The sequence below is a fragment of the Olivibacter jilunii genome, from assembly GCF_900607235.1.
Taxonomy (GTDB): domain Bacteria; phylum Bacteroidota; class Bacteroidia; order Sphingobacteriales; family Sphingobacteriaceae; genus Olivibacter; species Olivibacter oleidegradans.
The window spans coordinates 1-230,686 of the sequence record NZ_LR027853.1; the positions used below are offsets into that span (position 1 = coordinate 1).

The window sequence follows — 230,686 nt, forward strand, 5'->3', positions numbered from 1 at the left end:
GAATAGACTGCATATATTATGTGGAGAGCCGTATACAGCGAGAGTTGTACGTACGGTTCGGGGGAGAGTTCAGGGAAACCTACCGATAGTAATATCGATAAGGCGTCAGGAGCTTATCCCACGCTATTTCCAGAACGTACGGAATTACAGGGACGGGGAAGCGAAGTTGCAGAGCATCGTATTGGGTGGTACTGCTCAACTCAAGTCACAGAAAGCATTTGAACTATGCTCCGCCTTTGCGGTTGAGGGTGCGGAAATCCTGAACTTCAATTGATTATGAACAGATGGCTGTTTGTACAGGCAGCCGTCTTTAAAATTCCAATATGGATAGCACGGCAAAGTTTAACGGGCACGCTAAAAGCGTGCGGATCAAGACCATTGAGGGGCATTTAACCGTAACGGAAATACGGGCAATAAAAGCGATGCTATCTGAACAGGTTTTGAGAGCTAAGGTGAGCAGAAAGACTTACTCAATTACCGAAAAAAACGGCCTGTATTCGGTATTAATTCAGGAAGCGGACCAAAGTTTGGTATACGGAAAAATAGCGGCTCACCGAGCAACATTTAGCATAAGATGAATAACCACATGGCCACCGCCGTAATCGGTGGTAGGCTTTAATCGAATCATTTAACAGAAATATCATGTCAGAAATGAAAGAAAGAGAAGGATATCGTTCCAAGAATTTTGGACACCTCGGAGTTTACTTTTTGTCGACAGGTCCCGACCCGTCAGGTCCAATGCCGGGGGAGCGGGTGATTATTGTCATTTACAACAGTAAAAATGAAATCGTAAGGAGACTGGAACAGGTGCAGGGGAACTGCGTGGATGAGGGGTGGATAGACTTTTTTGAGAGTGCCAAGTGTAGGCCGTCCGTGTACCAGTACCATATCGTTGACATTGACCAAAATGGTAATCGGGAAATACTCGCATCGCATACAAATCCCGCTGATGCGCGGGCGTGGCTGGACGGGAACTTTCCAAAATGGTCTGAAAAGCACGGAGTACGGGAAGATTAAATGATCATAGGCAACCTTCCGAACGGATGGTTGCCATCCGAAAAAGCAGGGATGGAGTTTGAAATCAAATGAAAAAGGAGCAGGATATGAAAGCATTGGAAGAATTGAACAGTACGGAAAAGGGACGGCTATTGATGCAGCTTTTCCCGTCCCACCTGACAGCACTGGTGGACTATATCGGTACAACCTGTAAGGAACTGCGGGAGCAGGAAGCACAGTTGCGGAAGGAATGGAACAGCCGTAGTATCGTCACGGCAGACTACTGGTTTGACCTTGTGGGACAGGCCGAGAAGCTTATCGATGACCTGCACTTCACATTGGAGCGGAACCCGAAGGTTTTTGCAGACCAGTTTTTCTATAGCCACTTGGCGGTATTTACCATCGACTGTATTTGCAGCTATGCCGAAACGGTCGGAACAGAGAACAGATTCAGGAAGGCCGTGGAACTGCTTTTTTGAGCAGACAACTGACAAAACAGGAAGATCATGAAAAAGATAACACTCACCCTGTACACCTTCGGGGAACTGGAACCGATGGTACAGGAAAAGGTCATAGAAGATAACCGGTATATCAATACGGGGGATAACTTTTGGTGGCAGGATAGCGTGGAGTATTTTGTCCTGCTTTCCAATACGATTGGCGTACAGGCCGAGCCTGACAAAATATGGTTCAGCGGTTTTTATTCGCAGGGCGACGGAACTGCTTTTGAAGCAGCGATTGATATCATGGCATTGGTGGATGGTGTGCGCTCGGAGCGTTGGAAAGAAACGTTCCCTTGTTTGGAATTGCCTTTTGAGGCGCCCGAGATGGACAGACGGGTACTGGACTTATTGCGCAACGGTCGGGTAGATTTCAGGGCGGGAACAAAGGCGACACGCAACTCAAATGCCATTTCACTCCGTAGCATATACAGCTTGTCAAGCGATATGCACAGGGAGCATGTCAACATATCAAAGGAGCTTGAAAAACTCGAAGCTTGGATTGACCATGCGGTGCACGTGCTTAACGGTCACTTCTTTAAGGTACTGACATCAAATTTCGAAACAGAGATACGTGATGAAGCCGTAAAGGATACACTTATTGAACACGGATACCTGTTCACGGCAGATGGCAGAATGGCGGAATTTTTAACAAAACTATCGGAAATGGAAACAATTGAAATTACGGATATGGGCGGGAACCGTATAGCGGTGGACGATCTTGAAGCAAGTATCAAACAGGCAGCGCTTTTCATGGGCTATGCGCACAAGGAGAAGGGGTGGGAAGAAATGGACAGGGAGCGGGCAACCTACTGGAAAGATATACACGAAAAACTAATGAAATTAAAGGAGGAAGGAAATGGTTAAGAGCAGAAAAAGGAAAGGTAAATATCTTTTGAAATGGCACAGCGGGGTTATCACATATGCCAAGCTAATGGGCGTCAATTCGGAAAGGGTAAGGGTGGCGATGGAAGCAGGGGAGATTGTAGCCGACCTTATAGGAGTTGAGCAGGAGAAAATGATAGACTTAAGGAAATATGGAGACTTCGTTTTTTGGCAGGAAGCGCAAGATAAAGAAATGCCGAAAGATGGTAAAAAGGAAGAGAGGACAAAATGAACAATGTTCAGCTATATGGCGCTTTCTGTACCGCGATGGGCGGATTGTTTTGGCTGCTGGTGCAGCGGAGGCGTTTTTATCGTAGGGGATTGGGAGGCTTGCAGCACTTCCGAAACTTTTGGACAGGGCTAATCGTCAGCGTAATGGAATGGGCAGTTGCGGTTGTGTCAATCTTAGCGCTACTGCTCGGGGCGTTCCTGCTTATTCTGGGAGCGCTCTATGGAAATTAATCGGAATTTAAAATTGGAACTGATGGAAACAAATTTTTTCAAGAACCTTGCCGATATAGGCGTGCAGGGAAATATGGTGCTAATGGTCAGGCAATTGGAGAACAGCGAATTACTGGTGCTGCTCCACCTGACGGGCAATAATGTAAAAGATGCAGTGGTGAAAACCATCCAGCCCCTGAAACTCAGTGGAACCGCTGAAGAACTGGACAGTCGTTTCTTTGAGACGGTAACGGCTCCTGTGAAGAAAGTGTCGGGATTCTTGGCGGAGGTGGAGGCACAGGAAAAAAGCCTTGCTGAAGCGAGGAAGAAATGGGATGGGCAGAAAAAGAAGGCTAAGCCTACAGCTCAGGCAGAGGAAACGGAGAAGAACGAAGAAAAGGAAAAGGCTTTTTCCGAAGCAATGCAACGTGTAACAGAACTGGAACGGGCAATGGATTACAGCGCAGCGATAGGTGAACTGCCCGACGCAGCGGAATATCCCGATAAACGGCAGGAGATCGCTACCAAGCGGAAGGAACTGGAACAGAAAGAGAAATTGGGAGCTACACTTTTTTAATGTTAACCTCAAAATCAACAAACTATGTTATTGGTCAATGAATTGGAAAGAAAGTTCCTGTTCTCTGAGAACGGACAGGAAATCAAACTGGCAGACCCTGCCACCGAATTACAGCCCGAGGATGTGCGCGATTTTTATTCCGCTCTTTATCCCATCCTGACGACAGCGAAAATCGAAGGGCCCGTTATTAAAGATGATGAAGTGCAGTATGTTTTTCGCACGAAGATGGGAACAAAGGGATAAGGAAATGAAAACAGTAAATAAACGCAGGATTGTAAACGAACAGACATGCAAGCAATGGGAAACATATCAGCGCGTGGGCGCATTTGTCAGGAACCTTGGCAGGGCAAAGGACGCATCGGAAATACATCGGGACAACAGGAGGAGCGCACCGCTCAGCTTATTGGAAATGCTTTTCTGAAGCACCGCTTTAGTGCAGAACATCTCTGTCCGCATAGGGAACTGATGGCATGGCGTAAAGTGGAGCGGGAGTACTTCCGCTCACTTGCCAACTTATGCGCTTTTTACGGAATTGATGAACCTGATGTAACAGAGATTCCCTATCCGCAGAATATTGTGCATTCCCTTCAGCAGGTCAGCGCTGGACTGAATGCATGCAGCGGGGAGCTGGAATTGTTGCTGCTGCAAAAAGACAACGGACGTACGGTACTGGCAACGGCAAAGTGCTACGCGACTGGCAATAAGATTTTTTACCTCCCCGTTACTACACTGCATCGTCTATGGAAAGGTAGAGAGCGTATCAAAACCGTCAGGCTGGCGATGTCATTGTGTGCCTATATCTATCAGGTGCTGGACATTCCCTTCTATGCGGACGAATCCAGTTACCTATGGGGAACCTATCAAACACTGCAAGAATGGTTTATGCAGGGGGAAGATGAATGGACAGATGAAGAGGCGCACGAGGAACTGATGGGCGAACTGCTGTTTATCCAATCGGCAGGGGAGCAGGTGCTCGCTGAAATAAGCAAAAAACAACACCTTGAACGGCTGGAAATAAGAACGGCTGCCTATATCCCCCATAACGAAAATGAGAGACGGCTCCGTTCGGTCTGCTATCAGGCATGCTCGTTAAAGCGTGATTTTCCCGAACGATCTCTCATGGCCTCTATGTCTGCCGATATGTCGGAAGACCCATCCGAGAATCACCTTTATGCAGAGATGTTTATCGGTTTCTACTGGGGCGGTGAAAGTGACGTGCTGGACGAACACCTCATGAATTACCTGAATGACCACTTTTGCGAATGCAGTTCAGGGGATGAAGCGAGAGCTTTTCAGTTTTTTAACAGAAAACCAAAGAAAGAGTGTCACGACCTTTCCTTTGAAAAACGGGCATTTGAACTTTTGGACAGCGCAGCTTATACGCTTTTCAGAATTTAACGGAAGAAAGGAGAAAATAATGAAAAATATAAGCAGAATACTGGAAGATAGCTACAGACCTGTTAAGGCTTTGGTTATCTTCTCAAAAGGAAGAAAGTGGGAAGAGGAGACGTACGTGGAAAGCTATGATATGGACGAACAGGGTATGCCCATCAATGCGCACCCCTTGTCTGAAAAGGAATGCGCGAAAATGGCCTATGCGCTGAGTACGGACAACAGGGGACGTTCGTGTCTGACAGCAAAAGGGTTGCTTCCAAAAAATATCCTGCACCTTTCGATGACAGGTTCGGAAGGAGGGAGCGTTGTATGGTTTACCCCTGCCCAATGCCGATCGCTCTATTTTCGGAGAGCGGAAATTCCCGATGGAGTGGCCAGCGTACCACCCCTTGTCTGGAAGGCGACAACGGAAACGCTCTACCTGTGGGCGCTTAAAAGTACAGCAAAGCTGACGGAGGACACTGCTCTCTATAAAGCTCCTTTCCTCAATATCTATGCAGGTGGTAATGTATGTATGGGAAACGTAGATATCGTAGCGGGGAAGATGGGAAGCTTGGAGGAGTTTATCACTTTTTGGGAACAGGCATTTTGGAACAGTGCCTTCAGCCATACGATAGACACAAATATCGTAAAAGATGAGGATGCGGAACTGTTTTGGAGGCAGCTGATCGGGACGGAAAAAAAATTTCCAGTGAACAGGCTTGTCCGATTGGGAAGGAATTTAAAATCGATACTGAAATGAAGAAGATAAAAAAATATGCACATTTCTGTGCTCCCTACCTGCTTGACCCGACTAATCCTGTTACGGTCAATCTAATTGGGGCGGGAGGGACAGGAAGCAGCATGCTCACGGCACTGGCAAGGATAGACTTTGCCCTGTGCAGCTTGGGACATGCGGGACTTGACGTGAATGTCATCGACCCCGATACGATAGAGCGGGCAAATGCTGGGCGTCTGCTGTTTACCGAAGAGGAAGTAGGACTGCCAAAGGCGGTGGCCTTTGTGAACAGGGTGAACCGAACCTTCGGTACCTACTGGAAAGCGTTCGACCAACCGTTTTCCGAAGATATTCCGATGGCTAATATTTTCATTTCCTGTGTAGACAGTGTGGATGTGCGTTTTCAGGTTGCGGATCGTTTAAAGCAATTTAGAGAGAAGAGGCAGATGTATCGGGATACCCCTTACTATTGGATGGATTTCGGCAATAATAGAGACTGTGGTCAGGTGCTGCTTTCCACGGTCACTGCTACCAAACAGCCTAAATCAAAAAAGTTTATCCCTGTAGCGCATCTACCCTTTGTGACAGATGAATACGGCAGCGATCTGCTGAGCGCAGAAGCGGGGGATGATACGCCAAGTTGCAGCTTGGCCGAGGCACTGGAAAAGCAGGAGCTTTTTATTAATTCAACCGTCGCCTCTAACGGGGCTGCACTTTTGTGGCAGCTTTTCCGACAAGGCATGCTGACCAATAGGGGGGTCTTCATAAACTTGGAGGACTTCCGCATGCAGTCGATTAAGGTCAGTTCTGCGATAAAGGCCGACGTTGAAAAAATAGCTTCGTAACCAGTCGACCGTCGGAAATCGTTCGGCGGCTGGCATTTTTCCCTTGCCAGGGATAAAATGCCAGCCGTTCAGAAAGCGGCGTGGGCGGAATGCCCACGTTAATCGGTTTTCCGTTGGATGAATTTAAGATGATATTGTTTTACCCAAAAATTTGTTGAAATGAAACTTGAGATTAAAATCGAGAAATATGTCAAACTGCGAATCATCAAATATGCCTGCCGAGAAGATGGGAGTACCGATTACCATGAAGGGAAAGAGTATTTGAAAGAATATGATCTTCCGCGGGAGCTTTATGAGCGTAAACAGTGGGTGATGCGCTGGCGCGCGGCATGGTTCCAGTGCAGGTATCCCCGAAATGAAATCTGTAGGCAGATTAGCTTTTATGATCTTAAGAGCGGGGTGGATCTGGAATTAGAGCCGGTTCTCAACAGACTGGTTTCAGTCAAAAGAATGGTTACCAAATTGCGCAACGCGATAGCCGAATATGAAGCTGAGCGGGCAACGGAACTGATATGGGAAAAGGAATATGATTCCCTTTATCAGAAAGCACTTTCCAAACTAGAACGCTATGTCACGCAGCGGGACAGGCTTCAGCTGGAAGCAGACAATCTCAAAGTCCGTATTGGTTATGCAAAAAGAAAGGCAGGTTAATGTGATGATCTGTGTTATCCTTATCAATAAGAATGTTCCTTTCAAAGTCTAACTGATATTGAATCCCTTCAATTTCAATCACCCTGCTTTCAGGTATTTCAAATTTATATATTTATTTTAAATTTTCCTTCCCTTTCGCCGTTCCCTTTTCTCTGTTTTTGCAGCGATATTTTTCTGCTTTTGCTTCGGGGGAATCTTAATATCGTAGAATTTCCAGGGCACAACCTTTGCCACGTGGTTCATTGATAGATCATAACCTATAAGACCAGAACGAGGGTCTCTGCCATAAGCCAGTCCGGATCCTATAGGGTCGATTGACTCCAGATTAGGTACCTCTAGTATGACTCGGTCTTCCGTTCGGTCTATGCTGCCATCGTAAAGAGGATTTACGGCTTTCCGTTCACTGATGTTGTAAAAAAGATGATAGACCTCCATATCTTCATAATAGAGATCGTAGTGGAAAATATCCAGGCGAATCTCTTCTCCGGTTCCATCTTTAGGCCGGAGGGTGTTTTCTTTGACGTCTATCTCATATATGTGACCGACCAGATCAATGGTAACGGGCTCTCCATTCATTCTTCTATTAAAAACGTCCTGATTAACCATTATCTCAAAGTCTGTTTTAATCGCTATATCCCGAAGTGTACATTTGTATTTCCGGCACATGCCATCAGGGTCCAGAACTCCAATACGCGGTATTTTAACCGGGATAGCAGGATCATTAATATTCGGCCCTTTAGAATCTACATCTCCGAAAATCTCCTGGACGACTTCATCAATGGTTGATGCAGACCGGACAAAATGAAAGTTTTTTGAAACGGCGCTATACTCAAATGAATAATTCGTACCATCATTATGCATATATTCGAAGTAAATCTCATTGTTCGGATTGTACTTTTCGATAAGGGAGTATCTATCTATATCAAATAGAAATGTGGTTCCCTCAATTTCAATTTCTGGCAATTCTTTTTTCATCTCTTACCTCCAATCACTTTTTCATTCCCTGAACCATCGCCTTACTTTTATGATAATGTTTTTCTGCTTTTCCGCCGGCATTCTTAATATTATAACACTTCAGCCAAAAGAAATAAGATACCTTCTATAAGAAAGCATTTTCCAACCCTACGCTATGTCACATTGCGGGACGAGGTTCAGCAAGGAATAGATGCCATAGGTCTGCATTCGCTGAGTAAAAAGAAAAGATAGGCAAGTCTGTCCTATCTTTTTTATCTAATTTAATAAAATCGGTTCTATTCTAGCAACAGTATCCAGTCTTTCGCTTGTTTTGCCTGTTCGTTATACATGATTTTCCATTTACCTGCCGGGATAAGCTGTTCATTAAAGTACCATAAATGAAAACGTTTCCATAGCACGCGTAGATTGTCAACAGCATGGACAACCCTTTCTCTTCGGTATGAGACGGGGGTGTTCGTTTCGGTAAAAAGTACATTGACCATTGACGGATCGATGGAAAACAGGAAGGCATAATATTCAACTCCCTGACTCTGGTTCATAAGCCACACTTCGGCATTAATATCACACATAAGCCGATCAAATTCCTTAGCTAATTTTTTCAAGCGTCTTTCGGAGAAATGTGTTAAGCCGGAGTTATTCATGAACTTGTAGAGATACGTGTATATGCTATTTTATTTTAGTTGTAATTTTTGGAGTCTTTCATCCAGCTCCGTTAGCCCAGCTTTCGAAAGGCAGTCCATCGATAGTTCCTCCAGTTGTTTAATAGCCTCTTGCGATATGGTATCCAATAATCCCTGCGGTTTTTCGCCGCCCTGTAAAGAAATGCCCCGTTGGATCACCTGCGTGAGCAGAAGTACCATGGTCCTGCTGATTCTTAAATCTATCTTTACGTTTTCGTTCATTCCGGGAATGCATAACAACGTTTCATACACACGTCCCAAATCTGTAGTTGTAAGCATATTCATTTATTTTGTAGCCAATAAAAGTCTTGGCACAAATATACTCTAGGGCGAGCGGATTATCTTAATCAGATTTTGAGCAGGATGCTGACTGATATATGAATATCATCGCTGTGTTTTCAGGATTAAAAAATTAATGGATTCGGACCGTGGGGTCCTTGAACAGCTGAAGAAAAATTTCATAACAGAAGACAATTAGTTTGAATCGTTTAAAACTAAATTATTAGCCAGCTCCAACAAAAAAAAGCAGGATCATAGACCTAACCGCAAATAGTAGAGGATTCATTCTCAATTTCTCCACCTAGATCTGAAGCCAATAGCGAATAAGCATTCAATCGGTCAACAGCGGAAATAAGGCGGTATTTATTTAATTAATCTCCGAAAAGTTACATCACCAGTCGGACAGTTCCCCAATCTTAATCCGATGCACTCAAAGAAAAAGTCGCACAAAATGGGTATCCGTCCGTGCAACGGACAGAACCTCCTTTGCTTCGCCATTTTGTTTCCGTTTTCTTCTCTCAGTCCGACTTTGGCTCGTAAGCATTCCGGCGTCAATTAATTTTTTTATTCATTTAAAACACAGTTATGAAAAATCAATTTATCGCCAATGAACTTCGTCTGACTTATTACAAGAACGAATCGCTAAATGTTTCGGATTTTAAAAAATTAAACTGTTCAGATACGCTTAGCAATGCCTTTAGAAAAATTTGGAATAACAACGAAATTGAAATACGTGAAAGCTTCTATGCTATTTACCTTAACACGGCGCTCAAGGCTGTAGGATATTTTAAAATAGCAGATGGCGGAGTAGATTCCGTCGTGGTTGATTTGAGATTGTTGATAACTCCGGCATTGCTTTCAAATGCAAAATTTGTAGCGATAGCACATAATCATCCGTCGGGTTGTTTAACACCAAGTCAAACAGATAAGATCATAACTGAGCAGGTAGTTAAGGCATGCGGAATTATGCAGATGAAACTCATAGACCATATCATCCTTTGTGCCGAAGGCTATTATTCGTTTTCAGATAACGGGGGGGTGTAGCTCCCCAAATTATGTTTATTACTTCAGTTTACATTGGTACCTCGCTATAGTTCTGATAGACTACCACAATCCCGTCAAAGAAAATTGGATAGCGCATCTACATTGCTTGTTTACAATTTAATCAAGGTCGTTCCTTTCAAAAGTACCTCACTAACTTTGTTGCCGTTTAACGAAAAGATGTGGAGGTAATGTGTGGAAGATTCCTGATGAACAGCAAATGGATCTGGAGCCGCTCAGAGAAATAGATCTCGTAAGTTATCTTTCTTCTCTGGGTTATGAGCCCGTCAGAGTACGAAGACAGGACTATTGGTACCTTTCTCCACTGAGGACAGAGCGCACAGCTTCTTTCCGGGTTGATCGGATCAGGAATCGTTGGAAAGATTGGGGAGATGGTCAGAGTGGTGGTTTTATCGACTTCGCCATGAAATTTCATGGATGGACCTTTCCTGAGTTTCTGAAGAATTTTTCGGAACAGTATCATCGACCGGTAGCCGCTCACCGATTGCCAAAAGGTGAAATTAACGATACTTCTCCGTTAGTAGAGATAATTAGCGTACACCCTCTTACGTCCATCGCGCTCCTGCGCTATCTGGACCATCGGTGCATTCCGCGGAAACTGGCCTTTCGTTTTTGCAGGGAAGTTAAGTACCGAATGAACGGCAGTAGTTACTATGCCATAGGTTTTAAAAATGATCGGGGAGGCTACGAACTCCGCAACCCGTATTTTAAAAGTTCAACTACACCCAAAACGGTTACCACCTTCGATAACGGCTCTGATACGCTTTTTGTAGTGGAAGGTTTTTTTGATTTCCTTTCATTGCTGACCGTCCTTGAAAATGAAAAGATCGATAACGTGAATTTCCTGGTTCTCAATTCCCTTTCTTTTTTCGAGGGAGCAAGAGGATATATGGAAAAGCATAGACATGTCAATCTGTTCCTGGATTGGGACAAAAGCGGTCGGAGTGTTACCGAATACGCCTGCTCACTCGCGGGTTGTTACGGCGACAGCAGTGATCTGTATGCCGGATTTAAGGATTTCAACAAATGGCTGATAGAGAACAGCAAGATTAAATAAAAAGTATATGGAAAAAGCAATGAAGACTTCGGAAGAGGCAGGAATTATTGAAAGGGCACTGGAAGAGCGGGGATATAGCGCATTTTTTGGCGAAGGGTTGAAAGAGCAGATCGCTTCCTTCGTAAATGATCCAAAGAAACCCAATGTGATGGAGCTGGATAAACTAATGGAAGGTGACAGGCTTTTGTTTTCGTTATTGATCAGATCCTTTGACCAGGCCAATCCCGTTCCTGCATTTCTGGTTTCAAGAGGTCTGCCCGACGGAAAAAAAGCAGAGCTGTTCATCCATTCGGTCATGTCGTTTGCCAAAGCGGCCAATCTTGTTCATGGAAGGGCAGTGCAATTGAACTCCAACAGAATCGGTGAATTTGATCCTATATGGGTAAGAGCAAGGTTCAATGTCGATGGAAGCGGTTCGGGTGAAGTGGTAAGGGTGAACGCCTATCAAATGGAGGGAAAAAGGGAACTGAAGAACCTTTTCAAACTTCTGGAACTGGAGAATGAACCGAATATCTTTACCAAGGAGCTCTGGGTAATGAAACTGGCCGGTGGAGATATGCCCTTATTAAATACCCGTTTTGGTAAGTTTTATATATCCGCAGAACCGGAAATCAATTCTCTTTCTCTATGGGATAAAGACAAGAACCTTTTAATCCCCGATATCAAGGATGAGAAAGAAAGGAAGAAAACCTTCAATACAGATATCCAGTCTGAAGAGGAACTGAAACAACCGAAGGTAAAGAGAACCGCAAAATTATAATACATCAGTGTTTATAGAATAAAAATCCCGTTGGGATCACGGCAATTGCCTGGTCTCCGCAATTGGCAAGATGTACCGTTGTTAAACACAACGGAAATGCCCTAGATCCTCCAAAGTCGGAACGGGAATAAAGAATCTGTCAGAACGGGAATTAGTAAATGGGAGATAAGCGATGGAAGGGAAAGAAAATATCAGAAGCAGGATCGTCGGTCTGCGATTAACAATCAAAGAATACGATCGGATCAAGGCGCTATCAAAGGAAAGTACTACCCCTCAATTGAGTGAGTATATCCGCAGGGTTATACTTGAAAAACCGGTTACATTTTTCACGCGAGACCGGTCCATGGATGAACTGATGCAGGAGCTGATGCTGCTGCGAAAAGAGCTCAACAGTATAGGCATTAACTTCAACCAAGCGGTGAAAAAACTCAATGCGCTGGATCGAACAGGCGAGCTGAAATCGTGGGCGACGTCCTATGAAATGGACCGGAGACAGCTATTGAGACAGATAGAAAATATTGCGGCGGTGGTGGCTAAAATGGGCGGGAAATGGTTGCAGTGATCCACGCAAGTAGGAGCTTCAGAACGGTGCTGAACTACAATGAGAATAAGGTCAGGGAAGGTATGGCCGATTGCATTTCCGCAGGCAGTTATCCTAAAAACGTAGTCGATCTGGCTTTTAATGAGAAACTTAATCGCCTACGGGATCAGGCGGCACTCAGACCGTCGGTGAAAGTAAACTGCGTCCATATTTCGCTGAATTTCCACCCTTCCGAATCGCTTTCAGGGGCGCAACTGGAAGTTCTTGCCGAGGATTACCTCGACCGTTTGGGATTCTGCGGTCAACCCTACCTGTTGTACAGACACTATGATGCTGCGCATCCACATGTCCATTTAGTAACAACAAATATCCGGAATGACGGAAGCGCCATCAAGCTCCACAATATCGGTAAGTCCAGATCGGAGGAAGCCAGAAAAGCAATTGAAGAAAAGTACCATCTGGTACGGGCAACGGACAGTGAAGCAACAGAAAACACTGTAAAAAGTGCTTATTCGCAGCGCATAGAATACGGGAAATCCGAAACTCGGAGAGCTATCGCGGGTGTCCTGGCGGGTGTGCTTACGACCTATTGCTATGGTTCCGTTGCAGAGCTCAACGCATTGCTCGGTCTTTATAATGTGGAGGCATCCAGGGGAAAGGAAGAATCCAGAATCTACAAAAACAGGGGACTGATCTACCGCATACTCGATAGCCAGAGCAGAGCGATAGGTGTACCGATCAAAGCCAGTTTACTTCCTGGGAAACCCACGCTGAACTTTCTTGAAGAACGCTTTGTCATGAACCGGATTGTACGGAGACAGCACCGTTCAAGGTTAAGGAATGCCATTGATATGGCCTTTTTAAAGGGACAGGTAAGTACGGTAAATGACATCGTCGGATTGCTGAAAACGCAGGGCATCGACACGGTAATCAGACGGAATAATAATGGTGAACTATACGGGATTACCTATGTAGACCATACCACCAAATGTGTATTCAACGGAAGTGAACTGGGCAAGAATTACAGTTCAAATGCGATCAAAAAAAGGAGCGGTGAAAGGGATCTTCCGGTGTCACCATTAGGACAATCCGGACAGAAAGAGTGGGTTAAAAGGCAAGAAAAAGACATAGATCCGAGGCTCGTTCCAGTCGAGCAATCGATAGAGACAAATATAACAGGGGATTTTATGGAAACCCTTATCGGTCCAGAGTATGCAAACGAGCTATTGCCATGGGAATTGCGCAATAGATTGAAGAGAAAGAGGAAGAAAAAGCGGTCACAGGACGAACGCTAGGAGGGGGAGAAACACAATGCAGACGGGAGAGAATGAGCAGGCATTAAGGAAGATCCTGGATATGACCAGGCTGATCAGTATGAGCATACTGGCCCTGCATTTTTATTACTATTGTTATGGTGCCTTCAGGGGATGGCAGCTCCATCTGGAGATAACCGACCGCTTGCTCGGTAATATTGCCCTTACCGGCCTATTCGGTTTTTTTCATAAGTCGAAACTTTTTGCGCTGTTTTTTCTGGTGATCTCCCTGCTCGGGGCAAAGGGGAAAAAGGATGAAAAGCTGGATTACCGGGCGGCCTTTGCCTATATCATTACGGGCCTGCTGCTCTATTTTATAAGCTATCTGTGTCTCCTGTTGGATCTTGGTATCGGTTACATCGCGATCGCTTATATGTCAGTAACCTTTACCGGATACCTGCTGATCTTAACAGGAGGAACACTTTTAACACGTATTATAAAGGCCAACCTTGCTGACGACATTTTCAATGCCGAAAACGAAACATTTCCACAGGAAGAGGGGCTCATGACCAATGAATTTTCCATCAACCTAAGAGCTAAATATCGGTTGAAAGGAAAGATACGCGAATCGTGGCTGAATTTTATTGCGGTTTTTCGCGCATGCCTCGTGCTGGGCAGCCCGGGTGCAGGAAAATCGGCGTTTGTGATCCGCCATTTTATCAGCCAGGCCCTCAACCGTCCGAAGAACTATGAGCCGTATACGATGTTTGTATACGACTTTAAATTTCCCGATCTATCGATCATTGCCTATAACCACTGGCTGAAAAACAGGCATCGGTACCGCGCCAAATCGGATTGCTTTTTTGTTAATTTCGATGATCTGAGCAGATCGCACAGAGGCAATCCGCTCGATCCACAGGCAATGGATGATATCACCGATGCATCGGAATCCGCCCGAACTATCCTGCTCGGGCTTAGTCCCGAGTGGAAAAAAAAGCAGGGCGATTTTTTCGTGGAGTCTCCAATAAATTTCGTAACGGCGCTGATCTGGTTTCTAAGGAAATATATGGATGGAATTTACTGCACTTTGCCCCATGTAATCGAACTGATGCAGCTCGAATACGACGAACTCTTTACGGTTCTACGTCTGGAAAAAGAGATCGAGGTGCTGGTCAATCCGTTCATAAACGCCTATATAAATGATGTTATGGAGCAGCTCGAAGGGCAGATTGCCTCAGCAAAGATCGCTATGGCGAGGTTGGTTTCTCCCGCGCTTTACTATGTCCTTTCGGGGAATGATTTCAGTTTGGATATCAATGACCCGGATCATCCCAAACTGATCTGCATGGGCAACAACCCGCAAAAACTTCAGATTTACGGTGCGGTACTTTCGCTATATGTGAACAGGTTATTGAAGATCATTAACAAGAAAAACAAACTGAAATCAATGCTGATCTTTGATGAATTTCCCACCCTGACTGCGGACGTCATACCCACGATCAGCACGGGCAGATCAAATCTGATAAGCTGTATTCTTGGTATCCAGGATGTAAGTCAGCTGCGGAAAGATTATGGAAAGGAACAGGCTGATGTGATCATGAATATCGTAGGAAACATCGTTGCAGGGCAGGTAACAGGGGACACTGCTAAACAGCTTTCCGAGCGGATCGGAAAGATCATGCAGGACCGCCAAAGCCTTTCGATCAACAGTGGCGATACGTCCATCAGCAAGAACAAACAGCTGGAATATGCCGTTCCGGCTTCCCGGATTGCAGCCCTCAGTTCGGGGGAATTCGTGGGAATGCTCTCCGATACACCCCAACAGCGGATGCCACTTAAAGCCTTCCATTGTGAAATCCAGAACGATTTTGATGCCATTGAAAAAGAGGAGAAAGCATACAAGCAGATCCCCATTATTCGTCAGGTAGATAGCGCTATGGTCATGGCTAACTACTACCGGATAAGGCAGGAGGTACGTGACATCGTCTCAACCGAAATGAACCGGATGTTGAACGATCCTGCGCTGAGACATCTTATCGTAAAGAAAAATTAATAGGAACAAACAATACAGAACTTAACTATGAAGAAGAAGAATTTGATACCCGGAGAAGAAATTGTAAGATTGATTTTGGCGTTGCAAACGTGGGATGAGGAAGCTGTGATGGAAGATCTCGATTATGCAGGAGTGGCTACAAAAAGCTATGTCCGAACGGAGGTCAGGATCGAAGAGCTGCGAAGGCAGGACATCCATCTACATACGTTTATAGACGACCGATATGATATTGGACCATTGTTAACAGAAATACCTCCTATCCTAATAGGAAGGCGCTATACACATGGACCTTACAGCGAAAATTTAGTTGTGGATGGATTTTACCGGGTTGCTGCAGCGTACGCAGCAGGTTTAAAAATGATTGAGGCATATGTTCCTGAAACAGGTACGGTTTATATTACATAGGACCTGTTCGTTAATGAGATCACGTATCCGAATATTATATTAAACAGATGGTTTGGTCATTGATTTTATTACAGTAAGCCGTTTTTGTCGTATATTCTCGTTATCTATAATCTTTATAACACGGATTATAGATAATCACTATTCCTTTTTCATAAATAGTTCGACAAAATCGATTTGAACAATTTTTTACGGTTTGTTGACTATATATGAATAGCAATCTTATGAACATTCAGACAAGCTTCTCGAAGGTTTTCGTAATAAGTGGGGTGCCCATGTGTCGTCCGAAATACGTCTTCCGATGAAGCTCTAAATTCCAACGCTATACTTGCTTCGCCTATCAGGTCGGAGGCCCTCTCTCCGATGATATGAAAACCCAATATTTCATCTGTATCTTCGTCTGTTAGAACTTTCGCAATACCTTCCGTTTTTCCACTTGTGATTGCTCTTCCAGATGCCGAGAAAGGGAAATGTCCAACCCTGTATCTCCTCCCGGCAGCTTTTAATTCTTCTTCAGTCTTGCCAATGCCTGCCACTTCGGGACTTGTATATACAATGGTTGGGATAAAATCATAATTGATGTGCGGTTTCTGTCCTGCGATAATTTCAGCTACGTATATACCTTCTTCTGACGCTTTATGTGCCAACATTGGACCTTTTATTACGTCTCCGATAGCATAAACACTCTTAATATTTGTTTCCAAGTTTCCATCTGTTACAATCTGCCCTTTCGCCGAAAGCTCAATTCCAATTTTTTCAAGACCTAATTGGGCCGTGTAAGGCTTTCTGCCAATAGCGATAAGACAATAATCTCCTCGCAGTGTGATGCTTTTTCCCTCCCCGTCTTCTGCTGTAACAGATACTTCCTTTCCATTGTTGACTGCTTCTGTTACTTTATGGTTCAGTAGAAAATTGAAGCCAAGATTTGTTTTAAGCGATTTCTGAAGTTCGGATCCCATTTTCCTATCCATAGTGGCTATGATACTATTTGTATATTCCAATACGGTAATTTCACTTCCAAGCCTACCATAGACAGAACCAAGTTCCATACCGATTACCCCACCACCAACTACAATCAGATGTTTTGGAATTTCTTTTAACGTGAGCGCTTCAGTTGAACTGATAATTCGCTTCTGATCAATGTCTATATTGGGAAGGGATGCAGGCTTTGAACCGGTAGCAATGATGATGTTTTTTCCGGTAACTGTTTTTTCTCCATTGTCGGATTTAATTAAAATATTATTTTTATCGATGAAGGAAGCAACCCCGGTGAAAACACTTACCTTATTTTTTTTCATCAAATAGCTAACGCCGCCATTTATTTTGGAAACGACACTTGATTTCCGTGCAATCATATTCGACAAATCTACTCTCGGGTTATCAACGGAAATCCCATGGCTCTGCGCGTTTCTTATCTCGTGAAAGCGCTCAGAACTGTCCAACATGGCTTTAGATGGTATACAACCAACATTTAGACAAGTCCCTCCCAACACAGGATATTTTTCGATAATTGCTGTCTTCATTCCTAATTGTCCGCATCGTATTGCTGATACATAGCCGCCTGGGCCTGAACCTATTATAATCACATCAAATTGGTTTTCCATTTTTTTTTCTATTTTATGACTATGGTTTCCAGTATTTCTCCGGCTGTTTGGAAAGGCTTACTGTACATCATAGTAAACTGTTATACATTTAAAAATTGAAACGACAATCATAAATTTTTAGATTGTGTGATATTTTTATTTTTATAGCTGCTGTTTATATATTCGTACCAACAACGAAAATCTACGACACCATCCTTTGAAAGCTATGCCATTCATTAATATCCATCGTAAGTTCCTGATATTCGCTTGAATATCTGTATATATTTTCTTGTGAAATGTCGGTAGCAAAATAAATGTAAATAAGAGCATTTTAACTTTCCTTGTACTGATTTTAAATCTGGTACACATACAGAGGATTTGTATAGTTGGATCCTGATTTAATTTCAAAATAAGCCTAATGCAGGAAACAATTCTCGTTAAACATAATTTTCCCTGATTTTTAAACTGATGGAGAAATCAGTATTGCAAAGAAAAGTGAATACAATATTATAAGGATTATGTTGTAGCCATAGACTTCTCGAAATGTGTATTAAAAAGATTTTTCGCGATTGGTAGGCTGAGAAATATAGCCTGTAACATTTTTCTAAATATACGTATTGGGTTGAGGTCATCCGATTATTTCAAATTTGTACCAACTTCTCTAGAGCTACGCAAAATCTAATCCCAAATAAATAAAAAGATGCTGTCCAAGCATCTGCACAGACAGCATCTTAAAATCTTTCCGGGTTAATGAGCGGCCTATATCAATTATCCTTCCTGTTTGCCCTTATGATGCTCTTTTTCCGGGTGATGTTCAGGGTGTTGATGATGTTCATCCTCCTCGTGTTGTTCCGGCTTATTGGGATCAAAGCCCTCATGATGTTCTTTGTGGGGATGATGTTCCTTTTCCCTGTGGTGTTCGGAATGAGAATGCTTTTCTGTGCCTTTACCGTTTTGAGCCTGTTCTGGCGATGTTTGATTTTCCATAAGTTTTTTATTAATAATACTACTTTCAAAAGATGCCGAATATCCGATTCGTTATGCTTACAACACCTGTCGTACAAAATTTGTTTGGCCCACTTTTTCGATGTTTTAAACAATAATAGAATTTAGCGTGACCTGACGATTATCAAAATTATTTTCCTTTTGCCTTCTGCGTATTATTCTTTTTTGTTGCTAAAGAGTTTTGCGACGAACCTTCTATACCAGTTAAATTGATTGACAAAGAATATTAACAGCGTAAGACCGGTGGCAGAGAAGGCAAGTACATACATGTTAAGCGCAATCGCCACGCCTACAGCAGAAGTAGTCCACAAACCTGCTGCCGTTGTTAAGCCCTTGGGCATATTCCTTTCGTCCCGAAAAATAATACCCGCCCCTATAAAGCCAAGTCCCGTGGCAATAGCAGCCAGTGTTCTGGCTATCGCAGAACTGTCTTCGCTGAGATGGGCGGAAATGGACACAAAAAGACAGGCGGCCACGCATATACATGCGAATGTGCGTATGCCCATATTGTTTTTATCCCTTTCCCTTTCAAGGCCTATAATGCCTCCCAAAAAAGCCGCTAAAACTAACTTTGCGGAAAGTAAAAGCTCAAATTCTATATCCATTTCTTCATGTTTGTCAGGGGATGATATATTTGTTTCATTTTTTGTTGTAGGCTTTCAAAAGCTGAACTGCATTCTCAACGTCGCAATACCTTCCTTATCTATATTCCCATAGCCCGCGATCTTTGTTTTTTCATTGGTAGGCCTCTCGTACCACAACGTAACTTTCATATAGTCGTTGATGTAACGGAGCAAACCAAGTCCCCATGTGTCATACCTTATGTCTGCTTTGGTAAATCCTTTGGAAGGGTCGACGTCGTCTCCGTTAATTTTTTTATTCGGATCGTACCAGTCATATTTAAATATCAGAACATTATTCCAGCTACCAATGTTCTGAAGAAAATAGAAATATCCTCCATCAAAAAGTCTTGTCGAGAGCGGAACCGGATTTCCCTGTTCGTCGACCGGTAAACTACCGGGTGTTTCGGATGTGCCTAAAGTGGACGTTTGCAAACCACGGATATATTCAAATCGGAATTCGGTTTGGCCTTTTTTGCTATTGGGCAGTATGATCTGCATATCGGCACCCACATAATTCCTTGCCGCGTTCTTACCTATATTATTAGCGGAAGAGTCAGCCCGCATTATAAAAAGATTGTTCTCCTGACGGGTCTTGTATATCAATGCGTTCCTGCTCGTTATACCTCCCCAAAAGCCACTTACCCCTCCGGCAATCCGCACTTTTGATTTGCCTATTTTCTGTTTTTTACTGCTGATTCTCATAATGACATCTTTACGATTGTCATATTCCATCGTTCCGGACATACCCTGCCCGTTGTAAATGCCAAGGTCGACCGTCAGCCATTTCATTGCAGATTCTGCCCTCCTTGGATTAAGACTGACCATAAAGCCAAGATCCCTTTCCGTTTTCATCAGAATCTGGGACATCCGGCCTCTTTCGGGAGCCTCCCTGTATGAGGATGAATATAACACTTCGTGCCCGAATGGCCTGGCCATCATGCCTGCCGAAAAATGAAAAAGTTTAAACTTATTTTCATAGAAACGTCCCCAGAAGTCCCGGATATTTACACCCCTTTCAGTTCCGTCAAATTGAAAAAGAAAATAAACGGATGGACTTCCATCATCCAGATAATGGGAAAAATCCATTCGGAAGCGCCCTCTTCTCAATCTGAAGCGATTGCTTGAATATGCTCCCCAATCTCCGCCCTGATAAATATTGTCGTTACCCCTGGTCTGTGATATTTGGAACTGGGGCTGCATATAACCGCTGAACCCGATATGACTGTATTGATTGTAGAGTTTAATGATATTACGTCCGAATATGGTGTTCGTATCTATCATGTTGGTCAGTAGCCCGTTATCGTTCCTCAACATTTCGGGTAATTCTCTTTTCAGCTGCGCGCCAACGTGTTGGACACATAAGAATGTTCCCAACAGAAGTAATGCCTTTATGCAGCTTCTATTCAATGGCAGCATAAGCATATCTCTTTTATATTACATTTCATAATACTGTTCAATTTAGCAAAACGGAGATCAAACGAACATCATTGCTCTCTGTTCTGAAATTAGGTGTTAACGTTTGAAAATTGAGTCTGCGTGTAATGGAAAGAGGATATAGCCGGCTATTATATAAGCTTTCGGCTATATCCATTCCCCAGTTAACTGCAATACCTCAAATGATGGGATCCAAACATATCAATGCCCGTATCCAGTTCGTATTGACCCTAAAAAGGAATCGCTCGAGCACGGATCAATAGTGGCCGTTGATCAAAATCAATGTTCATGTCCACCGGTATTGCTCAACTTGGCATTGATAAAGAAAGCTCCCTTTACAACCACTTCGGATTTGTCGGGAATCTCACCGACAGGAGTGATGGCGGTATAGCCCAGTTCGGTTACACCTTTGGATACTTCTACTTTTTCGAAATTCATGTTGGGACCATGGTCTTTATTTTCTGCCAGATGATCGTGCTTATCATCTGTTCCATGTTCGTGTGGCTCCTCACCGCTACCATGAGCTTCGCCTTCTTCATGCCCATGTTCACTTTCGGGCTCCTTGTCGGTATGTACAAAAATGTAATATTTTCCATCGGCCTCCACAATGGCCTCACTAGGGACTGCAGTAGCAAGAACATCTTCTATACTCACCATACCCGAAATATTCATGCCATCGATCAATCCGTTTTTTTCACCCGTAACCAGGCAATGAACAGCCACGGTCTTGCTATCGTCTTCAAACGATGAACCTATGTTGAACACCTTGGCCGTATAGCTGGCGGCCGGGTTGTTGGTAATCGTGAAATTTACCGTCTGTCCGACTTTGATATTTGGAAGGTCCCGTTCGAACACCTGCATATCCAAGTGTAACAATCCGTTATCCACGATCTCGACCACGGGCGAAGACACATCGACATAATTGCCAATTTTGGCAAATTCCCTGCTGACCGTGCCGCTTATGGGGCTGCCGACAAATAATACCGACTGGATATTGGCGCTGCTGATTTTGTCCGGATTTATCCCCATTAGCTGGATCTGCTTTCGCAGTGAGGCTTCACGGGCACGTATCGTGTTAAGTTCTGCGGTGGCATTTTGCAGATTCTTCAGGGCACCGGCACTGCCTTCGTTCAATTCTTTCTGTCGCTGCATTTCCTGTTCGGACAGGGTTATCCTGCTGGACAGCGCCACATATTCTTCCTGAAGCTGTAGAAACTGTGGATTTTCGATGGTCGCTATTACCTGGCCTTTTTTTACATAATCTCCCAACTGGACCTTCAGCGTCTTGACAACGCCGCCGTAGAGCGATGTGGCGTTCGCTTTATTGTTGTTCGGTACCCGCAACCTTCCGTTGGCCTTAATGAAAGCAGTGAGGTTCCTCTTTTCGATGGTTCCCATCCGAATATTCACGGCCTTGATCTGCTCCAGGGTAAGAGTGGCAATGGTTGACGATCCTTCTTCCCCATGTTCTTCTTCACCGGTAGCTTCAGATGCCTTCGCCTCTGTCCCGTGGCCATGTCCGTCATCTTCGCTGTGTTTTCCCCCGCAACCGTTCAATGAAACAACAACGAGGAAGGCAAATAATATTTTTATCAAGATTTTCATTTTGTCTTATTTGTTATTAAAGTAATTAAACTGAATGGCGGACTGGTTATAGGAATTCAACACATCCAGGTAATTCTGGCGTATCCCGATCGCCTGGCTTAAAAACTGGCTTAATTCCGCAAAACTGATCTCCCCGGTCCTGTAACTGAGTGTCGACGCGTTGATGATTTCCTCGGCCTGTTTTAAACCGGATGTCTCATAAAAATTTAACAGGTAGAGGTTCTTCTCAATTTCCGTCATCGCCGCTGATTTTCGGGTCTGCAGCAATTGCGTCTGGTAGGCGAGTGTTTTCTCCTGTACCTCTTTCTCCGCAATAGCGGTCTTTACTTTGTTACGATAGGCCTTTGCCCCAAATAAAGGAAATGAGGCCATAACGGAAAAACCTGTAAACGGATCATTTGCCCCCCAGAGCCGCTGACTGAAAAACCTTCCCGAAAGCTCGGGCCTATTGGTGTTTTTCTGTACGGCGATATTGGATGAAGCTATGTTTATATTCTGTTGCTGCAGATCCAGTAACGGGTGCGACTGAACACTTTCTGATAACTCCAGGTCAAGTTTTTCCAGGGGTGCCGCTATCGGAAGCAGCCATTCATTACGGTCCAATAGCATCATCAGCTGCTGCTGCTGAACGACCATGTCTTTTTTGTTCTGCTTCAGTAATGCCTGTAGTTCCCGGAGTTTGGCTTCGGCAGCAATTTTGTCCAACCTGGCGACATCACCTGCTTTAACGCGTACTTCGGTCGCCCTGAACAGGCCTGTATATATGCTGTCGAGCCGTTTAAACAGATCCTGCCTGTCCTGTAGGTACCACAACTGGTAATAGGCGGTCCGGACATCTCTTTTGATGGCGGTTTTTAATACCCCAGTATTGGTCTGGGCATACACCAACTGTTCTTTCAGATAATTCCGGCGCGCCGCATATAATCCCGGCCAGGCAATGCTCTGGGATATACCGATCTTTAATATGCCGATCCTGTCGGAGGGACGGAAATCTTCGTTCTCTGCGAATAATCCGGTTTTGGGTATTTCAGTCGCGGTTTTTACGTTCAGTTCCGCGCTGTGGATTTCTGCCCGGTTAACCGATATCTGCCGGTTGCTCTCCAGCGCGGTTGCGATGGCCGTATCAAGGGATACCCGTTGCTGGGCGGAAACAGAAGATATTCCCATAACACCTAACACGATCAAAATGACCGGTAATGTTTTTACTTTGAAGTTACCTTTGAGGTTCACCTTTGAATTGAAAATGATATATAACAAAGGCAATACAAACAGTGTCAGGAATGTTGCCGATATCAATCCGCCGATTACGACCGTGGCAAGGGGTTTTTGTACTTCGGCACCTGCGCCGGTACTTATGGCCATCGGCAAAAAGCCGAGCGAGGCGACGGTTGCCGTCATCAATACCGGACGTAGCCGGGTCATGGTGCCTTCTTTTACCCTTTGCAATATATCGCTCATGCCTTCTTTCTGCAATTGGTTGAATGTTCCTATCAATACGATACCGTTCAATACCGCTACGCCGAACAGTGCGATGAAACCGATACCGGCGCTGATGCTGAAGGGCATGCCCCGCAGCAGTAATGCAAATACACCACCGATGGCACTCATGGGTATGGCCGTGAATATCAAAGTTGCCTGCTTGAAAGAATGGAAGGTGAAATATAATAACATAAAGATGAGCAACAGTGAAACCGGCACGGCTATCATAAGTCTTGCGCTTGCCTTTTGGAGGTTTTCGAACTGGCCCCCATAGGTGAAGTAGTAACCTGAAGGTAGTTTTATCTTGGCTGCCAACTGGCGTTGTATGTCCTCTACCACGCTCTGCACATCTCTTCCGGCAACATTGAACCCGATGACAATCCTCCTTTTCCCCGCTTCGCGGCTGATCTGGGCGGGACCGAGTTTGTAATCAATGGTGGCAACCTGCGATAACGGTATCTGGATTTCTCTGTTGGTGGGAACCATCAGGTTGCTCACATCCTCGATACTACTTCTGTGGGTACTGTCCAATCGCACTACCAGGTCGAACCGTCTTTCATTCTCATAGACCTGGCCGGTACTCTTACCCGCGAAAGCAGTGCTGACCACATCGTTCATATCCTGAACGGTCAAGCCGTAATTGGCAATACGGGTGCGATCGTATTCTACATTAATCTGGGGAAGTCCGCCCACCCGTTCGATCTGCGGAGATGTCGCCCCGGGGATGGTCTGGATAATTTCGCCGACTTCATCGGCATAGGCGGCAAGGGTATCCATGTTTTCCCCGAATATTTTTACCGCCACATCCTGCCGAATGCCTGTCATGAGCTCATTGAAGCGCATCTGGATGGGTTGGTTTTTTTCAAAGAAGATACCGGGCACGACCTCCAGTTTTTCCATCATGGCATCTGCAAGTTCTGTATAACTCCTTTCCGACTTCCATTCGTCCTGAGGTTTGAGAACGATCATCATGTCGGTAGCTTCGGGAGGCATAGGATCCGTCGGAACTTCAGCGGCTCCTGTTTTTCCCACCACCATTTTCACTTCATCAAATTGTTTTATGATGCGCGAGGCTTGCATGGAAGTTTCAATGCTCTGGTTGAGCGAGCTACCCTGTGGAAGGATACAGTGGAAGGCGTAGTCGCCTTCCTGCAACTGGGGAATGAATTCACCCCCCATCCTGCTGAAAAAGAATAACGCTATAGCAAATAACGCGACCGTACACCCCACAATTATATATTTTACCCGGATGGCTTTTTGCAATAAAGGCTGGTAAATACGTTGCAGTTTTTCCATCATCCTGTCACTGAAGGTTTTTTTATGTTCAACGTTTTTGGATAAAAACAGGGCACACATCATGGGAATGTAGGTCAATGACAATATCAACGCTCCGAAGATGGCAAATCCTACCGTTTGCGCCATAGGCCTGAACATTTTTCCTTCAACACCCACCAGGGAAAGAATGGGAATGTAAACGATCAGGATAATGATCTCACCAAAAGCCGCGCTGGTCCGTATTTTAGAGGCAGATATAAAGACTTCTTCATCCATCTCGGACTGCGTTAGCCTGTTGACGGATTTGCGTAGTCCCAGATGGTGCATGGTCGCTTCCACGACAATAACGGCGCCGTCTACAATAAGACCAAAATCAATTGCCCCCAGGCTCATCAGGTTCGCACTGACGCCGAAAACGTTCATCATACCCAGGGCAAAAAGCATTGCCAGGGGAATAGCCGATGCGACGATAAGGCCCGCGCGAAGATTGCCCAGAAACAACACCAGTACAAAAATTACGATCAGTGCGCCTTCAATAAGGTTTTTTTCCACGGTACTGATCGCCCGCCCCACTAGGTCTGTACGGTCCAGGTAAGGCTCTATCGTGATATCATCCGGCAGGGATTGCTGGATGGTGGGCAGTTTTTCCTTAATACGTTTTACTACTTCATTACTGTTCTCGCCTTTCAGCATCATTACCACTCCTCCAACGGCATCCACTTCGCCATTGTAGGTCAAAGCACCGTAGCGCACGGCATTGCCGAACCTTACCTCCGCCACATCATTGATATAAATCGGCGATGCACCCGTGTTTTTTACAACTATTTTTTTTATATCCGCTAAAGAAGTTACCAGGCCGATACCGCGGATAAAATAGGCGTTGGGCTTTTTATCAATATAGGCACCGCCTGTATTCTGGTTGTTTTTTTGCAATGCCGTGAAAATGTCGGGAATACTTACGTCCATGGCCCGCAACCTATCGGGATTAACGGCCACTTCGTATTGCTTCAATTCTCCACCGAAGCTATTTACTTCTGCGATACCCGGTGTACCGTACAGCTGACGGGCGACAATCCAGTCCTGCATGGTCCGCAGATCCTTGGCATTATATTTACTTTCACTGCCTTTTTTCGGGTGAATGATGTATTGGTAGACTTCTCCCAATCCGGTACTGACCGGGGCCATTTCAGGCGAACCGATACCTTGGGGGATCTGGTCGACAGCCTCGCTGAGCCTTTCGTTGATGAGCTGCCGGGCGAAGTAAATATCGACATCCTCCTCAAAAACCACGGTTATTACCGATAGCCCGAAACGGGAAATACTCCTGATTTCTTCAATTTTCGGAACATTGGCAATACTCTGTTCAATAGGGAAAGTCACAAGCTGTTCCACTTCCTGACCAGCCAATGTGGGGCAGGAGGTGTATATCTGTACCTGATTATTCGTAATGTCAGGTACTGCATCGATGGGAAGTTTTGTTGCACTCCATGCTCCCCATATAATAAGCAACAAAGTCATTAAACCGATAATGATTTTGTTTTTTATGCTGAATTTTATAATACGATCTAACACAATATATTTCGTTCTTTATACGCTTAATTTAAATGTCTGGGTTTTCCTTCCGGGAAGGCAAGTATGGGAATATGTCATGCCGCTGGCTGGTTATACGCAAACTGTTACATGTTACATACTAGCAACGTATGTTGACAACGAGGTACCGAAAACGTTTGGGTGTTTCCTAACGGTTAGACAATATTCAATAAAACTAAGCGTTGATCTTTGGTGGTTGCCAGATACTTCCGCGATAATTGGAAAAGAATATAAGGTTACCCGAGAGGACTTTTTTCCGACTGAAGAACTTTAGAGGGGAGGTTAAATCGGGAAAACCTGAATAAAAAGAATTTATTGAAATGCTGCAACAGGTACACTGACAAAAAGGGGAGCAGTAATCATCACTGTCCTGATTGTGGCTGTGCGTTTGGAATGATGTGGTGCGCCGTTCTTCACATTCATTGGTAATGTCACTGCACGGCACCGTAAAAAGTGTCGAGAAATAAAATAATAATATGGTTGCAATCCATTTCATTCAATGCGCAAATGTATAAAATTTAGGGGAAATTAATTAAAAATTTAGCGTTTTTAGGATTTACCAGTGTAACATTTTCCTTGGTTTGTCATTTTATATACGCTAGCAACAAAAAAATGGGAGTTCATCAGTTTATCTGAACAACCCTCAATAAAGACCTGTTTTTCGGGACCGAAAATTATAACCAATACGGATCATGGGTGTCGATTAGAAGGGAAATACTTTTTTTGTTATAGGATATTCCACTTATATAGGAAAATACACGACTCTTTTTATTTTTGTAAATTGATTTTTTTATGTTTGCAGTAAATATCTATAGGAAATGAAGTTTGTCGCATATATACTGATCAGTCTCATTTTGACGGTGAGTGCGGTTTATGTGGACAATGACAATGTTCCTGTCAATAGTGTAACCAGACATGAACACTCAAAATCGAATCTCGGACACGATAAATGCGCCTCGCAGTGTAACATTTCAGTTTGTTTTCATTTTATAAATCTTGAGTCCGAGATTCCTGTCTTTGCATCCATTGAAAGTCCTGAAAAGCCACGGCCCTTCAATGTGCGCTTTGCAAAACTGTTATCTTCTTTAGAAGTCTGGCAACCTCCCAAATCCATCCTTTAAACTTTAATTCAGCTCCGGATATCCGATCGATCGTGTCGTTCAGGTCCGGAATACTATGCTCTGGCCCTTTCGGGAACTTAAGACAACAATGAGGTGTTTTCCTCGATGTCGCTTAAGCTCCGGTAGTGGTCTCCTAATAACATAACGCATTATTGATAAAGTAATTAAATGGAAAAAGATAAAATTTTTGAAGAAAAAAAACTGGGTGGACAGGATTTCAAATTTGGTGAAAAGGTCGTACAGGTTTTTGATGATATGGTAAGTCGTTCCGTTCCGTTATATCCGGAAATTCAACGGATGGTCGCGGAGCTGGCTGCTACCTACAGTATGGAAGGAACCGACATTTACGATATGGGATGCTCTACAGGAACAACTTTTTTGGCACTGGATCCGATTGTGCCGGAATCGGTATCCTTTGTAGGTATCGATAATTCCCAGGAGATGTTGGATAAGTGTGAGCAGCGCTTTCGGGAAAAAAACATAAAGCGTATCTATACGCTGAAGTATGCCGATCTCAACGGAACCGTATCCGTTAGCAATGCATCGATCGTAATTATGTGCCTGACACTGCAATTTGTACGGCCCATGAACAGGCAGCGTATGCTCGAGTCTATTTTTGAGGGAGTGATCCCGGGAGGATGTGTTTTACTGGTGGAAAAAGTGCTGGCAGAGGACAGTGATTTCAACCGTGATTTTATCGATTTCTATTACCAGATGAAAAGAAGAAACGATTATTCTGATCTGGAGATCGCCAGAAAAAGGGAAGCGCTTGAAAATGTGCTGGTTCCCTATAAAACCAGCGAAAACATCGCGATGCTCCGGCAGGTGGGCTTTTCCCGGTGCGAGATTTTTTTCAAATGGTACAATTTCGTGGGTATAATAGCAAAAAAGGGTATATGATAGGGATTGGTTCGTTTTTTTTTAAATATAGAAACGTTGTTTTTATATTTCTCTACCTGACACTGTTCCTGCCTTCTCCTGCGATTGCTGATCCGGTTTCTGAAGGCTGGATCACTGTTGCTGTCGGATTATTGATCAGTCTGTGCGGCCAACTGGTCAGGGGCGCTACAATCGGGATGTCCTATATTATCAGAGGGGGAAGGGATGGCCGTGTTTACGCTGAGGGCCTGGTCACCGAGGGTATTTTTTCCCATGCAAGAAACCCTTTATATATCGGTAACATTTTAATGTTGTTGGGTATGGGGATTCTGGCAAATTCACTGCTGTTTGTGCTGGTGGTGATGCCCTTTTTCTGTTTTATTTACCAATCGATCGTACTGGCCGAGGAAGCCTTTTTGCGGAATAAGTTCGGGGAAAATTACGACCTCTACTGTAAGGACACCAATAGGTGGATGCTCCGACTTCAAGGGATCGGGAAGACATTCAGATCAATGCGATTCAATTGGAAGAGGTGGATCGTCAAGGAGTACAATACGCTATTCATCTGGCTTACAGCGATGGTCCTGCTGTTTTTTTTCAGGTACCCGGCATTCGTGCCGTCAGGTGAGCATGAGAAACATATGCTGTTAATGGTTATGGTCGGATGTCTCTCCATCGGTTACGTTTTTGTGCGCTGGAACAAAAAACGGGGACCATGGCGGGACGTAAATTAAGCTTTGCAAATGGAAACACAATTGCTGAGTAAGCTGGAACAATATGTGGTGACATTATTGAGGGGAAATTTGCCGAAAAATATGTTTTACCACAACATCGGTCATACCAGAAACGTCGTTGCCGGATGTGCAGAGCTGGCTGCTGCCATGACGTTGAGCGAAAAGGAGACAAAAATAATATTGGTTGCAGCATGGCTGCACGATACAGGGTATGTCTCCGGCTATCGTGACCACGAAAGGTACAGCATAATTTTAGCTAGCGGCCTATTGCAACGAATGGCACTGACCGGAGAAGAAATCAAAGACGTGTGCACCTGCATTGAGGCAACACGTATGCCGCAGTCGCCCCAGAGCGAGCTGGAGGAGATTCTGTGCGATGCGGATATGAGGCATCTTTCCCTTCCCGGCTATATCGATGACCTCAAACTGTTACGGCTGGAATGGCATGCCATGTTGGGTATGTCTTTCAGTGATAGCGAATGGTATGAGGTAAATCGGAAGTTTCTGAAGGAACATACCTATTTTACGGACCATGCCCGTCAGGTATGGGAAATGGGGAAAAGAAAGAATGTTGGGAAATTGGATCAGCTATTGTCCCTTTAAACGGCTACCCCAACTTTTTGGTTTAATATTTGTTGGAAAGCTGTAAAAAAAATATAGCTATATTTTTTTACCGGTAAAAATTATTTAATTTTGTGGTAGGCTATTGAGTAAAATGAGAATTGTTTCATTGATCTGTATATTGATTGTTTGTATTCAAAGCGCTTTGCCGTGTTCTGATACCGGTATGGGTATTTCCAAATCCCCGAGTGAGCGTGCCGATATTTACAGTAATCTCAGCGACAATAGCCACCAGAGCGATGGGTGCGCCCCATTCTGCCAGTGTAGCTGTTGTGCTACCCACCTGATTCAATATCCGGCAATGGTCTATAACATATTCATCCCCGAAAAAGTTAACGATTATGTCGTATATACTTCCACCGATGCTTTGCAGATTCCCACTGAGGTCTGGCAACCCCCTCAATTAACTGCCTAAAATCCCTTTTTAGTTAAACAGAAAATATCCCGTTGGCGGATATTACCGTATTTATTTATTTATTATTTCAATTAGAAGGTAATGGCTGGTAAGAAACCATACCGGAGAAACGAAATAAGACAGCGCCCTTCGGCCAAATACCAAAAGCCGAAGTGGATGAAGGTTATAAGACTGATCAGCCTTATAATAATTTCCCTGCTGACGGCATTTGCCTTGGTAGCGCTTGTCTTACATTTTATCTCGCATCTCAAATAGTTATATGCTTAATAAAATAATAAAATTCTCAATAGAGAATAAACTCATAATTGCACTGATGACCCTGGGACTGATATTCTGGGGAGTGTACTCCTTAAAGAGGTTGCCGATCGATGCCACACCCGATATAACCAACAATCAGGTCCAGGTTATCACACTGAGCCCATCACTGGCTACACCGGAGGTGGAACGGCTGATCTCCTTTCCAGTCGAACAGACGATGTCAACCATTCCGGAAATTGAACAGGTACGTTCGATCTCCCGTTTTGGTCTTTCGGTCGTCACAATCGTATTCCACGATGATGTTGATATTTACTGGGCGCGTCAACAGGTAAATGAAAAATTGGTAGAGGCCGCGAATAATATACCGCCTGAGATCGGTAAGCCCGAGATATCTCCCATTTCCACTGGATTGGGGGAAATCTATCAATATGTTGTCCATGCAAAGCCCGGCTACGAAAAAAAATATGATGCGCGGGAGTTGCGCACCATTCAGGACTGGGTTGTCCGCCGCCAGTTGCTTGGAACACCCGGTGTTGCCGAGGTCAACAGTTTTGGGGGGCTGCTCAAGCAATTCGAAATAGCGCTTGATCCCGATAAACTGAACAGCTATAATTTGAGTATTACCGATGTCTTCGGCGCTCTGGAGCGTAATAACCAGAATACCGGTGGCGCTTATATCGATAAAAAGCCCAACGCCTATTTTATCAGGAGCGAAGGCCTTGTCGGCAGCCTGGACGATATCAGAAAAATAGTTGTCAAAAAGCAGGCAGATCAGGTGCCGGTACTTATCGAGGATATCGCTACAGTCCAGCTGGGAAATGCCGTCCGCTACGGAGCCCTCACCCGTGCAACAAAAAAATCAAAGGGCGAGGCTGTAGGTGGTATCGTGATGATGTTGAAAGGTTCGAACGCAAAGGAAGTTGTTGCAAGCGTTAAAGAACGTATTGATCGCATTAACAAGACGCTGCCTGAAGGCGTAACGATCGAAGCCTTTCTTGATAGGAGCGCTTTGGTTGACCGGGCGATCGGTACCGTTGCCAAGAACCTGATAGAAGGTGCGCTCATTGTTATATTTGTCCTGGTACTTTTCCTGGGCAACCTGCGGGCGGGTATTATCGTTGCCTCGGTTATTCCACTTTCCATGCTTTTCGCCATCTCCATGATGAACTTATTCGGCGTGAGCGGAAACCTGATGAGCCTAGGGGCGATCGATTTCGGATTGATCGTCGATGGCGCAGTCATAATTGTCGAGGCGACCATGCACCATCTGGGGTTGTGGAAAGGAAGCAACAGGCTGAACCAATCGGAGATGGATGCTGAAGTCTACGAATCGGCATCGAAGATCCGCTCGGCAGCGGCCTTCGGTGAGATCATTATCCTGATCGTATATTTACCGATCCTTGCTCTGGTGGGTATTGAAGGGAAGATGTTCGGCCCGATGGCACAGACCGTGTCCTTTGCGATACTCGGTGCCTTTCTGTTATCCCTGACCTATGTACCCATGGTATCATCGGTAGTATTGAGTAAGAAAATCGAACATAAACGCACCTTCTCCGACCGTATGATGGATTTTTTCCATCGTTATTATGAGCCCATATTGAAGCTGGCATTACGGAACAAGGCGAAGGTCGTACTTTCAGCAGTCGTGCTATTGGCAGTAAGCATTTTTATTTTTTCAAGAATGGGAGGTGAATTTATCCCGACACTCGAAGAAGGAGACTTTGCCGTGGAAACCCGTTTGTTAACGGGGAGCTCACTGAGCCAGAGTATCGATAAGGTGAACCAGGCCTCTGCCATACTGATCAATAAGTTTCCGGAAGTGGTCGAGGTGGTTGGGAAAATAGGTGCCGCCGAGATCCCGACCGATCCAATGCCGATGGAGGCGACCGATCTGACCGTGATATTGAAGGATAAAGACGAATGGGTTTCTGCTGAAGGACGGGAAGATCTGGCCAACAAGATGGCTGAGGCGCTGGAACCTGTTACAGGTGTTACGTTCGGATTTTCGCAGCCCATTCAGCTCCGGTCCAATGAGCTCATCTCGGGTGTTCGCCAGGATATCGGTATTAAAATTTTCGGTGAAGACCTCGATCAGCTTGCCAGGCTGTCACAGGAAGTTGGGAAATTGGCCGGGTCCGTCCAAGGTGCGGCGGACATTTATGTGGAACAGGCAACAGGTCTGCCCCAGATTGTGGTAAAAATCGATCGGGCCCAGCTGGCCCGCTTCGGAGTTGATGTCCAGGCCGTAAACGAAGCGGTGAACGCCGCCTTTGCCGGTCAGTCTGCCGGTTTGGTCTATGAGGGCGAACGCCGTTTCGATATGGTTGTACGTCTGGATACCGCTTACAGAAAGGATATCGAAAATGTACGTAATATATATGTATCCTCACCCGATGGTGAACGCATACCCTTATCGCAGTTGGCCTCTGTTGATTTTCAGGTAGGACCCAACCAGATACAGCGCGAAGATACCAAACGCCGGATTATCGTTGGGCTGAACGTGCGTGGCAGGGATATTGAAAGTGTGGTTGAAGAAATACAGCAGAAAATCAATCAGCGGATCAAGTTGCCTACGGGATATTACATAACCTACGGTGGCCAATTTGAAAACCTTCAGGCGGCGAGTAAACGGTTGTCCGTGGCCGTTCCCGGAGCCCTACTGCTGATCCTGACCTTGCTGTACTTTACATTCGGTTCTGTAAAACAATCCCTTTTGATCTTTACAGCAATACCGATGGCTGCTATAGGCGGTGTTTTTGCACTTCTGCTACGCGGAATGCCCTTTAGCATTTCCGCTGGTGTTGGTTTCATCGCATTATTTTGTGTTGCTGTTTTAAATGGTATTGTGCTCATTACTGAGTTCAACCGTCTTAAGAATGATGGGATCGAGGACCTGAATGAAATTATCCTCAAGGCTACCTCCGTGCGGTTAAGGCCCGTACTGATGACCGCCACCGTTGCTTCGCTCGGTTTTATGCCCATGGCGCTTTCTACGGCAGCTGGTGCCGAGGTTCAAAAACCACTGGCCACAGTAGTGATCGGTGGTCTGGTTACTTCTACTATCCTCACACTTTTGGTTTTACCTGTACTATATACCTACTTCGAAAGGATACGGTTCGGTAAGCTAAACAAGAATAGCGCAGTCGGTCTGATTTTGTTGCTGCTTTTGGCAATGCCTTACCGGGGACAAAGTCAAACCGCGGAGCCGGTGGACACCAAGGTGCTGACCATGGAGGAGGCCATTCAGTTGGCCCTGCAGAACAATCCTGCCGTCCGCGTTTCTACGTTACAGATCGATCAGCAGAAGGCCTTGCGGGGAGCAACATTTGATCTGGGAAAGACTTCGGTAGATCTGCAATACGGACAGATGAATACCATCAAAAGGGATAACAATATTTCTGTTTCCCAAGGGATTCCCAATCCCGTTCTCTTTGCCAAACAGCGGAAACTGGTCGAGGAGCAGGTGAAGAGCGGAGAATACAATCTGGGAATTACCGAAAATGATCTCATCTACCAGGTGAGGGCTGCTTATGGGCAATTAAATTATTTCCTCTCGCTCGAAAAGCTTTTTGAGCGCCAGGACTCTATCTATAGTGGCTTCCTTAAAGCATCGTCCATCCGGTACCGGACCGGTGAAACGAACCTCTTGGAGCGGACAACCGCAGAAACCCAGCTCAATGAGATCCGCAACAGATTGGAGAAGAACCGTTCGGATATATTGATATACAAGGCGGAGCTCAGGCGTTTGCTGCGTACGGACGACAGCGTTATGATCGCAGACGATAGCCTAAAGAGGCAGGTATGGAATCCTGAGGAAGGTCCGGGTGCATCGAATAACCCCTTGCTCCTCTTTAGAAAACAACAGGTAGCGGTGGCGGACAGGAATGTAGGGGTCGAACGCGCAAAATCGGGCCCCGATTTTAGTATCGGTTATTTCAATCAATCAATTATCGGAAGTCAGAACGTGAACGGCAATGAGGTGTATTTTGATGCCGGTAAGCGTTTTCAGGGTGTTCAGGTCGGCGTTTCCCTGCCACTGTTCTTCCGGCCTTTTTCGAGCAGGGTCAGGGCGGCAAAGATCGGCAAACAGGTCGCCCAATCGGAAGCGGAACTGACTGAAGTAAATCTCAGCTCCCAATATCAGCAGGCACGTCAGGATTTTTTCAAAAACCTGCGGAGTATCGAGTATTATGAAGCCAGCGCGCTGCCCAATGTGGAGCTGATTCTCAGGCAATCGCAGATAGCCTTCCAGAATGGGGAGATTGGTTATGTTGAATTCAGTGTTGCATTGCGGACCTATACCGATATCAGGTTTGCCTATCTGCAGGCACTGAACCAGTACAATCAGTCGGTTTATACCTTACAGTATTTAACAGGAAACAATCAATAAAAAAATATGAACAGTAAAATAAAGTTAAAGGGGGCGTTGTTTTTCTTGGCATTGACGTCTTTGCTCACCTTTTCATGCGGACAGAAAGATACCCAATCCGAGAATGAGGCGGTAGAGGCGGAAACGGAAGAGAATCCAAACATGGTTGAACTTACTTCGGCCCAGTATGAGGCTTCCGGTATCGCTACGGGAGGCCCTGAGATGAAGTCCCTGAGCGGTACACTCAAAGTGAATGGCTTTGTGGATGTTCCCCCGGAAAACCTGTACAGCATTACCACCCAGATGGGAGGTATTGTAAAATCAGTGTCGGTCTTACAGGGAAGTACGGTCGGCAAAGGAAAAGTTATTGCTGTACTGGAGAACCAGGACTATGTACTCATGCAACAGGATTACCTGGAAAGCAGCAGTCAACTGGAACTGGCAGAAACGGAGTATCAGCGGCAGCTCGAACTTTCCAAAGAGAATATCAATGCACAGAAAATCCTGCAACAGGCAAAGGCGCAGCGCCAGACTATGCTCGCACGCACGAACGCCCTCCGGCAAAGGCTCAAACTGATCAATATCGATGCAAATACATTGAACAGTGGTAACATCCGCAGCACCATGAACATTTATGCTCCTGCATCGGGTTACATAACAAAAGTAAACATTAATGTAGGGAAGTTTGTTGCGCCTAATGATGTTATGATGGAACTTGTCAGCAGCAACAGTCTCCATATCGAACTGAAGGTTTTTGAGAAGGATGTATCTAAATTGGCGGTCGGTCAGCAGGTCCGTTTCATTTTAAACAATGAGACAGAAGAGCGGATGGCGAAAATCGTACTTGTCGGCAAAGAAGTTGGCCCGGATAAAACCGTAACGGTACATTGTATTGCAAGTGACAATTTGGGAAATCTGATTCCCAATACGTATCTGAGGGCTTTTATAGAAACAGGCAGCAATAAAGTCACCGCTCTGCCCGAAACGGGAGTGGTGGATTATCTGGGTAAAAAATACATTTTCGTTGAGAAATCAGAGCAGAAAGGTGGCGCTGGGGACGAAAAAGCACCGAAAACTACCCGTATGCATACCTTCGAGATGCTGGAAGTAACCACGGGTCTACAAGAGGCGGGATATGTTGAGGTAAAGCTTCCCGAAGGAATCGATACGGCCGCGATTGTAAAAACAGGGGCCTACGATGTGCTTTCCAAAATGAAGAACAGTGAAGAAGAGGAGTAACCGCTTGGTATTCGGTTTAAGGCATACGCTATCAGTTAGATAGCGTATGTTAATCAGTAAAACTAAAGAAAGAAAATAGGTAAATAATCAACATTGCAGACAAAATGGAAACCGTATCGACAGCTTTTAAACACAAGCGAAAATTGAAAGTGGTATTGGCATTTACATGTTCCTACCTGATTGCAGAGGTTGTGGGGGGAATATGGACTGGGAGTCTGGCCCTTTTGGCTGATGCGGGACACATGCTTACCGATGTGGGAGGACTTGCCTTGGCGCTCTTTGCCATTAATATGGCGTCCAGACCTCCATCTGCGGAAAAAACTTATGGCTATTACCGAGTGGAAATTCTGGCAGCGCTGACCAATGCGCTTGTTCTGATAGGAATTTCCGTCTACGTGCTGTATGAGGCATACCTGCGTTTTTTGGATCCCCCTGAAGTCCAGAGCAAAGGAATGTTGATTGTTGCCGCCATCGGACTTGTGGTAAACATTCTGGGTATGTTGATCCTGCGCGGGGCCTCAAAGGGCAGTTTAAACATGAAGGGAGCCTATTTCGAAGTACTTTCCGATATGTTGACATCCATTGGGGTCATTGTAGCGGGGATAATCATGCTCACCACGGGCTGGTACTATGCCGATCCCCTCATTTCGGCCGGTATAGGTCTGCTCATTCTTCCCAGAACCTGGATTCTTTTGAAGGATTCGGTCTCTGTACTTTTGGAGGCAACACCCAAGGATGTAAATGTGGAAGCGTTAAAATCCGCGATATTGGGATTGGAAAAAGTTAAGGGTGTATATGATCTGCACGTCTGGTCATTGACTTCCGGAATAAACGCCATGAGCGTTCACATCATCGTTTCCGGGGATAGCGAATATGATGAATTGCTGAATACCATAACGGAATATATAAAAAGTAATTTTACGATAACCCATACCACGTTGCAACTCGAATATTCGGACAAACTCGAACCACACGCCGGTTGGTGATCGGTACGGGGTGTAATGTCAGGAGGAATTGTTACTACATCTTACAATACTTAATTAATTATGAAAAAGACAAAACTTAATATCGATATACTTTTTCCGGATATCACAAACGGAGATGACAAGTGCATAGATCGTCTCATTACCCATCTGGAGGGCTACAAGGGAATCGAAAAAGTGCATCTCAGTAAAAAGGCTGATCAGAAAGCGGCGCAATTGTGCTTTCATTACGATCCCGGCCGTATGCATGCCGGAGAGGTTGTGCAGATAGCAAAAAGGGTCGGTGCAGAACTGAACAATCGCTATGGGCACATGCTCCTGCAGAACGCAAAGGTCCGTGAGCCGCGTCAGGCCAAGAGACTGGAAAACTCACTGCGAAAAATCAAAGGGGTAACCCAAGTTTCTGTAGCGGGCACCGGAATGATCAGCCTGGAATACGACGATACCCTTGTTCATAAAAACATACTATTGAAAAAGCTTGAAAATGAGGATGTCCGGCTTGTGCAGGAATCCGGCCATTCGCTCGAAAAGAAAAAAGAAAAGCTTCAGCATCCGAGCGATGACAATCGGAAAGGGGATAAAAAAAATACTGTAGAGTCAGAAGGGGATAAGCAAATAAAAGTCTCCGGTGACGCAGATACCGGCCATGAACATGGCGGTTGGTTCGGCCATAACAGTGAATTGATATTCAGTCTGATCTGTGGAGCCTTATTGGGGATTGGCTACGGACTGACCTTTATAGAGGGCGTTTCAGAATGGATTCCAAAAGGATTTTTTTGGGGGGCTTATTTCTTCGGGGCCTATTATGTTATTATTGAGGCCTATGAGGCAATATCCAAGGGTGAGTTTGAGATCGACTTCCTGATGTTGGTCGCAGCACTGGGAGCAGGTATTCTTGGCCAGTGGGAAGAAGGCGCCCTTTTATTGTTTCTTTTCAGTCTGGGGCATGCACTGGAACATTTTGCCATGGAAAAGGCCCGCAAATCCATCGAGGCATTGGCCGATCTAGCGCCGAAAACCGCACTCCGCAAGAACCAAAATGGTACAGAAGAAGTCCCTATCGAAGAGTTGGGGGTCGATGACGTAATCGTCGCACGGCCCAATACCCGCATCGCTGCAGATGGTATAATCATAAATGGAACTAGCAGTGTGGATCAGTCGCCGATCACCGGTGAGAGTATTCCCGTTGACAAATCGGCACTTGAAAATTCTTCCGGGAAGGTAGATTTCCAAACCGTAGATCAAAAATACAAAGCATTTTCAGGCTCCATAAACGGGAATGGAACCCTTGAAATTAAAGTGGTGCGCACGGCAAAGGATTCCACCATATCCCGTGTTATTGAAATGGTTAATGAAGCGCAGACACAGAAATCCCCAACACAACAGTTTACCGACCGCTTTGAAAAATTCTTTGTTCCGGCAGTTCTGCTATTAGTTGTATTGTTGTGCTTTGCCTTTTTGGTTATAGACGAGCCATTCAAGGACAGCTTTTACCGCGCGATGGCGGTTCTGGTGGCAGCAAGTCCGTGTGCACTGGCGATATCTACACCGAGTGCCGTACTCAGCGGTGTTGCAAGGGCCGCCCGCGGAGGGGTTTTGGTTAAAGGAGGCAGACCACTGGAGGACCTGGGCTCGTTGACAGCCCTGGCGTTCGACAAAACGGGGACACTGACAGAAGGCAAGCCTAAACTTACCGAAGTCAAACCGCTGGAAGGAACCAGCGAAGAGGAGCTGCTCGGTATTGCAGTAGCGGTTGAATCCCTGAGTGACCATCCGCTTGCCAAGGCCATTGTTAGGGATGGTAAGGCCCGTCTGAAGGATCGGCAGATCCCCTCCGCGGAAAATCTGGAAGCGATATTGGGAAAAGGTATCAGGGCCAAGCTAGGGCAGAACACAATATATCTGGGAAACCTTCCACTCTTTGAGAAACTCGATGATAGGACGCCGTCCGATGAGTTGGTTTCCGCCGTCAGAGCGTTGGAAAGCAAAGGAAATACCACCATGGTCCTACGTAAAGATGATAGCTATCTCGGCCTGATTGCCGTCATGGACACACCGCGTGCCGAAGCGGCAGATACATTGAAATCACTTCGGGAATTAGGTGTTAAAAGGATGATCATGTTGACCGGCGATAATCAGCAAGTTGCCGATGCCATAGCCGAAAAGGTAAAATTAACGGATGCCTGGGGTGGATTGCTGCCGGAAGATAAAGTGGAGGCAATAAAAAAACTCAGGAACGAGGAAAAGAAAGTTGCCATGGTAGGCGATGGCGTCAACGATGCACCTGCTATGGCCAATAGTACCGTTGGGATTGCAATGGGAGCTGCGGGTTCGGATGTGGCACTGGAGACGGCCGATATTGCGCTTATGGGCGATAAACTCAACCTGTTGCCTTTTGCCATCGGGTTAAGTAGGAAGTCCAAGAGAATCATCAAACAGAATCTTTGGATAAGCCTGGGCGTTGTGGCCGTATTGATCCCGTTGACTATTCTGGGCGTCACATCCATTGGCCCGGCGGTGATGGCCCACGAGGGGTCAACGTTGATTGTGGTCTTTAATGCGCTACGCTTATTAGCTTATAAAGTAAAGTGATATAATCTCGTCCTGTGGCGTAATCTGCAAATGGACCAGTGCTGTTTTTTTATAGTGCTAATTCATAGTCAGCAAGAACGTGAATGTTCTCAAAACTTGGAATGGCTTTATTATTGGAGACCTACACTGCATACCTCACTGTTTATCTATATTAAGCAGTTTATCGCTTTTGGTGATCGAGTGTGTTTAAAATATAGGCTTTCGTGGATAGGACTAAGTACCTTATATTAAGCTTGGAAATGGCCGCGCACAAGTTTTCGTGGCGGATAGACGTTTATAAATTAGCTCATGATTAGGTACGACTTAACCCAGAATCTGTTTTAGGCTGCAGGTCTGAAATCAGGTTTGTTCAATACGTAATTAATGCTTATCATGATCCCTCATATTCCAAGAATCGCCGTATGTTTAGGACGAGCATTGTTTCTCCTCCAACCTTTGCAATGAGAGATTTGAACAATTCAAGACTTAAATGCTAATAGCACCACAGCTGTTACAGAATAGTAATATGACCAAGAAGAAGAAACGAATAAAGCGGAAACCAAGTAGACAAAACACCCTTCGAGCCGCGCCAAGACGAAGGGACAAAAAGCCAAGAACAACAATAGAGAAGTTAGCAATGATTGCAGCATGGGTCATTCTTATTTTAACGATTTTTGTTCTAACGGTTTATACGATATTATATGATAGATTTTTGGATAGATTTGACTAAAGTAGGCTAATTTAATAAATCAACTTTTGCTCACTTCCACGATATCAAGTTTTGGGTAGTTAGACAGAAAGAATTGAATTAATTTCGTAAGTCCGAAAAGCCGATAGGGTCCTTATAGAGAAAATTTTGTTATTTATCAATCGCTAGCAAAACAAGCTGGCGATTTTTTATTTCAAAGAGATAGGTAATCAATCAAAGCCGATATTTTGTTTGTTAAATGTCAACTTCACGGGAGTATAATGAAGACAATTTTGTATCTTTGCAACAATCGAAATAACTGTACTTATTTGAAGCTGATATCACAAATAGGGAGAATTTTCATCATGTGCATGGTCCTTTCGGGAATCATGAAAAACACTATTCTCTATACAATTTACGAGTATGACAAGGCTTCCTTTATAGCGATGTATTGCAAAAATAAAGATAGGCCACAGCTGAAATGTAATGGCAAATGTAAACTGGCCAAGATGCAGCAGGAGGAAAATGAGAAGAATACAGCCAATGCCCTGAAACAATTACAATCGGAAGTCATCTGCTTTTACCCCCTAAGAACAACACCGTTTTCAGATAAGGAACATTGCTTCTTTATCCTGCCGACAAACGGGATAGTCACAGATACCCAATTATACTCGTTTATATATGTATCGAAATTGGTTAAGCCACCAGAAACCTATTTAGGTTAGAAAATAGCTAGCGTTCCCCTCCATCCATCGACAGAGATTTTATCGTTCAATGCCGGATATTTATATCGGCAGATTGTCGGGTGCATCGGTATCCGGTAAATCGGTCCTTTGTCCATTTTTAATTTTTCCGGTTGCCTGTCTGCACTATTTTATCAAATTGTTAAGTACTCCGAAGGATACGTTAACTGCTTTAATAGGGATGCACATGACGGGCCTCCTAAATCAACTTCTAAAATTTTAAAAATGAATTTTACCAAAATATTTAAATACAGTTGTCTTTTTGCTGTGGCATGCTTTTTTGTTTCCTGCTCCAAAGACGAGAATGTGGCTCCTTCTAACGAACTGGACGGTTTATCGCCGGCGATGACCTTGGTCAATGAGAACCACCAAATAGAGGTTTATACTGCTGATGGGAAATTTTACACAGGTTATAATCGCATTTATTTTCAAATAAGGAATGCCGATGGCTCATTGATCAACAATGCAACCGCCACATGGACACCGGTAATGAACATGATGAATATGAAACATTGCTGCCCTGCTTCTGCAGTGACAAAAAAAGAGAATGCTCAATCAACCTACGGAGGTCATATTGTTTTCCAGATGGCCGGCGGCGATGAAGAGTATTGGGAACTGACCATAAACTATACGATCAATGGCAATGACTATACTGCAAAAAGCAAGATCGAGGTCGGTGCTGCTCCACGGCGGGTAGTAGAGACCTTTCAAGCCAGTGACGGGAAAAACTATGTCATGGCTATGGTCGAACCGACTGCCCCCCGTGTGGCCATCAATGATATGAAAGCAGTGCTTTACCGCATGGAATCTATGATGAATTTCATTCCGGTAGAAGATTACAAGATTAAGATAGATCCAAGAATGCCGGGAATGGGTAACCATACATCGCCCAATAACATGGATCTGACACAAGGTGCGGATGGTGTGTATCTGGGAAAACTTAGTCTGACGATGACCGGATATTGGAAAATTAACCTTCAACTGGAAAATAATGATCAGGATATCATAAAAGGTGAACCTGTGACCGAAACAAACGAGGGTAGCAGCATCTATTTTGAGCTGGAATTTTAATCGATGTACTAATCAAAGAAATTTTTAAACATGTTTCGATTTGTTATACCAGTCATGGCGCTTATGCTGTGTCCGATGATTATTTTTGCCCAAAGGGATACCGTTTCGCAAGCGGATACCTTGACAACAAACCATGAGCTGGAGGAGGTGGTTATTATTTCGCAAAGAACCCCATCGGCAAAGGTTTCTAAGCCCTTAGGGTCTCTGGATAATTATTTGGGAAGCGCGAACACCGTAAATATGATCAGGAGGGGATCGTATGCATGGGAGCCTTATATCAACGGAATGGCCTCGGAACGTAGCGTAATCACAATCGATGGTATGCGGATATATGCTGCATGTACCGACAAAATGGATCCCGTTACGTCATATGTTGACATAACCAATCTTTCAGGTGCAAATATACATAGTGGGCAATCCGGATCCACCGGAGCCACTATTGCGGGAAGCATAGACCTGGAGAGAAAGAAAGGCTCCTTTGGGAAAAAGGCGTTTGACGCAACCATATTCAGCGGTTTTGAGAGTAATAACAGGCAAAAGATAGGAGGTGGTTCTCTTTCATACGCGCATCCAAAGTTTTTTACGGATATAGATTTTTCTTACCGGGGGGCGGAAAATTATAAAGCAGGTGGAGGTAGGGAAGTTCCGTATTCGCAATTCACCAAATACAATACTTCTCTTACTGCAGGATATCAGATCAACGAACATGAGCAGGTGGAAACTTCGTTAATATACGACCATGCGGTCAATATTGGCTATCCGGCCTTAACCATGGATGTTGATTTTGCTAAAGCCATCATCGGATCTGTAGAATATGTGCGACATCATATCTCGCCTACCATAAAGCTATGGGAAACAAAGCTTTATTATAACAACGTCGTTCATAGGATGGATGACAGTAAAAGACCTGATGTACCTATCCGGATGGATATGCCCGGCTGGAGCAAAACGGTGGGTTTCTATTCCATGCTGCAAGGGGAGAATGAAAAACATCGTTGGCAAACCAATTTAAGTGGTCATCGCAATCGTTCTCTGGCGGAGATGACCATGTTTTCAAATGACCCGGCAGAGAAAGATATGTTTATGCTTACCTGGCCGGGCGTTCTAACTAACTATGGTGATGTGTTCATGGAAGATGAATACAGAATTTCCAGCGATTGGTCAACGGATCTCAGCGCAGGAATAGCGGTTCATAACAATGTAGTGGATAATCAATTTGGTTTAGAGAGCCTGAAAATCTTTTATCCAAATATGCAGAGAAGTAAAAGCCGTTTATTAAAGCGTGCATCGGTCCTGTTTAAATACAACAAAAAGGCGTGGAACGTAGCGGCAGGATTGGCTTATGGAGAGCGGGCTCCGAGTGTTTCAGAGGGCTATGGGTTTTATCTATTCAATAGCTTTGACCGCTTTGATTATATCGGGAATCCTGAAATGAAAAATGAAAAATCAGTTTCGGGAAATGCCAGCTTGTCTTACAACTTACCTGATTTTTCAGTAAAACTCTCCGGGTCATGGTTTTTTATAAAGGATTATATTATCGGACGACCTCGAAGTGGGTTGAGCGTAATGACTATTGGCGCAAGTGGTGTCAAAGTTTACGAGCAATTGGAATACGCCCACATTTTCAATACTTCGATTGATTTATACTATGCGTTTTTGCAAAACTTTTCATGGTCTGGCAGACTGGGGTATCGGAGGGGAACAGCAAGGGAAGTAAATAATTTACCCCTGATTCAGCCAGTCACCTATCGTTCCGACTTAGGTTATTCCTTAAATACTTTTTCTGTTGACCTAGCTGTGGACGGAGCGGCAAAACAGAACCGGGTCAACCCGGAATTTGGGGAAACGCCGCTGCCGTCTTACGCTATACTCAATCTATCCATATCAAACCGGTTTGCTTTTGGACAGCAATCAATGTTAATTAAGGCTGGCGTAGAGAATTTTTTAGATAAAAACTACACCACCTTCTCCGACTGGAACCGGATTCCGAGAATGGGAAGAAATTTCTATTGTAACGTGGTATGGAATTTCTAAGATCGATGTTCGACATAGATAGGTTTCTTCCGTCTATAAGTGGTGAGAATCCATACTTTTTGGCAAGTTGACCTATGGTGCAATCTAGATTGAAATATATGACGCAACATTATTAAGACGTCAATCGGACTGATATTTTCGGCCTCGGCGACGGCATTTGCAGCAGCGGCAGGTCTACTAGCGGAAGTGCCGGTTCTTATCAGTCTGGTACACTTAGGTCTTTACTTCAAGTGACAATTCTTTTGCGGGAACGAAAGGGAGAGGCTAAAGGTAAAAATGATGGCTAAATAATTGTATCCGACTTTTGGTGTGCTGCTCACCCGGCGGTGAACGATGTGGACTTTTCGTCGCCACCTATCCGTTCCATGATTGCAGTCGCTCCTTTCTTCTCGCTTTTCTTCCAATAGAAAAGTAGCTTAACCGTCGATTTTTTTTCTGTATACTCAAATGTCTAATGTTTAATAACATTGAGTTAAAAGAAAATATAGAAAAGATACGAAATACTGAATATAATCAGTGAAATAGATGTATTTCCTTTAGTATCCCTGTAGGGAATAAGTAAGCTTGTTTTATATTTTTCAGGGCCAAGTCGTATCAGACACTGACTTCCAAAAGTTCATATAAAGCATTGCTTATAAAAGGTGTTATCCGATTTGCTTACCTTTGCTTTTTATCAATCTTTTTCTTGAAAATATAGTTGGATCGGATTAAAATCGTTTTAATATGACACATTTCCTATTGACATTGATTCTTCTGGGTGCACTTCAAGGTTTTATTTGTGGTGGATTACTGGTGGCTCGAAGACGGGCAACGCTGTCTGAAAAATTATTGGGAACGTTAATTTCTGTCATTGCATTGGCCAATCTGAATATTTTTTTGTGGTATCAACAGCTATCTTCTTTTTGGACTTCGGTAGGAAATATGCTTCCATTGATGTTATTCATGGCCATAGGCCCATTGCTCCTTCTTTATGTGCGCACGCTGTTAAAGAACGAGTATAGTTTAGCAAAAAGAGATTGGCTCCACTTCGTGCCCGTTTTGTTTGATCTATTACCTTACCTGATTGCCGGTAGTTTTTACTTGGGGATTTTGCATAAAATGCCATTCGTTTTTATCGACTATTATAACACATACGTGGATGTTTTACGCTGGATTTCGTTAACAGCATATGTTGGATTGGCCTGGAAAATGGTGTATAAGAACAATCAAGAGATGAATGCAATGGTAAGAATATTGAGGCGGACCATAATGCCCTTCCTCATTTTTCAGGGGATATGGCTGATTTTCCTCTTAATCTATATTCTACCGGCATATCAAACAGCTTTAATCCAATCTGTAGGCTGGTTCTCATTATATATTCCCTTGTCTGCGCTTATTTACTGGATTGGATTTATGGGATTTAACTTAATTAAATTACCCCTTGCGCGGCAAAAGGCTCAAAAGTGCGGTACGTATTTTGCTGATGAAAAAATAGGTGAGGCCATAAAGCAACTTAGGTATGCTATGGAGCACGACGAGCTCTATCTTGATCCGGAATTGAACCTCAGTAATTTAGTGAATTATTCCGGATTATCGCAAAAGCTTATTTCATCCGTTCTGAACCAATATATGAACACCAGCTTTACTGAATTTGTAAACAGGTATAGAGTTGAGGCATTTAAAAGGAAGATATGTGAGGCTGATATGCAGCGTTATTCGATAAAGGGAATCGCTTTGGAATGCGGATTTAGTTCTTTAGCAACGTTTCAACGTGTATTTAAACAGATGACGGGTCAAGTACCATCCTCCTTTCGCCAAGCGAATGGGCTTCCAACAATCCTCAAATCTAGATTTGAGGATAAGTAAGGTTTGTAGCTGCTCAGAGAAGCTGCATCTTTGCCAAAAAAAACAAAAGATGCGCTATTTAGTTCCCATACTCTTACTGGTTGCTTTTGCTGCACACTCGCAGGAGCATTCCGCTAATTTAATTAACCTCGTCGAGCAAAGACTTACTGCAAGTACACTTATAAAGGACACCTTATCCAGTAGCAAAATAGAAAGCCGCATGATCGATTGGAAAGTCAATGGTTTGAGTTTGGCTGTAATCAATGATGGTGCCTTAGCATGGACGAAAGTTTATGGTTTAAGAAACGCAATGGATACGGGTAGTAAACTTGATACGGCAACTTTATTTCAATGCGCTTCCATCGGGAAAATTGTTACAACATTGGCGGCCTTGTATCTGGTAGATAAGGGATATCTCACTCTTGATGAAGATGTGAATAATAAGCTGCTGAGTTGGAAGATACCCGAAAACGATTTTACAGCGCAATACAAGGTAACCTTAAGAGACCTTTTAACCCACACTGCGGGATTGATGGACGGCTACGGTTTTTTGGGATACGCTCCCGGTGAAAAAATCCCTAGTCTATTATCGATCTTAAATGCAATAGATCCTGCCAATAACAGGAAGAAATTGATCGTTGGCGCCGTACCGGGATCTATTGAACGCTATTCAGGCGGAGGATTCATTATTATTCAACAATTAATAGAAGATATTACAAAATTACCATTTGAAAACTTTGTCGACAGTGTGGTATTCAAGCCATTAGGGATGATACATAGTACTTATAACTGCACTCCCGATAAGTCGCTCGGCCGTCCTATCGCTATTGCACACCGTGATAACGGAAAACCTTACAAACAATTTGATTATAGAGTCTATCCGGAAAAGGCGGCCACCGGTTTTTGGAGTACAGCCACAGATTTAGCCCGATTGATGATCGGAATACAAAAAATGAGGGTGGGAGAAACAAATTTGCTCGGTAGGCAAGTCATAGGGCAGATGTTAAGGCCGCAAATCAACGCCATGGGACTTGGCGTTCATCTAAAGGGCGACAGTTCTGTTGCCGGTTTTTGGCATGCGGGAAACAATGCAGGATTTACGGGAATAGTGATGGCTACCTGCGAAACCGGACAGGGGGCAGTGGTGCTGACAAATTCAAACAGGGGTGAATGGCTGGCCATGGAAATATTGAGGAGTGTAGCGAAAGCGTATGACTGGCCTATTACCTTATCATTTCTGCCTACATCGGTGCCTGAAATGGCGGAATATTGCGGTTCCTATGCTACTGCAGATAAGAAAACATTGAAAATCGATGCCGAAAAGGAACGACTGTATTTTACCAGAAATGGCAATAAAAAGAAGTTCTATATTTACCAGATCGAAAGAGATAATTTCAGGATTGCCGAGAAGCCGGATAATCTGCTTTTTATTTTTAAGAGAGATAGAGAAGGGCGCGTTATTGGGCTTTCCATGTATGAAAATGCCGGACAATCCCATTTCTTTTTGGACAAGCTATAAAGGCTCTCTGCCCGGAAATGGTATGGAATAATAATATATCTTCCGAAAGCATTTGTTCGTGTACGGATTATCCGTTACCATTTATACGTCAGGAAAGGTTAGCGATAATAAGATAAGATATCATACAGCCGTATGGTAATAGGCTTTCTGGCTTTCACTTTCGCAAAATGAGGTTTAAAGGGCTTTCTGAAATATAAAGATAGTTTATATTAAAAGCTACCAAACAAAATGCAAGGTTTTGTCTTTTTTAAATATAAAGTGAGCGCAATGAAAAAGACAAGCATGGTATTGGTCATAGTAATAACCTTTGCGGCCATGAGCCCGCTCATGGCACAAGAACGAGGGCATGGTCATGAAACGTATGGGATAAAAAGTCTAGAGTCTTCAGAAAGGGATGCCTATCAGCGACCCGAAAAAGTATTACAATATCTGGGGGATATAAAGGACAAGACGGTCATGGACATTGGCGCGGGAACCGGCTATTTCTCTGTGAAATTGGCGGATAAAGGTGCCCGCGTGATCGCCGCAGATGTGGACGATCAGCTGCAGACATACTTAAAGGAACGCATTGAAAAAAATAATCTGAAAAATATCGAACTGCGCAAAATCCCTTACAACAGTCCATCTCTGCAAAAGGATGAGGTAGATATGGTTTTTATGGCTAACACTTATCACCACATAAAAAGTCGACCGGATTATTTTGCAAAAGTGAAACGGGGTACAAAGGAAAATGGTACACTGGTCATCATCGATTTCTTCAAGATCGATCTCCCGGTTGGACCACCGACCAGCGAAAAGGTATCTTTGGACGATGTAATTTTCGAACTGAAAGCTGCGGGATATACCACATTTGCGGTGGAAGTAGGCCTGTTACCATACCAATTTATCGTTAAAGCAAACTAATCTCCGCTCTGAGCCACCCTGAAGCACTTCGATAAGGGGTTGTTGAATTCTAAATTCTACTTTGGGAAAAACTTTTTTGGCAACCATGTTGAGAATCAGGTAGTCGGGAGCAATTTTAGATTTTGGAGTTAAGGTCAATCCATGTTGACCGCTTGTTATCTGATCTAAATTGTGAGCAAGTCATTCATATAAAAAATACTTGCCAAAGGAGACAGAGTCTGTTGGATCTCATTCGTTGTTTTGTCTTTATAAGTGCAAACAACAATTGGAATATCTGTCACGTTGAACAAACTGAGAAGAGATGGATCTCTTAAGTATGTTAAAGCGAAAATGACTTTTGCACCTTGTTTATTTAACGGTTCGCTGTTAATTTCAATTTCTTCGGCAATATCGATCTCCCTAATTGCAATCTGAGCAATTACGCCAGCAATTAATGTTAAAAGTAGCCTTTCTTCTTCTGAGATTTTACCTTTGATCCTTCGGTCAGCTATTCTTTTCGCTCTTCTCTTTGCCATACACGCATTTTCAAATGAATACTAATATGGGGCTTGTTTATAAATTCTATATTTAGAAGCTGTTAAATAACACGTATGACTTGTGGAGCCAGCCAAGACTAGACTATCAAAGCAATAGGAGACGAAAACAGGAACAGTGTTTGGTGATTATAATTCAATTCTGAATTTTTTATATTTAAGTACTCCAGTTTTGTGGGGAGACGTCAATTACGTCAAGACCTTATACCAATGCATAGAAATTTCCATCATTCATACCAACTGGAGGTATCCACATCATAGTCATCAATTGTGTATTTGCTGAACGGAAATTCGGGGCTGATAACATATCGGATGGCGGTATCGAAAGGGAAGCTTTCATGTAAATCTAATCCGTCACCTTCCCGTCGTTCCTTGCTTGAGCCGTACTCAAGTGTCACATTCAGATTGCCACTAACCTCAACAATAATTTCAGTGCTATTTATCTCTATGATATGGTAGTCCGACACTTCTGAATAATCGACATAGTGATGCGGAGCGAGCATATCGACATTTTGAAAGAAATTGTTTACTATTGATGACAGCATGTGGTCGTCAATGTGGCCATCTAAAAATTGCTTAAGGTCGTTTCGGTATGCTTCAATAGTATCAACTAAATTTATGAAAGCCTGCAAAACATCCTGCGACAAGTCCTCAATGTCTTTATCTGCCATTCCAAACACCTCTGGATTAACGTGGGTATATTTATTTAATATACTAATGGCGCTTTTTACCTCGCCAATGATCTCTGAAAGTGCTTCGGTGTCAAATCCCCAATCTGAAAGACTCTCATCTGTAATTCCTCCCTGTATGGCATACTTGATCCTTTGATGACGGGTAGGATTTCCATCAGCGGTTTCTTTTTTAAACCAAGCACATGCTTTTACATTGTCGTCAGGGGATAGGTTATGCAAAAAGTGGCGCGAAAGTTCGCGGATGGAGTATGCAAAATTGTTCAATCTAAGTTTGTTAGTTGTATCGTTCAAGGTGTCAATAGACGCCGAAAACAGTTCCCTTTCGAAGTCGGTTGTCAGCAGTTCCTTTATTTTTTCTTGGTTTTCCATTATTTAGGGATTGATTCTCGCTAGTTAAACAATTTTATCAATAATTGTATGATTCCGCAATAGTTCACCTGGATTTTTCCGCTGTTCCAATGAATTACGTTTTCGACTTGCGAAAATTTATTGATACTTTTATGGCTGAACCCTATAAACTTAGCTATGTATTTGAGTGCTCTCAAAATCCACAACTTTAGAAAAATTCAGCATCTCCATATCGAGTTTAACAAGGGTGTTAACCTGCTGGTTGGAGAAAATGATGCGGGAAAGACTTCAATTCTGGATGCTATAAGGCTTGTCACTGGCGTTCATGGAAATGACTATTTCAGGGTAACCCATGATGATTTTTATACCGACGGGACTACCAGATGCAATGATCTTCAGATCACTTGTGAGTTCAAGGACCTTTCCAATCAGGAGTCCGCATCTTTTTTGGAGTGGGTAAGTATCGATGGAGATAAATATTACCTCAAAGTAACCCTTAGTGCTAAAAGAAGGGATAAGGGGAATTCCCTATTCGAGGTTTACCATGATCTCAGGGCTGGCGAGGATGAAGAGAGTGGTGCCATCGGTGGCGAGGCAAAAAGTAAACTGAGGGTTACCTATCTTAAACCGTTGCGGGATGCGGCATATGAACTTGCTCCAAGGCGTGGCTCGCGTCTTTCCCAGATATTGGGTGCATATGAGATTTTCCAACAACAACCCAATGTAGTACATCCTTTGGTCGATTCGATGAACAAGGCCAACTCTGAAATAAAAGATTATTTTGGAGATAAAGATGGGAAAATAGTAGCAGATACTATTAATGATACCTATCTGAAGGAGATTTCGTTAAAGAACAATCCGCTGAGTTCCAGGTTTGGGATTGCAGGCAACGAACTGGGAAGAATACTGGAGAAACTGGAGCTGATTGGGTTTTCCCAATCCGATGAAACGAATCTTGGGCTCGGAAGCAACAATTTGCTGTTTATAGCTGCTGAGATGCTTTTATTAAAGAAAGATAACGGATACACTGGCCTGAAACTGTCCCTGATAGAAGAAATTGAAGCCCACATCCATCCGCAGTCCCAAATTAATCTGATAGACTTTCTCAATAAACACTGTGCCAAGCTGGAATTTCAGAACATCATATCGACGCATAGCAATTCCCTTGCCTCAAAAATCGACCTCAATAATCTAATTATATGTAAGAATGGAAAGGCATTTTCCCTTGATCACAAAAATACGATGTTGGAAAAGGGGGATTACGCATTTTTGTCTAGGTTCTTAGATGATACAAAGGCCAACTTGTTCTTTGCAAACGGTGTGCTGATGGTCGAAGGTGATGCCGAAAACCTGATGATTCCTGCCTTTGCCGAAAAAATCGACCTTCCACTGCATAAATACGGTATCTCGATTGTCAATGTTGGTAGTACGGCTTTGCTACGGTATTCCAGGATTTTTCAAAGAAGAAATGGCGAGAAAATGGGTATACGGGTTGCCTGCATATCTGATAGGGATATACCTCCCAAAGTCGCATCTGATTATACCTATGAAGTTAGGCGAAGCTCTGGAATAGTTGAACAGGTGCCATTACTGACTAATGGCAGAAAAACTGAAGAAGATTTCACTGAAATCCAACTTGCCGAAAAGATCACATCAAAAAAAGAAAAGTTCAGGGGAGGTGATGTTGAGGTATATGTTGGCAATACATGGACATTAGAGTACGAACTTGCCAACAGTGTGTTGTCACATTTGATCCACCGAGCTATTCAGATTGCGATCAAAATAGATGATGGCGGAAAGCCGTTTAGCAAAGTTGATTACCTTAAGGTGCTGAGATCATGTGAAGAGCAGCGCGAAGAATGGAGGGCCAAAGCCTTCACAAACGAACAGATTGCCGTTCAGATTTATGCTCCCCTTGAAAGAAAACTTGCTTCCAAAGCAGTAACAGGGCAAATCTTCGCATTTCTTCTGCGCAGAGACAAAACAGACAAGGCAGCGATCATCGTAGATCCGGCTTTGAAATATTTAGTTGACGCCATCAAACACGCCGCACATGTTTGACCTTCGAAAAATTGAAATTACCGACAATGAGGTTCTCGCTGTTGAGCATAAGTTTGGATTCCGCTTCAATGAAGGGCAGTTGAAACTGTTGAGATACTGGGAGACTGTTGATGTACAAGCATGCCCAGGTAGTGGTAAGACAACAACACTGGCGGCCAAGCTCATGCTATTGTCCCAAAAGATACCGCCATCGTTTTCTCAAGGCATATGCATCATTACACACACCAACATAGCTGTTGAAGAGATAAAAGAGAAATTAGGCGATGCTGCAAAATTCTTTTTCCAGTACCCTAACCATTTTGGTACAATCCAATCTTTTGTTGATAAGTACCTTACAATACCTTATTACAAAAACAAGTATAAATCTTCGCCAAAAATTGTTGAGGAATTTGCTTATAATGACATTATCTCTAACTTGTATGAACTGGTGGTAACAAAGACGGTTGATTTCCTTGAGCGTAAAAATGTTTTTTTAGGTGGGCTGGTTTACAATAGGCACAATTTCAACATATCAAAGAACCTGAATAATACTGAAAAATTCGATATTAAGGGACTGAAGCCAGATACATGCGAAAGGTATTATAAGAAAATCCAATCTGCAAAAGAAAAGGTACTTTCATATGGATATATGACCTATGACGAGGCTTATTCCATCGCATTCAAGTATATCAGAGAATTTCCCCATGTTCTGGATGCAATCAGACAAAGGTTTCCGATGGTTTTTGTTGACGAGATGCAGGACATGGAAGTCCATCAGAGCGCCCTCATATCAACCCTGTTCGGACAAGATTCGATCATTCAAAAAATCGGAGATATCAATCAGTCCATTTTCAGTTCGAGGGCAAGCGAAGACCAAGCGGAGTGGAAACCTGTGATCAACCAGGATATACAGCTTAGAATATCAAACCGGCTTTCCGGTAACATTGCTGCTCTGGTAAAAGACATTTGTTGTAGACCGCAGGAAATGACTGGCCGCGACCACTCGGAAATCAAACCGATAATCTTTGTCTACGAAACGCATTCTATACTTAAGGTCAAAGATGAATTTGCGAAACGGGTAATCATAAATAACCTGGCTTCCGTCGGTGATATCAAAATCATTGGTTCAAGGATTGGAAAGGATTCCAAATTGAACATATCTTCATATTGGCCGGAATTCAATAGAGTCTATCAAAAAAGTCATTATAAAAATCTGAATTCCTATCTAAATTATCTCGAAATTAATTTGCCTTCAATACAAAATGTTAAACAGGTTAGGCTTACTTTTTTAAACTGTATCTGTGAATGCCTCAAAATATGTGGCATAAAAAATCCATTAACGAACTTCAATTTTACACCGTTTTCTTTTATCAAATATGTGAACGACGTCGGGCACCCGGATAAAATCATCAACATGGACTTGAAGATTGCTGATTGGATCATCAAAACAAAAAACTCTGTTTCTATTAAGTCGGATTTCATCAGTTTGATAAGAGGTATTTTAAAATTTTTCGGCGGAAACTCGTGCACTGAACTGGAAGAATTTCTTGCCAACGAAGACATTGCCGTTGATGAAGAAAGACCAGAGCAGAAAATTTATACGTTCGTTGACGGAGAAAACTCTGTTGACATCCATTTTGACACGATACACGGTGTAAAGGGAGAAACTCATAGCGCTACATTGTATTTGGAAACATTTACCAGGTTATATGACGTTGGCGGAAAGATATTGAATTTTATCATTGCTGATAACGTGGGTAAAGAGAAGTTGAGAAAAGATAAGGCTTGTTACAAGAAACTTCCACATGCGTATGTAGCATTGACTAGGCCGACTCATTTGTTAGCAATTGCAGTAAATAAGGAAAGGTTTCTACAGACCCACTTGGAATATTTTGGTGAAGAAAGTAATGGATGGGAGTTAGTTTTTATCTAGGTCTTAATAGATGAAAACAAAAAAAGTTTAAGGTAATCTGATATTCGGAGCGGGTCATTGGTTCCTCAGCTTCAACGGCAGGATCCCTTTTCACAAATTTAAATAGCTGTGTCACCCATCGGAAAGAAAAAGCCATTTTTCGCCGATTGGCAAATTTTGAGAAAAGGAGGTAGGAGCAAGGGAGTTGGCCGCCTGTTTTTTTTGTTTTGTTAGCGAACGGCAGAATTTGCAAGATATGAGCTCAAATGTAACATCAATCTAAATATTGAAAAATTATTCGGAGTCGAAGAGAATATCAGAAATTTTTAGCGAGGAAAAAAGGTACATTTGTAATGTATGGGAAAACCGTTTACTAAAGAAATAGAGAAAATAAATGAAACATTGGAGTGGTCTTTTAAACAGGATGTTGATCTGTTGAAAAGAGATCTTTCAAATGTTAATAAATGTCCCCTATTTGTTGTGGGTTCAGGAGGTTCACTAAGTGCGTGTTATTATGCCGCCTTATTATATCAGCATGATGGAGTAATGTCAAAACCTATAACGCCACTAGAACTATACTATTCGAGAAATGCATTGAGAAATTCAAATGTCTTATTTATAAGTGCGAGTGGTAGAAATAATGATATACTTTTCGGGTATAAAACTGCCATTGAATATGAGCCAAACAGTGTGTTTAGCTTATGTATGAAAAAGAATACTCCGCTCGCGAGATTGAGCGCTGAAAACTCAATTGGGAAACACTATGATTTCCAGTTGTCCACTGGAAAGGATGGCTTTCTTGCAACAAATAGTTTGGTAGCTTTTTTCGGAATTTTATATAAGGCCTTTCATATTGAACAGAACTTAGATGAAATCACGATAGATTCTGATGATCCTTTCTATGGAGAGTTAGATAGTTTTATAGATAAAGTAACTCCTGATTTTACGTTTACGATATTATATGCAGGTTGGGGCCAACCCGTAGCTGTGGACTTGGAATCAAAACTGGCAGAGGCTGCACTCTCAGATGTATTGTTGTCAGACGTCAGAAATTTTGGTCACGGACGCCACCATTGGTTCGATAAAAGAAAGGCTAAATCAGCAATTATTGCATTGGTAACTCCGGAAGAGAAAAAAATTACCGATAAGACACTTGCTCTTTTACCGCAAGATATCCCTGTACTGAGAATTAACTCTAAGCATTCTGATGGTTTTGCCAGTATTGATATGCTTATTAAATCTTTTCATTTCATAAAAAGAATAGGACAAATTCAAGGTATCGACCCAGGACGACCAGGTGTGCCTGATTTCGGAAGCAAGTTATATCATTTAAAATACAGTAGTTTCTACAAAAAGATAGGTGATATATCATGGAATGAGAAAATAGCAATAACCAGAAAGGCTAACTTACCTGCATATGATCTTTTAACTCAAAAAGAAAAAAAATATTGGCATAAAGCCTACCATGAGTTTAAGGTGAAGTTAAAAAGTACCATATATGGATCAATTATATTTGATTATGACGGTACGATATGCTCTGCCGAAAATAGGTTTCATGGGATAGAGAAGGAGACCTCACGTCAGTTAATTAATATACTTGAAAACGGGATAGTAATCGGTATCGCTACAGGAAGAGGGAAATCAGTCAGAACAGATTTGCAAAAATGTATTCCAAAAGAATATTGGTGTCAAGTAATTATAGGGTATTATAATGGCAGCGATATAGGTTTGTTAGACGATGAGTCAATACCGGACAAAACAAAAAAAATAAGCAGTACATTGCAGGTTATATTTGATTTGCTAAAAGAATATAACTTTCTATATGAGATAATTCCAGAGATCAAGCCAAACCAATTGACTATAGAAATTGGCGATAAAAGGGATTGGCCAAAAGTTAGGTCAACAATTATTCAACTGATAATGCAACAGAATATTCCTAATGTACAGATATTGGAGTCAAGTCATTCAATGGATATAATCGATCAATCTGTTACATCTAAGCTGAACGTTGTTGAGTACTGTATTTTAGCAGCAAAAAAGAAGAATAAGACGGGCAATTGTTTATGTATAGGCGATAAGGGCAGTTGGCCAGGTAATGACTACCGACTTCTTTCTTCCTCGTTTTCGCTAAGTGTAGATGAGGTTTCTTCAATTGATTCAACTTGCTGGAATTTAGCATTACCTGGATTAAAAAATTTAAAAGCAGCGCTTTATTACTTATCTTCCTTGGATTTTAATAATGAAGGGTTTAAAATAGATATTAAATGAGGTCGGCTCTCGCAGAAAAATTATTGGTTAAAATAATGGATTGGTCACCTGAAGAGATTTCGAAAGAAAGACCCTTGTTACAGGCGTTGGCCAATTTTAAATATGATGAATATCAGCAGTTTTCTCCCGGAACGAGGTTTATCGAGAGTTTAGTGAAATGGCTTTCTCAATTTGAACATATAGAGGAAAGAAGATGGGCATACGATTTTATAAAAGACCACTTAATTTTTATTTCCAATAACCAAATTACACATCTTGTTAATATTACTTATGCCGAGAAGATTAACCCAGTAATTGTTGATAAGACTGCAACAAGTATTGGTATCAGTAAGTACCTTGTACGTAAGATAGCAAAGAGTACACACTATAAATCAATTCTGAGAAGGTCCTTGTTCATTGGGTTAAGTGATGGTTCCAGAATTGACCAGCTTCGAAGAAGTTATACTAGGATTAGCAACGAACAGGTTTTGTCAACCTATTCAATTTCCAATGATAAAATCACCGACATGCTGGGTGAACTGAAAAAATCTGGTATCAAAAAGAGGTTTAATACGGTTTTCTTAATCGATGATTTTACAGCTAGCGGAACTAGTTATTTCCGAAAAAAAGATAATAAATGGGGCGGTAAAATATATAAGTTCATCAATTCGATTTACGGTCACGATGCAGATATAAAATTTTCTGATTTAATAGAACCTTCGGAAAGGTTGGATATCCATATTATTTTCTATATTGCTACAGAAGATGCTGTTAAAAAGCTTAATGATAACATCATTGCATTCAAAACGGAATATCCTTCTTATAACTTTCAATTCACCATCGGGACAGTTCAGCTTTTGGAACAGAATATTAAAGATAATGTTCTAAAGGAAACCAACTTTGTGAACTCAATTAAAAAATATTATGATGATCAGATAAATGATTCCCATTATAAAATGGGTAAACATGATGATCCTCATTTGGGTTTTAACGAATGTAGTTTGCCTCTGGTGTTAAATCATAACACTCCAAACAATTCTCTGCCGATACTATGGTTTCCAGAGGATAAAAAATATATAGGCTTATTTCCTAGAGTAACAAGACATAAAGATGAGTAGGCTTAGAAATCCATTTAGATTACGTGCGTCGGAAAAAATAGAGTCTGACGTGAGTTTTTTACGATTGTATAGTCCGATTGTGTTAGATGCCTTATGCGAGAAACATAAGGATGGAAAGCTGTGGAATAATGTAATGTATATCCATAGTTCTCCAGGGGCAGGAAAGACATCTCTGTTGAGAGTTTTTGAACCAGGGACTTTAAATGCATTATTAAATAGTAGATCCGCCGCTGATTACAAAGTTCTATATAATACACTGCGCAGATTGGACGTGTTGGGGGAACATAATATAGCCACCCTAGGTGTCACTCTTGTATGTACTAGAAACTATGAAATTTTAGAAGAATTGGATATATCAAACGCTCAAAAGATTCGATATTTTTTTTCGCTTCTAAACTCTCGTATTTTTTTAGCAACTCTACGAGCTATTGTTGATTATGCATCATCCAATTCTAGTTTTAATGAAGTTTTAGAGGATATTTCCTACAGCTTTGATGATAGGGAAAATTATTTTAAGGATTTGCCAAGGCCCTGTACGGGCAAAGAGCTATATGCTTGGGCATCTAATATTGAAAGAAAAGTTTATCAAGCTATTGATAGTTTTCTGCCATTAGAGCATTTACAACCTCAAGGCCATGATGAATTGTTCTCCCTGACCGTACTAAAACCGGAGTATTTTACCATAAATGGGGCGCCAATCCATTGTAGGTTCTTGTTCATGATTGATGATGGACATAAATTATCGACGTCACAACGTATATCGCTAAAGAAGTATATAATTGAACGGCGGGGAAGTTTTAGTATATGGGTATCGGAGAGATTGGAGGCCTTGGATGCAATGGATAATTTAAGGTCGTACATAGGTAGGGATTATGAGGTACTTAATCTTGAGAGGTTTTGGAGTGACCATCAAGGTAAATTCGAAAAAGTTCTTGCAAATATTGCTGATAAGCGGGCCGCAAGTTCTACTGAAGACGTCAATTCATTCAAAGAGTATTTAGAAAACGAACTTGAAGAAGAAGTTCTTCGAGATGAATTTTTGGAATCCGTTCAAGAAACCAAAAGCAGTATTCTGAAGATCACGTCTTTCACCAATAAATTTGATAAGTGGTTGGCATATGTTGAAAATACTGAAGCCACGCCATTAGAAAGGGCTATTTTATATAAGAAGCTAGAAATTTTAATAAATAGGAACGTTGGTAAAAGTCAGCTTGCATTTGAGTTTCCTCTCACCCAGGAAGAACTACTTGATAAATTTAAGTCGGATATAGAGGCGACGTCTAAGTTATTTTTATCGCAGAAATCGAAGATACCTTATTATTATGGTTTTGGTGATATTGTGAAACTTTCATCTAATAATATTGAGCAATTTCTTTCATTTTCTGGGGATATTTTCGAAGAAATGCTGTCGAATAGATTGTCGGGCAATCATATAAATATCGGGACAAAACGTCAGCAAAAAATATTAATAGATGTTGCAAACAAAAAATGGGAGGAGATATCGAAAATAGTCCCATACTCAAATAATATTGTGGCATTTCTTAATAAATTGGCAGAAGCGTGTAATAAAGATACGTATAAACCAAATGCACCTTATGCACCGGGAGTTACCGGATTTGCGATAAAGCATAATAAAAACATATTCGATAAAAATGCCAATTGGTATGAAGATGAGGCTTATATGCCTTTAGTAAATGTTATATCCACTTGTGTAGCTTTCAATTTATTGGAAATAAAGGATGTTAATCAGGGGGAGAAAGGAAAGAAGTGGGAGGTCTACTATTTGAATCGATGGCTGTGCTTAAAATTTAACCTTCCTTTTGCCTATGGGGGATGGAGACATAAATATACCGATGAATTACTCAAATGGACAAAAACATAAATAAACTTCGTTGGGATCCCTCTGTTTTTGTCAGGGGAAAAAATACCGTAAACTTTTGGAAAGAACATTTTTCTTCTAGAGACCGTAAACCCCTTTTTATCTTGGGCAAAGGTTTTGATGTTAGGATGAATATAGCTTTAAAATGCTTATTAGAAGCCAGTCCAGAAACTGAAATGGAATGCTGGTTAATCGAATTTGAAGAAGGTCTAGGCTCTAATTCTCATAAATATCAACCCTATGTAGATGAGAACTTAAAAGAACTTTATGAGATTATTGATCCAAGCAAAGTGTCATCAAAAAAGATTGCCCTTTGGAATAGCAAGTCTAAAACCAAAAAGAAGCGGATTGGAGACAGGCAAGCTGCACACATATTAAGTTCGATCGATCAAATTAAAGACTTCACTGATATAATTATTGATATCAGTGCGCTTCCTCGTGGTGTTTATTTTTCGCTTGTGGGTAAATTCTTGACTTTTATAGATACTTATCTTGAGAAAAAAGTACCGAATCTTTTTGTTGTGGTATCCGAGAACGCATCGATAGATGTAAAAATAAAAGAAAAAGGCATTGACGAAGATGTTGGCTACCTGCATGGGTTTGGAGGTACTTTAGAGTTGTCATCGTTATCGGATGAACCAGTAATATGGTTTCCAATACTCGGTGAGGATAAAAACGAACATTTGGAACGTGCCCATTCGCATATAAATCCCAATGAGATTTGTCCTGTACTACCATTTCCCTCAAAAAATCCCAGGAGGTCAGATGCTCTAATAAAAGACTATCATCAGTTGCTCTTCGATAAGCTTAGTATAGAGCCTCAAAACCTGATGTACGTACCTGAGCAAAATCCTTTTGAAGCATATGGAAGGTTAATTAAGGCAATAATCAATTACAACAAGTCGTTAAGATCATTAGGAGGATGTAAGGCTGTGATATCTACTTTTTCAAGCAAACTTCTTTCTATAGGTACACTTCTCACTGCTTACGAGCTTATAGGTTGTATTGGTGTTGGTGTCCTTAATGTTGATTCTCAAGGTTATGAAATTGAAGATTTTGAAGAATTAAAAATGTTGAAAGAAAGTAGCGAACTTTTTGTAATTTGGCTAACTGGAGATCCTTATGATGAAAGCTGAAATATTGTCTAACCCCGTATGTATTGGGACTGGTCTTGTAGCACTTGATGTGGTTATTAGTAACGAGCATGATGTTCCAGCACAATTTTGGGCTGGAGGATCTTGTGGTAATGTAATAACTATTTTATCGTATTTTGGTTGGAAGTGCTTCCCAATCGCCAGATTATCTAATAATGTTGCTGCGGAAATGTTGCTTCAAGACCTACATAAATGGAATGTGAAGGATGATTTGATAACAGCAACTAGTGATGGTAGTACCCCAATAATTATACATCGTATTCTGAGAGACAAGGAGGGGGCTCCTAAGCATAAGTTTGAATTCAGAAACCCAGAAGATGGAAGTTATCTACCGTCTTATAAGCCATGTCTAGCCAAGTCAGTAAAAGGACTAGTTGAACGTATACCGGCTTCTAATGTTTTTTATTTTGATCGCATAAATAGAGGCGCTATAGATTTAGCAAAGTCGTACAAGGGAAATGGCGCAATAGTTTTTTTTGAACCTTCTAGTGCAAAAGATATTAAGGGCTTCAATGAATGCCTTGAAATAACTGATGTGGTTAAGTTTTCAAATGATAGGATATCCGACTATGACAAAATGTACCCTATTGGTCGAGTGCCTTTAGAAATACAAACTATGGGTGAAAGCGGTCTAAAATTCAGACTTAAGGGCGAAAGTGAATGGACGCATTTGGAAAGCTATTCTATTGATAATGTTATAGATTCTGCGGGGGCAGGAGATTGGTGCACAGCGGGAATAATTAAGACATTGTTTTATAAGAATAATTCGTCTTTTCCCATTAATAAGGATGATATCGTAAAAGCTCTACGGTTTGGGCAAATTCTTAGTGCTATAAACTGCACATTTGAAGGTGCAAGAGGATTGATGTATGCTGTGCCTAATAATGAATTGTTGCTATATGTACAACATATTATATCCTCATCTGTAAAGAAAATTTATCAAGGTACTAAGCGTAAAGGAGTTTATACGAGCGATAATAGAAATCTAAAAATATCTTCATTATTTGCTTCAATATGATTTTGGAGCCAGATGCCAGTGGGAGAAAATATTAATGAATATCCTAGCAATGCTGACTATAATGTAGAGTCCGAGAAAATTTTATATTTTGAAATTTATTTCGAATCATGAAAAAATGTTTGGAACGGCAACAGGTATCTTAAGGTATGGCAAGGTGTATATCCGCGTTTTGCCAACAATTCAGCTTGCTACAGTTTCCCTGAAACTGCCGTAGACTTGACCTTTGTTTAATAAATAAATTTTGCATTGTCAATTTTTTCGGTTGAAAGCTAGACCTCTTAAGGTTGCTCCAAACCAAATAATTGAAAGGAATCTCCATATTGTTTGCATTATTTTATAAAACCTTTGACTTTTAAATCTTGTACAATGGGCTCTATAAGCCGTAAAAAGCTTTCCAAATGTTGAAAGTATTCCCCCTGAAGGGTACTAAAACCGAAAGGCAGCAAGTTTTTAACTTGCTGCCTTTTTCATATCCCCAAATAGCTGTTTCGGACGATTCGTTAATTCATGGTAAACTTCAAAAGAATTCTTTTCAGCCAGTTATGAGCTAACTTACCTCATTTAAATGACACCATTTATTGAGATCCTTTAATTGGTTAAGGAGACAAGTCCTACGACAAGTTATTAAAGATTATTATTTTTATTCCACGCACATATCCGCAAGACAATTGTTTGGAACTGTATAAGGCATCATGTAAAATTGATAATAAGCGAGCCTTCTGTTTAGTCAATTAACGGATAAAAGCGAAGAAGACGTTTTATAACATAGAAAAAATGAAACCAAGAATTTCTGTATTAACCATTGGTGTGGACGATCTCGAGAGATCGTACCAATTTTATCATGAAGGCCTGGGCTTACCTTCGGACGGAATTATAGGGCAAGAGTTTGAGCATGGCGCAGTAGCGTTCTTTGATCTTCAAAGCGGTGTAAAGCTGGCAATTTGGCCAAGGAAGAGTATAGCGCATGACACGGGTATCCGGTTGCAACATTCTTCCGCTACCGAATTTACAATCGGACATAATGTTAGCAGTAAAGAAGAAGTGGATTTCATTATGGAGCATGCTGATAATGCGGGTGCAAGAGTCATTAAGCCTGCTTCCGATACTTTTTGGGGCGGTTATGCAGGATATTTCCAAGACCCGGACGGTCATCTTTGGGAGATTGTTTATAACCCCGCTTTTCTCCCTGAGGTTTAATATGAAGCCGTATTGGTCGACATTATCGGGCATAAAAAAACCTCACTTTGGGGAAGTGAGGTAAAACTACTGTTTTTTAATCAACCTAACCTAATGTGTAAAATGAAAGTAAGTGCCTTTTGATATAAAAACTGATACGAAGTAAATCGTTTTTTTTCAGGATAAAGAAATTTTTACACAGAAAGGTGTTTTTCTTACACTAAAAGGTTTTTTGGTGGTACGAAATGTCTATTTCCCGATATTTTTGGCGTGAAGCCGTATTTTTTCTTGAAAGCTTTACTGAAATGATGAACATACTTGTAACCCATTAAATAGGAGGCATCCGTTACATTATGCTCGCCCTTTTGCAATCAGGTGTAATAGTCTACAACGCCAGAAAAGTTGATTAAGAAAAACCTTCATTTTTAATGTAGGATCCTTGAGAATTTACCTATTTTGACTAACTATTTTTATTTTTATCGTGGGGTATGCAAAATAAAGACGTTAGCATTGAATTGTTAATCATCGCTTGTTCAGCGGGAGGAATGATGCTTTTAATGGATTTGTTGTCTAGCTTGAAGGAAGATGTCGGCTTTGCGGTGTTGGTCATTGTTCACCGAAACGAAAAGTATGCAAGCTCGTTGGAACAAATGGCACAGCATAAATGTGTACTTCGGGTGAAATCGGCAGAAGAAAAGGAAACAATACAAGCAGGTACAGTTTATTTTGCGCCAGCAGGATATCACCTATTAATTGAAAAAGATCGCAGTATATCTTTAGACGCATCAGAACCAGTCCATTACTGTAGGCCGTCTATTGATGTCAGCATGCAAAGTGCCGCCGAAGTTTATAAAAAATCACTGGTGGCAATCCTATTGTCAGGAGCCAATAGGGACGGCGCCGAAGGCCTACGAGCTGTTTACAAGTATGGCGGCAAGACCCTTGTACAGGATCCGAGTGCCGCATTGGTTGATGTAATGCCGCGGGCGGCCATTGAAACAGGTGCTGTTACCGCAGTTCTTTTGGACGAACAATTGAAAGCATATTGTAAGAGCCTTAGTTGAAGAAAATTAATGCTCCTATTATCAATGTGTTAACTTTTTTTGAATATTTTGTTTAAAAAATATTTGGAGGGAATGCCTTAATGTGTTAGTTTTGCAGTCCAAAATAACACTAAGTACTGCGGAAGTGGCGTAATTGGTAGCCGCACCAGACTTAGGATCTGGCGCCGAGAGGCGTGGGGGTTCGAGTCCCTTCTTCCGCACTTGATTCCTCCCGACAATATCGGGAGGAATTTTTGTATTAAGCATATTAAAACGCAACTAATGAACATTTCACAGGAGAGAGTAGACGACCTGAATGCAGTTATCAATGTAGAAATTACCCCTGCAGATTACACGGATCGTGTAAACAAAGCAATAAAGGAACAAGCAAAAAAGGCTAAGCTCCCGGGGTTCCGTCCTGGCATGGTGCCGGCTTCCCACATCAAAAAGACTTATGGTAAAGCGATTCTTTTTGATGAAATTAACCGGCTGGTAAGCGATAGTTTAAATAACTATCTTACGGAGAATAAAGTAGAGGTGCTTGGTCAACCGCTTCCAAAAGAGGGCTCTGAGTCTTCTTATAATTGGGATTTCAATGATGAGTTTAAATTTCAATACGAAATTGGTTTGGCACCGGCTTTTGAAGTGCCATTTAGTGAAAAAGACAAGGTGACCCAATATGATATTAAGGTAGATGATGAAACCTTGGCTTCGCGTATCAAAAATCTTCGTAAGAGCTATGGAAAAATGACGAATCCGGAAGTGTCAGAAGATGGAGATGTTTTATATAGCACATTAACGCAATTAGATGCTAGCGGAAATGCTTTAGAAGGCGGAATATCGAATACAGCTTCCGTGCGTACGGATCTTGTAGATGATAAAAAGATAAAAAAGTCTTTGATCGGGCTTAAAAAAGACGATGAGGTTAAAATCGACTTAAAAAAAGCATTCAAAGACGATACGATAGCGCGCATCTTGAATATAACGGAAGAGGAGGCAGCAGCTTTAACCGAAGGAACTTTCAAGTTGGTTGTGAAAAATGTAAACCGCTTGGAGGAAGCTGATTTAAACCAAGAGCTTTTTGATAAACTTTTTGGTAAAGATGAAGTGAAAACCGAAGAAGAGTTTAAGGCTCGTGTCACTTCAGAGGTTGAGTCGATGCTTGTTCAAAATTCTGATCAACGTTTACAACAAGACCTTTACAACTTGGGAATGGAAAAAGTGAATGTACAATTTCCTGATGAGTTCCTGAGAAAATGGTTAAAAGCGACTAACGAGAAATTGACCGATGAAGAACTTTCAGAAGGCTACGACGATTTTGTTAAAAATTTAAAGTGGACCTTGATTGAAAATAAAATCATTACGGAAAATAAGCTTGAAATCAAATACGAAGAAGTTTTTAAATTAGCTAAGGAGCGTATCGCGGCCCAATTTAAAATGTACAGTCCCGAGCCAATCAGCGAAGAACAACTAGCGCAGTATACGGTTCAATTTCTGCAGGATAAGGAACAGGCGAACAGACTGTTCGAAGAGGTAAAAGCCTTGAAGGTTTTTGATTTCTTAAAAGGTGTCGTGAAGCTGAATAAAAAAGAAATAGACTATAATAAGTTCCTGGAATTAAAGTAAGTCGCATAATTTTTTAGAAAGCCATCCGTTTGAAAAATGGGTGGCTTTTTCTATTGTCGCTAAGTTATATTTTGTCAGTTTTTTATTTCGGATAAGGCATTCTGTCAGTTTTGATCGTTCAATGTCGTGTTAAGAATGCTTGGCGCATTCTTTGATACCTGAAAGTAAAAAAATAGTATTCACGCAAGCTATCATTCGAGATTCTAGAATTAATCTTATATATTAGCTAGGCAAAAGGCAAAAATCATGAGTATAGATAAAAATGAATTTAGAAAATACGCTGTTAAACACCACGGTATAGGAAGTCAACATGTGGATAGTTTTATCAATCGGGTAGAGCAACAAATGCCGGTGTCGCTGACTCCTTATATTATTGAAGAACGCCAGCTAAACGTCGCCCAAATGGACGTCTTCTCGCGTTTGATGATGGATAGAATTATCTTTTTAGGAGATGCTGTAACCGATCAGGTGGCTAATATAATTCAAGCTCAGTTATTGTTTTTACAATCTGCTGATGCACATAGAGACATACAAATCTATATCAACTCACCAGGTGGTAGCGTTTATGCAGGTTTGGGTATCTATGATACCATGCAATATATTTCACCGGATGTAGCTACTATCTGTACCGGCATGGCTGCTTCTATGGGTGCTGTATTGCTAGTTGCAGGTGCAAAAGGAAAACGCGCTGCGCTAAAACATTCACGTGTAATGATTCATCAACCTTCAGGTGGTGCACAAGGTGTTGCTGCTGATATGGAAATCAATCTACGTGAGATGTTAAAGCTTAAAAAAGAATTATATCAGATAATTGCTGATCATTCCGGACAGTCTTATGATTGGGTAGAAAAGGCATCAGACCGCGACTTTTGGATGACGTCGGGCGAAGCAAAGGAAAACGGAATGATCGATGAAGTGTTATTAGGAAAGAAAGATAAATAAAATGGCAAAGAACCCGAGAGAAGTTACTTGTTCATTCTGTGGTTTACGCAAGTCAGAGACCTTGATGCTTATTGCAGGCAATGATGCACACATCTGTGATCGGTGTGTCGCCCAAGCGAACGAGATCTTAGCTGAGGAGCTGACATTGCGTAAAAATAAGAGTGTGCAGGCCGCACTTAAGTTATTAAAGCCAGCAGAAATAAAGTCGCATCTCGATCAATACGTTATCGGCCAGGATGATGCCAAGAAAGTGCTATCAGTTGCGGTCTATAACCACTATAAACGATTGAATCAGAAGGTGGAAAAGGATGAAATTGAGATTGAAAAATCCAATATCATTATGGTTGGCGAAACAGGTACCGGCAAAACACTTTTAGCAAAGACAATTGCAAAAGTATTAAATGTGCCTTTTTGTATTTGTGATGCGACCGTTCTAACAGAAGCTGGCTATGTGGGTGAGGACGTTGAGAGCATTCTGACCCGACTTCTTCAAGCTGCTGATTACGATGTAGCTTCCGCTGAACGAGGGATTATCTATATAGACGAAATTGATAAAATTGCCCGTAAAAGTGATAATCCGTCGATTACGCGAGACGTGTCGGGCGAAGGAGTTCAGCAAGCTCTTCTGAAAATCTTGGAAGGAACGGTTGTAAATGTACCCCCACAAGGTGGTCGTAAACATCCGGATCAAAAAATGATCGCCGTGAATACTAGCAATATTTTGTTTATTTGTGGCGGTGCCTTTGATGGAATTCAGAAAAAAATTGCTAACCGTATGCGTACGCAAACAGTTGGCTATAAAATGAATAGCGAGCATGCCGAGATTGATCTAAATAATCTTTATAAATACATTACACCTCAAGATTTAAAGGCTTTTGGATTAATACCGGAGCTAATCGGTCGTTTACCGGTAATTACCTATTTGAATCCGTTGGATCGGGAAGCGTTGTTGAATATTCTCACTGAACCAAAGAATGCCCTGGTCAAGCAGTACAAGAAATTGTTTGACTATGAACATATCGATCTTCAATTTGATACGGAGGTATTCGAGTTCATTGTTGATAAAGCCAACGAATTCAAACTGGGGGCTAGAGGACTTCGAGCGATATGCGAAGCCATTATGCTAGACGCGATGTTTGAAATCCCTTCGCGGGAAAAAGATGACGGTGGAGAGCTTTATATTAATCTCGATTACGCAAAACAAAAATTCGAGAAGTCAGATTTGAAAAAGCTGCACGTAGCTTAAAAAAATCCCCCGCACAAAACGGGGGATTTTTTGTATATTGTTATGAGGGTTGAGTCGTTAAGTTGTTGAGTCGTTAAGTTACCACTCAACTATCACCCTACTCAACTGGTTCCTAAAAAGAAAACGATGACTAAAACAGTAAAAGAAGTTGAATCGGCGGTAAAACCCGGTTTAAAGAATAAAGAAGATATCGTAAAGAATTGGTTGCCACGGTACACGGGGCGCCCCTTAAATGAATTTGGAGAATATATCTTATTGACGAATTTCTCACATTATGTAAAATTGTTTTCGGAATGGCATGATAACGCACCGATTTATGGCCTGGATAAGCCTATGCAGAGTGTCTCGGCCGCTGGTATCACAATTATCAATTTCGGTATGGGAAGTCCGGTTGCAGCCACCATTATGGACTTACTCTCCGCTATACAACCGAAAGCAGCCTTGTTTTTAGGAAAGGCCGGTGGCTTGAAAAAGAAGAATAGTATTGGAGATTTGATTTTGCCGATCGCCGCGATTCGTGGAGAGGGGACTTCTAATGATTACTTACCTCCGGAAGTGCCCGCTCTACCTGCTTTCGCACTTCAGAAAGCGATATCCACTACTATTCGGGATAATAGTTTAGACTATTGGACCGGCACTGTCTATACAACCAATAGGAGAGTTTGGGAACATGACAAGGATTTTAAGAAATACCTAAAATCTTTAAGGGCAATGGCGGTAGATATGGAAACTGCTACCATATTTACAGTTGGATTCGCTAATAAAATACCGACGGGTGCATTGTTGTTGGTGTCTGATCAACCAATGATTCCGGAAGGTGTAAAGACGCAGGAAAGTGACTCGTCCGTAACGGCAAACTTTGTTGAAACCCACTTAAAAATTGGTATCGATTCTTTAAAACAGTTGATCAATAACGGGTTGACAGTGAAACATTTGAAGTTTTAGTCCCGTTGCCAGCGCGCAGCAAGCGTCGGCATTAATCCGATAGCTGAAAGCCGATTTCTGTTAGCTATTATAAATTGCTATGTTTGTATATAATCTATTAAACTTGTAGAGAATGTGGTACAATAATATTCTGGAGACAATCGGTAATACACCCTTGGTAAAGTTAAACAAGCTAACCAAAGATGTTAAGGCAACTGTATTAGCTAAGATAGAGACAACTAATCCAGGTAATTCGATCAAAGATCGAATGGCTATCAAAATGATTGAGGATGCGGAACGCGCCGGGTTGTTAAAGCCAGGTGGAACGATTATCGAAGGCACATCGGGTAATACCGGAATGGGTTTGGCAATTGCGGCAGTTATTAAGGGTTATAAGTGTGTTTTTACGACGACCGATAAGCAGTCGAAGGAAAAAATAGATGCACTGCGCGCTTTTGGGGCAGAGGTGATTGTGTGTCCGACCAATGTCGAGCCTGAAGATCCCCGTTCTTATTATTCCGTTTCGAGCAGACTTGAGAGAGAAATCCCCAATGCATGGAAACCAAACCAATATGACAATCTTTCCAACAGCCACGCGCATTATGAGCAGACCGGCCCTGAAATATGGGAACAGACAGACGGAAAAATTACCCATCTATTGGTTGGTGTTGGAACAGGCGGCACAATAAGTGGCGCTGGGAAATATCTAAAGGAGAAAAATCCAGCCGTCAAGATATGGGGCATTGATACCTATGGATCGGTGTTTAAGAAATATAAGGAAACAGGCGTCTTCGATAAGAGCGAGATCTATCCCTACATTACCGAAGGGATAGGGGAAGATTTTTTACCTCGAAATGTTGATTTCGATGTTATCGATCATTTTGAAAAAGTGACGGATAAGGATGCAGCGTTGATGACGCGCGAAATTGCACGGCAGGAAGGTATTTTCGTTGGAAATTCCGCTGGCGCGGCCATTGCTGGCTTATTGCAGTTAAAAGATAGCTTAAAGGAAGGGGATTTAGTAGTTGTCATTTTTCATGATCATGGCTCCCGTTATATGGGAAAAATGTTTAATGAAGATTGGCTGCGGGAGCGAGGATTCCTTAAAGACAAGAAATTGACAGCGGAACGCATTTTAAAGAAAAGGGGACCACAGGAGATTATAACAGTAGATGGAGAACAGTCTGTAATCGAGACGTTTAATACAATGAAAACGCTCAATATATCACAAATTCCTATTACGCAACAAGGAATGGTGGTCGGCAAAGTCACTGAATCGGATATATTGAACGCACTCTTGGAAAATCCAAGTGTGAAATCCGGAAAGGTACAACAGATTATGACGGCACCTTTTCCTTTTGTTGATCTCAATACCTCAATTGACCGACTTTCATCACTTATCAATAAAGATAATAACGCCGTATTGGTGGAAGATGAGGGCGGTAAGCTCGAGATCATAACCCAATATGATATTATCAATGCTATTTCGGCTGGTTAGATGAGAGGAGGTGTCAGGCTTAAGCGGGTATGAGGTATAGGGTATAAGGTATAAGGTAGAGGGTATAAGGTTACCTTAAGCCCTACGCCTTATACCTTACATCGTTCAATGCAGTGGTTTTCCTTCAATTCGTTTGATTTGAGCGCCGAGCGCCAGGAGCCGTTTATCAATGTGTTGATAACCACGTTCAATTTGCTCAATATTATAAATAACGGATCTTCCTTGAGCGGATAGGGCGGCGATCAGCAAGGAAACTCCCGCACGTATATCGGGTGAAGTCATTTCGATTCCCCGTAATTTGAATGCTTTATTCAAGCCGATGACCGTTGCGCGATGAGGATCACATAAAATAATCTGTGCGCCCATGTCGATTAACTTATCGACAAAGAACAAGCGGCTTTCAAACATTTTCTGGTGAATTAACACATTCCCTTTGGCTTGTGTAGCTACGACAAGTACAATGCTTAACAAGTCAGGCGTAAAACCTGGCCAAGGTGCATCTGCGATGGTGAGGATGGAACCGTCTATGAAGGTCTCAATTTCGTACGAATCTTGGGCCGGAATATAGATGTCGTCGCCCCGTCTTTCCAGTTTTATCCCTAGTCGACCAAAAACCGTCGGAATAATCCCTAGCTCATCAAAATGAACATCCTTAATGGTGATTTCTGACCCGGTCATCGCGGCTAAACCAATAAAGGAACCTATTTCAATCATATCGGGAAGCATACGGTGTTCCGTTCCTGTCAAATAGTCGACCCCCTCAATGCTCAACAGATTGGAGCCTATACCGGAAATCTTAGCGCCCATACGATTGAGCATTTTGCACAGCTGTTGCAAATAGGGCTCACAGGCGGCATTATAAATCGTAGTTGTACCTTTTGCCAAAACAGCGGCCATCACAATATTTGCCGTGCCGGTTACGGATGCCTCATCCAAGAGGATATAAGTTCCGTGCAAATTAGTCGCATCGATATTAAAAAAATGGTTGTCCTGATCATAATGAAACCGAGCTCCGAGTTTTTCAAAACCTAAAAAATGCGTGTCCAACCGCCTTCGTCCTATTTTGTCTCCACCTGGTTTAGGAATGGCAGCTTTGCCGAAACGAGCGAGTAGAGGGCCAACGATCATAATAGAACCGCGCAGGCTTCCTCCCTTAGTTTTAAACTCTTCTGACTGGAAGTAATCAATATTAATGTTCTTTGCTTCAAATGTATAGGTGTCATCACTGATCCGTTCGATAGCTACTCCAAGATCACCTAAAAGCTCGATGAGTTTGTTAACATCTTTAATGTCAGGTATATTGCTGATCGTCATTTTCTCGGGCGTAAGCAATACAGCTGATAATATTTGGAGCGCCTCATTTTTTGCTCCCTGCGGAGTGATTTCTCCTTTCAGCGGTTTTCCACCGTAAATTTCAAATGCATTCATTCAACTATCCTAATCGATAAAAATTAAACCGGCCTTTATCTTGACATCGTTAGATACAGGCCGGTTGTTAAAAATATGTGGATAGCGATTTAGAAACGTTTACGCTTCTTGTTACCGCCATTATTCTGATTTTTATGCTGCTGCTGCCGGTTTTTCTGGCCGCCACCACTTTGCTGGTTACTGCTAGTATTACTTTTTGTGCGATTACCTGGAGGCGGTGTTTTGAATTCCAGTTTAGTTAAGTTCACATCTTCATCGAGCACTAATTGACCATTTGACATTTCTTTCAAATCGTCAACGATGTGGTCGTCACTGACAGAATCTTTATTCCAGGTTACATAGGCCATTTTCATGAAATTGGCCATTGCCTGTACCATTGTTTTTTTACGTTCCGGATCTTCAATCTTCTTGGCCTTTTCAATCATTAACTCAATGATATAACCGTAATGCTTGTATTTAATGCGATGCTGCGGATAATTCAACGTTTCCGGCTTTGCATGTATAGCACCTGGCGTAGGCTTGGGATAAGGCGAATCTACGTCAATTTGGAAATCGGAGATAATGTGCAAGTGATCCCAAAGTTTATGTTTAAAATCCGATACATCCCTTAAATGCGGATTTAAAAAGCCCATTAGGTCGATGACAACCTGCGCGTGCCGGTTGCGTTCTTCCTTCGTGGGGAGGGTGCAGATATAAGCCACCATGTTTTGAACATTACGGCCATATTCTGCCAATATTAATCTCTTTCGTGTGCTATTATAGTCAAATTCCATATTTTCTTTAGTTACCAGTTGCCGGTTGTTAGTTGCGAGCAGTAAGAAGATATCCGATCTGATATCGCTGACAACTCACAACACATAACTCGCAACCTAATTATTAACAATTCTAAGTTTTGCAAATTTAAGCAACAATTGCTTTTGTCCTAATTCTTTAAAAAAAATAGTTGCTTTTATGTCCGGTTTATTACCTTCTAAATTAATTACCTTCCCAAATCCAAAGCGTTCATGCTCTACTTCCATCCCCACCTGCAAATTACTGGTATCAGACGGTGCGAAACCGGCACTGGGTTGATGCGCTTTTGGTAAAATGGAAGTGGTTTTGGGTACGACTTTCGGTTTGGGTTTGGTAAAGATGTCTTGTGATTGCGGTTGCGACCAAGCTGTCCTTGCTTTACCAAAAACATCATCACCGCTGGATTTAGAGGCTGTAGGAGCACTGAAATCCAGTGCCAGGTATCTGGGGTCTATTTCATCTATAAACCGACTCGGTTCACAATTATTGAGCGTTCCCCAACGATAACGCGATGTTGCATAGGATAAGGTCAGCTTCTTCTCAGCACGTGTAATCGCCACATAGAATAGCCGACGCTCCTCTTCCAATTCCGTACGTGAATTCAGGGCAAGTTGCGAAGGGAAGAGGTTTTCTTCAAGTCCAACGATAAAAACCTGCGGAAATTCCAGCCCTTTCGAAGAGTGAATTGTCATCAGTGATACTGTATCAGCATTCGGATTCTTATCATTGTCGTCATTTGTCAATAACGCAATATCCTGCATAAATACATCTAGGCCTTTTTCTGCTATATCTTCACGCTCACTGAATTCTTTAATACCATTTAATAATTCCTGAATGTTTTCATACCGGTTTAGGCCTTCAACGGATTTATCCTCATAGAGATCTTTCAATATACCGGAATGTTGTGCGATATGTAGAGCGGTATCATAGGCACTGTTGTTCTTCGCCAGCACTTGGAAACTTTGGATGAGGGAACCAAACGGATATACAACAGCTGCCGTACGTCCGTCCAAATACTGTTGTGGGGTGGTAATGACTTCCCAAATACTTTTTTGATGTTGATCTGCAGCAATAAAGATGCGTTCTACCGAGGTGTCACCTATGCCCCGTCTGGGATAATTAATGACACGCTTAAGTGCTTCTTCATCGTTGGGGTTAAAAGTAAGTCGAAAGTAGGCTATTAAATCTTTGATCTCTTTCCTTTGATAGAAGGAGGTGCCTCCGTATATCTTGTACGGTATATTAAGTTTTCGTAAGGCCTCTTCCATGGCGCGCGACTGTGCGTTGGTACGGTAGAGAATGGCGAAATCCTTAAAACGCAGCGATTGCAAGGAACGGTCTTGCAAAATATTTTCTGCTACCATTTTTCCTTCTTCATTGTCGCTGAAAGCCCGTACAACTTTTATCTTGTCGCCCGTTTCGTTTTCGGAGAAAACGTTCTTTTTTAACTGATTTTTATTATTCGAGATAATACTATTGGCGGCATTTACAATATTTTGGGTAGAACGATAATTCTGCTCCAACTTAAAAACTTTTAAGTCCGGATAGTCTTTTTCAAAATTTAAAATATTCTGGATATTCGCGCCCCGGAAAGCATAAATACTTTGAGCATCATCACCCACTACGCAGATGTTCTCGTTGATTGCCGCTAGCCTTTTAACAATCAGATATTGTGAGAAGTTGGTGTCTTGGTACTCATCAACCATTAAATACTTGAACTTTGTTTGATATTTATAAAGTACTTCCGGATGTTGGTTCAGCAGGACATTGGTTTTAAAAAGCAAATCGTCAAAATCCATTGCACCTGCTTTGTAGCAGCGTTGACTATAGGTTTGATAAATTTGACCTAGATTACCCCTTCCGCCCGATTGATCCTCAGCCTGTATTTGTGCATTCTTTTGATACTCTGCAGCGGATATCAGGTTGTTTTTCGCCGCGGATATCCGATTATATACAAAGTTTGCATTGTACAGTTTATCATCTAACTGCATTTCCTTGAGAATCGATCGGATCAAGCTCTTACTGTCGTCCGTGTCATAAATAGTGAAATTGGCAGGATAGCCAATATGATGAGCCTCCACACGAAGGATTTTAGCGAATACGGAGTGAAAAGTACCCATCCAAATGTTTTTAGCTTCATTTCCAACTACTTTCATGATCCGCTCGCGCATTTCCTTGGCGGCTTTATTGGTAAACGTTAATACTAAAATGTTAAATGGATCAATGCCTTTTTGTATTAGATGGGCTACTCGATAGGTTATGACTCTCGTTTTGCCCGATCCAGCTCCTGCTACAATCATAACAGGGCCATCTGTTTGTTCTACTGCTGCCCGTTGTGAAGGGTTCAATCCTTGTAAGTAATCCAAAATCTCCTCGCTATTTTTTTATTGGATAATGTGCTATTCAATAGTGTTTTACCAGATTGCAAGCTATCATAGGTTAATATATAAAATCCCATGAATATCTATGTTTGCCAAATACAAACACAGATGAAATAACCTGGATATTCCATATGGCCTTTAAAGGACAAATTATTTGCACATGAAATATTTAAGGGCATAAAGATACGAAATAGATATGAGCTTCATAAGGTGAGGGATGATTTTGTATTAAAATAATTTGGTTGCTTTTGATGTTCAATTAATACGGCAATTGGAGAATTGGGATTAGCATACTATAGAATATTTTAAATTTCGTATTTTCAGCCCATCAAATTTGAATTATGAGCTCATCATAGTTTATTCAAACCACATAGGGGATGAATAAATCTGATAGCTTCATCACTTTTAAAAAGAAAATTATATACAGATGAAACCGAGATGTAAATAATAATGGACACACAGGGCAATTGACAAGTATTTACATTTTTAGGTGTCAATGAGCTTCGCTGTCGCTTCGGTTATTTACCCGAGCTCTCATCAACCATCAAAAAGAAAATAACAGGATGAAAAAAATAATTGCTCCATTGCTTTTTTTGGGGATTTTGGTAACAGCGGGATGCAGATCGAATACGGCAACCGAAAGCGAAGATGAACAAAAAAAAGAAGAATGGGTCTCCCTTTTCAACGGAAAGGATATCAATGATTGGATGGTGAAAATTCATCATCATGAGTTCGGCGAAAATTATGGGAATACATTTCGGGTAAGGGATAGTACCATACAAGTACGATATGATCAATATGGCGATTTCAATGATCAATTCGGGCATTTATATTATAAAATCCCTTATGCCTATTACCACCTTAAATTAGCATATCGTTTTGTTGGTGAGTTACAAAAAGGGGCTCCGTCTTATACGCTACGTAATAGTGGAGTAATGTTCCATTCGCAAGACCCTCGTACTATGCCAAAAGAGCAAGACTGGCCTATTTCAGTAGAGATGCAGTTCCTGGGGGGCTTGGGGGATGGAAAGCCCAGGCCAACCGGTAATATGTGCTCGCCGGGAACTCATGTCGTATATAAAGGGAAAATCGCCGATTCGCATTGTCTTAATTCAACTTCAAAAACGTACGATGGGGATCAGTGGGTTCATGCTGAGCTAATCGTTTTAGGCGATTCTTTAGTGACCCATATTATTGAAGGGGATACCGTACTACAATATGCTAAACCACAGATTGGAGGTGATGTAGCACATGGTTATGACCCAACGATTAAAGTCGATGGCAAACTGTTGAAAAGTGGCTATATTGCACTCCAAAGCGAGGGACAGCCCGTCGATTTTAAGCATATTGAAATTAAAGATCTTTCATCGATTTATAAGAAATAATAATAGAACATGCAGGCATTGTATCCATTTAACGTGCGGGTGTATGGTATCCTTGTGACAGAGCAGGGCGAAATCCTGATCAGTGATGAACAAGAGTATGGTAAACGTTTTAGTAAATTTCCGGGAGGTGGACTGGAATATGGAGAAGGATTGCGAGACGCTTTACGCAGGGAGTATATGGAAGAATGTTTGGTAGAGGTGGAGGTATTAGATCATATTTATACAACCGACTTTTATGAACATTCTTACTTTAATGATAGTCAGATTATCTCCGTTTACTATCGTGTACGCAATAAAATGCCTTTTAATCTAACTTTTAAAACATGTGCTTTTGATTTTGATGAGACAGAAGGGGATGTTTTTCAGGCCTTTCGACTTATTAAGTTGGAAGACATTAAAATAGAGGATTTGACGTTCAAAACGGATCGCATTGCCCTTGAAGAGTTTTTTAAACAGGAGAAACATTTTATCAAATAATTTTGTTCAGTTTGTTCATTATCAAAGGCTAACTACGTTAAAATATTCGGTTTAAGTATCTTTAAGGTGCTATGTTTGGTACCTTCTTAAACCTAATTTTATTACTAACCGCTATCAACCTCTCAGCCCAGGTTTACCCGGCTTCCCGATATTGTGCTATGGGTGGTACGGGAAATGCATTGCAAGGTGTTGAAGGGCTGACATCCAATGTGGCCGGCATTGGTTCAATGACTGCATCTAGAGCAGGCATTTATCACCAAGAACATTTTTTAAACACAGATATACGCACGCAGGGGCTGCTATTGGCAGTGCCCACAAAATTGGGTGTATTTGGTTCTCATATTTCAAATTATGGGATTAAGGATGCTTATAGCGAGTTGAAGGCAAATCTTAGCTACGCTAAACGTTTTGGCCCTCAGCTGTCCATCGGCCTTGCTTTAAATTACCATCAACTGCAGCTGAGGGAATATGGCAGAAATCAAGCTTTTTCGGCGGATGTTGGTTTACAATTTCAAGTAAAACCATTCTGGGTCATCGGTGCCCGCGTTGCAAACCCTGGATATGCTTCTTATGATTATTCCGCTTATTCCGTTATTCCGGTGATAATCGGCGTAGGTACCAGCTATCAATTTCATCCGAATTTACTTATAACTGCCGATTCGGAGAAGGTTCTTTATCGAGATAAGGTAGATTTCCGAACAGGCCTTGAATATAAACCCATTTCCTGGATGAGCTTTCGAGGTGGAATCGGATTAAATGAGTTTAGTCAATTTTGTGGGTTTGGCTTTGTATATCATAAAATGATTTTGGATTTAGCCACGGTGATTCACCATCGACTCGGGTTATCCCCTCAATTATTGCTTGCCTATGCTTTCTAAATCGGTCTTTTTTGTATTCTTATTTCTGTTATCCCATCTGGCCACTTTTTGCCAAACGGAAAATACCGATCTTATCGAACAGCTTGTTGAATCCATGGCCGATGATCTCACAGAAGATTATGATTATATGGAGCTTACAGAGAGATGGAACTACTATTTGAAACATCCGATCGATCTTAATAAAACAAGCAACGAGGAATTAAGCGAACTTCGTTTTTTGTCACCCTTGCAGGTAGCTGCTATTATCAACCATCGTAAACTAGCGGGGCCTTATCTGACGGTATATGAACTGCAAGCGGTGGACGGGCTGGATGTGGAGACGGTACGGCTCCTGCTACCTTTTGTTCGGGTAGAGCCGTCGTCGAATTGGAATATGCCGGCAAAAGAGTTTCTAAGTAGCGGAAGACATGATTTGATGTTTCGATATGGACGCATCCTAGAGAAGCAAAACGGCTATGCCATAAAGGATCTAAACAGGTCGAGATATCTGGGTAGTGCCGATCGTTTATTTGGCCGATATCGTTACACGGTTCCGCAAAAACTTCAACTATCGTTAAACATGAAAAAGGACGCAGGTGAACAGTTCTTTAACGGGGCACAGCGCCTTGGCTTTGACTTTTATTCGGGAAGCCTTTATCTACAGAACGTCAAACGATGGAAGCATGTTGTTATTGGCGACTATTCTCTACAGTTTGGACAAGGACTTGCTTTATGGACAGGGGTTAGTTTCGGAAAGGGGGCACTGGTTCAACATGTGGCGCGACAAGGCATCGGTTTACGTCCCTATACATCAGCTAACGAGTTTTCTTTTTTTCGCGGGATCTCAGCCACCTATTCAGTAAAAAAGTGGAGCATTACGCCTTTTATATCTTATAAAAGATTGAGCGCTACCTTCGTGGATAGTCTTGCCGGTAAAGCTAATTATAGCGCTATTATTGAAAACGGCTTACATAGAACACCTAACGAGGTATCGAACAGGCACAATTTAAAGCAGTTGCTATTTGGTACCAATGTTCAGTATCAACGAAATTCACTTACTATTGGTGGCAATGTGTTTTATACCAAGCTGTCAGGTATAATAAGACCTCGGACACTTTTATACAATCAATATGCATTTGCCGGAAACGATTTATCAAATGCCAGTATATACTACCATACCTATATTCATAATATGTACCTCTTTGGAGAAGTAGCGCATAGTTTTGGTAGCGGTTTAGCGTATACAAATGGTATTATCTCGTCCTTATCACACGACTTGTCCTTGGTTTTGCAGTACAGAGATTACCAAAAGAATTATCATGCATTCTATAACCAAGGATTATCGGAAGGGAGCCGTGCAGTAAATGAAAAAGGATTCTATACCGGACTTATCTTTCAACCCAATAAGAAAGTACTATGGGTGGCTTATGCAGATGCTTTTAAATTTCCTTGGATAAGGTACCGAGTAGACGCACCATCGGATGGTCAGGATCTGTTTACACAATTGACTCTTACTCCCAATAAAAAGCTAAGATATCTGCTTCGTTACCGTTTTCGGAATAAAGCTGAAAATGGCGATTCGATACACCCCACTGCCGCGCTAGACCGGGTTCAGCGACAACAAATTAGGGCTGAAGCACAGTATCAGGTTAGCTCGACCATCGTTTTCCGTAACCGGTTTGAATACGGGTTTTATAAAAAAGCCGCACATGCCGAAAAAGGCTACCTGGTTTATCAGGATGTGATTTATAAGCCTCAAGGTATGTTTTCAGGTAATGCCCGTGTCGCTTTATTTAAAACAGATGGTTACAATTCGCGCATATACGCCTTTGAGAATGATGTTTTATATGCATCATCGTTTCCATTCTACAGCAATAAAGGGATACGTTATTATCTCAATCTGCGCTGTCGAATCAGGAGGGGTATGGATTTTTGGTGCCGTTATGCGGCTAGCCACTATCCGACGCTCCAAGAGCTGGGTTCGGGCTTGGATAAGATTGAAGGCAATCGCAAATCAGAAATCAAAATGCAGCTACGCTTTCAATTTTAAACTGAGATGTCTAGATTCATCAATTACCATACACAGGCGCCATTCGTATCTTTTTTGCTTGCCCTCATCCTCGGAATTGGAATAACCTATTTCATACCCCTGTCAATTCTTACGTATCGGTTCATACTAATTGCTTGTCTATTGTTAATTGCCTGTTTTTTTGGTCTTGCCATTGGAACAAAGTGGAAGGTGCGATATTTATATGGACCTGCTTTTATAATTTTTTTGACAATACTTATTTGCTTTGGAGTTTTGCTAAACTGGAAAAGCAACCCGGTTATCGACCATAGGCATTTCAGTCATTATCAGAGTAATCATTTGCTTGGTTTTGTATCCGGTGAACCTAAGGTGAAAGGGGAAATTATAAGCACCGAAATGACAATCAATTATGTGAAGATAAAAGATGAATATAAGCCGGTAAGAGGGAAGCTTTTACTGAAAATTAAAACAAAGGAGAGAGACTTACTACTCCATTATGGTGATGAGCTTCGTATTCTTAGCAACTTTAAACGACTCAGGCAACCTTATAATCCCCATGAATTTGATTACGCAGTTTATATGTCTCATCGGGGAATTTGGCACGAAACGTTTCTTACTTCAGATGCGTTGAGCAAGACCGGTCGTAAAACGGGAAACCCGTTAATCGGTTACGCGCTCGAAACCAGAAAAAAAATGGTCGAGAAGTTTAATCGGTATTTTAAGAGTAAGGAGTCTGCGGCACTTCTCGCTACGCTAGTTTTAGGGTACCGTGCTTCCTTGGAGAAGGAACTGATAAAGGTCTTCTCCGCTACCGGCACAATACACATATTGGCCGTTTCCGGTATGCATGTTGGAATTGTCTTCGCTTTGTTTGCTTTTTGTTTACAATGGATGAATAAAGGCGGATGGTTGCGATATATACGTCTTCTTTTATTATTACTCTTTATATGGGCTTACGCATTACTAACAGGTTTTGCGCCATCTGTTCTCCGAGCGGCATTTATGATCAGTATCTTCATTATTGGCAATACGCTGAGACGTGCCGGTAATGGATATAACAACCTAGCCGCCTCTGCCTTTTTCTTATTATTGTACAACCCGGGATTTCTGAGAGATGTAGGTTTCCAATTGTCTTATTTGGCGGTTCTTGGCATCATTTGGTTGATGCCTCTTTTATCAGAGCTAGTAAGGTTTAAATATGAACTAGCGAATAAAGGCTGGTCATATGTATCGATGTCTTGCGCAGCACAATTAGCGAATTTCCCACTGGTGCTCTATTATTTTCATCTCTTTCCTGTTTATTTTTTGCCGGCAAACTTGTTTATCACCTTGCCGGTTAGCCTCCTTATTTACGCTGGTTTCTTATTATTAATGCTGCCGCTAAACAAATTCACCTATGGTATGGCTGATATATTAGAGCAATTCGTTCTTTTTGTTAACCGGGTATTGGTTCGTATAGAACAATGGCCTTTAGCTACCGTGAAGTCGATTTGGTTAACAAGCTATGAATACCTGATGCTTTACCTGGTTATGATAACGCTGGTACTAGCTTTTCAATTTTCCCGGAAGCAGTTGTTTTATGTATCAGTTATAAGTATTCTTGTTTTAGGACTGATTGTCAATCAGCAATTATGGTCTAAGCATAACAGTAACCGACTCATCATCTTCAATGTCAATGATCAAATGGCTATAGGGCTTATAAATGGTGCAAAACCAATTCTTTACAGCAATGCCGATTCGATACAACAAGCGTTTATCCAATATTCCGTAATACCGGCACTTGAAGCTTATTCATCGATTCAATATTTATCCTTTATCAAAGAACCAGTGAAGTTCCATCTTAACGATATTTCCATCACGAACAATCATCTTCAATTTATGGAGAAACAGTTGCTGATTTTAGACGGTCGAAAGAACCATCCAATCGCTACCGCACCTGACTGGTTGTTGATACGAAACAATCCGAAAAGACCGTTAGACAGCTTGTTGGGCACCTTGAAAAAAAGCACGCTTCTTATACTAGATGGGTCTAATAGTCGGCATACGATTGATAGGTGGCGGGCAGATGCAGAGCGATTGAATATCGAATTCTACTGTCTAAAGGATAATTTTGCTTATGTTTGGGGCGCTAAATAGCTTAAACGCTATGTCTATACACGAAATTCTAGAACGGTATTGGGGTTATTCGCGTTTTAGACCTCTTCAGGAAGAGGTTATAAACCATGTTTTGGCTGGCCATGATGCCTTAGCGTTGATGCCTACAGGCGGAGGTAAGTCGCTCTGCTTTCAAGTTCCTGCACTGGCAATGAAAGGGATTTGCATTGTTGTAACTCCTTTGATAGCCTTAATGAAAGATCAAGTCGAGAATTTAAAAGCAAGAAACATAAAAGCGGTAGCAATATTTGCGGGTATGACCAAACGTGAAGTAGATATTGCATTGGACAACTGCGTGTATGGAGATATAAAATTTTTATACCTGTCGCCTGAACGCCTAATGAACGAGCTCGTGAAAGAACGGCTACGGTATATGCCTGTCAATTTATTCGCCATTGATGAGGCTCATTGTATTTCACAATGGGGATATGATTTTAGACCCCCTTACCTTCATTTATCTGAACTACGTGAGCTACATCCACAGGTGCCGTTTTTAGCATTAACGGCTACTGCCACACCTAAAGTAGTAAATGACATCCAGGAGAAACTTAAATTTAGAAAAACGACCGACCAAGCCGTATTCGTCAAAAGTTTCTCACGGGAAAATTTGGCCTATATGGTGATTGCTGAAAACCATAAGACCGGCCGCTTAGTCAAAATCATAAAAAAAATAAAAGGAAGTGGTATCGTTTATGTCCGAAACAGAAGGGAAACGCAGGAAATTACCCGTTTCCTGTTGATGGAAAACATAAAAGCCGATTTTTATCACGCCGGGTTGTCGACCCCGGAACGATCGAAAAAGCAAGAGGCATGGAAACAAAACCAGACACAGGTAATTGTAGCAACCAATGCTTTTGGTATGGGTATTGACAAACCTGATGTCCGTTTCGTAATCCATATGGATATTCCGGATACATTGGAAGCTTATTTTCAGGAGGCTGGGCGAGCAGGACGGGATGGAAAGAAAGCCTACGCGGTGTTGTTGTATAATGAAGAAGACAAGGAGCGACTAATAAGAAATTTTGAGTTAAGCTTTCCCACAACCAAGGAAATCACCCAAATTTATTATCACTTGGGAAATTATTTTCAATTGGCGTATGGTGCGGGACAATATCTGTGCTTTGATTTTGATATAGGCACTTTTTGCAAAAGGTACCAGTTAGAACCTTTAAAAGTAATTAGTGCGCTGAAGTTTTTGGAACGCGATGAATGGCTCGCAGTAACAGAAAATGTATACTTACCTTCCCGGTTTCGCTTCGAAGTGGGATCGCAAGATCTATACAGTTTTCAAGTAGCCCATGCCAACCTGGATGGATTTATCAAAGTCATGTTACGTGCTTATGGCGGGGCCTTTGATTATTATGTTTTATTTCGTGAGGCGGACTTAGCCCGTAAAGGGGGACTCTCACTCCATGAGACGCTTAACCATTTAAAGCAGCTGGAACAGTATCAGATTATCAGTTATTTATCGCAGACAGATAAACCACAGATCCAGTTCTTGCAACCAAGAAGCGATTCACAGCATTTACATATTGACAAAAAGCACATTGATGAACGAAAGAAAATAGGCGAGGAGCAATTGCAGTCTGTACTCAACTTTTTACAGCTTGATGCTTGCCGATCACAACAACTGTTAGCTTATTTCGGAGAGAAAAACGTGGAGCTTTGTGGGATATGCGATTATTGCCTGAAGAGGCAGAAGAAAGCAAAGGAAGAAGAAATAGAAGACCTAATCGTTGCCGAGATCATAGACCTGCTATCAACTAATCATTTGACCTTAGATGCTTTGGTCGATGGATTGAAAACGGGAGATGAAAGCGATCGAATCACCTGTATCCGTAATTTAGTTGATGGCGGAAAAATAAAATTTAACAGCGGTAAGTATTATCTCTAATGGAATGAATAAAGAGTACAGTCCCCTTTACACAGAAACACACTGTTACAAAATAAGTGTGAAATAATCACATTAGCATACAATTGACCGAGTTTGTTTGCTTAATTGAATGTTGTTTATATATTTGTGCTAACCACTTTATAAACGATATGGAATACTGCGACTCTACGGATGCTGAATTACTAACGAAAATAAAGGAAAATGACCACCGAGCATTCAAAGAGATTTATAAGAGATATTGGAAAGTGTGTTTTTTACAATTATTCAAAAAATCAAGCAGTAAAGAGTTAGCAGAGGAATTAATCCAAAATATTTTCATATCCCTGTGGGAGCGCAGGCAAATAGTTGAAATAAACAATTTATCTGCTTACTTGATGTCGGCTGTTCGATTCAGCTTCATTAATTATCTAAAAAACGTTTTGCAATTTGATCAATATGCGGAATACAAAAAGACGCATAGTGAGATCGGTGCGAATAGCTTGGAAGAGCAGTTAGCGGTTCGGGAGCTTTCTATCTCGATAGAAAAAGGAATTAATATGCTGCCTCGTAAAACCCGGGAAGTGTTTGTGCTAAGTCGCCTGGAATATAACTCGGTGAAGGAGATCGCACAGAAATTAAAAATTTCCGAAAAGGCAGTAGAATACCATATTACCCAATCGTTAAAAGCCATGCGCCTAGCCCTGAAGGATTATATGATTATTATAACTTTTATTGTTTCTGCTTTATTTTGCTGCTAGAACGACTTCCGGAAATCGTCTATCAGCTTTTATTGCATATCCCTGGCTTTGCAACAAGCTTGCTCAGATCCTTACCACAAGATTATACTGGCTAATTATCACATTGGCTAATTCGTTAAGTAGTCAAATAGTTGAGTAGGGAAATAGTTGCTCTACAATTCACCACTAAACGACTCAACCAGTCAACGTTTCAACAACTCAACCACACCACGTCTCAACCAAATAAAAAAAAATTAAAAAAATTTAGGGGTATGGCTTAGTTGTATTACTATAGATATGTAAAGCCTTTATAAGGCCTATACTAACCAGCATCATTATGAGCCGTAAAGCCTTTCAAAGTTTATTGGAGCGCTATTTAAAAGGTAACTGCACACAGGAGGAGCAGGAAACCGTTCGTCGTTGGTATGATTTGTTAGATAGCGATGTCGATTTAAATTTAAGCGAAGTCGAATTTGCAGAACTGGAAGATCGGCTATGGGATAAGATTAACAAGGAAACGCAGCCAAGGGAGGACAAAAAAAAAGGTCGATCGACGGTGATTAGGCCATTCGGTAGATTTTATATATCAACAGCCGCAGCCGCGGTGCTGTTAATTGTAGGTTCGGTTTGGGTTTACAATCGATTAAAGTGCAATCCCGTTGAACCGGACTTTGTGAGTAAAAAGGAAAGCTTCATTACGAAAGTTATAAATCCGAATGATGAACCATTGGAAGTTTCCTTGCCGGATTCAACGCGGATTAAGCTTTTCAAAGGAGCGCAGCTAACATATGCTACTCGTTTTAATAAACGAGAAGTTTCATTAGTCGGTGACGCACTATTTAATGTGAAGGGAGACCCCGCTAATCCTTTTCAGGTATTTCATGAAGAAATGATTACCAGGGTATTAGGTACTTGTTTTAAAATCCAGTCGGGCAAGGGAGCGGGTAAAGACGAAGTAATTGTGTACACCGGTAAGGTACAAGTAATACGAAGTGCTAAAAATAATTTGGTACGACGAATAATAGAGACACCGAAGACCTTGAATTTAACGATGAATCAACGAGCGATATTGGACGAGCAAAAAGGAAGCTTTAGTGAAACGTTGGTAGAAAGGCCCATTCCTGTTGAGACGAAAAGAACGCTACTTGATGAGGTCGTATTTAAAGAAATCAGTTTAGCAGACTTAGCCAATAAATTAAGTGATGTTTATCATATCGATATCCGTGTAAGACCAGCTGTCAGGAAGATTACATTTCGAGGAGATTTGAGTGGTATGGAGTTGTTTGATCAGCTAAATCTCGTTTGCAATGTTACAGAAACCAATTACCATATAATCGGTAAAACAATTGAAATCCAATAAATCCAATCAATAAAACGAAAACCAAACATGAATCGCTTATGAACACAACGTAGACTAAACCAAACAAAGACCGGCAATATGGGGGTATTGCCGGTCGGAGATTAAATCATGATTCAGGGTCGGTGCTTAAAACCGGCCCTTCACAAACCAAAATTTTTCGAATTTATGAAAAAAGAACGAATTATTGCTTTAACAAAAACGGCGATGAGAATATCCTTTATTCAAGCGCTTCTTATTTCGGTGGGAACCTTAAGTGCCTACGCCCATACAGCCGAAGCACAGGGAGCTTTGAAAAAAACGATTAACATAACGAAGAAGAGGATGACCTTGAAGAACTTTTTAGAGAATTTGGAAACCCAATCTCAAGTAAAGTTCGTGTACAGTCCTTCTATATTAAAAAGCCATCGAATAGTGGAGGTGGGAAGCTTGCAAAGTAACTTGGCGGATGTGTTGGAGGAGGTATTGGCTCCGATGGATATTAATTATAAGGTAGAAAATGAAAAGATCTTACTCATTCAGAATCGACAAGAACTGAAAATTGTAGGTAGAGTAACCGATGCAACGGATAATGCGCCTTTGCCAGGAGTCAGTGTCTTAGTAAAAGGGTCAACCAATGGTATTTTAACAGACAATCAAGGGCAGTATAGCTTAACCGTGAAGGCAAACGACATATTAGTTGTCTCCTATGTAGGTTATACGAGTCAAGAAGTTCGTGTTAGCAGTGGGAAGACAACTTATAACATCAGTTTGCAATCAACTACGAGCGATTTGGACGAAGTGGTGGTTACCGGTTATTCCGCACAACGTAAGAAAGACTTGACAGGTGCCGTTGCGGTGGTTGATATTGGACAATTGAAAAGCCAGCCTGCTGCGAGCCCAGTTGAAGCCTTACAAGGTAAAGCCACTGGCGTGCAAATCGTTTCTGATGGAGCGCCGGGAGCAACACCTCAGATACGCATCCGCGGTTATAGTACAATCAATAATAACGACCCTTTATATGTAATTGATGGGGTTCCTTATGAAGGAAAATTAGGTTGGTTGAACTCGAACGATATCGAAAGTATGCAGGTATTGAAAGACGCTTCGGCGGCTTCCATATATGGAGCACGTGCAAATAATGGAGTTGTTATTGTCACTACAAGAAAGGGTACTAAAGGAAAAGCGACAATAGGTTTAGATGCATATTACGGTGTTCAACAAGCTAGAAGTAGCGCTTTTCCAGATATGTTAAATCCACAACAGTGGGCAGAAAATCTTTATCAAGGTTATCGTAATGCAGGCCTAGATCCAGTCAGTGCCTGGGGTAGGATGTATGGTTCTGGAGATAACCCAGTATTACCGGATTATTTATTAGCTGGAGGAAAAGTTGGCGCCCAAATTACTGCTGCAGATGTGGATCCTGCTCTATATAATTATTCGCGTGATAACTCCACCTTTTACCAGATTACTCAAGCAAATAAGGTGGGAACCAATTGGTTCAAAGAACTGACGCAGTCTGCTCCTATGCAAAGTTATCAACTTAGTGCTAGCGGTGGGTCGGATGATGCAACCTACGCAATGTCCGGCGGGTATTTTAAACAAGAAGGCGTGGTGATTAATACCGGTTTCCAACGTTTTAATTTTAGATCCAACACCCAATTTAGTGCATTTAATAAAAAATTACGCATCGGAGAAAACGCGCAATATTCTTATACAGAGAATTATGGCATAGGATCTAATGTTAATGTCTCTGGTGATTATCAGGGAGAAGGAAGCGTGCTCGGATTTGCCTACAGGATACAAAATATTATTCCTGTATATGATATTATGGGGAATTTTGCCGGGTCTCGAGGTGGTGCTTTGGGAAATGGAGAGAATCCTGTGGCCATATCTTATCGAGCTAAGGATGACAAATCGAAAAGTAATACATTTTTTGGTAATGCATTTGCTGAATACGACATTATTGAGGGTTTGATGTTGCGCACCAGTTTTGGTATTCGCTATGAAAACTGGGGCAATATTGACATTGTCTATCCTAATCCGGAATTTCAGGAAGGAAGTTTTAACAACGCCTTGACAGAAAACCAAGGATATAATACCGAGTGGACTTGGACAAACACTTTGAATTATAAACCGAAACTTGGTGATGACCACAGTTTGAATGTATTGTTGGGTACAGAGGCTTTTAAAAGCCGCAGTCGACAATTAACTGGAGGTAGGAATAACTTCTTTATCTTAAATAGCCTGGATTATCTTTATCTAAGTCAAGGAAGCTCTAATATTAGCAATAACAGTTTAGGTAACGTAGGTTCCCTATTCTCTTTATTTGGTAAGGCCGACTATGCTTTTAAAGACCGTTATTTATTAAGTTTAACTGTACGTCGTGATGGTTCGTCTAACTTCGGTCCAGATAATCTTTATGGGGTATTTCCTGCAGCTAGTGCAGCTTGGCGGCTATCTGAAGAGGAATTTTTGAAAGACGCTACTTGGTTGTCTGATTTGAAAATCCGTGCAGGGTATGGAGTTACAGGTAACCAGCGGATTCCAACCTTTCAATACCTCAATCGCTTTTCTTCCACTATTGCGCAATCTTCTTATCCGATGGGAGGAAGCTCATTTGTAACGGGTATTTACCAAAATGCTTACAGTAATCAAGGTATCAAATGGGAAGAGGTGAAATCGCTCAATTTAGGACTTGATTTTACTTTATTGAATGGTGATTTTGACGGGTCGTTTGATTGGTATAACCGTAAAACGAGCGACATGCTTTATCAATTGCCTTTGCCTGCCATTGCGATCGGTTTAGGAACTTCTCCTTATGTGAATGTGGGTGATATGCAAAACAAAGGAGTAGAATTGTCGCTAGGATATCATTATGGCAGAAGTCAACAAAAACCATTTACGTTGGATGTTACAGCAAATATATCGCGAAACGTAAACGAGGTGGTTTCTTTAGCGCCATCCGTAACGCAGCAGGTATATGGGAATTTTAGAAGCTTGCAAACCACTATTTTGAAAGACGGCGCGCCTTTTGGTTCGTTTTATGGTTACAATATGATCGGTATTTATCAAGACGAAGAGGATCTTGCGAATAGCCCGACTTATTCTGGTGCACGTGTGGGGGGACCAAAGTATGCAGATATTAGTGGAAACGGAACCATCGGTCCAGAAGACCGTGATGTCATTGGTAGCCCACATCCTGATTTTGTTTATTCACTAGGTATTAATGCTGCCTACAAAAATTTTGATGTTCAAATGTTCTTTAATGGTTCACAAGGAAATGACTTATATGAAGCGACGCGTTATTTTACGGATTTCGGGACTTTCGCTGGGCAAACCAGTACTCGTTTGTTAAACGCTTGGAGTCCAACAAATACCGGCAGCATGACACCTTCGCCTTATCAAGGGGCTTCAGATTTTGAATATGCTTCCTCTAGTTATTATGTACAGGATGGAAGTTTTTTCCGAATGAAGAATTTTCAGATAGGCTATAACTTTCCTGTGAAGACGCTTTTTGGAGCCAATACTGAAATCAGTAGATTCCGCGTTTATCTCGGTGCAACGAATTTATTTACCATCACAAATTATACTGGCCTTGATCCGGAAGTCTCACAAACCAATAGCACCTTTCAAGCTTTGGGAGTTGACTTTGGTGTTTATCCGGTACCACGTCAATATATGATAGGGTTAAATATTGGCTTCTAATAATTAATGTTTCTGATGAGGCCTATAAGTTATCAGATTAATAACAAAAAATGTATCCGATGAAAAAGAATAAAATTGCAATATTGATAAGTATTTCTCTCTTAGCACTAGGCTCTTGTAGTAAGTCGTTTTTGGAGAAAGTTCCCCAGGGGCAGCTGTCAGACCCGCAGGTGATAAGTAGTGAAGGGGTGGAAGGCTTACTAGTTGGGGCCTACGCACTTTTGAATGGTAATCAGGATGGGACTTGGGGAAATTATGCTTCTGCACCAAGCCAATGGTTATTTGGGGAGGTAGCCTCTGATAACGCGCATAAGGGAAGTGATGGTACTGACCAGCCTAACATGAATCTTATTGAGGTATATCAGCCTACAAGTACCAACGATAACCTTTCTGTTATGTGGACCCGTTATTATGAGGGAATTGCTAGATGTAACAATACATTGCGGGTGTTAGCGGCTGATCAAGCTGGAAATAAGACAATTAGCGCCGATCGTGCTGCTCAAATTCAAGGCGAGGCACGTATGTTAAGGGCTCATTATTATTTTTTCCTAGTAAGAGTATTTAAAAACATCCCGTATGTGGACGAAAATACACCGCCGGATGAGGCGAAGACTAAACCAAATGATACCGATGTATACCCAATGATTGTTGCTGATCTTGAGTTTGCGGTGGAAAACCTACCCGTGGAAAAAATAAACGGACAGGTTGGTCGGGTAGATAAAATGGCGGCTGAAGCCTATTTGGGGAAAGTATTGTTGTACCAAAAACAATATGCAGAAGCTCTGCAGCACTTTACAAATGTAATGGCAGGAAAAGATATTACGTCCATGCCTTATGAGAATAATTTTGATGTAACAACAGAAAATGGTCCGGAATCTATTTTTGCTGTCCAACATGCTATTAGTCCAGACGGAACTGGAGATAACGCCAATGTAGGTGATATGCTGAGTGGCCTGTATGGCACTTCACCGGTAGGTTGCTGCGGATTCTTCCAGCCAACCTTCGACTTGGTTAATGCCTTTAAAGTGAATGAACAAGGCTTGCCGTATTTAGACGGATCTTATCGCAGCAATCCCTACAAGTCGGACTTTGGTTTGAGCGGGGCCGCAAAGGATAATTACCAATTAGACGTTAATTTACGTTTTGACCCTCGTCTGGATTATACGGTTGGTAGGCGAGGAGTTCCTTATTTGGATTATGGTACCATGCCTGGTGATGCTTGGATTCGTTTGGCTAGTTATGCAGGTCCCTTTGTGGGCAAGAAGAATCAGGTTCCGGTCGCGCAGTTCCCTTCACATACGGTTTCCGGTGCAGCCTACATTAATGATCTGAACGTGAACCTAATTCGACTGGCTGACGTTGTTTTAATGGCGGCCGAATGTCAAATTGAATTGGGAAATTTAAGTGAAGCACTTCGCTTAGTAAATTCAGTTAGAGCAAGGGCGGCTACAATAGCGCCGATTTCGATAGGAGATACACCAGCTGCTCAATACGATGTAAAACCTTATCCTTCCTTTCCAAGTGTAGAATACGCTCGCAACGCGGTGCGGTTTGAACGTCGATTGGAATTAGCTATGGAGGGACATCGGTTCTTTGACTTAGTTCGATGGGGCGTTGCCAAGGATGTGCTTGAAAGCTATTCGGGATTTGAAGGTGGATTTTTACAATCTTACCGTAATCTTACCTTTAGTTCACGGAACGAATATTTCCCAATACCGCAAGATCAGATCGATCAAAGTAGCGGAACTTTAAAGCAAAATGAAGGTTACTAATTCATACTTCGCTTGAACAAGAGGGCCGTTTCTATCTATGAAACGGCTCTTCTTGTTTAAATGGGACTAGTGCTTGCCTTTAATTTGGAAAAGAAATATTAGGTTTGTGGTAAAGGAAACGACTTGAATGAAACTAAACGATAAATCAACCATTAGGGCCTGGGCCATGTTCGATTGGTCGAACTCCGCTTATAATTTGGTAATCACTTCTACCATTTTTCCAGCCTATTACACGGCGATTACTACTACGCAGGATAAGGGTGATCAAGTTAATTTTTTTGGCTTTCAATTTATTAATACCGCATTAGCAAATTACTCGCTTGCCTGTGCTTATTTGATCATGGCCATCGTACTGCCTGTTCTTTCTGCAATTGCCGACAATAGAGGAAACAAAAAGTCATTCATGAAAGTCTTTACTTATTTGGGAGGCCTTTCCTGTATTGGACTGTTTTTCTTTAAACTAAATACTTTAGAGTGGGGAATTATCTGTAGTACGCTTGCTGCGATGGGCTATATAGGGGGTGTGCTTTTCAATAACTCCTACCTGCCGGAGATAGCAAGCATTGACGAACAGGATCGGGTAAGTGCCCAGGGATTTGCTTATGGTTATATAGGGAGTGTTTTATTACAGATCATTTGTTTCGTATTTGTTCTTAAACCGGAATGGTTCGGTATTCAGGATGCTACTTTTGCCCCTCGTCTTTCATTTTTATTGGTTGGGCTCTGGTGGATGGGTTTTTCTCAAATACCGTTCAAGAAGCTACCATCAGGAAAAGTGAAGCCAAACAAAATAAATACACATATTTTAAGAAGCGGTTTTAATGAGCTGAACGCGGTGTGGATTAAAATTAAGGGATTGCAAAATCTTAAAAAGTTTCTAGGCGCTTTCTTTTTTTACGCAATGGGCGTGCAAACAACGATGTTGGTAGCGGCTGCTTTTGGCGAGAAAGTATTGCATTTGGGAGCATCGAAATTAATTGCCACGATCCTGATTATTCAATTGGTAGCTATCTTAGGCGCTTTTTTTATGTCTACGTTGGCCAAAAGACTGGGTAATGTACGGGTCTTGATCATAGCCGTGTTGTTATGGATCGTTGTCTGTTTTAGCGCTTATTTGATACAAACAGAGATGCAATTTTACATCTTAGCAGCATTAGTAGGACTTATCATGGGAGGAATCCAGTCGTTGTCTAGGTCCACCTATTCCAAATTAATACCCCGTGAAGAAGAGGATACAACGGCTTTTTTTAGTTTTTATGATGTAACGGAAAAACTCGCCATTGTCATTGGGCTTTTCTTTTTTGCTTTTATCGAAGAACAAACAAAAAACATTCGATATTCTGCATTATCGTTAGCATTGTTCTTCGGCATAGGTATGTTCTTTTTGATTCGACTTCTCCGTCAGAATAATAAAGAGAATGTTTCGTTGAATTAGAGTGTATTAAGATTAAAGGAACGTTTATTTTAACTTCTTTCTTTCTCCGCGAAAGAAAGAAGCAAAGAAAGCTCGCCGCTGCCTGCCTACCGCAGGCAGGCAAAATTTAGGAGTGTTAGTGCCTCCCAGTGCTAGTTGTAAATTTTGGAGGCGGCATTTTAGTAGAACGGAGAGCTTTTGCGAGCAGCCAATAAGGACTTAAGGGCTGGAGAAAACGGCCTTGGAGGACACCGGCTTTGACAACCGGAATAGAACCTATCAAAAACAATTATTACCTTTGAAACAAATGGAATACCTATGGAAGTAAGCTTATTTATACCCTGTTTTATTGATCAACTATATCCAACAACCGCTTTTAACACAATTAAAGTGTTGGAGAAGGCAGGGTGTAAAGTACAATACAACCCTGAACAGACCTGTTGTGGGCAGCCGGCCTACAATGCGGGATTTTGGGATGAGGCTAAGGTTATTGGCAATAAATTTCTCGACGATTTCGCGGAAGCTAAATATATAATATCCCCTTCGGCGTCTTGCACAGGTATGGTGAAAAATGCTTATAATGATCTTTTTACCAATTCAATGGTGCATAATAAGTGCCGTAGCATTCAATCAAGTATACACGAACTATCAGACTTCTTAATAAATATAGTAAAAAAGGACTATTTTGGAGCAGAATTGGAAGGGCGAGCGGTCTATCACGACTCATGCTCAGCCTTGAGGGAGTGTAGAATAAAAGAAGAACCGCGTCAGCTATTGGCAAAAGTAGATGGGTTGGAGCTTGTTGAGATGCGCGACCAAGATACCTGTTGTGGTTTTGGCGGAACCTTCGCAGTTAAATTTAGTGGAATATCTTCTGCCATGGCTGAACAAAAAGTAAATAATGCGCTTGCTATGGATGCTGAGTACATCATCTCAACAGACGCTTCATGCTTATTGCATCTTCAGGCCTATATTGATAAGCAAAATCTTCCCATAAAAACGATGCACTTAGCGGATGTGTTGGCTAATGGATGGGGAAACGTATAAATAGTTTGTAAAAATGATTTGACAATTAGGCGTTCCATATTATTTTTGTCTTACAAAAGCCGACGTAGCTCAGCTGGTAGAGCAACGCATTCGTAATGCGTAGGTCGCAGGTTCGATCCCCGTCGTCGGCTCTCTTTAATAGAAAAGTCTCCCTATCAGTTTTTTGTGCTTTTTATAGGGCAAGTAATCTGTAAAAATTAACGTACATTATTTCTGAATAAAAGATTGTAAACGTAAAGCCTAAGGTTCGTAATTGGCATTAAATATTCTTCGGCAATAGAAATCTTTCCTCTTTTTTTTCTAAATTGCCTGCCTATACAAACCAAAAAATCATGAGTAACAGAAGAGAATTCTTAAAGCAAATGGGGGCAGGAGCTTTAGGCCTTACCGCTTTATCTAATTTACCACTAGACCTTTTCGCATCTACCAACGGGAAGTATTTTTTTGATATATCCTTGGCACAATGGTCGTTGCATAAGACGTTATTTGGTAAACAAATGGATAATTTAGATTTTGCGGAAACTGCGGCAAAGAAATATGGCATTTTTGCTGTAGAATATGTAAATCAGTTCTTTAAAGACAAAGCGAAAGACCAAGCCTACCTTAAAGACATGTTAAAACGATCGAAAGATAATGGCGTGAAGAATGTATTGATCATGGTTGATGGAGAAGGAAGCCTGGGGGCACCTGACGATGCGGAACGTAAGACGGCCGTGGAGAATCATTATAAATGGGTGGAAGCGGCTAAGTTTTTAGGCTGCCATGCAATACGAGTAAATGCTGCCGGGAAAGGCTCTGCAGAAGAGGTGAAAGGCGCTGCCATTGATGGTTTAGGAAGGCTAAGCGAGTTTGCGGCTAAACATAAAATTAATGTGATCGTAGAGAATCATGGTGGTATGTCTTCAGATGGACAATGGCTGAGCGCTGTTTTGAAACAAGTGGGTAAAAAGAACTGCGGAAGTCTACCGGACTTTGGTAATTTTTACGAATATGATCGTTATCAGGGCGTTACAGACTTAATGCCATTTGCCAAAGGCGTAAGCGCTAAAACTCATGATTTCGATAACGAAGGTAATGAAACGCAGATTGACTACCTGCGTATGATGAAAATTGTGAAAGATGCCGGATATAAAGGGCATGTAGGCATAGAGTACGAAGGAAGTAAATTGAGTGAAGACGAAGGGATAAAGAAAACCAAGCTTCTATTGGAAAAAGTGGGAGCTGCTCTAAGTTAGTTGAAAGATTGCATAAATTACAAAGATACTTTCTGTTGTCAAATCAGAAAGTATCTTTAGCTTTAAACGGCGCGCTATAAGGGCTCAAAATGAGATTGAGCGTTTTATGAAGACCGATAGATAACCAATTAATAAAAACATAACCTTAACGTAATATCTGAGGATTTTTTGTTTGCTATTTTGGCCGAATATTTTTTTCAACCTGTTTGATGAATAGTCGAATTTCGATCTAGAGATGGATAATCTAAACGAGCGAGCATTTTGGAAAGCATTTATCAAAGGCAACGACCGAGCTTTTGAAAATATTTACAAGCTTTATGCCGATCGGCTTTTTGCATTCGGCATGAAATATCATGCTGACCGCGATGTTATCAAAGACTGCCTACATGATCTATTTGTTAATCTTTTTCATTATCGAAGCAAGCTAAATCCAGACGTTAATCCGCTTTCTTATCTTTTTACTTCTTTGCGGAATAATGTTTTAGCTCGATTAAGAAAGGATAATAGAAGTCAAGCGCTCTTGGAACGGATCGATTATCCCTTTGATCTGGAATGGAGCCCCGAAACGGTGTGGATCAAAAAGGAAGAAGATAGGCAGCTTGTTGTTAAGCTTCAGCAGCTGATCAAACGACTGCCGGCACGTCAAAGGGAAGTCATCTACCTGAAATTTAATGAAGAGCTGTCATATGAGGAAATAGCAAGTATCCTTGATATTTCTATCGCGAGCTGTCGCACCTTAATATATCGTGCAATCAAGCAATTGCGAGAGCATGTAGAAGACATACCACTAGTGCAGGTATTTTGCCTTCTGTTATCTAATGTTCGTTATTAGCTGCTTCTTGATTTTAGTTATATTGATCCAGCAATAAATTTGTTTAGATTTGTCTAAGTGTTTTTAATCGCTTCTGAGATCTCTTCTCCCCTCTGTAATCCATCCCAACACCATAATTGTACTTTTCAGGTAATTGCTTCGAATTTACTACAAATACTATCTATGTGCCATCCAGGGTGAGTCCAGGTTTTTACCTTAAAAACCTGGACTCACCCTGGACCCAATGTGGACTCACCCTGGACTCACCCCGAAGAAAGTACCTAGCATGTCTTGTCCTGTGTCTTGTTAAAATAGGCTGGTGGTTGTTTAATTCAAAAGAAATTCTTGACTTTAAAGTTCGATGAAAGGACGCAAACAAGATAACGATTTACAAGCTAAACTTGAAATTTTTATGATAGTATGCGTCTCATTATTTGTCAAATATTAAATCGTTTTTTTGAAAAAAAATTAAAAATTTAGTCTATAAAAATTAACTGCTTTACTCTTACCTATAAAAGACAATCTTAAATGGGAAAGAAAAAGGCCGAAGATATTTTGAATGAGGATAAACCAGACGTGAACATGCCTAGCGATGATAAGCAGGCATCTTTGGCCAACGCGATTGTCGATACAGTAAAAAACGTCAAGAATGCATCTTTTTCGGAAGAGGAAAATGTAGCGCTTTGGCATGAAATTCACCATACGATTGAGCCTCGGAAAAATACAACTCCCTCTCTACGAAAAGGCTTGGTGGCCGCTATCGTGCTTTTTCTGATCGGTGCTGCTCTTTACTTATATCATGTCAATATACCAGAGGTTGATATTCAAAAGGTTGCGATTATTAATAAAGGATACCTTTCGAAATCAGATGATGTGCAATTTATCAACGCTGAAAAAAAAACACGGGTGCTTCACGATACATTGGTTGTTTACAAACAATTTGTAAAACAAGAGCATGTTTCACAAAACGAGCAGGTGGGTTATAATTCAATTGGCGTACCTTACGGAAAACGGAGTGAAATCGTTTTGGAAGACGGAACAAAAGTTTGGCTGAATGCCGGCTCCATATTAACGTTTCCTGAAAAATTTAACGAAAAAGACCGAGCCGTTTATCTGGAAGGTGAGGGTTATTTTGAGATTGCTAAAGATGCCAACAGACCTTTCTTTGTCTTATCAGAGGTGATGAAAATACAGGTACTTGGTACGAGTTTCAATCTTAGTGCTTATGCCGATGATGATTATGTGTCGGTGCTTTTATTGACGGGGAATATCGCGTTGTTACCAAATGGAAATCAGTCTTTTGAACGCCGGATGCTAAAACCGGGGACAGAGGCTCGCTTCGGAAAAAGCCGACAAAAGCTGTTGATTCAACCGGCCTCTGAAAGCTCGATTTCATGGACTAATAGGAGATTGCTTTTGAATAGCATGAACTTAGAGGAGATGCTAAAGAAATTAGAGCGTTTCTATAATGCGGAAATTGAGCTGCCCAAGCCAGCCATCGAGGATGAAACCTTTTCAGGGAGCCTGGATCTGACTCAAACATTGCCTGAAGTGTTGCAAAATGTATTTGATGTTTCAAAATATACTGTCAATCAAATAGGAAGGAGGGTATACATCCAGACGAAGTAGGATAATCAACCAAAAATTCAAATAGGGAAGGTGCTGCAACACCCCCCCGTTTACAAAAAATTAACTGGAATAATTAATTAATCGATCTACTAAAGTATGAATTTTTTTTACACCTGCCAATCACCACCCAAGCAGGTTAATACTGTCATTAAAATTTTTCGAATGTTAAAATTGGCTGCATTTTTAGTTTGCATTAACGTCATGGTAGTGCATGCTAACTCGTACTCCCAAGGTAAAATCAGTGTTCGAATTAAAAACGGTGCATTAAGCGATTTTTTTAAAGAAATTCAAACACAGACTAAATACGCTGTTTTTTACAGCGATAAGCTTGTCGCTGGTAAAAAAATCAATATCAATGCAAAGAACAAAGATTTACTACAAACACTGGATCAGGTGTTGAAAGACGCCGGCCTAAGTTATATGGTCTCAGGTAATCAGATCAGAATTCAGGCTCGAGCCATCGTACCGCTCCGGACTGGTGCTACACAAGATTCCGTACTTACTGTGAATGGGCGTGTATTTGATACGAACGAACCTGCAAATCCGCTGATTGGGGTTTACGTCCGTAATAAACATCGCCAAGGAGGAACGACGACGGACGAAAATGGAAATTTCTCGTTGTCCGTTAACCAGGGCGATATTTTGGTGTTTACTTCTATGGGGTACCAAGCAGTAGAACGGAGGATTACGGGAAATGATGCAAATTTCAATGTCTTCTTAGAAGAAGACGTAGCATCGCTTGAAGAGGTTGTTGTTGTGGGGTATGGCACCCAGAAGAAAATCAATCTAACGGGAGCGGTAACTGCTATGACCGCTAAAGACTTAGAAAGTAGGCCAATTACTAATGTTGGTCGCGGTATGCAGGGCATCCTACCCGGAGTTACCGTTAGGAATACAAACACAGTTCCAGGGGGAAACGCACCGTCCATTCGAGTAAGAGGCATTGGTACTTGGGGAGATGCATCACCCTTAGTGGTCATAGATGGGATTCCCGGAGGCGATCTTAATATTTTGAATCCGGATGACATCGAAAGCATTTCGGTATTGAAAGATGCTGCTTCATCTTCGATATACGGTGTTAGAGGAGCAAACGGCGTGATATTAGTCACTACCAAAACCGGAAAGAAAGGCACGCCACCCAATATTTCGCTGAATAGTTATTATGGTATACAGACGCCAACGGCTTTACCGGAGTTTTTAGGCTCTCCTGAATTTATGGAACTCCATAACGAAGCTACGCAAAATGCAGGGCAAACACCCGTTTACTCAGCTGAGCAAATTGAAATTGCCCGCAATGGATCCGATCCGAATTATTTCGCCAATACCAATTGGATAGAAGAAATTTACAAAGACAATGCGCCACAACAGAGCCATAATGTCAATATTAACGGTGGAGGCAACGATATGAGCTATTTCTTGTCTTATGGTTACCTAGGTGAAGGAGGTCTTGTGGTTGGCGATCAATTTAAAGCAAATAGGCATAATGTTCGCGCCCGTATTAATACGACGTTACTTGACCGATTGAAGCTAGATGCTAATGTGGGCTACATTGATCGCGATGTACAAAGCAACGCCGGAGGTGATGGAGGACGCGCCCTACTGGCTTCAGCAACAAGTATCACACCCCTTGTACCGGTTCGTTTTACAAATGGTAGCTGGGGCTATCATGGCGGTCAGGCTAACCCAGTGGCGATAGCAAATGATGGAGGATACAATGACTTCGGTTCGCAGGAAGTGACAGCCAATTTAAGCGCGACGTTAACGATTGCTGATGGTTTGGATATTAAGGGACAATATGGATTGGTTCGTTCGAATTCCAAACGAACTGTATTAAGTTCGACTATAAACTATTATAGTCCGGATGATAATGAGCTTATTTATCAAACGAACTATCCAAACTCCATTAATGTGACTGATTATACGAATCTCTATCAGACCTTTATTGGTACGGCGAATTATACGAAAACTTTTAACGAAAAACATGAAGTAAACGGTTTACTGGGAGTTTCACAGGAAGAGAATATCAATAATAGCTTTACAGCAAGTAGACAGAATCTCCCGGTAGATATTCCGTCTTTGAATCTTGGCGTTGATAATCCATTGAATAACAGCAGTGGTTATCAATATGCATTGCAGTCTTTTTTTGGAAGGGCAAACTATGCATATGACAGCAAATATCTATTTGAAGGAAATTTTCGATATGACGGGTCTTCTCGTTTTGCGCCGGAAGTACGTTGGAATTGGTTTGGATCAGTTTCAGCAGGATGGGTGTTCTCTGAGGAGGATTTTTTTGATAAATGGCGAACGACCTTTCAAACTGCCAAACTGCGGATTTCTTATGGTACGCAAGGGAATGATCGTATAAGAAGAGGGGATACCGATCTCTATTATCCCTATATGTCTATTCTGGAACCTGCACAAGTTGGATCCAATAATCCTATCGGAAACCAACCGCGTATTGGTTATCGTCAAACGGAGTTTGCTAACCGTATTGTCACCTGGGAACAGGCCGAAAAATTCAATGTTGGTCTGGATTTAACCATGCTGAAGGGACGTTTCGACGTGACTGCGGATTACTTTATAAATAATACGAACGATATTCTGTTAAATCCGCCATTGCCGGATGTTATTGGTATGGGGACAAACTATCCTTCCCAAAATGCCGGCGCAGTACAAAATAAGGGTTGGGAAATTAACCTTGCTTGGCGCGATCAAATAGGTGAAGTCAAGTATGGCGTTAATCTCAATTTATCGGATGTTCGGAACAAGATTACGCGCTTAGACGATTATGCCCAAAACCTAAGTGACCGCGTGCGTTTAGTGGGATATCCTATCGATGCGTTATATGGCTTTATTGCAGAACGTATCGCTCAAATCGACGATTTCGACTTGATTGATGGAGAATATGTGCCGAAATTTCCGTTTCAGGCAGGAGATTTGGTAGCTCCTGGAGATCTGATCTATCGCCCAGCTAGCCCGGAAGATGAAGCCATTACGGTCGGTAAGGATCGACATGTATTAGGCAGTGATATTCCACGATATACGTACGGCTTTAGGGGAGATCTAGCTTGGAAAGGATTTGATTTCAGTTTTTTCTTACAAGGAGTGGGCAAGGCCGATGGTTGGTTAACCGGTTCCGCTAGGCATCCTTTCATTAACAATAGCGCCATGCCTCAGCGAGTGCATTTAGACCGGTGGACACCTGAAAATCCAGATGCAAGTTATCCTCGTTTTGTATTCAATCGACAACATAACACCCGGTTGTCATCTTATTGGATAGAGAATGCAGCTTATCTGCGACTAAAAAATATCCAGTTGGGCTATACCTTACCGAGTCGGATTACCGAAAAATTTAGAGCCAGTAAGTTGCGCTTCTATGTGTCGGCGGAAAATCTTTTCACTTTGACCGATTTCTTTTATGGGTACGATCCTGAAGCACCGGTAGCGCAAGGGGCTAATTTTTATCCACAACTAAAAACGTTTGTTGTAGGCTTGAACGTAAATTTTCGATAGCAAAAAAATAGTTAAAAAATGAAGAGCTTAATGATCAGGCAGTGCGTATACTATACAGGGATACTGGTATGTTTTTTCAGTATTACCGGATGTAAAGATTATTTAGACCGTGAACCTTTGGATGCAATACCGAATGAGCGCTACTGGAAAAATACAGAGCAGCTCGAAATGGCAATGACGGCTATTTTTTCACGGGTAAAAGCAAAGAATACTGTTGATATGGAGAATATGGGCGAGAACACCATGTGGCCTTCTACAAATCAATATAAGGATATCGGTTCGGGAGTGTTTCCGGTTACACAACCGACAGTAAATGATGAATGGCGTAATATGTATCGAGACATTCGTGAGTCTAATACTTTTCTGGCAAATTATCGAACTGCAGCAGAGACAAGCCCTGGCGCGAACGAGCTGCTGGCAGCGGAGGTCAGGGTACTAAGAGCGCTTGCCTATAGTTTCGTCGTTTCTTTCTGGGGCGATGTTCCATTAGTTTTGAGGCCTTTAGAGCTTGGCGATGAAGAGGTGTATGGAGAACGTACGCCCCGTGAGGAAGTCGTGGATTTTATATTGGCAGATTTAGATAGCGCGGCAGCCATTCTGTCACCGACAATTCCGACAGGTAATCGCTTAGGAAGAATAAATAAAGGAGCCGCACTTGCTTTAAAGGCACGTATTGCCTTGGCGGAAGGGCGATACGATGTAGCTGAAGAGGCGGCGAAAGCTGTAATGGATTTGGGTGTGTATCGCTTGTATAGCAATGGTAATCCAGCAACATCTTATTGGGAATTGTTCACCAATGCCGGTAAATTGGCCAACGGCCGTAACCAAGAGACCATCCTTGCACGGCTACATCTAATGGATATCATTATGCATAACCTTAGTAGGGAGATCCAAGTACCCGATCAGTCGGCACGTTTTGTACCAACACGCTCGTTGGTGGATTCTTACCTATGTACCGACGGTTTGCCAATCAATAAATCGCCTATGTACCAAGATAGTACCTACGAAAGTATTTTTCGAAATCGCGATCCTCGAATGACGCAAACGATTTTGGTTCCAGGCGATACCTGGGGAGGGCGTTATGACGGCAGACCGATTAATGAGAACGATAATCCAAGTGTTTTCATGCGACCGAAATTCAATCAAGATGGCCGTGGTTGTATGACTACGACAGGTTATTATTATAAGAAATATGTGACACCTTCAGCTGTTGGACTGGTTGGAAGGGACGACAATGATATTCATTTAATACGATATGCTGAGGTTCTGTTGACGTATGCGGAAGCCCGCTTTGAGCAGGGGAAATTGACCCAGGAAGATTTAGATAGGTCTATAAATCTTCTTCGAGACAGGGTAGGTATGGTTCATATGGATTTAGGCTTTATGGCCGCTAACGGCCTGGATGTTCGCACAGAAATCCGGCGCGAACGGCGTGTGGAGTTGGCATTGGAAGGACAGCGCTATTTTGATGTAAGAAGGTGGAAAGAGGGTGAACGATTGGCTGCACCCATTGAAGGAGTAAAAGCCACATGGTTTCCTGAATTGTCACGCGGTTCTTTCCGTATCAGTCCAGAAGGGTATTTGCAAGCGCAATGGAATAGGCGCTTTGAAGATCCGAAAAATTATTTATGGCCGATTCCGCAGCCACAACTTGATCGGAATCCCAAGTTGGGGCAGAATCCTGGATGGTAATAATTTAAAAACAGGTCGGAGCAGCGCTAAAACGCCCCGACCTGTTTTTTTTCTGCGGTAGACTTTATGTTTTTAAGTTTCCACCAATAAACATATAGGAAAAGATAACCGTATGTTGGATAAAAGCGATTTGTCTTGCATGCGATGATAAAATCGCTATATTTGTTTTCGTCAGATTCTACTGATATAACCAATTATGCCTGGTATTGACTACGGGATAAAGCAATAGTAAAATGTCGTATTCGAAGTTTTGCTGATTGTTCAACAAGGATTTTATGATATGGGTTAAAAGGAAATAACTTTTCCAATGAACAGCTATGTCCATAAAAACCATTTGAGTGAGTTTGAATCGTGTAAATTAACACAAATACATTGTTATTTATTGATTTTAAGAAAGGAGGTTAATTAAGCAACAAGAAAGTTCGGTACTAAAACTCAATTCAAACATTTTATCACTTATAAGCTCAAACCGTATGAACAAAACACATTTTAGATCCCGTAGCGTTAAATGGACCTACATGGGAACTTTATTTCTCTTTTGTCTATTTAACTTTTCATTCGTGGTTGCGAGTAATTACTCGCTCCATCAACAGCAAGATTTTGTGATTAAAGGAATTGTAAATGATAATGCGGAACCGCCCAATCCCATCCCGGGAGTCAGCATTCGCGTAAAAGGAAGCAGTAAGGCAACTGCATCCGATGTAAATGGTACCTTTACCTTGTCTGTAAAAAAAGGTGATGTGCTTGTATTTACCTCGGTTGGTTATCAGGCCCGTGAACTTGTCGTTAGTAATCAAACTAGCTTAAATGTAACCCTTAATCAAGATTTAAACACTTTGGAAGAAGTGGTTTTAACCGGGTATTCAACCCAGGTTAAAAAAGATATTACGGGTGCCGTTTCAGTCGTTAATGTTAAAGAACTCACTAAAGTTCAGGCGCCTAACGTAGCACAACAATTGCAGGGTAGGGCGGCAGGTGTTACCGTAACCAGCAATAACACACCTGGTGGTGAAGCTACTGTTCGGGTACGTGGCTTTAGCACCATCAATAATAACGATCCCCTTTATATTATTGACGGTGTGCCAACGAAAGGTGGATTGAATAGCATTAATCCAAATAATATCGAATCGATGCAAGTACTGAAGGATGCTTCCTCTACCTCCATCTACGGGTCGCGTGCAGCCAACGGTGTCATTATCATTACCACCAAAAAGGGGAGTGCCGGTGATTCCAGAATAACTTTTGACACACGGGTAGGGGTACAAACCGGTCATGTAAATTTAGGCCTAATTAAAGATCCCTTGCAATTTGGCCAACTGCTATGGACGCAACGTCGAAATGCAGGCATCCTGACCAATGGCAATCCATCGCATCAACAGTATGGTAACGGCCCCAATCCGGTTGTACCGGATTATATCCTGGCAGGCTCCAGTTATGGCTTATTCGAGGGAGATCCCCGTGTTGATCCTTCCTTGTACAGTTATAACGCGGATAATTTTTATCAAATTGTCCGGGCTAATAAGGAAGGCACTGACTGGCATAAAGAAATATTAAGACCAGCCATTGTTCAAGAATATAACCTAGGAGCTACAGGAGGATCCGATAAGGGTCGCTATGCCTTATCACTCAATTACTTAAACCAGGAAGGGGTGTTGGAACATACATCATTCGATCGGTATTCACTTCGTTCCAATACCGAATTTAATATTAAGAAAATCATTCGCTTGGGAGAAAATCTGGAAGTAAGTTATACCCAGAATAAAGGGTATTATTACAATAATGGAACAGCAAGTTCAACCAACAATCAAGATGGCAATCCCATTGGAAACGGTTATCGGATTCCATCTATTATACCTGTTTACGATATCATGGGGAATTTTGCAGCAACGCGAGCTGCAGGCTTAGGACCAGCGACTAATCCACTTGCTCAGTTATATCGCACAAAAGACAATCAAGCCAAAACGTTGAGAGCATTTGGCAATGTTTTCGCGGAAGTGGATATTATCGAGGGTTTGACCGGTCGTACAAGCTTAGGGTTTGACTATACGAACACCAACCGAGTGAATTATGTATTGATGGATCGGGAAGAGGCGGAAATTGAGGCGGCAAACTCCATGACTAAAGCGAATATCAATGATATCAACTTAACGTGGACGAATACATTAAATTACAAAAAAGTATTTAATGATATACACAGCCTAAATATTCTGGCGGGTACCGAAGCAATAAAAGGATTCGGTGAAGACTTCTCAGCAGTCAGGACAACCTATTTTTCGGAGGATCCGGATTTTATGGATCTTAATTCGGGAACAGCCGGGATCAACAATAGTGGTAGCCGATACGAATGGGCGCTGTTTTCAATATTTGGAAAAGTGAATTACAGCCTTAAGGATAAATATTTGCTGGAAGCGACTGTAAGAAGAGATGGCTCGAGTCGATTCGGTAGTAATAACCGCTATGGTACGTTCCCCGCATTTAGCGGCGGTTGGCGGATTTCTCAAGAAAGCTTCTTGTCGGAATTAAAATGGTTGGATAATTTGATGATTCGCGCAGGCTGGGGACAAACCGGTAACCAAGAAATCGGGAACTATAACGGGTTTAATACTTATCGCTCCTCGCTTAATTTATCTTCTTATGCCATTAACGGATCAAACAATGCAGTTAAGCCCGGATTTGATACGGATGCTTTCGGAAATCCTGATGCAAAATGGGAAACCACGACGCAAACCAATATCGGTTTAGATATGACGATCTTAAAGGGAATGCTTGGCTTTAATTTGGATGTTTATAATCGAACCACATCCGATATGTTATACCAATTGGCATTGCCTGCAACGCAAGGAACGGCAACCGTGCCCTTTGTTAATGTAGGCGAAATGAACAACAAGGGGATTGATTTCGCAGTGAACTTCCAGAATAATACAAGCAAAGATTTCACCTATGGTATTAGTGCTAATATTTCGGCTTATAAAAACAAGGTCGTTAAGTTGAACAACAATGAATCTGCTATCTTGCTAGGTCCGAATATCAGAAGTTATGTTTGGACACGGTCAACCGTAGACCAACCCTTGTATTCCTTTTATGGTCACGTAATCGATGGAATTTATCAAAATGAGCAAGATTTAGCGAATGGCCCTGCGTATCCCGGTTATGCCGCAGTGGGGAAATACAAATATAGAGATTTAGATGGAGATAACGTAATTACCGATAATGACCGCACTTTTATTGGAAATCCGCATCCCGACTTTACGTATGGATTGAACATTAATTTAGGTTATAAGAATTTTGATCTTTCTGCATTTTTTCAAGGGGTTCAGGGAAATGATATTCTAAACATGGTAAAACGATGGGTTGATTTCAATAACCAAGCCGGTAATCGCAGCTTACGCATGCTTAATGATTCATGGACTCCTGAAAATCCTGATGCCGTATTACCGATATTGGATGCCAATGATAGTAGAAGTCAACAACCATCATCCTATTTTATTGAAAATGGTTCTTACTTCCGCTTAAAAAATCTGACCCTGGGCTACACTTTTCCTGCTGATCTTTTACAGAAATTAGGATTGCAAAGTGCTAGGATATATGTGCAAGGGCAGAACCTGTTTACTATCACTGATTACTCCGGTATTGATCCTGAAATCACATCGGTGGGTTCAACGCCAGGTACCACTACATTGGGTGTTGACCAAGGGAATTATCCATTAGCTAAAATGTATCAGTTAGGAATAAATGTTGGATTCTAAGGAATAAAAAGCATATTATGAAAAGATCAAATTTATCGATATATATACTGTTGGCCTTTTGCGTTATGCAGGGCTGTGGTAAAAGTTTTCTGGAAAAGAAACCATTAGGTTTAGCAAATGAAGAATTGCTGGCTACGAAGTCGGGCGTTGATGCCGTCTTAATTGGCGCATATAGTTTGTTGGACGGGGTAGGTTCCGGTTATACATTCACATCGTCAGCTAGCAATTGGATTTATGGATCGGTGGCATCTGATGACGCCTATAAAGGAAGCGATGTGGGCGATCAGGCGCAGATAACAACCATTGAACGCTATGTTAGTCAACCGGATATCGCTGCCTTTAATGAAAAATGGATTACAGTATATGATGGCGTCTCTCGCGCCAATGATGTGCTTAAGTTAATCAAGAAAACGACCGATATGACAGAGGCTGAGGTCGCACAGGCAACAGCGGAAGCACGCTTCTTACGTGCATGGTATCATTTTGAAGCAAAGAAGATGTGGAATATGGTGCCTTACGTTGACGATAACGTCACGGACTTTATCAACTTGCCAAATGACAAAGATATTTGGCCTATGATTGAAGCTGATCTACAATTCGCCGTAGATAATTTATCAGCTACAAAGAAAGATGTAGGGCGGGCAAGTCAATGGACGGCAAAGGCAGTGCTTGCTAAAGTACATATGTTTCAACAAGATTATGAAGCGGCTCGACCGCTATTGGATGATATCATCAATAACGGTCCTTTTGAATTAGTAAGTAATTTTCATGATAATTTTAAAGTGGCAACCGAAAATAATATTGAATCGATTTTGGAAGTCCAAATGTCTGTTGGCGACGGAGGAAGTGGACAAAACGGCTTTTGGGGCGATAATTTGAATTTTCCCTATGGCTCTGGACCAGGGGGGTGTTGCGGTTTCTTTCAGCCTTCTCAAAACTTAGTAAATGCTTTCAAAACCGATGAAAGTGGCTTGCCGTTATTGGACAATTTTAATGATGTCGATGTTAAGAATGATGAGGGCTTAGCTTCTTCTGATCCATTTGAACCCTACACAGGTAATTTGGACCCTCGTTTAGATTGGACCGTTGGTAGACGTGGTATTCCTTTCCTTAACTGGGGGATTCATCCGGGACGAAATTGGATCCGCGATCAAAGTTTTGCCGGTCCGTATACTTTCAAAAAATTCTTTGCGGCCAATGGCGATAATGCCGGAGCGGAATCACCCAGGGCAAATTCAAATAATTATCGCGCCTTACGATATGCCGACGTCCTGTTAATGCGTGCAGAAATTGCGGTGGAGGATGGCGACCTCACTAGCGCGTTGGATTTGGTGAATCAAATCAGGCGAAGAGCAGCAAATGAAGTGGTAACAAAAGATGATGGCACACCGGCAGCCACTTATGTCATAAGAGAGTATCCATCATTTCCAAGTCAGGATTACGCACGAAAAGCCGTTCGATTTGAAAGAAGGCTTGAGTTAGCATTGGAAGGACATCGCTTTTTCGATTTAGTACGTTGGCATGTTGCTGCTGAAACATTAAATACTTATCTTGAAAAAGAGAAGCAAAAACGAACCTATCTACAGGGTGCTAGTTTTACGGCTGGAAAGAATGAGTATTTTCCGATTCCGCAAGCACAGATTGATATTATGGGTGCAGATGTGTTGAAACAGAATCAGTAGATTATTTTTAACCGATAAGGGTGTCTCCTACAGGTGCTTACAACAAACATAGGAGACACCTCATTTTTAAACTAAAAGATCATGATAAAAAGTATGCATGAACATCGAAGAAGTTTTCTGAAGAAAGCTTCGATGGCTGGATTGGGAGCCCTGATTAGCCCATACAATCAAGTTGAATCAACTATCGGGGAGTCGACAAATGTTAAGCGCAATCCGATCAGTGTATCCACGTATTCGTATTGGCATTTTAAAAAGGAAAAGTTTCCCATTGAGCAGGTAATTGAACAGGCAGCGACGTTGGGTTTTGATGGTGTAGAAATACTACATCGTCAAATGGAAAACGAAACTACCGGATATATGAATAAATTAAAGCGTCTTGCTTTCGAAAGTGGTTTGGCCTTACCTATGCTATCGATTCATCAGGATTTTGTATCACCTGATAAAGAAGACAGAAAAAAGAACATCGCACATACCAAGCACTGCATCGATCTGGCTGTGCAGATGGGAATCCCTTGTGTCCGGTTGAACTCAGGTCGATGGAACACAGCAGGAACCTTTGACGAGTTGATGGCCGTAAAAGGAAAGGAAACGCCCTTAGCGGGATATACCGATGATGATGCCTTTAAATGGGTAATAGATGCGACGGGAGAATGCCTGATAAAGGCAGAGCAGGAGGGTGTGATTTTGGCCATCGAAAACCATTGGGGACTTACGACACAGGTTGAGGGCTTATTACGAATATACGAAGCCTTAAAAAGCTCATCGGCCATGGGACTAAATCTGGATACCGGTAATTTTGCCGGCGACCCGTATAGTCAGTTCGAACAGTTAGCACCTTATGCTACCATTGTTCAAGCGAAGACCTATTACGGAGGTGGAGAATGGTATACGTTAGATTTAGATTATCAACGGATCGCCGGCATATTGCGTAAAGTGAATTTTAAAGGCTATATTTCATTAGAGATGGAAGGAAAAGAAGACCCATTAACAGCAGTTCCTAAGAGCTTAGCCGTTTTGCGGAAAGCTTTTTACTAACGCAACCGTTTGCGTGATGAATAAATTGGCAATCCTATTATTTTATTATTAAATTAACAGCCATTTTGGTCGAACATCATCATTTTATCGATCTTAAACTGCAATATTTAGCTAAATCAAACTTGGTATTATGAGCCATCTGGTTATTTATTGGTGCCACTGATCATGTCCTTCATTTATCGGATAAACGATAGTATCTCCGAGAAAAAAGGTCATTTTGTCTGTCCGGTTAATTAAATAGAGAGTAATAAAGAGACTTTTAATTGCAGAGAAAATCATCAAGCATAGTCAATACTTAAAACAACAAATCGAATGGATTTTTCTTAAATCGAACTTATTTTTTGAGAGAGGATCCTGAAACCAAAAATTAAAGCACAAATGAAAGAAAAAAGTACCTCGAGAAGGGATTTTATCAAGAAGTCTGCCCTAGCAGCGGCAGCATTTAGCATCGTCCCGCGGTTTGTACTGGGAGGACAGGGATATTTGGCTCCGAGTGACCACCTAACAAAAGGTATTATTGGTGTTGGAGCTATGGGACGCGGTCATTTTTCCTATGCCGGCACCAAAACCGTTGCTATTTGTGATGTTGATACCAGACATTTAGCGATAGCCATGAAACAGCTGAATGATAGTGGTGTTAAGCAACTGTCAGATTTCCGTGAATTGATTCAACTTCCGGAAGTGGATATCGTTCATATCGCCACACCGCCTCATTGGCATGGTATCATGGCCGCTGAAGCTGCACGTGCCGGAAAAGATATATGGTGTGAAAAACCCATGACGCGTACAATAGGAGAAGGTAAACGTGTAAAAGAGGCTGTGCAACAACATGGGCGGATTTTTAGATTAAACACCTGGTTTAGATTTAAGGATAATTTCTACGGAATGGCTGTTCCGGTAAAGAAGATCAAGAAATTAGTGGATTCCGGTATGCTCGGCTGGCCACTGAAAGTTACTGTAAGTAGACATACGGGATTTGATTGGAAATTCTATTGGGTCGGAAAAGAGAATTTGACGCCTGAACAAGTGCCTAGCGAATTGAATTACGATATGTGGCTGGGGCCTGCTCAATACAAACCTTATAATGCACATCGTGTTCATCAAACCTTCCGGGGCTATTGGGACTATGATGGAGGCGGTTTAGGTGATATGGGACAACATTACCTGGATCCAATACAGTATTTCCTAGGGAAGGACAATGAAAGCCCGATTTCGGTTGAAGTAGACGCTCCACAGCAACACAGCGACGCAGTTGGCACGTGGCGACGAATTGAATATACCTATGCTGATGGATGTAAAATTATCCTCGACGGTGAAGGGAAAGATAAAGATGTGCCTTATATCGATGGGCCTAATGGTAAATTATATCCCGGGTTTAAATCGGATATCCCGGACATGGAACGTAAACTAGCGACATTCCCCGAACCGGAAGAGCAAGTGGTCGACTTTGTTGAAGCAGTGAAAAAGAGACAGAAATTTGCATTAAACGAGGATAATGGTTATCGTTCTTGCACCTTGGTAAATATGGGTTTAGCATCTGTAAGGTTAGGTAGATCCTTAAAATTTGATCCAGATAAGCAGTTATTTGTTGATGATGAAGCGGCCAATCGTTTAATTGACCAACCGATGCGTGGCCCATGGACTATCTAATGTATTTAATTATCACGAACTATTAAAACCAATATGAAGAATTATATATATGCTTCTATCCTTGCTTTTATGCTCGCCAACCCACCGGCTTTTGCGCAGCAAGATGATAGGCGTACAGCGACGACCAAAATAGCAGATTTGTTAGCCACACAGCCCGCTCAGAATGCCGATAAGCTGAATGCTGCAATGGCCCAATTAGACAATTTTACGGCTGCTGATATCAGCGCACTGCTTTTATCTTTAAAGCCACAAGGCGGGGACAACGCAAAAATCGAATATGCAACCAACAGCTATTCCTATTTTGTTATGCAGAATGGAAAGGAGTCAATGCGTTCCAAATTTGTCCAGGGCGCTTTGGATGCCTTGGGGAAAATGCAGGATAAAAATAATAAAGGGTACGTGCTGAATCTACTCACTAATGCAGGAAAAGACGATGCCGTGTCTGCCGTTTCTACGTATTTACAAGATGAATATTTAGGGGATCGTGCTGCACGGACTTTGGCACGAATTCGTTCCGATGAGGCGGGAAAAGCTCTTATGGCTGCGTTACCGTCTGCAAAAGGAAGAAATATAACCTACATACTGGAAGCTATTGGCGATGCCGATTATGTGCCTGCAGCGCCCACCATTGTTTCATTTGCCACCGCAGAGGAATTAACGGTTAGGAAAACAGCGCTCTATGCATTAGCAAAATTGGCTGACCCATCTTCTGAGGAAGTTTTAAGGGCTGCAGCTGAAAAGGTTAACTTCGGTTATGATGAATCAAAAGCGACCGCTTCTTATATTAATTACGCAAATAACCTACTCCTCAAAGGGAATAAGGAGCTAGCTGAAAAAGTAGCAAAAACTTTGTTGAAAGTAGATGATGAACATACACCTACGCGCATTGCAGGGCTTAATATTTTAACGCACATTTACGGAGCCGAATATGTTCCGGATTTGGTAAAAGCATCTAGAGATAAGGAGAAAGCATACAGCATTGCCGCTTTAAAATTAGCGCAGCCATATTTAAATGGCGCTGCTGTCGAAAAATGGGGGAAAGCAGTAAAAAAAGCGAATCCCGAAACGCAAGCAGCTATCATAAAAGCTTTATCAAATACAACAGACGATAGTGCACTTCCTTTTGTTGAAAAAGCCCTAAAGAGTGATGATACCCTTGTGAAAGTTACGGCTATTAAAGCCTATGGAAAACTAAAAGGGGTAGAGGGTACGCCTGAATTGTTGAAGTTATTATCAGAATCCAACCAAGAAGAGCGAGAAGCGGTAAAGGAAGCCTTTCTTACATTGAAAGGCGAAGGTTTAACGGGTAAGTTAGTGACTTCCTTAGCTACAGCAGTACCGGCAGATCAGGTGACAATTATGCAAGTACTAGCTAATAGAGGCGCAAACGAAAGTTTCACCGCAGTTACTGCCTTGCTGAAAAGCAGTGATCCGACGGTAAGAGATGCTGCATATAATACATTGCCCGCCATTTCGAAATCCGAAAATCTTGCCTCATTAACCTCTTTATTATCTACAGCAGGTAACGAAAACGAGATAAAATTAGTACAGCAAGCTATAGTTGCGGCCGTTCAGGGGAGTCCACAAAAGGAGCAGGATATCCAATCATTATTGGCCAGTTATCAATCGGCAAATCCGAACGGAAAAACGCTTTATTTGAACGTTTTTTCAGGAATAGGTGAAGGTAAAGCTCTACAGCCGGTTGTTGAAGTACTTGATGGAAATGATGCGAACTTAAAAGCTGCGGCAGTTGAAGCACTCGCTAATTGGAATGATCATGACGCGTTGCCTGAATTAATCAAGTTGAGTCGGGCGACAAGCGACTCAAAGCAATTGAATCAGATCTTAAACGGTATTGTACGATTGACCGCACAAAGCGACTTCCCGGCAGAGCAAAAAGTATTACTCCTAAGGGATGCTATGGGAGTTGCACAAAATACGCAGCAAAAAAGAATGATATTGGGTGCATTGAGCAATAATTTTACTTATAATGCACTCATCTTTGCCGGAAAATATTTAGACGACCCGGAGTTGAAATCCGCTGCAGCCATGGCGGTGTTAAACATCGCATTATCAAATCCTAGCCTCTATGGTGAAGAAGTGAGCGCCATCTTGAATAAAACGGTAGACGCGTTAAGCGGACAAGATAGCGATTATTTAAAACAAGCCTTAATTAAACATATCAATGAATTACCCAAGGGTCGTGGTTTTGTGTCACTTTTCAATGGCAAAGATTTAACAGGTTGGAAAGGTTTAGTAGAAAATCCCATTAAGCGAGCCAAAATGAGTGCGAAGGAACTATCTGTCGCTCAGCAAAAGGCTGATGAATTGATGCGGCGTGGCTGGTATGTAAAGGACGGGGTGCTTTACTTTAATGGAAAAGGTGATAATATTGCAACCATTAAACAATATGGTGACTTCGAAATGCTGGTAGATTGGAAGTTGAGTACCGTTGGTAAGGAAGGTGATGCAGGTATTTATCTTCGGGGAACACCTCAGGTCCAGATTTGGGATACCTCCCGCGTAAACGTTGGAGCCCAAGTAGGTTCCGGTGGTCTTTATAATAACCAACAGAACGAAAGCAAACCTCTTAAAGTAGCGGATAATGCACTGGGAGAATGGAATACCTTTCGTATTATTATGAAAGGCGATAAGGTGACAGTATATCTTAATGGGCAGCTAGTAACTGATAACGTTACCTTAGAAAATTACTGGGATCGAAGTCAACCCATTTTTCCTATTGAACAGATAGAACTACAAGCTCATGGAACTGAAGTCGCCTATCGGGACATCTATATTAAGGAAATACCTAGAAAAGAGATTTTTACTTTAGGCAATGAAGAAAAGGCTGCTGGTTTCAAAGTACTGTTTGACGGTTCGAACTTAGATAGCTGGACAGGGAATACAACTGCTTACACAATCAGTGACGAAGGAACGCTGGCTTGTTATCCCGTTAAGGACTCAGGAGGTAATTTGTATTCAAAAGAAGAGTTTGGTGATTTTATCTATCGCTTTAGCTTTCGTCTAACTCCCGGAGCGAATAATGGCATTGGTATCAGGGCCCCTTTAGAAGGCAACGCGGCGTATGAAGGAATGGAAATTCAGGTATTGGATAATGAAGCGGACATTTATAAAGATCTTAAGAAATATCAATACCACGGATCGGTTTATGGGGTAATTCCTGCTAAAAGAGGCTTTCTTAAACCGGTGGGAGAATGGAATGAAGAAGAGATTTACGTAAAAGGAAATAAGATCAAAGTCACGCTAAATGGCACCGTTATTTTAGAAGGTGACATTGCCGAGGCATCAAAAAATGGTACGTTAGATAAACTCGATCATCCGGGACTTAAACGAAAATCCGGTCATATAGGGTTTTTGGGTCATGGATCAGAGGTACATTTTAAAAATATCCGTGTTAAGCGGTTGTAGTTATCTGGTTATTAGTCGTTAGTTATTTGTTTCTGGTTATTAGTGTCGTGTGTTACTATTAACCTCTGTGACATATAAATAACGATTCGTAAAACAAATTCTTCAACTTATTGTTCTACCAACAAGGTTTAGGTTGGATAAAAGCAGAAAGCCCGGCGTTCCCAAGCGTTTGGGCTTTCTGCATTTTTTGTATTGCCAGATCAGGAAGTAGTATCTTCTGTCATTAATGACTCGCAAAAAAATGTAGAATTATTTATCTAGCTACAGGGAATTCGCCTTTGGCCTATAGATGAAGGTGTATATATTAAAAGAGATTTCCCTAATCTAGCTAAAGTAATTTGCATTTAAAAAGCAATTTATCTAAGTTTGTTTAACTCATTTTATAGTCTTACAAAAATAATACGCTGACCAATTATTTATCATATAAGCGTTGCGGGACCTTCGTGTTTGGTTAAAAATAATAATGCAAATAATATCATTGACTTCATAAGGAAGCATGGTGACGTAACGAATTTTTTATGGTTTAAAGCTTGATTATGAAAGATTTAACAAAGTTTTCTGATGAAGAACTTTTCCATGCCTGTGTAGACGGGAGCGAATTATCCTTTGAAGAGCTATACAATCGTTATTGGTATAAATTATATGCCGAGGCGCTGAGACGGTTAAGAAAGGCTGAGTTAGCAGAGGAAATTGTACAGGATCTGTTCACTAGTATATGGCTGAACCGCAAACGAATACAGATTCATAGTTCCGTTGCTGCTTATCTTTTTACATCTGTTAGGTACTTGGTAATAAGTGCTATACAAAAGGAAATAGTTAGAAAGAATTACAAAGAATTCTACAAAGGCAATTTTAGGGATTACGATAATTCTACCGAAACACGGCTAGCCTTTAACGAGTTACAAAATCAAATTGAAAACCATGTTCGATTACTACCCGATCGCTGTCGTTATATTTATGAGCTAAGCAGAAAAGAGTTTAAAAGTAATAAGGAAATAGCTGATTTGCTTGGCATATCGGAAAAAACGGTTGAAAACCAGTTGACCAAAGCATTAAGTAGGCTGAAAGTAGCTATGAAGCTTTATTCGTTTCATCTTTTATTGCTGTATTATTTATGTTAGATATGTTTAGAATTTCGTTGTTAAACGAACTCTTCGCCTTTTGTTTCGATCTTAAGGGTGACCAAAACCCAAGAGCGAAGCGATGAGCTCCCTACAGTCGACGTTGGTTTTGTGGAAGAAGTAACACGAATTTTTAAAGAAAATTGACCAAAGAAAGCCTTTCCTTAATTCTAATATCGCAACCATTTTGGCTTGTAGCTTAAAAAGATAATTTTTTTTACAACGGCGTAGGGGATAAAGGGCTTTGGGCCGACTATACAAATGGAAGCTATTATAAATAAAAGATATACTATAAAATGAAGAGCGAAATTTCCGAGGCTTTAATAGAAAAATACCTTAATAAGCAATGTAATGCAGAGGAAGTGAAACTAGTGGAGGCGTGGTACGATGCGATGGGTAACTCGTTATCAGCCGAAGAATTCGATCAAATACGGAAAAATAGCCTTTTGAAAGCACGGATGTTGTATAATATCAAAAGGAGAAGTGGTCTGTCTCTCCATAATGGCAGTGAGGGCGCGCCTTTTAAGAAAGTACATCGTAAAAATCGCTCTACCGGCGTTTGGGCCGCCGCTGCAGCAATTGTGTTAATCGCGTTCATATGGCTACTGTTGGGTGGCCAATTGGACAAAATTTTTAAAACAGATCCGGTGGTACTGGTTAAAAATGAAAGTAAAACCATACTGAAGCATCATTTGCCGGATGGAAGTGTGATTTGGCTAGCGCCACATTCGTCGCTGCAGTATAGCGGCACTTTTCAACAAGGGGTAAGAGAAGTAACGATGCGGGGTGACGTTTTTTTTGAAGTAGCCAAAGATCCGAACAAACCTTTTCTTATCAATAGTGGATCGTTGTTGACCAAAGTTCTTGGAACAAGTTTTCGCATAAGGAGCGCAGGCGATGCAGAAGAAGAGGTCTCTGTGGTAACAGGTATGGTAGCTGTCAGTCGCGTCGATGAAAATATAAGCGTCGCTGAAAAGATGCAAGGTAGCCGAGAGGTTCTGCTCGTAGCTGATCAGAAAGTACATTTTAATAAACACAAGGCCCATTTAGTTAAAACAAAAGAAACATCGCGTTCGTCAGTGAAAATGTGGAAAAAGAGGAGTATGTCTTTTGAAGATAAGCCACTTAAAGATATTGCTCACTTGCTTGACAGTACTTTCAATGTCCAAATTGATTTTCAGGATAAAAAACTTGAAAGTTATACATTGACTGCCGACTTTAATCAGCTAAACTTAATTTCCATTATGGAAATAATCAGTCAATCACTCAACCTGCAATATGAGATTTCCGGAGATCGCATCAGGTTAATAAAAAAGTAAATCATTCATGACCCTAATTACTATCCATATGAAAACTTAACAACTTATTATTAACTAATAATTAATACATAGTTACATAACGACAGTTGTGATATTTTAAATTATTAAAATATCGATATATGCAATTGTCATGGGCGCTATTTGCCTACATTTTAACCATCAAACAGCATTTATATGAGAATCAACCCGAGGACATCCACAACCATTCGATCCTGTCTGCTTGGACTAATAATTATACTTACGGCCATCCACGTCCAAACATTTGCAAAGCAACCTGAGAGCACATTGGATCTTTCTAAACGTATCAATTTAAGCGTAAAAGGGCAGGCTTTATTACAGGCGTTAAAGCTTATTGAAGAGAAAGCAGCCATTAAATTTATTTACAGTAAACAAATTATAGATTTATCGCAGCGCGTATTCATCGAAGTGCAGCAAGAGTCTTTGCAGCGAGTGCTTGATCAGCTTCTTACAGCCAAAAACATTCAGTACAAAGTTATCGAGAATCGGATTGTTTTAGGTAAATCCATCCCTGGTCTGAATCAAGAAATAGAGGTAAAGGGACTCGTAACCGATGCGCAAGGGCAGGGGATCCCGGGCGTGAGTGTACGCCTAAAGGGTAGTACCAAGGGTACAGTAACAGGGGCTGACGGTGCTTACCAATTAAAAGTGGAAGGGACAGGTGAATTAGAATTTAGCTATATGGGCTATGTGGGGCAAACCGTAGCTATTGGCGGTCGTCATGTAGTAAATGTACAATTAGTAGAAGATAATCAAGCCTTAAGTGAAGTAGTTGTTACCGCATTAGGGATTTCACGTGAAAAAAAGGCGTTGGCCTATTCGGTAGCCGAAGTTGGCGGTGACCAATTAACGCAGGCAAAAGAAGTGAATGTCGCTAATGCTTTGGTAGGTAAAGTGGCAGGTGTTGATGTTTCGGGTATGGCTACCGGCCCAGGTGGTTCGAGTAGGGTGATTATTAGGGGTAACGGATCATTGAGCGGAAACAATCAACCGCTGTATGTGATCAATGGAATGCCGATGGATAATTCGACACCGGGAGGTAGCACAAGTTCGACAGGAATGGGTTGGAATATTGACCGTGGCGATGGAATAGCGGGTATCAATCCAGATGATATTGAAAGTATCAGCGTTTTAAAAGGCGGTCCGGCATCTGCTTTATATGGATCGAGAGCCGCAAATGGCGTAATTTTGATTACTACAAAAAAAGGAGTAGCACAAAAAGGTTTAGGTATTGAGTTTAATAGCACCTCTACCTTTGAGCGTCCTTCCATGTACCCTGAATGGCAGTATGAATACGGACAGGGGATTGATGGACGAAAGCCTACCACACAGGACGAGGCGATTGCAACCGGCCGTTTATCCTATGGTGCGAGGATGGACGGGCAGCCCTATGTGCAATTTGATGGCGTAGAACGACCCTATTCGCCTGAAAAAAACAATCCACAACAATTTTATGAAACCGGGCAGACTTATATAAACTCGTTAGCACTATACGGAGGGAGTGAAGATCTGCGGTATCGTGCGAGTGTTTCGAACACGGATGCGCAAGCGATTGTACCGAACTCTACTTACAAACGACTAACTACCAACTTATCGGTCAATGCCAATATCGGCAAGAAGCTTCATTTGGAAGCCGTTTCACAATATAATTATGATCAAGGAAAAAACCGTCCTAAAGTTGGTTATGCAAATGATAATCCCGCTTGGGCTGTATATATGTTAGCAAATACAGTTGACATCATGTCGCTGGCACCGGGTTACGATGCTGAGGGAAATGAAGTCAGGTGGAATCCGGTGGCTGAAGCACCAAACTCTTGGTTTGTCGTAAATCGTTACCGGAATCACGATAAAAAGAACCGATATATTATGCAGGGAAGTCTTCAATACGATATTCTCGACAATCTTTTTATCAAGGGAAGCGCGAGTAGAGACTATTATAATTCAGAATTCGAAGCTATACAGCCCACAGGAACCGCTTTTAGACCCCTAGGTGCTTATCAAAGCTTAAGAGCGACCTCATCAGAAACAAATTACATGTTTACCTTGAATTACAATACAAGTTTCCGTGATTTCAGCTTGTCCGCGATGGCCGGCGGAAATATACAAAGGAATGAGTACGATCTGACAACGATTGAGGGAAGTGAATTCAGGGTGCCTAATTTCTACAGCTATACGAATTTAAATATTTTAACAACCACCCCTTTATATCAAAAAACGGGTATTAACTCAATTTTTGGATCAGCGGACATTGGTTATAAAGGCTTAGCGTATTTAACTTTCACGGGTCGACAAGATTGGTTCTCTACATTAAGTCCGCAAAACAATAGTATTTTCTATCCATCGGTAGGAGGAACCTTTGTTCTATCAGAAGCACTGAGCTTTCCCAAATCCATAAGTGGTTTGAAATTACGGGGCTCATGGGCACAGGTAGGTGGTGCGACACCGACCGCTTATATATTGAACGAATCCTATTCCATGGTACAGGGAGGACATAATGGAAGGCCGGTACAGGAATTGACGTCCGATTTAGTTAACAATCCAGGCTTAAGACCTTTGACCTCTACCACTTACGAATTTGGTCTTGATGCGCAGTTTTTCAATGGGCGTCTAGGGGCTGATCTTACTTTTTATAATCGAAAAACAACCGATGATATTGTTGAATCCAACATTTCTCAAGCTTCCGGTTATAATCGAGCCTTATTAAATGTAGGCGAGTTAAATAATCGGGGTATTGAAGTACTCTTAAGTGGTGCACCTATCAAAAAGGAAAATTTCAGTTGGGATGCCACCTATAACATTTCTTATAACAAAAGTGAAATTCAACAATTAGCGGAGGGGTTAGATGCTATAGTAGTAGGCGATGGTGTTGGCGGAGGAAGTATACGCAATGTGGTAGGTAGGCCTTATGGCGCTTTGTGGGGTTATCGGAAACTAACAGACGAAAATGGTCAAGTGGTATATAATCCGGAAAGTGGGTATGCGGTAAGAGGCCCGCTCGAAGAGATTGGTCAGGGTGTTCCTCCTTTAATTATGGGATTGAACAATACGTTTCGCTATAAGGACTTTTCGCTGAATGTATTGATCGACGGGAAGTTTGGTGGTATGATGTACTCCAATATGTATCAGTATGCCTACCGTTTTGGATTGCCGGAAGAAACCTTACCGGGACGTGAAACCGGTTTAACAGTGACCGGTGTTGACCCCGAAGGTAATCCATTCAGTAAAACGTGGGCCCCTCAAGACATTGATACCTATTATGATAATGACAAGTTCTATACCTCCATGTTTATGTTTGACAACGACTTCGTAAAGCTCAGACAGGTTATTTTATCCTACAATCTTCCGATAGAAAAATTCCGATGGGCGAAATTACAGGGTGCCACTATTTCCTTGGTCGGACGGAACCTATTGACTTTATATCACGATAAGCGAAATAAGTATTTCGACCCTGAGTCTAGCTATACTAACAGTAATGCACAGGGATTAGAGGCATTTGGCGTTCCCAGAACGAGGAGCTTCGGTATCAACCTAATTGTTAAATTTTAATCAATAGACCAAAAGATATGAAAAAGCTATTTCTACATGTGTTAGCGGTTTCGTTGTTCTGCTTCTTTTCTGCCTGCGATAAAGGTTTTGAAGAGATGAATGTTAACCCAAACGCTTCAACCACGGTGGTGCCTGAATACATGTTTACGAAGGCGCTATTAGATGGTGTGAGTTTCAATTATGTCGGTGCTGCTTATTTAACAATTGGCGGATCGATGCAGCAGACGGCTACCTATAAAGAAGTACCCGCCGCAGGCGATAAATATTTTAATGAAACCTATTCATACAATAGTTGGGAGGCTTATTCTACAGCCGTTATTGAAATAAAAAAAGTGATCGATGCAGTAAGCGCCAATCCCGAAGACATTAATAAATTGGCTATTGCACGTATTTGGAAGGTTTTAATATTTCACAGGCTTACTGACTTATATGGCGACGTTCCATATACCGAAGCAGGTTTTGGTGCTAGTAACCAAAATTACACACCGAAATATGATGTGCAAGCCACGATTTATAACGATTTATTGAAAGAATTGGAAGAGTCGGCCAATACGTTGGATCCGGATTTACCAACTTTTGGCAATGGCGATTTGATTTATGCCGGAAACGTTACGAAATGGAGGCAATTTGCATATTCATTGATGTTACGCCTGGGCATGCGTTTGACAAAGATAGATGCGACGCTTGCAGAAAGTTGGGTAAGAAAGGCAATCGCGGGAGGCGTAGTTATGAATGATAACGATTTGGCACGCATTCAATATGTAGATGGATCGCAAGTAGCACAGCGTAATTTCATTGCAACAGCTCTTTTGAATACGGATTATCTCAATCCGCAAGCGGTGGATAATATAGAAGGGGGTAAACTGGCCAAAACCTTTATTGATCATCTGAAAGAGACGCAGGATCCGCGATTAAATGCAATTGCTGTCGTCTGGGTACGTAACGCAACAGGTACCTATGTAGCGGACACCAGTTCAGCGATTCAAAAGGGGATGCCCAATGCTGCTTTTAATTCATTTCCTGCCGATTTTGCAAGTTATTCGGAACCGAATCCAAACACGATTCTACGTTACGATGCCCCTCATTTGGTTTTAACAAATGCCGAAACGAATTTATTACTCACGGAAGCCGCTCTCCGCGGATGGTATGATGGTAATCCCGCGCAAACTTATGAAGCTGCGGTACGCGCAGCAATGCATCAATGGAGTTTATTTGGTCAACATGGGGAGATCAGTGAAGCTCGGATTAATTTCTACTTATCACAACACCCATTTAATAATCAGGGCACTTTCGAAGAAAAGCTTGAACAGATTTATACCCAATTATGGGTGTCCTTATTCTTACAAGATGAATATGAAATTTTTGCTAATTGGCGCCGGACGGGTTACCCCAGCCTGACTCCGACTAACTATCCGGGAAACCTGACAGGAGGAACCATCCCCCGACGTTTTGTGGTGCCACTAACTGAAGAAAGTTACAATCGCGATAATTTTAATGAAGCAAAACAACGGCAAGGAGGAACAAATGCCTTAACCAGTCGTGTATGGTGGGATCCCGCGAACTAATCAGCAGAAGCATTATGTATAAAAAGATCATATTTTTTATTACGCTAACCGTTCTTAGCGCAACATTATGCGCGCAAGACTACGCGATACTTATTAAAGGTGGGCACGTCATCGATCCGAAGAATGGTATCGATGAAGTAATGGACATTGCCATTAAGGACGGGAAAATTGTCCAGGTGGCTAAAAATATTCAAGGAAAGGCTACACAAGTTGTCCTCGCGGAAAAACTGTATGTAACACCTGGTTTAATCGATATTCACGCGCATCATTTTTTCGGGACCGAACCGCATAGTTACCTGAGAAATAGTTATACGGCTATTCCACCGGACGGCTTTACTTTTCGCAATGGCGTTACCACGGTCGTGGATGCCGGAAGTCCCGGTTGGAGAAATTTTCAGCTTTATAAGGATCAGACAATAGATCACTCAAAAACCCGCGTACTTGCTTTCTTAAACATTATTGGTGAAGGAATGCGCGGTGGTGCTTATGAGCAGGACTTAAAGGATACCGATCCAAAAATGGCCGCTTTGGTTGCTCGGCAATTCCACCCTTATATCGTAGGCTTCAAAGTAGCTCATTTTGAAGGCCCGGATTGGACAATAGTTGATCATGCCGTAGAAGCGGGGAAGCAAGCGGGTAATTTGCCGGTTATGGTGGACTTCGGTGGTAGTATACCACCACTACCTTTGGAAGACCTGCTCCTGAACCATTTAAGAAAAGGTGACATTTTAACCCATTGTTTTGCACAGATCAAAGGGCGCGAATCAATTGTCGATCCCACTGAAAAGAAAGTGAAGCCTTTTGCATGGAAAGCGCGAAAGGAGGGGCGGTATTTTGATGTGGGCTACGGAGGGATTAGCTTTTCCTTTAGCCAGGCAATTCCAGCTATCAAAGAAGGCTTCTATCCGGACGCTATTAGTACCGATATCCATACAGGCAGTATGAATAATGCGATGAAGGATATGTTGAGCGTGATGTCTAAGTGTTTGGTAATGGGAATGAGCTTGCAGCAGGTAGTTGCCGCCAGTACTTGGCAACCCGCTCAAATAATAAAACGACCGGAACTAGGTAGTCTGAGTGTAGGGGCAGAGGCTGATATTGCTATTCTGAATGTACTTAATGGAAATTTCGGATACTTTGATTATACAGGATACAAGATCAACGGAAAGCAGAAGTTAGCCTGTGAAATGACCGTGCGAGGTGGAGAGATTGTATACGATCTCAATGGGATCGCTAACCCTATAGTCGTTGCTAAAAAGCAAACGGAACATTAACAAAAACCATATAACAGTTTAACAATCAAATTTATTCATTATGAAAACAGAAAGAAGATCAGTCATTAAAAGATTGTTTGCCTCCATGGTAGGTCTATTAGGAGCTAATGCCATGCTTCGAGCTGAAAGCAAGTCGGCCACAAAAGAAACCTTCAATATAACTAAGCAGGACAATGTGCCTTTATTCTCGGGATCCACCAAATATAACGGATTAGTGTTTGTGGCCGGTAAAGGGGCACATTTCGATGGTGATATAAAAGCACATACAGATCATGTATTAAAAGAATTGGAAGCGGAACTAAAAAAGGCAGGATCATCGATGGAAAAGGTGCTGAAAGTCAACGTCTATCTGGCAGATCTTGGAGATTACAAGGCCATGAATGAGGTGTATCAAGGACGATTTGGCAGTAAACCGCCCGTACGCACTACCGTGGCGACTTATGGCGGGGTGCCCGGTGATTCGCTCGTGGAAATGGATTGCATAGCCTATGTTTAACATGAACAGAATGTACGTTAGGAAAAGTTTTTTTATGCTTATGATGCTGCTCTTTTTTGTTACTACCGGCGCAGCTCAGCAAATAACAAAAGAAGAACTTCGTTTTCTAACTTCCTCCTGGAAAGGGGAGCGTTACCGAGATGGGCGCCCGAAGATTCCTGATTCACTCCTTTTAAGAGCCGAGCGTATTGGTTTTGATGATGCTTGGACCATTCTGAGAAATGCGGGCTATTATAATCAATTTGAGGATGGGTGGAAAGCGATTCGTGAAAATGAGGTCTTTGCAGGGCGCGCTGTAACGGCCGCGTATATGCCAAGGAGGCCCGATATAGAAGATGCCATATTAGAGCGCGGGCATGAGAAAGGCCTTAAAGGAAGCACCAATGCGTGGCCCATTGAGCTACTGCAAAAAGGAGATGTGTACGTCGCTGATGGCTTCGGGAAAGTAGCGGGTGGAACCTTGATTGGACAAACCCTGGGAACCACCATCTTTCAGCGTACCGGTAAGGGCGTAGTTTTTGATGCCGGAGCACGTGATTTTGATGGTTTAGCCGACATAAAAGGTTTCAATGCTTTTGTACGTGATTTCCATCCGTCTTTTTTAGAGGAATCAATGTTAATGGGACTTAATACACCGATACGTATCGGCAAAGCGATTGTGTTACCTGGAGATTTAGTGTTGTGTAATAAAGAGGGGGTGCTTTTTATACCGGCCCACCTGGCAGAAGAGGTCATCGTCACTGCCGAATTTATCCAATTGAGGGATGCCTTTGGAAAAGATCGAATTCAAGCGGGGAAATACAGTGTAGGACAGATCGATAACCAGTGGGATGATCCGATAAAACTTGATTTTCTGAACTGGTTAAAGGAACAAGAAGATCGGGTGAGGCTTACCAAGAAGCAGCTGGATCAACTAATGGAAAAAAGAACCTGGTAAACATAATGAACCTAAATATTTGATATGAGGCAATTTTCATTTTACAAAGTCACTTTGTTGATTGCAATGGTGACGGCAATCCTGGCCATATGGGCTTACTGGACCCAGAAGCAATCAGTATGGGGCCCGAGCCTTATTATATGTTTGCTAGCAACGGCCTTATCTTTTCGGACCATTAAGTCGTTACAAGGGTATGCTTATTCAATGATGATATTTGCAATGGTTGCGGCGGCGCTGTGCTATCCCCAACACTTTGTAAGTGTTAACGGTTTTCCATTGGCTGAGCTGATCACTCCTTTGATACAGCTGATCATGTTCGGCATGGGGACTTCCATGAGCGTACACGATTTTGTGGGGGTGATTAAGCATCCAAAGGGCGTTTTTATTGGTGTAGTAAGTCATTTCATCATTATGCCCTGTGTTGGCTTTTTCCTGGCCAATGTAAGCGGCTTTTCTCCGGAAATAGCAGCTGGAATTATTCTGATTGGCTGTTCGCCCAATGGAATGGCCTCCAATGTGATGTCTTATATGGCTAAGGCCAATTTACCATTATCGATTACGATCACAGCGGTATCAACATTACTATCACCTTTGGTAACTCCGACGCTGATGAAGCTATTAGCCGGTGCATTTGTAGAAATCCACCTATTAGACATGATGTGGGATATTTTGAAGATGGTTATACTACCCATAGGTGCCGGTTTGTTATTCAATAGACTATTTCATGGCAAAGTAAAGTGGTTAGACGCATTTATGCCTAAAATCTCGATGGCAGGTATTGCTATTATCATTGCCATCATTACAGCTGCCGGTAGAGATAGTTTACTCCATATTGGTCCGCAATTGATCCTGCTCGTTTTAATACACAATTTAACAGGTTATTTCTTAGGCTATAGTTGCGGTAGACTTTTCCGTATGTCTGAGCGCGACTGCCGAACCATGGCAATTGAAGTGGGAATGCAGAATGGAGGCCTAGCCTCCGGTATTGCAAAGGAAATGGGTAAGCTAGCTACAGTGGGACTAGCACCTGCCATCTTTGGGCCTTTAATGAATATCACAGGATCATTGTTAGCTTCCTATTGGCAAAATAAACCACTAGCTACTCCTGACGGTGCGCTTAAAACGGTTAGCGAGCTTAAAAATTAAAAAGAATTTATCATGAGAAGAAGAGAACTATTAAAATATTTGTCGATGCTGCCTGCCGGTGGATTCATCACCCCTTATGTAGACGGGAATAGATTATTATGGCTGGATAAGGAGCGGCGGGGTCGAGAGCTATTCAAAGAATTGGGCGTACGTACTTTTATCAACGCTGCCGGAACCTATACTGCTATGACGGGATCCCTTATGCGACCGGAAGTACTGGAAGCGATAAACTACAGTGCAACGGATTTTTGCATGCTGGATGAATTGCAAGATAAAGTAGGTGAAAAAATTGCGAGTTTGGTACATGCGGAATCTGCCGTCGTAACAGCAGGATGTTTTTCCGCTATGACTTTGGGATTGGCCGGAATATTAACGGGCCTTGACGAAGAAAAAGCAATTCAGTTACCCCACCTAATGGGAACCGATATGAAGTCGGAGGTGATCTGTCAAAAAGGGCATGAAATTGTTTATACCCATGCGCTTAAAAATACGGGTTGTAAAATTGTGATGGTAGAAACGAGGGAAGAGCTTGAGCAAACCATTAATGAACGAACGGCGTTGATGTTCTTTCTTAACGTACAGGCTGACAAAGGTAGCATCATGCACGAGGAGTGGGTCTCGATTGCAAAAAAACATGGTGTTCCCACCATGATTGATATCGCGGCTGACGTACCACCTGTTTCCAACTTGTGGAAATTTCATGAAATGGGCTTTGATTTAGTGTGCGTATCTGGAGGAAAGGCGATCCGCGGACCGCAGAGTGCCGGCTTATTGATGGGTAAAAAGAACTTTATACAAGCAGCGAGATTACATATGCCTCCACGTGGGTTTAATATTGGCAGAGGGATGAAAGTGAATAAGGAAGAAATTTTAGGTATGTATGTTGCCTTAGAGAAGTTTATCAACCTTGATCATCAACAAGAGTGGAACTTACAACAGGCTCAAATTGATCTGATCGCAACGGCAGCGCAAGCGGTTGAAGGTGTTACGACGGAGGTGAAGGTGCCTCCTTTGGGAAATGTGACACCAACGCTATATATCCATTGGAATGCAGAAAAGGTGAAAATATCGGGCAAGGAATTACAGCAACGTTTACGGAATGGAACACCTTCTATAGAAGTAGGTGGAGCTGAGGATACTTCTTTGATTTTAACTGCTTGGATGCTAAAGCCGGGACAAGAAAAAGTGGTAGCCAAGCGGCTGCGTGAAGAACTTTCGACAGCGGTTTAGTCGAAAGAGGTTGCTTAAAGGGCATAAGCAACAGGATAATTTGGTTGAAAGTCCGGTATTTAAATGCCGGACTTTTTTTATTAAGCGTATTTTTGACTGTGCATTAAACTGCTGGCAGAAATCACAAGAATGAACCAACTCGCTCTTTTGACTTTTTACTTTTTAATTTTGACTTTTGACTTTTTAATTTTTACTTTTTAATATCTTTGTCGTCACAAAAATCACATTGTAGGTGATTTAGAAAACAATATTTTTTAGAACATTAAAATCATAGTTGTAGATGATTAAAATCACACTTCCTGATGGTTCCATTCGCGAGTACGAGAGGGGAATCACTTCTTTGCAAATTGCCCAATCAATTTCTGAGGGCTTAGCCCGTAACGTTTTAGCTGCCGAAGTTGACGGACAGGTATGGGATGCGACCAGACCTATTGAAAAAGATGCATCTGTAAGATTGCTGACTTGGAATGACAAAGACGGCAAATCGACATTTTGGCATTCTTCTGCCCACTTAATGGCAGAAGCGTTGGAGGCGCTATATCCCGGGACTAAATTTGGTATTGGACCAGCTATCGAAACCGGCTTTTATTACGATGTCGATTTTGGTGATCGGCCTTTTTCTTCGGACGATTTTAAAAAAATTGAGGATAAGATGTTGGAATTGGCACGTACGAAATCTGATTACGTGCGGCAGCAAGTATCCAAATCAGATGCGCTAGCGTATTTTACCGAAAAAGGCGATGAATATAAGTTGGATTTGATAAAGGATTTAGCGGACGGATCCATAACCTTTTATACCCAGGGCAATTTTACAGACCTCTGTAGAGGGCCACACATCCCAAATACAGGTTTTATAAAAGCCATCAAACTAACCAATGTGGCAGGAGCCTATTGGCGTGGTGATGAAAGCAGAAAACAGTTAACTAGGATTTACGGCGTCACTTTCCCTAAGGCAAGCGAATTAGCCGATTATCTTCATATGATTGAAGAAGCTAAGAAAAGGGACCACCGGAAATTGGGCAAAGAATTGGAATTGTTCGCGTTCTCAGAAAGAGTAGGCATGGGCTTACCTCTGTGGCTTCCCAAGGGAGCCGCATTGCGCCAGAAACTGGTTGACTTTCTGCAACGTGCACAAATGAAGGCAGGATATGAACCGGTTGTAACACCACACATTGGTCATAAAAACCTGTATGTTACCTCTGGCCACTACGAAAAGTATGGAGCAGATTCTTTTCAGCCGATTCGTACACCGCAAGAAGGAGAGGAGTTTCTACTGAAACCCATGAACTGTCCGCACCATTGCGAGATTTACAAAACAAAACCCCGATCATACAAAGATCTTCCGGTACGTTTTGCTGAATTTGGTACCGTATATCGTTATGAGCAGAGCGGAGAATTACATGGGTTAACTCGTGTAAGAGGTTTTACGCAGGATGATGCGCACCTGTTTTGTCGTCCGGATCAAGTAAAAGACGAATTCAAAAAAGTTATTGATCTTGTCCTTTATGTATTCAAAGCTTTAGGCTTTGATGATTATACCGCACAGATATCACTAAGAGATCCTGAAAATAAGGGAAAATACATTGGCAGTGAAGAAAATTGGCTACTTGCTGAAGCGGCTATCGTAGAAGCTGCTGAAGAGAAAGGGCTTAAAACCGTGACCGAGTTAGGGGAAGCGGCCTTTTACGGCCCGAAATTGGATTTTATGGTCAAAGATGCATTGGGGCGTAAATGGCAACTTGGTACAATCCAGGTCGATTATAATTTGCCGGAACGGTTCGAGTTAGAATACACAGGCAGTGATAATCAGAAACATCGGCCGGTAATGATTCATCGCGCACCCTTTGGCTCGCTAGAACGTTTTGTCGCCGTTTTAATCGAGCATTGCGCCGGTGAGTTTCCGCTATGGCTTACCCCGGAACAGTTTATCATATTGCCTGTTTCTGAAAAATATGAAGAATATGCAAAAAAACTTTTGGAATCGTTAAATAATACCGATATTCGCGGGTTGATTGATTTGCGAGACGAAAAAGTAGGCAGAAAGATACGGGATGCGGAAGTCAAGAAAATACCTTACATGCTCATCGTAGGCGAAAAAGAGGTTGAAAATGGCACGATTTCTGTTCGAAAACATGGCGAAGGCGATCTTGGTAGCATGACTATAGAAGCCTTTAGTAAGCAATTAATTGAAGAAATAACAGTTTAAATTAAGGAAAAAATTTGTCATTAGGAAAACCAGGAATGAGGGGGCCGCGTCCTCCTTTTAAAAAGAAAGAACCCGACCATAGAATTAATCAGCACATTAGAGCTGCGGAAGTACGCTTAGTTGGCGAAAATGTGGAGCAAGGGGTTTACCCGATTAAACAGGCTTTAGCCATAGCAGACGAGTTGGAGCTTGATTTGGTGGAGATTTCCCCAAATGCAAATCCTCCTGTATGTAAGGTTGTCGATTATAGTAAATTTGTTTACGAACAAAAGAAGAAGCTGAAGGAAATTAAGGCCAATGCTAAACAGACGGTCATTAAAGAAATCCGTTTCGGCCCGAATACGAATGAGCACGATTTCGAGTTCAAACTTAAGCATGCCATTAAGTTCTTGGAAGCTGGAGAAAAGGTACGCGCTTACGTACATTTTAAAGGTAGAGCTATTGTATATAAGGACCGTGGTGAAATTCTTTTGCTGAAATTTGCACAGGCTTTGGAGGAAATTGGCAAAGTGGAATTACTGCCTAAACTAGAGGGAAAGCGGATGTTTATCACTGTTGCCCCAAAAAATCCGAAAACAAAATAACCCCAAGGGTAGAGAGTCGCCGGGCTTTGCGCCGGGAGACCTATTAACAAGAGACTAATAGATAGATAATAACAGATAAGATTATGCCAAAAGTGAAAACCAATTCCAGCGCTAAGAAACGTTTTAGCCTGACTGGAACCGGTAAGATTAAGAGAAAACATGCATACAAAAGCCATATCTTAACCAAGATGAGCACTAAACGTAAACGTAATTTAACACGTTCCGGTTTAGTATCAGATGCAGATTTAGGCAATGTAAAACGTATGCTTGGGATCGGTAAATAGTAATTATTTTAACAAAATTTTTAACCGGGTATTGGGTTGTAAGTCTATTGACTGAATACTTAAGAAAACATAGCGCCTTATACCAAACTAAATTTATTTATTATGCCACGTTCGGTTAACGCAGTAGCTTCGAGAAGAAGAAGAAAGAAGATCCTTAAATTAGCAAAAGGCTATTATGGATCACGTAGCAAGGTGTATACCATTGCTAAAAATACGGTAGAAAAAGGTTTGCAATATGCTTATCGCGACCGTAAAACCAAAAAAAGAGAATTTAGAGCATTATGGATTCAACGTATCAATGCAGGTGCTCGTCAACATGGGATTTCTTATTCTCAGTTGATAGGTAAGTTAAGTGCTAAGAATATCGGTTTAAATCGTAAGGTTTTAGCGGATTTAGCGTTAAACAATCCTGATGCTTTCAAAGCAGTAGTTGATGCAGTTAAATAAATATTAACTTATCACAATCTATTAGTTAAAAGGAGGTCTTGACCTCCTTTTTTATTGATTTATTATTTCAATTACTACGGCCGTGAAAGATTTGACTGCTATAGTGTTGAGCTTTTAAAAGTGCTGTTTGATCAACCTGGCTGTTGATATTTCGCTCTTGTAAAAAGGATAACAATACCTCCGTTGCAATATTTCCTGTCAATTTGTCACTTGCCATCGGACATCCGCCATAACCTCCTATAGCCGTATCAAAACGTTGGCACCCACTATTATAAGCAGCCTGTATTTTCGCTAACATAGTTTGGGGCGTGCTATGTAAGTGAACTCCCAGATCAATATGAGGAAAATGCTTATTTAGATTTTGATAAAGCATTTGAATACTTTCCGGAGTAGACACACCAATAGTATCGGCAAGCATTAAATGTTTGACTCCCTTTTTTACTAATAACTCTGCATAAATAGCAACGATTTCGGGAGACCAAGGATCACCGTATGGATTGCCGAATGCCATTGATAAGTAAATCAATGGTTCTTTGCCAAACTCTTTACAGATCGTTATTATCTCTTCCACATTTGCGAGAGACTGTTGAATACTCGTGTTGGTGTTGCGTTGCTGAAAAGTTTCAGAAACAGAAAATGGAAAGCCAAGAAAGCTTATCTGAGAAAAGGCACTGGCTTCTTTGGCTCCTCTAACATTCGCAACAATGGCGAGTAATTTAGTGCTGCTATCTGAAAGGTTTAATTGTGATAAAACGGCCGCGGTGTCCTGTAGTTGAGGTATTGCTTTTGGAGAGACAAAGCTACCGAAATCCAGGCGGTCAAACCCTACTTTCAACAATAGATTTAAATAGGCGACTTTATCCGGTGTTGGGATAAATTCTTTAATTCCTTGCATCGCGTCCCGTGGACATTCGGTGATTTTGACCATAATTTAGCTCGTTTAGTTATACAAAAATACTAAACATATGTCGAGGTGAAGTTTTTGGGACTTATTTCAATGGATTCTTAGTCCAACGACCCCTTGATTTTTATGTGAAGGCCGTCCAATTGCTCATTTAATCGAATTTGGCAGGCTAGTCTACTGTTTTCATCAGCATCAGGAAGTGTATCCAACATATTCAATTCATCATCAGATGCTTCATGAAGTTGTTCCATTCCGGACAATACTTCTACGTGGCAGGTAGCACACAATGCCATGCCTCCACAGGTGGCTAGTATATTGTATTCTGAGGCCTTTAGCACTTCCATTAGGCTCAAATTAATATCCTCGGGAATTTCTATGGTTTCCACCGAACCAGTTCTATCTTCTACAGTTATATGAATCATTGTTAATTGTTTGTTTTAGTTGTTTGTTATTCCCTATTGGTTATTGGTTATTGGTTATTAGTTATTGGTTATTAGTTATTAGTNTTCGATATCGTTTCTATTTTTGCAAATAAAGATAAAAAATATAATATCCGACATATCAAAGACGCCTTTTGGCCTAGGTATTCTTAGTTATTGGTTATTGGTTATTTGTTATTCGTTATTTGTTATTAGTTATTGGTTATTAGTTATTAGTTATTCGTTATTAGTTGTTGTTATTCGCTTTGTTTTTTTGCTGTGGTACTATTTGAGTTAACCCATTAACCAAAACTAAAATGCGTGAATACCGTTGACCGTCGTATATTTAAAGTTCAGCTTTTGATCAGGGTACACGTATTTGAAAGCACCTTGCGCCATTAAAGCAGCTTCATGATAACCGCATAGGATCAGTTTTAGTTTGCCCGGATACGTGTTAATATCGCCAATAGCATATATGCGTTCTATACTGGTAGAATAATCAGTCGTATTCACTTCTATGGCCGACTTATCGATTGCCAAGCCCCATTGAGCGATTGGTCCTAATTTTGGACTTAAACCAAAAAGTGGTATAAGTGCATCTGTTTCTAAAGAAATCTCTTCCTTTTGTTTGTTAATCATGGCAACTTTTGTTAAGTGGCCCCTTCCTTCTACCCGAATTAAATTATGTGATAACAACAAGTTGATCTTACCACTGTTAGCAAGATTGAAAACCTTTTCCGCTGAATCGGGTGCACCTCTAAAACTTTCGCTCCGATGCACGAGGGTGACTTTTTCTGCAATTTCACTTAAAAATATAGTCCAATCCAAAGCTGAATCACCTCCGCCGGCAATAGCAACCTTTCTATCTCTAAATTGCTCCGGATTTTTAATCATATAATAGATGCCTTTGCCTTCAAAGTCGGCCAAACCTTCTATTTCAGGTTTACGCGGTTCAAAAGAACCCAACCCTCCCGCAATTACTACCACTTGCGCATGGATGTTGGTCCCCTCATTGCCTTTGACCATATAGGAGCCATCGTGTTGTTTTTCAAGTGCTTCCACACGTTCTCCCAAAGTAAAAGTTGGATGAAAAGGAGCGATTTGTTCCATCTGTTTATCGATAAGCTCTTGCGCATTGATGGCGGGATAACCGGGAATGTCGTAAATGGGTTTATGTGGATAAATTTCAGCCAGCTGTCCACCAACCTGAGGTAAGGCATCTATCAGGTGGCAACGCATTTTCAATAAACCTGCCTCAAAAACGGCAAACAAACCAACAGGTCCTGCACCTATTATACATATATCTGTAGTAATCATATCTGTTAATTTTAAGGGCTACTTGAGCTCTAAGTTATTATAAATGCTATTTAATATCCGCTCTAGCTGTCGAAAATCATCTTCGTTAAGGTTTTCCCATGCTTTAGTTCGTATTTCTTTAATTTGCGGCGATAATTCTTCCACTTTCGAAATCCCTTTATCTGTTAGATGCACGATAAAACTTCTTCTGTCATTTGGATGAACTTTACGTTCTGCCAGTTCCTTCTTTGCTAAGAGATCAACGATGCGGGTCAAAGTGGGTTGATCTTTACCACAACGTTCTGCTAATTCTTTCTGTGTCAGATCTGCATATTCATAGAGATTTTTTAAAACCATCCATTGATCTAAAGTTATATCGAAGCCTTTATTGCTGAACGTTGCCTGTGCATATTGCTTTACCCGGCGCGCTGTACGATCGAGTAAAAATGAATACATGTTGTATGGTTCTTTTTGCATAACAATATTTAGTGTGACAAATATATTGTGTTAAATTAAAAATTAAAAAGTAAAAAATCGAAAATGACGTAGGAGTGAGGGAGGTAGGGATGATAGCAAAAAAAGGGAGGTGTTTTTATTAAACACCTCCCTTTTTTTATAATACAGCTGGGGTTTATGCTTTCGCTGGCTTTAAGTTTCCTCGCTCTGTCGAAGCGATTTCTTTTGTGTTTTTTTCTTCACCGTCTCCCTGCAAGTCGGCAAAAATTGGTGCCGCTAAGAAGATAGAAGAATAGGTCCCAAAAATGATACCGATTAAAATAGCAAATGAGAAACCACGGATTACTTCACCACCGAACACAAAAAGTACTGCCAAAACAAATATTACCGTTAACGACGTAATGATGGTGCGGCTAAGCGTTTTATTAATTGCCGTATTAACGACATGTGACAATGGCTCATTTTTAGCTCGGTGCTCACGCAAGTATTCACGGATACGGTCGAACACGACCACTGTATCATTAATAGAATAAGCTAATACCGTTAATACAGCAGCGATAAAGTGCTGATCTAAATCGAGCGAGAACGGTAGGATTCCATCGAATATGGAAAATATACCAAGCAAGATAATCGCATCATGGGCTAATGATATAGCTGCGGATACACTATATTGCCACTTCCTGAACCGGATCAATATATACAATGCGATTACAATGATTGAAAAGATGACGGAATAAATTGCAGAAATTTTAATGTCATTGGCGATAGTAGGGCCAACCTTTTGTGAACTTACAATTTGGTAAGAGTTATTCTGCACTTTTGCAAGTCCTTCGTTCAACTTATCTAAAACTTGTTTGTCCGCTGCATCATCCGTTTGATCAATCAGATAAGGTGTGGTTACCCGTAATTGATTATCGCCACCGAAAGTTTTAACTTCACTGGTAACGCCAAATGTACCGTTTACATGATCCCGAACCTCTTCCAGATTTACCGCTTTTTCATATTTAACCGTATAAGTACGACCACCTGAGAAATCCACACCCAGGCTGAAACCCTTCGTGAAAACAGAGATTAAGCTGATAACGGTTAATGCAATTGATATAGCATAGAACTTCTTGCGATTCTTTACAAATCCGAAATTCGCATTCTTCATGGTATGATCACTCCATGGATAAGAAACAGAAATTTTCATATCCTTCTTGATCATCCATTCGAAAATGATACGCGTAATGAAGATGGCTGTAAATAAAGAAGTGATAATACCGATCAATAAAGTGGTCGCAAAGCCTAAGATTGGACCGGTTCCAAAGATATATAGAATAAGACCGACTAGGAAAGTAGTTATCTGTGAGTCTAAGATAGAAGGCATTGCGTGTTTATAACCATCGGAAATTGCCTGTCTAACGCCCTTACCTAATGCATACTCTTCACGGATACGCTCGTAGATAAGAACGTTCGCGTCTACGGCAGTTCCCATAGTCAATACGATACCTGCGATACCGGGAAGCGTTAGCACTGCCCCCAACGAGGCAAGGATTCCCATGATGAAAAATACGTTGAAGATTACGGCAATGTTAGCAACTAAGCCAGCGCGGTTGTAATAGAAAATCATAAAGATAAGTACTACTACTAAGCCGATAACAGACGAATTGATACCAGCATCAATTGCCGCTTGTCCTAAGGTAGGGCCAACAATAGCTTCTTCCACGATTTTAGCTGGGGCCGGTAAACGTCCTGCTTTCAAAACATTGGCTAAGTCCTGTGTGTCTTCGAAGGTGAAGTTTCCGGTAATGGAAGAAACACCATTAGGAATTTCATCCTGTACGGTAGGTGCCGAATAAACTGTATTGTCTAATACAATTGCGATTGCTTTTTTTGGATTTGCTGCGGCTGCTGCTGCACTGATTTTTCTCCACTCACGAGCGCCCTCGCTGTTCATCACCATTTCTACTTGCGGATTATTGGTGCGCTGATCAACATCGGCGCGTGCATCTGCAATCACGTTTCCGGTAAGTACCGGACCGGCATTAAGCCCCGTTGGTTTCACTGCAAAAAGCTGAAACATCTTCGTTTCTTTAGAAACGGGTTTCACACTCCACAATAATTTTACATTACCTGGTATAATCGCTTTTATTTCAGCACTATTAAAATAAGAATTAACCAAAGCGGTGTCTTTCTGTAACACATAGCCAATTACAGGTCCTTGACCCAACATTTGTTGCCCTTGTGGGCCCTGGCCGATATTTGGACTCAATACAGCGAATAAAGGGTTTTGGTTTTTCGCTTGCTCTAAAGCTACTGTACTGCTGTCTTTTTTGGTCGAATCGCTTCCTGCTGCCTTATTGCCGCCTAATGAAGCCAAACGACCCCCTGTAGTATCCTTCGCACTTGTGTCAGCCGCAGTCACCGAAGAAGTAGACTTAGTGTCTGCTTTTAATGTTGACGCCAATGTTCGGTTAATGTTCTCCAATAATGGGAAAATTTCGGAGTTGTCATAAGTTTCCCAGAATTCCAATTTCGCAGATCCTTGTAAAAGTTTACGTACGCGATCTTCATCGCTTACACCGGGGAGCTCGATTAAAATTCTATTCGTGCCTTGCTGCCTTTGAATATTAGGAGAAGTAACCCCAAACTTATCAATACGTGTACGTAAAATATTAAAAGAACGGTCAATTGCGCTACCGGACTCTTTTTGTAGGAAAGCCAAGATATCGCCGTCACTTGAATTGGAGGTGATGTTATTAACGGCATTGTCTTTATTAGCAAAAAAAGTAGCTAATTTTCCATTTGGATTTAACTTTTTAAACTCTTCTCCAAATAAGCTGACAAAGTCTTTTTGACTGTCTTTGCTCCGAGCTTCGGCGTTGTCCAAAGCCTTTTTAAAATTCTCGTCTTTTGGATTGTCCGCTAAATTACTGATCAATTCCTTCAGAGAGATTTCCATTGTAACATTCATCCCGCCCTTTAAATCCAATCCCAATGCCAATTCACGCTCTTTGCAGTATTGGTAAGAGAACTTGGCAAAACCGAGGTTATATACATCTACGGTAGCCATTGAATCTAAATAAGCCCGTTCCTTTACGGGGTCACCTTTTGCATAAGCAACTGCGTCGCGCTCAACCTTGTGGGTTACAAAAGTAAATGAAAGTGAATACAGGCACGCAATCGATATCAGTATTACAAAAAAGTTAATTAGGCCTTTACCTTGCATCTTTGTTTAGTGTTGTAATTTATGTAATAATTGTTGTATACATTCCCATCTGTTAACCCCGATCCTCATTGACTGATGAAAGACCGGTAAACACCTTTTTAATATGCTATTCTTTTTTGCATATAATAAGGCAATTTATCTAAGTTTTCTTAAGAACGGCAAAGCTATGAAATTTTTAAATAAACAAAGGGTTTATTGCGAGAAAATTGTTCGCTGCTTAACTCTTAGCATTTAGCTATTAGGAGTTAGGGAAAAAGGGCGGTAATCTCTTCTTGAAAGAGGGCTAAAACTAGTTTTTGACTTTAGAATATAGATAAAAACTGTAATCGTACGGATTCTTTTCATCACTTTCATGATGTTCGACTTCCTCCAATTGCCATTCTTCATCATTTATTTCAGGAAAAAAAGTGTCCGCGTCTTGAAAATCGTGATTAATCCGAGTAAGGTAAATCCTATCGGTTAGCGACATCGCCTGCTCATATATTTGAGCTCCACCTACGATGAATATCTCTTCCTTTTCATGTTCGCATGCAGCCAAGGCTTCTTCAAGTGAGTTTACTACTTCGATATTGTCAGCCTGGAAGTTTGCTTGACGAGTAATAACAATATTACGGCGCTTGGGAAGGGCTTCCCCGACAGATTCGAAGGTTTTTCTTCCCATGATGACGGTATGGCCCGACGTAGTTTTACGGAAAAACTTTAAATCAGCGGGCATGTGCCAAAGAAGCTCATTATTTTTTCCGATTGCGTTATTTTTTGATGCTGCAACAATAATGGATGTAATCATGGTTCAATTGGTTAAACCGCCACTTCTGCCTTAATATGCGGATGGGGGTCATAATCTACTAATGTAAAATCTTCATACCTAAAGTCAAAGATACTTTTTATCTCAGGATTAATCTTCAACTTGGGTAGACTTTTAGGGGTACGGGTTAATTGTAGTGTTGCTTGCTCTAGGTGGTTACTATAAAGGTGTGCGTCACCTAAAGTATGTATAAAGTCGGCCGCTTCCATATCACAAACTTGTGCTACCATCATAGTCAATAAGGCATAGGAGGCGATATTAAAAGGTACGCCCAAAAATATATCTGCGCTGCGTTGATAAAGCTGACAGGATAACTGTGCTTTGGTTTGACCCTTTTCCTTATTAGGTGGAGCAACATAGAATTGAAAAAATGCATGGCAAGGAGGCAATGCCATTTTTTCAATTTCTGCAACATTCCAGGCTGAAACAATGATTCGACGCGAATCGGGGTTATTTTTCAGTTGATGAATAACTTGCGCAATTTGATCAATATGCTTGCCGTCAGGAGTAGGCCAAGAGCGCCATTGTGAGCCGTACACCGGGCCGAGGTTGCCATTTTCATCTGCCCATTCATCCCAGATGCTCACTTTATTTTCTTTCAAATAGGAAATATTAGTCTCGCCTTTCAAAAACCAAATCAGCTCATGAATAATGGACCGAAGATGAAGTTTTTTGGTGGTAACCAAAGGAAAGCCTTCTTGCAGATTGAAACGCATTTGATAACCAAATACACTTCGTGTTCCCGTTCCGGTACGGTCCTGTTTATCGACACCATGCTCATATACATGGCGCATTAAATCGAGATATTGCTGCATTGTTTTATATGAAATGTTATGGCGGTAAAGATAGGGGTTTTTTGTTTCAATTAGCTATTGGCTGTCAGCTTTCAGCAATCGGCCAGTGTGCCATTGTTGCTTAAGGCTTTAGGCTATAAGGAATAAGCTTTAAGCTTGCCTCCCTAACCCACTGCCTAGAACTCCGCTCAGTGTGCCCCTGCTGCTGTCACTGCCACTATTTCCCTATTTAACTATTTCCCTACTCAACTATTCAGCTAAATCACAAATCCTGCACAAACTGAACGACCTAAGTGAAAAGTCTTTTTACGTCTTTTGTCACACGTAGGAGACATTGCCTTAAAGAAACTTAAACCCATTTTTAGAATTTTCAACTTAAACAAACGCCTATAGCCCACATGTACTCAATCCTTTTCCGTTCCTCGATTTTTAAAGCACTTGCTTTGTGTTTACTCTTGTTATTTGGAGTAAGAGGGGAGGGGTATGGGCAAAGGGTGTATGCGGATGCTCAAAGGAATGGAACTACTGGAACGGTTGGAAGCGGATCCGTCACAAATCCTACATTTTCGATTGATGCAAGTAACTTGTCAAATTTCACACGATTGTCGGCTTCGTCAGCAGTACTTGCTTCTGGTGGAGCTTGGCAACAATTGATTTTTGATAGGACGTTTGCAGGGAACACGACTATTTATATTAAACTTAACGTAGCGAGCTCATTATTAGGAGGAAGTGTTACTCTTAAAACTTACAGTGGAAGTACAGCAAACACTGATGGAAATGAAGTTGCGTCATCATCAAATTCTTTTACTGCTATTGACGGAACGACTTATTTGGCGGTTACTGGAAATATATCGTTTAACGCTGTTCGCGTTACCTTGAGCGCACCTGCACTTCTTGGGTCCAGCACCGCAGATATTTACTATGCGTTTTATGAACCTGTTAATAAACGTTGCGCTGATGTTTTGGGTGTTTCAGTAGGAGGTACTGGAATTTCTTTAGGGGGAGGGGTAAGCAACCCACTTAACGCAGTTGACAACAACTTAACAACATATTCTTCATTGACTGGAGGGCTCTTGGGGCTGGGTTATACAATTACACAAACTGCCTACTTTTCGAATTTATCAAACCCAGGGGATGCCGCGACCATCACATTCTCTCTTCCATCCTCCCTTTTACAATTGAGTCTTTTTAACAATGTAACAATTAATCTATATAGCGGAAACACACTTGTCAATACAGGAACGATTGGTAGTCTGTTGTCGCTAGATCTTTTGGGGTTGCTTCGTTCCGGACAGCGATATACAGTGTCTTTATCGTCAACTCCTGTTTTCGATAGAATTGAAATCGCTGTTGCAACCGGCGTATCTTTACTTACAGATTTTCGGATTCATGAAATCCAACGCACTCCTGCAAAACCAACTGTACCGATTGCTTATCCGCAGGCGCAGGCTGTATGTTATGGGCAGACAGCGACTTTAACTGCTGCGCCAACAAGCTCAGGTAGTGTTTTAAGGTGGTATAACCAAGTAAATGATGGTACATTATTACAAGAAGGTAGTCCGTATATTACGCCTCCAATAACGGTTGCAGAAGGCGATACAGCCTTTTTTTATGTAGCTGCCGCCTGGAATAGTGCTTGTCCTGCAGAATCAGAGCGGGTAAAGGTTGCCGTAGTAGCTAATTCCTTGCCAAGCATTACATTATCTCCCCTAGCCAGCATGTGTCAAGGCGAGACTAGTGTGTCTATAGCCTATACTACCACCACTAATAGTCCAACAAGTTATAGTATCACTTGGACTGATTCGCCGACAGATTTTATCAATGTGGTTAATCAAATGCTGACACCCAATAGTATCAATTTGAGCATTCCTGGAAGCGCAGCTATTGGAACGTATTCGGGTATACTGAAAGTAAAAAGCGCTAACGGATGTGTAAGTTCAGAAATAAGTTTCTCTGTTGAAATACACCCTAAACCATCACCACCACATATAACAGCAAACTAAATAAACATCAAATAAAATTAAATAAATAGAGTTATGAAAAAAGCGAATTTTTTTGCAAAGTTAAGCGTCATCGTAGGCCTTATCTGTGGATTACCATTATTATCTATTGCAGACGTTAACATTTATATCTGTAGCACAGCGTCTGCAACGTTGAACTACGTCGGTGGCCATACGTTGGTGGCGGGCGACCGTGTCATATGGCAGGAATTTGATGGAGCCGATAATCCTATTGGAGCTGGCCCTGTTGAATTGACTTACACGTCTTCACTGACCGATGTTGCTTTGACTTTGAGTGCAGCAAGTGATATTACGACTTTGGGATCGCACTTTTATAAGGCATACGTGCTATCTGCTAACCCTGCAAACTGTAGTGGTGATCTTTCTGATGAAGTCGAAATTTATAGATTACCTGATTTGATTCTAGATTTAACACCTTTAATTTCTTCATATTGTGCTGAAGCTTCGGGTACCACAGCAGAATCAGTCATTACAGCCTCGACAACCACCCAAGAGAGTCACGTGTTACCTACTGATGTATTATTAGCTTATAATTGGAGCGCCACCAAAGACGGCATTGCCGTCACTCCTATTAGTAGTATAGGCACCGCCCAAACTAATAATACAGGGGGACTGTCCTTAACAAATACCTTTACCATGAACGCCACTGGAGTTGGCGAATATTCTTTCTCGGCTACGGTAGCCTATCCAAGTCAATCAGCAAGTGGAATCACTATTAAGGGGGGGTGTTCTGCCAATTCTAACACACCGGCTGTAGTTACGGTAACTCCGAAACCAGGTAAACCGACTATTACAGTGGATTAGTTGGGGATCTTAATAAGGTACTTTTTTGCATGAAGAAAGCATTTCTCATATTGCTGTTATTTGTCGACCTAGCCTTTAACAGTCATGGGCAAAGCCGGCCTACCGCGCACTTGGTGCAAGGTGGGTCGGTAACGCTCCATGCACATGCCGAAGGCGCTCTAAGCTTTCTTTGGTTTAAGGACAATGAGCCGATCAATGGATTTTATGAGGAAAAATTAGTCGTTCAGGAAGCGGGTATTTATACGGTTATTGCACTTAATGGTGGTTGTGAGTCGGAAATATCCGATGCTGTGGAAGTGATTATTGAACCCCATGGACCGGATAAACAGGTCGATATGCAGATCGCTAAATCGGCATCTCGTTCCGTTGCTTTATTAGGATCTACCATTGATTATCAATTGGTGATTGTTAATAAGGGGCCGCATACAGCGACGGATCTAAGCGTGCGGGATATACTGCCTCCTTCACTGGAATTTAATGAAATCCTTGGTCCTTACAGCGGAGCTGTTTCCTATTCGCCTTCGACGCACGAACTAACCTGGAAACCGGATAGTTTATCCTCAGGGAAAAGTGCAGAACTTCGTATCCGTACGCAAACGAAACGGGAAGGGACGGTGGAAAATTATGCGGAAGTGGAGGCCACACAACCGGATCCCGATATCGGTAATAATGCAGCTACTGCTTCAACTAATGTGGTGGCACTTCGTATACCGAACGCTTTCTCTCCAAATGGAGACGGTCTGAATGATGTGTTCGAAATTACCGGTTTGGAGCTCTTCGAAGAAAATGAGCTTTTTATTTTTAACCGCTGGGGTGCCGAAGTTTATCAAATGAAAAATTACCGTAATACCTGGAATGGTGGAACGCTGAATGAAGGTACCTATTATTATGTCCTCCGCATCAAAATGGAAACCGGTAAAATGGAAACCTTTAAGGGCTATGTTACCCTTATTAAACAACGACGTTTTTTTTAGTGTATTTGTTAGGTAGTTAAGTCGTTGAATAGTTGACGGTAAATTAATTAGCCAATGTTATAATTAGCCAATGTGGTAATGGTTGGGGCCTATGCGAGCTTAAAGCTTATAGCCTACTGCTTATAGCCTATGGCCTACAGCTAATAAAATTTGCAATCCCCCTTTTTTATTGTTAATTCTGTGGCATGATTACATTTGCAAATGCCAAGATAAATATAGGTTTGCAGGTGCTGGACAGAAGACCTGATGGCTACCACAATTTGGAAACTGTTTTTTATCCTGTTAAACTATTTGATATTCTAGAAATAGTGCCTTCCTCCTCATTGAAATTGGAGGTTTCGGGTATCGGTATACCTAATAACGATGAGGATAATCTTTGTATTCGTGCCTATAGAGCACTTGCTGTGGATTTTGATTTAGAACCTGTTTGTATCTATTTACACAAACAAATACCCATTGGAGCTGGTTTAGGGGGAGGCTCAGCGGATGCCGCTTTCTTGATTAAATTGCTGTCCCGGTATTTTCGACTGAATTTAAGTATCGAACAGATGGAGTCCTATGCCAGCGCATTGGGTGCCGATTGTAGCTTTTTTATCAGAAATAAGCCTGTTTTTGCGACTGGGATTGGCGATGTGTTTACCGAAATATCAATTGATTTATCAGCATACAAACTTGTTTTGGTTAAGCCTCCTATTCACGTTTCTACAGGAGAAGCCTATGGAAGTGTACGCTCCTCAAGGGAAAGTAAAAACCTTCGTGAACGAATTACATTGCCAGTCGAACAATGGAAAGAGCACCTTTTCAATGATTTTGAAACGGGAATCTTTCATCGATACCCGGAAATAAGAGGGATAAAATCCATGCTATACGAAAGAGGCGCGATATACGCTGCCATGAGCGGATCGGGTTCCACTGTTTATGGTCTTTTTAGAGAGGAGCTTGATCTAAAGGAATTGAAAGCTTGGTGTGAAGTGTATTGGATGGATGGTGGTGAGCGGAGGAGTAGTTGAGTCGTGAAGTAGTTAAGTTGTTGAGTCGTGTTTTGTTGGGTTGGAAAATCACTACTAACAGGTTCACTTTTCACAAAATAAAATCGATCGCCAGCCGACTAGCGACAATTTGTATAAAATATTTAATTTTAATAATATATCAAGATGAACAATTTAAATAACCCGATATGGTTGATGAGCTCTGCTTTTGACAAGCTCGGTATAGATGAACTCATTGAAAAAGCAGTGACCGTTGGTGCACAGGGAATCGACCTATGCGTATTCAGAAAAGATGGCACTCGAAAGGACCACACAGCCACGCACCTTGAATACGAGACCTTTGATTTAGACGCAGCAAAGAATCTCATCGATAAATTCAATGCGGCAGGTCTACAACTTTCACTGGGTGCTTTTGAAAATATGATTGGCGGCGATCCTACAGAGCGGGTAAAGAACCAGAATCACCTATTAAAGTTGATCCGGATAGCCTATTTACTAGGTGGAAATGCCAACAATGTTAAAGTGGGAACATTTGTTGGCTATAACCATGAATTAGGAGTGCAGAAAAATGGTTTCCAAAAAAATCTTGACGAATATAAACGCGTTTTTGAACCAATTGTTCGTTATGCAGAAAGCCTAGGTGTAACAATTTTATATGAAAATTGCCCGATGGAAGGATGGCGTTCGGCAGCCTATACCTCCACTTACAATAATTTACCGGGGGTATTAGCGGCTCGTAAATTAATGTATACCTTAATCCCGAGTAAAGCGCACGGCGAAATTTACGACCCTTCTCATGATATTTGGCAACATACCGACCCGGTTGATGTTATTGCAGCGAGCGATATTACGCGTATTCACAGAATACATGTAAAGACAACTAGAAACCTCTTAACGAAAGGGCGGATCGAATGGGGCGGCATGTATCCTATGCACCAGGTGGAGGCTTCTTTGGCAACCAGAGCGGGAGTATCACAGCCGGTAAGTGATTGGGATCGCCATCATTACGAAGCGATGCTTCCAGGTTTTGGCGGTACAGACCATATGGATTGGCGGGCATTTGTTGATATATTACGCGAAAAGGGCTTCGAGGGACCTTTCGAAATTGAAAATGAAGCAAAGAATTCCAAAGATACCGGTAATCTCGCTGCCACCATACAGGGATACGAAGCGGCTATCCGTTTCCTGAGTCCCATGTTATGGAACTTAGGTAATAAAGGATACCAGTTTCAAAGCGGGGAGCCTTTACATGAACCAACTGCTCAAAAGGATATACCGGTTAAAACAATAAACGATTTGTAGGCACTTCAAACTTTTTTTTTATCAAGTTGTTGTTGGGATATGACTATGAAAGAAGAAATGAAAGAAAAAAAAGGAAGCAAAACAGCTAAGTTCGTTGCTTTTGCATTAGCAGGATTAGCTGCCGGAGCGGCAGTTTACTATTTGTTTGGGACAACGGAAGGTCGTAAAACGCTAAACAAGGCCGTAGATGGCGTAAATGGATTAAGTAAAACATTGAAAGCCCAGGCTGAAGAAGGTTTGCATCGGGCTTCCCACCTGGCAAATCGCGCAAAGGAAGAATATCAACGAGTATTAACAATGGCGGACGACGCTCGACATGATGCGATGGAGAAAGCTGATAAGTATAAAGAAGAGGCGAAGAAATTAACAAAGAAGGGCTTAAAATATGCCGAGGGATTGAGTCACGAAGCTCGGTCGAAAGTGGATAAAGCATAATAGTTGTGAGTTGAGCGATGAGCTTTTTAAGATTCGCTAACAACTAATAACTGACAACTAAATAGTATCTTTGCCCGAAATGAATCTATTCAGGCAAGTAAATGTACTTCTGCAAAAGGAAATCAGATTAGAATGGCGATCTAAATACGCACTAAATGGTATCCTGCTTTATGTGGTTTCGACTGTATTTGTTTGTTATCAGGCGTTTAAATCAGTTCATCCGGTTATCTGGAATGCACTTTTTTGGATCATATTACTTTTTACAGCTATCAATGCTATAGCTAAAAGTTTTACCCAAGAAAGCAAAGGAAGGCACCTCTACTATTATACTTTGGTAAGTGCTCAAGCGGTGATTTTATCAAAAATCATTTATAATATGCTATTAATGCTACTGCTAGCAGCGGTAGCATTTTTTTCTTATAGTACCATATTTAAAAATGAAATAGGAGATCCCACCCTTTATTTCATTACGATTTTGATCGGAAGTATCAGTTTCGGTACCACGCTTACCATGGTTTCGGGTATAAGCGCAAAAGCAGGAAGTAACGGTACGTTGATGGCTATTCTTAGTTTTCCTGTTTTAATTCCCGTTATTATTGTGTTGATTAAATTGTCGAAAAATGCCATGGATGGCTTGGAAAGAAGTGTCAGCTATGATGAGATTGGGGTGCTATTGGCTATAAACTTAATCGTCATTACGGTATCTTTATTGTTATTTCCTTACATTTGGAAAGACTAAACAACGCTTGTATTCAAATATATATATTCAACATGAAGGCTTATTGGTGGAAAATTTTAGGAGCAGTACTTGTATTTTACTCGGTTCTTGCTGGTTTTTTGATTCCGGTGCCTAAGCTGCCCATTCTCCACGAAACGATCCGTAATACTTATTTTCATATTCCAATGTGGTTTGCGATGATATTACTCTATCTCATCTCGGTTATCTACAGTATTAAATACCTCTCATCCGGAAAGGTTAAGCATGACCTGTTAGCCGTTGAAAGCGTGAATGTGGGAATTGTGTTTTGCGGATTTGGCTTGATCACCGGTATGTTTTGGGCAAATGTTACTTGGGGCGAACCCTGGCCGAATGATCCAAAATTAAATGGAAGCGCAATAGCGACCTTAATGTACCTGGCCTACCTGGTGTTGAGAAATGCATTAGATGAGGAACAGAAGCGCGCAAAGATTTCGGCGATTTACAATATTTTCGCCTTTCCTGTTATGATCGTGTTGCTTTTTATCCTTCCACGTCTTACCGATTCATTACATCCGGGGAATGGGGGGAACCCCGCCTTTAGTAATTTAGATATGGATGGTACGATGCGTGCGGTTTTCTACCCCGCTGTTTTGGGCTGGATGCTTATTGGTCTATGGATTACCTCGTTAAGGTATCGTTACCGTTTAATTGAACACGAGGCGTAATACAAATGAGCTTTTCTTGATGAAACATGACAAAATTCTGATGTATTGTGCTCGACGAGAAGGTTTTTTATGTTTTATGGACGCCGGTAAAAAGCGTTTAAAAGTATACGGAATATAGGATTTTGATATTTTTATTTAAAATAAAATAATAATTTGTATTAAAAGATATGAAGAAGCTAATTCTTTTGTTTCTATTAGGGTTGACATCCTTTTTTCATAGTTTTGCACAGTCGTCAAACGACGTAGAGATGGCTGATGTTATGCGGAGCTCGGGCAAGATTTATGTAGTGGTTGCGGTGGTTTGTGTGATATTTTTCGGATTTATTATATATCTCTTCACGATTGATCGTAAAATTAGCCGATTGGAAAATAAGAAAAATAAAATAGGCTAGCACGTTTAGGTGCTTCTTAAGGGAGAAACCAATTATTAATTATTACATTATGGCTACAAGTAAGTCACAGGGAGAGTTTAGTTTCTTTAACGATGTTTGCGAATTCTTTGATCATGCCGCTCAATTTACCAACCATGATAGAGGCTTGTTGGATCAGATTAAAGCCTGTAACAGTGTTTATCGTTTCCGCTTTCCGATCCGTAGAGCGAATGGTAAATTGGAAGTTATTGATGCCTGGCGCGTAGAACATTCTCATCATAAATCTCCTACCAAAGGAGGGATTCGTTACAGTGATATGGTGAACGAAGATGAAGTGATGGCGCTCGCGGCGTTAATGACTTATAAATGCGCAATTGTTAACGTGCCTTTTGGAGGAGCGAAAGGGGGAATTTGCATCAATCCGAGAGACTATTCGGTACCCGAGTTAGAAACAATCACCAGGCGATACACGGTAGAATTAGTAAAGAAGAATTTTATCGGACCTGCTATTGATGTACCGGCACCGGATTATGGTACCGGCGAACGTGAAATGAGCTGGATTGCCGATACTTATTTAACCATGAATCCCGGGCAGCTGGACGCACTGGGAAGTGTTACCGGTAAACCTCTTTCCCTGAGCGGTATTGACGGTAGAAAAGCGGCAACCGGTAGAGGTGTTGCCATTGCGATTCGGGAATGTGTGGATGTAGCGGAGGATATGAAGGCGCTGGGTTTAACGCCGGGCATAGCCGGTAAACGAGTTATTGTGCAGGGACTTGGTAATGTAGGATATAACACAGCGAAGGTGTTGGAGGAGTACGGTGCTATTATTGTTGGAATATGTGAGTACGACGGTGCCTTGTATAATGAAGATGGATTGGACGTTGACGCCATATTAGAGCATAGAAGGAATACCGGTACAGTTTTGGGCTACAAAAAAGCGAAGAAGGAGTTTGCTAATCCAAGCGAAGGTCTTGAACAAGCTTGTGACATATTAGTGCCGGCTGCTTTAGAAAAGCAGATTACCGAAGATAACATCGGCAAAATTAAAGCAAAAATAATTGCTGAAGGGGCTAATGGCCCTACCACGCCTAAAGCGGAAGAAATATTTACAAAAAACGGTGGCATTATTATTCCCGATATGTACTGCAATGCAGGGGGAGTGACCGTTTCCTACTTTGAATGGTTGAAGAACCTTTCGCATGTTGCTTTTGGACGTATGGATAAACGTTATGAAGAAACCGCTAATAGAAATATTGTAAATATGGTAGAGGCTGTTACAGGCGTTACACTAACAGCGGATCAACGAAGTGTGATTGTAAAAGGTGCATCTGAGCTGGAGTTGGTAAACTCAGGTCTTGAAGATACCATGATCCGGTCATACCATGAAATAAGAAGAATACGAAATGCGAACAATAAAATTGATACTTTACGGACAGCTGCTTTTGTAAGTTCGATTGATAAAATCGCTACCTCGTACCTTAATATGGGAATTTGGCCGTAGAAAGTAAAAATTAAAAAGTAAAAAAAGCTATCGGATATTGAATTCGATAGCTTTTTTGCTGTATAGAATTTTGACTTTTGACTTTTGACTTCTCTTATCTATTAATACTAAAATCCAAAGGTTTTTTTACTTTCTCTTTCAAGAGAGCGAGATCTACCACCTCCTTCATTTCGTTAACATAATGAAAGTTCAGATCCTTTATATAATCTTCTTTAATTTCCAGGATGTCCTTTCTGTTAGATTTGCAAAGTATAATATCTTTAATATTAGCTCTCTTAGCAGCTAAAATCTTTTCCTTGATACCTCCAACCGGTAAGACCTTTCCGCGCAAGGTAATTTCACCGGTCATCGCTAAGTTGGCGCGCACCTTGCGTTGCGTAAAGGACGAAGCCAAAGCAGTGAGCATGGTTATGCCCGCAGAAGGACCGTCTTTGGGAGTCGCTCCGGCAGGTACGTGAATATGCACGTCCCATTTATCAAATAGATCAAAGTCTATTTTAAAATCTGCCGCATGTGCTCGTAGATAAGCCATCGCTATGCCTGCTGACTCCTTCATTACGTCTCCGAGATTTCCAGTCAGTGTAAGTTTTCCCTTACCGGGGCTCAGACTTGATTCGATGAAAAGAATATCGCCGCCTACCTGAGTCCATGCTAGTCCTGTTACAACGCCTGCTACATCGTTACTTTCGTATAAATCCTTGTCATAAATAGGAGCACCTAAAATATCAACAACTTCCTGCTGACTGATGCTAGGGCCTATAGGCGTTTCCATAACAATATTGGTTGCCGCACCGCGCACCAGAGCGCCTATTTTTTTCTCAAGGCCGCGCACGCCGGACTCACGGGTATATTCATCTATTACCTTTTCTATTACACTACCTTTCAAAGAAATATCCTTTGCCGTTAGGCCATGCTGTTCACGTTGTTTAGGTAAAAGGTGTTTTTTTGCGATCTCAATCTTTTCTTCAATTGTGTAACCATTTACCTCAATGATTTCCATTCTATCTAATAAAGCTGGCTGAACAGTACTTAAAGAGTTAGCAGTAGCAATAAACATGACATTGGAAAGATCAAAGTCCATCTCTACATAATGATCGTAAAAAGCGCTGTTCTGTTCCGGATCCAAGACTTCCAATAGTGCCGAAGAGGGATCGCCTCGAAAATCATTTCCGACTTTATCGATTTCATCCAAGACGAAAACGGGATTTGAAGTGCCGGCTTTTTTAAGTGATTGGATTACTCGGCCCGGCATTGCTCCTATGTAGGTTTTTCGATGCCCTCTGATTTCTGCTTCATCACGAACACCCCCCAACGCCATTCTAACGTATTTTCGGTTTAAGGCCTTAGCAATAGATTTCCCTAATGAAGTTTTACCAACGCCGGGAGGGCCCACGAGGCACAGGATTGGCGCTTTCATGTCTCTTTTAAGCTTCAAGACGGCTAAGTACTCAATAATACGTCTTTTTACTTTTTCTAACCCGTAATGATCTTTATCTAAAATCTTCTCGGCACGTTTTAAATCGAAGTTGTCTTTACTGAACTCATTCCAAGGTAAATCGATCAGGAGCTCGAGATAGTTGAGCTGAACGGAATAATCGGCCGCTGCTGGATTGATCCTGCTTAATTTATCCAATTCTTTTTTGAAATGGGTTGCGACTTCTCTACTCCACTTTTTCTCCAGGGATTTTTTCCTTAACTCCTCGATTTCCAAATCAGGCGTTGAGCCACCCAGTTCTTCTTGAATCGTTTTTAATTGTTGATTCAAAAAATAATCACGTTGCTGTTTGTCGAGGTCAACCCGAACTTTGTTTTGGATCTGATTTTTTAGTTCTAACAATTGTAATTCGGCGGTAAGCTGTTCAAGCACTTTATTTGCCCGATCCTTAACATCCTTCATTTCCAATAGTTGCTGCTTTAATGTTAAATCAGCATTCATATTGGAAGAGATAAAATTGATTAGAAAAGAAGAGCTTTCAATATTTTTAATGGCTATTCCTGTTTCGCTTGGTATGTTCGGCGAGATGTTGATGATTTGTAAAGCTAATTCCTTAATAGAAGAAATTAGTGCATTGAATTCTTTTTCCTTCTTCGCTTTTTCCTCTATAAAACGCTCGATGGAAGCTTTGATATACGGTTCCGATTGTATTTCCTCTTTGAGTCTAAAACGTTGCTTACCTTGAATGATCACTGTCGTGTTACCATCAGGCATCTGCAGCATTTTTATGATCATAGCCACAGTTCCAACCGTGTGCAATTGATCGAATGAAGGGTCTTCAATTGACATATCCCTTTGGGCAACTACACCAATGGCGCGATCACCTTTATAGGCTTCTTTTATTAGTTTGATGGATTTGTCTCGCCCTACGGTTATCGGTATAACCACTCCCGGAAATAATACCGTGTTTCTTAAAGGTAATATGGATAGAACTTCGGGTAACTCTTCACTACTCATATCGTCCTCATCTTGCTGTGTAAATAGTGGAAAAAATTCCGTGTCCTCATTTATGATTGGTAATGCTTGGTTAAAATCAAATAGATCAAACTTGCTCATTTGTATGTTTTATATTTATGTTGTAACAGGTTTTGGGTCAAAATGACAGTCTGCCTGCTTATTTTATTCTGTAAACAACTGAATAGGTATTGTTGCAAGCGCTATGCCAATATCTATTTATGCAATCTTTTTTAGCATTTGTGTCATATTTTCAGGTCATGCCCTTTGTTATCTTTTATAAATGCAATGATACTACAATAAAATTTAAAAGCCTGTAAATGAATAATATTTAATGCGATACAATAAAATACACATTTTTTAGTTTATTTTTGTGTCGAAATGGCAATGAGATTGCTATCTTAGAGAGGGATAAACCTTTAGGCTTTATGCAAGGTGTCATAATAGCCTCCCAAGGAATAAAAGAAATTTAATTAATGAACATTAGACGCTATCAATTTATGAATTTTGGTAAATCAATGAAACAGTTGGTGTTACTGGGAGTTTTTATTTTTTCCGTAAGCGCTGTAGCCGCTCAGTCACAATCGTCATCCAGTAATCCCTACGTTCGTTTGGGAAATAAGGCGATTATGGATGGGGATTTTAAAGCGGCAGTAAATGCTTTAGAAAAAGTGAAAAATCCGGATACACTTGTTACTTACATGTTGGGATATTCGCAGATCAGATGTGCGGATTATAATAAGGCCATTACTTCTTTTACAAAACTTCTTAGCCAGAGCCCAAATAACTTTTCAGCTTATTATTGGAGAGGCAAAGCACGGAACACCTTAGCTGTTCAAAGTGAGAGTAAATTGAATGAAACTGAGCGCAGCAAAATGTTACAAGCAAGTATCGATGATTTTACCAATGCTATAAGACTTAATCCGGATGATTTGTCTTATTACCAAAGTAGAGGAATGGCCTATCGCGACTTAGGGATATTGCAAGGAACTAATTCTACCGCTGTTTACGACAAAGATCAAGCTGCTGAAGCTTATCAAAAAAGTATAGACGATTTACAGCACGTGTTGAGCGCAAATGCTAAAAGAGAAGATTTAGCAAAAGAAATTAAGAAGGTGAAGATTTACAAGAGTAACCTGTCTAAATAGCTAATTAACAGGCTTTAAAAGGCCTTAGCACAACAGTGCTAAGGCCTTTTGCTTTTTGGTAATTATAAGATTCTTCCGGTAATGATATAATTGTTGCGACCTATTATTCGGATAGACTGTTCTTTCTCTATCTCATAAAGGGAATCTGGAAAATAATCAAGTCGTTCAGACGATTCATACAGCCAATTTTTTTCTCCGTTGAGGATTTGAATGTGTCTAACCGTACCTTTAGGATCCTTGTAAATGGTTATTTGCTTTGTTCGAAGCCGGGGCGCCTTCGCACGGTAACTTAACTTTCCGTCTGCCGAATCGATCCGATAACTTTGCAGCCAATCCGGCTTGTTGATATCAGATGAGGAAAAGAGCTCAAATTCTCTTTGCCAGTCGCCTAGCCTTAGCTTCATTTGTTCGCGCTGCTCATTTTTACCTACGGTTTTAAGGATCAAAGGATTTTTTTTCTGCAAAAATTGTGCTTCTTGCTTAAAATAGGAAATCAAGTCGAAGTAGGGGGGATGAGTGACCTTCATTTCTCCATTGTCCGACGAACAAGATATGCCCATAAAGAGCGCAAGCATAGGTAGTGTGAGGGAAGGGAAATATTTCATGCGAAAGATAAACACCTGAGATTCTCCAATACAGGGGCGAAGTTAATAAAAAATTGCACAGCTGAGGTCACTGCTTTCGCTTTTTCATCGCTCGTCTGTGCAATTTTAGTTTTATTAGGAAACGAGTACTTCACCCGTCATCTTTTGAGGAACCGAAATATTTAACAGCGTCAGGATAGTCGGAGCTATATCACCCAATTTACCATCTTTTATGTGCCGGTAATCTTTGTCAATTAGAATACAAGGTACTAAGTTGGTTGTATGTGCGGTATTAGGTGAACCATCTTCATTTATCATATATTCTGAATTTCCATGGTCAGCAATGATTATAAAAGAATAACCTTCTTGTAAACCTTTTTCCACTACTTGTTTGGTGCAATTATCCACCGTTTCAACAGCTTTTACAACCGCACTAAAGACACCCGTATGGCCAACCATATCGGGGTTTGCAAAGTTTAAGCAAACGAAATCCGGATGATTGCTTTCCATTTCTTTACAAATAGCGTCCGCAATACCTTGTGCACTCATCTCCGGTTGCAAATCGTAGGTTGCTACTTTTGGAGAAGGGATCAATATTCTTGATTCACCAACAAACTCCGTTTCTCTGCCGCCTGAAAAAAAGAAAGTTACGTGCGGATACTTTTCTGTTTCGGCTATACGTACTTGCGTCTTACCATTTTTTTCCAGTACTTCTCCCAAAGTTTCGGTAATATCGTCTTTTTGAAAGATCACATCCACATTTTTAAAGGTCTCATCATACGACGTCATTGTAATATACTTTAAATTCAAAGGCGTCATATTGTACTCAGGAAAGGCCTTTTGAGTTAGCGCTATCGTAATTTCACGCCCACGATCTGTTCGGAAATTAAAACAGATAACTACATCTCCCTCTTGAATAGTTGCTAATGGTTTGCCTGTTTCATCGACTTTGACAATTGGCTTTACAAACTCGTCAGTCACGCCGTCCGCATAAGAAGCATGAATTGCATCAATCAGATTTTTGCTTGCCGTTCCCTGTCCGTGAACCAGGAGATCATAGGCTTCTTTCACCCTTTCCCATCGGTTATCTCTATCCATTGCATAATAACGCCCGATTGCAGAGGCAAGCTTTGCCCGGCGACCTGCCAAATATTTTTCTAATTCGGCAATATAATTTACACCCGAGTGTGGATCAGTATCTCTACCGTCTAAAAAGGCGTGGATAAAGACATTTTCCGTTAAGCCTGCGTTTTCAGCTGCATCGCATAAACCGCGAAGATGTTTGGTATGTGCGTGAACTCCGCCGTCAGAAACCAAGCCGATAAAATGTACCGATTTGCCTTCAGTGTTGGCGTAGGCAAATGCCTGTTGAAGAATAGTATTTTGATTTAGTTCGCCATCTTCTACCGCTTTATGAATACGGCCAAGCTCTTGATATACAATACGGCCAGCACCTAAGTTCATATGTCCTACTTCTGAATTTCCCATCTGTCCGTTCGGTAAACCAACAGCTTCACCGGACGCCTCCAGTTTGGAGTGCGGGTATGAACTTAATAAATGATCTAAAAAGGGTGTATTGGCGGCTTTTACCGCATTGGAATCATCATTCTTGCCGTAACCAAGACCGTCAAGAATTATGAGCATTGCTTTCTTCATTTTTGCTATTCTTTTATTTTATTTTGTTTTCTCTTTTCACAAACCTAATACAAAAAATGATCCTTTGCTCAATTTTTTTTAAATATTGGTAAATAGGTGTGCCTTGACAAAAAAATAGACAAAATGGCATGCTTTTAGCTGCAATATGCAGCAGAAAGTATCGTGCTATAAAATGTACATAATTGCAAGTGTTAACGTAATTGAGCTAAATTCTTATCTGTCGGGATGATGAAAAGTGCGTGTATTATATTGCTTCTTTTTTTTACCAACCTAAAGTCTCATGTTGTTTATTCCCGTATAGACGATTTGATTGATAATATTACAAATTGCTTTAGAACCGGGAACAGTAAGGAGTTATCCTTTTATTTGTCCAGTACGGTAAGTCTTTCTTTATTGGAAGAAAGTAACACCTATTCAAAAAACCAGGCCGAAATATTACTTCACAATTTTTTTGACAGACATACATTTAGAAGTGGAAAAATTCTTCATAGAATGGAAACAAATGCCAGTAACCGTTATGCTGTCGTCGAATTGATCTCCTCCACCGAGAAGTTTAGGGTTTCCCTGTCTCTCAAAAATTTCAACTCTAAATTTTTAATTACGGACATACGTATTGATGTGGTAAAATAATATCGAAACAAATTCATCATTGCATAGGACAGTCAAAGAGCGTTATAAAACTTTTTCTATTCACGAAATTTTCACTAGGTTTGGAGCCGATTTACAATATGAGCACAATAGATAAGAAACAACTTAGTGACTTTATAAAGCAGGCGCTGCAGGAGGATGTTGGCGATGGCGATCATACTTCTTTGTCTACCATTCCGTCCGGAAAGCAGGGAATTGCCAAGTTAATAATTAAGGAAGACGGGATTTTAGCAGGGGTAGAGGTAGCTGTTGCTATTTTCCGCGAAGTAGATCCCTCCTTGCAAATCACCATTCAACAGAACGATGGTGGTGAAGTTGCCGTTGGTGATATTGTCTTATTCGTAGCAGGCAGTATTCATTCCATTTTAATAGCAGAACGTTTAGTACTTAATGTGATGCAGCGGATGAGCGGTATTGCAACAACAACTCATAAGGTTGTGAAGCTGTTGGCAGGCACAGAGACAAAAGTGCTTGATACACGAAAAACGACACCGGGAATTCGCTTTTTAGAGAAAGAGGCGGTGCGTATAGGCGGAGGTGTTAATCACCGTTTTGGCCTATATGATATGATATTGATCAAAGACAATCATGTGGACTATGCAGGGGGAATTGCCGCTGCTTTATCGGCTGCACATGAATATAAACGATCTTTGAAAAAAGCAATCCAGATAGAGATTGAGGTCCGAAATTTGGAGGAACTTCAAGCTGTACTTGATTTTGGTCGTGTTGATCGGATCTTATTGGATAATTTTGATTTCAAAACGTTAAAGCGTGCGGTGAATTTAGTTGACGGAAGGTTTATAACAGAGGCATCTGGAGGCATTACCCTTGAAAATGCTAAACAATTTGCGGATTGCGGCGTTAACTATATTTCTATAGGCGCTTTAACGCATTCCGTTAAGAGCCTTGATATGAGTTTGAAAGCTCAGATTGTTAACTAAAGTTAAGATTTTTTACTAATAAGATTTTCCTTTTTAGTATCATTGTACCCGATGACATCGATTAATGCCATTATTGCACTTCTGGTTGCGTATTTTTTTGGATCCATACCAACAGCCGTTTGGCTCGGACAATCTTTTTATGGCGTAGATGTAAGGGAATATGGCAGCGGAAACGCAGGAGCTACTAATACGTTCAGGGTCCTAGGTGCCAAAGCCGGCGTTGCTGTTATGATTATCGATATTCTGAAGGGGTGGACTGCAACAAATTTAGCTTACTTTATCGGTGTTTCCATTACCGGACCTACAAGTTCTGTACTCTTTATTAATTACCAACTTGCGTTAGGGGTAATCGCCGTTATGGGACACTTATTCCCTCTGTTTGCCGGATTTCGGGGCGGGAAAGGGGTTGCGACATTATTTGGAATGGTACTGGCCGTGCATTTACAAGCAGCTTTATTATGTGTAGGTGTTTTTATCTGTGTGCTGATGCTTACCCGTTACGTTTCCTTGGGATCTATTTTAGCTGGTTTTACTTTTCCTTTTAGCATCGTTTTTGTTTTTCAAACGCCCTATAAGTCGTTGTTATTATATGGTATGTGTATCTGCGCGCTTATACTCGTTACACACCAAAAGAATATTGAGCGACTACTGAAAGGCAAGGAATCAAAAATCACATTGTTTAAAAAGAAGAATACGTAAAGTCGTCATATCGGCACAACAATTGCTGTATTTTTCAAATATAATCATCATTATGAATTGGAATAAAACTAAATTATTTGGTTCATTACTTTTACTCGTTTTTTTTGCAGCATGTTCTACCGTACCCTTAACGGGAAGAAAGCAATTAAGTTTGGTAGACGATAAAACGATGCAACAACAGGCGACGCTTGCTTATCGCGAGCTTTTAAGCGACCCGAAAACCAAAGTTATAAAAGGTACAGCTAATGCGCAATTGGTGCAGAATGTGGGCCGTAAAATAGCACGGGCCGTAGAAACTTACTTACAACAGCAGGGATATGCTGATCAATACCAGTTTAGTTGGGAGTTTAACTTAATTGACGACAAACAAGTGAATGCTTGGTGTATGCCGGGCGGTAAAGTAGCTGTATACACAGGAATTTTACCGGTTACGGAAAACGAAGCTGGTTTAGCTACTGTCATGGGGCACGAAATTGCGCATGCAATTGCAAGGCACTCATCTGAACGGGCCTCTAATGTGATGGCTGCCCAAGGTATTGGCGTCGGGGTGGGATTAGCGACATCCAAAAAATCTCAATTAACACAAGTCCTTGTCAGCCAGTTATATGGTGTAGGTAGCCAAGTGGCATTACTAAAATACTCGAGAAATCAAGAGGGCGAAGCCGATCGAATGGGATTAACCTTTATGGCGATGGCAGGATATAATCCGAATGAAGCGACGGCGTTTTGGCAACGAATGTCTTCCCGGGCAGGCGGACAGAAACCTCCTGAATTTTTAAGTACACACCCTAGTGATCAAAGGCGTATTGCTGATATTCAAAGACTGATTCCGGAAGCGATGCGGTATTATAAAAAGTAAGGTGTCTTAGCTTGCGGGAGGGATGAAGAGACGACGGATGCGGCCATGTTTATGATTAAGGTTAAATTTGAGTACCTAACAATTCCAGGATAGCCCGCGCTTTTAGCAGGCACTCTTCGTATTCGGTCAAGGCGTCTGCTCCGGCAGTTATTGCCCCGCCAACGTGGAAGGAAAGCCTTTTCTTATGAGCATTGTATAAAAGGGAACGAATTACGACGTTGAAGTCATAATCTCCATCAGGCGCAAAGTAACCAATACTGCCAGCATATAGGCCTCTTCGACTAGACTCATACCTGTCTATTAATCGCATCGCGCTCACTTTGGGAGCGCCCGTCATTGAACCTGCGGGAAATGTATTCCGAATACCAGTTGTATTCTCTAAATTTTCTCTCCCCACTGCAGTGATCGTAGAAATAAGTTGATGTACCTGTTTAAAACTATAAACGCCCATCAGCTCCTTTACTTTGACAGAAGCCGGTTCAGCACTTCTCGTTAAATCATTTCGTACCAAATCTACGATCATGATATTTTCACTGATTTCTTTTCCATCAGTTTTAAGTTTGTTGATTAATGCAATGTCTTCCTCCTCCGTTTTTCCACGAGGTGCCGTTCCCTTAATAGGCTGCGAGATTAACAAGCGGTTTCTTTTCGCCAGAAACCTTTCCGGAGAAGCCGATATAATGTGATGCTCCCCCGTTTTGAAATAAGCAGAGAAAGGGGTGGGGGATAGTTCGCTCAATTGAAGAAAAGCCTCTATTGGTGTAAGGACAACATCTTCGGCAAAAAATTCCTGACAAAGATTCACCTCGTAAATATCTCCTTGATGAATATGCCGCAGTAATTTTTGGAATACATTTATGTAATTCTCCTTAGACATTTTAGCCTGTACAGTTCCTGTGAAAACAAAAGAAGGCGGAACGAATAGGGTATTTACGACTCCATTATAAATCTCGGATGGTGTTTCGCTTTGGATTGTAACTGTATTGCCTTTAATATGTAGCAAATGTTTCGGTACGAAAAAATAGGCGTTAGGCGTTTCCTGTTCATTTGGGTGGGCGGTATGTAGGGCCTCTATTTCGTTTTTCAGATCATAGGCTAAAAATCCGGGAATCCATTGCGCGGGATGATCCTTGATGAATGCCTGCAAAGCTTGAAAGCTATCTTCGTGACCATCTTTAAAGTCATGTAATACATCTGCGGCGATCAGTGCGTCAAATTTACTATAGGCGTCATCATGCTCGCCCTGGCTGACCAAACAGCAGGCTGTATTAAATAAAGAAGCCCATTGAAGGGCTTTCTTTGTAAAGTTAACAATATCATCGATCTGATATTCTGTGGATGTCATCTCGGTTAATCCAAAATAAGCGTTTGCATTCTATCAGGGCCTACTGATAAATATTTTATTTTGACACCTAATTGTTTTTCCAGATATTGAATATATTCCTTTAATGCTGTAGGGATTTGACCAACCGAAGTGATACCGGTAATATCCTCATTCCACCCTTTTAGGGTTTCATAAACAGGTTCAGGTTTTAACGTATTGATGTCATATGGCATGTAATCAATCTTTTCTCCATTATGTATATAGTGCGTACATACATTCACTTCTTCAAATCCACTTAATACGTCGGCCTTGGTCATCACCAATTCAGTTACACCATTCAGCTGGATCGCGTAGCGTAATGCAGGAAGGTCAATCCAGCCTGTCCGACGGGATCTGCCTGTTGTGGCTCCGAATTCATGTCCGATTTGACGCAACTTTTCGCCGGTTTCATTTTCCAATTCCGTAGGGAAGGGGCCACCACCCACCCGCGTGCAATAGGCTTTGAAAATTCCAATGACCTGACCAATATTTTTTGGCGCAACACCTAGACCGGTGCATGCCCCGGCAGTTGTAGTATTAGAAGACGTAACGAAAGGATAGGAACCAAAATCAATATCCAATAGTGTCCCTTGAGCTCCTTCTGCCAATACCGTTTTACCATCCTTTAGATAATTATTGACCAATTGATCACTATCAACATGAGGAATAGCTTTCAGGTATTCAATAGCCTCAAAGAAAGCTTGTTCTCTTTCGTCAAAGTTGGGAATCTCACCATAATGTGAAAGGATACTTTTGTGTTTTTCGACGAGCTTTTGGTAGCGTTCTTCAAAATCGGGTAAGGTAGTATCACCCACACGTATGCCATTGCGCCCGGTTTTATCCATGTAAGTTGGTCCAATCCCTTTTAAGGTGGATCCAATTTTTCCAGCTCCCATTTTACTTTCGGAAGCGGCATCGAGTAATTGATGCGTAGGCAATATAAGGTGTGCCCTACGAGCAATCACCAATTTTCCTTCTGCAAGCGGATCGAACCCGCTTTTTTTTAAATTTTCAAGCTCTCTTTTGAGAATAATGGGGTCGATAACGACGCCATTACCGATTAGATTTAACGTGTTTTTATTGAATATGCCGGAGGGAATGGTGTTCAGTACGTATTTTTGCCCGTCAAATTCCAGTGTATGTCCGGCATTCGGTCCGCCTTGAAAACGGGCAATTAAATCATACTGTGGCGTTAGGACGTCCACAATTTTACCCTTACCTTCGTCGCCCCATTGTAGGCCCAAAAGCACATCGACTTTCATCATGATTTGTTATTGTATGTCGTTTAATTAATAATTTATAGGAGAAACAAAAAAAAGGTGCTCAAAAAGAATGTTATCTTCGAGCTAATAAAGCGTTTAATTAATAGCTCACTTCTTTGATAACAGACAGCAATTGAAATGCTTCTTTTTGAACACCTCGAAATATTGTATTATACAGTACATTGCTAAACTGAAACAACCTCTTTATTTCGGCTTTGGTTTGCTTCGGTTTTAGGGCAGCTTTCGTTACACTCACTGCAAACCCCATATAGATTTAATGAGTGATGCTTGATGTCAAACTTTAAAAGCTCTCCCATCATGCTTTGTATCTGATGAATTCTGGGGTCGCAGAATTCAACAACTTTACCGCATTCGATACAGATAATATGATCGTGTTGCTTATACCCATATGATTTTTCAAATTGGGCCATATTTTTACCGAATTGGTGTTTCGTCACCAGGTCGCAAGATACCAAAAGCTCCAATGTATTGTAAACGGTAGCTCTGCTCACTCGGTATTTTTTATTTTTCATGTGGATATACAGGGATTCCACATCAAAATGGTCGTTTCTTGAGTATATCTCTTCCAAGATGGCAAAGCGCTCAGGAGTTTTGCGCAAGCTTTTATTTTCGAGGTATGCCTCGAAAATCTTTCTGACCATACTTGTTGTTTCTGCTGTAGACATAATAATCCTTAATTATGTACAAACTTAGCTAAATTGCTTGTTATATGCAAATAACCCAAAAGTATATAAGAACTTCGCGGTTATCCTTGACATTCAGTTTATAAAGCTAGCATGTGAGCTCGTAGCCGGGAGCTATTAGGTGCTTAGTTACCAGGTGTCAGTTGTCGGTCATTTAACCCATTACCGTTATCCCTCTGAATCAAAACGTGTAATACCCGTAATGCCTTTAATCTGCTTTAGTTTTTTGATCAAGCTATCTAAGTGCTCCGTATTATTTACATACACCATGATCGATCCTTCAAAAATACCTTGATTACTGGTGATTGTAATCGATCGAATGTTGATTTTAAAATCTTGGGAAATAACCGTAGTAATCCGGTTAACCAATCCGACATCATCAATACCTACAATGCGTAAACCGGTAAGGAACGCTAATTCCTGTTGAGAGGTCCATTTGGCTTTCACGATGCGGTAACCGTAATTGGCCATTAATTTAGACGCGTTGGGACAATTCGTGCGGTGAATTTTTATACCATCGTTAACCGTTACAAAACCGAATACATCATCTCCCGGAATAGGATTACAGCAAGCCGAAAGTGTATAATCGAGTTTCTGAAAATCATCGCCAATCAATAAGGTTTCTTTATCCTTTTTGTCTACTTTTCTAAGTAAGCCGTCAACATGTTGTTCGATTTTAGTACTGGCTCCGCTTGAAGTATCCACTGACTTTTCAGCCGTTGCAAATTCCTTCAGTTGTTTTAGGTCAATTTCACCTTTAGCTACTTTATAGAACAATTCCTGTGTAGATGGCAGCTTTAAAAACGAGCTTAATTTATTGAGATTATCGGTGTTATAGGTAATCTTAATCGATTTAAGTTTCCTTTCCAGGATTTCCTTTCCATCTTCCGCTATGCGCCGCTTTTCTTCTTTTAATGCAGATTTTATTTTTGACTTAGCCTTTGCCGTAACAACAAAATTCAGCCAATCTTCCTTGGGTGTTTGTTTATTGGAGGTGATAATCTCCACTTGATCACCATTGGAAAGCTTATGTGAAAGGGGTACCAGTTTATGGTTTACTTTTGCTCCAATACAACTTGCGCCTAAATCGGAATGTATTTCAAAAGCAAAGTCGAGAGCGGTAGCGTCTAAAGGAAGCTGAATAAGGGCTCCTTTCGGGGTAAAAATGAATATTTCATCTGAAAAGAGATTCATTTTGAAGTCATCAACAAAGTCCAAGGCATTGGATTCAGGGTTACTCAAAATATCTCTTACTTTCTGTATCCATTGATCAAGACCACTATCGGAGTTTGATTCTTTATACTTCCAATGTGCAGCAAAGCCTTTTTCTGCAATTTCATTCATCCGTTTGGTGCGGATCTGTACTTCAACCCATTGACCTTTGGGTCCCATAACGGTGGTATGCAAAGATTCATAACCGTTTGCTTTAGGTGAAGAGATCCAGTCACGCAATCGATCAGGATTAGGTCTGTATAGATCCGTGACAATGGAATAGGCTTTCCAACATTCTGCCTTTTCCATTTCCTGTGTTGTGTCAATAATAACACGGATTGCAAATAAGTCGTATACCTCCTCAAAAGGTATAGATTTTTTCCGCATCTTATTCCAAATAGAATGAATGGATTTAGGACGGCCAAAAACACTGGCTCTAATTCCCTGCTCCGTCAATATTTCCTGAATAGGGCCAATAAATTCCTGTATATAACGTTCCCGTTCCGCTTTCTTCTCATTTAATTTTCTTGCAATGAACTTGTATGTATCAGGATCTGTATATTTCATGGAAAGATCTTCCAGCTCCGATTTAATAGCATACAAACCTAAACGATGGGCAAGAGGTGCATATAGATAGCTTGTTTCAGAAGCGATTTTCAGCTGCTTATCACGGGCCATGAATTCCATGGTTCGCATATTGTGCAGTCGGTCCGCTAATTTAATTAGAATCACCCGTACATCATCGGCAAGGGTAAGGAGCATCTTCCTGAAATTCTCTGCCTGTATAGAGCTATTCGGATCAAAGATTCCTGAGATTTTGGTTAAGCCATCAATAATTTTAGCTACTTTTTTGCCGAATTTGTTTTCAATTTCATCTAAAGTAATATCGGTATCTTCCACCACGTCGTGTAATAAAGCACAAACGATGGAAGTAGTACCCAGCCCAATCTCCTCAGCCGCAATTTGGGCAACAGCGATTGGATGGTAAATGTAGGGCTCTCCGGATTTCCTGCGCATATCTTTATGGTTTTCCAAGGCCATATCAAATGCCCTCCGGATCATCTGCTTGTCACCCTTTTGCAAGGTGGGCTTACAAGCTCGCAATAACGCCCGATACCGTTTTAAGATCTCTTTTTTCTCAGCCTCTAAATCAATCACTAATTCCTTCATGGTCCTCAATTTCGTAAATATCTATTCTATATGCAAAAAATTTATTTCCTACCTTTGAGATTGTAAATGTCTCGGAAGGTTTAATAAAAATTGTATTAGTCGTCAATTTTTATTTAACTTTATTGGAAGTTTAGTAAGAGCTAAATCTATGAAATTTTTACGTTTAATGTTAATTTATTTACTGCTTTTTTTTGGTAGAGAGGGCTTGGCACAGCAGGTTAATAAAGATAGTTTAGCTAATACTTCTAACAATGCCTCAAATATCACGCCAATTATGTTGCCAACAACCATTGTTGACGGTGAACGGATACCTTGGATTTTATTGAGGGAGGTCGTGATTACCGATTATCGGATTTTTAAAACACCGGCAGACAGAGCTCGATATAATCGCTTAAAGTATAATGTCTTAAAAGTACTTCCGTATGCCAAATTTGCAGAAGACCGTTATGATAAATTACAGCGCGATCTAGCGGTAACGCCCAAAAAAAAGGATCAAAAAAGGCTTATCAAAGATTGCGAGAAAGAGATTAAAGCGATGTTTAACCGAGAGATAAAAAACATGTCGGTATCTCAAGGGGAAATATTAATAAAACTTATCAATAGACAAACGGGTAATTCCAGCTACGAGCTAGTGAAAGAGCTAAGGGGTGGAGTATCTGCTTTTTTTTATCAGTCTGTGGCGAAAATATTTGGTCATAATTTAAAGAATACCTATGACCCTGACGAAGACCGCGAAATAGAAACTATTATCCGGAACTACGCCAACAACAATCGTTACTTCTATTAATGGATGCTATATACCAATTTTGTGCAATGAAGCCTGATGGCTCCGTGGTTGATTTTAACATTTATCAAGGCAAGGTTTTATTAGTCGTAAATACAGCCAGTGCTTGCGGCTTTACGCCCCAATATCAACAATTGGAAAAGCTTTATGAACGCTATAAAGATCGAGGCTTTGAAATATTGGCCTTTCCTTCGAATGACTTCGGAAGTCAGGAGCGTTTGAGTGGTATGGCATTGCAGCATTATTGTAGTATTGAGCAAAAGTTAAGTTTTTCAGTTTATGATCGTATCAAAGTGAAGGGCCCTGATGCCCATCCATTGTACAAGTTTCTTGGCGATAAATTGTTGAATGGCAGAATCAATAGCAAGCCGCTGTGGAACTTTCATAAATATCTAATCGATAGAGAGGGGCGTGTTGTTGACTATTTTTATAGTTTTACGCAGCCCTTATCGAGACGCTTGATTCGGAAAATAGAACGGTTTCTGTAATAAATGCACATTAGGTAATATAAAATAATAACACGTGAAATTAGATATATTAGTAATTACTGTACATCCCGATGATGCAGAGCTGGGATGTTCGGGTACTATTTTAAAGCATGTTGCACTAGGAAAAAGGGTGGGTATAGTTGATCTGACGCGAGGCGAATTAGGTACAAGAGGCACCGTTGAGAGCAGAGCGAAGGAAGCTGCGGATTCAAGTATTATACTTGGACTGAGTGCTAGAGAGAATTTGGGCCTGCGAGATGGTTTTTTCAAAAATGAAGAGTATGAGCAACTTGAACTCATAAAAGCCATTAGAAAATATCAACCTGAGATTATCATTGGAAATGCTTTATATGACAGGCACCCTGATCATGGGAGAGCGGGTGAATTAATAACAGATGCTTGCTTTTTATCGGGACTGCGACGAATCGAAACAAAGGTAGATGAAACCTATCAGGAACCTCATCGTCCGAGGCTTCTATTGCAGCTCATCCAAGATCATTATATTAAGCCGGATATTGTTGTAGATGTGAGTGATTATTGGGATCAGAAGATTGAAAGTATTCGTGCTTTCAAATCGCAGTTTTTTAATGAAGATTATGCTGTTGAAGAGCCGCAAACCTATATATCTAATCCGGACTTCTTAAATATAATCGAAGCTCGGGCTAGAGAATATGGCAAGTATATCGGAGCTAAATACGCCGAGGGCTTTACTTGTAAGAGATTATTAGGCGTAGATAACCTCTTTAATCTGCGGTAAGCTTTATGAATGGAAAAAAGTGAGATGTTAAACACTTTCTTCTTTATTTTGTTATCATATTCTAAAACCTAAAAATATGTCAAATACGTTCACTAAAATAAAAGAAGCCTTTCGTTTGCTCAAGCATATTGATTTTGATCAGTTATCAAAAATCTCCCAAAAAGTTGACCTCGTTAAAGTGATGGATGGTTTTTCAAAATTAGATGATAATCAGTTGAAGGGACTTTTGAAAATGATGGACGGCGACGGGAAAAAGAAAGAGCTACCTCCGATTAATGGGGATTTTTATGAGCTAAGCGACCGATTAAGTGCAGAAGATCGTGCTTTGCAACTCCGAATACGCCAATTTATGGAACAAGAAGTAAAACCCTTGGTGAATAAATACTGGTTGCATGACGAGTTCCCATTTGAGCTGATTCCTAAATTTGGCGAACTTGGTTTGGCGGGCATTACTTATAACGGTTATGGTTGTCCGAATAAATCATTTTTAATGGAGGGTGTATTGGCCATGGAAATGGCTCGGGTAGATGCTTCCATAGCAACTTTTTTCGGGGTTCAGAGCGGCTTGGCAATGGGATCGATTTATTTGTGTGGCTCTGAAGAGCAAAAGCAAGAGTGGTTGCCGCAGATGAATAAAATGCAGAAGATAGGTGCGTTCGGCTTAACAGAGCCGGAAGTTGGTTCAGGTGCCGCCGGTGGTTTAACGACAACCTGTAAGCGAACGGCGGAGGGATGGGTGTTGAACGGGCAGAAGAAATGGATTGGAAATGCAACTTTTGCTGATCTTATTGTTATATGGGCGCGCGATTTGGATGATGGCCAGGTGAAGGGCTTTATTTTGAAAAAAGATACACCAGGCTTTTCTGTCGAAAAAATAAAAGGGAAAATGGCATTAAGAATTGTCCAAAATGGGCTAATCACTTTAAAGGACTGTGTAATTGAAGAAAAAGACCGTTTACCTCACGCTAATTCTTTTAAAGATACGGCCAATGTATTGCGTATGACCCGTGCAGGGGTGGCTTGGATGGCGGTTGGATGTGCACGTGGGGCTTATGAGAGCGCGCTCGATTACACCCGGAAAAGAAAGCAGTTTGGCAAGCCGATAGCTTCTTTTCAATTAATACAAAATCATTTAGTGGAGATGCTTTCTAATTTAACAGCTATGCAAACGCTGGTTTTTCGCCTTTCTGAGCTACAGGATGCCGGGCAATTAAAGGATGAGCACGCCTCCTTGGCAAAGGTTTTTTGCTCGTTACGAACACGTGACATCGTAGGACAGGCCCGAGAAGTGATGGGCGGGAACGGTATCCTTTTGGAGCATGATGTGGCTCGTTTCGTTGCCGATGCTGAAGCGATCTACTCATATGAAGGGACCAAAGAAATTAACTCCCTTATTGTTGGGAGGGCGATTACCGGAATGAGCGCGTTCGTATAGTGCTTTATTTTTTCATCCCTATTTGTTGCTCAATAAAAAAGCTAAAGTATTAACACCATCAGCATAATCGTCCAATGCAGGCTCCTGACTTTTACCTAAAGAAAAGGATGGCGCAATGGTGGTCAATTTTCTGTTAGTTACAATACATTGGATTTCTTCATTTCTTTCATTTAATTGTGCGGTTAAACTTTCTATATCATTATAGTGTTCGTAATAAGCTACAGCTAATGGAGATGCTAAGCGTTGATCCTCTTTAAGCAAGAGGAAGCCATTATCGTAATGCCTGTCGCCATTTACCAAATAAATTGACTTATTATAGTCGTAGTTGTTATGGTATTTATGATGATTGATAACCGTACTAAAGGTTTCGATAGCTTCAAAGAAGTAACTGATTTCATAATTTTTAGGAAAATAAAGTTTAGAAACATTTCTACACCCTAAGCCGTAATAGTCGAAGAGATCGTAGCCGATATTTGACAGTTCGGCTTTTGTTTCGTCACCCCAAATAACAGCTACGCTATTTCTGTTTTTTCGAATAATGTGAGGTACATTCTTGAAATAGTATTCAAAATAGCGAGCGGTATTATTACTTCCTGTTGCAATAATCATGTCAAAACGCTGAAGTCTGTCTACCAAACTAATGTGTTGTTTAAATGCCGGTTCAAATTCAATTAACTTGTCCAATAGATGTGGAATCAAGTACTTATCGTCAGAAGACAGTTTTATTTGAACTTTAAAACCTGCTATTAACGCTGTTAATATATCATGAAAGCCTACCAAAGGTATATTCCCTGCGAGAACCAGTCCCACCGTTTTTCCGGACATGGGATCGATGTCAGGCAAGTAAGGTTGTATCCAGTCGGCTAAGACCGGTTTAACCAGCGTTTTGGCAATAGCATGGAGTGCCTTTTTTGTATTAGCCGGTGTAAACCAACTGTTATGATATCCTGCTTGTTCGATGATTGCGTGTAAGCTATCTGACGCCGTTTCCATATAGTTGCCCAGTGCAGAAAAGGCGGCGATGCGTTGATGGCTTGTCAAATTGTGATTCTTCAAAGTGGAAAAACTTTTTAAATGTTATATTTGCAATAAAAATACTACCATGTTTGACAAAAAACTACTAAATTTGTAGATTATTGTTGAAAAAGTAATATTTGCAAAAATAAAGTATAAACGGATTTTTTAAGAAGATAATGGCAATTAAAATTACTGATGAGTGTATTAACTGCGGAGCTTGTGAACCGGAATGCCCTAATAATGCGATATACGATGCAGGTATGGCATGGCGTTTTTCTGATGGTACCGAGCTGCACGGAGTAATTGATTTTGGAGATGGGACCACATTGGATGCTGATGAAGCTCAGGAAGCTTTATCAGATGAAATCTATTATATAGTATCAGATAAGTGTACGGAATGTGTGGGTTTTCATGATGAGCCGCAATGTGCGGCTGTGTGCCCGGTAGATTGTTGTGTAGATGACGAGGATGTTCGTGAAACCCAGGAAGAATTACTGGCTAAAAAGGCTTGGTTGCACGCCGAAGGCTAGTGACAAGCGAAGAAGAGCAGGTAACGATTTGTTAGCTGCTCTTCCTCATAAATGAGTTCTTAATGATCGTCGTCCTTATAAGGAACGATCACTACAGGGCAAATCGCGTGTCTTGCCACTCCTTCAGAGACACTTCCTGAGATAAAATGATCGAATCCTGTTCTTCCATGAGTCCCGAGCACTATTAAGTCTGCCTGCCACTCATTAGCGGCTTCCAATATCTCCTTTCTCGGTTGACCCAACTTACTAATTTTTGTCACATGCTGTTCGCCATTCGGCCAAAGCGAGGCTAATCTATTTAATAAATCTGTTGATGCTTGCTCTTGCACCTCGTTAATTTCAGGTATATAAACCGGGTTGACACCCATGATTGGATCGACAGCCCCATAAGTACTGCTTGTTGGCGGATCGATGACATGTACCAAGGCTACCTCACCGTTGAAAGCTTGGGCTAAGTGATAACCATAGCGAACCGCTTTTTCAGAGTATTTACTGTCTTCAACAGCGATTAAAATACGCTGTGTCCTTATTGTTAATGATGAATCTATCATAATCGCTTTGTGTTGTTAACATATAACATTTGAGATAGATGAAAGTTTTGGTGTTTATGTGTGCAAAACCGATTGTATTGTAAAGGCATTTTATCTAAGTTTGCATATACAATGATTTGTGTGTACCATGGTGTATGGAATTTGTAATTTACCCGTCATACCGGTACGGGCTGAAGGCGGCAATAAAAGCGAAATTGTTTCTCAATTACTGTTTGGTGAAGTCTTTGAAGTTTTAGAAAAAAAAGACGAGTACCTATATGTTAAAATGGGATACGATGATTACGAAGGGTGGATTGACGGGAGGCAGCAAGTTTCGCTGTCAGCGGAAGACTTTAACGCTATACAAAATGAAGAACAGCCGATAGCAGACTTATCTACCCATGCGATGCTACTAAAGTTGGGTAAGGAGGAAAGCCTTCACTTGTTGCCTGGCAGCACGTTGCCTTTTTTGGACAACGATAGCTTCCGTATTAATGATACTGATTACCTCTTTCTGGGGCTATCTCGATTACCCGATTTGGAAGATTTTGAACAAGAAGCAGAAGATGTGCTTAGATTTTATCTGAACGCACCTTATCTTTGGGGCGGCAGATCCGTCTTTGGAATTGATTGTTCAGGATATGTCCAATTATTTTATAAGCATTTTGGTGTTCGCCTAAAAAGAGATGCCTGGCAGCAGGCAGAACAAGGAAAGACTGTCGACTTCCTTCAGGAAGGAAGATTAGGAGATCTGGCTTTTTTTGATAATGACGAAGGAAAGATTATCCACGTAGGGATATTATTAAATGAGTCTGAGATTATCCACGCATCCGGAAGAGTAAAAATTGATCAGATTGATAATACCGGGATATTTTCAAGAGAATCAAACAAGTATACACATCGACTCAGAATCGTTAAAAGAATTATAAATTAGCTGGCTTATTTTCCAGCTAATTTATAATGATTAATGATAACCTAATATTTTTAGTACTTGCTTAGAGTTTTGTTCTTCTCCAAAGACTTCAAAATTGAACGTTTCATCACGATTGCGACGAATGATCACATGTTTGGGAGAAGGGAGCAAACAATGATGTATCCCGCCGTAACCGCTTAATACCTCTTGGTAAGCACCTGTATGAAAGAAGCCCAAATATTGTACTTTTCGGGTTCTTGGCATAAACACATTATTCATATGTGCTTCCTGATTATAATAGTCCTGTCCGTCACAAGTAATACCACCTAAATTGACGCGTTCGTATTCCGAATCCCAATTATTGATCGGCAAAAGAATGTATTTCTGATTTAATGCCCAAACATCAGGCAAGTTTGTAATGAAAGAACCATCGAGCATCAGCCATTTTTCGCGGTCATTTTGCTGCTTTCTTCCTAACACTTTATAAAGGATGCCTGAGGCTTCGGCCACCGTATACTTGCCAAATTCAGTGATGATATCCGGCTCCATTACCTCATGCAATGCGCATATTTCTTTGATCCGATTAACGATTTCGTTAACCATGTATTCATAATCAAAGTCGTGTACCAATGAATCTTTAAAAGGCATACCGCCTCCAATATCTAAGGTATCTAAATCAGGATTTATTTTCTTAAACTTGCAGTAAAGTGTTACATACTTTTCGAGCTCGTTCCAATAATAAGGCGTGTCAGAAATACCGGAATTGATAAAGAAATGCAACAACTTGACTTTGAAATTCGGGTTATGAACAATTTTATTGTTGTAAAAATCAAGAATGTCCTCCATCCGGACTCCCAATCTAGACGTATAAAATTGCGAGTCGGGCTGTTCTTCGGCTGCAATTCGGATACCAAGGTTACAAGGCTCGTCTAATTCAACTTCGTCATCATAAAGGTTGAACTCCTCCTTGTTGTCCAACACGGGTATGATGTTTTTAAACCCATCGTGCAACATATCTACAATATATTGCTTATACTGGAAAGTTTTAAAACCGTTGCAAATCACTGTAATATCTTTCGATACAACTCCCTTTTTTTCCAAGGCATCGATCATCGGCATATCGAAAGCAGAAGATGTTTCCAGGTGAATGTCATTTTTAAGGGCTTCTTCCACAACGTGTCTAAAATGCGAGCTCTTTGTACAATAGCAATACTTATAAGATCCTCGATAGTTGTTTTTCAGAATAGCAGTTTGAAAGAGAATTTTCGCCTGTTGGATTTTTTTACTGATAATGGGAAGGTAGGTAAACCTTAGAGGGGTACCATATGTCTCTATCATTTCCATCAAGTTTAAATCATGAAAATAGAGCTCATCATCAATGATGTCAAATCCGTCTTGCGGAAAACCAACACTTAGGTCAAGAAATTCCTGATAGCTTTGCATTTATCTTAGTTAAAATTTTTGCAAAAATGTAATTTTAAATCGATATATAGCATCAGATTTTTATAAAATTGATGTCAAGAAAATAAGAAGTCTATTAGTTTGTTAAATAAGGCTTTTTTTAGGAGGTAAAAATATTTCGGCCATCATGCATCGAGCGCTTCCCCCACCATTCTTTTCAATCACATCAAGGGGGGAATAAAGCAACTGTGCATATTTTTCCAGACATTTCAACTGTTTTTTATTCAGTGACAAATAAGCTTGTTCAGACATGATTAACAGTGACTCATTGTATTTGTTTTTTATTTGCAGCATATTACCTGCGAAATGCTCCATTTGGTCGAGCGATATGCCAATAATTTCTTTCTCCGTCTGTGCCAAGCTTTTTATCACCTGAGCCCTTTGATCAAGCGATTTTATCGCTTCTTCACAAACTACTGCGAAGTTATTGCCTATACACATCATAACATTGGTATGGTAGATAGCGAAGCCGTGTTTATCCACGGCATCGAATATTAACGGCATGTAATGCATTTGTTTGCAAAATTCATATAAAGCGTCCGTCGAACTTCTTGGAGATGCGCACATATATGCAATATGATGATGCCGATCAAGTACCATGCTGCCCGTGCCCTCAAGAAAGAGGTGCTTATGCTCAAAGTGAGTGAGGTCAATCGTATTCTTTATTTCATAACTATTCGAAAGCATGTCAATAATATCCTGTCTTCTTTCTTTTCTGCGGTTCTCGGCGAACATTGGATAAAGTATAACAGAGCCATCTTCGTGAAAAGATATCCAATTGTTTGGAAAGATGGAGTCGGGCGTAAATGTTTCCCGTGTATCTTCAATTACCTGTACGTCCACACCGTTTTTCTCCAATAAGGAAACCATTCTTTCAAATTGAGCTAAGGCAAGCCTATGTACATCAGCGTTTGGTGTAGCTTGCTGAAACTTGTTGTTTACGGCCGTTTCTTCATTATAATTGAAGTTTACGGGTCTAATCATCATAATCTGGCTGGTAAGGCTCATAGGAAAGTGTTTTAGTGGATGTCATCTCGTAGCAAAGGCAGGCTCATGCAGTGAAAGCCGCCGCGGGCCCTTGACAATTCCGCCGAAGGTAAGAGGATAAGCGTGTTTTCTATCTGATTAATATGGAGGATATCAAGTTCCAACTCTTCTATGACTTTGGCAACCTCCTTAACCTGAAAACCTTTCTCTAAAAAGGCTTGAATAGTTTTATCATTTCGGTCGTAACCTAATACCACACCTTCCTTCAAAGCAAGTAAATTACAAGAGTCTGTCCATTGTTCGCGCGCGTCAAAAGGGAAGACGTTGTTTCCACTATAGATAAATTGCGTTTTTTCCGTACTGTTTAAGTCGTTTCTACTTATATCATCCAAAAGTTCTTCCAATGATGGAAAACGTCTTGGTTTCAGGGTTTTATCGCTATAAAACTGAATGATTTCCGCTGTTTGCTGTTCAGGTTCCGTAAAGAAATCGAGTGGCTCTTCGTCCTTACTTGGGGTAGGTTTAGCCACGGATGCCAGAACAGCCCATACATTACGTTTTACTTGTGTGAAAATCGTATCAATATGCATAAAGTCGCGTTTTGCAGGGATCTTAATGACCGTTACCTTTTCTACTACTTTATGTTTAAAAAACAACTTAATAGCTTCATTGGCACCATGTGGAGATGTCCGTTCGCTACAGCCAATAAGGACGTGATTAGAACTAACCACCATTACATCGCCGCCCTCCAATGTGGCGCGCTTTTCTTCGTCTTCACCGGGACGAAGAAAATGTTGTATAGGGTCGGGAATTTCAAGGATAGTCTCCTGAAAGTCTTTAAATATAGGATGGTTGAAGAATATATACCGCATGATCATGCTTTCACGGCCCCGCGCTTTTTTGGCGGGCTTATTGAGCAAAATAAAACGGTTAATAACGATGCCTAGATCACGGGTGAAGATAAGATTGGGGATGGGAGCAAAAATCATATGTTCGTCGTCTAGTGATCCGGACAGAATAATTTTGGCTAATTTAATAGGGTCTTTTTTTGACAAGAGTTGCTGCAATCGGTAATTACAGCCTTCGATGGCGCAGACTGCTGCGACAAGATTAGTTCTAACATTGTGATCTTCCAATATGTCTGCCAACAGTGATTGTACTTCAATCACTTTGTCGGAGCGATGGAATGCTTTCGCATCCGGTTTAAAGAATGCACGGTCTTGTTCCGGTGTATCAATATGTTTTAGCTTTCCTTTTATTTTTTGAGCGTCTAAAAAGTACAATAATAACTTTATATAATAGTCGTATTCTCCTTTTCGTAAAGTGTTTAAATGGACAATGTCTTCAAAAAGCCAGTCTTGGGCTTTAGAGGGCACGACTTGTCCCAATCCACTGTCGGGACTATGAACAAGTAATTTGCGAAGCGTGCCAATTTCTGAATTGACGTTAATGAGCGGTTTCATGTGTGGTTTATATTACTAGGTATTATAGTTTGACCCGGTGGGTGTTCATAACCGATAGACTCCAAAATGCATCAGCATATCGGGATATGCTATGCATTGCTGCAAATTAGCGTTTATTTTTTAAATATAAAATTCCGATATTTTCTCTAAGTTTGGCGCATGAATTTTATTGCATCATTAACAGTTCAAGCTATAAAAGATTTATATCAAGTAAAAGTTGATGAAAAATCAGTTAACTTACAGGAAACCAGAAAAGAATTTGAAGGACAAGTCACTATTGTAACCTTTCCATTCACCAAATATTCGAAAAAGTCACCCGAGCAGACAGGAAGCGAAATCGGTGATTACTTGGTTGCCCACGCTGCTGAAATAGCTTCATATAACGTGATCAAGGGATTCTTGAATTTAAGTTTGACGGATAGTTTTTGGCTTCAGCTTCTGGATACAGAAATTTCAAAACCGGATTTTGGAGAAATTCCGAAAAACGGAAAACGTGTAATGGTAGAGTATTCTTCGCCAAACACAAATAAGCCGCTTCATTTAGGGCATGTGCGTAATAACTTACTTGGTTTTTCGGTTGCAGCCATTCTTGAGGCGGCCGGCTATGAGGTTATAAAGACTAATTTGGTTAATGATCGGGGTATTCACATCTGCAAGTCGATGCTTGCCTGGGAGAAGTACGGCAAAGGAGAAACACCTGAATCGGCCGGACTAAAGGGTGACAAGTTGGTTGGCAATTATTATGTGCTTTTTGACAAGGAATACAAAAAGGAAGTGGATTTGCTGAAGGCGGCGGGAAAAAGTGAAGAAGAGGCAAAGAGAGAAGCTCCCTTAATGTTGCAAGCACAAGAGATGCTTCGTCAATGGGAAGCCGGAGATGATGAAGTAATAGATTTGTGGAAACGAATGAACAGCTGGGTTTATGATGGGTTTGAAGAAACCTATGAAAAGATGGGGATAACATTTGATAAAGTTTATTATGAATCGAACACATACCTTTTAGGAAAAGATATTATCGAAGAGGGTTTATCTAAAGGTGTATTTTTTAGAAAAGAAGATAATTCTGTTTGGATTGATTTAACGGCCGATGGCCTTGATCAAAAACTTGTTTTGCGTGGAGATGGTACCTCCGTTTACATTACACAGGATCTGGGTACCGCTCAGTTAAAATACGATGATTATCGTATGGACAACTCCATTTATGTGGTTGGCAACGAGCAAGATTATCATTTTAAAGTGCTCTTTTTGATTTTGAAGAAGCTAGGTAAATCGTGGGCCGAAGGTCTTTATCATCTTTCGTATGGCATGGTAGATTTGCCTTCAGGAAAGATGAAGTCGAGAGAAGGGACCGTGGTGGACGCTGATGATTTAATGGCGGAAATGATTGATACGGCGAAGCTAAGGACTGAAGAGCTGGGAAAAGTGGATGATTTCTCGGAGGAGGAGAAGGGGGGGCTGTATGAAATGATTGGTTTGGGTGCCTTGAAGTACTTTCTTCTAAAGGTGGAGCCAAAAAAGCGCTTGCTATTTGATCCCAATGAGTCCATCGATTTTCAGGGGCACACCGGACCTTTTATTCAATATACACATGCACGTATAAAATCGGTTTTAACAAAGGGCAACTATGGAACTACTCCTTTTAGCGTGCAGCCAATGAGTTTGGAAGCATCTGAGCGGGACTTGATTAAAGAATTAGCGAAATTTACGGACATTGTTAAAGGCGCTGCGGCGGATTATAGCCCTGCAGTGATAGCCAATTATGTCTATGAAGTTGCCAAACTTTATAATAAATTCTATCACGAGGTGTCTATCCTAAAAGCGGAAGAGAAGAGCTTAAAAGAATTTAGGCTCAACCTATCAGCAGCAACGGCAACCGTCATACAAAAAGCGATGAGGTTACTTGGAATTCAGGTCCCCGAGCGTATGTAGGGACTAATTTGTGTTTAGGGACTAACAAAATGGCTTGTCTGCTGTTGTTATGTTAGTCCCTTATATACAATATGGCCCTAATTTTATCATTAATCATTGTTTTAAGCTTTATATTCTTATTCTTTTATAAGTATCAGCCTGCAATTCCGGGTGCTTTAGGTACATTAGGTGTCTTTGGTGTATTTATTTACCTGTGCACGTATATCCAACCTGTAATTCAAGGAGAGAAAGTAATTGAGGCAGTTTCTTGGGTGCCTGAATTAAAGGTTGATATAGGTCTTTACTTGGATGGCCTAAGCTTATTCTTTGCTTTACTCATCAGCCTTTTTGGTGCTTTTATTCTTTTGTATTCCATTGAGTATATGAAAGGGAAGCCCAAAGCCAATCGTTTCTTCTTTTATCTATTCATATTCCTGGCATCGATGCTAGGGCTGGTTCTCGCAGATCACGTTATTCTACTTTATGTTTTTTGGGAGATGACGAGTATATCGTCTTATTTTTTAATTAGTTATAATAATCATAAAAAAAAAGCAAGAAGAGCCGCTTTACAAGCCTTACTGATTACCAATTTAGGTGGTCTTGCTCTATTTGTCGGGTTGTTACTACTCGGTCATCAATGCGGAAGTTTTCATTTATCGGCGATTATCCAAAATGGACAGACTTTGGCAGGAATGAGTACGATCATACTGCTTATTCTAATAGGGTGTTTTACTAAGTCGGCCCAATTTCCCTTTCATTTTTGGCTCCCTAATGCCATGGCAGCGCCGAGCCCTGTTAGTGCATATCTTCATTCGGCGACCATGGTTAAGGCTGGGGTTTTTCTTGTAATGCGTCTGAATCCGGTTTTTTCAACCGATATCATGTGGCAAGTCAGTTTGCTGGCCATTGGATCAATTACTATGGTATTGGGAGCGATCAAGGCAGTGAAAGCCTTTGACCTAAAAAGCATCTTGGCATCTATAACCATCAGTACCCTTGGGGTATTGATGGCCTTGATTGGTGTTGGTAGTGACTTAGCCTTGCAAGGGGCTTTACTTTACCTGGCAGTACATGCACTTTACAAAGCCGCTTTATTCCTCGTTGCCGGCAACGTAGATAGGCAAACGGGAACAAGAGATTTGAGAAAGCTGTCCGGTTTATATCGAAATATGCCTTTTACCACATGTGCTGCCTTGTTGGCCGGCTTAGCTTTCGCCGGTTTGCCACCGGTCTTGGGTTTTGTTGTAAAGGAGAAGCTATATGAAGCTTTATTGGGAGGTGAAGAGTATCTGTATTGGTTTCTGATCGTTTTTATTATTACCAATGCGATTTATTTTATGTTAGCAGTGAAATTAACCTATGATCTTTTTTTCGGTAAGTCGGTTTTATCGCAAGCTGTTAAAGAAGTATCTGTTATAATGTGGGGTCCTCCTGTTTTCCTGTCGCTGATGGGACTCTTGTTTGGTATAGGGGGCGCTCATTTTGAGTCGTTTTTTACAGTTGCCGCTGAGACAACCATGAACAAGCGTGGCGCTCGGGAAATCGATTTGTCATTATGGCACGGATTTAATACCGCTTTTATATTGAGTGGTATAACCTGGTTAATAGGATTGGCCTTTTATGTAGGAGAGAGCAAGTTTAGGAGATTGGCGGAGATAACAAAATTGTTTTCTTTGGATCATGCATACCGATCTATTTTACATCATTTGCAATCCTTCACCTATGTAGTAACTCGTTTTTTTCAGCATGGCTTTTTGACGCGGTATTTAAAGGTGATATTCGTTGTCCCTATTGTCATGCTGAGTTGGATCTACATGGAGGGGAAACTTTTTTCGGAAATTCATTTCGACAATTGGAAAAGTTCATTCTCAGAGGTTTATGCCTTTTTTCCTTTACTTCTTATTTTTACAGGCACGTTGTTTATTTTAAGAACCTCTTCCCGTTTGCGTATCCTGGTTTGTTTGAGCCTCGTGGGATATGGAATCGCTTTATTTTATGCTGTTTTTAGTGCTCCTGATGTCTCCATGACGCAATTTTTAGTTGAGACGATCACGTTGGTGATTTTTACGATCGTATTGAACCGAATGCCGAAAAGTGCCAGCTTTCCCTTAGAGCCAAGAAAAGTATTGATTGCGGGTGTTTCCATTGCTTTTGGCATTATCATAACATGTATACTCATCAGCGTACAGCAATACCCGTTAAATCCTGCACTTAAAGATTTTTATATTCAGCATAGTGTTCCCAGAGGCCATGGAGAAAATGTTGTAAATGTCATGCTGGTTGATTTTAGGGCTTTTGATACGTTTGGAGAAATGGTTGTATTGAGTATGACTGCGCTTGGTGTTGTTGCACTAATTAATTTAAAATCGAAGGAGGACAAGTTATGAAGACTGCGATATTGCAAGCTGCCGTTAAAGTACTTATGCCCATCTTTCTCGTGTATTCGCTATATCTTCTATTCCGAGGGCATGACAGTCCGGGAGGTGGCTTTATTGCGGCTTTGGTATTATCGATCGGATTAATTTTTCATATGATTGCTTTTGGCGTGCCGGAAACGCAACAAACCTATAAGATTGATACAATGATTTTAACGGGAATAGGGTTGTTGCTTAGCTTTTCGTCCGCCATTTTGTCAATGATTTTCGGTGAAGGTTTTTTTTATGCGCTATGGAGCGATATCACTGTAAAGGGGATAGGCACAATAAGTTCAGTTCTTTTATTTGATATTGGCGTTTATATGGCTGTCACCGGGGCGATATTAAAAATTGCTTTTGCCATTTTTAACAGATAGGTTTATGATCATAGGAATCTCAGTTTTGACGGGTTTTTTATTTGCGGCCGGAGTTTACCTGTTATTACACAAAAGTTTTATGAAACTGATTGCCGGGGTTATTTTGTTTGGGAATGCCTGTAATCTGTTTTTATTAATTACCGGCGGTTTGGTAGACAGCCATCCTGCATTTGTTTCAGGAAATGATGGAGCGGTGCCCTTAGATAATATGGCGGATCCGGTTCCTCAAGCTTTTATTCTAACGGCTATTGTTATTAGCCTAGGTGTTCAGGCATTTGTAATCGTTTTACTTAAAAGAATCTACCAAACCAGTCATACCAATAATTTAGATGCTTTAACAGATACGGATGATGTTTAATGTCAATTCAATTTACCTTACGATAACGCCGCTCTTAATTTTTATGTTGGGTGGAATATTATGCTTGTTGTTTTATAAGCGTGTCAACATTCAACGGGCGGTTGTTTTGATTTCGACGGTGATTGCACTAATCAGCGGCGTAAAATTGGTAAAGGTATTGGCCCGTGAGGAGTTTTTAACCATGCAAGTTGGTGGTTGGGAGGCTCCGTTTGGTATCACACTCTTTGTCGATCGTTTTGCAGGACTAATGATCGCTATGACTGCTTTACTCGCCGTTAGTGCATCACTCTTTTCCTTTTCCGATTCCGTAATGCCTACGAGAAAAAAGCAAATCGGTTTTTACCCCGCTTTTATGTTTATGTTGGCAGGTATATCAGGGGCTTTTTTAACGGGCGATTTGTTCAATCTATATGTTTGGTTCGAGGTTATGTTGATATCATCGTTCGTGCTTATTACACTAGGTAGTAAAAAGGATCAATTACAAGGAGGAATTAAATATGTAATCATCAATTTTATTGCTTCATCGTTCTTGTTGTTAGCTATCGGTATACTCTATGGTACAACCGGTAATACCAACCTTGCAGCCTTAGCAGAAAGCTTACGGGACCCTGCTCTTCAAACTGTGACGCAATTAGCAGCGGTTTTGTTATTAGCAAGCTTTGGGATTAAGGCGGCGCTGTTTCCTTTTTATTTTTGGTTACCGGCTTCTTATCACACGTCGCCTATCGCTGTTATGGCTATTGTAGCGGGTTTACTAACGAAAGTAGGCGTTTATACGATGATCCGAACGTTTACTTTATTGTTTCCTCTACAACAATATCATTATTTGCAGGTTTTTATACTTATTATTTCTAGTCTTACTATGTTGATGGGCGTGTTCGGAGCTATTGCTCAGCGCGATATAAGAAAAGTGCTGGCTTATAATTTAATAAGCAAAATTGGATTTATAGTTTATGGTTTAGCGGTATATACACCCGCCGCGGTTGCCGGGGCTATTTTTTACACACTGCATCATATGCTGGTTAAGACCAACCTTTTTTTTGTGGTTGGTATCATAGGAAAGGCCAGAGGTTCTTATCGCGTGAAAGATATTAATGGTTTATACGATCACTTTCCGCGCTTGTCTTTTCTTTTTTTTGTACTCGCACTAACCTTGGTAGGTATACCGCCATTTTCGGGTTTTTGGGGTAAGTTTATGTTAGTGGATGCCGGCCTCTCTGTATACGATTATCGTTCTGTCGCACTGCTATTAATAGTCAGTTTATTAACCTTATACTCGATGATGCGTATCTGGGGAAAATGTTTTTTAACAAAATTCGATACGCGATTGGAACAATTGATCACGGAACGTGTTTTTATGAAAGAATATTACCAAGTATATATCGCAAGCGTTTTTTTGTTTCTTGTAACGCTATGGATCAGCTTCAGTCCATCATGGCTGATTGAGTATACACAAAGAGCCGCCGAGCAGGTATTGACACCGAGTGGCTATATTAACGCGGTTATGCAGCGATAATGAATTTTTAATCTGAGTACGCATTCATACTTTGCTAAGAGAAATTATGTTCATTTTATTTATTATACATTTATTGGTAAGCTTTTACGCAAGTTATTGGATACTTGAGAAAATAACCTTTGTTCCGGAAACGGCGGGTGGCGCCTTGTTAGCTTTTCTTTTTTTTTATACCGTTTTTTGGGGACTGTTATCCGTTTTTCAACGGCGCTATTTTAAACTGGTAATCCAGCTAATGTATCTTTTAAAATACTTCATTAAAGAATTTATTCGTTCCAATGTGCGTTTAACAAAAGAGATTATTACGCCAAGGATCAATTTACGACCAGCGGTAGTAAAGGTACCTTTATCGCTTCATTCCGATATGGAAATAATGATTCTCACTAATATTTCAAATCTCACGCCCGGCACTTTGATCGTTGGAATTTCGGACGATAAGCGTTACTTTTTTGTGCACACCATTTATCTGGAGGGAGGATCGTTGCCAAGCTTCAAGCAATATATGCAGGAAGGATTTGAAAAGAGACTGCTTCAGATTGCAGCCCTTTCGAAAGGCGTTAACACGATCCAAACGTCAGGAAAGGGCGACAATGAAGTCATGAAGAAAATAAACAAAACGAAGAAGCAATGACTATTTTTTCATATATTTTGTTGTTTTGTGTCTGCTTACTTGCTCTTTCAGTTTTACTCGCTTTATATAGATTTATTGTAGGGCCGAGCATAGCAGACCGATTATCTGCTCTCGATTTAATATCTGCCTATTTAATCGGGTTACTGGTCTTATATGTAATGTTTACGGACAAACTCATTTTTTTTGACGTTGCCTTGGTTTTTTCCCTGATCGCATTTTTGGGGGCCATATCATTCGCCTATTATCTTGTAAACCAAAGAAAGTAATGAACAATTTAACCTTAATTATCAGCGCCATTTTAGCCACGCTTGGTTCTTTTACCATGTTCGTTTCGGCAATCGGTTTATTACGGTTGCCCGATTTTTATAGTAGACTGTCCGCTGTTACGAAAAACTCAACTTTAGGCGTGCTCTTGATTATCGCTGCGGCTGTATTTTATTTCAATAACATTGAGGTACTATTAAAAGGGCTCGGCATCATGTTTTTCATATGCCTAACCTCACCAACTGCTGCTTATGTAATAGCGAAAGCGGCTATCCATATAAATGTTCCATTCTGGTATAAAACGAATCTAAAAGACTTTCAGGATGATCGTAAAAAGGAAAATTTAAATGACAACCATTAAAAGTTCATCGCCAAATGTCTTGCAATTTAAAGGTTTTATCGAGCCTTAATCCTTTTTCTGTTTGTTTAAGTGTACAGCATTCAATCAACGGATCGTGTTCTAAAAACAGAATATAGTTATTTACAAAGGCTTCTTCTAGTATCGTTTTTTTCTCTTCCAGTGTTTTTAAGGGAAACATGTCATATGACATGATATAAGGCAACGGAATATGTCCAATGGAAGGCAATAAATCAGCCATATAGAGAATGGTTTTTCCATTATAGCTAATTTGTGGTAACATCATGGCTTCCGTATGGCCATAGGTGAATCGAATTTGGATTTCTTTTGTGAAAAAAGTTTTTTCATTTTCTTCGATAAATTGTAGTTTGCCGCTGTCCTGAAGAGGCAAAATATTTTCCTTTAAAAACGACGCTCGTTCTCTATCGTTGGGATAAATTGCCCATTGCCAGTGTTTTTGGTTTGTCCAGTAAGTAGCGTTTTCAAAGGCCGGGATTAATCTATCAGCTCGTCTTTCGACAGCGCCTCCGACATGATCAAAATGAAGATGAGTTAGCAGTACGTCGGTAATATCACTTTTTTGAAATCCGTATTTTGCCAATGAGTCATCGAGTTTGCTCCCATGCGGTTGATAATGACCAAAGAACTTGGCATCTTGCTTATCACCTAAACCTGTATCTATCAAGATTAACCGGTCACCGGTTTCTATCAATAAAAGTCGAGCAGCCCAAGTACACAAATTGTTTTCATCCGGTGGATTAGTACGTTGCCATATACTTTTCGGTACTACTCCGAACATAGCTCCACCATCCAATTTAAATAGTCCGGCTTCGATGGTATATAGATTCATGATCTTTCAACTTGTTTCTTTAATTGCTGAATATAATAAAAAAAATTAAATGAAAAGTTAAAAGCATGTTTTGGTGTATTTGGTTCATATGGCATTATTTGTTTTAATGACATTTATTGTTGTATAATTTTTAGGATTTATTAAATACATTGTTTGTTTAGCTGATATTTTTAATAAAATGATAAAAAAAATAAATAGGTGTTCTTTTTGTATAAGTGCTTATGTATTAAGGAGCTATAGTACTTGAATTGAAAGTGTATTTTGTACAATGTGTTGATTATTAGCTATTTTTGAATTTTTTTAATCTTTTTTAATGCTTAGTTTTGACCTGGAATTTCAACAAAACAAATTTATATGAACTCTACTATTTCTGAACCACTAGATTTAGGGAATCAAAAATTTTATCCGAAAGGAAAAATATTTTATCAATTATCTGTTCCTGCTTTAGTTGAACATGCTATATTGAATCGCGAAGGTGTGCTGACAGAATGCGGTGCTCTGGTTGCGGACACGGGGAAATTTACAGGTAGATCACCTAAAGACCGTTACATTGTGCATGATGATAAAACGAAGAGCACCGTTTGGTGGGGAGATATCAATCAACCGTTGGAGGCGAAGTATTACGGGCAGTTATTAACTAAAATGATGCATTATATGAAGGACATCGACCTTTACGTGCGCGACGGATATGTCTGCGCAGAGAAAAACCATCGTTTAACACTGCGAGTGATTACGGAGTCGGCTTACCAGAATATTTTTGCTCACCATTTGTTTATGCGGCCATCTCGAAATGAACCATTATCATCCATTAACTGGACCATCTTGGCAATTCCCGGTTTTGAAGCAATTCCACTGGTGGATGGTGTAAGAAGTGCGAATTTTGTTATTATTAATTTTACGGAGCAAGTGGTGCTCATCGGTGGAACAGGTTATACCGGAGAAATTAAAAAAAGTATCTTTTCAGTCCTAAATTATTTGCTGCCAACAGAAAAGGGTATTTTGTCTATGCATTGTTCGGCAAATGTAGGTAAGGAAAGAGGCGACACTGCCTTGTTTTTTGGTTTATCAGGAACCGGTAAAACAACCTTGTCTGCTGATGAGGCGCGAATGTTAGTCGGAGATGATGAACATGGATGGAGTGAAGAGGGGGTGTTCAACTTTGAGGGTGGCTGTTATGCCAAATGTGTTGGACTTGCCGAAGAAAAAGAACCACAAATTTTTAATGCCATAAGATTTGGCACATTGCTGGAGAATGTTTGCATGCTAGGGGAGTCGCGCATACCCGATTATAACAACATTAGCAAAACGGAAAATACGCGGGCGGCTTATCCGGTTCATTTTATTAAAGGGGCCGTTGAACCGGCAATAGCTGAACACCCAAAACATATATTCTTCCTCACGGCGGATGCCTTTGGCGTTTTGCCACCAATCTCGAAATTGAGCGTTGAGCAAGCGATGTATCACTTTATTTCCGGTTATACCGCTAAAGTGGCCGGTACTGAGTCTGGCATCATTGAACCAACCGCTACGTTTTCCGCCTGTTTTGGAAAGGCCTTTTTACCCCTACATCCTGCAAAATACGCAGCTATACTTGGCAAAAAACTAAAAACGCATCAAGTTCAAGTTTGGCTAGTTAATACGGGATGGATAGGAGGCGCCTATGGCGTCGGTAAACGTATTCCTTTGGTTCACACACGTAATTTGATTCAGGCAGCTCTACGGGGTGACTTGGATGAGGTTGATTACCAAACGCATTTGATTTTTGGACTTGCCTATCCAAGAAGCTGTCCGAATATACCGAGTGATATATTAAGCCCAAGAGACAGTTGGAGGGATAAGGAGGCTTATTTTGCTCAAGCCAATAAGTTAGCAGAAGCTTTTGCAGAAAATTTTAAACAGTATGAAGCAGAGATGGATATAAAGATTCTCGAAGCTGCCCCCAAGGTACAAATTGTTAGTTTATAAGAAAGTGGGGCGCTGTGTAATAGCGTCCCACCTTAACCTTACCTCTTGGAGAATGACTCGATGACGTTGGAGAGAGTTGCTGTTTAGCTTAATCGACCAGATCAAAGCCCCAATCAATACCCTTTAAGGTAGCAGGTATTCCCTTTTCCAACCAAACAGGTGCTGGTTTTCCTTTCAGGAAATGATCAAAAAACTGTTGTTCTCTGATTTGAATATCCTTTCTGTTTTGTCTTTTAACCAAATTATGTTCTTCTCCGTTATAATTAAGTAGCCAAACCGGTTTATTGAGACGGCGAAGCGCAGTGAACATTTCTATTCCCTGATACCATGGAACGGCACCGTCGTTATCATTAGCCATAATTACAACGGGGGTTTTAACGGCCTTAAGATGAAAGAGTGGCGAATTTTCTATGTAGAGATCATAACCCTCCCACAAATCTTTTCCTATGCGACTTTGCGTTTTTTCGTATTGAAATTGCCTGTTAAGGCCAGTAGACCATCGGATACCCCCATAAGCGGACGTCATATTAACTACAGGAGCGCCTGCCCAAGCTGCAGCGTACATATCGGTGCGTGTAATCAAATGCGCTACCTGATAACCACCCCAACTTTGTCCTTGTATTCCCAAATGCTTTTCATCTACCCAGGAGAATTTAGCCAGTTCTTTGACGCCGGAGTTAATATACTCCTCGGCGGATTTTCCGGGATGCCCAATTTCATAGCTAATATCCGGAGCAAACACTAGATACCCATTGCTCACAAAATAGCTTATATTTAGCCGTGAAGGAGTCGGAGCTGGAGGGATGTAGGTGTGTAAACCATCTGATAATTTCTCATAGAAATAGGTAATCATTGGGTATTTTTTCGCTTCGCTGAAATCTTCCGGTTTATATAGAATGCCGGTCGCTTCATGCCCCCCAGGCGTTGTCCACTTTACCAATTCGGCAGTGCCCCAATTGTATTGTTTTTGTTGCAGATTGATTGCACTTAACTTCGTTTCATTTTTAAATAGCGAAGCGGTCGCGTATAGATCGGGCGACTCTTCGTAATTTTCCTTCGTATAGATAATCAGTTTTTTATCGGTAGCCGCCAATATATTTTTATATGTGTAAGGAGCCATAATGAGCTCTTTTGGATCCCTTTTGTTGCGAGGGTTAGTTTCAAACCAGCCTCCATTTTTATTGATGTGATTGAAGGCACTTACCAAGAACGCTTCCTTTGTATTGATGATAATAGATTTATCGTGTTTTCTTGCTCCGGTTTTTGGAACAATATCTTCATATCTAAACGTAGTTTTCGTGCTTCTTCCTGCACCATTTGTCAATAGTCGTCTATCATCTCCCTGCGGATCGAAGCTCCAGATGTCATACTTATCGTAAATCAATACCTCTTTATCTTCTGCTGTCCAGCCGGCGATACCATAAGGTCGGGCAAAAGTAGGTGAGTCATTATCTTCGTCTGCAAAGCTTACCGGTAAATCGGTATTCAATATCTTCAAAAAACGCGTACCCACATCGTATGCGTTCCATTGCTGGGTGGCCATATCGTACCAAACGACATATTTTCCCAGCGGCGATAAATGGGCTTGTCCGTATATATCGGATGCGATTTTTACCTTGCTTCCGTCTACTGTAGAGATTAAATAAAAATCCTGCTTCGTATTGCCCTCCCATTGCGCAGCAATCCTTTTTCCGGCGTTGGTACTTCCAAAGGCATAAATATTGTCGGCGTCATCCGTTAAATCTATATCGGGGATGTCTAAAGACGCAAGGGGTATTACAATATTGTTTCTTTTTGGATAGATTACACTCAAATAGCTTTTAGCTAAATCTTTCTTTAGATTTACCAATTGCTGCGGTTGCAGGTAATCATCTTTCCAGTTCCAAATGTCCACGTTGGCTACTTCAAAATCGACAATTGTGGTATCTTTTACTCGGGGGATTGGCGCAATACCAAAGAAGAGCTTCTCGCCGTTATTGCTAAAGCGTAAATTGCCATCTCCGCTGACATTCCAGTTGGTGGGCATCCCAGCACTATTGATACTGGCAATTACATTGGCAGTATCCCGCTCAGATGTGTAATAATAAAGACTGTATGGTTTCTGAAGCGCTTTTTCAGGACTTTTTTCTGCAGCAAAGGCTAGTTGCGTACCGCTTTGGTCAAAGGTTATTTGCCGATAAGTCCCCCGTCCTTTGCTTATTTGTTTGAGCTTTTTCTCTTTGATCTCGTAAAGAAATAGACCGGCATTATTTACCGGAGCTTCTTTTTTTTCTGATCGAACAAAAACTAAGAAATTAGCAATGTTATCAAAAAAATAATCAGTTACTTGTTCAAAAATTTCTTCCTGCCCGGTAACCATGTTGCGCAAATGCAATATTCCTGCTTCGTCAGCCTTTTTGTCTTTGCTTTTATTGTCTTTCTCTGCGCTATCTGCTTTTAAAGCTTCTTTTTCTTCCAAATACGCTATATATTCAGATGACTCATCCGCTAATTTAAAAGATTTCACATTACCGGTTTTGTAGATGCTTTTGTCAAGAAGGGAGATAATTGCCAACGAATCTTTAGGCATTTCTTTTTCCTTTTTCTTCTTTATTTTAGCTTGTCTCGTTTCGGCAAACGATGGTTTGATCGCTGCAACCGCATATTGCGAATTATTAGTGAATACCCCATTTTCGCCCCTTGGCACATTCAAAATTACTTCTCCTGATGGGGTTGTGATAAAAAGATGAGCATCTCCTTCTTGAGGAGTAACACTATATAAGACATACTGTCCGTCAAGGCTTACTTTTGGTGATTTTATACTTTGCCAGCTATCATAGACACTATGGTCTAACGGTCTTTTCTGGGCGAATGAGCAAAGACAGATAAAGTTTAGGATAATTGTTAAATACACTCTATACACCATGTTGGATTGATTTGTCGGTAAATATCCGAAAAATATAAAATTCCATCGAGAAATCACCATTATTTTACATTGCCGATGATCGTATTAGTTTATTAACAAAGGCTTAGCTGATGTCTAATCCCTGTCATTTTCCGTTCGCCTTGGGCAATCGGTTTTTTATTTTATGGGGGATTCGCGATATTTGATGAAATATTTATTTTAATGATATGATAACTGTTACAGATAAGGCAAAAGATAGGATCAATGAGATTCTTCGTGAGGAAAAGTATGATGCATCATATTTTGTGCGGGTTGCTGTGGAAAGTGGTGGTTGTTCAGGACTTACCTATAAGCTTGATTTTGATAATGAGGAACGCACGGGCGATCAAGCTTTCGAGGATAAGGGCGTTAAAATTGTATTGGATATTAAGTCTTTTCTTTATCTGGCCGGTACAAAGTTGGACTATAGCGATGGGTTAACAGGTAAAGGTTTTAATTTTATTAATCCGAATGCCTCGCGCACCTGTGCTTGTGGTGAGAGCTTTTCAGTCTAATTGATAATATATTTTCTTATATTAAACCTGCTTCATGCATATTCCAAATCGGCGAAGCAGTTCTCAATTTGCTTACAGTGCTTCGTACAGAGTCGATCGTATAATCGATCTGTTGTTTTGTTGTGAATCTTCCCAAGCTGAAACGGAGAGCACTTTCCGCTTCTTCTTTCTTCAGTCCCATGGACAGGAGTACATGAGAAGGTTCTCTACTTCCGCTGGCACAAGCGGCGCCTGCCGACAATGCGAGCTGCGGTAGTTGCGCCATGATTTCGGTGCCTTTTATATAGCGAAAGCAGATATTAGAGACATGGGGCAACCGGTTCAAGCTATCACCATTTATTGATGTTTCCGGTAGTGTAAGCAAGGAAGTTTCCAAGTAATCCCGAAGTTGTTTTAATTTTTCAGATTCCTCTCTTTGGGTGCGGTCTGCCATTTCGGCTGCGGCACCCAATCCAACGATGCCTGGAACATTTAAGGTGCCCGCACGGAGATTGTTCTCCTGCTTTCCGCCCTGGAGAAGAGCCCCTACTTGGATCGGGTTATTTCGCCGCTTAATATACAAAGCCCCGACCCCTTTAGGGCCGTAGATTTTGTGTGCACTTAGTGCCAACATATCTATACCTTGATCCACAACGTTAACCGGCACTTTGCCCACTGCTTGCGTGGCGTCGCAAAAAAATAGAATGTTATGTTTTCTTGCAATGGTACCAATCTGTTCTATCGGGTGAATTACGCCTGTTTCATTGTTTGCAAACATTAGGCATATTAAGATCGTATCTCGTCTTATGGCTTGATGCAGCTCATCTATTGAAATGTTACCAAGATGATCGGTTTTCAACTTCGTAATTTCGGCACCTTGATTGCTTAAAAAAGTACAGGTATCTAAAACGGCAGGATGTTCCGTGGAACATGTAATAATATGCTTACCAATGTGTTGATAATAATATAAGATTCCCTTAAGCGCCTGATTAATTGCTTCCGTAGCGCCCGATGTGAAAACGATTTCTTTAGGAGATGCGTGGATCAGCTTTGCAACCTGTTCTCGGGCAATTTCAACCGCTTCGGCAGATCTTCTTCCTAGGCGATGATATATGCTGGAGGCATTCCCGTAGGTTTCACTGAAATAAGGCAGCATTAACTGTAGGACAGAGGGGTCAACCGGTGTGGTTGCGCAATAGTCAAGGTAGATGAAATCCGAGCTTATATTAAACATAAGTAAGGTACTGTAATCGAATATTCTTAAAACTTTTTTTATAAGGACTTGTATTGATAGAAGCTCTTTGATTTGTAGAGCAGATTTTCAATACGAGCGCTTGCTAGTCTCAATAATGCTATTCAACGCTACATTGAAATCAATGCTAAACAAAGTTAACAAATTTTGATGGGTTTGATTGTACATGAATTTTACTTAGGTTTGCAGCAAATTTTTGAGATCTGCTTACCTACGCTGGCATTCTTCGTTAGAGCCATCATCTCTTGGGTAATCAAGCTATTATAATAAAATGAATAGAAGATCTAAGTATCTTACCTTTATTGTTGCCACCGTATCTGCCTTACTATCATGTGGTAAAAATTTCAATAAAAACGAAATTTTCCAATCGGAGGCTTTTGCACTGTATGGAGATCGAGTTGTCCAGGGTTCGTTTGAAGCGAAGGCGATATCTCCGACAGAACTGGTAAGTAACTACAAAAGCCTGTACTACGATACGCTTAGTCCGCGCATAAATTTTAAGTTTAGTATAAACGGAAAAGATAATGAGCTTCCTTCGGGGATTTATCATTCCGTTGTTGTTCTACCTGAAGAAACAGGAGAGAAGATTGTTTCAGTTAAATTTGGTAAACCCTATAAGGATGAAACGAGTATACCTCCACGAACCTACCTTGCTCCGGGGACAAAAGTGAAAATCAAGCTCGACCTAACGGAAATTTTTGCAGCATTTGAAAAAGAGGGATTTTATACAAATTTTAACGGGCTAAAAATTTATGAAGAAGATTTCAACCGCGTTTATGTTGCTGGCAATATCAAACCTCTTCTATGGGATTTTGATAATTTGGTCAATCATCCTGAATTGGAAATGAAAGACCATGACGGAGATCATATCTATGAAATCACTTTGACCTTTAACCACTCTAATAGAAAAAGTAATCAGAATACTTGGAAATTAACTCGAGATATCAGCTCATTTCCGATTTACTCATCGCCTTACCCACTGTTAGATGCGCTCCATAATATGGCGATAGAAGAGCTTCTGGAGAAAGTGCAAGGAGATAGCACTTTGCAACTGAAAAAGAAGGGGAGCACAAATAATTGGAATCATGTTAATTATAGCATCATTCTTTCATTGGCAGCAATTGCACCGGAACTGGCAAAGAAGAATTTAATGCAACAGATTCATGATGGGCAGTTAGCACAAAGTGAGGGAACGGGCGGTGCATACCCTATTTCAACAGACCGAGCTTTGTGGGTAATTGCGGCTTGGGAAGTTTACAAAGTCACCGGTGATATAAGCTGGTTGAAAAATTGCTATCGAATTGCAAAAAATATCGTTGAAGAAGACCGTTTGTTGGTTTTCGACGCCAATAGCGGACTTATGCACGGCGAGTCTAGTTTTTTAAACCAGCGCGAGCAGAGTTATCCGAAATGGATGCAACCGACCGATATTTATGAGTCTATGGCCATAAGCACGAATGCAATACACTACGGCGCTTTAAGTAGTCTTTCTGCTATGGCTAGACAGATGTCGAAAAACAAAGAGGGTAGTAAATATAAAATTTGGGCGGACAGCTTAAAAACCAATATAAATAGGCACCTTTGGATAGATGATAAATCGCGTTATGCACAATACCTGTATGGCAGCGTAAACAAACTCCCTTCGGAACGATCGGATGCATTAGGGAATGCCTTGGCTATTTTATTCAATGTTGCTGATGTTGAACGACAGAAAGTCCTGGTGGAAAATATGCCTATTCTGCCATTTGGGGCAGCTTGCATTTATCCGCAGACAACTTTTATCCCAACTTATCAGAATAATGCTATTTGGCCATTTGTACAAAGTTATGTCGCTATGGCTGCTGCGAAGGTATACAATGAACAATCCGCCTTAGCCAGTTTAGCGGCTATATATAGAGCGGCAGCGATGTATCTTACGAATAAGGCAAACTTCAGAGCTGATAACGGGAATTATGAACCGACTTTAGCCAACGAGGACGGAGCCTTAAGTAGTCTAGCGGGAAATCTGGGATTGATCTATCAAGTCTTCTTCGGATTTCAATTTGAACCCGACGGACTTCGATTACGTCCGTATATACCTAAAAAGCTACGGGGAGAAAGAAAGCTAACAGGATTTAAATATCGGAATGCAAGCTTAGATATTACATTAAGTGGTTACGGTAATGTCATTACGTCTATCAAACTTGATGACGATGAATTAAAAGAAGCCTTTCTTCCAGGAAATATCAAAGGAAAACATAAGCTAACAATTGTATTGGGAGACAATCAAATACCGCAGGGAAAAATTCATACAACACCCAATTACTTTGCAATAGATATGCCTGCCCTTCGTTATGATAACGGTAAGCTAAAATGGCGTATCGTTGAAGATGCTGTCAATTATAAAGTGCTCAAAAACGGAAGAGTACAAACATTAATTGATCAAAACGAGATTAACATCAACCAAAACGAGTTTGCAGAATATCAAATAATCGCAGTCGATTCCGCAGGTGTTGAATCATTTGCAAGCGCTCCCTATACCGTATATTCACCTGAAGCAGCACAAATAATTGAAATAGAAAGTTTTGGAAAAATATCAAAAGAAAAAAAGGTAAAGGGATATTCGGGTAAAGGCTTCATCGATTTGGCGCTCCCTGCAAACGATTCGTTAACCTTTATCGTTAATGTTGCGGATACCGGCCTTTACGCTATTGACTTTCGTTATGCGAATGGAAATGGAGACATAGGAACAGGTGAAGCGTGTGCGCTAGCAAGTCTGGAGAGTGTAAAACAGTCGTTAGGAGGGGTGGTTTTCCCCCAAAGGGGAGGTGGAGAGCGGTCTGATTGGGGTTTTAGCAATAAAGTGATTGCCAGGTTAAATAAAGGAGAACAGCCGCTAAAACTTATTGTGCCAAGCAATGACGCTGCTAATGTTAAAAGAATACATAAAAGAAGTGCATTCATTGACTATATTAGAGTAATAAAAACAAAGTAGTATTTTGGAAGCAAGGAAGGGTATTATTTACAAAATCAACCAATGGCGTATTCAAAAAATTTCCAATCGGAATTTTTTGGTGATTTTAGCGGTCGTTGTCGGCCTAATTGGTGGTTTAGCCGCCTCTGGTTTGAAAGCGCTCACTCACGGAATTGCTGCATTTCTACAGAATGATGTACAGTCGGAATATAAATACTATCTATACCTGTTTTTCCCCCTCATTGGGATATTACTAACCGTTATTTACGTTCGTCGCTTTATTCGTAGAGGAAAATTTGAGCATGGCATTACACCGATCCTGTATGCCATTTCCAGAAAATCGAGTCGGATTGAAAACCATAATGTGTACTCTCAAATCATCACATCTGCTCTTACCGTGGGATTTGGCGGATCGGCAGGATTGGAGGCTCCTATTGCTTATAGTGGTTCGGCCATTGGATCCAATGTTGCACGGTTTTTTGGACTTAATTATCGTGAAGTAACGATGTTGTTGGCCTGCGGTGCTGCAGCAGGTATAGCCGGGGCTTTTAACAGTCCTGTTGCAGGTATGGTGTTCGCAATAGAAATTCTATTGCCTGAGTTTTCAATTCCCGCCTTTATCCCCTTACTTATGGCTGCCGCAACAGCATCGGTAGTATCGAGAGTGTTATATAGTGAGCCATTATTTTACTTGGTATCCGATGAGTGGGTTCTGCCTGCCTTATTTTTTTATGTAGTTTTAGGCGGGCTGGTTGGATTGTTTTCCATTTATTTTACCAAAGTTGATGGTTGGGTTAAAACTTGGTTCTCCGCTGTAAAGAATCCCTATCATAAAGTTTGGTTGGGAGGACTTAGTTTAGGGGTGTTAATATTTGTCTTCCCCGCTTTATATGGAGAAGGATACATCGCCATTCAGCAGCTTTTACTTGGTAAAGCCAATTCATTGCTGGCCAACAGTATCTTTTCTGATTATAAGCATGTGGGCTGGATGGTAATTGTTTATAGTCTTATAACTGTTTTTGCTAAATCTTTCGGTACACTTATTACGCTAAATAGTGGAGGAAATGGCGGAACTTTTGGACCTAGTTTGGTTATGGGAGGACTTCTGGGTTTTGTTTTTGCCCACGGTATCAATCTTACGGGGTTAACTTATCTTACAGAGGCCAATTTTATTGTTGCCGGTATGGCCGCCGCCTTAAGTGGCATTATGCATGCACCGTTGACGGCTATCTTCTTGATCGCTGAAATAACGGGAGGCTATACATTAATGGTACCTCTTATGATTGTATCGGCTATTTCTTATTTTATTAATCGTGCCACAGTTAAGTATTCGATCTATACAAAAAATTTAGCCATACACGGTGATTGGCTTTCTCATGAAGATAAAGATAAAACGGTTTTGAGAATGATGAAACTACGCTATGTCTTGGAAACGAACTTCACTGTATTACATCCCGATGAAAAACCGGTAGATCGGCGGTCAGATATCATTCATACCAAAAGAAATATTTTTCCTGTAGTAGATGAAAATCGGAAATTACTGGGCGTCATATACAGCGAACGCTTATTTAGCATCCTGATGGGAGAGGAGGTAACGGATAAAACGATGAAAGAGCTGGCTCAAGCTCCTCTAGATGTGGTAAGAATGAACGCCAATATGTATGATGTTATGAGGAAAATGGACCGGGAGGATATTTGGATCCTACCTGTCTTGGATGATAATGATCGTTATATGGGATTTGTTTCTAAATCTGCTATTTTTAATAAGTACAGAGCTTTGCTGGTGAGGCAAGGAGCCTATTTAGATTAGCCCTTTAAGTCTTTCTACGATCCCGTTTAACAAATATTAACCTTAATTGTCATCCCAATAACTTACTTTTGCTGTTAGGTGACACAAGAAATTTTATAATGAACAAGTTATTTTTAGCGATACTGCTTCCAATATTCGTTTCATGTGGTATTAATCAACAGGCCAAGCAAATTAAGGCTTTGGAAAAATGTAAATATGAAGTGAAAAGCGTAGATAGTGTCTTTCTGGCAGGTGCAGATATAGTTAAAATGCTTCAGTCGGGAAATATTGATACCCGCAGTATGGGCGGCGTGGCGATGGGTATGTTACGGAAAGAAATACCTTTGAAGGGAATATTGCATTTGAAAATCACTAATCCTACCACTAATTTAGCCGGGATTAATCAGTTTCAATATCAACTCCTTATGAAGGACAAAGAATTAGCTACCGGACTGGTTAATCAACAAATAAAAGTGAAACCCGGTGAATCAGTGGAGGTTCCGGTTTTAATTGATGCCAATGTTTATGGCTTGCTTTCCAACGGATCGGTATTGCAGGAAATATCAGATTTCATTTCAGGGAAAAATGCCAAGCAAGAAAGCGTGTTAACCATAAAATTAAAACCAACTATTGCTATTGGGAATAAAACAATAAATTATCCCGGTTGGATAACGTTCGATAGAAAAGTTACCCGCAGCTTGTTGTTGTAGTTTTTTTCGGAAAAGACGAGATGCCTAACTTACGCTGTATATATGAAAAAGAAATCACCTCAGATCACTTCGCACCATCTTTCTGAAGATGATTCTAGAGAATTTATTGTTTTTCATATCAATAAACGCCTGTTAAGTTCAAAGGAGTTTAAGCCTTATGATATTTTTAATCCTTTTAAGTCTGATTTCTTTGCTGTATTAATGGTCCATGAAGGATCTATAGATATTAATTTGAACTTGCAGCACTTTCGATTGGAAAAAAACAATCTGTTGGCATTTGCTCCCAATATGATCAAACGGTTGATTTCTATTAGTGATGACTGCAAATTTTATGCTATTCTGTATAAATCGTCTTTTTTGGTTAATGCAAATATTAGAGAGTTCCATCAGGATGTATACGACCTATCCGTTTCAGGTATGCCCTTATATAACCTGGCATTACATGAGATCAAAATCCTAAATAACTTAATTGAAGTTATGTTATTGCGCAATCATGCGGAAGATGCGAATATGAACGATGCCGTCGTGAAGCACAGTTTTTTAACCTTTATGTATGAGTATGCTTTTTTGTACAGGAAATACATAAGAGAGAAGAACCGAAAGGTGTCACGAAAGGAAGACATTATGCTTCGCTTTACCAAGTTGGTAGCCGATAACTTTAAGGAAGAACGAAGTGTTGATTTTTATGCAAAAAAGCTTTTTATAACACCCAAGTACCTATCGGAAGTTACTAAAGATGTTTCGGGCAAAACTGCCAGCGCTATTATCGCGGAAATGGTAATCATGGAAGCGAAGAGCTTATTGAGCATACCCTCTCTAACTGTCATAGAAGTAGCTGATTTTCTGAATTTCAGTGATATGTCTTTTTTCGGAAAATATTTTAAAAGGTACACAGGTGTCAATCCAACAAGCTACAGGAAGACGATCGCTTAATGTAGAATACTCATGTTAATGTCAAATTTGTTGGTAACGCAACGATTATTTTTGTTGATAACTTTTTCCTATCTCTATACTCTTTATCTTAGTCTTTTATATTGCTTTGGTCTGTAATTGGTTGAAAATAAGCGAATAATAGTGTGTATTATATTAACGTTTAAGGAATATTTCGTTGATATAAAATAAATTTTTATGCAGTTTCGAAGATTTTGTTAATTTTATATTAACAAAACAATGTACATAACCTAATCTTACAGCGAAATAAAATACAGAATTTTAGACGTGTTGCTGTATGAAGAATAGCTGTAAAATGTTGGTTTAACCTAAAAATAGGCAGGATTTTTAAATAAATTTCATCTTTAAGATTGAGATGAGAGCAGATTTTATACAGAAAAAATGACCAATTTTGGCGACATATGTACCTTTTTTAAATTTAATATTGAATTGATATTTGTGGCGTTATTAGTTGACATACAAACGATTTTTATAATAGATGAATCAGGTGAAAAATAATGATGATTTAGCCATATTCCACCTCGATAACCTGAGTAAGTTGTTGCGAAACAAAGCCAATCAATATTTGTCAGCTCAAGGAATCGAAGTGAGGATAGAACAGCTGCCTGTTTTGTTTAGTATACCGGAGGAGGGGCTTCCGCAGCAGCAAATTGCAGATGAGATCGGGAGAGATAAATCGTCGGTACTTCGGACTATTTCCAATTTAGAAAAGGAAGATTTGGTCCGAGTAACTACAGATGTAGCTGATAAAAGAAAAAATTGCGTCATGCTTACACCCAAGGGGCGTGCTTTGGCAAGACTTATCAAAGACAAAATAGTGAATCTTGAAAAAGTTTTGTTCAATAGCTTGAAGAGCCCGGAGCATGATCGATTTATGCAGGTAATAAAATCGATTGGGAATAACCTGCAAAATATACATATAATATAACTGTGTTAAAAAGTAGATGAACCCTCGGGTTTTAAATTTTCAATTAAATGAGCAGAAATTTTGACAAGCGTATAGCAGATTTTAAAGATGCGGCGGTGATAAAAGAGAAAGGCCTCTATCCTTATTTCAGACCGATCGAGTCTGGACAGGACACGGAAGTCGTCATCAACGGGAAGAAAGTACTCATGTTTGGCTCAAATTCTTATTTGGGATTAACCAACCACCCAAAAATTATTGAAGCTGCTCAAAAGGCTACCGCAAAATATGGCACGGGCTGTGCCGGCTCACGTTTTTTGAACGGAACGCTTGATATTCATGAGGAATTAGAAGCGAAACTTGCTGCTTACGTAGGTAAAGAAGGGGCTGTTTTATTTAGTACTGGATTTCAGGCTAATCTTGGCGCTCTTTCGTGTTTAACCGGAAGAAACGATTATTTGATTTTAGATGATTGTAATCATGCCTCTATTATAGATGGAAGCCGTTTATCATTCTCTAAAGTTATTAAGTATAAACATAATAACATGTCCGATTTACGCAATAAATTAAGCCAATTACCTGAAGAGGCTGTTAAATTAATTGCTGTTGACGGTGTGTTTAGTATGGAGGGCGATTTCGTCAAGCTTCCCGAATTGATTTCCATTGCAAAAGAATTCGATGCAGCAGTAATGGTAGATGATGCACATGGTTTAGGCGTAATCGGTGAAGCGGGCGCCGGAACGGCTTCGCATTTTGGCCTGACAGATGATGTCGATGTCATTATGGGAACTTTCAGTAAGTCGCTAGCGTCATTAGGTGGTTTTTTAGCAAGTGATGCGAACACGATAGAGTATTTGAAGCATCGAGCACGGTCCTTAATGTTTAGTGCTAGTATGACACCAGCGTCAGCAGCCAGTGTTTTAGCAGCTCTTGAAATCATTCAATCCGAACCCGAACATATTGAGAACCTTTGGAAAAATACCGAATATGCCAAAAGACAATTGTTGGAAAACGGGTTTGACTTGGGGAAAACAGAAAGTCCCATTCTACCGGTTTACATTCGTGACAATGATGCTACATTCTTAATAACGAAAAAATTGCAGGAAGCAGGTGTTTTTGTTAATCCTGTAGTATCTCCTGCCGTGGCTTCACAAGACTCTTTGATTCGATTTTCCTTGATGGCTTCACATACCTTCAACCAAATCGATGAGGCAGTTAGCAAGTTAACAAAGGCATATCGTGAGACTTTAACCAGCGAGTTCGTTAAAATAGCATAAAACCAAAAAGATAGGTATAGCATTTATTTTACATGAAGGTAGTTAACGTTTCGTCCAAGAGTCAATTAAAATCCTTTATAGATTTTCCTCACGATTTATACAAGAATGACAAGAACTATGTGCCGGAACTGTTTATCGCCCAGCGTGACATGCTCACGCCGGGGAAACACCCATTTCATGATCATTCATTTATCCAATTGTTCTTGGCTTACGAAGGTGAGCGAATTGTAGGGCGGATTGCTGCCATTTATAATACAAATCATAACGCCTTTACACAAGCGAATGATGGCTTCTTTGGTTTTTTTGATGCCATAGATGATCAGGTTGTTGTAGACACCCTGTTATCACACAGTATCGCTTGGCTTAAAGAAAAGGGAGCTAACCGGTTAATTGGGCCGATAAACTTATCAACCAACGACTCTTGTGGACTTTTGGTGCAAGGGTTTGATCGACCACCGGTGGCTATGATGCCTTATAATAAGTCATACTACGAAAAGTTATTACTGGCATCTGGCTTGAAAAAGTTTACGGACTTATTAGCTTATCTTGTTATTCGGAATAATTTGAACGACCGATCTGTGCGATTGCTGGGTGCGTTGGAAAACCGATTGAAAAGAAGCGATATAAAGATCAGACAGATTGACAAGAAAAATCTGAAGCGAGAAATTCCTAAGATTAAAGCGCTTTATAATAGTGCTTGGGATAAGAACCTCGGCTTTGTGCCTATGACTGATGAAGAGTTCAACTTTTTAGCAAAAGATTTGTCATTAATTCTAGACCCCAAATATTGCATTATTGCGGAGCAGGGAGATAAAATGGTAGGATTTGCGCTAGGCATTCCGGATATCAACCAAATATTGATTAAGATAAAACGTGGCCGGCTTTTTCCCACAGGAATTTTTAAATTATTATTTGGGCTGAAAAAGGTAACAGGTGTACGTGTATTATTACTGGGTGTTATCGACGGCTATCGCAAAATGGGTATTGAAGCTTGCCTATACGGAACATTAATCAAGAACGCCGAAGGTACGAAAGTTGAGTACGCCGAATGTTCCTGGATGTTGGAAGACAATTACCTAATGAATCATGCTATTGAGCAAATAAACGGTCAACAATACAAGCGATATCGCTTATTTGAAAAAGTAATTTAGCGTTGATTCTTTTATCATCTTTGATGGTAATTTATCTTTCTGCATAAGCTTGTTCTGATTTACAGAGATGTAGAAATAGTATTTTATTTTCTTGTTAAATAAGTGAATCTCTGTTGTGAAGGCTCCAATTTTTGACTTTTTGACCACAATAGTCTTAAATGAAATCCTTTATTTTGCAGTGTAAATTAGGTGTTACACATCTAAACTAATTGAATTAAGAAGTGAAAGTAAATATCGCAAAGATCCACAAAAAATATACCCGTTTTTGTTTATTGTTTTTTTTCGTGTTACTTGGCTGGCAGGTTCATGCGCAAACGACTATCGTACGCGGTGTGATAACTGATGCTGCAACAAAAGAAACACTTCCTTATGTAAGTATTTTAATACCTGGAACCACGATTGGAACTTCAGCTGACGATGAAGGCCATTTTAGTATCAAGATAGACGGTAATTATTCGAAACTTAGATTTGCGTATATAGGATACGTTACGGTAGAGAAAGATATTAAACCAGGAGAGGACCAAGTCGTAAATGTCCAGATGAAAGTGGATGCCAGAATGCTAAATGAAGTGGTTGTTACCGGCAAGAAAGGTAGGTATAGAAATAAAAATAATCCGGCAGTTGAACTGATAAGACAGGTAATCGCTCATAAGAAGGAGAATCAAATGGAAAATTATGATTTCGTTCAATTTGAGGAATACAGCAAACTATCAATGGCATTAAGTAATCTGTCTGATAAATTTAAAGAAAAACGTATATTTAGAAATTATCAATTTTTATTCGCAGAGCAAGATTCTAACGCCATTGGGGGGAAAAACGTGCTTCCTGCTTATATGGAAGAGAAATTGTCAAACATTTATTTCCGTAAAAATCCTTATAAGAAAAAGCGGTATATTCTTGCCGATAAGAAAGCAGAGTTCGACCCACATTTTATTGATAATGATGGGGTAAGTAATTATCTGCATCGATTGTACGAGGATATCAATATTTACGATAACGATATTTCTATCACAACCAATTTGTTTTTGAGTCCTATCGCAAATAATTCCCCTACTTTTTATAAGTTCTTTATCAGCGATACTGTAAAAACGGAAAAGCCATGGTTAGTCGAGTTGAGTTTCGTGCCCCGCAATAAAGCAGATATGTTGTTTGAAGGGAAATTATTTATCACGTTAGATGGTAATTATGCCGTACAGAATGCCTACCTGACGGTAAATAAAGATATCAATCTAAACTTTATGCGGGATTTACAGGCAAAACTTGAATATAGCAAAAATCCTGACGGTCGGTATCATTTAAGTAAAAGCACACTTACAATGGAATTCGCTTTGGGAGATAAAGGAGGTGGTATATTAGGGGAGCGAACTGTATCTTTTCAAAAATATTTAATCGGGCAGTCACAACCGGATAGTATTTACAAAGGCCCGGATGAAGAAATTGCCTATAATCCGGAGGTGAAAACTACAGAAGAGTATTGGAAAGGCGTACGCCATATGCCTCTTGAATTACGTGAAGTCGGTATATACAAGAATGTGGATACCCTTCAAACGATTAAGTCGTTTCGGCGTATTATGGATTGGGGAACCGTGCTATTAGCAGGGTATAAGTCATTTGGTAAGTTTGAAATGGGACCGGCAAGCACCTTTTATAGCTTTAATCCGGTGGAAGGGTTCCGTTTACGCTTGGGCGGTCGGACTACCACGGATCTTAGTAAAAGGATGTTCTTTGAAACTTACGGCGCTTACGGTTTCCGGGATAAAAAATGGAAATATTTTTTGAGTGCCACTTACTCACTTAATAACAAGTCGGTATATTCCTTTCCATTACATTATTTCAAAGCGAGCTATCAACACGATACCAAAATTCCGGGACAGGAGTTGCAATTTGTCCAGGAAGACAATTTCTTACTCTCATTCAAACGGGGTGATAATAATAGATGGCTTTATAATGATATTGCAAAGTTCGAATATGTACATGAGCTGCCAAGCAGATTTTCCTATAAAGTCGGCTTTACACATTGGCGTCAACGCCCCGCGGGCGTGTTGATTTATCAGCGCGAAGATGCTAATGGCAATCTAGTTAATGTGAATGAACTGACATCATCGGAAGTAAATGTCGAGCTTCGTTATGCTCCAAACGAACAATTCTATCAAGGTAAGGTTTATCGTATCCCTATATTCAATAAATATCCAATATTCACACTGCGATATAATATGGGCTTAAAGAACGTTTTCAATAGTACTAATGACTATCATAACTTTAGTGCCAATATCTTTAAACGAGTTTATTTATCGCAATTTGGTTATTCTGATGTCACATTGGAAGGTGGATATATTTTTGGTGAGAACATTCCTTTTCCGCTCTTAGCTATTCATCGGGCGAATCAGACGTATGCGTACCAATTGAATTCTTATAACTTAATGAATTTCCTTGAGTTTGTGAGTGATCATTATGCGGCTGTTAATGTACAGTATTATCTTAATGGTTTTATTTTCAATAAGATTCCGTTACTTAAGCGCTTGAAGTGGCGCGAGGTAGTCAGCTTTAAAGGGTTGTGGGGCGGTTTAAGAAATGAAAACAATCCGAACTATAACAATTCAGTGTATAAATTTTCAATGGATGAAAACGGCTTACCTATTACGTATACCTTAGGAAGTAAACCTTATATTGAAGGAAGTGTCGGCATCGCTAATATCTTTAAATTGGTTCGAGTCGATTTAATTAGAAGATTTACATATTTGGAAAACCCAAATGTTTCCGAATGGGGTATACGAGCGCGGGTTAAATTTGATTTTTAATCGTTTTACGACGCTTTTTTGTTTATTTTTGTCTATTCTTGTCGGCTCTTACACGAACCGATAAGTTATATTATCAAGCGAATTATCATGGCAAAGAATTATGTTTCTAACTCGCAGGAATCAGTAAGGATGTTTAAGAGCAACTTGCTTGAACCGCTAACAAAGGTGCATTTTACGGTGCCTTTGATATTATTTGTGCCGGTTATTGTTTATTTCTCTTGGAAAGCATTTGCGACTTATAATGTATCTATTGGATTTTACTTAGGATATTTTGCTATCGGCCTATTTGTTTGGACATTTACAGAGTATGTAATGCACCGCTTCGTTTTTCATTTGCCCCCTAAGGGAAAAATCATGGAACGGCTGCATTTCATCTTTCATGGTGTGCATCATGACTATCCGATGGATAAATTAAGATTGGTAATGCCACCATCCGTTAGTATTCCGCTTGCTTTGGCCCTATATTACTTGTTTACGTTGTTCTTTAGTAATATTCAGATGGCTGCGTTTTTTCCCGGGTTTATTGTCGGATATCTTTTTTATGATATTGGTCACTATGCCATGCATCATTATAATTTCAAAAGCGGCATTATGAAACGAATAAAACAGCACCACATGCTGCACCATTACCAGGATGCCGACAAAGGATATGGCGTAAGTTCTCCGTTATGGGATTTCATTTTCGGTTCTAATTTTGAAAAAAGAAAAAAGGCGAAATAGCTAAGCGACTTCCTGCAACTGTTAAAAACAGCCGTTCATGAATGCTTTTGAGCATTGTGTGATTGATATGAACTTATGAAAGGAAATAAAACGACTGATGACATGCTTGGAAAAAAGCATGATCAGGTGCAAGAAGAAAATCGAAAAAAAGCGAGTCTTTTTAAAGATAGAAAGCGTACTAACCTTCTAAGAAGTGTTGAGCAACGTGCGATCTCTTATTTAGTTACGAAGATCCCGAATTTTATAACACCTAATATACTGACTGGTATTGGGTTCCTTGGAGGGGTAATGGTTTTGGGAGGTTTTGTACTTGCAAGTTACCTCGATCGTTCTTATCTTTTATTAGGAGTTCTCGGTTTGTTCGTCAATTGGTTTGGAGATTCACTCGATGGCCGAATTGCTTATTATCGTAACATTCCGAGAAAATGGTATGGATTCTCGTTGGATATTATAATGGATTGGATCAATACCGTTATTATGGGGCTTGGTTTTATTATTTATTTAGGAGAAGGCTATGAGCTTTTATCCTATTTTTTCGTAGCCTTATATGGGTGGGCGATGATTATAACACAACTGCGCTATAAAATTACGGATAAATATACCATCGATGCAGGTACCGTTGGGCCCACGGAAATTAGAGGAATTATTAGCCTAATCTTTCTTTTGGAAGTGTTGTATGCAGGAGCTGTTAACGTGTTTTCGGCTCTCGTGGTTGTCATTTTATTTATTGTTAACCTCGTTGATACCAGAAAATTACTGCGTTTGGGTGATACCCGTGATATAGCAGAACGGGCGGTAAAAAGCACTTCCCCTAATGTTAAGGAAAAGTAGTCTCTGTACCTTTGCTAAGGCTCAGTTTTCGGCTTTTTTAGGTGGTTTGGTCGATTATGGAGCGATGATTTTATGTACGGAATTATTGTACATACATTATACTATTTCGATTGTTATTGGTGGGATAATAGGCGCTCTTGTTAATTTTACAGTCAACCGAAACTGGACATTTAGTGGAAAAGAAACAAGGGCAAGAAATGAGGGAATACTTATCCAACTGTTAAAGTTTGCTTCGATGGTAGGTGGAAGTATTCTGTTGAAATCATCCGGCACCTTTTTGGTTACCGAGATTGGGCAAATTGATTATAGGATGAGCCGGGTGTTAGTAGATATCTTAGTGTCGATTGGTTTTAACTACACATTGCAGCGTTATTGGATTTTTAAAAAAATGCCTCCTAATAACCAGATCAGATAAATGTCTTTATGAATATAAATATAGTTAAATCATTGTTTTATGCACTTCTTTTGGGTGTTGGGCTGGCAACATACTCGCCCAATACTTATGCTTCTACGGCAGCATATGAAGATACGCATGCTTATATCGATTCATTTCCTATACCTAAGGATGTGGAACATTTGCTGTTTTATATACAGCGGGACCCCAACACAAATACCATTTGTTATGCGTTAAATGTGGATAAAGGTGGTCGACTCGATTTAGGTAGCCCGATTCATGCTTTTTGGATCCGTTATCCGGAAGGGGGCATACGAAAGGAATTAAATTTTATTCAGCGAAAATTTGCTTACGGTATTAATACGAAAAAATTGAACGATGGTAGCTATGACGTTCGTTCCGTTGCATATAGCAAGTTACCACTGAAATTAAAGAAGGACGCAAAAGGAAGCTATCGTGTCTACGCAAATATTGATGGTAAGGAATCCGTACTTGAGAGAATATTTATCCGAATCGGTGATGGCGGAACTTTTTGGAAGCCTGACGTTAAATATATTGAGCTAAAAGGTATTGAGGTTAAAACCGGCAAACGTATACTTGAACGATTTAAACCCTAAATAGGAAGGCCCGATATGCGGGCCTTCTGTTTTTTATCCTCTGATATTTCTTGAAATTCTTTCCGGGCGATCTTGGCCTCTAGAGGGCCTTTCACTCCTTGAGGGAGCGTTCGATCGCGGTTGTTCACTCCTCTGGATCCGTGGTTGCTCATTTCTTGGCATTCTGGAAGGACCACTTGGTCGTGTGTGCTGTTGTCTTTCAGAACGCCTTACGCCTGGTGCATTGTCTCCGTTAGATCGGGCACTGCCGGCACTGCTTCTCACTCTTCCAGGTCGTTCTATGTTATTTGGCGCCTCTTGTATACGCGAGCGATTTTCCCTTATCCGAGTTTCGCTACTAGGATTTCTTGACGGCCCAACGCTCGAACGATTTGGTCTTTCGGTCTTCTCATTTCCGTTAATATATGGACTTCTCTCTATACGACCCGATGCCCGGTTCGCTATATTTCCGTTTCGACTAGATGGCCTAGTCGTTGATCCGCCCCTAAAGTTATCGGTCTTTCTATCATTCGATCTATTTGCACTCGACCGAATGTTGTCAGCGGAAGTTATCCTAGCTGGTCTTGCCTGATTGCTTCTACTTACATTTGGTCGATAGATTTCCAGCGACCGACCTGTTATTCTTCCTGACCCTGGTCTACTTGCGTTACTTATACGATGTACCGGTACAGAAGATCGCGTAATGCGTTGAATATCACTTCTTCTTGGACCGGAATAATATCGGTGATTATTATATACATAGGTATTGTTAATGATCGTTGTTCTGTTATAAACGTTTACAACGGTTCTTCTCGGGGCGTAATAGCGGTGTATGGAAGTACTTAAGATATAGCGTTGCGGAACAAAAATCCAGTATGAAGAGGGAATGTTAATGTTTATACCGATGCTTACACCGGGGCCTAAGGGAGCCCAGCCATAGTAACCACCTCCTGATCGCCAACTTACCCATGCGGGCCCCCATTCATAACCAGGTACCCAGCACCATCCAAATCGTCTATTATAGTTCCATCTTCCATAGTGAAATGGTGCCCAGCCCCAATCATAATTAGATACCCAGGTATTACCATAATCCGTCATTACCCATCTGCCGTTGGTTGCATAAGGTTGGAAATCGGGATCGACATTCGGTACCCATATATATCCGTAGTCAGGATCATCGATCCATTCTCCATAGGGCGAAAGTTCGTCGTAAAACTGCTGGAATGATACAGTTATTCCAGGTTGTGCATTTACTTTTTTACCAAAGCCAACAATAAATATAAAGCTAAGGGAAAAAAGTAATATGCGTATATTATTCAGTGTTTTCATCGTCTGCTTTTTTAACCTTACGAAATTATTTTCTTTAGTACTATGACAGAAAGTTTTCAGGAAGGTTTAAAAGTAGCCAATGGAGGAGAGATGATCTGTTAGGGCAGAAGCGCTGCAATATAAGGCGACGTGCCCCAACAAATTTTTTTACAGGTTATTTTTTTTCATTTCATTAACAGCAAAATCAACCGCTCTAGCTGAGAAAGCCATGTAGGTAAGCGATGGGTTCTGAGTAGATGTGGAAGTCATGCACGCTCCATCTGTAACAAAAACATTTTTGCAATGGTGAAGCTGATTCCATTTATTGAGCAAAGAAGTCTTGGGGTCTCTTCCCATCCGTACTCCACCCATTTCATGGATATCTAAGCCAGGCGCTTGTCCGGCTGTATTTGCTTGTATATTGGTGAAACCGGCGGTAGTAAACATTTCGGTCATTTGCTCAATGTAATCCGCTTTCATTTTTGCATCATTTTCATCATAATCAACAGCTATTTTAAGCAGCGGAATGCCCCACGCGTCCTTTTTATCACTGTCTAAAGCTACATAATTTGATTCTTTCGGAATGGTTTCAGCCATCATATGAGACCCAACACGCCAAGGGCCCGGTTTAGCGTTTAATAGTTGTTCCTTAAGATCTACTCCTAAACCCGACATATCGCGGTTAGGTGACCGGTAAGCGGAAAATCCTGCTGCATATCCTCTAATAAAATCCGTTTCCTGCTTATGAACATTCCTAAATCTAGGAATATAGCCACCACCGGCTGGATTTCTCCCATCTGTTTTATATTCTTTCATTCCATCGTATTCGGCACTGATCCTTGCGCTGTAGTTATGAAAGGCTACATATTTTCCCAATAGGCCACTGTCATTACCTAAACCATTTGGAAAGCGGTTTGACGTCGAATTTAGGAGAATAAGGTTTGTATTTAGGGCGGCTGCATTCACAAAAATGATCTTTGCAAAATAATCTATTTCCTCTTTTGTGTTCGCATCGATAACTTTGACCCCTATTGCTTTACCTTTCTCTTCATCATAAATGATGGAATGGGCGACTGAGAATGGCCGTAATGTTAGGTTCCCAGTTTTTTGTGCCCATGGAAGCGTGGAAGCATTACTGCTAAAATAACCGCCGAACGGACATCCACGTTGGCAAAGAACCCGGTTTTGGCATTGTACCCGACCTTGTTCTATATGGATGGGGTTGGGTTTAGACAAGTGCGCACAACGTGCACTGATAACATGTCGGCCGCGATATTTCTTTTGTAAGACACCCTTAAAATAATCCTCAACGGCATTTAGTGGATAGGCAGGAAGAAATTCACCATCCGGTAGCTCTTTTAGACCATCTCGATTTCCGGAAATGCCGGCAAATTTTTCGACATAGCTATACCATGGCGCTAGATCTTTGTATCGGATTGGCCAGTCTACTGCGAAACCGTCTCTGCCAGGGCCTTCAAAATCATAGTCGGACCACCGTTGCGTTTGTCGTGCCCACAAAAGAGATTTTCCGCCCACCTGATAGCCTCGAATCCAATCAAAAGGTTTTTCCTGTACATATGGGTGCTCGTTATCTTTTACGAAAAAATGCATAGCATCCTCTCGAAAAGCATAACATCTATTTACGATAGGTGCCGCTTCTTGGATTGCTAAAGGAACCTCGCCCCGGTGTTCAAATTCATAAGGATACATGTTGGTGGTGGGGTAATCTACCACATGTTTGACATCTTTTCCACGTTCTAACACCAGCGTTTTTAACCCTTTTTCCGTTAATTCTTTGGCTGACCAGCCCCCGCTGATTCCGGAGCCGATAACAATAGCATCAAATGTACGTTCCTTTATGCTATCAATATTTATGTTTGACATTTGTACTTCCTTTAGCTTAATTTATCAGTTGATTCTTCTACTTTGGCATACCCATTATATCTCCCGGGAATCAGTTCATATTGCTTCAGATCTTTCATTACATATTGAGAGTTTAAGAAACCCTGAATTGTTCGTTTTTTTGTAATATCGTAAAAACGTTGTTCATCGGTTTCCTTTTCACTACTTGCTATGTATTGTAATAACTGTGTGCGTTGTTGAGCTGATAATACTGTAAATTCTTTTGAAAATTTTTCTTTTGCCAGGATATCTATGCGATCAAGTCCTTTGACAAAGCTATCTCGATCCACTTTATTGTGGCAATCATCCACCATCTTTAACACAAAGAGATGTAAATTCAGCTCTTTGGATCCGAAAGTTTCTGTTTTAGGAAGTATTGTTTCTGTAATCTCAGCTAACAGATCCTCTTGCTTAGCATTGATATCCAAGTTGTTCAACTGAATGGATGCTTTTCCAGCCTCTCCCGAACAGGACGGTAAAATAGCAATACCTCCTGCTATGATAAAAAGGCTTTTGATTGCTGCTCTTCTTTTCATCCGATTTATAGTGTAGTCTTGTTTAGCTTTCTGAAGTTATATAGAATTCAATATTAGTGATAAATATGCTAAGAAAGAAATTGCGCTTGTAGATTTATTCATTTTTCTTTTTTACTAAAACGGTTTTACAGAGCTAGATAAGTTATAAACCGTATGGCGGCGGGATAATGCAATCCTATAGTCACAAGAGATATGATTGCTAATGCGTTATTAAACCTTTTAGGTTAACAATTGTTCAAGCATTAAAAAGTATGTTGAGGAAAACAATTTCTACTATCGTTATTTTGTTGCTAATTGCGGTACTTTTAGTATCGGGGTGGTTTATCTATTACAAATTTGATCTGGGACCTTCAAAAGTACAGGTGGCGGACGATGTAATGGTTGAGCGCATTACCGATATTGGCAAATTAGAGCTGGTTAAATATTCAATGAAGGATGTCCTTGAACGAAAAGAATTACGTTATTTTTTTCCCGATCAGCGTGTGCTTTTCATAGCGGTAGGAGAGGTGGCCGGTTGTATAGACTTGAGAAAAGTAAAGAAAGAAGATATTATTAGAAATGGCTCGGATTCGGTAACTATCTATTTGCCTGAACCCGAGATCTGTTATGTGCGTTTGGATCATAAGCGATCCAAAGTTTATGATATCTCGGGAGCGTGGTTACCGGGTGATACGCAGAATCTAGTTGAAGGTATTTATCAATTGGCGGAGCAGCGCTTGCTGAAAAATGCGCAGGAGATGAATGTTTTAGGTAAGACGAAAGAAAATGCTTCTATTATTTTTAAACCAATGATTGAGAATATAACGGGGGCTAAGATAAATATTGCTTTTAGATAGCAGTCCTCTCTAGGGAAAGCAGCATAAAATAAATAATTTCGTGCCGAAAAGAAAGCAAAAACAAACATGGCAGAAGATTTAGTTATAGCGAAAGGCACAAAAGAGAGTCAATATCAATCTTTGTTACCACAGGTAGAGGCCTTGCTAGAAGGCGAACAAGATTTAATAGCCAATTTGGCAAATATGGCCGCGGCACTTAAAGCACAATTCAATTTTTTTTGGGTCGGCTTTTACCTAATTAAAAATAATGAATTAGTGTTGGGACCATTTCAAGGGCCGGTAGCGTGCACACGTATACAAATGGGTAAGGGTGTTTGCGGCACAGCTTGGAAAGAGAACCGTGTATTGATTGTACCTGACGTAGATCAGTTTCCCGGCCATATCGCCTGTAGTTCCTATTCAAAATCAGAAATTGTATTGCCTGTAAGGCGACAGGGTGGGGATGTTATCGGTGTGCTTGATATTGATAGTGAACGATTGGCTGATTTTGATGAAATAGACGAGAGATACCTGATACAATTACTTGCCCTTTTACCGTAAGCCATTTGAACTTTCTACGGGTCTGTTTGTTAGCGTATAAAAGACTCTTTGTTATGCGTTACATTAGGCAGTTGGCGATTATTAATTTCATTAGTTATTGCTTCGCATTTCTAATATCCATGTTAGGCCAAACACGAGACATCGGTGGATACACGATGGGCGAAATGTCTGCTAAATATGAATCCGGAATAACACCGGCCGCGTTCACTTTCTCTATTTGGTCTGTCATTTATACCGCTCTGTTCCTCATGTTGATCGTTCATTTGATAAAAGCTTTTTCGGAACAGCAACAATTTGTAACGAATCAAGAGGTTTTCCAAATTGGCTTTTCTTTTAGCATCAATCAACTGGCTATTGCAACCTGGGTATATACTTGGTTAAACGATATACCAGGGTTATCACTTGTATTATTACTGGTTCAGCTTTTTACTTTATACTATATGGCCAAACGCCTTCAATTGCTGATTCCCCAAAAGGGAAAACTTTCACTTTTTATTACCCAATTACCCTTGAGTATCTATTTTGGCTGGATAACGATTGCTTGTTTAGCCAATTTTGCGGCATGGTTGGTTTCTTTAGGATGGCTAGCAAATCCGGCAGTAGATCTTTACGTAAGTTATGCTCTATTGCTGACAGCAGCTGTATTAGGAACGGTTACTGTCTATTTTAAGCACAACATATTTTACGGGCTGATTATTATATGGGGCATATACGGGATTTTAATGAAACGATTTGAAGAGGCAGATCCTTATTTTCATTCGTTAATTTATGTAGGCGCGTTCGGGATTATTCTTATACTATTGGCTATTATACGAAGCATTCTAAATTATTCCAACACACAGAAGCGTACTTTTTTAAGCAGAAAGTAAGATTCTGATCCAATTATTTTGTAGTTCACCGATTTTACTATTTTAGTGCTTTTTAAGTTTGTCAATTAAATTAAAGTGCTGAAGATTGCATTTGATCCACTGTATGTTCATCCTGTGCCTGTCGGACATCGTTTTCCGATGTTGAAATATGAATTAATACCTGAACAGCTTGTATATGAGGGGACCGTACTTCCAAACGCTTTTTTTAGGCCTCATGAGGTAGACGAACATTATATTACGTTGGCCCATCAAATCACTTATTGGGAGAAACTTAAAAACCTCAATCTCTCCACAAAAGAGATAAGGCGAACAGGTTTTTCTTTAAGTAAGCTGCTGGTATATAGGGAAATCAGTATTGTTCAGGGGACTATTGAGTGTTGCGACCATGCGTTACAAGATGGAATTGCGTTCAATATAGCCGGTGGTACTCATCATGCCGGAAGCAATTGGGGAGAAGGCTTTTGCTTATTGAACGATCAGGCTATTGGAGCTCATTATCTTTTATCGCAAAAGAAGGCGAAAAAAATATTGATAATAGATTTGGACGTGCATCAAGGAAATGGAACGGCTGATATATTTAAAAGTGAGCAACGCGTTTTTACTTTTTCAATGCATTGTCAACGTAATTTTCCGTTTAGAAAAGAGCATTCCGATTTGGATATCGGTTTACCGGAGGGTGTGGGAGATGAAGAGTACTTAGGGATTCTTGAAAAGAACTTAGAAGCCTTATTTAATCAGGTGAAGCCTGAGTTCGTATTTTATTTGGCAGGGGTGGACGTTCTGGAGACAGACAAATTAGGTTGGCTATCGCTAAGTAAACCGGGATGCAAGACAAGAGATGAAATCGTTTTTGAATATTGTAGGCGTTTCGGAGTACCTGTACAGGTCAGTATGGGAGGTGGATACTCCACACATATTAAAGATATTGTTGACGCTCATTGCAATACCTTTAAAGCGGCTATCGATAAATTATATTAAAATTATCACATATGCATAGAATATTCTTATCCTTAAGTTTTTGTTTTCTTGTCTTCACAGCCTATGCTGCGAAAGTTGATACGGTTCTTACTACAAGTGAATCAATGAAGAAAACGATCAAAGCAGTTGTTATAACACCACGAGTATATAATGGAGAAAAGGCGCTGCCCGTTGTCTACTTGCTTCATGGATACAGTGGCAATTACGCTGACTGGGTGACAAAAGTACCGGCTATTCAAGAACTAGCGGATAATTATCAATACATCATTGTTTGCCCGGATGGTGGTTTCAGCAGCTGGTACCTAGATAGTCCAATTGACCCGCAATTCAAGTATGAAACTTATATCGTGAAGGAATTAATACCCTTTATCGATCAGAAGTATAAGACGGTAAGATCTCGTAATGGCAGAGCAATTACAGGGCTAAGCATGGGCGGGCACGGGGCGCTTTATTTAGCATTCAGACACCAAGATTTATTTGGTGCGGCAGGAAGTATGTCAGGTGGCGTTGACATTCGGCCGTTTCCTGCTAATTGGGATTTATCAAAACGATTAGGGGCTCTGTCGGAACATCCCGAATCGTGGGAAGAACATACCGTTACTAATTTACTACATCTGCTAATGCCTGATAAGTTGGCTATTATTATCGACTGTGGAACGGCTGATTTTTTTTATACCGTTAATGAACAGCTTCATAAGAAAATGATGGATAGAAATATAGAACACGACTATATAACGAGACCTGGTGCCCATAATTGGGAATATTGGTCGAACAGCATAGCTTATCAGCTGTTATTTATGCATCGTTTCTTCTTGAAAAAAGAATAATACTATTTTTGTCCTCGTCTTATCAAAAAACTATGTTATCATTCTTTGAAGCTTCTTTAACGCAACTATCTATCCATCGTGTAGGAAATAAGGCCTTAGATGAGCATTACATTCTTTCGGAACAACCGTTAACTCTTCAGGACGAGCTATTGCAGAAACTGTTAATGCAATATTTTCTAACGCCTTTCGAGAAAGTGAATGAAGTGTATCGATTGAGCCATAATAGCGGTGAACGGGAGCTGAATGAACTTTATCATTTTGTGCACCTATTCTTTGAAGGGGAGCTCGACTTTCATTCAATGAGCCAGCAGGTTACCAAGCATCTGTACGAGTCTTCCAGCCATCCGAAAATAAAAGCAGGAGAGGTCTATGTCGTGCAGTTCGAAGAAGTACAGCTGGAAGGAGAGAGACTTCGAGGTGTTGGCATCTTTAAATCGGAGACGAAAGAAACCTATTTAAAAGTGTATCCGGAGCATGGCGCTTTTAAAGTAGATTACGAAGAAGAAGCCATCAACATACACAAATTGGATAAAGGTTGTTTAATTGTTGATACAGAAAAAGAAGAAGGTTACAAAGTGTTGGCGGTAGACCAAACGAATCGACAAAATGAGGCGGTCTATTGGAAAGATGACTTCATGCAAGTAACTGTCAGAAATGACAGTTTTCATCAGACAGGTAATCTAATGCAAGTTTGTAAAGCTTTTGTAAACGAGAAATTAGAAGAAGCCTTTGAAATGGAAAAGGCAGACAAGATTGATCTGTTAAACCGTTCGGCCGCGTATTTTAAAGAAAAGGAAGTCTTTCAGCTAGATGAGTTTACAGAAGAAGTACTAGGTAATCCGGCAGCTATCACAATGTTCAGAGATTATAAAGCAAACTTTGAAGAGATGCACGACCTAACAATAGGAGACGGTTTCGAAATTTCCGGTCAAGCAGTTAAAAAGGAATCGAAGATTTTCAAATCTATCTTAAAGTTAGATAAAAATTTTCATGTCTATATCCACGGCAAACGGGAATATATTGAGAAAGGTTTTGATGAAGAAAGAGGCAAGCATTTTTATAAGCTCTACTTTGACCAAGAGAGCTAATTAGCGCGTTTTAAGAATGGGGGAAAAAGTCGTTCAGCAAATTCGGCGAAGTACAGTGCTCGTTGCCGTGCTGGTTCTTTTTTGGTGGCTATCAACGTATAATAGCCTCGTAGAGCGATTCTACAGTGGGAAGCTGTTCCCGGTATTTGCTATTGTCGGACAATCTATAACGGCATGGATTCCTTTTAGCTTAGGCGATTGCTTGTACCTTCTCGGCATTTTGGTCTTTCTCGTCTTTTTGATCACAATAGTTGTCAACCTTTTTCGAAAAAATTATTCGACAGCTCTTGTACGTGCTTTAAAGGCTCTAAACATGGTTTTTGTTTTAATGGTCTGCTTTTATCTTTTCTGGGGAATGAATTATTTCAGATTACCGCTTGAAAAAAGGATGGGACTGCAAATGGAAATCGGAGAATCTTGTGAGCTTTTAGAAGTTACTGCTTTATGTATCGAAAGGGCCAATTCTTTTAGGAAACAATTGAAAGAAACCGATCTGCAAATATCAAACGAAGCAATTTTTCTAAAAGCTCAAAATCTTATAGCAAGCAATAGTACGCTCCAACCCTACATTTTTAGTTATCTGCCAACAATTAAAAGTCCCATTACAAATCTTCAAGTAAATTATACCGGTGTGGCGGGATATTTCAATCCTTTTACTCAGGAAGCACAAGTAAACACCTCAATGCCGATCTTTTCAAAACCCTTTACAGCCTGCCATGAGCTTGGTCATCAGGCCGGTATTGGCTTTGAAGACGAAGCTAATTTAATCGGATTTATATTGTGTACTGAAAGCAAGGATCTGCTATTTCAATACGCAGCCTATTATAATGCCGTCTTTATGTTGCTTAACCAGCTCGCCTTTCAGGATAGAGATGCATATTTCAATATGTTGAAATTGATTGATCCCGCTGTATTGAATGATGCAAAGGAAGAAGAAGCTTACTGGCGGCGGTTCGATGGTGTTTTAACCCATGCCAGTTCCAAGTTTTATAATGAATATCTGCAGCTAAACAATCAGCCTGAGGGCTTAAAACGATACAGTAGGATGACCAAACTGCTCATTGCGTGGAAAAGAAAAATAGCGGCTGATTTTTAGTAATGTGGAAAAATTAGTCGATATATTTTGTTTGATTTGTTTTAATAACTATCTTTGCAGCCTTAAACGAAATTAACAATTAAAAATATATACATCGTTAACCCTTGATATTATTTACCACGACTGTAAAATGACAAAGGGGCAAGATGTTAGTAAACGGTTATCATAATGAAGAAAGATTTGCATCCATCAAACTACAGACTAGTGGTGTTTAAGGACATGTCAAACGACTATGCCTTTATAACTAAGTCTTGTATCGACACGAAAGAGACTATCCAATGGGAAGATGGTCAGGAATATCCTTTGGTAAAACTAGAAATCTCCCACACTTCGCACCCATTTTATACTGGTAAGATGAAATTGGTCGATACTGCAGGACGTATTGATAAGTTCCGTAACCGTTACAATAAAAAGTAAAATCGGTTTAATAATAAAACAGAGTCTCGGTATTTTATCGGGACTTTTTTTATTTTTAGCCCTATACTAGCGGAGCACCAAACCACTAATTTTTGAATTTATGCACATTGTTTTATATGATAATCCTGAACAACGCGTTAATCTCTATCCTTTAAGCTTAACCAGACCTATAGGTGATTTCCGAGTCGGAACGTTAACTATTGCTGAAAAATGGACGAGGTGGATGAACGTATCGGTTTCGTATCTCAGCGCCGACTATCTGCAACTGAAATATCCTTTATCAATAACAGTGGGAGATGTCTTGATCATTAATGGAGGTATTTGCCCCGATGCAACGTTATGTGCCGCACTTGATGGGCTTAAAGTAGGTGAAAAGTTAATTGAAAACAAACAATTTATAGCCGCGAAAACAGATATAAGAGCTTTAGCTGAAGCTTGCGTCAATGACTTTGCTGCTTATAAACCGGTTGTTTATAGGCAGGCTTATACTGCTATCCGTTATCCGGAGGATATCTTTTTACAAAATGGAGCGGAAATAATAAAAGATTTTAACCTATTAACCAAGGGAAGAACTTCTGCAAATATAAGTTCAACAGTTAAGTTGCTGGGTGACGCCATTTTCCTGGAGGAAGGTGCATCGGCTGAATGTTGTACCATAAACACGCTGAAAGGACCCGTCTATATCGGGAGAAATAGTGAGATATGGGAAGGGGCTTTGATTCGTGGACCTTTTTCTTTAGGAGAAAATTCGCAGGTTAAATTAGGTACCAAGATATACAGCAATGTAACTGTTGGCCCGGGTTGCCGTGTTGGGGGAGAATTAAATACGTGTTTGATTTGGGGAAATTCATCCAAAGGACATGAAGGATACTTTGGCAGTGGTGTTATGGGCGAGTGGTGTAATTGGGGCGCAGATACCAATAATTCAAACTTAAAAAATAACTATAAGAACGTAAAACTATATCATTACGGAACGGATGCTTACCGCAACACGGGTTTGCAGTTTTGTGGATTGATAATGGCGGATCATGCAAAGTGCGCTATTAATACAGCTTTCAATACCGGAACAGTAGTTGGCGTTGCTGCAAGTATTTTTGGAGGCGAAGTGCCACCTACCTTTGTGCCCGATTTCTCTTGGGGCGCGGGAGAAAATGCAGGTGTTTATGAATTAGAGAAAATGTTTGAGACCGCAGAGTTGGTTTTTGCTAGGCGTAATTGTAAATTTGACCCTATTGAAGCATCCATCTTACGTAAGGTTTTTGAGATAACAATAAAACAAAGAAATAACAAAATTTAATCAATCATGCGAAAAAAAATTGTTGCCGGTAATTGGAAGATGAACATGGATTACCAAGAAGGAATAAGCCTGTTTTCAGAAGTGGCTAACATGGTAAAAGATGAGGTTATTGGTAATCAGCAAATAATTGTTTGCAGTCCTTTTATCCATTTACATAGTATTGCTTCTTTAGCAAAAGAGAGTGAAAATGTGTCTGTGGGTGCTCAGAATATACATCAGGAAGATGCAGGTGCATACACAGGGGAAATATCAGCAAAGCAAGTACGCTCGACGGGCGCGGAGTATGTAATATTAGGGCATTCTGAAAGAAGGGCTTATTTCGGCGAATCTGACGAGTTACTGGCACAGAAAGTAAATATAGCACTTACACATGGCCTGATCCCGATTTTTTGTATAGGCGAAACAAGAGAAGAGCGCGAATCCGGTGATTTTTTTGATGTTATCAAAACGCAATTAGAGAAAGGTGTTTTCCATCTGTCGGCAAGCGACTTTTCTAAAATAATCCTAGCTTATGAGCCGGTTTGGGCAATTGGTACCGGATTGACTGCAAGCCCGGAGCAAGCACAGGAAGTACACGCTTTCATTAGAAAGCAGATTGAAGCAAAATATGGTGCAGCTGTAGCGGATGAAACCAGTGTGCTATACGGGGGAAGCTGTAATCCCAAAAATGCTCCGGATTTATTTTCACAACCTGACATCGATGGTGGCTTAATTGGCGGTGCCTCATTAAAATCAAGAGACTTTACTGATATAGTAAAGGTTTTTAACTAATTCTATCATTTCAAAGAGGTTTCCGATTGATCAAATGTGGAGACCTTTTTTTTTCGATAATATGGACTATAGTGAACTTACTTTTGTTTGTGTGGGAGGTGAAGAGTGGCAACAGGACCTGTTTATTAATGACCTAGCCGCTCTTGGATTTGATACATTTGAGGATACGCTCTCAGGATTTAAAGCGTATATCGCTAGTGCTTCATTGGACCTGGCTGCTATTGAGCATTTACTACTTACCTTGCCGGAAAACTTTCAAGTATCTTATAGCGTTCAGGAGATTAGTCCGAAAAATTGGAATGCAGTTTGGGAAAGCAACTTTGAGCCAATCACGGTTGATAAGCGCTGTTATGTTCGTGCTACCTTTCACGCACCTAAACCCGATTTTGAATATGAGATTATTATAGATCCGAAGATGGCTTTTGGTACAGGGCATCACCAAACGACATCACTCATGATGGAGTATTTATTGGATAGCCATGTAGCAGGAAAGCGTGTACTTGATATGGGATGTGGTACCGGTATACTCGCGATTTTGGCTGCCAAAATAGGTGCAGAGGAGGTGGTGGCAATTGATTACGATCCCGTTTGCTATGAAAGTGTAAAAGAAAATATTGAGCTAAACCAGGTCCCCGCTATAAAGATATACTGTGGATCAAAGGAAGTAATTCCGCAAGAACCATATGATTTGATTCTTGCCAATATCAATAGAAATATATTGCTCGATCAGTTGCCGACCTATTCTGCGGTTTTAAAACCCCATGGTCAGCTTCTTCTTAGTGGTTTTTACGAAGGAGACGATCTACGACAACTGGAAGAAGCTGCTATTAAACTGAATCTGAAATTTTTGGAGAAAAAAGTGAAAGATCATTGGGTTGCCGCAAAATTTGAACAAAACCATAAAAGAAAATAACATGCGTGTCCATTTTATAGCTATTGGCGGAAGTGTTATGAATAATTTGGCCATAGCATTAGCAAATAAAGGCTATCTGGTGAGTGGTTCCGACGACTTCATATACGAGCCCTCAAGAACTAATCTGACAAAGAATGGGTTAATGCCTGAACAATTAGGCTGGCATCCTGAAAGGATTACGGAAGACATTAATGCTGTAGTGTTGGGTATGCACGCTAAAGCAGATAACCCGGAGCTTGTCAGGGCTCAGGAATTAGGTTTACAAATTTATTCCTACCCTGCATACATTTACGAACAGGCTAAAGACAAGACACGGGTCGTTGTAGGAGGTAGCCACGGAAAAACTACGATCACCTCGATGATTATGCACGTTCTCAAGGAGTTAGGAAGATCGTTTGATTATGTCGTTGGGGCTAAACTGGAGGGCTTCGAAACGATGGTTAAGATCACAAAGGATGCGCCGTTAATCATTATTGAGGGAGACGAATACTTGGCATCAGCTATTGATAGAAGACCTAAGTTCTTACTTTATCACGCAAATATAGCTCTGATAAGTGGTATAGCTTGGGACCACATTAATGTATTCCCAACTTATCAGGAATATGTCGAACAATTTAAGCTCTTTATCGAAAGCATAGAAGAAAAGGGTACGCTCGTATATAATAAAGATGATAAGGAAGTGCAGAATCTGGTTTCTAATAACAATTCTAATATCAATAAACATGGGTATAAGCTGCCTGAGTTTACCATTAATAAGGGAGTAAGTTATCTTAAAACTTCCAAAGGGGAGATCGCTTTACAAATATTTGGAAAGCATAATCTTTCTAATTTGGCAGGCGCTTTTACTGTTTGTGAGTGGTTAGGAATCAGTAGAGAAGATTTTTATCAGGCGATTGGTAGTTTTAAGGGTGCAGCAAGGAGACTGGAGTATGTTGCGGATTATGCCGGAAGCGTTGTTTACAAAGACTTTGCACATTCGCCTTCAAAAGTTAGAGCGTCCATAGATGCAGTAAAAGAACAATATCCGAATAGTAAGTTAGTAGCGATTATCGAGCTACATACGTTTAGTAGCCTAAATGAGGAGTTTTTACAAGAATATTTTGATACAATGAAACAGGCTGATGAAGCCGTTGTATTTATTGATCAAAATTCTTTCAGACAAAAAAATATTAAGCCAATCGAAGCGTTAACTATAAAGAAAGCCTTTAATAGAGACGATATAATATATTTTAACGATGCACAGAATCTAGAAGGGTATATCAGCCAATTGGATCCTCAAGGTAAAAATGTGCTATTCATGAGTTCAGGGAATTTTGGCGGTATAAATCTAGTTAACTTATCAGATAAGTTTTTTAATTTTTAAAAATTATATATATATTTGATATAGTAAGTGCTACAATTGGTTAATACCTACTTCTTCTTGTATACTCTTTGTCTATGGGTCAAGCTAACACACGTGAAAATAATAGTCGAATGAAATGTCTACATGATTAATGAAAATTAAAAAGATGGTGATAATAACTCATTTTGATCATGTGCGGAACTCTACCTACCGGGACAGTCATGAGGCCATTAAAAAACAAATTTTTTACGAATGAAATCTTTAGGAAAAAAAATAAGGTTATTAAGACATCAAAATGGGTGGAGCCAAGAGGATGTTGCTAAAAGATTAGACATATCTATTCCTGCTTTTTCTAAAATTGAAACCGGTATAACCGATATTAATCTTTCAAGGCTTCAACAAATTGCCAAACTTTTTGACATGACAGTGGTGCAGCTTTTGAATTTCAATGATGCTGATGAGCAAAAGAAATATAACTCTGACTTAGAAGCAGCCAATAAGAAGTTGCAGGAAAGAAATAACGAAGTAATCGAATTACAAAAGAAGGTAATCGAACTTTACGAGGAATTAAGAAAGCTTTATGCTAAGTGATGGAAACGTGCTTATGTTAAAACACATATCGTAATGTAGCGTGTTTCTTTCCAAATTGGGCTCCGGTAGCTTTATGGATAGCCAGCATTTCCTTGTTGAAATCGCCAACCCATGAAAGTTCCAGTTCTTTATACTTCTTGAGAGGAAGGACATATTCCTTCAGCTTTATGAAAAGAGCGGATTCAAGTCCATGCTTTTGATAATTTTTTTTCGTTCCCATCACAATTGCTCTCATCCTGTTTACTTTACGTCTGTTCAATAAAAATCGAATGCCGTTTAGCCAATTCATTTTACCTTTGAAGTCTTTAATCAATTGGTTGGCATCCGGTAATATCAAAATAAATGAGACAGGTTCATTATTGATGTAGGCAAACCAAATTAAACGTTCGTCTAGAATCAGTTTCATTTTCTTGAACGATTCGAGGATCGTTTCCATTTTAATAGGCTGAAAATTTTCGAAGTTTTCCCAAGCATCATTGTAAATTTCCATGAAGTCTTTTGCGAAAACTTGTAGGTTGTTTTTCTCGAAATGTTTAAAGGTATAACCCGGTTTTTCCATCACCCAATTAGCAATCCGAGTAAAACGTTCAGGAAATGGCTTATTAACTTCTAAATAGTTTGTAATCTGTTCATATATGGTTTTGAAGCCATAACTGAGAAAAAGGTTTAGATAATAGGGCTTATGATAATTCATGCCATAGGAAGGCTGGGTAAATCCTTCTACTAATAAGCCCCAAAAGTTATCATTCTCGCCAAAATTAATCGGACCATCCATGCCCCTCATCCCTCTGTCTGCTAGCCACTTCTTTGCAGTATCAAATAATTTACCAGCTGCATCTTGGTTATCAATACATTCGAAAAAGCCGATACCGCCTATGGGACATTCTGATTTATAGGCCTTCTCATGGTTGATGAAAGCCGCAATTCTTCCAATGGGTTGATTATCTTTAAGCAATAACCATCGCGCACATTCTCCGTGCTTATGAAAATTGTTCTTTTGAGGATCGAAAATTTGGCGTATGTCGTTATCTAATGGACAAATCCAGTTGCTATCATCTTTATATATTTTTTTAGGAACATCTAGAAACTGCTTTTCCTGCCTTTTGTCGTTTACTTGGATTATCATTCTTTCCCCAAAACATTAATAAAAAAGCACTCAGCATAAATACTAAGTGCTTTATATTTTATAATACGGTGATTACAAGACTAATAGTCGTCATCATCGTCAAAATTGTCGAAATTGTCAAAGTTATCCAAATCATTAAAATCGAAGTCATCTTCATCTTCATCGTCAAAACGTCTTGTTGGTTTTGAATCATTAGGTTTGATACCTGATTTACCCGCTTTTTTTGCTGGATTATTTGATCCAATTTTTTTGTCTGTCTTTTTTGGCGTTTTCATTTCCAATTCTACTAGTTACGCTTGTTTTATATTGTTTGGTTTTGTGCTGATAAAATTACAAAGATTTTAAAACAGTCAAGTAATTTATTGAAAAAATAATACAAAAAAATGGAAGCTATTCCGTTGATTCTCCTATACTTTGTTCTTCAGTTAAGATGTCTTTCAATTTCGGTAAATCCGCCGTTGAATTGATCCCAAAATAGTCCATAAATAGTTTGCTTGTCGAATATAAGAGCGGCTTCCCAATAGCTTCAGATTTTCCACTGATCTGTATCAGGTCTTTTTCCAATAGTTTCTGTATGGAATAGTCGCAGCTCACTCCCCTTATTTGTTCTATTTCAAGCTTGGTTATAGGCTGCCGATAAGCTATTATAGCCAGCGTTTCAAGCGCAGCTTGACTCAATTTCTTTTTAGATCGATGGATCTGAAGTTGATTAACAATTTTATTGTACTCTTTCTTCGTTAAAAATTGATAGCCGTTATTAATATGATACAGTTGAATGGCAAATGCGCTGTCAGCGTATTTTGATTCAATAAGCTTAATTGCATTTTCTACGTCCTCGTTTGATAGCTCCAAGTCTAAGGCATCTCGAATAATTTGCTTAATGTCAAAAAATTCCACGCTCTGTTCAGAAGCAAAAATTAATGCCTCAATATGCTGTACGATGTTCTCCATGAAACGTTAACCTATTAATTAATAGTCGATGATTTGTTCTTGAATACCTGATGGGATTTCCCTGAAGTCATACTTTTGTGTACGCAATTGCGGTTCGAAGCCAGCTTCTTTGATCGCATCTTGTATCGAGCGCGACGTGAATCGATGCGGAGCGCCGGCAGCTGAAACGACATTCTCTTCGATCATAATAGATCCAAAATCATTAGCTCCGGCATGTAAACAGAGCTGCGCCACGCGTTTGCCAACGGTCAGCCAGGAGGCTTGAACGTTTTTTATGTTGGGAAGCATAATCCTGCTCAGTGCAATCATACGGATGTATTCTTCACCACTTACATTATTGGTGATTCCTCTTACTTTCTTTAATAGCGTGCCGTCGTCCTGGAAAGGCCATGGAATGAAGGCAATAAAGCCATAGGCTCCTTCCGGTTTTTCGCTTTGGACTTCTCTGATCCATACAAGGTGTTCAAAACGCTCCTCGACGGTCTCAATATGTCCAAACATCATAGTGGCTGAAGTTGGGAGATTAATTTGATGGGCGGCCCGCATTACATCTAACCACTCTTTTCCGCCACATTTGCCTTTTGAAATCAGACGTCTAACACGATCATTTAATATTTCTGCTCCGGCTCCCGGGAGCGAGTCTAAACCGGCTTCTTTTAAGGCGCGGAGAACTTCGATATGACTCATATTCTCTAATTTAGCAATATGAGCGATTTCCGGAGGCCCAAGCGAGTGCAGTTTTATGGTCGGGTATAGTTCTTTTAGCTGCTTAAACAAATTGGTGTAGAAATTCAAGCCAAGATCGGGATGGTGCCCGCCCTGTAACAGCAGCTGATCTCCACCGTATCGTATCGTTTCCTCGATTTTTCGCTTGTAGGTATCTATATCCGTAATATAGCTTTCTTCGTGCCCGGGTCGCCTGAAAAAATTACAAAATTTGCAGTTAGCAATACAAACATTGGTTGTATTTACGTTTCTGTCAATTTGCCACGTAACCTTTCCGTGAGGTACTTGTATTTTTCGAAGCTCGTTGGCTACATAACTTAGTTCAGCAGTTGAGGCGTACTGATGCAAATATATACCTTCTTCTTTCGATAAGAATTCAAAATTAAGCGCCCTTCGAAGTATTTGTGTAGTATCCATTGAAAATGCCTGATTATACATTGCAACGTTACTTCCTGTAGAGATGCATTGTAGACCTTGCAAACTTAGCTATTTTTGCGAGGATATCCAATCAAGTCGCGAGGTTTACGGTGCGTTGTTTGCAAGCTATAGGACGGCCTGTACGGTTGTCTTGAAGAACGATAGCACTACTTGTAAATAGCTGTTCATATTTGTCATAACTGTATCGAAACTAGTTGCATTTATATAAAAACTGAGACAGTTCCTATAATAAGCCTAAAGAAAAACGTATTTTTGCCGCTGACAATTTAAAACCTTGTTTAAGGTGCACAACAAAGTTGTTTAATGTAAGATTGAATTGATATGGACCTTACTTTCATGGCGCATTTGACGGAGCATTCATCTTGCATTTTGAACGCAAAAACTAATTAAATGGATAAGAGAGTAGCATTTTATACCCTTGGCTGCAAACTTAACTTCTCTGAAACTTCTTCTATCGGACGGATTTTTCAGGATGCAGGTTATCAAACTGTGCCTTTTAACGAAAGAGCGGATGTTTATGTTATCAATACCTGTTCGGTGACGGATAATGCTGATAAAAAGTGCAGAAAAGTGGTAAAAGAGGCTTTGAAATATTCTCCTCAGGCTTATATTACTATTGTGGGTTGCTATGCGCAATTAAAGCCCCGGGAAATAGCCGAAATTCCCGGAGTTGATATGGTGCTTGGCGCAGCAGAAAAGTTCAATATCATTGAGCATATTAACGACTTAACCAAACAGAAAAAGGCAATTATACATAATGCACCTATTGAGGAAACCAATGTGTTTGTTCCGGCTTTTTCGTTTGGTGATAGAACAAGAACTTTTCTTAAAGTACAAGACGGTTGCGATTATTCTTGCACATTTTGTACCATACCACTTGCACGCGGAGCCAGTAGAAGTGGAACCATTGAATCGTTGGTTAAACAAGCCAAAGATATTGCTGCATCGGGTGTAAAGGAAATTGTATTGACAGGAGTTAATATCGGTGACTTCGGTATTAGGCAAGGCCAGCGGGAAGATCGTTTTTTGGATTTGGTGAAAGCGTTGGATGCGGTCGATGGGATTGACCGTTTTCGGATTTCGTCCATTGAACCCAACTTACTGAGTAATGAAATCATCGATTTTGTAGCCTCGTCCAAGCGATTCGTGCCCCATTTTCATATGCCCTTACAATCAGGATCTAATAAGATCTTAGGGCTGATGCGTAGACGATATAAACGAGAACTCTATGCTGAAAGGGTAAAAAGAATTAAAAGTTTAATGCCGGATTGTTGTATAGGAGTAGACGTCATTGTTGGATTTCCCGGCGAAACACGGGAAGATTTTTTACAAACCTATGAATTTCTTAATGATCTAGACATTTCCTATCTACATGTCTTTACCTACTCAGAAAGGGAAAATACGATAGCTTCACAAATGGAAGGGGCAGTGCCGGGGAGTGCCAGATCGGACAGAAGCAAAATGTTACATATCCTTTCTGAAAAGAAAAGACGGGCATTTTATGTTAGTCAGTTAGGCAATGAGATGGAAGTGCTTTTCGAAAGTGACGTAAAAGAAGGATATATGCACGGCTTTTCGAAGAATTATGTTAAAGTACGGGCTAAATACGACCCTTTACTCGTAAACGAAATAAAAACCGTTCGGCTGCTGAATATAAGCAATGAAGGAGAAGTAGATGTGGAAGAAGTAGAATCTTTTGTTGAACATTAACAACAATACATGCGGCTTCCGATTCAAAATATCACCTTTATTTTGCTAGCGATTATACTGATGGGAATGTTGACAAGCTGTTTGAGCAGACGGCGAGCTACATCGTCCGTTCTAAAACGTGAAAACTATCATCGAAAGAAGGGAGATATTTTAACAGATGTTTCAGGAACTTCCGGATTTTATGTTAGCTCAGGGAACCTGCTTACTGACTATGCCGGTTTATTGGGGGTTGAAACCAGTGAACTGAAAAATGAAAAGCTTTATCGCTTTATAAACGATTGGATTGGTACTCCTTACGCTTATGGAGGAACAACAAAAAACGGTATAGATTGTTCGGGATTTGCGGCGATACTGATAAGTGAGATTTATGGTAAAAGTCTTCCGCGAAGTTCGGAGGATCAAGCAAATGCCGTTAAAAGAAAATATGAAAGGCAGCTGAAAGAAGGAGACTTGGTTTTCTTTAGTTTTGGAGGTTCGAGCATCAATCATGTAGGAGTCTATTTGCATAATGGCAGATTCGTTCATGCTTCAACCTCAAAGGGAGTTATTATAAGCAATTTAAAGGACGGTTGGTATTACAAATCTTTCAAAAGAGCAGGAGCGGTCAAATAAATGAAAGAGAAAGACGAAGAGAATTTTGGTTTTTGGACGCAATATAAGCAGTTTGCAAAAAACGAATTACTGCTATATGCGATCATGGTTATAGGAATTGTATTAGGCATCATTTTTTTTGGATAAATGGATGTTCTTGCTAATAGATATACCAGGCATGATCCCTTTCTACCAACCAATAAAGTAAATTAGGAATTCATAAAAAAAGAAGAAATGATCTTAAACCTAAAACGCCCATTGGCATTTTTTGATTTAGAAACAACAGGCGTAAACGTTGCTTCGGATAGAATTGTAGAAATTTCAATCCTTAAAGCGATGCCAGACGGAAGTGAACAGGTAAAAACCATGCGTATAAATCCGGAGATGCCCATTCCATTAAGCTCTTCACTTTTACACGGAGTATACGACGAGGACATCAAAGACGCTCCAACCTTCAAGCAAGTTGCACAAGAAATTGCTGATTTCTTGGAGGATACGGATTTGGCCGGTTATAACTCCAATAAGTTTGATATCCCTGTTCTGATGGAAGAGTTTCTAAGAGCGGGAATTAATTTTGACATTGAAAACAGAAAATTCGTCGATGTTCAGAATATCTTTCATCAAATGGAGCAGCGTACATTGAAAGCAGCTTATAAGTTTTATTGTGATAGAACTTTGGAAAATGCCCATAGTGCTGAAGCTGATGTTCGTGCTACCTATGAAGTGTTGTTAGCCCAAGTGCAGCGTTATGACGGCGTTGAATGGGAAGACAAAAGCGGCAATAAATCGATACCTGTAAAGAACGATGTAGACGCGCTTCACCGATTTACCAATTTAAATAGACCGGTTGATTTTGCGGGCCGTATCATTTACGATGAGAATGGCGTTGAGGTTTTCAGTTTTGGTAAGCATAAAGGCAAAAGCGTAGTGGAAGTGTTCAAGATAGAGCCAAGCTATTATTCCTGGATGATGCAAGGTGACTTTCCGTTATATACCAAGCGCTGTATAGAAAAAATATGGACCGATTTCCGCAATATACAACATAATAGAGGCGCTAACGTTAAACCTTCAAATGCCTCAGATGTAGCGATACAGCCGAAAACAAAGCCCTATGGGGGAAATAAACCCTATAGCGGTAATCAACATTTAGATAAGGCTAAAGAGAAGAAAAGTGGCCCTATCACAGAAGATATGCTGAAGAGTTTACAAGATAAGTTTAGGAAATAGTTAAACTGAAAAATAGTTAGGTAAGGAAGTAGTTAAGTTGGAAATAGCAACCGACTACTTAACAACTAAACTACTACTTATTTGACAACTAGAAGGGAGCTTCGTCATCCATGTCGTTCATTCTGGAGGGACGCGTAATGATTCCGCCCATATTCCCAAATTCTGACGATGGCATCATACCGGCAGAAAAAGGATTATCATCAGTCATAGTTCCTGAGTCCGCAAATGACCCGCCACCGAAATCTTCCTCTAGATCTTGGAATTTAACATATTTACCGACAAACTTCAGCGGTACAATGGTCGTTTCACCATGTCTGTTTTTAGCAATAATGACTTCCCCTACACCGGCAGTTGGTCGGCCCTCTTCATCTTCCGTCATGCCATAATACTCCGGTCGGTATAAAAACAGTACCATATCGGCGTCCTGTTCGATAGACCCAGACTCCCGTAAATCAGATAGCATAGGCCTTTTTGAGGCTCCCGGACGACTTTCAACTGCACGACTCAATTGGGAAAGGGCCAGTACCGGAATATTAAGCTCTTTCGCCACCGATTTTAGCGCACGTGATATACTACCGATTTCTTGCTCACGATTTCCACCGCCTTTCCCTTCAGCTTTTCCATGCATTAATTGCAAATAATCCACAATCACCATCTGTATATCGTATTGTGCTTTTAAACGCCTGCATTTGGCTCGAAATTCAAATACATTCAGTGCCGGCGTGTCATCAATCAGTAAAGGGGCCTCTGTTAATTTTCCGATCCGTGAGTGGAGCTGAGTCCATTCATGATCTGCTAAGGTTCCTTTTTTGAGTTTTTCCTGTTCTATTTCGGTTTCACCGGAAATAAGGCGATTGACCAACTGTACAGAGGACATCTCCAATGAAAAAACGGCGACAGGTTTATCATGCAGCACAGCCGCATTGCGTGCACAGGTTAGAACAAATGCCGTTTTACCCATAGCTGGACGGGCAGCTATAATAATCAAATCGGATGGCTGCCAACCCGAAGTAATACGATCTAATGCTGTAAAGCCTGAGGGAACTCCAGTAAGCGAATCCGTTCTGTCGCGTAACTGTTCTAAGTTATTAACCGCTTCCCGCATGATATCGTCCATCTTGCGGGTATCTCGCCTTAAATTGTTTTGAGCTATATCAAACAAACTTTTTTCTGCGGTGTCGAGCAAATCAAAAATATCCGCAGTATCTTCATAAGCATTGTTTATAATTTCGGTTGAAATTTTAATCAATTCTCGTTGTATATACTTCTGAGATATAATACGAGCATGATATTCAATGTTAGCGGCAGAGACAACTCTGTCCGTCAGCTGTGTTATATAGTAAGCTCCCCCGACCATTTCCAGTGCACCCATTTTTCGGAGTTCAGCGGTAACCGTCAATAAGTCAATTGGTGAAGATTTTTGAAATAAGTTGACGATGGCTTCGAAGATTTTCTGGTGCGCATCTTTATAGAAAGTGTCTACTTTCAGAATATCAATAACTGTTGATAGCGCATCTTTTTCAACCATAAGTGCTCCTAAAACAGCTTCCTCTAAATCCACTGCCTGAGGAGGTAGCTTACCAAGGCCACTAACCATATTCCCTAGTCGATTTTTGCGCTCGGCAAAAGTTCCTTTCTTAGCGGTATTTCTTGATGAATAATTTTCGTTTTCGGAGTTCATAGCACAAATGTACTTAATTTATAATCCCTTCTGAGCTTGAGTTTCTCACAATAGTGAATAACGAAAAATGTTAAGCATTGAATCTGTTCTCGTTAGCCTGTTAGATATTCACAAATGATGTGAATAAAATGTTAATCATTGCGTAAAGTATTTTAAAATCAATTGCTTAAAACTAATGTGAATAACTTTTTATATGTTAGTTTAGATGTGCTTAACAATTTTAGGAAAGAAAGAAACAAGAGATTTCTCATGAATCTACGGTATGAAAATTGCGGCTAAAATGAATTAAATATATCATAAAAATGAAAAAAGGATATTGAGAATATATTTGGTAACTTGCACGCCTAATTTACATAAGCATGCGTCAATTTTCAAAACCCATAAAAAGGGAAAGCAATCAAATGGTTTTTGGTATTAGAGCGGTAATTGAAGCTATTGATAGTGGAAAGGAAATCGAATCTTTATTTATACAGCGAGGATTGACCGGCGAGTTATTTAAAGAGTTGAAAGATGTTTTACGTAATAGAAATATCAGTTATCAGCAAGTTCCGATAGAGAAGCTCGATCGTATAACCCGGAAAAATCACCAGGGGGTCATCGCCGTTATCTCGCCGATTACCTATCAAAAAATAGAAGACGTTATTCCAACTATATACGAAGAAGGGAAGGTGCCATTGATATTAATATTGGATGGTATTACCGATGTCCGTAACTTTGGCGCGATAGCACGTACTGCTGCTTGTGCCGGGGTGGATGCGCTGGTAGTTCCGACTAAGGGATCGGCTGAGATTAATCCGGACGCTATTAAAACATCCGCAGGAGCTCTATATAAAATCGCCGTTTGCCGTCACGAAAGCTTAACGCAAGTAATAAAGTTCCTTCAAGAGAGCGGTTTACAAGTTGTAGCATGTACTGAAAAAACGGGAGACACTATTTATAAACCCGATTTTAAGTCACCAACAGCAATTGTAATGGGAGCAGAAGATACGGGTATATCTGACAGTATCATACGGAATGCCGACTATTTAGCCAAGATTCCCATGTTTGGCGACATTGCATCCTTAAATGTGTCTGTAAGTGCGGGTGTAATTATTTATGAAGCAATTCGGCAACGGGTTAACCAATAAGGATTAACCTGTCATTTCTTTCATTTCTTCCAGGGCCGAGGGGTCATGTTTGTGCTTAAAGAGGAATGAAAATAAGAACGCGATCACAAGCGCGTAAGCAGCGAAACAAATCCAGATCTCTTGCCACATCATCTGTCCACCCATTTCGGTAAAATAATGTTCAATCACGTAGCCACTGATTGAACTTCCGAGGATAGCGCCAAAACCGTTCGTCATCATCATGAACAAACCTTGAGCAGATGAACGGATATTAGCTCCCGTACTTGTTTCGACGAAAAGAGATCCCGATATATTGAAAAAATCAAAAGCCATTCCATACACTATGCAGGACAGAATGATCATCCAAAGTCCGCTTATCGGATCAGCATAGGCCAATAAACCAAAACGCAATACCCAAGCCAACATACTGATCAGCATAACCTGCTTGATACCAAAACGTCGTAGAAAGAAGGGAATGGCTAGAATGAAGATTGTTTCGGAAATTTGAGAAATGGATAATATGATAGTGGAATGTCTTACTACAAAAGAATCAGTATAGATTGGATTTTTACCAAAATCGGATAGATAAGCGTCTCCGTACATATTTGTCAGCTGTAATGCTCCGCCTAGAAACATGGAAAAGGTGAAAAAAAGCGCCATTTTTGGATTACGAAACAGCTTAAAGGCATTTAATCCCAAGCGCCCACTAAGAGACGCATTTTCAGATTTCGATTTTAATGGAGGGCAAGGAGGGAGGGTGAAAGAATAAATTCCCAACGTAATTGCAGCGATGGCGGAAATATAGAACTGCCCCCCTAAGGCCTTGTTGCCGGTAAGATCCGTCATCCACATAGCTGCAATAAAACCAATGGTACCCCATACACGAATAGGAGGAAAGTCCTTAATTACATTGTACTTATGTTTTTTTAACAGAATGTATGCAATTGAATTAGATAGGGCTATTGTTGGCATATAAAATAACATGGCCATCAAAATCACCCAAAAGAATGTTTGAGGATCTTGTACATGAGGTAGGTACAGAAACGTGCACCCGAATAGAATGTGCAAAATGCCATAAAGAAACTCTACATTAATCCATTTGTCGGCGATGATGCCGGTTAACGCCGGCATAAATAAAGAAGAGATTCCTAGTGTAGAAAAAATAGCCCCAAATTCACTGCCGGACCATTGTTTATGCTGAAACCAATATACGCCAACTGTAATCATCCAAGCTCCCCATACAAAGAACTGTAGAAAGCTCATGAGCGTCAATCTAAGTTTTATAGACATATTTATGTAAAGCTCAGCTTATGTTGCATTTCTTTTCGAATTATGACGACTTTCTTCGAGATATTTCATCACGTATTTTAGCCGCTTTTTCATAAGCTTCTTCTTGAAGTGCTTGTTGAAGTGCTGCTTTTAGTTCATCGTCGGTGTAGGATGCATAGGCAGTTTTCGAGCTTTCTGCCACAGTAGATTGTTCCTCTCTAGGGGTTTCCAGGTTTTCTAAAAACACAAAATCATTTCCCTCAATAACGATTCCTGCGGATGCAAGAATAAACTCATAAGTATAGATTGGGCAATCAAATCGTATGGCCAGAGCGATAGCGTCGGAGGTCCTGGCATCTATTTCGATATCTTTTTTTCCATTATTGCAAACTAACTTTGCATAAAAAATTCCGTCAACTAGATTGTAAATAATGACTTCATGAATGGAAATTCCGAATGTAGAAGCAAAAGTTTTGAACAAATCATGCGTAAGAGGTCTGCTGGGAGTAAGTTTCTCGATTTCAATGGCAATCGCTTGCGCCTCAAACCCTCCGATAATTATAGGAAGTCTTCTGCGGCCATTAACTTCACCTAATACTAAAGCATAAGCCCCGGATTGTGTCTGGCTGTAAGATAATCCTACTATTTCTAACTTGATCTTATTCATTTCTCGCAGGCAAATATGCAAAAAGCATTTCATAGCGGCGCTATTTTTTTTATAATAGCGCTTTATGAATATAAATTTTTTTCTTTATAATAAAATTCAGTCTCCTCATGTCCAAAAGAGTACGATACCTCCTTATCAAAAGAAGTAGCTAATATCGAAAATTTCAGCCATTTTTATATGATCTGACTGCTGCTGTAATTTTTGGAACGATCTCAAAGGCATCTCCTACGATACCGTAATCTGCCACTTTAAAGAAAGGAGCTTCCGGATCTTTGTTGATAACTACTATTGTTTTTGAAGAACTTATCCCTGCTAGATGCTGAATGGCGCCTGAAATTCCGATAGCGATATACAGATTGGGACTTACCGCAATGCCGGTTTGGCCGACATGTTCGGCATGGGGACGCCAGCCTGCATCCGATACGGGTTTCGAACAAGCAGTTGCAGCCCCGAGCGCTTCGGCCAATTCTTCTATGATACCCCAATTTTCCGGCCCTTTTAATCCTCTGCCTCCTGATACCACAATTTCTGCTTCGGGTAAAGAAACCTTGTCGGTGGCACGAATAATTTCTTTTACAACAGTGGCAAAATCATCGGGAGAAGGCTGGTTTTCAAATGCAACAATTTCTGCGTCCACAGGGCTCTCCCTTAATTCAAAGGCGTTTGCATTTAAGGCAATAACTTTAACAGCTGAATTCAATTCGGTGACCGCGAA

At 40.8% G+C, this 230,686-nt stretch carries 192 protein-coding genes, 2 tRNA genes and 1 pseudogene (1 of these 195 cut by a window edge); 147 read left to right on the forward strand and 48 right to left on the reverse strand.

Annotation, left to right across the window (positions count from 1 at the left end):
* The 13 genes and pseudogenes from E0E36_RS28050 to E0E36_RS18405 form a co-directional block, all read left to right on the forward strand.
* A pseudogene (locus tag E0E36_RS28050) lies at positions 1 to 274 on the forward strand (hypothetical protein); the annotation flags it as partial.
* 49 nt (positions 275 to 323) lie between these two features.
* Positions 324 to 578, forward strand: a complete 255-nt coding sequence (locus E0E36_RS18355) for a hypothetical protein (RefSeq protein WP_130857248.1) — start codon at positions 324 to 326, stop codon at positions 576 to 578.
* A gap of 64 nt (positions 579 to 642) precedes the next feature.
* On the forward strand, positions 643 to 1,017 hold the full coding sequence (locus tag E0E36_RS18360) for a hypothetical protein (RefSeq protein ID WP_130857249.1): 375 nt from the start codon (positions 643 to 645) through the stop codon (positions 1,015 to 1,017).
* An 86-nt stretch (positions 1,018 to 1,103) separates the two neighbouring features.
* A complete protein-coding gene (locus E0E36_RS18365) occupies positions 1,104 to 1,475 on the forward strand; it encodes a hypothetical protein (RefSeq protein ID WP_130857250.1) in 372 nt (123 codons plus the stop codon).
* 27 nt (positions 1,476 to 1,502) lie between these two features.
* Entirely contained in the window at positions 1,503 to 2,363 is an 861-nt protein-coding gene (locus E0E36_RS18370) for a hypothetical protein (RefSeq protein ID WP_130857251.1), read from the forward strand.
* Positions 2,356 to 2,613 carry a hypothetical protein gene (locus E0E36_RS18375; RefSeq protein WP_130857252.1) on the forward strand — a complete coding sequence of 86 codons (258 nt, stop codon included), beginning with the start codon at positions 2,356 to 2,358 and terminating at the stop codon, positions 2,611 to 2,613. The genes E0E36_RS18370 and E0E36_RS18375 overlap by 8 nt, the downstream gene beginning before the upstream one ends.
* Positions 2,610 to 2,843, forward strand: coding sequence for a hypothetical protein (locus tag E0E36_RS18380; RefSeq protein ID WP_130857253.1), 234 nt, complete (start codon positions 2,610 to 2,612; stop codon positions 2,841 to 2,843). The genes E0E36_RS18375 and E0E36_RS18380 overlap by 4 nt, the downstream gene beginning before the upstream one ends.
* 22 nt (positions 2,844 to 2,865) lie before the next feature.
* Positions 2,866 to 3,399 carry a hypothetical protein gene (locus E0E36_RS18385; protein ID WP_130857254.1) on the forward strand — a complete coding sequence of 178 codons (534 nt, stop codon included), beginning with the start codon at positions 2,866 to 2,868 and terminating at the stop codon, positions 3,397 to 3,399.
* A 24-nt stretch (positions 3,400 to 3,423) separates the two neighbouring features.
* Positions 3,424 to 3,642 carry a PRTRC system protein C gene (locus tag E0E36_RS18390; RefSeq protein ID WP_130857255.1) on the forward strand — a complete coding sequence of 73 codons (219 nt, stop codon included), beginning with the start codon at positions 3,424 to 3,426 and terminating at the stop codon, positions 3,640 to 3,642.
* A 54-nt stretch (positions 3,643 to 3,696) separates the two neighbouring features.
* Positions 3,697 to 4,797: a hypothetical protein gene (locus E0E36_RS27815; RefSeq protein WP_165447029.1), complete on the forward strand. Its 1,101-nt coding sequence runs from the start codon at positions 3,697 to 3,699 to the stop codon at positions 4,795 to 4,797.
* A gap of 19 nt (positions 4,798 to 4,816) precedes the next feature.
* A complete protein-coding gene (locus tag E0E36_RS18395) occupies positions 4,817 to 5,536 on the forward strand; it encodes a PRTRC system protein B (protein WP_165447030.1) in 720 nt (239 codons plus the stop codon).
* Positions 5,533 to 6,357 (forward strand): PRTRC system ThiF family protein, encoded by an 825-nt coding sequence (locus E0E36_RS18400; RefSeq protein ID WP_207303785.1) that lies wholly within the window; start codon positions 5,533 to 5,535, stop codon positions 6,355 to 6,357. Before E0E36_RS18395 ends, E0E36_RS18400 begins: the two co-directional genes overlap by 4 nt.
* 159 nt (positions 6,358 to 6,516) lie before the next feature.
* Complete coding sequence (locus tag E0E36_RS18405) at positions 6,517 to 7,008, forward strand: hypothetical protein (RefSeq protein WP_130857257.1); 492 nt, start codon at positions 6,517 to 6,519, stop codon at positions 7,006 to 7,008.
* A gap of 117 nt (positions 7,009 to 7,125) precedes the next feature.
* Here the strand turns inward: E0E36_RS18405 and E0E36_RS18410 are convergent, their stop codons facing one another.
* The 3 genes from E0E36_RS18410 to E0E36_RS18420 all read right to left on the reverse strand — a co-directional run bounded on the left by E0E36_RS18410 (position 7,126) and on the right by E0E36_RS18420 (position 8,942).
* Complete coding sequence (locus E0E36_RS18410) at positions 7,126 to 7,971, reverse strand: hypothetical protein (protein WP_130857258.1); 846 nt, start codon at positions 7,969 to 7,971, stop codon at positions 7,126 to 7,128.
* 287 nt (positions 7,972 to 8,258) lie between these two features.
* Positions 8,259 to 8,552, reverse strand: a complete 294-nt coding sequence (locus E0E36_RS18415) for a hypothetical protein (protein ID WP_130857259.1) — start codon at positions 8,550 to 8,552, stop codon at positions 8,259 to 8,261.
* Between the two features lie 102 nt (positions 8,553 to 8,654).
* Complete coding sequence (locus E0E36_RS18420) at positions 8,655 to 8,942, reverse strand: hypothetical protein (protein WP_130857260.1); 288 nt, start codon at positions 8,940 to 8,942, stop codon at positions 8,655 to 8,657.
* Positions 8,943 to 9,527: 585 nt separating this feature from the next.
* Here E0E36_RS18420 and E0E36_RS18425 point away from each other — a divergent pair.
* The 7 genes from E0E36_RS18425 to E0E36_RS18455 all read left to right on the forward strand — a co-directional run bounded on the left by E0E36_RS18425 (position 9,528) and on the right by E0E36_RS18455 (position 16,073).
* Positions 9,528 to 9,986, forward strand: a complete 459-nt coding sequence (locus tag E0E36_RS18425) for a JAB domain-containing protein (protein WP_130857261.1) — start codon at positions 9,528 to 9,530, stop codon at positions 9,984 to 9,986.
* 190 nt (positions 9,987 to 10,176) lie between these two features.
* On the forward strand, positions 10,177 to 11,061 hold the full coding sequence (locus E0E36_RS18430; RefSeq protein ID WP_130857262.1) for a CHC2 zinc finger domain-containing protein: 885 nt from the start codon (positions 10,177 to 10,179) through the stop codon (positions 11,059 to 11,061).
* Positions 11,062 to 11,068: 7 nt separating this feature from the next.
* Positions 11,069 to 11,821, forward strand: a complete 753-nt coding sequence (locus E0E36_RS18435; protein WP_130857263.1) for a hypothetical protein — start codon at positions 11,069 to 11,071, stop codon at positions 11,819 to 11,821.
* A 172-nt stretch (positions 11,822 to 11,993) separates the two neighbouring features.
* The gene (locus E0E36_RS18440) at positions 11,994 to 12,383 is read left to right on the forward strand and encodes a plasmid mobilization protein (RefSeq protein ID WP_130857264.1); all 390 of its coding nucleotides are present in this window, start codon (positions 11,994 to 11,996) and stop codon (positions 12,381 to 12,383) included.
* On the forward strand, positions 12,371 to 13,657 hold the full coding sequence (locus tag E0E36_RS18445; protein ID WP_130857265.1) for a relaxase/mobilization nuclease domain-containing protein: 1,287 nt from the start codon (positions 12,371 to 12,373) through the stop codon (positions 13,655 to 13,657). Before E0E36_RS18440 ends, E0E36_RS18445 begins: the two co-directional genes overlap by 13 nt.
* A 16-nt stretch (positions 13,658 to 13,673) precedes the next feature.
* Positions 13,674 to 15,668 carry a conjugal transfer protein MobC gene (gene mobC / locus E0E36_RS18450; protein WP_130857266.1) on the forward strand — a complete coding sequence of 665 codons (1,995 nt, stop codon included), beginning with the start codon at positions 13,674 to 13,676 and terminating at the stop codon, positions 15,666 to 15,668.
* Positions 15,669 to 15,695: 27 nt separating this feature from the next.
* On the forward strand, positions 15,696 to 16,073 hold the full coding sequence (locus E0E36_RS18455; RefSeq protein ID WP_130857267.1) for a hypothetical protein: 378 nt from the start codon (positions 15,696 to 15,698) through the stop codon (positions 16,071 to 16,073).
* 200 nt (positions 16,074 to 16,273) lie between these two features.
* Here E0E36_RS18455 and lpdA read toward each other — a convergent pair whose 3' ends face one another.
* The 7 genes from lpdA to E0E36_RS28395 form a co-directional block, all read right to left on the reverse strand.
* The gene (lpdA, locus tag E0E36_RS18460; protein ID WP_130857268.1) at positions 16,274 to 17,674 is read right to left on the reverse strand and encodes a dihydrolipoyl dehydrogenase; all 1,401 of its coding nucleotides are present in this window, start codon (positions 17,672 to 17,674) and stop codon (positions 16,274 to 16,276) included.
* Positions 17,675 to 18,421: 747 nt separating this feature from the next.
* Positions 18,422 to 18,640 (reverse strand): hypothetical protein, encoded by a 219-nt coding sequence (locus tag E0E36_RS18465; protein WP_130857269.1) that lies wholly within the window; start codon positions 18,638 to 18,640, stop codon positions 18,422 to 18,424.
* 173 nt (positions 18,641 to 18,813) lie between these two features.
* On the reverse strand, positions 18,814 to 19,263 hold the full coding sequence (locus E0E36_RS18470; RefSeq protein WP_130857270.1) for an MgtC/SapB family protein: 450 nt from the start codon (positions 19,261 to 19,263) through the stop codon (positions 18,814 to 18,816).
* A 54-nt stretch (positions 19,264 to 19,317) separates the two neighbouring features.
* Positions 19,318 to 20,697 carry a porin gene (locus E0E36_RS18475; protein ID WP_130857271.1) on the reverse strand — a complete coding sequence of 460 codons (1,380 nt, stop codon included), beginning with the start codon at positions 20,695 to 20,697 and terminating at the stop codon, positions 19,318 to 19,320.
* Positions 20,698 to 20,994: 297 nt separating this feature from the next.
* Entirely contained in the window at positions 20,995 to 22,320 is a 1,326-nt protein-coding gene (locus tag E0E36_RS18480; RefSeq protein WP_130857272.1) for an efflux RND transporter periplasmic adaptor subunit, read from the reverse strand.
* A gap of 6 nt (positions 22,321 to 22,326) precedes the next feature.
* On the reverse strand, positions 22,327 to 26,646 hold the full coding sequence (locus E0E36_RS18485; protein WP_130857273.1) for a CusA/CzcA family heavy metal efflux RND transporter: 4,320 nt from the start codon (positions 26,644 to 26,646) through the stop codon (positions 22,327 to 22,329).
* Positions 26,647 to 26,839: 193 nt separating this feature from the next.
* Positions 26,840 to 27,160 carry a DUF6660 family protein gene (locus E0E36_RS28395; RefSeq protein ID WP_354004782.1) on the reverse strand — a complete coding sequence of 107 codons (321 nt, stop codon included), beginning with the start codon at positions 27,158 to 27,160 and terminating at the stop codon, positions 26,840 to 26,842.
* A gap of 322 nt (positions 27,161 to 27,482) precedes the next feature.
* On the opposite strand from E0E36_RS28395, the gene E0E36_RS18490 reads away from it, so the two are divergent.
* The 15 genes from E0E36_RS18490 to E0E36_RS18565 all read left to right on the forward strand — a co-directional run bounded on the left by E0E36_RS18490 (position 27,483) and on the right by E0E36_RS18565 (position 48,636).
* Positions 27,483 to 27,785 (forward strand): hypothetical protein, encoded by a 303-nt coding sequence (locus tag E0E36_RS18490; RefSeq protein WP_130857274.1) that lies wholly within the window; start codon positions 27,483 to 27,485, stop codon positions 27,783 to 27,785.
* Positions 27,786 to 27,953: 168 nt separating this feature from the next.
* Complete coding sequence (gene cmoA, locus E0E36_RS18495; RefSeq protein WP_130857275.1) at positions 27,954 to 28,685, forward strand: carboxy-S-adenosyl-L-methionine synthase CmoA; 732 nt, start codon at positions 27,954 to 27,956, stop codon at positions 28,683 to 28,685.
* Positions 28,682 to 29,398 (forward strand): methyltransferase family protein, encoded by a 717-nt coding sequence (locus E0E36_RS18500; protein WP_130857276.1) that lies wholly within the window; start codon positions 28,682 to 28,684, stop codon positions 29,396 to 29,398. The genes cmoA and E0E36_RS18500 overlap by 4 nt, the downstream gene beginning before the upstream one ends.
* Before the next feature lie 9 nt (positions 29,399 to 29,407).
* Positions 29,408 to 30,001, forward strand: a complete 594-nt coding sequence (locus E0E36_RS18505) for an HD domain-containing protein (protein ID WP_130857277.1) — start codon at positions 29,408 to 29,410, stop codon at positions 29,999 to 30,001.
* A 112-nt stretch (positions 30,002 to 30,113) separates the two neighbouring features.
* On the forward strand, positions 30,114 to 30,434 hold the full coding sequence (locus E0E36_RS28400) for a DUF6660 family protein (RefSeq protein WP_377477088.1): 321 nt from the start codon (positions 30,114 to 30,116) through the stop codon (positions 30,432 to 30,434).
* A gap of 259 nt (positions 30,435 to 30,693) precedes the next feature.
* Positions 30,694 to 35,082 (forward strand): CusA/CzcA family heavy metal efflux RND transporter, encoded by a 4,389-nt coding sequence (locus E0E36_RS18515; protein ID WP_130857279.1) that lies wholly within the window; start codon positions 30,694 to 30,696, stop codon positions 35,080 to 35,082.
* Between the two features lie 6 nt (positions 35,083 to 35,088).
* A complete protein-coding gene (locus E0E36_RS18520; protein ID WP_130857280.1) occupies positions 35,089 to 36,300 on the forward strand; it encodes an efflux RND transporter periplasmic adaptor subunit in 1,212 nt (403 codons plus the stop codon).
* Between the two features lie 104 nt (positions 36,301 to 36,404).
* Positions 36,405 to 37,286, forward strand: coding sequence for a cation diffusion facilitator family transporter (locus E0E36_RS18525; protein ID WP_130857281.1), 882 nt, complete (start codon positions 36,405 to 36,407; stop codon positions 37,284 to 37,286).
* A gap of 60 nt (positions 37,287 to 37,346) precedes the next feature.
* Positions 37,347 to 39,875: a heavy metal translocating P-type ATPase gene (locus E0E36_RS18530; RefSeq protein ID WP_130857282.1), complete on the forward strand. Its 2,529-nt coding sequence runs from the start codon at positions 37,347 to 37,349 to the stop codon at positions 39,873 to 39,875.
* A gap of 1,056 nt (positions 39,876 to 40,931) precedes the next feature.
* Positions 40,932 to 41,267 carry a hypothetical protein gene (locus E0E36_RS18540; protein ID WP_130857284.1) on the forward strand — a complete coding sequence of 112 codons (336 nt, stop codon included), beginning with the start codon at positions 40,932 to 40,934 and terminating at the stop codon, positions 41,265 to 41,267.
* Between the two features lie 243 nt (positions 41,268 to 41,510).
* A complete protein-coding gene (locus E0E36_RS18545; protein WP_130857285.1) occupies positions 41,511 to 42,356 on the forward strand; it encodes a FixH family protein in 846 nt (281 codons plus the stop codon).
* Positions 42,357 to 42,386: 30 nt separating this feature from the next.
* Positions 42,387 to 44,390: a TonB-dependent receptor plug domain-containing protein gene (locus tag E0E36_RS18550; RefSeq protein WP_130857286.1), complete on the forward strand. Its 2,004-nt coding sequence runs from the start codon at positions 42,387 to 42,389 to the stop codon at positions 44,388 to 44,390.
* Positions 44,391 to 45,113: 723 nt separating this feature from the next.
* Positions 45,114 to 46,235 carry a helix-turn-helix domain-containing protein gene (locus E0E36_RS18555; protein ID WP_130857287.1) on the forward strand — a complete coding sequence of 374 codons (1,122 nt, stop codon included), beginning with the start codon at positions 45,114 to 45,116 and terminating at the stop codon, positions 46,233 to 46,235.
* Between the two features lie 49 nt (positions 46,236 to 46,284).
* Complete coding sequence (locus E0E36_RS18560; protein WP_165447033.1) at positions 46,285 to 47,733, forward strand: serine hydrolase domain-containing protein; 1,449 nt, start codon at positions 46,285 to 46,287, stop codon at positions 47,731 to 47,733.
* Between the two features lie 267 nt (positions 47,734 to 48,000).
* Positions 48,001 to 48,636 (forward strand): class I SAM-dependent methyltransferase, encoded by a 636-nt coding sequence (locus tag E0E36_RS18565; RefSeq protein WP_130857289.1) that lies wholly within the window; start codon positions 48,001 to 48,003, stop codon positions 48,634 to 48,636.
* A 164-nt stretch (positions 48,637 to 48,800) separates the two neighbouring features.
* On the opposite strand, the gene E0E36_RS18570 is transcribed toward E0E36_RS18565, so the two are convergent.
* A complete protein-coding gene (locus E0E36_RS18570) occupies positions 48,801 to 49,151 on the reverse strand; it encodes a hypothetical protein (RefSeq protein WP_130857290.1) in 351 nt (116 codons plus the stop codon).
* A gap of 245 nt (positions 49,152 to 49,396) precedes the next feature.
* Positions 49,397 to 50,230, reverse strand: coding sequence for a pPIWI-associating nuclease domain-containing protein (locus tag E0E36_RS18575; protein WP_130857291.1), 834 nt, complete (start codon positions 50,228 to 50,230; stop codon positions 49,397 to 49,399).
* 156 nt (positions 50,231 to 50,386) lie between these two features.
* On the opposite strand from E0E36_RS18575, the gene E0E36_RS18580 reads away from it, so the two are divergent.
* From E0E36_RS18580 to E0E36_RS18650, 15 genes are all read left to right on the forward strand, one after another.
* Positions 50,387 to 52,270 (forward strand): ATP-dependent nuclease, encoded by a 1,884-nt coding sequence (locus E0E36_RS18580; protein ID WP_130857292.1) that lies wholly within the window; start codon positions 50,387 to 50,389, stop codon positions 52,268 to 52,270.
* Positions 52,263 to 54,182, forward strand: a complete 1,920-nt coding sequence (locus E0E36_RS18585; protein WP_130857293.1) for a UvrD-helicase domain-containing protein — start codon at positions 52,263 to 52,265, stop codon at positions 54,180 to 54,182. Before E0E36_RS18580 ends, E0E36_RS18585 begins: the two co-directional genes overlap by 8 nt.
* Positions 54,183 to 54,518: 336 nt before the next feature.
* Entirely contained in the window at positions 54,519 to 56,429 is a 1,911-nt protein-coding gene (locus E0E36_RS18590) for an HAD hydrolase family protein (protein WP_130857294.1), read from the forward strand.
* A gap of 35 nt (positions 56,430 to 56,464) precedes the next feature.
* Positions 56,465 to 57,526, forward strand: a complete 1,062-nt coding sequence (locus E0E36_RS18595) for a phosphoribosyltransferase-like protein (RefSeq protein WP_130857295.1) — start codon at positions 56,465 to 56,467, stop codon at positions 57,524 to 57,526.
* The gene (locus E0E36_RS18600) at positions 57,519 to 59,408 is read left to right on the forward strand and encodes an ORC-CDC6 family AAA ATPase (protein ID WP_130857296.1); all 1,890 of its coding nucleotides are present in this window, start codon (positions 57,519 to 57,521) and stop codon (positions 59,406 to 59,408) included. The genes E0E36_RS18595 and E0E36_RS18600 overlap by 8 nt, the downstream gene beginning before the upstream one ends.
* The gene (locus E0E36_RS18605) at positions 59,393 to 60,541 is read left to right on the forward strand and encodes a hypothetical protein (protein WP_130857297.1); all 1,149 of its coding nucleotides are present in this window, start codon (positions 59,393 to 59,395) and stop codon (positions 60,539 to 60,541) included. The genes E0E36_RS18600 and E0E36_RS18605 overlap by 16 nt, the downstream gene beginning before the upstream one ends.
* The gene (locus tag E0E36_RS18610; RefSeq protein ID WP_130857298.1) at positions 60,528 to 61,577 is read left to right on the forward strand and encodes a carbohydrate kinase family protein; all 1,050 of its coding nucleotides are present in this window, start codon (positions 60,528 to 60,530) and stop codon (positions 61,575 to 61,577) included. Before E0E36_RS18605 ends, E0E36_RS18610 begins: the two co-directional genes overlap by 14 nt.
* A 774-nt stretch (positions 61,578 to 62,351) precedes the next feature.
* Positions 62,352 to 62,774, forward strand: coding sequence for a VOC family protein (locus E0E36_RS18615; protein WP_013666188.1), 423 nt, complete (start codon positions 62,352 to 62,354; stop codon positions 62,772 to 62,774).
* A 467-nt stretch (positions 62,775 to 63,241) separates the two neighbouring features.
* On the forward strand, positions 63,242 to 63,817 hold the full coding sequence (locus tag E0E36_RS18620; protein WP_130857299.1) for a chemotaxis protein CheB: 576 nt from the start codon (positions 63,242 to 63,244) through the stop codon (positions 63,815 to 63,817).
* Positions 63,818 to 63,935: 118 nt separating this feature from the next.
* A tRNA-Leu gene (locus E0E36_RS18625) sits at positions 63,936 to 64,017 on the forward strand.
* 61 nt (positions 64,018 to 64,078) lie between these two features.
* Positions 64,079 to 65,422 carry a trigger factor gene (gene tig / locus E0E36_RS18630; protein ID WP_130857300.1) on the forward strand — a complete coding sequence of 448 codons (1,344 nt, stop codon included), beginning with the start codon at positions 64,079 to 64,081 and terminating at the stop codon, positions 65,420 to 65,422.
* 246 nt (positions 65,423 to 65,668) lie between these two features.
* Positions 65,669 to 66,364: an ATP-dependent Clp endopeptidase proteolytic subunit ClpP gene (gene clpP, locus E0E36_RS18635; protein WP_013666191.1), complete on the forward strand. Its 696-nt coding sequence runs from the start codon at positions 65,669 to 65,671 to the stop codon at positions 66,362 to 66,364.
* A gap of 1 nt (position 66,365) precedes the next feature.
* Positions 66,366 to 67,610: an ATP-dependent Clp protease ATP-binding subunit ClpX gene (gene clpX / locus E0E36_RS18640; RefSeq protein ID WP_013666192.1), complete on the forward strand. Its 1,245-nt coding sequence runs from the start codon at positions 66,366 to 66,368 to the stop codon at positions 67,608 to 67,610.
* A 126-nt stretch (positions 67,611 to 67,736) separates the two neighbouring features.
* Positions 67,737 to 68,555 carry an AMP nucleosidase gene (locus tag E0E36_RS18645; protein ID WP_130857301.1) on the forward strand — a complete coding sequence of 273 codons (819 nt, stop codon included), beginning with the start codon at positions 67,737 to 67,739 and terminating at the stop codon, positions 68,553 to 68,555.
* Positions 68,556 to 68,667: 112 nt separating this feature from the next.
* Complete coding sequence (locus tag E0E36_RS18650; protein ID WP_130857302.1) at positions 68,668 to 70,032, forward strand: pyridoxal-phosphate dependent enzyme; 1,365 nt, start codon at positions 68,668 to 68,670, stop codon at positions 70,030 to 70,032.
* 105 nt (positions 70,033 to 70,137) lie between these two features.
* On the opposite strand, the gene murA is transcribed toward E0E36_RS18650, so the two are convergent.
* From murA to E0E36_RS18665, 3 genes are all read right to left on the reverse strand, one after another.
* Entirely contained in the window at positions 70,138 to 71,460 is a 1,323-nt protein-coding gene (gene murA / locus E0E36_RS18655) for a UDP-N-acetylglucosamine 1-carboxyvinyltransferase (protein WP_130857303.1), read from the reverse strand.
* Positions 71,461 to 71,549: 89 nt separating this feature from the next.
* On the reverse strand, positions 71,550 to 72,233 hold the full coding sequence (locus E0E36_RS18660) for a DUF4290 domain-containing protein (RefSeq protein WP_013666196.1): 684 nt from the start codon (positions 72,231 to 72,233) through the stop codon (positions 71,550 to 71,552).
* A 96-nt stretch (positions 72,234 to 72,329) separates the two neighbouring features.
* On the reverse strand, positions 72,330 to 74,618 hold the full coding sequence (locus E0E36_RS18665) for an ATP-dependent helicase (protein WP_130857304.1): 2,289 nt from the start codon (positions 74,616 to 74,618) through the stop codon (positions 72,330 to 72,332).
* 578 nt (positions 74,619 to 75,196) lie between these two features.
* Between E0E36_RS18665 and E0E36_RS18670 the strand changes: the two genes are divergently transcribed.
* The 36 genes from E0E36_RS18670 to rplT all read left to right on the forward strand — a co-directional run bounded on the left by E0E36_RS18670 (position 75,197) and on the right by rplT (position 130,017).
* On the forward strand, positions 75,197 to 76,018 hold the full coding sequence (locus tag E0E36_RS18670) for a 3-keto-disaccharide hydrolase (RefSeq protein ID WP_130857305.1): 822 nt from the start codon (positions 75,197 to 75,199) through the stop codon (positions 76,016 to 76,018).
* Positions 76,019 to 76,027: 9 nt separating this feature from the next.
* Positions 76,028 to 76,495, forward strand: a complete 468-nt coding sequence (locus E0E36_RS18675; protein ID WP_013666199.1) for an NUDIX domain-containing protein — start codon at positions 76,028 to 76,030, stop codon at positions 76,493 to 76,495.
* Between the two features lie 71 nt (positions 76,496 to 76,566).
* Positions 76,567 to 77,373 (forward strand): hypothetical protein, encoded by an 807-nt coding sequence (locus E0E36_RS18680; RefSeq protein ID WP_130857306.1) that lies wholly within the window; start codon positions 76,567 to 76,569, stop codon positions 77,371 to 77,373.
* Positions 77,363 to 79,402: a ComEA family DNA-binding protein gene (locus tag E0E36_RS18685; RefSeq protein ID WP_130857307.1), complete on the forward strand. Its 2,040-nt coding sequence runs from the start codon at positions 77,363 to 77,365 to the stop codon at positions 79,400 to 79,402. The genes E0E36_RS18680 and E0E36_RS18685 overlap by 11 nt, the downstream gene beginning before the upstream one ends.
* Before the next feature lie 6 nt (positions 79,403 to 79,408).
* Positions 79,409 to 81,517 (forward strand): ComEC/Rec2 family competence protein, encoded by a 2,109-nt coding sequence (locus E0E36_RS18690; RefSeq protein WP_130857308.1) that lies wholly within the window; start codon positions 79,409 to 79,411, stop codon positions 81,515 to 81,517.
* A 10-nt stretch (positions 81,518 to 81,527) separates the two neighbouring features.
* Positions 81,528 to 83,429 (forward strand): RecQ family ATP-dependent DNA helicase, encoded by a 1,902-nt coding sequence (locus E0E36_RS18695; RefSeq protein ID WP_242627309.1) that lies wholly within the window; start codon positions 81,528 to 81,530, stop codon positions 83,427 to 83,429.
* A gap of 149 nt (positions 83,430 to 83,578) precedes the next feature.
* Positions 83,579 to 84,166 carry an RNA polymerase sigma factor gene (locus E0E36_RS18700; protein WP_130857310.1) on the forward strand — a complete coding sequence of 196 codons (588 nt, stop codon included), beginning with the start codon at positions 83,579 to 83,581 and terminating at the stop codon, positions 84,164 to 84,166.
* Between the two features lie 316 nt (positions 84,167 to 84,482).
* The gene (locus E0E36_RS18705; protein ID WP_130857311.1) at positions 84,483 to 85,505 is read left to right on the forward strand and encodes a FecR family protein; all 1,023 of its coding nucleotides are present in this window, start codon (positions 84,483 to 84,485) and stop codon (positions 85,503 to 85,505) included.
* Between the two features lie 165 nt (positions 85,506 to 85,670).
* Positions 85,671 to 89,189: a SusC/RagA family TonB-linked outer membrane protein gene (locus E0E36_RS18710; protein WP_130857312.1), complete on the forward strand. Its 3,519-nt coding sequence runs from the start codon at positions 85,671 to 85,673 to the stop codon at positions 89,187 to 89,189.
* A gap of 59 nt (positions 89,190 to 89,248) precedes the next feature.
* Positions 89,249 to 90,961, forward strand: coding sequence for a RagB/SusD family nutrient uptake outer membrane protein (locus tag E0E36_RS18715; protein WP_013666207.1), 1,713 nt, complete (start codon positions 89,249 to 89,251; stop codon positions 90,959 to 90,961).
* A 127-nt stretch (positions 90,962 to 91,088) separates the two neighbouring features.
* Positions 91,089 to 92,396, forward strand: coding sequence for an MFS transporter (locus tag E0E36_RS18720; RefSeq protein WP_130857313.1), 1,308 nt, complete (start codon positions 91,089 to 91,091; stop codon positions 92,394 to 92,396).
* A 297-nt stretch (positions 92,397 to 92,693) separates the two neighbouring features.
* A complete protein-coding gene (locus E0E36_RS18725; protein WP_013666209.1) occupies positions 92,694 to 93,422 on the forward strand; it encodes a (Fe-S)-binding protein in 729 nt (242 codons plus the stop codon).
* 58 nt (positions 93,423 to 93,480) lie between these two features.
* A tRNA-Thr gene (locus tag E0E36_RS18730) sits at positions 93,481 to 93,553 on the forward strand.
* A gap of 201 nt (positions 93,554 to 93,754) precedes the next feature.
* Complete coding sequence (locus tag E0E36_RS18735; RefSeq protein WP_013666210.1) at positions 93,755 to 94,657, forward strand: sugar phosphate isomerase/epimerase family protein; 903 nt, start codon at positions 93,755 to 93,757, stop codon at positions 94,655 to 94,657.
* A 235-nt stretch (positions 94,658 to 94,892) separates the two neighbouring features.
* Positions 94,893 to 95,489, forward strand: a complete 597-nt coding sequence (locus tag E0E36_RS18740) for an RNA polymerase sigma factor (RefSeq protein WP_130857314.1) — start codon at positions 94,893 to 94,895, stop codon at positions 95,487 to 95,489.
* A gap of 507 nt (positions 95,490 to 95,996) precedes the next feature.
* Positions 95,997 to 97,097 (forward strand): FecR family protein, encoded by a 1,101-nt coding sequence (locus tag E0E36_RS18745; protein WP_130857315.1) that lies wholly within the window; start codon positions 95,997 to 95,999, stop codon positions 97,095 to 97,097.
* A 162-nt stretch (positions 97,098 to 97,259) separates the two neighbouring features.
* Positions 97,260 to 100,610, forward strand: coding sequence for a SusC/RagA family TonB-linked outer membrane protein (locus tag E0E36_RS18750; protein WP_041388297.1), 3,351 nt, complete (start codon positions 97,260 to 97,262; stop codon positions 100,608 to 100,610).
* 18 nt (positions 100,611 to 100,628) lie between these two features.
* Complete coding sequence (locus E0E36_RS18755) at positions 100,629 to 102,302, forward strand: RagB/SusD family nutrient uptake outer membrane protein (RefSeq protein WP_242627311.1); 1,674 nt, start codon at positions 100,629 to 100,631, stop codon at positions 102,300 to 102,302.
* Between the two features lie 518 nt (positions 102,303 to 102,820).
* Positions 102,821 to 106,048 (forward strand): SusC/RagA family TonB-linked outer membrane protein, encoded by a 3,228-nt coding sequence (locus E0E36_RS18760; protein ID WP_242627313.1) that lies wholly within the window; start codon positions 102,821 to 102,823, stop codon positions 106,046 to 106,048.
* A 17-nt stretch (positions 106,049 to 106,065) separates the two neighbouring features.
* Complete coding sequence (locus tag E0E36_RS18765) at positions 106,066 to 107,730, forward strand: RagB/SusD family nutrient uptake outer membrane protein (RefSeq protein ID WP_130857317.1); 1,665 nt, start codon at positions 106,066 to 106,068, stop codon at positions 107,728 to 107,730.
* 81 nt (positions 107,731 to 107,811) lie between these two features.
* Complete coding sequence (locus E0E36_RS18770) at positions 107,812 to 108,765, forward strand: sugar phosphate isomerase/epimerase family protein (RefSeq protein ID WP_130857318.1); 954 nt, start codon at positions 107,812 to 107,814, stop codon at positions 108,763 to 108,765.
* 378 nt (positions 108,766 to 109,143) lie between these two features.
* Entirely contained in the window at positions 109,144 to 110,415 is a 1,272-nt protein-coding gene (locus tag E0E36_RS18775) for a Gfo/Idh/MocA family oxidoreductase (protein WP_013666218.1), read from the forward strand.
* A gap of 33 nt (positions 110,416 to 110,448) precedes the next feature.
* Positions 110,449 to 113,844 (forward strand): DUF1080 domain-containing protein, encoded by a 3,396-nt coding sequence (locus E0E36_RS18780; protein WP_130857319.1) that lies wholly within the window; start codon positions 110,449 to 110,451, stop codon positions 113,842 to 113,844.
* 536 nt (positions 113,845 to 114,380) lie between these two features.
* The gene (locus E0E36_RS18785; protein ID WP_013666220.1) at positions 114,381 to 114,965 is read left to right on the forward strand and encodes an RNA polymerase sigma-70 factor; all 585 of its coding nucleotides are present in this window, start codon (positions 114,381 to 114,383) and stop codon (positions 114,963 to 114,965) included.
* Between the two features lie 296 nt (positions 114,966 to 115,261).
* Positions 115,262 to 116,284, forward strand: coding sequence for a FecR family protein (locus E0E36_RS18790; protein ID WP_130857320.1), 1,023 nt, complete (start codon positions 115,262 to 115,264; stop codon positions 116,282 to 116,284).
* Between the two features lie 174 nt (positions 116,285 to 116,458).
* The gene (locus E0E36_RS18795) at positions 116,459 to 119,848 is read left to right on the forward strand and encodes a SusC/RagA family TonB-linked outer membrane protein (RefSeq protein ID WP_130857321.1); all 3,390 of its coding nucleotides are present in this window, start codon (positions 116,459 to 116,461) and stop codon (positions 119,846 to 119,848) included.
* A gap of 17 nt (positions 119,849 to 119,865) precedes the next feature.
* A complete protein-coding gene (locus E0E36_RS18800) occupies positions 119,866 to 121,413 on the forward strand; it encodes a SusD/RagB family nutrient-binding outer membrane lipoprotein (RefSeq protein WP_130857322.1) in 1,548 nt (515 codons plus the stop codon).
* Entirely contained in the window at positions 121,392 to 122,687 is a 1,296-nt protein-coding gene (locus tag E0E36_RS18805; protein ID WP_130857323.1) for an amidohydrolase/deacetylase family metallohydrolase, read from the forward strand. The genes E0E36_RS18800 and E0E36_RS18805 overlap by 22 nt, the downstream gene beginning before the upstream one ends.
* Positions 122,688 to 122,727: 40 nt before the next feature.
* Entirely contained in the window at positions 122,728 to 123,183 is a 456-nt protein-coding gene (locus E0E36_RS18810; protein ID WP_130857324.1) for a RidA family protein, read from the forward strand.
* A gap of 10 nt (positions 123,184 to 123,193) precedes the next feature.
* A complete protein-coding gene (locus E0E36_RS18815; RefSeq protein WP_242627315.1) occupies positions 123,194 to 124,120 on the forward strand; it encodes an RraA family protein in 927 nt (308 codons plus the stop codon).
* A gap of 24 nt (positions 124,121 to 124,144) precedes the next feature.
* Positions 124,145 to 125,266, forward strand: coding sequence for a bile acid:sodium symporter family protein (locus E0E36_RS18820; protein ID WP_130857325.1), 1,122 nt, complete (start codon positions 124,145 to 124,147; stop codon positions 125,264 to 125,266).
* A 12-nt stretch (positions 125,267 to 125,278) separates the two neighbouring features.
* On the forward strand, positions 125,279 to 126,496 hold the full coding sequence (locus E0E36_RS18825; RefSeq protein WP_130857326.1) for an aminotransferase class V-fold PLP-dependent enzyme: 1,218 nt from the start codon (positions 125,279 to 125,281) through the stop codon (positions 126,494 to 126,496).
* Between the two features lie 280 nt (positions 126,497 to 126,776).
* The gene (gene thrS / locus E0E36_RS18830) at positions 126,777 to 128,702 is read left to right on the forward strand and encodes a threonine--tRNA ligase (protein WP_130857327.1); all 1,926 of its coding nucleotides are present in this window, start codon (positions 126,777 to 126,779) and stop codon (positions 128,700 to 128,702) included.
* Positions 128,703 to 128,716: 14 nt separating this feature from the next.
* Entirely contained in the window at positions 128,717 to 129,286 is a 570-nt protein-coding gene (gene infC / locus E0E36_RS18835) for a translation initiation factor IF-3 (RefSeq protein WP_013666230.1), read from the forward strand.
* Between the two features lie 83 nt (positions 129,287 to 129,369).
* Complete coding sequence (gene rpmI, locus E0E36_RS18840) at positions 129,370 to 129,570, forward strand: 50S ribosomal protein L35 (RefSeq protein WP_013666231.1); 201 nt, start codon at positions 129,370 to 129,372, stop codon at positions 129,568 to 129,570.
* 102 nt (positions 129,571 to 129,672) lie between these two features.
* Positions 129,673 to 130,017, forward strand: a complete 345-nt coding sequence (rplT, locus tag E0E36_RS18845) for a 50S ribosomal protein L20 (protein WP_130857328.1) — start codon at positions 129,673 to 129,675, stop codon at positions 130,015 to 130,017.
* Between the two features lie 67 nt (positions 130,018 to 130,084).
* Here the strand turns inward: rplT and E0E36_RS18850 are convergent, their stop codons facing one another.
* The 7 genes from E0E36_RS18850 to E0E36_RS18880 all read right to left on the reverse strand — a co-directional run bounded on the left by E0E36_RS18850 (position 130,085) and on the right by E0E36_RS18880 (position 137,923).
* Positions 130,085 to 130,945 carry a hydroxymethylglutaryl-CoA lyase gene (locus tag E0E36_RS18850; RefSeq protein ID WP_130857329.1) on the reverse strand — a complete coding sequence of 287 codons (861 nt, stop codon included), beginning with the start codon at positions 130,943 to 130,945 and terminating at the stop codon, positions 130,085 to 130,087.
* Between the two features lie 77 nt (positions 130,946 to 131,022).
* Positions 131,023 to 131,343, reverse strand: coding sequence for a 2Fe-2S iron-sulfur cluster-binding protein (locus tag E0E36_RS18855; RefSeq protein WP_130857330.1), 321 nt, complete (start codon positions 131,341 to 131,343; stop codon positions 131,023 to 131,025).
* Positions 131,344 to 131,652: 309 nt separating this feature from the next.
* Positions 131,653 to 132,657, reverse strand: a complete 1,005-nt coding sequence (locus tag E0E36_RS18860; protein WP_130857331.1) for an NAD(P)/FAD-dependent oxidoreductase — start codon at positions 132,655 to 132,657, stop codon at positions 131,653 to 131,655.
* 18 nt (positions 132,658 to 132,675) lie between these two features.
* Entirely contained in the window at positions 132,676 to 133,113 is a 438-nt protein-coding gene (locus tag E0E36_RS18865) for a MarR family winged helix-turn-helix transcriptional regulator (RefSeq protein WP_013666236.1), read from the reverse strand.
* Between the two features lie 154 nt (positions 133,114 to 133,267).
* A complete protein-coding gene (gene secDF, locus E0E36_RS18870) occupies positions 133,268 to 136,303 on the reverse strand; it encodes a protein translocase subunit SecDF (RefSeq protein WP_130857332.1) in 3,036 nt (1,011 codons plus the stop codon).
* Positions 136,304 to 136,592: 289 nt separating this feature from the next.
* Positions 136,593 to 137,090 carry a dihydrofolate reductase gene (locus E0E36_RS18875; RefSeq protein ID WP_130857333.1) on the reverse strand — a complete coding sequence of 166 codons (498 nt, stop codon included), beginning with the start codon at positions 137,088 to 137,090 and terminating at the stop codon, positions 136,593 to 136,595.
* A gap of 11 nt (positions 137,091 to 137,101) precedes the next feature.
* Entirely contained in the window at positions 137,102 to 137,923 is an 822-nt protein-coding gene (locus tag E0E36_RS18880; protein ID WP_013666239.1) for a thymidylate synthase, read from the reverse strand.
* A gap of 377 nt (positions 137,924 to 138,300) precedes the next feature.
* Between E0E36_RS18880 and E0E36_RS18885 the strand changes: the two genes are divergently transcribed.
* The 10 genes from E0E36_RS18885 (at position 138,301) to E0E36_RS18930 (ending at position 147,727) form a co-directional block, all read left to right on the forward strand.
* On the forward strand, positions 138,301 to 139,905 hold the full coding sequence (locus E0E36_RS18885) for an immunoglobulin domain-containing protein (RefSeq protein WP_130857334.1): 1,605 nt from the start codon (positions 138,301 to 138,303) through the stop codon (positions 139,903 to 139,905).
* 33 nt (positions 139,906 to 139,938) lie between these two features.
* Positions 139,939 to 140,727: a hypothetical protein gene (locus E0E36_RS18890; protein ID WP_130857335.1), complete on the forward strand. Its 789-nt coding sequence runs from the start codon at positions 139,939 to 139,941 to the stop codon at positions 140,725 to 140,727.
* Between the two features lie 29 nt (positions 140,728 to 140,756).
* Positions 140,757 to 141,701: a T9SS type B sorting domain-containing protein gene (locus E0E36_RS18895; RefSeq protein ID WP_130857336.1), complete on the forward strand. Its 945-nt coding sequence runs from the start codon at positions 140,757 to 140,759 to the stop codon at positions 141,699 to 141,701.
* A 185-nt stretch (positions 141,702 to 141,886) separates the two neighbouring features.
* Positions 141,887 to 142,711: a 4-(cytidine 5'-diphospho)-2-C-methyl-D-erythritol kinase gene (gene ispE, locus E0E36_RS18900; protein ID WP_130857337.1), complete on the forward strand. Its 825-nt coding sequence runs from the start codon at positions 141,887 to 141,889 to the stop codon at positions 142,709 to 142,711.
* Positions 142,712 to 142,855: 144 nt separating this feature from the next.
* Positions 142,856 to 143,992, forward strand: a complete 1,137-nt coding sequence (locus E0E36_RS18905; protein WP_130857338.1) for a sugar phosphate isomerase/epimerase family protein — start codon at positions 142,856 to 142,858, stop codon at positions 143,990 to 143,992.
* A 57-nt stretch (positions 143,993 to 144,049) separates the two neighbouring features.
* A complete protein-coding gene (locus tag E0E36_RS18910; protein ID WP_130857339.1) occupies positions 144,050 to 144,427 on the forward strand; it encodes a hypothetical protein in 378 nt (125 codons plus the stop codon).
* Between the two features lie 79 nt (positions 144,428 to 144,506).
* Entirely contained in the window at positions 144,507 to 145,166 is a 660-nt protein-coding gene (locus E0E36_RS18915) for a heme exporter protein CcmB (protein WP_013666246.1), read from the forward strand.
* Between the two features lie 32 nt (positions 145,167 to 145,198).
* Positions 145,199 to 145,852 (forward strand): cytochrome c biogenesis protein, encoded by a 654-nt coding sequence (gene ccsA / locus E0E36_RS18920; protein WP_130857340.1) that lies wholly within the window; start codon positions 145,199 to 145,201, stop codon positions 145,850 to 145,852.
* Positions 145,853 to 146,019: 167 nt separating this feature from the next.
* The gene (locus E0E36_RS18925) at positions 146,020 to 146,244 is read left to right on the forward strand and encodes a CcmD family protein (protein ID WP_013666248.1); all 225 of its coding nucleotides are present in this window, start codon (positions 146,020 to 146,022) and stop codon (positions 146,242 to 146,244) included.
* A gap of 49 nt (positions 146,245 to 146,293) precedes the next feature.
* Positions 146,294 to 147,727: a Glu/Leu/Phe/Val family dehydrogenase gene (locus E0E36_RS18930; protein ID WP_130857341.1), complete on the forward strand. Its 1,434-nt coding sequence runs from the start codon at positions 146,294 to 146,296 to the stop codon at positions 147,725 to 147,727.
* 94 nt (positions 147,728 to 147,821) lie between these two features.
* Here the strand turns inward: E0E36_RS18930 and lon are convergent, their stop codons facing one another.
* Positions 147,822 to 150,278, reverse strand: a complete 2,457-nt coding sequence (gene lon, locus E0E36_RS18935; protein ID WP_013666250.1) for an endopeptidase La — start codon at positions 150,276 to 150,278, stop codon at positions 147,822 to 147,824.
* Between the two features lie 374 nt (positions 150,279 to 150,652).
* On the opposite strand from lon, the gene E0E36_RS18940 reads away from it, so the two are divergent.
* Positions 150,653 to 151,324, forward strand: a complete 672-nt coding sequence (locus tag E0E36_RS18940; RefSeq protein WP_013666251.1) for a tetratricopeptide repeat protein — start codon at positions 150,653 to 150,655, stop codon at positions 151,322 to 151,324.
* Between the two features lie 62 nt (positions 151,325 to 151,386).
* Here E0E36_RS18940 and E0E36_RS18945 read toward each other — a convergent pair whose 3' ends face one another.
* Both E0E36_RS18945 and gpmI read right to left on the reverse strand, forming a co-directional pair.
* The gene (locus E0E36_RS18945) at positions 151,387 to 151,929 is read right to left on the reverse strand and encodes a hypothetical protein (RefSeq protein WP_130857342.1); all 543 of its coding nucleotides are present in this window, start codon (positions 151,927 to 151,929) and stop codon (positions 151,387 to 151,389) included.
* A gap of 114 nt (positions 151,930 to 152,043) precedes the next feature.
* Positions 152,044 to 153,564 carry a 2,3-bisphosphoglycerate-independent phosphoglycerate mutase gene (gene gpmI / locus E0E36_RS18950; RefSeq protein WP_130857343.1) on the reverse strand — a complete coding sequence of 507 codons (1,521 nt, stop codon included), beginning with the start codon at positions 153,562 to 153,564 and terminating at the stop codon, positions 152,044 to 152,046.
* A gap of 225 nt (positions 153,565 to 153,789) precedes the next feature.
* Here gpmI and E0E36_RS18955 point away from each other — a divergent pair, with 225 nt between their 5' ends.
* From E0E36_RS18955 to E0E36_RS18970, 4 genes are all read left to right on the forward strand, one after another.
* Positions 153,790 to 154,194 carry a DUF4783 domain-containing protein gene (locus E0E36_RS18955; protein WP_013666254.1) on the forward strand — a complete coding sequence of 135 codons (405 nt, stop codon included), beginning with the start codon at positions 153,790 to 153,792 and terminating at the stop codon, positions 154,192 to 154,194.
* Positions 154,195 to 154,292: 98 nt separating this feature from the next.
* Positions 154,293 to 155,153 carry a carboxylating nicotinate-nucleotide diphosphorylase gene (gene nadC, locus E0E36_RS18960; RefSeq protein ID WP_207303786.1) on the forward strand — a complete coding sequence of 287 codons (861 nt, stop codon included), beginning with the start codon at positions 154,293 to 154,295 and terminating at the stop codon, positions 155,151 to 155,153.
* Positions 155,154 to 155,204: 51 nt separating this feature from the next.
* Positions 155,205 to 155,852, forward strand: a complete 648-nt coding sequence (gene plsY, locus E0E36_RS18965) for a glycerol-3-phosphate 1-O-acyltransferase PlsY (RefSeq protein ID WP_013666256.1) — start codon at positions 155,205 to 155,207, stop codon at positions 155,850 to 155,852.
* A 52-nt stretch (positions 155,853 to 155,904) separates the two neighbouring features.
* On the forward strand, positions 155,905 to 156,711 hold the full coding sequence (locus E0E36_RS18970) for a M48 family metallopeptidase (RefSeq protein ID WP_130857344.1): 807 nt from the start codon (positions 155,905 to 155,907) through the stop codon (positions 156,709 to 156,711).
* Positions 156,712 to 156,772: 61 nt separating this feature from the next.
* On the opposite strand, the gene E0E36_RS18975 is transcribed toward E0E36_RS18970, so the two are convergent.
* From E0E36_RS18975 to E0E36_RS18990, 4 genes are all read right to left on the reverse strand, one after another.
* Entirely contained in the window at positions 156,773 to 158,056 is a 1,284-nt protein-coding gene (locus E0E36_RS18975; RefSeq protein ID WP_130857345.1) for an anthranilate synthase component I family protein, read from the reverse strand.
* A 5-nt stretch (positions 158,057 to 158,061) separates the two neighbouring features.
* Positions 158,062 to 159,336: an adenylosuccinate synthase gene (locus tag E0E36_RS18980; protein ID WP_130857487.1), complete on the reverse strand. Its 1,275-nt coding sequence runs from the start codon at positions 159,334 to 159,336 to the stop codon at positions 158,062 to 158,064.
* Positions 159,337 to 159,521: 185 nt separating this feature from the next.
* Positions 159,522 to 160,022, reverse strand: a complete 501-nt coding sequence (locus E0E36_RS18985) for a Fur family transcriptional regulator (protein WP_013666260.1) — start codon at positions 160,020 to 160,022, stop codon at positions 159,522 to 159,524.
* A 186-nt stretch (positions 160,023 to 160,208) separates the two neighbouring features.
* A complete protein-coding gene (locus E0E36_RS18990) occupies positions 160,209 to 162,422 on the reverse strand; it encodes a RelA/SpoT family protein (protein ID WP_013666261.1) in 2,214 nt (737 codons plus the stop codon).
* 148 nt (positions 162,423 to 162,570) lie between these two features.
* Between E0E36_RS18990 and E0E36_RS18995 the strand changes: the two genes are divergently transcribed.
* The 4 genes from E0E36_RS18995 to E0E36_RS19010 all read left to right on the forward strand — a co-directional run bounded on the left by E0E36_RS18995 (position 162,571) and on the right by E0E36_RS19010 (position 165,886).
* Positions 162,571 to 163,209 (forward strand): DUF4294 domain-containing protein, encoded by a 639-nt coding sequence (locus tag E0E36_RS18995; RefSeq protein ID WP_013666262.1) that lies wholly within the window; start codon positions 162,571 to 162,573, stop codon positions 163,207 to 163,209.
* Positions 163,209 to 163,694 (forward strand): glutathione peroxidase, encoded by a 486-nt coding sequence (locus tag E0E36_RS19000; protein WP_013666263.1) that lies wholly within the window; start codon positions 163,209 to 163,211, stop codon positions 163,692 to 163,694. The genes E0E36_RS18995 and E0E36_RS19000 overlap by 1 nt, the downstream gene beginning before the upstream one ends.
* Positions 163,695 to 163,728: 34 nt before the next feature.
* Positions 163,729 to 164,451, forward strand: a complete 723-nt coding sequence (bshB1, locus tag E0E36_RS19005; RefSeq protein ID WP_013666264.1) for a bacillithiol biosynthesis deacetylase BshB1 — start codon at positions 163,729 to 163,731, stop codon at positions 164,449 to 164,451.
* Between the two features lie 76 nt (positions 164,452 to 164,527).
* Positions 164,528 to 165,886, forward strand: coding sequence for an acyl-CoA dehydrogenase family protein (locus tag E0E36_RS19010; RefSeq protein ID WP_130857346.1), 1,359 nt, complete (start codon positions 164,528 to 164,530; stop codon positions 165,884 to 165,886).
* Positions 165,887 to 165,904: 18 nt separating this feature from the next.
* Here E0E36_RS19010 and E0E36_RS19015 read toward each other — a convergent pair whose 3' ends face one another.
* On the reverse strand, positions 165,905 to 166,942 hold the full coding sequence (locus tag E0E36_RS19015) for an acyl-CoA reductase (RefSeq protein ID WP_242627317.1): 1,038 nt from the start codon (positions 166,940 to 166,942) through the stop codon (positions 165,905 to 165,907).
* A 137-nt stretch (positions 166,943 to 167,079) separates the two neighbouring features.
* Between E0E36_RS19015 and E0E36_RS19020 the strand changes: the two genes are divergently transcribed.
* Complete coding sequence (locus E0E36_RS19020; RefSeq protein ID WP_013666267.1) at positions 167,080 to 167,433, forward strand: 4Fe-4S dicluster domain-containing protein; 354 nt, start codon at positions 167,080 to 167,082, stop codon at positions 167,431 to 167,433.
* Between the two features lie 59 nt (positions 167,434 to 167,492).
* Here the strand turns inward: E0E36_RS19020 and E0E36_RS19025 are convergent, their stop codons facing one another.
* Complete coding sequence (locus E0E36_RS19025) at positions 167,493 to 167,984, reverse strand: universal stress protein (RefSeq protein ID WP_013666268.1); 492 nt, start codon at positions 167,982 to 167,984, stop codon at positions 167,493 to 167,495.
* A 127-nt stretch (positions 167,985 to 168,111) separates the two neighbouring features.
* Between E0E36_RS19025 and E0E36_RS19030 the strand changes: the two genes are divergently transcribed.
* Positions 168,112 to 168,897, forward strand: a complete 786-nt coding sequence (locus E0E36_RS19030) for a C40 family peptidase (RefSeq protein ID WP_013666269.1) — start codon at positions 168,112 to 168,114, stop codon at positions 168,895 to 168,897.
* A 30-nt stretch (positions 168,898 to 168,927) separates the two neighbouring features.
* Here E0E36_RS19030 and E0E36_RS19035 read toward each other — a convergent pair whose 3' ends face one another.
* The 3 genes from E0E36_RS19035 to E0E36_RS19045 form a co-directional block, all read right to left on the reverse strand.
* Positions 168,928 to 170,319: an arginine decarboxylase gene (locus E0E36_RS19035; protein ID WP_013666270.1), complete on the reverse strand. Its 1,392-nt coding sequence runs from the start codon at positions 170,317 to 170,319 to the stop codon at positions 168,928 to 168,930.
* A gap of 102 nt (positions 170,320 to 170,421) precedes the next feature.
* Complete coding sequence (gene ctlX, locus E0E36_RS19040; protein WP_130857347.1) at positions 170,422 to 171,345, reverse strand: citrulline utilization hydrolase CtlX; 924 nt, start codon at positions 171,343 to 171,345, stop codon at positions 170,422 to 170,424.
* An 11-nt stretch (positions 171,346 to 171,356) separates the two neighbouring features.
* Positions 171,357 to 172,787: an arginine deiminase family protein gene (locus tag E0E36_RS19045; protein WP_130857348.1), complete on the reverse strand. Its 1,431-nt coding sequence runs from the start codon at positions 172,785 to 172,787 to the stop codon at positions 171,357 to 171,359.
* A gap of 159 nt (positions 172,788 to 172,946) precedes the next feature.
* Here E0E36_RS19045 and argS point away from each other — a divergent pair, with 159 nt between their 5' ends.
* The 8 genes from argS (at position 172,947) to mnhG (ending at position 180,613) form a co-directional block, all read left to right on the forward strand.
* A complete protein-coding gene (gene argS, locus E0E36_RS19050) occupies positions 172,947 to 174,716 on the forward strand; it encodes an arginine--tRNA ligase (protein WP_130857349.1) in 1,770 nt (589 codons plus the stop codon).
* Positions 174,717 to 174,787: 71 nt separating this feature from the next.
* Entirely contained in the window at positions 174,788 to 177,082 is a 2,295-nt protein-coding gene (gene mbhE / locus E0E36_RS19055; RefSeq protein WP_130857350.1) for a hydrogen gas-evolving membrane-bound hydrogenase subunit E, read from the forward strand.
* The gene (locus E0E36_RS19060; protein WP_013666275.1) at positions 177,079 to 177,486 is read left to right on the forward strand and encodes an MnhB domain-containing protein; all 408 of its coding nucleotides are present in this window, start codon (positions 177,079 to 177,081) and stop codon (positions 177,484 to 177,486) included. Before mbhE ends, E0E36_RS19060 begins: the two co-directional genes overlap by 4 nt.
* Before the next feature lie 4 nt (positions 177,487 to 177,490).
* Complete coding sequence (locus E0E36_RS19065; RefSeq protein ID WP_013666276.1) at positions 177,491 to 177,844, forward strand: NADH-quinone oxidoreductase subunit K; 354 nt, start codon at positions 177,491 to 177,493, stop codon at positions 177,842 to 177,844.
* Positions 177,834 to 179,360, forward strand: coding sequence for a proton-conducting transporter transmembrane domain-containing protein (locus tag E0E36_RS19070; protein WP_130857351.1), 1,527 nt, complete (start codon positions 177,834 to 177,836; stop codon positions 179,358 to 179,360). Before E0E36_RS19065 ends, E0E36_RS19070 begins: the two co-directional genes overlap by 11 nt.
* 46 nt (positions 179,361 to 179,406) lie before the next feature.
* Positions 179,407 to 179,988, forward strand: coding sequence for a Na+/H+ antiporter subunit E (locus E0E36_RS19075; protein ID WP_130857352.1), 582 nt, complete (start codon positions 179,407 to 179,409; stop codon positions 179,986 to 179,988).
* Entirely contained in the window at positions 179,985 to 180,254 is a 270-nt protein-coding gene (locus E0E36_RS19080; protein WP_130857353.1) for an MrpF/PhaF family protein, read from the forward strand. Before E0E36_RS19075 ends, E0E36_RS19080 begins: the two co-directional genes overlap by 4 nt.
* On the forward strand, positions 180,254 to 180,613 hold the full coding sequence (mnhG, locus tag E0E36_RS19085; protein WP_130857354.1) for a monovalent cation/H(+) antiporter subunit G: 360 nt from the start codon (positions 180,254 to 180,256) through the stop codon (positions 180,611 to 180,613). Before E0E36_RS19080 ends, mnhG begins: the two co-directional genes overlap by 1 nt.
* Before the next feature lie 4 nt (positions 180,614 to 180,617).
* Here mnhG and E0E36_RS19090 read toward each other — a convergent pair whose 3' ends face one another.
* A complete protein-coding gene (locus tag E0E36_RS19090; protein WP_130857355.1) occupies positions 180,618 to 181,460 on the reverse strand; it encodes an MBL fold metallo-hydrolase in 843 nt (280 codons plus the stop codon).
* Between the two features lie 354 nt (positions 181,461 to 181,814).
* Here E0E36_RS19090 and pckA point away from each other — a divergent pair, with 354 nt between their 5' ends.
* Positions 181,815 to 183,425, forward strand: coding sequence for a phosphoenolpyruvate carboxykinase (ATP) (gene pckA / locus E0E36_RS19095; protein WP_130857356.1), 1,611 nt, complete (start codon positions 181,815 to 181,817; stop codon positions 183,423 to 183,425).
* Positions 183,426 to 183,513: 88 nt separating this feature from the next.
* Here pckA and E0E36_RS19100 read toward each other — a convergent pair whose 3' ends face one another.
* Positions 183,514 to 186,330, reverse strand: a complete 2,817-nt coding sequence (locus E0E36_RS19100) for a S9 family peptidase (RefSeq protein WP_130857357.1) — start codon at positions 186,328 to 186,330, stop codon at positions 183,514 to 183,516.
* A 206-nt stretch (positions 186,331 to 186,536) separates the two neighbouring features.
* On the opposite strand from E0E36_RS19100, the gene E0E36_RS19105 reads away from it, so the two are divergent.
* The gene (locus tag E0E36_RS19105; RefSeq protein ID WP_013666284.1) at positions 186,537 to 186,863 is read left to right on the forward strand and encodes a HesB/IscA family protein; all 327 of its coding nucleotides are present in this window, start codon (positions 186,537 to 186,539) and stop codon (positions 186,861 to 186,863) included.
* Positions 186,864 to 186,879: 16 nt separating this feature from the next.
* Here the strand turns inward: E0E36_RS19105 and E0E36_RS19110 are convergent, their stop codons facing one another.
* Positions 186,880 to 188,076 (reverse strand): cysteine desulfurase family protein, encoded by a 1,197-nt coding sequence (locus E0E36_RS19110; protein WP_130857358.1) that lies wholly within the window; start codon positions 188,074 to 188,076, stop codon positions 186,880 to 186,882.
* A 289-nt stretch (positions 188,077 to 188,365) separates the two neighbouring features.
* Here E0E36_RS19110 and E0E36_RS19115 point away from each other — a divergent pair, with 289 nt between their 5' ends.
* The 12 genes from E0E36_RS19115 to E0E36_RS19170 all read left to right on the forward strand — a co-directional run bounded on the left by E0E36_RS19115 (position 188,366) and on the right by E0E36_RS19170 (position 203,189).
* Positions 188,366 to 191,068, forward strand: coding sequence for an alpha-L-rhamnosidase-related protein (locus E0E36_RS19115; RefSeq protein WP_130857359.1), 2,703 nt, complete (start codon positions 188,366 to 188,368; stop codon positions 191,066 to 191,068).
* A 4-nt stretch (positions 191,069 to 191,072) separates the two neighbouring features.
* Positions 191,073 to 192,857, forward strand: coding sequence for a chloride channel protein (locus tag E0E36_RS19120; RefSeq protein WP_013666288.1), 1,785 nt, complete (start codon positions 191,073 to 191,075; stop codon positions 192,855 to 192,857).
* Between the two features lie 98 nt (positions 192,858 to 192,955).
* A complete protein-coding gene (locus E0E36_RS19125; protein ID WP_242627319.1) occupies positions 192,956 to 193,546 on the forward strand; it encodes an LEA/WHy family protein in 591 nt (196 codons plus the stop codon).
* A gap of 42 nt (positions 193,547 to 193,588) precedes the next feature.
* A complete protein-coding gene (locus E0E36_RS19130) occupies positions 193,589 to 194,479 on the forward strand; it encodes a helix-turn-helix domain-containing protein (RefSeq protein WP_013666290.1) in 891 nt (296 codons plus the stop codon).
* A gap of 496 nt (positions 194,480 to 194,975) precedes the next feature.
* A complete protein-coding gene (locus tag E0E36_RS19135; protein WP_013666291.1) occupies positions 194,976 to 195,425 on the forward strand; it encodes a MarR family winged helix-turn-helix transcriptional regulator in 450 nt (149 codons plus the stop codon).
* 47 nt (positions 195,426 to 195,472) lie between these two features.
* Complete coding sequence (spt, locus tag E0E36_RS19140) at positions 195,473 to 196,678, forward strand: serine palmitoyltransferase (RefSeq protein ID WP_013666292.1); 1,206 nt, start codon at positions 195,473 to 195,475, stop codon at positions 196,676 to 196,678.
* Between the two features lie 32 nt (positions 196,679 to 196,710).
* Complete coding sequence (locus E0E36_RS19145) at positions 196,711 to 197,829, forward strand: hypothetical protein (RefSeq protein WP_130857362.1); 1,119 nt, start codon at positions 196,711 to 196,713, stop codon at positions 197,827 to 197,829.
* A 221-nt stretch (positions 197,830 to 198,050) separates the two neighbouring features.
* Entirely contained in the window at positions 198,051 to 200,627 is a 2,577-nt protein-coding gene (locus tag E0E36_RS19150; RefSeq protein ID WP_130857363.1) for a DUF5686 and carboxypeptidase-like regulatory domain-containing protein, read from the forward strand.
* 87 nt (positions 200,628 to 200,714) lie between these two features.
* Positions 200,715 to 201,347: a sterol desaturase family protein gene (locus E0E36_RS19155; RefSeq protein ID WP_013666295.1), complete on the forward strand. Its 633-nt coding sequence runs from the start codon at positions 200,715 to 200,717 to the stop codon at positions 201,345 to 201,347.
* Between the two features lie 75 nt (positions 201,348 to 201,422).
* A complete protein-coding gene (locus E0E36_RS19160) occupies positions 201,423 to 202,178 on the forward strand; it encodes a CDP-alcohol phosphatidyltransferase family protein (protein WP_341273590.1) in 756 nt (251 codons plus the stop codon).
* Positions 202,162 to 202,593, forward strand: coding sequence for a GtrA family protein (locus E0E36_RS19165; RefSeq protein ID WP_130857364.1), 432 nt, complete (start codon positions 202,162 to 202,164; stop codon positions 202,591 to 202,593). Before E0E36_RS19160 ends, E0E36_RS19165 begins: the two co-directional genes overlap by 17 nt.
* 8 nt (positions 202,594 to 202,601) lie before the next feature.
* Positions 202,602 to 203,189, forward strand: coding sequence for a DUF4833 domain-containing protein (locus E0E36_RS19170; protein WP_130857365.1), 588 nt, complete (start codon positions 202,602 to 202,604; stop codon positions 203,187 to 203,189).
* A 33-nt stretch (positions 203,190 to 203,222) separates the two neighbouring features.
* Here E0E36_RS19170 and E0E36_RS19175 read toward each other — a convergent pair whose 3' ends face one another.
* From E0E36_RS19175 to E0E36_RS19185, 3 genes are all read right to left on the reverse strand, one after another.
* Positions 203,223 to 204,497: a DUF6600 domain-containing protein gene (locus tag E0E36_RS19175; protein WP_130857366.1), complete on the reverse strand. Its 1,275-nt coding sequence runs from the start codon at positions 204,495 to 204,497 to the stop codon at positions 203,223 to 203,225.
* Between the two features lie 147 nt (positions 204,498 to 204,644).
* Positions 204,645 to 206,360 (reverse strand): GMC oxidoreductase, encoded by a 1,716-nt coding sequence (locus tag E0E36_RS19180; protein ID WP_130857367.1) that lies wholly within the window; start codon positions 206,358 to 206,360, stop codon positions 204,645 to 204,647.
* A gap of 11 nt (positions 206,361 to 206,371) precedes the next feature.
* Positions 206,372 to 206,914: a gluconate 2-dehydrogenase subunit 3 family protein gene (locus E0E36_RS19185; protein ID WP_013666301.1), complete on the reverse strand. Its 543-nt coding sequence runs from the start codon at positions 206,912 to 206,914 to the stop codon at positions 206,372 to 206,374.
* Positions 206,915 to 207,165: 251 nt separating this feature from the next.
* On the opposite strand from E0E36_RS19185, the gene E0E36_RS19190 reads away from it, so the two are divergent.
* From E0E36_RS19190 to E0E36_RS19250, 13 genes are all read left to right on the forward strand, one after another.
* Positions 207,166 to 207,750 (forward strand): DUF4230 domain-containing protein, encoded by a 585-nt coding sequence (locus E0E36_RS19190; RefSeq protein ID WP_130857368.1) that lies wholly within the window; start codon positions 207,166 to 207,168, stop codon positions 207,748 to 207,750.
* Between the two features lie 66 nt (positions 207,751 to 207,816).
* Positions 207,817 to 208,290 carry a GAF domain-containing protein gene (locus E0E36_RS19195; protein ID WP_130857369.1) on the forward strand — a complete coding sequence of 158 codons (474 nt, stop codon included), beginning with the start codon at positions 207,817 to 207,819 and terminating at the stop codon, positions 208,288 to 208,290.
* Positions 208,291 to 208,343: 53 nt separating this feature from the next.
* Positions 208,344 to 209,159, forward strand: a complete 816-nt coding sequence (locus E0E36_RS19200; protein WP_130857370.1) for a hypothetical protein — start codon at positions 208,344 to 208,346, stop codon at positions 209,157 to 209,159.
* A gap of 75 nt (positions 209,160 to 209,234) precedes the next feature.
* Positions 209,235 to 210,137 carry a histone deacetylase family protein gene (locus E0E36_RS19205; protein ID WP_130857371.1) on the forward strand — a complete coding sequence of 301 codons (903 nt, stop codon included), beginning with the start codon at positions 209,235 to 209,237 and terminating at the stop codon, positions 210,135 to 210,137.
* An 11-nt stretch (positions 210,138 to 210,148) separates the two neighbouring features.
* The gene (locus E0E36_RS19210; RefSeq protein ID WP_013666305.1) at positions 210,149 to 210,964 is read left to right on the forward strand and encodes an alpha/beta hydrolase; all 816 of its coding nucleotides are present in this window, start codon (positions 210,149 to 210,151) and stop codon (positions 210,962 to 210,964) included.
* Positions 210,965 to 210,996: 32 nt separating this feature from the next.
* The gene (locus tag E0E36_RS19215) at positions 210,997 to 212,052 is read left to right on the forward strand and encodes a nucleoid-associated protein (RefSeq protein ID WP_130857372.1); all 1,056 of its coding nucleotides are present in this window, start codon (positions 210,997 to 210,999) and stop codon (positions 212,050 to 212,052) included.
* Between the two features lie 16 nt (positions 212,053 to 212,068).
* Positions 212,069 to 213,148, forward strand: a complete 1,080-nt coding sequence (locus E0E36_RS19220) for a DUF3810 domain-containing protein (protein ID WP_013666307.1) — start codon at positions 212,069 to 212,071, stop codon at positions 213,146 to 213,148.
* Positions 213,149 to 213,316: 168 nt separating this feature from the next.
* Positions 213,317 to 213,565: a type B 50S ribosomal protein L31 gene (locus tag E0E36_RS19225; protein ID WP_013666308.1), complete on the forward strand. Its 249-nt coding sequence runs from the start codon at positions 213,317 to 213,319 to the stop codon at positions 213,563 to 213,565.
* 100 nt (positions 213,566 to 213,665) lie between these two features.
* Complete coding sequence (locus E0E36_RS19230; protein WP_130857373.1) at positions 213,666 to 214,862, forward strand: putative sugar nucleotidyl transferase; 1,197 nt, start codon at positions 213,666 to 213,668, stop codon at positions 214,860 to 214,862.
* A gap of 6 nt (positions 214,863 to 214,868) precedes the next feature.
* On the forward strand, positions 214,869 to 215,633 hold the full coding sequence (gene tpiA / locus E0E36_RS19235; RefSeq protein ID WP_013666310.1) for a triose-phosphate isomerase: 765 nt from the start codon (positions 214,869 to 214,871) through the stop codon (positions 215,631 to 215,633).
* A 61-nt stretch (positions 215,634 to 215,694) separates the two neighbouring features.
* Positions 215,695 to 216,546: a 50S ribosomal protein L11 methyltransferase gene (prmA, locus tag E0E36_RS19240; RefSeq protein WP_130857374.1), complete on the forward strand. Its 852-nt coding sequence runs from the start codon at positions 215,695 to 215,697 to the stop codon at positions 216,544 to 216,546.
* Between the two features lies 1 nt (position 216,547).
* Positions 216,548 to 217,909 (forward strand): UDP-N-acetylmuramate--L-alanine ligase, encoded by a 1,362-nt coding sequence (locus tag E0E36_RS19245; RefSeq protein ID WP_130857375.1) that lies wholly within the window; start codon positions 216,548 to 216,550, stop codon positions 217,907 to 217,909.
* Between the two features lie 231 nt (positions 217,910 to 218,140).
* Complete coding sequence (locus E0E36_RS19250) at positions 218,141 to 218,479, forward strand: helix-turn-helix domain-containing protein (protein ID WP_013666313.1); 339 nt, start codon at positions 218,141 to 218,143, stop codon at positions 218,477 to 218,479.
* 16 nt (positions 218,480 to 218,495) lie between these two features.
* Here the strand turns inward: E0E36_RS19250 and E0E36_RS19255 are convergent, their stop codons facing one another.
* The 4 genes from E0E36_RS19255 to mqnC all read right to left on the reverse strand — a co-directional run bounded on the left by E0E36_RS19255 (position 218,496) and on the right by mqnC (position 221,699).
* Positions 218,496 to 219,605 (reverse strand): hypothetical protein, encoded by a 1,110-nt coding sequence (locus E0E36_RS19255; RefSeq protein WP_013666314.1) that lies wholly within the window; start codon positions 219,603 to 219,605, stop codon positions 218,496 to 218,498.
* A gap of 80 nt (positions 219,606 to 219,685) precedes the next feature.
* Positions 219,686 to 219,880, reverse strand: a complete 195-nt coding sequence (locus E0E36_RS19260) for a hypothetical protein (RefSeq protein WP_013666315.1) — start codon at positions 219,878 to 219,880, stop codon at positions 219,686 to 219,688.
* 115 nt (positions 219,881 to 219,995) lie between these two features.
* Entirely contained in the window at positions 219,996 to 220,556 is a 561-nt protein-coding gene (gene scpB / locus E0E36_RS19265; RefSeq protein ID WP_013666316.1) for an SMC-Scp complex subunit ScpB, read from the reverse strand.
* 18 nt (positions 220,557 to 220,574) lie between these two features.
* On the reverse strand, positions 220,575 to 221,699 hold the full coding sequence (gene mqnC, locus E0E36_RS19270) for a cyclic dehypoxanthinyl futalosine synthase (protein ID WP_041387426.1): 1,125 nt from the start codon (positions 221,697 to 221,699) through the stop codon (positions 220,575 to 220,577).
* Between the two features lie 411 nt (positions 221,700 to 222,110).
* Between mqnC and mtaB the strand changes: the two genes are divergently transcribed.
* From mtaB to E0E36_RS19285, 4 genes are all read left to right on the forward strand, one after another.
* On the forward strand, positions 222,111 to 223,430 hold the full coding sequence (mtaB, locus tag E0E36_RS19275) for a tRNA (N(6)-L-threonylcarbamoyladenosine(37)-C(2))-methylthiotransferase MtaB (protein ID WP_130857376.1): 1,320 nt from the start codon (positions 222,111 to 222,113) through the stop codon (positions 223,428 to 223,430).
* A 9-nt stretch (positions 223,431 to 223,439) separates the two neighbouring features.
* Positions 223,440 to 224,042 (forward strand): NlpC/P60 family protein, encoded by a 603-nt coding sequence (locus tag E0E36_RS19280; RefSeq protein WP_130857377.1) that lies wholly within the window; start codon positions 223,440 to 223,442, stop codon positions 224,040 to 224,042.
* Positions 224,043 to 224,168: a hypothetical protein gene (locus E0E36_RS28210; RefSeq protein ID WP_256377661.1), complete on the forward strand. Its 126-nt coding sequence runs from the start codon at positions 224,043 to 224,045 to the stop codon at positions 224,166 to 224,168.
* 87 nt (positions 224,169 to 224,255) lie between these two features.
* Entirely contained in the window at positions 224,256 to 225,248 is a 993-nt protein-coding gene (locus tag E0E36_RS19285) for a 3'-5' exonuclease (RefSeq protein WP_013666320.1), read from the forward strand.
* A gap of 88 nt (positions 225,249 to 225,336) precedes the next feature.
* On the opposite strand, the gene dnaB is transcribed toward E0E36_RS19285, so the two are convergent.
* A complete protein-coding gene (gene dnaB, locus E0E36_RS19290) occupies positions 225,337 to 226,929 on the reverse strand; it encodes a replicative DNA helicase (RefSeq protein WP_013666321.1) in 1,593 nt (530 codons plus the stop codon).
* Positions 226,930 to 227,288: 359 nt separating this feature from the next.
* Here dnaB and rlmB point away from each other — a divergent pair, with 359 nt between their 5' ends.
* Entirely contained in the window at positions 227,289 to 228,056 is a 768-nt protein-coding gene (rlmB, locus tag E0E36_RS19295) for a 23S rRNA (guanosine(2251)-2'-O)-methyltransferase RlmB (RefSeq protein WP_130857378.1), read from the forward strand.
* A gap of 3 nt (positions 228,057 to 228,059) precedes the next feature.
* On the opposite strand, the gene E0E36_RS19300 is transcribed toward rlmB, so the two are convergent.
* The 3 genes from E0E36_RS19300 to E0E36_RS19310 form a co-directional block, all read right to left on the reverse strand.
* Positions 228,060 to 229,325, reverse strand: a complete 1,266-nt coding sequence (locus tag E0E36_RS19300) for a nucleoside permease (protein ID WP_130857379.1) — start codon at positions 229,323 to 229,325, stop codon at positions 228,060 to 228,062.
* 40 nt (positions 229,326 to 229,365) lie between these two features.
* Positions 229,366 to 229,971: a bifunctional nuclease family protein gene (locus E0E36_RS19305; RefSeq protein ID WP_041387430.1), complete on the reverse strand. Its 606-nt coding sequence runs from the start codon at positions 229,969 to 229,971 to the stop codon at positions 229,366 to 229,368.
* Positions 229,972 to 230,134: 163 nt separating this feature from the next.
* On the reverse strand, positions 230,135 to 230,686 hold the 3' portion of the coding sequence (locus E0E36_RS19310; RefSeq protein ID WP_130857380.1) for an electron transfer flavoprotein subunit alpha/FixB family protein. The gene runs 423 nt beyond the window's last position; only the last 552 of its 975 coding nucleotides appear in the window; the start codon falls outside the window, past its right edge; its stop codon occupies positions 230,135 to 230,137.

Bases quoted from the DNA above. Each gene is read 5' to 3' on its own strand.
- E0E36_RS18355 (WP_130857248.1), top strand. From the start codon at position 324: ATGGATAGCACGGCAAAGTTTAACGGGCACGCTAAAAGCGTGCGGATC.
- E0E36_RS18360 (WP_130857249.1), top strand. From the start codon at position 643: ATGTCAGAAATGAAAGAAAGAGAAGGATATCGTTCCAAGAATTTTGGA.
- E0E36_RS18365 (WP_130857250.1), top strand. From the start codon at position 1,104: ATGAAAGCATTGGAAGAATTGAACAGTACGGAAAAGGGACGGCTATTG.
- E0E36_RS18370 (WP_130857251.1), top strand. From the start codon at position 1,503: ATGAAAAAGATAACACTCACCCTGTACACCTTCGGGGAACTGGAACCG.
- E0E36_RS18375 (WP_130857252.1), top strand. From the start codon at position 2,356: ATGGTTAAGAGCAGAAAAAGGAAAGGTAAATATCTTTTGAAATGGCAC.
- E0E36_RS18380 (WP_130857253.1), top strand. From the start codon at position 2,610: ATGAACAATGTTCAGCTATATGGCGCTTTCTGTACCGCGATGGGCGGA.
- E0E36_RS18385 (WP_130857254.1), top strand. From the start codon at position 2,866: ATGGAAACAAATTTTTTCAAGAACCTTGCCGATATAGGCGTGCAGGGA.
- E0E36_RS18390 (WP_130857255.1), top strand. From the start codon at position 3,424: ATGTTATTGGTCAATGAATTGGAAAGAAAGTTCCTGTTCTCTGAGAAC.
- E0E36_RS27815 (WP_165447029.1), top strand. From the start codon at position 3,697: ATGGGAAACATATCAGCGCGTGGGCGCATTTGTCAGGAACCTTGGCAG.
- E0E36_RS18395 (WP_165447030.1), top strand. From the start codon at position 4,817: ATGAAAAATATAAGCAGAATACTGGAAGATAGCTACAGACCTGTTAAG.
- E0E36_RS18400 (WP_207303785.1), top strand. From the start codon at position 5,533: ATGAAGAAGATAAAAAAATATGCACATTTCTGTGCTCCCTACCTGCTT.
- E0E36_RS18405 (WP_130857257.1), top strand. From the start codon at position 6,517: ATGAAACTTGAGATTAAAATCGAGAAATATGTCAAACTGCGAATCATC.
- E0E36_RS18415 (WP_130857259.1), bottom strand. From the start codon at position 8,552: ATGTGTGATATTAATGCCGAAGTGTGGCTTATGAACCAGAGTCAGGGA.
- E0E36_RS18420 (WP_130857260.1), bottom strand. From the start codon at position 8,942: ATGCTTACAACTACAGATTTGGGACGTGTGTATGAAACGTTGTTATGC.
- E0E36_RS18425 (WP_130857261.1), top strand. From the start codon at position 9,528: ATGAAAAATCAATTTATCGCCAATGAACTTCGTCTGACTTATTACAAG.
- E0E36_RS18435 (WP_130857263.1), top strand. From the start codon at position 11,069: ATGGAAAAAGCAATGAAGACTTCGGAAGAGGCAGGAATTATTGAAAGG.
- E0E36_RS18440 (WP_130857264.1), top strand. From the start codon at position 11,994: ATGGAAGGGAAAGAAAATATCAGAAGCAGGATCGTCGGTCTGCGATTA.
- E0E36_RS18445 (WP_130857265.1), top strand. From the start codon at position 12,371: ATGGTTGCAGTGATCCACGCAAGTAGGAGCTTCAGAACGGTGCTGAAC.
- mobC (WP_130857266.1), top strand. From the start codon at position 13,674: ATGCAGACGGGAGAGAATGAGCAGGCATTAAGGAAGATCCTGGATATG.
- E0E36_RS18455 (WP_130857267.1), top strand. From the start codon at position 15,696: ATGAAGAAGAAGAATTTGATACCCGGAGAAGAAATTGTAAGATTGATT.
- lpdA (WP_130857268.1), bottom strand. From the start codon at position 17,674: ATGGAAAACCAATTTGATGTGATTATAATAGGTTCAGGCCCAGGCGGC.
- E0E36_RS18465 (WP_130857269.1), bottom strand. From the start codon at position 18,640: ATGGAAAATCAAACATCGCCAGAACAGGCTCAAAACGGTAAAGGCACA.
- E0E36_RS18470 (WP_130857270.1), bottom strand. From the start codon at position 19,263: ATGGATATAGAATTTGAGCTTTTACTTTCCGCAAAGTTAGTTTTAGCG.
- E0E36_RS18475 (WP_130857271.1), bottom strand. From the start codon at position 20,697: ATGCTGCCATTGAATAGAAGCTGCATAAAGGCATTACTTCTGTTGGGA.
- E0E36_RS18480 (WP_130857272.1), bottom strand. From the start codon at position 22,320: ATGAAAATCTTGATAAAAATATTATTTGCCTTCCTCGTTGTTGTTTCA.
- E0E36_RS28395 (WP_354004782.1), bottom strand. From the start codon at position 27,160: ATGAAATGGATTGCAACCATATTATTATTTTATTTCTCGACACTTTTT.
- E0E36_RS18490 (WP_130857274.1), top strand. From the start codon at position 27,483: ATGAAGTTTGTCGCATATATACTGATCAGTCTCATTTTGACGGTGAGT.
- cmoA (WP_130857275.1), top strand. From the start codon at position 27,954: ATGGAAAAAGATAAAATTTTTGAAGAAAAAAAACTGGGTGGACAGGAT.
- E0E36_RS18500 (WP_130857276.1), top strand. From the start codon at position 28,682: ATGATAGGGATTGGTTCGTTTTTTTTTAAATATAGAAACGTTGTTTTT.
- E0E36_RS18505 (WP_130857277.1), top strand. From the start codon at position 29,408: ATGGAAACACAATTGCTGAGTAAGCTGGAACAATATGTGGTGACATTA.
- E0E36_RS28400 (WP_377477088.1), top strand. From the start codon at position 30,114: ATGAGAATTGTTTCATTGATCTGTATATTGATTGTTTGTATTCAAAGC.
- E0E36_RS18515 (WP_130857279.1), top strand. From the start codon at position 30,694: ATGCTTAATAAAATAATAAAATTCTCAATAGAGAATAAACTCATAATT.
- E0E36_RS18520 (WP_130857280.1), top strand. From the start codon at position 35,089: ATGAACAGTAAAATAAAGTTAAAGGGGGCGTTGTTTTTCTTGGCATTG.
- E0E36_RS18525 (WP_130857281.1), top strand. From the start codon at position 36,405: ATGGAAACCGTATCGACAGCTTTTAAACACAAGCGAAAATTGAAAGTG.
- E0E36_RS18530 (WP_130857282.1), top strand. From the start codon at position 37,347: ATGAAAAAGACAAAACTTAATATCGATATACTTTTTCCGGATATCACA.
- E0E36_RS18540 (WP_130857284.1), top strand. From the start codon at position 40,932: ATGAAAAACACTATTCTCTATACAATTTACGAGTATGACAAGGCTTCC.
- E0E36_RS18545 (WP_130857285.1), top strand. From the start codon at position 41,511: ATGAATTTTACCAAAATATTTAAATACAGTTGTCTTTTTGCTGTGGCA.
- E0E36_RS18550 (WP_130857286.1), top strand. From the start codon at position 42,387: ATGTTTCGATTTGTTATACCAGTCATGGCGCTTATGCTGTGTCCGATG.
- E0E36_RS18555 (WP_130857287.1), top strand. From the start codon at position 45,114: ATGACACATTTCCTATTGACATTGATTCTTCTGGGTGCACTTCAAGGT.
- E0E36_RS18560 (WP_165447033.1), top strand. From the start codon at position 46,285: ATGCGCTATTTAGTTCCCATACTCTTACTGGTTGCTTTTGCTGCACAC.
- E0E36_RS18565 (WP_130857289.1), top strand. From the start codon at position 48,001: ATGAAAAAGACAAGCATGGTATTGGTCATAGTAATAACCTTTGCGGCC.
- E0E36_RS18570 (WP_130857290.1), bottom strand. From the start codon at position 49,151: ATGGCAAAGAGAAGAGCGAAAAGAATAGCTGACCGAAGGATCAAAGGT.
- E0E36_RS18575 (WP_130857291.1), bottom strand. From the start codon at position 50,230: ATGGAAAACCAAGAAAAAATAAAGGAACTGCTGACAACCGACTTCGAA.
- E0E36_RS18580 (WP_130857292.1), top strand. From the start codon at position 50,387: ATGTATTTGAGTGCTCTCAAAATCCACAACTTTAGAAAAATTCAGCAT.
- E0E36_RS18585 (WP_130857293.1), top strand. From the start codon at position 52,263: ATGTTTGACCTTCGAAAAATTGAAATTACCGACAATGAGGTTCTCGCT.
- E0E36_RS18590 (WP_130857294.1), top strand. From the start codon at position 54,519: ATGGGAAAACCGTTTACTAAAGAAATAGAGAAAATAAATGAAACATTG.
- E0E36_RS18595 (WP_130857295.1), top strand. From the start codon at position 56,465: ATGGATTGGTCACCTGAAGAGATTTCGAAAGAAAGACCCTTGTTACAG.
- E0E36_RS18600 (WP_130857296.1), top strand. From the start codon at position 57,519: ATGAGTAGGCTTAGAAATCCATTTAGATTACGTGCGTCGGAAAAAATA.
- E0E36_RS18605 (WP_130857297.1), top strand. From the start codon at position 59,393: ATGGACAAAAACATAAATAAACTTCGTTGGGATCCCTCTGTTTTTGTC.
- E0E36_RS18610 (WP_130857298.1), top strand. From the start codon at position 60,528: ATGATGAAAGCTGAAATATTGTCTAACCCCGTATGTATTGGGACTGGT.
- E0E36_RS18615 (WP_013666188.1), top strand. From the start codon at position 62,352: ATGAAACCAAGAATTTCTGTATTAACCATTGGTGTGGACGATCTCGAG.
- E0E36_RS18620 (WP_130857299.1), top strand. From the start codon at position 63,242: ATGCAAAATAAAGACGTTAGCATTGAATTGTTAATCATCGCTTGTTCA.
- tig (WP_130857300.1), top strand. From the start codon at position 64,079: ATGAACATTTCACAGGAGAGAGTAGACGACCTGAATGCAGTTATCAAT.
- clpP (WP_013666191.1), top strand. From the start codon at position 65,669: ATGAGTATAGATAAAAATGAATTTAGAAAATACGCTGTTAAACACCAC.
- clpX (WP_013666192.1), top strand. From the start codon at position 66,366: ATGGCAAAGAACCCGAGAGAAGTTACTTGTTCATTCTGTGGTTTACGC.
- E0E36_RS18645 (WP_130857301.1), top strand. From the start codon at position 67,737: ATGACTAAAACAGTAAAAGAAGTTGAATCGGCGGTAAAACCCGGTTTA.
- E0E36_RS18650 (WP_130857302.1), top strand. From the start codon at position 68,668: ATGTGGTACAATAATATTCTGGAGACAATCGGTAATACACCCTTGGTA.
- murA (WP_130857303.1), bottom strand. From the start codon at position 71,460: ATGAATGCATTTGAAATTTACGGTGGAAAACCGCTGAAAGGAGAAATC.
- E0E36_RS18660 (WP_013666196.1), bottom strand. From the start codon at position 72,233: ATGGAATTTGACTATAATAGCACACGAAAGAGATTAATATTGGCAGAA.
- E0E36_RS18670 (WP_130857305.1), top strand. From the start codon at position 75,197: ATGAAAAAAATAATTGCTCCATTGCTTTTTTTGGGGATTTTGGTAACA.
- E0E36_RS18675 (WP_013666199.1), top strand. From the start codon at position 76,028: ATGCAGGCATTGTATCCATTTAACGTGCGGGTGTATGGTATCCTTGTG.
- E0E36_RS18680 (WP_130857306.1), top strand. From the start codon at position 76,567: ATGTTTGGTACCTTCTTAAACCTAATTTTATTACTAACCGCTATCAAC.
- E0E36_RS18685 (WP_130857307.1), top strand. From the start codon at position 77,363: ATGCTTTCTAAATCGGTCTTTTTTGTATTCTTATTTCTGTTATCCCAT.
- E0E36_RS18690 (WP_130857308.1), top strand. From the start codon at position 79,409: ATGTCTAGATTCATCAATTACCATACACAGGCGCCATTCGTATCTTTT.
- E0E36_RS18695 (WP_242627309.1), top strand. From the start codon at position 81,528: ATGTCTATACACGAAATTCTAGAACGGTATTGGGGTTATTCGCGTTTT.
- E0E36_RS18700 (WP_130857310.1), top strand. From the start codon at position 83,579: ATGGAATACTGCGACTCTACGGATGCTGAATTACTAACGAAAATAAAG.
- E0E36_RS18705 (WP_130857311.1), top strand. From the start codon at position 84,483: ATGAGCCGTAAAGCCTTTCAAAGTTTATTGGAGCGCTATTTAAAAGGT.
- E0E36_RS18710 (WP_130857312.1), top strand. From the start codon at position 85,671: ATGAAAAAAGAACGAATTATTGCTTTAACAAAAACGGCGATGAGAATA.
- E0E36_RS18715 (WP_013666207.1), top strand. From the start codon at position 89,249: ATGAAAAAGAATAAAATTGCAATATTGATAAGTATTTCTCTCTTAGCA.
- E0E36_RS18720 (WP_130857313.1), top strand. From the start codon at position 91,089: ATGAAACTAAACGATAAATCAACCATTAGGGCCTGGGCCATGTTCGAT.
- E0E36_RS18725 (WP_013666209.1), top strand. From the start codon at position 92,694: ATGGAAGTAAGCTTATTTATACCCTGTTTTATTGATCAACTATATCCA.
- E0E36_RS18735 (WP_013666210.1), top strand. From the start codon at position 93,755: ATGAGTAACAGAAGAGAATTCTTAAAGCAAATGGGGGCAGGAGCTTTA.
- E0E36_RS18740 (WP_130857314.1), top strand. From the start codon at position 94,893: ATGGATAATCTAAACGAGCGAGCATTTTGGAAAGCATTTATCAAAGGC.
- E0E36_RS18745 (WP_130857315.1), top strand. From the start codon at position 95,997: ATGGGAAAGAAAAAGGCCGAAGATATTTTGAATGAGGATAAACCAGAC.
- E0E36_RS18750 (WP_041388297.1), top strand. From the start codon at position 97,260: ATGTTAAAATTGGCTGCATTTTTAGTTTGCATTAACGTCATGGTAGTG.
- E0E36_RS18755 (WP_242627311.1), top strand. From the start codon at position 100,629: ATGAAGAGCTTAATGATCAGGCAGTGCGTATACTATACAGGGATACTG.
- E0E36_RS18760 (WP_242627313.1), top strand. From the start codon at position 102,821: ATGGGAACTTTATTTCTCTTTTGTCTATTTAACTTTTCATTCGTGGTT.
- E0E36_RS18765 (WP_130857317.1), top strand. From the start codon at position 106,066: ATGAAAAGATCAAATTTATCGATATATATACTGTTGGCCTTTTGCGTT.
- E0E36_RS18770 (WP_130857318.1), top strand. From the start codon at position 107,812: ATGATAAAAAGTATGCATGAACATCGAAGAAGTTTTCTGAAGAAAGCT.
- E0E36_RS18775 (WP_013666218.1), top strand. From the start codon at position 109,144: ATGAAAGAAAAAAGTACCTCGAGAAGGGATTTTATCAAGAAGTCTGCC.
- E0E36_RS18780 (WP_130857319.1), top strand. From the start codon at position 110,449: ATGAAGAATTATATATATGCTTCTATCCTTGCTTTTATGCTCGCCAAC.
- E0E36_RS18785 (WP_013666220.1), top strand. From the start codon at position 114,381: ATGAAAGATTTAACAAAGTTTTCTGATGAAGAACTTTTCCATGCCTGT.
- E0E36_RS18790 (WP_130857320.1), top strand. From the start codon at position 115,262: ATGAAGAGCGAAATTTCCGAGGCTTTAATAGAAAAATACCTTAATAAG.
- E0E36_RS18795 (WP_130857321.1), top strand. From the start codon at position 116,459: ATGAGAATCAACCCGAGGACATCCACAACCATTCGATCCTGTCTGCTT.
- E0E36_RS18800 (WP_130857322.1), top strand. From the start codon at position 119,866: ATGAAAAAGCTATTTCTACATGTGTTAGCGGTTTCGTTGTTCTGCTTC.
- E0E36_RS18805 (WP_130857323.1), top strand. From the start codon at position 121,392: ATGGTGGGATCCCGCGAACTAATCAGCAGAAGCATTATGTATAAAAAG.
- E0E36_RS18810 (WP_130857324.1), top strand. From the start codon at position 122,728: ATGAAAACAGAAAGAAGATCAGTCATTAAAAGATTGTTTGCCTCCATG.
- E0E36_RS18815 (WP_242627315.1), top strand. From the start codon at position 123,194: ATGTACGTTAGGAAAAGTTTTTTTATGCTTATGATGCTGCTCTTTTTT.
- E0E36_RS18820 (WP_130857325.1), top strand. From the start codon at position 124,145: ATGAGGCAATTTTCATTTTACAAAGTCACTTTGTTGATTGCAATGGTG.
- E0E36_RS18825 (WP_130857326.1), top strand. From the start codon at position 125,279: ATGAGAAGAAGAGAACTATTAAAATATTTGTCGATGCTGCCTGCCGGT.
- thrS (WP_130857327.1), top strand. From the start codon at position 126,777: ATGATTAAAATCACACTTCCTGATGGTTCCATTCGCGAGTACGAGAGG.
- rpmI (WP_013666231.1), top strand. From the start codon at position 129,370: ATGCCAAAAGTGAAAACCAATTCCAGCGCTAAGAAACGTTTTAGCCTG.
- rplT (WP_130857328.1), top strand. From the start codon at position 129,673: ATGCCACGTTCGGTTAACGCAGTAGCTTCGAGAAGAAGAAGAAAGAAG.
- E0E36_RS18850 (WP_130857329.1), bottom strand. From the start codon at position 130,945: ATGGTCAAAATCACCGAATGTCCACGGGACGCGATGCAAGGAATTAAA.
- E0E36_RS18855 (WP_130857330.1), bottom strand. From the start codon at position 131,343: ATGATTCATATAACTGTAGAAGATAGAACTGGTTCGGTGGAAACCATA.
- E0E36_RS18860 (WP_130857331.1), bottom strand. From the start codon at position 132,657: ATGATTACTACAGATATATGTATAATAGGTGCAGGACCTGTTGGTTTG.
- E0E36_RS18865 (WP_013666236.1), bottom strand. From the start codon at position 133,113: ATGCAAAAAGAACCATACAACATGTATTCATTTTTACTCGATCGTACA.
- secDF (WP_130857332.1), bottom strand. From the start codon at position 136,303: ATGCAAGGTAAAGGCCTAATTAACTTTTTTGTAATACTGATATCGATT.
- E0E36_RS18875 (WP_130857333.1), bottom strand. From the start codon at position 137,090: ATGATTACATCCATTATTGTTGCAGCATCAAAAAATAACGCAATCGGA.
- E0E36_RS18880 (WP_013666239.1), bottom strand. From the start codon at position 137,923: ATGCAGCAATATCTCGATTTAATGCGCCATGTATATGAGCATGGTGTC.
- E0E36_RS18885 (WP_130857334.1), top strand. From the start codon at position 138,301: ATGTACTCAATCCTTTTCCGTTCCTCGATTTTTAAAGCACTTGCTTTG.
- E0E36_RS18890 (WP_130857335.1), top strand. From the start codon at position 139,939: ATGAAAAAAGCGAATTTTTTTGCAAAGTTAAGCGTCATCGTAGGCCTT.
- E0E36_RS18895 (WP_130857336.1), top strand. From the start codon at position 140,757: ATGAAGAAAGCATTTCTCATATTGCTGTTATTTGTCGACCTAGCCTTT.
- ispE (WP_130857337.1), top strand. From the start codon at position 141,887: ATGATTACATTTGCAAATGCCAAGATAAATATAGGTTTGCAGGTGCTG.
- E0E36_RS18905 (WP_130857338.1), top strand. From the start codon at position 142,856: ATGAACAATTTAAATAACCCGATATGGTTGATGAGCTCTGCTTTTGAC.
- E0E36_RS18910 (WP_130857339.1), top strand. From the start codon at position 144,050: ATGAAAGAAAAAAAAGGAAGCAAAACAGCTAAGTTCGTTGCTTTTGCA.
- E0E36_RS18915 (WP_013666246.1), top strand. From the start codon at position 144,507: ATGAATCTATTCAGGCAAGTAAATGTACTTCTGCAAAAGGAAATCAGA.
- ccsA (WP_130857340.1), top strand. From the start codon at position 145,199: ATGAAGGCTTATTGGTGGAAAATTTTAGGAGCAGTACTTGTATTTTAC.
- E0E36_RS18925 (WP_013666248.1), top strand. From the start codon at position 146,020: ATGAAGAAGCTAATTCTTTTGTTTCTATTAGGGTTGACATCCTTTTTT.
- E0E36_RS18930 (WP_130857341.1), top strand. From the start codon at position 146,294: ATGGCTACAAGTAAGTCACAGGGAGAGTTTAGTTTCTTTAACGATGTT.
- lon (WP_013666250.1), bottom strand. From the start codon at position 150,278: ATGAGCAAGTTTGATCTATTTGATTTTAACCAAGCATTACCAATCATA.
- E0E36_RS18940 (WP_013666251.1), top strand. From the start codon at position 150,653: ATGAACATTAGACGCTATCAATTTATGAATTTTGGTAAATCAATGAAA.
- E0E36_RS18945 (WP_130857342.1), bottom strand. From the start codon at position 151,929: ATGAAATATTTCCCTTCCCTCACACTACCTATGCTTGCGCTCTTTATG.
- gpmI (WP_130857343.1), bottom strand. From the start codon at position 153,564: ATGAAGAAAGCAATGCTCATAATTCTTGACGGTCTTGGTTACGGCAAG.
- E0E36_RS18955 (WP_013666254.1), top strand. From the start codon at position 153,790: ATGATGAAAAGTGCGTGTATTATATTGCTTCTTTTTTTTACCAACCTA.
- nadC (WP_207303786.1), top strand. From the start codon at position 154,293: ATGAGCACAATAGATAAGAAACAACTTAGTGACTTTATAAAGCAGGCG.
- plsY (WP_013666256.1), top strand. From the start codon at position 155,205: ATGACATCGATTAATGCCATTATTGCACTTCTGGTTGCGTATTTTTTT.
- E0E36_RS18970 (WP_130857344.1), top strand. From the start codon at position 155,905: ATGAATTGGAATAAAACTAAATTATTTGGTTCATTACTTTTACTCGTT.
- E0E36_RS18975 (WP_130857345.1), bottom strand. From the start codon at position 158,056: ATGACATCCACAGAATATCAGATCGATGATATTGTTAACTTTACAAAG.
- E0E36_RS18980 (WP_130857487.1), bottom strand. From the start codon at position 159,336: ATGAAAGTCGATGTGCTTTTGGGCCTACAATGGGGCGACGAAGGTAAG.
- E0E36_RS18985 (WP_013666260.1), bottom strand. From the start codon at position 160,022: ATGTCTACAGCAGAAACAACAAGTATGGTCAGAAAGATTTTCGAGGCA.
- E0E36_RS18990 (WP_013666261.1), bottom strand. From the start codon at position 162,422: ATGAAGGAATTAGTGATTGATTTAGAGGCTGAGAAAAAAGAGATCTTA.
- E0E36_RS18995 (WP_013666262.1), top strand. From the start codon at position 162,571: ATGAAATTTTTACGTTTAATGTTAATTTATTTACTGCTTTTTTTTGGT.
- E0E36_RS19000 (WP_013666263.1), top strand. From the start codon at position 163,209: ATGGATGCTATATACCAATTTTGTGCAATGAAGCCTGATGGCTCCGTG.
- E0E36_RS19010 (WP_130857346.1), top strand. From the start codon at position 164,528: ATGTCAAATACGTTCACTAAAATAAAAGAAGCCTTTCGTTTGCTCAAG.
- E0E36_RS19020 (WP_013666267.1), top strand. From the start codon at position 167,080: ATGGCAATTAAAATTACTGATGAGTGTATTAACTGCGGAGCTTGTGAA.
- E0E36_RS19025 (WP_013666268.1), bottom strand. From the start codon at position 167,984: ATGATAGATTCATCATTAACAATAAGGACACAGCGTATTTTAATCGCT.
- E0E36_RS19030 (WP_013666269.1), top strand. From the start codon at position 168,112: ATGGTGTATGGAATTTGTAATTTACCCGTCATACCGGTACGGGCTGAA.
- E0E36_RS19035 (WP_013666270.1), bottom strand. From the start codon at position 170,319: ATGCAAAGCTATCAGGAATTTCTTGACCTAAGTGTTGGTTTTCCGCAA.
- ctlX (WP_130857347.1), bottom strand. From the start codon at position 171,345: ATGAGCCTTACCAGCCAGATTATGATGATTAGACCCGTAAACTTCAAT.
- E0E36_RS19045 (WP_130857348.1), bottom strand. From the start codon at position 172,787: ATGAAACCGCTCATTAACGTCAATTCAGAAATTGGCACGCTTCGCAAA.
- argS (WP_130857349.1), top strand. From the start codon at position 172,947: ATGAATTTTATTGCATCATTAACAGTTCAAGCTATAAAAGATTTATAT.
- mbhE (WP_130857350.1), top strand. From the start codon at position 174,788: ATGGCCCTAATTTTATCATTAATCATTGTTTTAAGCTTTATATTCTTA.
- E0E36_RS19060 (WP_013666275.1), top strand. From the start codon at position 177,079: ATGAAGACTGCGATATTGCAAGCTGCCGTTAAAGTACTTATGCCCATC.
- E0E36_RS19065 (WP_013666276.1), top strand. From the start codon at position 177,491: ATGATCATAGGAATCTCAGTTTTGACGGGTTTTTTATTTGCGGCCGGA.
- E0E36_RS19070 (WP_130857351.1), top strand. From the start codon at position 177,834: ATGATGTTTAATGTCAATTCAATTTACCTTACGATAACGCCGCTCTTA.
- E0E36_RS19075 (WP_130857352.1), top strand. From the start codon at position 179,407: ATGTTCATTTTATTTATTATACATTTATTGGTAAGCTTTTACGCAAGT.
- E0E36_RS19080 (WP_130857353.1), top strand. From the start codon at position 179,985: ATGACTATTTTTTCATATATTTTGTTGTTTTGTGTCTGCTTACTTGCT.
- mnhG (WP_130857354.1), top strand. From the start codon at position 180,254: ATGAACAATTTAACCTTAATTATCAGCGCCATTTTAGCCACGCTTGGT.
- E0E36_RS19090 (WP_130857355.1), bottom strand. From the start codon at position 181,460: ATGAATCTATATACCATCGAAGCCGGACTATTTAAATTGGATGGTGGA.
- pckA (WP_130857356.1), top strand. From the start codon at position 181,815: ATGAACTCTACTATTTCTGAACCACTAGATTTAGGGAATCAAAAATTT.
- E0E36_RS19100 (WP_130857357.1), bottom strand. From the start codon at position 186,330: ATGGTGTATAGAGTGTATTTAACAATTATCCTAAACTTTATCTGTCTT.
- E0E36_RS19105 (WP_013666284.1), top strand. From the start codon at position 186,537: ATGATAACTGTTACAGATAAGGCAAAAGATAGGATCAATGAGATTCTT.
- E0E36_RS19110 (WP_130857358.1), bottom strand. From the start codon at position 188,076: ATGTTTAATATAAGCTCGGATTTCATCTACCTTGACTATTGCGCAACC.
- E0E36_RS19115 (WP_130857359.1), top strand. From the start codon at position 188,366: ATGAATAGAAGATCTAAGTATCTTACCTTTATTGTTGCCACCGTATCT.
- E0E36_RS19125 (WP_242627319.1), top strand. From the start codon at position 192,956: ATGAACAAGTTATTTTTAGCGATACTGCTTCCAATATTCGTTTCATGT.
- E0E36_RS19130 (WP_013666290.1), top strand. From the start codon at position 193,589: ATGAAAAAGAAATCACCTCAGATCACTTCGCACCATCTTTCTGAAGAT.
- E0E36_RS19135 (WP_013666291.1), top strand. From the start codon at position 194,976: ATGAATCAGGTGAAAAATAATGATGATTTAGCCATATTCCACCTCGAT.
- spt (WP_013666292.1), top strand. From the start codon at position 195,473: ATGAGCAGAAATTTTGACAAGCGTATAGCAGATTTTAAAGATGCGGCG.
- E0E36_RS19145 (WP_130857362.1), top strand. From the start codon at position 196,711: ATGAAGGTAGTTAACGTTTCGTCCAAGAGTCAATTAAAATCCTTTATA.
- E0E36_RS19155 (WP_013666295.1), top strand. From the start codon at position 200,715: ATGGCAAAGAATTATGTTTCTAACTCGCAGGAATCAGTAAGGATGTTT.
- E0E36_RS19160 (WP_341273590.1), top strand. From the start codon at position 201,423: ATGAAAGGAAATAAAACGACTGATGACATGCTTGGAAAAAAGCATGAT.
- E0E36_RS19165 (WP_130857364.1), top strand. From the start codon at position 202,162: ATGTTAAGGAAAAGTAGTCTCTGTACCTTTGCTAAGGCTCAGTTTTCG.
- E0E36_RS19170 (WP_130857365.1), top strand. From the start codon at position 202,602: ATGAATATAAATATAGTTAAATCATTGTTTTATGCACTTCTTTTGGGT.
- E0E36_RS19175 (WP_130857366.1), bottom strand. From the start codon at position 204,497: ATGAAAACACTGAATAATATACGCATATTACTTTTTTCCCTTAGCTTT.
- E0E36_RS19180 (WP_130857367.1), bottom strand. From the start codon at position 206,360: ATGTCAAACATAAATATTGATAGCATAAAGGAACGTACATTTGATGCT.
- E0E36_RS19185 (WP_013666301.1), bottom strand. From the start codon at position 206,914: ATGAAAAGAAGAGCAGCAATCAAAAGCCTTTTTATCATAGCAGGAGGT.
- E0E36_RS19190 (WP_130857368.1), top strand. From the start codon at position 207,166: ATGTTGAGGAAAACAATTTCTACTATCGTTATTTTGTTGCTAATTGCG.
- E0E36_RS19195 (WP_130857369.1), top strand. From the start codon at position 207,817: ATGGCAGAAGATTTAGTTATAGCGAAAGGCACAAAAGAGAGTCAATAT.
- E0E36_RS19200 (WP_130857370.1), top strand. From the start codon at position 208,344: ATGCGTTACATTAGGCAGTTGGCGATTATTAATTTCATTAGTTATTGC.
- E0E36_RS19210 (WP_013666305.1), top strand. From the start codon at position 210,149: ATGCATAGAATATTCTTATCCTTAAGTTTTTGTTTTCTTGTCTTCACA.
- E0E36_RS19215 (WP_130857372.1), top strand. From the start codon at position 210,997: ATGTTATCATTCTTTGAAGCTTCTTTAACGCAACTATCTATCCATCGT.
- E0E36_RS19220 (WP_013666307.1), top strand. From the start codon at position 212,069: ATGGGGGAAAAAGTCGTTCAGCAAATTCGGCGAAGTACAGTGCTCGTT.
- E0E36_RS19225 (WP_013666308.1), top strand. From the start codon at position 213,317: ATGAAGAAAGATTTGCATCCATCAAACTACAGACTAGTGGTGTTTAAG.
- E0E36_RS19230 (WP_130857373.1), top strand. From the start codon at position 213,666: ATGCACATTGTTTTATATGATAATCCTGAACAACGCGTTAATCTCTAT.
- tpiA (WP_013666310.1), top strand. From the start codon at position 214,869: ATGCGAAAAAAAATTGTTGCCGGTAATTGGAAGATGAACATGGATTAC.
- prmA (WP_130857374.1), top strand. From the start codon at position 215,695: ATGGACTATAGTGAACTTACTTTTGTTTGTGTGGGAGGTGAAGAGTGG.
- E0E36_RS19245 (WP_130857375.1), top strand. From the start codon at position 216,548: ATGCGTGTCCATTTTATAGCTATTGGCGGAAGTGTTATGAATAATTTG.
- E0E36_RS19250 (WP_013666313.1), top strand. From the start codon at position 218,141: ATGAAATCTTTAGGAAAAAAAATAAGGTTATTAAGACATCAAAATGGG.
- E0E36_RS19255 (WP_013666314.1), bottom strand. From the start codon at position 219,605: ATGATAATCCAAGTAAACGACAAAAGGCAGGAAAAGCAGTTTCTAGAT.
- E0E36_RS19260 (WP_013666315.1), bottom strand. From the start codon at position 219,880: ATGAAAACGCCAAAAAAGACAGACAAAAAAATTGGATCAAATAATCCA.
- scpB (WP_013666316.1), bottom strand. From the start codon at position 220,556: ATGGAGAACATCGTACAGCATATTGAGGCATTAATTTTTGCTTCTGAA.
- mqnC (WP_041387426.1), bottom strand. From the start codon at position 221,699: ATGGATACTACACAAATACTTCGAAGGGCGCTTAATTTTGAATTCTTA.
- mtaB (WP_130857376.1), top strand. From the start codon at position 222,111: ATGGATAAGAGAGTAGCATTTTATACCCTTGGCTGCAAACTTAACTTC.
- E0E36_RS19280 (WP_130857377.1), top strand. From the start codon at position 223,440: ATGCGGCTTCCGATTCAAAATATCACCTTTATTTTGCTAGCGATTATA.
- E0E36_RS28210 (WP_256377661.1), top strand. From the start codon at position 224,043: ATGAAAGAGAAAGACGAAGAGAATTTTGGTTTTTGGACGCAATATAAG.
- E0E36_RS19285 (WP_013666320.1), top strand. From the start codon at position 224,256: ATGATCTTAAACCTAAAACGCCCATTGGCATTTTTTGATTTAGAAACA.
- dnaB (WP_013666321.1), bottom strand. From the start codon at position 226,929: ATGAACTCCGAAAACGAAAATTATTCATCAAGAAATACCGCTAAGAAA.
- rlmB (WP_130857378.1), top strand. From the start codon at position 227,289: ATGCGTCAATTTTCAAAACCCATAAAAAGGGAAAGCAATCAAATGGTT.
- E0E36_RS19300 (WP_130857379.1), bottom strand. From the start codon at position 229,325: ATGTCTATAAAACTTAGATTGACGCTCATGAGCTTTCTACAGTTCTTT.
- E0E36_RS19305 (WP_041387430.1), bottom strand. From the start codon at position 229,971: ATGAATAAGATCAAGTTAGAAATAGTAGGATTATCTTACAGCCAGACA.